General features: G+C 73.8%; 151 protein-coding genes, 1 pseudogene and 1 riboswitch (1 of these 153 running past the window's edge). Of the genes and pseudogenes, 85 read left to right on the top strand and 67 right to left on the bottom strand.

The window, feature by feature from the left end:
• Window positions 1–2: 2 nt before the first annotated feature.
• The 3 genes from dapF (at window position 3) to AC29IT_RS08115 (ending at window position 3,700) form a co-directional block, all read left to right on the top strand.
• A complete protein-coding gene (dapF, locus tag AC29IT_RS08105; RefSeq protein WP_488218301.1) occupies window positions 3–854 on the top strand; it encodes a diaminopimelate epimerase in 852 nt (283 codons plus the stop codon).
• 253 nt (window positions 855–1,107) lie between these two features.
• Window positions 1,108–2,478, top strand: a complete 1,371-nt coding sequence (gene hflX, locus AC29IT_RS08110) for a GTPase HflX (RefSeq protein WP_358433070.1) — start codon at window positions 1,108–1,110, stop codon at window positions 2,476–2,478.
• A gap of 130 nt (window positions 2,479–2,608) precedes the next feature.
• The gene (locus AC29IT_RS08115) at window positions 2,609–3,700 is read left to right on the top strand and encodes an NHL repeat-containing protein (protein ID WP_488218302.1); all 1,092 of its coding nucleotides are present in this window, start codon (window positions 2,609–2,611) and stop codon (window positions 3,698–3,700) included.
• A gap of 117 nt (window positions 3,701–3,817) precedes the next feature.
• Here AC29IT_RS08115 and lexA read toward each other — a convergent pair whose 3' ends face one another.
• Entirely contained in the window at window positions 3,818–4,498 is a 681-nt protein-coding gene (lexA, locus tag AC29IT_RS08120; protein WP_488218571.1) for a transcriptional repressor LexA, read from the bottom strand.
• A 165-nt stretch (window positions 4,499–4,663) separates the two neighbouring features.
• On the opposite strand from lexA, the gene AC29IT_RS08125 reads away from it, so the two are divergent.
• The 3 genes from AC29IT_RS08125 to AC29IT_RS08135 all read left to right on the top strand — a co-directional run bounded on the left by AC29IT_RS08125 (window position 4,664) and on the right by AC29IT_RS08135 (window position 8,988).
• Entirely contained in the window at window positions 4,664–5,269 is a 606-nt protein-coding gene (locus AC29IT_RS08125; RefSeq protein ID WP_488218303.1) for a LysM peptidoglycan-binding domain-containing protein, read from the top strand.
• 274 nt (window positions 5,270–5,543) lie between these two features.
• The gene (gene nrdR / locus AC29IT_RS08130; RefSeq protein WP_358432918.1) at window positions 5,544–6,035 is read left to right on the top strand and encodes a transcriptional regulator NrdR; all 492 of its coding nucleotides are present in this window, start codon (window positions 5,544–5,546) and stop codon (window positions 6,033–6,035) included.
• Between the two features lie 124 nt (window positions 6,036–6,159).
• Window positions 6,160–8,988: a vitamin B12-dependent ribonucleotide reductase gene (locus AC29IT_RS08135; RefSeq protein WP_358432920.1), complete on the top strand. Its 2,829-nt coding sequence runs from the start codon at window positions 6,160–6,162 to the stop codon at window positions 8,986–8,988.
• A gap of 111 nt (window positions 8,989–9,099) precedes the next feature.
• Here AC29IT_RS08135 and AC29IT_RS08140 read toward each other — a convergent pair whose 3' ends face one another.
• On the bottom strand, window positions 9,100–9,399 hold the full coding sequence (locus AC29IT_RS08140) for a hypothetical protein (protein ID WP_488218304.1): 300 nt from the start codon (window positions 9,397–9,399) through the stop codon (window positions 9,100–9,102).
• 193 nt (window positions 9,400–9,592) lie between these two features.
• Between AC29IT_RS08140 and AC29IT_RS08145 the strand changes: the two genes are divergently transcribed.
• A complete protein-coding gene (locus AC29IT_RS08145) occupies window positions 9,593–12,922 on the top strand; it encodes a phosphodiester glycosidase family protein (protein WP_358432924.1) in 3,330 nt (1,109 codons plus the stop codon).
• Window positions 12,923–13,026: 104 nt separating this feature from the next.
• The gene (locus tag AC29IT_RS08150) at window positions 13,027–14,160 is read left to right on the top strand and encodes a DUF4192 domain-containing protein (protein WP_358432926.1); all 1,134 of its coding nucleotides are present in this window, start codon (window positions 13,027–13,029) and stop codon (window positions 14,158–14,160) included.
• 86 nt (window positions 14,161–14,246) lie between these two features.
• On the opposite strand, the gene galE is transcribed toward AC29IT_RS08150, so the two are convergent.
• The 3 genes from galE to AC29IT_RS08165 are packed head-to-tail and all read right to left on the bottom strand — an operon-like array spanning window position 14,247 to window position 17,143.
• Window positions 14,247–15,209 (bottom strand): UDP-glucose 4-epimerase GalE, encoded by a 963-nt coding sequence (galE, locus tag AC29IT_RS08155; RefSeq protein WP_358432928.1) that lies wholly within the window; start codon window positions 15,207–15,209, stop codon window positions 14,247–14,249.
• Between the two features lie 60 nt (window positions 15,210–15,269).
• Entirely contained in the window at window positions 15,270–16,448 is a 1,179-nt protein-coding gene (gene galK / locus AC29IT_RS08160; protein WP_358432930.1) for a galactokinase, read from the bottom strand.
• Window positions 16,445–17,143, bottom strand: coding sequence for an iron-dependent transcriptional repressor DtxR (locus AC29IT_RS08165; protein WP_358432932.1), 699 nt, complete (start codon window positions 17,141–17,143; stop codon window positions 16,445–16,447). The genes galK and AC29IT_RS08165 overlap by 4 nt, the downstream gene beginning before the upstream one ends.
• Before the next feature lie 151 nt (window positions 17,144–17,294).
• Between AC29IT_RS08165 and AC29IT_RS08170 the strand changes: the two genes are divergently transcribed.
• The 5 genes from AC29IT_RS08170 (at window position 17,295) to AC29IT_RS08190 (ending at window position 24,459) form a co-directional block, all read left to right on the top strand.
• The gene (locus AC29IT_RS08170; protein ID WP_358432934.1) at window positions 17,295–18,146 is read left to right on the top strand and encodes a sulfurtransferase; all 852 of its coding nucleotides are present in this window, start codon (window positions 17,295–17,297) and stop codon (window positions 18,144–18,146) included.
• An 86-nt stretch (window positions 18,147–18,232) separates the two neighbouring features.
• Window positions 18,233–19,408 (top strand): acetoin utilization protein AcuC, encoded by a 1,176-nt coding sequence (locus AC29IT_RS08175; protein ID WP_358432936.1) that lies wholly within the window; start codon window positions 18,233–18,235, stop codon window positions 19,406–19,408.
• A gap of 84 nt (window positions 19,409–19,492) precedes the next feature.
• Entirely contained in the window at window positions 19,493–22,510 is a 3,018-nt protein-coding gene (locus AC29IT_RS08180) for a bifunctional acetate--CoA ligase family protein/GNAT family N-acetyltransferase (RefSeq protein ID WP_488218305.1), read from the top strand.
• 436 nt (window positions 22,511–22,946) lie between these two features.
• Window positions 22,947–23,846 carry an alpha/beta hydrolase family protein gene (locus tag AC29IT_RS08185; RefSeq protein WP_488218306.1) on the top strand — a complete coding sequence of 300 codons (900 nt, stop codon included), beginning with the start codon at window positions 22,947–22,949 and terminating at the stop codon, window positions 23,844–23,846.
• A 187-nt stretch (window positions 23,847–24,033) separates the two neighbouring features.
• Window positions 24,034–24,459, top strand: a complete 426-nt coding sequence (locus AC29IT_RS08190) for a hypothetical protein (RefSeq protein ID WP_488218307.1) — start codon at window positions 24,034–24,036, stop codon at window positions 24,457–24,459.
• Window positions 24,460–24,851: 392 nt separating this feature from the next.
• Here the strand turns inward: AC29IT_RS08190 and AC29IT_RS08195 are convergent, their stop codons facing one another.
• Window positions 24,852–26,504, bottom strand: a complete 1,653-nt coding sequence (locus AC29IT_RS08195) for a fumarate hydratase (protein ID WP_488218308.1) — start codon at window positions 26,502–26,504, stop codon at window positions 24,852–24,854.
• A 133-nt stretch (window positions 26,505–26,637) separates the two neighbouring features.
• Here AC29IT_RS08195 and AC29IT_RS08200 point away from each other — a divergent pair, with 133 nt between their 5' ends.
• Window positions 26,638–27,351, top strand: coding sequence for a tyrosine-protein phosphatase (locus AC29IT_RS08200; RefSeq protein WP_488218309.1), 714 nt, complete (start codon window positions 26,638–26,640; stop codon window positions 27,349–27,351).
• Between the two features lie 198 nt (window positions 27,352–27,549).
• On the opposite strand, the gene AC29IT_RS08205 is transcribed toward AC29IT_RS08200, so the two are convergent.
• The 3 genes from AC29IT_RS08205 to AC29IT_RS08215 all read right to left on the bottom strand — a co-directional run bounded on the left by AC29IT_RS08205 (window position 27,550) and on the right by AC29IT_RS08215 (window position 30,860).
• Window positions 27,550–28,518 carry a sigma-70 family RNA polymerase sigma factor gene (locus AC29IT_RS08205; protein WP_358432948.1) on the bottom strand — a complete coding sequence of 323 codons (969 nt, stop codon included), beginning with the start codon at window positions 28,516–28,518 and terminating at the stop codon, window positions 27,550–27,552.
• A 402-nt stretch (window positions 28,519–28,920) separates the two neighbouring features.
• Window positions 28,921–29,346, bottom strand: coding sequence for a D-aminoacyl-tRNA deacylase (dtd, locus tag AC29IT_RS08210; RefSeq protein WP_488218310.1), 426 nt, complete (start codon window positions 29,344–29,346; stop codon window positions 28,921–28,923).
• Window positions 29,346–30,860 carry a DUF7782 domain-containing protein gene (locus AC29IT_RS08215; RefSeq protein ID WP_488218311.1) on the bottom strand — a complete coding sequence of 505 codons (1,515 nt, stop codon included), beginning with the start codon at window positions 30,858–30,860 and terminating at the stop codon, window positions 29,346–29,348. Before AC29IT_RS08215 ends, dtd begins: the two co-directional genes overlap by 1 nt.
• Window positions 30,861–30,934: 74 nt before the next feature.
• On the opposite strand from AC29IT_RS08215, the gene AC29IT_RS08220 reads away from it, so the two are divergent.
• Entirely contained in the window at window positions 30,935–31,510 is a 576-nt protein-coding gene (locus AC29IT_RS08220) for an HhH-GPD-type base excision DNA repair protein (RefSeq protein ID WP_488218312.1), read from the top strand.
• Between the two features lie 240 nt (window positions 31,511–31,750).
• Here AC29IT_RS08220 and AC29IT_RS08225 read toward each other — a convergent pair whose 3' ends face one another.
• A complete protein-coding gene (locus tag AC29IT_RS08225) occupies window positions 31,751–32,422 on the bottom strand; it encodes a lysophospholipid acyltransferase family protein (protein WP_358432956.1) in 672 nt (223 codons plus the stop codon).
• 183 nt (window positions 32,423–32,605) lie between these two features.
• Here AC29IT_RS08225 and AC29IT_RS08230 point away from each other — a divergent pair, with 183 nt between their 5' ends.
• Both AC29IT_RS08230 and AC29IT_RS08235 read left to right on the top strand, forming a co-directional pair.
• The gene (locus AC29IT_RS08230; RefSeq protein ID WP_358432958.1) at window positions 32,606–32,926 is read left to right on the top strand and encodes a DUF3099 domain-containing protein; all 321 of its coding nucleotides are present in this window, start codon (window positions 32,606–32,608) and stop codon (window positions 32,924–32,926) included.
• Between the two features lie 60 nt (window positions 32,927–32,986).
• A complete protein-coding gene (locus tag AC29IT_RS08235; protein ID WP_224955395.1) occupies window positions 32,987–33,241 on the top strand; it encodes a DUF3039 domain-containing protein in 255 nt (84 codons plus the stop codon).
• Window positions 33,242–33,313: 72 nt separating this feature from the next.
• Here AC29IT_RS08235 and AC29IT_RS08240 read toward each other — a convergent pair whose 3' ends face one another.
• A complete protein-coding gene (locus tag AC29IT_RS08240; RefSeq protein WP_488218313.1) occupies window positions 33,314–34,492 on the bottom strand; it encodes a YihY/virulence factor BrkB family protein in 1,179 nt (392 codons plus the stop codon).
• A 327-nt stretch (window positions 34,493–34,819) separates the two neighbouring features.
• On the opposite strand from AC29IT_RS08240, the gene AC29IT_RS08245 reads away from it, so the two are divergent.
• Together AC29IT_RS08245 and AC29IT_RS08250 are read left to right on the top strand one after the other, a co-directional pair.
• On the top strand, window positions 34,820–36,562 hold the full coding sequence (locus AC29IT_RS08245) for a DEAD/DEAH box helicase (RefSeq protein WP_488218572.1): 1,743 nt from the start codon (window positions 34,820–34,822) through the stop codon (window positions 36,560–36,562).
• Window positions 36,563–36,626: 64 nt separating this feature from the next.
• Window positions 36,627–37,835 (top strand): cysteine desulfurase-like protein, encoded by a 1,209-nt coding sequence (locus tag AC29IT_RS08250; RefSeq protein ID WP_488218314.1) that lies wholly within the window; start codon window positions 36,627–36,629, stop codon window positions 37,833–37,835.
• Between the two features lie 86 nt (window positions 37,836–37,921).
• Here the strand turns inward: AC29IT_RS08250 and AC29IT_RS08255 are convergent, their stop codons facing one another.
• Window positions 37,922–38,107, bottom strand: a complete 186-nt coding sequence (locus AC29IT_RS08255; protein WP_358432964.1) for a DUF7455 domain-containing protein — start codon at window positions 38,105–38,107, stop codon at window positions 37,922–37,924.
• 818 nt (window positions 38,108–38,925) lie between these two features.
• The gene (locus tag AC29IT_RS08260; protein ID WP_488218315.1) at window positions 38,926–39,903 is read right to left on the bottom strand and encodes a pentapeptide repeat-containing protein; all 978 of its coding nucleotides are present in this window, start codon (window positions 39,901–39,903) and stop codon (window positions 38,926–38,928) included.
• A 146-nt stretch (window positions 39,904–40,049) separates the two neighbouring features.
• On the opposite strand from AC29IT_RS08260, the gene AC29IT_RS08265 reads away from it, so the two are divergent.
• Window positions 40,050–40,664, top strand: coding sequence for a hypothetical protein (locus AC29IT_RS08265; RefSeq protein WP_488218316.1), 615 nt, complete (start codon window positions 40,050–40,052; stop codon window positions 40,662–40,664).
• Between the two features lie 82 nt (window positions 40,665–40,746).
• Here AC29IT_RS08265 and AC29IT_RS08270 read toward each other — a convergent pair whose 3' ends face one another.
• The gene (locus AC29IT_RS08270; RefSeq protein WP_358432970.1) at window positions 40,747–42,147 is read right to left on the bottom strand and encodes an RNA polymerase sigma factor; all 1,401 of its coding nucleotides are present in this window, start codon (window positions 42,145–42,147) and stop codon (window positions 40,747–40,749) included.
• 306 nt (window positions 42,148–42,453) lie between these two features.
• Entirely contained in the window at window positions 42,454–43,212 is a 759-nt protein-coding gene (gene ppgK, locus AC29IT_RS08275; RefSeq protein WP_358432972.1) for a polyphosphate--glucose phosphotransferase, read from the bottom strand.
• An 87-nt stretch (window positions 43,213–43,299) separates the two neighbouring features.
• Here ppgK and AC29IT_RS08280 point away from each other — a divergent pair, with 87 nt between their 5' ends.
• The gene (locus AC29IT_RS08280; protein ID WP_488218317.1) at window positions 43,300–44,106 is read left to right on the top strand and encodes an inositol monophosphatase family protein; all 807 of its coding nucleotides are present in this window, start codon (window positions 43,300–43,302) and stop codon (window positions 44,104–44,106) included.
• A 59-nt stretch (window positions 44,107–44,165) separates the two neighbouring features.
• On the opposite strand, the gene cei is transcribed toward AC29IT_RS08280, so the two are convergent.
• A complete protein-coding gene (gene cei / locus AC29IT_RS08285) occupies window positions 44,166–44,894 on the bottom strand; it encodes an envelope integrity protein Cei (protein ID WP_488218318.1) in 729 nt (242 codons plus the stop codon).
• Between the two features lie 357 nt (window positions 44,895–45,251).
• Here cei and AC29IT_RS08290 point away from each other — a divergent pair, with 357 nt between their 5' ends.
• Window positions 45,252–45,554, top strand: coding sequence for a DUF4193 domain-containing protein (locus AC29IT_RS08290; RefSeq protein WP_224955409.1), 303 nt, complete (start codon window positions 45,252–45,254; stop codon window positions 45,552–45,554).
• A gap of 327 nt (window positions 45,555–45,881) precedes the next feature.
• Here AC29IT_RS08290 and AC29IT_RS08295 read toward each other — a convergent pair whose 3' ends face one another.
• On the bottom strand, window positions 45,882–46,385 hold the full coding sequence (locus AC29IT_RS08295) for a DUF3093 domain-containing protein (RefSeq protein WP_488218319.1): 504 nt from the start codon (window positions 46,383–46,385) through the stop codon (window positions 45,882–45,884).
• A 24-nt stretch (window positions 46,386–46,409) separates the two neighbouring features.
• On the opposite strand from AC29IT_RS08295, the gene dut reads away from it, so the two are divergent.
• The 4 genes from dut (at window position 46,410) to AC29IT_RS08315 (ending at window position 48,900) form a co-directional block, all read left to right on the top strand.
• On the top strand, window positions 46,410–46,904 hold the full coding sequence (dut, locus tag AC29IT_RS08300; RefSeq protein WP_358432980.1) for a dUTP diphosphatase: 495 nt from the start codon (window positions 46,410–46,412) through the stop codon (window positions 46,902–46,904).
• Between the two features lie 4 nt (window positions 46,905–46,908).
• Window positions 46,909–47,550 (top strand): DUF3710 domain-containing protein, encoded by a 642-nt coding sequence (locus AC29IT_RS08305; protein ID WP_358432982.1) that lies wholly within the window; start codon window positions 46,909–46,911, stop codon window positions 47,548–47,550.
• Window positions 47,551–47,749: 199 nt separating this feature from the next.
• Window positions 47,750–48,127: an OB-fold nucleic acid binding domain-containing protein gene (locus AC29IT_RS08310; RefSeq protein WP_358432984.1), complete on the top strand. Its 378-nt coding sequence runs from the start codon at window positions 47,750–47,752 to the stop codon at window positions 48,125–48,127.
• Window positions 48,124–48,900, top strand: a complete 777-nt coding sequence (locus tag AC29IT_RS08315) for a DUF3159 domain-containing protein (protein WP_488218320.1) — start codon at window positions 48,124–48,126, stop codon at window positions 48,898–48,900. Before AC29IT_RS08310 ends, AC29IT_RS08315 begins: the two co-directional genes overlap by 4 nt.
• A gap of 228 nt (window positions 48,901–49,128) precedes the next feature.
• Here AC29IT_RS08315 and AC29IT_RS08320 read toward each other — a convergent pair whose 3' ends face one another.
• On the bottom strand, window positions 49,129–49,788 hold the full coding sequence (locus tag AC29IT_RS08320; RefSeq protein WP_358432986.1) for a potassium channel family protein: 660 nt from the start codon (window positions 49,786–49,788) through the stop codon (window positions 49,129–49,131).
• Window positions 49,788–50,453 carry a potassium channel family protein gene (locus AC29IT_RS08325; RefSeq protein ID WP_358432988.1) on the bottom strand — a complete coding sequence of 222 codons (666 nt, stop codon included), beginning with the start codon at window positions 50,451–50,453 and terminating at the stop codon, window positions 49,788–49,790. The genes AC29IT_RS08320 and AC29IT_RS08325 overlap by 1 nt, the downstream gene beginning before the upstream one ends.
• Before the next feature lie 239 nt (window positions 50,454–50,692).
• Here AC29IT_RS08325 and AC29IT_RS08330 point away from each other — a divergent pair, with 239 nt between their 5' ends.
• The 5 genes from AC29IT_RS08330 to AC29IT_RS08350 all read left to right on the top strand — a co-directional run bounded on the left by AC29IT_RS08330 (window position 50,693) and on the right by AC29IT_RS08350 (window position 58,411).
• Entirely contained in the window at window positions 50,693–52,705 is a 2,013-nt protein-coding gene (locus AC29IT_RS08330) for an APC family permease (RefSeq protein ID WP_358432990.1), read from the top strand.
• Window positions 52,702–53,943 (top strand): class I SAM-dependent RNA methyltransferase, encoded by a 1,242-nt coding sequence (locus tag AC29IT_RS08335; protein ID WP_488218321.1) that lies wholly within the window; start codon window positions 52,702–52,704, stop codon window positions 53,941–53,943. Before AC29IT_RS08330 ends, AC29IT_RS08335 begins: the two co-directional genes overlap by 4 nt.
• Before the next feature lie 590 nt (window positions 53,944–54,533).
• Entirely contained in the window at window positions 54,534–56,465 is a 1,932-nt protein-coding gene (dxs, locus tag AC29IT_RS08340) for a 1-deoxy-D-xylulose-5-phosphate synthase (protein ID WP_358432994.1), read from the top strand.
• 96 nt (window positions 56,466–56,561) lie between these two features.
• Window positions 56,562–57,248, top strand: coding sequence for a response regulator transcription factor (locus tag AC29IT_RS08345; protein ID WP_358432996.1), 687 nt, complete (start codon window positions 56,562–56,564; stop codon window positions 57,246–57,248).
• Window positions 57,249–57,286: 38 nt separating this feature from the next.
• Window positions 57,287–58,411 (top strand): sensor histidine kinase, encoded by a 1,125-nt coding sequence (locus AC29IT_RS08350; RefSeq protein ID WP_488218573.1) that lies wholly within the window; start codon window positions 57,287–57,289, stop codon window positions 58,409–58,411.
• A gap of 235 nt (window positions 58,412–58,646) precedes the next feature.
• On the opposite strand, the gene AC29IT_RS08355 is transcribed toward AC29IT_RS08350, so the two are convergent.
• Together AC29IT_RS08355 and AC29IT_RS08360 are read right to left on the bottom strand one after the other, a co-directional pair.
• The gene (locus AC29IT_RS08355) at window positions 58,647–60,752 is read right to left on the bottom strand and encodes a 3-hydroxyacyl-CoA dehydrogenase NAD-binding domain-containing protein (RefSeq protein ID WP_488218322.1); all 2,106 of its coding nucleotides are present in this window, start codon (window positions 60,750–60,752) and stop codon (window positions 58,647–58,649) included.
• Window positions 60,749–61,996 carry a thiolase family protein gene (locus AC29IT_RS08360; RefSeq protein WP_358433000.1) on the bottom strand — a complete coding sequence of 416 codons (1,248 nt, stop codon included), beginning with the start codon at window positions 61,994–61,996 and terminating at the stop codon, window positions 60,749–60,751. The genes AC29IT_RS08355 and AC29IT_RS08360 overlap by 4 nt, the downstream gene beginning before the upstream one ends.
• A gap of 308 nt (window positions 61,997–62,304) precedes the next feature.
• On the opposite strand from AC29IT_RS08360, the gene AC29IT_RS08365 reads away from it, so the two are divergent.
• Complete coding sequence (locus AC29IT_RS08365) at window positions 62,305–63,330, top strand: helix-turn-helix domain-containing GNAT family N-acetyltransferase (protein ID WP_488218323.1); 1,026 nt, start codon at window positions 62,305–62,307, stop codon at window positions 63,328–63,330.
• 21 nt (window positions 63,331–63,351) lie between these two features.
• Here the strand turns inward: AC29IT_RS08365 and AC29IT_RS08370 are convergent, their stop codons facing one another.
• The 3 genes from AC29IT_RS08370 to AC29IT_RS08380 form a co-directional block, all read right to left on the bottom strand.
• Entirely contained in the window at window positions 63,352–64,608 is a 1,257-nt protein-coding gene (locus AC29IT_RS08370; RefSeq protein ID WP_358433080.1) for an HRDC domain-containing protein, read from the bottom strand.
• A 113-nt stretch (window positions 64,609–64,721) separates the two neighbouring features.
• Complete coding sequence (locus AC29IT_RS08375; protein ID WP_037304891.1) at window positions 64,722–65,438, bottom strand: response regulator; 717 nt, start codon at window positions 65,436–65,438, stop codon at window positions 64,722–64,724.
• A gap of 337 nt (window positions 65,439–65,775) precedes the next feature.
• A complete protein-coding gene (locus AC29IT_RS08380) occupies window positions 65,776–66,351 on the bottom strand; it encodes a DUF3000 domain-containing protein (protein ID WP_488218324.1) in 576 nt (191 codons plus the stop codon).
• A 216-nt stretch (window positions 66,352–66,567) separates the two neighbouring features.
• On the opposite strand from AC29IT_RS08380, the gene hemE reads away from it, so the two are divergent.
• The 3 genes from hemE to hemQ are packed head-to-tail and all read left to right on the top strand — an operon-like array spanning window position 66,568 to window position 69,781.
• On the top strand, window positions 66,568–67,653 hold the full coding sequence (gene hemE, locus AC29IT_RS08385; RefSeq protein WP_358433004.1) for a uroporphyrinogen decarboxylase: 1,086 nt from the start codon (window positions 66,568–66,570) through the stop codon (window positions 67,651–67,653).
• On the top strand, window positions 67,650–69,059 hold the full coding sequence (gene hemG / locus AC29IT_RS08390) for a protoporphyrinogen oxidase (RefSeq protein WP_488218325.1): 1,410 nt from the start codon (window positions 67,650–67,652) through the stop codon (window positions 69,057–69,059). Before hemE ends, hemG begins: the two co-directional genes overlap by 4 nt.
• Before the next feature lie 26 nt (window positions 69,060–69,085).
• The gene (hemQ, locus tag AC29IT_RS08395; RefSeq protein ID WP_488218326.1) at window positions 69,086–69,781 is read left to right on the top strand and encodes a hydrogen peroxide-dependent heme synthase; all 696 of its coding nucleotides are present in this window, start codon (window positions 69,086–69,088) and stop codon (window positions 69,779–69,781) included.
• Window positions 69,782–69,787: 6 nt separating this feature from the next.
• Here hemQ and AC29IT_RS08400 read toward each other — a convergent pair whose 3' ends face one another.
• Together AC29IT_RS08400 and AC29IT_RS08405 are read right to left on the bottom strand one after the other, a co-directional pair.
• Window positions 69,788–70,492, bottom strand: coding sequence for a PDC sensor domain-containing protein (locus tag AC29IT_RS08400; RefSeq protein WP_358433010.1), 705 nt, complete (start codon window positions 70,490–70,492; stop codon window positions 69,788–69,790).
• Entirely contained in the window at window positions 70,489–71,229 is a 741-nt protein-coding gene (locus AC29IT_RS08405) for a FadR/GntR family transcriptional regulator (protein WP_488218327.1), read from the bottom strand. The genes AC29IT_RS08400 and AC29IT_RS08405 overlap by 4 nt, the downstream gene beginning before the upstream one ends.
• Window positions 71,230–71,267: 38 nt before the next feature.
• Between AC29IT_RS08405 and AC29IT_RS08410 the strand changes: the two genes are divergently transcribed.
• Window positions 71,268–72,425, top strand: a complete 1,158-nt coding sequence (locus AC29IT_RS08410) for an LLM class flavin-dependent oxidoreductase (protein WP_488218328.1) — start codon at window positions 71,268–71,270, stop codon at window positions 72,423–72,425.
• 6 nt (window positions 72,426–72,431) lie between these two features.
• On the opposite strand, the gene msrB is transcribed toward AC29IT_RS08410, so the two are convergent.
• Together msrB and AC29IT_RS08420 are read right to left on the bottom strand one after the other, a co-directional pair.
• Window positions 72,432–72,854, bottom strand: a complete 423-nt coding sequence (gene msrB, locus AC29IT_RS08415) for a peptide-methionine (R)-S-oxide reductase MsrB (protein ID WP_358433016.1) — start codon at window positions 72,852–72,854, stop codon at window positions 72,432–72,434.
• Window positions 72,855–72,901: 47 nt separating this feature from the next.
• Window positions 72,902–73,213, bottom strand: a complete 312-nt coding sequence (locus AC29IT_RS08420; RefSeq protein ID WP_358433018.1) for a hypothetical protein — start codon at window positions 73,211–73,213, stop codon at window positions 72,902–72,904.
• A gap of 66 nt (window positions 73,214–73,279) precedes the next feature.
• Between AC29IT_RS08420 and ligD the strand changes: the two genes are divergently transcribed.
• On the top strand, window positions 73,280–74,305 hold the full coding sequence (ligD, locus tag AC29IT_RS08425; RefSeq protein ID WP_358433020.1) for a non-homologous end-joining DNA ligase: 1,026 nt from the start codon (window positions 73,280–73,282) through the stop codon (window positions 74,303–74,305).
• A gap of 338 nt (window positions 74,306–74,643) precedes the next feature.
• Here the strand turns inward: ligD and AC29IT_RS08430 are convergent, their stop codons facing one another.
• Window positions 74,644–76,197 carry an alpha/beta fold hydrolase gene (locus tag AC29IT_RS08430; protein WP_358433022.1) on the bottom strand — a complete coding sequence of 518 codons (1,554 nt, stop codon included), beginning with the start codon at window positions 76,195–76,197 and terminating at the stop codon, window positions 74,644–74,646.
• A gap of 224 nt (window positions 76,198–76,421) precedes the next feature.
• On the opposite strand from AC29IT_RS08430, the gene AC29IT_RS08435 reads away from it, so the two are divergent.
• The gene (locus tag AC29IT_RS08435) at window positions 76,422–77,324 is read left to right on the top strand and encodes an EamA family transporter (RefSeq protein WP_358433024.1); all 903 of its coding nucleotides are present in this window, start codon (window positions 76,422–76,424) and stop codon (window positions 77,322–77,324) included.
• A 102-nt stretch (window positions 77,325–77,426) separates the two neighbouring features.
• Here AC29IT_RS08435 and AC29IT_RS08440 read toward each other — a convergent pair whose 3' ends face one another.
• From AC29IT_RS08440 to AC29IT_RS08490, 11 genes are all read right to left on the bottom strand, one after another.
• Window positions 77,427–78,509, bottom strand: a complete 1,083-nt coding sequence (locus AC29IT_RS08440) for an ATP-dependent DNA ligase (RefSeq protein ID WP_488218329.1) — start codon at window positions 78,507–78,509, stop codon at window positions 77,427–77,429.
• A gap of 125 nt (window positions 78,510–78,634) precedes the next feature.
• The gene (gene amaP, locus AC29IT_RS08445; RefSeq protein WP_488218330.1) at window positions 78,635–79,300 is read right to left on the bottom strand and encodes an alkaline shock response membrane anchor protein AmaP; all 666 of its coding nucleotides are present in this window, start codon (window positions 79,298–79,300) and stop codon (window positions 78,635–78,637) included.
• A complete protein-coding gene (locus tag AC29IT_RS08450) occupies window positions 79,300–79,833 on the bottom strand; it encodes a DUF6286 domain-containing protein (protein ID WP_358433030.1) in 534 nt (177 codons plus the stop codon). The genes amaP and AC29IT_RS08450 overlap by 1 nt, the downstream gene beginning before the upstream one ends.
• Window positions 79,834–79,837: 4 nt before the next feature.
• Window positions 79,838–80,242 (bottom strand): Asp23/Gls24 family envelope stress response protein, encoded by a 405-nt coding sequence (locus AC29IT_RS08455; RefSeq protein ID WP_358433032.1) that lies wholly within the window; start codon window positions 80,240–80,242, stop codon window positions 79,838–79,840.
• Window positions 80,239–80,418: a hypothetical protein gene (locus tag AC29IT_RS08460; RefSeq protein WP_488218331.1), complete on the bottom strand. Its 180-nt coding sequence runs from the start codon at window positions 80,416–80,418 to the stop codon at window positions 80,239–80,241. Before AC29IT_RS08460 ends, AC29IT_RS08455 begins: the two co-directional genes overlap by 4 nt.
• Before the next feature lie 49 nt (window positions 80,419–80,467).
• A complete protein-coding gene (locus AC29IT_RS08465; RefSeq protein WP_358433034.1) occupies window positions 80,468–80,770 on the bottom strand; it encodes a hypothetical protein in 303 nt (100 codons plus the stop codon).
• Window positions 80,767–81,135, bottom strand: a complete 369-nt coding sequence (locus AC29IT_RS08470; RefSeq protein ID WP_488218332.1) for a hypothetical protein — start codon at window positions 81,133–81,135, stop codon at window positions 80,767–80,769. Before AC29IT_RS08470 ends, AC29IT_RS08465 begins: the two co-directional genes overlap by 4 nt.
• Window positions 81,136–81,210: 75 nt before the next feature.
• Window positions 81,211–81,738, bottom strand: a complete 528-nt coding sequence (locus AC29IT_RS08475; RefSeq protein WP_358433038.1) for an Asp23/Gls24 family envelope stress response protein — start codon at window positions 81,736–81,738, stop codon at window positions 81,211–81,213.
• A gap of 138 nt (window positions 81,739–81,876) precedes the next feature.
• On the bottom strand, window positions 81,877–82,446 hold the full coding sequence (locus AC29IT_RS08480) for a hypothetical protein (protein ID WP_488218333.1): 570 nt from the start codon (window positions 82,444–82,446) through the stop codon (window positions 81,877–81,879).
• Window positions 82,439–83,008 carry an RNA polymerase sigma factor gene (locus AC29IT_RS08485; protein ID WP_358433042.1) on the bottom strand — a complete coding sequence of 190 codons (570 nt, stop codon included), beginning with the start codon at window positions 83,006–83,008 and terminating at the stop codon, window positions 82,439–82,441. Before AC29IT_RS08485 ends, AC29IT_RS08480 begins: the two co-directional genes overlap by 8 nt.
• Complete coding sequence (locus AC29IT_RS08490) at window positions 83,005–83,727, bottom strand: pyrimidine reductase family protein (RefSeq protein WP_488218334.1); 723 nt, start codon at window positions 83,725–83,727, stop codon at window positions 83,005–83,007. The genes AC29IT_RS08485 and AC29IT_RS08490 overlap by 4 nt, the downstream gene beginning before the upstream one ends.
• A gap of 165 nt (window positions 83,728–83,892) precedes the next feature.
• Here AC29IT_RS08490 and zapE point away from each other — a divergent pair, with 165 nt between their 5' ends.
• A complete protein-coding gene (zapE, locus tag AC29IT_RS08495) occupies window positions 83,893–84,921 on the top strand; it encodes a cell division protein ZapE (protein ID WP_358433044.1) in 1,029 nt (342 codons plus the stop codon).
• Window positions 84,922–84,925: 4 nt separating this feature from the next.
• On the opposite strand, the gene rocD is transcribed toward zapE, so the two are convergent.
• Window positions 84,926–86,167, bottom strand: a complete 1,242-nt coding sequence (gene rocD, locus AC29IT_RS08500; protein ID WP_488218335.1) for an ornithine--oxo-acid transaminase — start codon at window positions 86,165–86,167, stop codon at window positions 84,926–84,928.
• 288 nt (window positions 86,168–86,455) lie between these two features.
• On the opposite strand from rocD, the gene AC29IT_RS08505 reads away from it, so the two are divergent.
• Window positions 86,456–87,496, top strand: a complete 1,041-nt coding sequence (locus AC29IT_RS08505; protein ID WP_488218336.1) for a lactonase family protein — start codon at window positions 86,456–86,458, stop codon at window positions 87,494–87,496.
• A gap of 39 nt (window positions 87,497–87,535) precedes the next feature.
• On the opposite strand, the gene AC29IT_RS08510 is transcribed toward AC29IT_RS08505, so the two are convergent.
• Window positions 87,536–89,137, bottom strand: coding sequence for a serine/threonine-protein kinase (locus AC29IT_RS08510; RefSeq protein WP_358433050.1), 1,602 nt, complete (start codon window positions 89,135–89,137; stop codon window positions 87,536–87,538).
• A 285-nt stretch (window positions 89,138–89,422) separates the two neighbouring features.
• Here AC29IT_RS08510 and AC29IT_RS08515 point away from each other — a divergent pair, with 285 nt between their 5' ends.
• From AC29IT_RS08515 to AC29IT_RS08525, 3 genes are read left to right on the top strand one after another with little or no spacing between them, the layout of a single operon-like run.
• Window positions 89,423–90,883: a sugar ABC transporter ATP-binding protein gene (locus tag AC29IT_RS08515; protein ID WP_488218337.1), complete on the top strand. Its 1,461-nt coding sequence runs from the start codon at window positions 89,423–89,425 to the stop codon at window positions 90,881–90,883.
• The gene (locus tag AC29IT_RS08520; protein WP_358433054.1) at window positions 90,880–91,929 is read left to right on the top strand and encodes an ABC transporter permease; all 1,050 of its coding nucleotides are present in this window, start codon (window positions 90,880–90,882) and stop codon (window positions 91,927–91,929) included. Before AC29IT_RS08515 ends, AC29IT_RS08520 begins: the two co-directional genes overlap by 4 nt.
• Window positions 91,930–91,954: 25 nt before the next feature.
• Complete coding sequence (locus tag AC29IT_RS08525; protein ID WP_488218338.1) at window positions 91,955–92,956, top strand: sugar ABC transporter substrate-binding protein; 1,002 nt, start codon at window positions 91,955–91,957, stop codon at window positions 92,954–92,956.
• Window positions 92,957–93,175: 219 nt separating this feature from the next.
• Here the strand turns inward: AC29IT_RS08525 and AC29IT_RS08530 are convergent, their stop codons facing one another.
• Entirely contained in the window at window positions 93,176–93,634 is a 459-nt protein-coding gene (locus tag AC29IT_RS08530) for a peroxiredoxin (protein ID WP_358443075.1), read from the bottom strand.
• Window positions 93,635–93,793: 159 nt separating this feature from the next.
• On the opposite strand from AC29IT_RS08530, the gene AC29IT_RS08535 reads away from it, so the two are divergent.
• The 6 genes from AC29IT_RS08535 to cutA all read left to right on the top strand — a co-directional run bounded on the left by AC29IT_RS08535 (window position 93,794) and on the right by cutA (window position 98,606).
• Window positions 93,794–94,366, top strand: coding sequence for a type 1 glutamine amidotransferase domain-containing protein (locus tag AC29IT_RS08535; RefSeq protein WP_488218339.1), 573 nt, complete (start codon window positions 93,794–93,796; stop codon window positions 94,364–94,366).
• A gap of 25 nt (window positions 94,367–94,391) precedes the next feature.
• Entirely contained in the window at window positions 94,392–95,513 is a 1,122-nt protein-coding gene (locus tag AC29IT_RS08540; RefSeq protein WP_488218340.1) for a baeRF2 domain-containing protein, read from the top strand.
• A gap of 10 nt (window positions 95,514–95,523) precedes the next feature.
• Window positions 95,524–95,853, top strand: a complete 330-nt coding sequence (locus tag AC29IT_RS08545) for a DUF2795 domain-containing protein (protein ID WP_358443082.1) — start codon at window positions 95,524–95,526, stop codon at window positions 95,851–95,853.
• Window positions 95,854–96,016: 163 nt separating this feature from the next.
• Entirely contained in the window at window positions 96,017–96,922 is a 906-nt protein-coding gene (locus tag AC29IT_RS08550; RefSeq protein ID WP_488218341.1) for a serine hydrolase, read from the top strand.
• A gap of 244 nt (window positions 96,923–97,166) precedes the next feature.
• Entirely contained in the window at window positions 97,167–98,180 is a 1,014-nt protein-coding gene (locus AC29IT_RS08555) for a LacI family DNA-binding transcriptional regulator (RefSeq protein ID WP_358443087.1), read from the top strand.
• Window positions 98,181–98,288: 108 nt separating this feature from the next.
• Window positions 98,289–98,606: a divalent-cation tolerance protein CutA gene (gene cutA / locus AC29IT_RS08560; RefSeq protein ID WP_358443090.1), complete on the top strand. Its 318-nt coding sequence runs from the start codon at window positions 98,289–98,291 to the stop codon at window positions 98,604–98,606.
• A gap of 16 nt (window positions 98,607–98,622) precedes the next feature.
• Here cutA and AC29IT_RS08565 read toward each other — a convergent pair whose 3' ends face one another.
• A complete protein-coding gene (locus tag AC29IT_RS08565; RefSeq protein ID WP_358443093.1) occupies window positions 98,623–98,820 on the bottom strand; it encodes a ferredoxin in 198 nt (65 codons plus the stop codon).
• A gap of 87 nt (window positions 98,821–98,907) precedes the next feature.
• On the opposite strand from AC29IT_RS08565, the gene AC29IT_RS08570 reads away from it, so the two are divergent.
• The 3 genes from AC29IT_RS08570 (at window position 98,908) to AC29IT_RS08580 (ending at window position 102,275) form a co-directional block, all read left to right on the top strand.
• Window positions 98,908–100,119, top strand: a complete 1,212-nt coding sequence (locus AC29IT_RS08570; RefSeq protein ID WP_488218342.1) for a cytochrome P450 — start codon at window positions 98,908–98,910, stop codon at window positions 100,117–100,119.
• A 4-nt stretch (window positions 100,120–100,123) separates the two neighbouring features.
• A complete protein-coding gene (locus AC29IT_RS08575; RefSeq protein WP_488218343.1) occupies window positions 100,124–100,816 on the top strand; it encodes a TetR/AcrR family transcriptional regulator in 693 nt (230 codons plus the stop codon).
• 187 nt (window positions 100,817–101,003) lie between these two features.
• Window positions 101,004–102,275 carry a cytochrome P450 gene (locus tag AC29IT_RS08580; RefSeq protein WP_488218344.1) on the top strand — a complete coding sequence of 424 codons (1,272 nt, stop codon included), beginning with the start codon at window positions 101,004–101,006 and terminating at the stop codon, window positions 102,273–102,275.
• Window positions 102,276–102,318: 43 nt separating this feature from the next.
• On the opposite strand, the gene AC29IT_RS08585 is transcribed toward AC29IT_RS08580, so the two are convergent.
• From AC29IT_RS08585 to AC29IT_RS08605, 5 genes are all read right to left on the bottom strand, one after another.
• Window positions 102,319–102,861 carry a cyclodeaminase/cyclohydrolase family protein gene (locus tag AC29IT_RS08585; protein WP_488218345.1) on the bottom strand — a complete coding sequence of 181 codons (543 nt, stop codon included), beginning with the start codon at window positions 102,859–102,861 and terminating at the stop codon, window positions 102,319–102,321.
• Window positions 102,858–104,555, bottom strand: a complete 1,698-nt coding sequence (locus AC29IT_RS08590) for a formate--tetrahydrofolate ligase (protein WP_358443107.1) — start codon at window positions 104,553–104,555, stop codon at window positions 102,858–102,860. Before AC29IT_RS08590 ends, AC29IT_RS08585 begins: the two co-directional genes overlap by 4 nt.
• The gene (locus AC29IT_RS08595) at window positions 104,552–105,394 is read right to left on the bottom strand and encodes a methylenetetrahydrofolate reductase (RefSeq protein ID WP_358443110.1); all 843 of its coding nucleotides are present in this window, start codon (window positions 105,392–105,394) and stop codon (window positions 104,552–104,554) included. Before AC29IT_RS08595 ends, AC29IT_RS08590 begins: the two co-directional genes overlap by 4 nt.
• Window positions 105,395–105,413: 19 nt before the next feature.
• Window positions 105,414–106,613 carry a glycine cleavage T C-terminal barrel domain-containing protein gene (locus tag AC29IT_RS08600; protein WP_358443113.1) on the bottom strand — a complete coding sequence of 400 codons (1,200 nt, stop codon included), beginning with the start codon at window positions 106,611–106,613 and terminating at the stop codon, window positions 105,414–105,416.
• 77 nt (window positions 106,614–106,690) lie between these two features.
• Window positions 106,691–109,165, bottom strand: a complete 2,475-nt coding sequence (locus AC29IT_RS08605) for a GcvT family protein (RefSeq protein WP_488218346.1) — start codon at window positions 109,163–109,165, stop codon at window positions 106,691–106,693.
• Between the two features lie 500 nt (window positions 109,166–109,665).
• Between AC29IT_RS08605 and AC29IT_RS08610 the strand changes: the two genes are divergently transcribed.
• Window positions 109,666–110,412 carry an IclR family transcriptional regulator gene (locus tag AC29IT_RS08610; protein WP_358443119.1) on the top strand — a complete coding sequence of 249 codons (747 nt, stop codon included), beginning with the start codon at window positions 109,666–109,668 and terminating at the stop codon, window positions 110,410–110,412.
• Between the two features lie 10 nt (window positions 110,413–110,422).
• Here the strand turns inward: AC29IT_RS08610 and AC29IT_RS08615 are convergent, their stop codons facing one another.
• Window positions 110,423–111,994: a Na+/H+ antiporter gene (locus tag AC29IT_RS08615; RefSeq protein ID WP_358443122.1), complete on the bottom strand. Its 1,572-nt coding sequence runs from the start codon at window positions 111,992–111,994 to the stop codon at window positions 110,423–110,425.
• Between the two features lie 147 nt (window positions 111,995–112,141).
• On the opposite strand from AC29IT_RS08615, the gene AC29IT_RS08620 reads away from it, so the two are divergent.
• On the top strand, window positions 112,142–112,408 hold the full coding sequence (locus AC29IT_RS08620; RefSeq protein WP_488218347.1) for a UBP-type zinc finger domain-containing protein: 267 nt from the start codon (window positions 112,142–112,144) through the stop codon (window positions 112,406–112,408).
• On the opposite strand, the gene AC29IT_RS08625 is transcribed toward AC29IT_RS08620, so the two are convergent.
• Window positions 112,384–113,568, bottom strand: a complete 1,185-nt coding sequence (locus AC29IT_RS08625) for a hypothetical protein (protein ID WP_488218348.1) — start codon at window positions 113,566–113,568, stop codon at window positions 112,384–112,386. The two genes, AC29IT_RS08620 and AC29IT_RS08625, sit on opposite strands and share 25 nt — an antisense overlap.
• 161 nt (window positions 113,569–113,729) lie before the next feature.
• Here AC29IT_RS08625 and AC29IT_RS08630 point away from each other — a divergent pair, with 161 nt between their 5' ends.
• From AC29IT_RS08630 to AC29IT_RS08640, 3 genes are read left to right on the top strand one after another with little or no spacing between them, the layout of a single operon-like run.
• The gene (locus AC29IT_RS08630; RefSeq protein ID WP_358443130.1) at window positions 113,730–114,392 is read left to right on the top strand and encodes a DUF4383 domain-containing protein; all 663 of its coding nucleotides are present in this window, start codon (window positions 113,730–113,732) and stop codon (window positions 114,390–114,392) included.
• On the top strand, window positions 114,389–115,066 hold the full coding sequence (locus tag AC29IT_RS08635) for a DUF1990 family protein (protein WP_358443133.1): 678 nt from the start codon (window positions 114,389–114,391) through the stop codon (window positions 115,064–115,066). Before AC29IT_RS08630 ends, AC29IT_RS08635 begins: the two co-directional genes overlap by 4 nt.
• Window positions 115,063–115,710, top strand: coding sequence for a DUF1990 family protein (locus AC29IT_RS08640; protein WP_488218349.1), 648 nt, complete (start codon window positions 115,063–115,065; stop codon window positions 115,708–115,710). Before AC29IT_RS08635 ends, AC29IT_RS08640 begins: the two co-directional genes overlap by 4 nt.
• On the opposite strand, the gene AC29IT_RS08645 is transcribed toward AC29IT_RS08640, so the two are convergent.
• The 6 genes from AC29IT_RS08645 to AC29IT_RS08670 form a co-directional block, all read right to left on the bottom strand.
• Window positions 115,631–116,059: a hypothetical protein gene (locus AC29IT_RS08645; protein ID WP_488218350.1), complete on the bottom strand. Its 429-nt coding sequence runs from the start codon at window positions 116,057–116,059 to the stop codon at window positions 115,631–115,633. The two genes, AC29IT_RS08640 and AC29IT_RS08645, sit on opposite strands and share 80 nt — an antisense overlap.
• 314 nt (window positions 116,060–116,373) lie before the next feature.
• Window positions 116,374–117,198, bottom strand: a complete 825-nt coding sequence (locus AC29IT_RS08650) for an SAM-dependent methyltransferase (protein WP_488218351.1) — start codon at window positions 117,196–117,198, stop codon at window positions 116,374–116,376.
• 100 nt (window positions 117,199–117,298) lie between these two features.
• On the bottom strand, window positions 117,299–117,496 hold the full coding sequence (locus AC29IT_RS08655; protein ID WP_488218352.1) for a DUF397 domain-containing protein: 198 nt from the start codon (window positions 117,494–117,496) through the stop codon (window positions 117,299–117,301).
• Complete coding sequence (locus AC29IT_RS08660) at window positions 117,493–118,350, bottom strand: helix-turn-helix domain-containing protein (protein WP_358443148.1); 858 nt, start codon at window positions 118,348–118,350, stop codon at window positions 117,493–117,495. The genes AC29IT_RS08655 and AC29IT_RS08660 overlap by 4 nt, the downstream gene beginning before the upstream one ends.
• Window positions 118,351–118,745: 395 nt before the next feature.
• On the bottom strand, window positions 118,746–119,432 hold the full coding sequence (locus AC29IT_RS08665; protein WP_488218353.1) for a biliverdin-producing heme oxygenase: 687 nt from the start codon (window positions 119,430–119,432) through the stop codon (window positions 118,746–118,748).
• A gap of 103 nt (window positions 119,433–119,535) precedes the next feature.
• Window positions 119,536–120,462, bottom strand: a complete 927-nt coding sequence (locus AC29IT_RS08670; protein WP_358443154.1) for a siderophore-interacting protein — start codon at window positions 120,460–120,462, stop codon at window positions 119,536–119,538.
• 75 nt (window positions 120,463–120,537) lie between these two features.
• Between AC29IT_RS08670 and AC29IT_RS08675 the strand changes: the two genes are divergently transcribed.
• The 5 genes from AC29IT_RS08675 to AC29IT_RS08695 all read left to right on the top strand — a co-directional run bounded on the left by AC29IT_RS08675 (window position 120,538) and on the right by AC29IT_RS08695 (window position 126,729).
• Window positions 120,538–121,539, top strand: coding sequence for an ABC transporter substrate-binding protein (locus tag AC29IT_RS08675; RefSeq protein WP_488218354.1), 1,002 nt, complete (start codon window positions 120,538–120,540; stop codon window positions 121,537–121,539).
• A gap of 524 nt (window positions 121,540–122,063) precedes the next feature.
• Window positions 122,064–123,269 (top strand): acyl-CoA dehydrogenase family protein, encoded by a 1,206-nt coding sequence (locus AC29IT_RS08680; protein WP_488218355.1) that lies wholly within the window; start codon window positions 122,064–122,066, stop codon window positions 123,267–123,269.
• Between the two features lie 15 nt (window positions 123,270–123,284).
• Window positions 123,285–124,169, top strand: coding sequence for a haloalkane dehalogenase (locus AC29IT_RS08685; protein ID WP_488218356.1), 885 nt, complete (start codon window positions 123,285–123,287; stop codon window positions 124,167–124,169).
• 18 nt (window positions 124,170–124,187) lie between these two features.
• Window positions 124,188–125,384, top strand: coding sequence for an acyl-CoA dehydrogenase family protein (locus AC29IT_RS08690; protein ID WP_488218357.1), 1,197 nt, complete (start codon window positions 124,188–124,190; stop codon window positions 125,382–125,384).
• Window positions 125,385–125,394: 10 nt separating this feature from the next.
• Window positions 125,395–126,729, top strand: a complete 1,335-nt coding sequence (locus tag AC29IT_RS08695) for an LLM class flavin-dependent oxidoreductase (protein WP_488218358.1) — start codon at window positions 125,395–125,397, stop codon at window positions 126,727–126,729.
• A 91-nt stretch (window positions 126,730–126,820) separates the two neighbouring features.
• Here the strand turns inward: AC29IT_RS08695 and AC29IT_RS08700 are convergent, their stop codons facing one another.
• Window positions 126,821–127,231, bottom strand: coding sequence for a hypothetical protein (locus AC29IT_RS08700; RefSeq protein WP_488218359.1), 411 nt, complete (start codon window positions 127,229–127,231; stop codon window positions 126,821–126,823).
• Window positions 127,232–127,362: 131 nt separating this feature from the next.
• Here AC29IT_RS08700 and AC29IT_RS08705 point away from each other — a divergent pair, with 131 nt between their 5' ends.
• From AC29IT_RS08705 to AC29IT_RS08715, 3 genes are all read left to right on the top strand, one after another.
• A complete protein-coding gene (locus tag AC29IT_RS08705; protein WP_488218360.1) occupies window positions 127,363–128,247 on the top strand; it encodes a helix-turn-helix domain-containing protein in 885 nt (294 codons plus the stop codon).
• 21 nt (window positions 128,248–128,268) lie between these two features.
• Window positions 128,269–128,499 carry a DUF397 domain-containing protein gene (locus AC29IT_RS08710; protein WP_488218361.1) on the top strand — a complete coding sequence of 77 codons (231 nt, stop codon included), beginning with the start codon at window positions 128,269–128,271 and terminating at the stop codon, window positions 128,497–128,499.
• Between the two features lie 180 nt (window positions 128,500–128,679).
• On the top strand, window positions 128,680–129,153 hold the full coding sequence (locus AC29IT_RS08715) for a hypothetical protein (protein ID WP_488218362.1): 474 nt from the start codon (window positions 128,680–128,682) through the stop codon (window positions 129,151–129,153).
• Between the two features lie 87 nt (window positions 129,154–129,240).
• On the opposite strand, the gene AC29IT_RS08720 is transcribed toward AC29IT_RS08715, so the two are convergent.
• The 3 genes from AC29IT_RS08720 to AC29IT_RS08730 all read right to left on the bottom strand — a co-directional run bounded on the left by AC29IT_RS08720 (window position 129,241) and on the right by AC29IT_RS08730 (window position 133,922).
• On the bottom strand, window positions 129,241–129,894 hold the full coding sequence (locus AC29IT_RS08720) for a class I SAM-dependent DNA methyltransferase (RefSeq protein WP_488218363.1): 654 nt from the start codon (window positions 129,892–129,894) through the stop codon (window positions 129,241–129,243).
• A gap of 97 nt (window positions 129,895–129,991) precedes the next feature.
• A complete protein-coding gene (locus tag AC29IT_RS08725; protein ID WP_358443183.1) occupies window positions 129,992–131,065 on the bottom strand; it encodes a ribonucleotide-diphosphate reductase subunit beta in 1,074 nt (357 codons plus the stop codon).
• Window positions 131,066–131,090: 25 nt separating this feature from the next.
• Entirely contained in the window at window positions 131,091–133,922 is a 2,832-nt protein-coding gene (locus tag AC29IT_RS08730; protein WP_358443185.1) for a ribonucleoside-diphosphate reductase subunit alpha, read from the bottom strand.
• A gap of 121 nt (window positions 133,923–134,043) precedes the next feature.
• Window positions 134,044–134,267, bottom strand: a riboswitch (cobalamin riboswitch).
• 215 nt (window positions 134,268–134,482) lie between these two features.
• On the opposite strand from AC29IT_RS08730, the gene AC29IT_RS08735 reads away from it, so the two are divergent.
• On the top strand, window positions 134,483–136,192 hold the full coding sequence (locus AC29IT_RS08735; RefSeq protein ID WP_488218364.1) for a bifunctional metallophosphatase/5'-nucleotidase: 1,710 nt from the start codon (window positions 134,483–134,485) through the stop codon (window positions 136,190–136,192).
• A 271-nt stretch (window positions 136,193–136,463) separates the two neighbouring features.
• On the opposite strand, the gene AC29IT_RS08740 is transcribed toward AC29IT_RS08735, so the two are convergent.
• The gene (locus tag AC29IT_RS08740; protein WP_488218365.1) at window positions 136,464–137,831 is read right to left on the bottom strand and encodes a helix-turn-helix domain-containing protein; all 1,368 of its coding nucleotides are present in this window, start codon (window positions 137,829–137,831) and stop codon (window positions 136,464–136,466) included.
• Window positions 137,832–138,048: 217 nt separating this feature from the next.
• Between AC29IT_RS08740 and AC29IT_RS08745 the strand changes: the two genes are divergently transcribed.
• The 11 genes from AC29IT_RS08745 (at window position 138,049) to AC29IT_RS08795 (ending at window position 155,646) form a co-directional block, all read left to right on the top strand.
• Complete coding sequence (locus AC29IT_RS08745; protein ID WP_358443513.1) at window positions 138,049–138,810, top strand: DeoR/GlpR family DNA-binding transcription regulator; 762 nt, start codon at window positions 138,049–138,051, stop codon at window positions 138,808–138,810.
• An 87-nt stretch (window positions 138,811–138,897) separates the two neighbouring features.
• Window positions 138,898–141,711: an AAA family ATPase gene (locus tag AC29IT_RS08750; protein WP_488218366.1), complete on the top strand. Its 2,814-nt coding sequence runs from the start codon at window positions 138,898–138,900 to the stop codon at window positions 141,709–141,711.
• Window positions 141,712–142,133: 422 nt separating this feature from the next.
• Window positions 142,134–144,707 (top strand): AAA family ATPase, encoded by a 2,574-nt coding sequence (locus tag AC29IT_RS08755; RefSeq protein WP_488218574.1) that lies wholly within the window; start codon window positions 142,134–142,136, stop codon window positions 144,705–144,707.
• Between the two features lie 10 nt (window positions 144,708–144,717).
• Window positions 144,718–147,546: an AAA family ATPase gene (locus AC29IT_RS08760; RefSeq protein ID WP_488218367.1), complete on the top strand. Its 2,829-nt coding sequence runs from the start codon at window positions 144,718–144,720 to the stop codon at window positions 147,544–147,546.
• Window positions 147,547–147,970: 424 nt separating this feature from the next.
• The gene (locus AC29IT_RS08765) at window positions 147,971–148,657 is read left to right on the top strand and encodes a PAS domain-containing protein (protein ID WP_358443503.1); all 687 of its coding nucleotides are present in this window, start codon (window positions 147,971–147,973) and stop codon (window positions 148,655–148,657) included.
• Window positions 148,658–148,873: 216 nt separating this feature from the next.
• A complete protein-coding gene (locus tag AC29IT_RS08770; protein WP_358443500.1) occupies window positions 148,874–149,815 on the top strand; it encodes a 1-phosphofructokinase family hexose kinase in 942 nt (313 codons plus the stop codon).
• Between the two features lie 62 nt (window positions 149,816–149,877).
• The gene (locus AC29IT_RS08775) at window positions 149,878–150,963 is read left to right on the top strand and encodes a PTS transporter subunit EIIC (protein ID WP_488218368.1); all 1,086 of its coding nucleotides are present in this window, start codon (window positions 149,878–149,880) and stop codon (window positions 150,961–150,963) included.
• The gene (locus AC29IT_RS08780; RefSeq protein WP_358443494.1) at window positions 150,960–151,418 is read left to right on the top strand and encodes a PTS sugar transporter subunit IIBC family protein; all 459 of its coding nucleotides are present in this window, start codon (window positions 150,960–150,962) and stop codon (window positions 151,416–151,418) included. The genes AC29IT_RS08775 and AC29IT_RS08780 overlap by 4 nt, the downstream gene beginning before the upstream one ends.
• Window positions 151,411–151,893 carry a PTS mannitol transporter subunit IIA gene (locus AC29IT_RS08785; RefSeq protein ID WP_488218575.1) on the top strand — a complete coding sequence of 161 codons (483 nt, stop codon included), beginning with the start codon at window positions 151,411–151,413 and terminating at the stop codon, window positions 151,891–151,893. The genes AC29IT_RS08780 and AC29IT_RS08785 overlap by 8 nt, the downstream gene beginning before the upstream one ends.
• Window positions 151,890–152,930, top strand: a complete 1,041-nt coding sequence (locus tag AC29IT_RS08790) for a zinc-dependent dehydrogenase (RefSeq protein ID WP_488218369.1) — start codon at window positions 151,890–151,892, stop codon at window positions 152,928–152,930. Before AC29IT_RS08785 ends, AC29IT_RS08790 begins: the two co-directional genes overlap by 4 nt.
• A gap of 55 nt (window positions 152,931–152,985) precedes the next feature.
• Window positions 152,986–155,646 carry a LuxR C-terminal-related transcriptional regulator gene (locus AC29IT_RS08795; RefSeq protein ID WP_488218370.1) on the top strand — a complete coding sequence of 887 codons (2,661 nt, stop codon included), beginning with the start codon at window positions 152,986–152,988 and terminating at the stop codon, window positions 155,644–155,646.
• Between the two features lie 292 nt (window positions 155,647–155,938).
• Here the strand turns inward: AC29IT_RS08795 and AC29IT_RS08800 are convergent, their stop codons facing one another.
• A complete protein-coding gene (locus tag AC29IT_RS08800) occupies window positions 155,939–156,682 on the bottom strand; it encodes a thioesterase II family protein (protein ID WP_488218371.1) in 744 nt (247 codons plus the stop codon).
• Between the two features lie 315 nt (window positions 156,683–156,997).
• On the opposite strand from AC29IT_RS08800, the gene AC29IT_RS08805 reads away from it, so the two are divergent.
• From AC29IT_RS08805 to AC29IT_RS08825, 5 genes and pseudogenes are all read left to right on the top strand, one after another.
• Window positions 156,998–158,029: a GDP-mannose 4,6-dehydratase gene (locus AC29IT_RS08805; protein ID WP_358443484.1), complete on the top strand. Its 1,032-nt coding sequence runs from the start codon at window positions 156,998–157,000 to the stop codon at window positions 158,027–158,029.
• Between the two features lie 105 nt (window positions 158,030–158,134).
• Window positions 158,135–186,013, top strand: coding sequence for a type I polyketide synthase (locus AC29IT_RS08810; protein ID WP_488218372.1), 27,879 nt, complete (start codon window positions 158,135–158,137; stop codon window positions 186,011–186,013).
• A 27-nt stretch (window positions 186,014–186,040) separates the two neighbouring features.
• On the top strand, window positions 186,041–192,850 hold the full coding sequence (locus AC29IT_RS08815) for an SDR family NAD(P)-dependent oxidoreductase (protein WP_488218373.1): 6,810 nt from the start codon (window positions 186,041–186,043) through the stop codon (window positions 192,848–192,850).
• A 120-nt stretch (window positions 192,851–192,970) separates the two neighbouring features.
• A pseudogene (locus tag AC29IT_RS08820) lies at window positions 192,971–199,036 on the top strand (type I polyketide synthase); the annotation flags it as partial.
• Window positions 199,037–199,117: 81 nt separating this feature from the next.
• Window positions 199,118–200,305: a cytochrome P450 gene (locus tag AC29IT_RS08825; RefSeq protein ID WP_488218374.1), complete on the top strand. Its 1,188-nt coding sequence runs from the start codon at window positions 199,118–199,120 to the stop codon at window positions 200,303–200,305.
• Window positions 200,306–200,601: 296 nt separating this feature from the next.
• On the opposite strand, the gene AC29IT_RS08830 is transcribed toward AC29IT_RS08825, so the two are convergent.
• The 4 genes from AC29IT_RS08830 to AC29IT_RS08845 are packed head-to-tail and all read right to left on the bottom strand — an operon-like array spanning window position 200,602 to window position 204,480.
• A complete protein-coding gene (locus tag AC29IT_RS08830; RefSeq protein ID WP_488218375.1) occupies window positions 200,602–200,799 on the bottom strand; it encodes a ferredoxin in 198 nt (65 codons plus the stop codon).
• Window positions 200,800–200,827: 28 nt separating this feature from the next.
• Window positions 200,828–201,994, bottom strand: a complete 1,167-nt coding sequence (locus AC29IT_RS08835; RefSeq protein WP_358444689.1) for a cytochrome P450 — start codon at window positions 201,992–201,994, stop codon at window positions 200,828–200,830.
• 30 nt (window positions 201,995–202,024) lie between these two features.
• Window positions 202,025–203,077: a DegT/DnrJ/EryC1/StrS family aminotransferase gene (locus tag AC29IT_RS08840; RefSeq protein ID WP_358444686.1), complete on the bottom strand. Its 1,053-nt coding sequence runs from the start codon at window positions 203,075–203,077 to the stop codon at window positions 202,025–202,027.
• Complete coding sequence (locus AC29IT_RS08845; protein ID WP_358444684.1) at window positions 203,077–204,480, bottom strand: glycosyltransferase; 1,404 nt, start codon at window positions 204,478–204,480, stop codon at window positions 203,077–203,079. Before AC29IT_RS08845 ends, AC29IT_RS08840 begins: the two co-directional genes overlap by 1 nt.
• 202 nt (window positions 204,481–204,682) lie before the next feature.
• Between AC29IT_RS08845 and AC29IT_RS08850 the strand changes: the two genes are divergently transcribed.
• From AC29IT_RS08850 to AC29IT_RS08860, 3 genes are all read left to right on the top strand, one after another.
• Entirely contained in the window at window positions 204,683–207,886 is a 3,204-nt protein-coding gene (locus AC29IT_RS08850; RefSeq protein WP_488218376.1) for a type I polyketide synthase, read from the top strand.
• Between the two features lie 225 nt (window positions 207,887–208,111).
• Window positions 208,112–217,468, top strand: a complete 9,357-nt coding sequence (locus AC29IT_RS08855; RefSeq protein WP_488218377.1) for a type I polyketide synthase — start codon at window positions 208,112–208,114, stop codon at window positions 217,466–217,468.
• A protein-coding gene (locus tag AC29IT_RS08860) for an SDR family NAD(P)-dependent oxidoreductase (protein ID WP_488218378.1) crosses the window boundary here: on the top strand, window positions 217,465–230,686 show its 5' portion. Its footprint extends 7,373 nt past the window's final position; the window shows 13,222 of its 20,595 coding nt (coding positions 1–13,222); the start codon lies at window positions 217,465–217,467; its stop codon lies beyond the right edge, outside the window. The genes AC29IT_RS08855 and AC29IT_RS08860 overlap by 4 nt, the downstream gene beginning before the upstream one ends.

The raw sequence follows: 230,686 nt of genomic DNA on the forward strand, positions 1-230,686 counted from the left end.
ACGTGCGGTTTTCCGAAGGACCAGAGTTCGCCAAGGGCCACGGCACGCAGAACGACTTCGTCGTGCTGCCCGACCCGGACGGCGAGCTGAAGCTCACTGACGCGCACGTGCGCGCGCTCTGCGACCGGCGCCGCGGCTTCGGGGCCGACGGCGTGCTGCGCGTCGTCCCCACCGCGGCCGTCCCGGACGCGCCCGGCGACATCCACCCGGACGTGTGGTTCATGGACTACCGCAACGCGGACGGTTCGATCGCCGAGATGTGCGGCAACGGGGTCCGGGTCTTCGCCCGCTACCTCGTCGACTCCGGGCTGGTCACCGGCGCCGAGTTCCCCGTCGGCACCCGCGCCGGGCTCCGGCGGGTCCGCACCCACCCGGACGGTGGGAGCACCGTCGACATGGGCACGGCGAACGTGTTCGGCGACTCCACCGCGACCCTGCGCGGCCGGGAGTTCCCGGGCGTGGCCGTGGACCTCGGCAACCCGCACCTGGCGTGCGTCACCGACGCCGACCTCGACGCCCTCGACCTCGCCGAAGCTCCTGCGCACGACACCGGGCTGTTCCCGAACGGCGTCAACGTCGAATTCGTCCGCCCCACCTCACCCGGACGGGTGCGGATGCGGGTGCACGAGCGCGGCGTCGGCGAGACCCGCTCCTGCGGGACCGGCACCGTCGCGGCCGCCGTCGCGGCCCTCCGCGCCGACGGCGAGACGACCGGCAGCCGCACCGTCGACATCCCCGGTGGCACCGTGCACGTCGAGGTGACCGCCACGACCACGCTGCTCACCGGACCCGCCGTCCTCGTCGGCGGCGGGCGGATCGACGCGGACTGGTGGCGGCAGCTCGCGGGCGGCTGACCGCCATCACCCCGGTCGAAGGGTGAAAACCACTCGCGTGCCGTGGGACAATGGTGCCGATATGAAGAAATCCGCACTGTGGTCACATGAGGCGGGCACCCGCGACGGGAACGCCCGCACGGCATCCGATGACGTCCGGGACGACCTCCCCGAGGACTCCCGCTACGACGACGGCCACTTCGACTCCCTCGACGACGGCCCGTTCGGCTTCGATGACGACGCGGCCGGCTTCCACGACCCGTCCGCCGGCGAGATGGAGCTCGAAGAGCGCAACTCGCTGCGCCGCGTCGCCGGGCTGTCCACCGAACTCGCGGACATCACCGAGGTCGAGTACCGGCGGCTGCGGCTGGAACGCGTGGTGCTGGTCGGGGTCTGGACCGAAGGCGACGCCGAGCACGCCGAGAGCTCGCTGGCCGAACTGGCCCGGCTCGCCGAGACGGCCGGTTCGGAAGTCCTCGACGGGCTGGTGCAGCGCAGGCCGCGGCCCGATCCGGCGACGTACGTCGGGTCCGGCAAGGTCAAGGAACTGCGCGAAGTCGTGATCTCCACCGGTGCGGACACCGTCATCTGCGACGGCGAGCTCTCCGCGGGCCAGCTGCGCCAGCTGGAGGACAAGCTGAAGGTCAAGGTCATCGACCGGACCGCGCTGATCCTGGACATCTTCGCCCAGCACGCCAGCTCCAAGGAGGGCAAGGCGCAGGTCGAGCTCGCCCAGCTGCAGTACTTCCTGCCGCGGCTGCGCGGCTGGGGTGAGGCGATGTCCCGGCAGGCCGGTGGTCGTGCCGGTGGCGCCAACGGCGGCGTCGGCACCCGTGGTCCCGGTGAGACGAAGCTGGAGACCGACCGCAGGCGCATCCACAAGCGCATCAGCAAGCTCCGCAACGAGCTCAAGGCGATGAGCACCATCCGCAGCACCAAGCGCGGGCGGCGCGAGGCGCAGCGCGTGGCGGGCGTGGCCATCGCCGGCTACACCAACGCGGGCAAGTCCAGCCTGCTCAACGCGCTCACCGGCGCCGGGGTGCTGGTCGAGGACGCGTTGTTCGCGACCCTGGACCCGACGACCCGCCGGGCCGAGACGCCCGACGGCAGGCCGTACACGTTGACCGACACGGTCGGTTTCGTCCGGCACCTGCCGCACCAGCTGGTGGAGGCCTTCCGCTCCACGCTGGAGGAGGTGACCGGCGCCGACCTGCTGGTCCACGTGGTGGACGGGTCCGAGCCGCAGCCGCACGAGCAGGTGGCGGCGGTGCGCACCGTCGTCTCCGACATCGCCGAGGAGCACGGCGCGCCGGTGCCGGAGGAGCTGCTGGTGGTGAACAAGGTCGACCAGGTCGACGCCACCCGCCTCGCCGAGCTGCGGCAGCTGCTGCCCGGGGCCGTGTTCGTCTCGGCGCACAGCGGCGAGGGCATCGCCGCCCTCCGCGAGATCATCTCGGATCGGTTGCCCAGGCCGGACGTGCTGATCGACGCGCTGGTGCCGTACACCCGCGGTGAGCTGGTCGCCCGGGTGCACGCCGAGGGCGAGCTGGTGGCCGAGGAGCACACGGCCGACGGCACCCGGGTGCGGGCGAAGGTCCGGCCCGACCTGGCCGGGGCGCTGCAGCCCTTCGTCGCCGTCGGATGAGCGGCGTGCGGCCGGTTCCGGCCCGTGACCGCGCGCTCGCGGTCCGGGCCGCCACCGCTGCGCGGTGATCCTCGGCGTGAACGGTCCTCGACCCGGGCGTCCTGCGCCTGCGCGCCGGTCGGTCCCGTCGGTGCGGCGGGGCGGCGCGCTGACCGCGGTGCTGGTGCTGTTCGGACTCGCCACCGGAGCCGCGGAGGTGGCCGCGGCGCAGGAGCTCCCCGCTGCGGTGCAGCGCTGCCGGGTCACCGACCCGGGCCTGACCGAGCTGTCCGGGCTGGCCTCGGACGGGCGCTACTGGTACGCGGTCGACGACGGTGGGAGCTCGCTGCGGGTCGCGCTGCTGGACCGGGAAACCTGCGAGGTCAGGGCGGAGTGGACTTCATCGACCGATCCCTACGACGTCGAGGACTTGGCGCTCGCCCCGGACGGTGCGGTGTGGTTGGCCGACACCGGGGACAACCGGCGGGCGCGTTCGACCGTGGCCCTGCACCGGCTGACGGCGGACGGTGATTCGCAGTTGTACCGGCTGACGTACCCGGACCGCCCGCACGACGCCGAGGCGATCTTGCTGGACCGGAACGGCACGCCGCACGTGGTCACCAAGGAGCCGTTCGGCATGGCCTTCGTGTACCGACCGGCCGCACCCCTCGTCGCCGACGGGACCGTGCCGTGGGAGCGGGTCGGGGAGCTCGCGTTGCCCACCACCGACTCGCCGGACGGCCCGATCAAGGGCATCGGCACCCGGCTGGTGACGGGCGGCTCGGTGAGCGGGGACGGGACGTTGATCGCGCTCCGCACCTACACCGAGGCCTACCTGTTCCACGCTCCGGACGGCGACGTTCCGGCCGCGCTGCGACGACCGCCGGTGGCGTTGCGGCTGCCGCCGGAGCCGCAGGGCGAGGCGATCGCCTGGGAACCGGACGGGTCCCTGGTGATCAGTTCGGAGGGCCTCCAGCCGGTGCAGGTGCTGCCCGGTGCCGCGGCCTTGCTCGACACCGGATCCGGACCGGAGCCCACCGAGGCGCCGGTGCCGGGGACCGATCAGCCGGGGACCGATGAGTCGGAGGACCTGGCACCGCCCGCGGGCGATCCGTCCGCTCCCGGATCCGGCGAGGAGGCCGGAGCGGACGGGACCTTGCTCTCCACCGGTCCCGCGCTCGTCGTCGCCGGTGGCCTCGCCGCCCTGCTGCTGTACTTCCTCGTCCGGATGCGCCGTCGCTGATCGTGCCGCCGGCCGTCAGCACGCCGACCGGGCCGTCACCCGACGAGTCGCCGACCGCTGGGCTTTCGACCGCTGGGCTTTCGACCGCTGAGCCGCCGACCATCGGGCCGCGGGGGATCAGAGCCGGCGCAGCACCGCGACGACCTTGCCGAGGATCGTCGCGTCGTCACCCAGGATCGGCTGGTAGGCCTCGTTGTGCGGCACCAGCCAGACGTGCTCGTCGGTGCGCTTGAAGGTCTTGACCGTGGCCTCGCCCTCGATCATCGCCGCCACCACGTCGCCGTTCTCGGCGTCCGGCTGCTGGCGGACCGCGACCCAGTCGCCGTCGGTGATCGCCAGGTCGGTCATCGAGTCGCCGACCACTTGGAGCAGGAACAGCGAGCCCTCGCCGACGATCTCCTTCGGCAGCGGGAAGACGTCCTCGACCGATTCCTCGGCCAGGATCGGGCCACCGGCCGCGATCCGGCCCACGACCGGGACGTAGGCGGGCTTGGGGCGCCCGGCGAGCTCGGACTGCTCGGAGTCGGCCACCAGCACGCCGACCGTGCGCGGCCGGTGCGGGTCGCGCCGCAGGAAGCCCTTCCGCTCCAGCACCCGCAGCTGGTAGGCGACCGAGGAGGTGGACGTCAGGCCCACCGCGTCGCCGATCTCCCGCACGCTCGGCGGGTACCCGTGGTCGCGCATCCAGCTGCGGATCGACTCGAGCACCTTGAGCTGCCGGTCGCTGAGCTCGTCGGTGGCGGGCTGCTCGGGGACCGCGGGCGCACTCGCCGGCTCCGCCGCGATACCGCTCTTGATGTCGGTCACGATCGCCTCTGCGCCGCGAGAACCGTTCGCCGATCCGGCGCCGTCGGACGTGCCGCCGAGTTCGCCGTTGATCGATTCGGTCGTGTTGCTGACCACCACTGCCTCCTGTCCTCGTGAACGGGACTGCTCGTGACTCCGATTTCCACAGTAGACGGGGTGAAGTGGAAGATCAAACACCTGTTCGAGTTAATTTGGCCGCACCTCTGGCTTTTTCCGGTGCCGCTGGTACACAATCGCACGCAGGTTCGATCGAACACCTTTTCGATCATGGAACGATCAGCGGGCCGCCCCGAGGCCCTGATGCTGGAGGTGCTCATGGTGGCGATGTCCCCGTCGCGATCCGGCGCTGCGACGATGGAACCGTCGACGGCTCCGGCCGGTCGGCCGCGCGGGGAGCGCGGTCGTCCGGTGTTCCCCGCCGAGGTGGCCGCGGCTCCGTCCGCTCCCGTCCTCGTGTCCGCGCGGGCCCGGTGGTTCGGCGCGATCCGCGAGTGCGCGTGGCTGGCCGCGGTGGGTGCCTGCGCATTCGTCGGAGTCCTCCTGTTCGGCCTGCTCGCGCTCGACTCGGGCGCACGGCCGGTGCCGGATGCTACTGCGGTCGTGCGCGTCGACGACGGCGACACGCTGTGGTCGGTGGCGGCCCGGTTCGCTCCGGACAGTGACCAGGGTGCGGTCGTCGGGCGGATCGTGGAGCTCAACCGGCTCGATCCGGCGGCGCCCGCGTTAGGGCGCGCTCTCGTGGTGCCCGCGCAGCGCGGCTGACGTCCGAGCGGGCCCGCCGGCGGTTTCGCGGGGGTGGCCGGGAGGGCTTCCGCAGGTCGTCGAGTCCGGTGTCACCCGACCGGGCAGGACGGGGTGGGTCGGTTTGCTTCCCTTTCGGGGGCGGATTAGAGTCGACCACAACATCTAGTAGTTACGCCGGTGTAGTTACTCCATGGGTTGCGATCGCGGAGTATTCGCGCGTCCACCTAACGTGAGTGGCACCGGTGGGCTCGATGGTGTGGATGACGATGATGCCGGGGAGGGGGTGAGTCCGATGCGGTGCCCGTTTTGCCGAGGCGATGACTCGCGAGTGGTCGACTCGCGCGAGGTCGAAGAGGGCCAGGCGATCCGACGCAGGCGATCCTGCCCGTCGTGCGGTCGCCGGTTCACCACGATCGAGGAGCTCGTGCTGTCGGTGGTGAAGCGCTCCGGCGTCACCGAGCCCTTCAGCCGCGAGAAGGTAGTGCGGGGGGTGCGGCGCGCCTGCCAAGGCCGTCCCGTGCAGGAGGACGCGCTGCAGCAGCTCGCCCACCGCGTCGAGGACGCGGTCCGCTCCCGAGGTGTGTCGGAGTTGTCCAGCCACGAGGTGGGACTCGCGATCCTGGGGCCGCTGCGGGAGTTGGACGAGGTGGCGTACCTCCGGTTCGCGAGCGTCTACCGGGCGTTCTCCTCCGTGGAGGACTTCGAGGAGGAGATCGCCGACCTCCGGGCCGCAGCCGGCGCAGGCGCGGTCGCGCAGGTCGCCGAGGGGAGCACCGGTGGCTAGGTCGAAGCGGCGGCACGTCAGGCGCGAGCCGTCGAATGCGGGTGGGATGCACCGGCACCACTCCGGGAAGACCCCGGACGGTGCCGGGAACGCACGAGCGAGCAACAGGGAAGAGGGACAGGTCATGACAGAGACCGTGGGCAGCCCGGCCGGCGCCGCGGGGGAGCCGGATTCAGATGCCCGTACCGAGGGCATCCGGGTGCAGCGCGTCTACACCACCGAGGGGGTGCACCCCTACGACGAGGTGTCGTGGGAGCGCAGGGACGTGGTGATGACCAACTGGCGCGACGGTTCGGTCAACTTCGAGCAGCGCGGGGTCGAGTTCCCCGACTTCTGGTCGCTGAACGCGGTCAACATCGTGACCAGCAAGTACTTCCGGGGGGCGCAGGGCACCGCGCAGCGTGAGGGCAGCCTGCGGCAGCTGATCGACCGGGTCGTGCACACCTACGTGCGCGCCGGCGTCGAGCACGGCTACTTCGCCACCGAGGCGGACTCGGAGATCTTCGAGCACGAGCTGACCTGGATGCTGCTGCACCAGGTGTTCAGCTTCAACTCGCCGGTGTGGTTCAACGTGGGCACCAGCTCGCGCCAGCAGGTCTCCGCGTGCTTCATCCTGTCCGTGGACGACACGATGGAGTCGATCCTCGACTGGTACAAGGAAGAGGGCCTGATCTTCAAGGGCGGTTCCGGCGCGGGCCTGAACCTGTCCCGGATCCGCTCCTCCCGCGAGCTGCTGTCCTCGGGCGGCACCGCCTCCGGTCCGGTGTCGTTCATGCGCGGCGCGGACGCGTCCGCGGGCACCATCAAGTCCGGTGGCGCTACCCGCCGGGCCGCCAAGATGGTCATCCTCGACGTGGACCACCCGGACGTCGAGGAGTTCATCGAGACCAAGTCCAAGGAAGAAGGCAAGATCCGCGCGCTGCGCGACGCGGGCTTCGACGTCGACCTCGGTGGCGCCGACATGTCCTCGGTGCAGTACCAGAACGCGAACAACTCGGTGCGCGTCACCGACGAGTTCATGCGCGCCGTGGAGAGCGACGGGCCGTTCAACCTGCGCGCCCGCACCGACGGCTCGGTCGTGGACACCGTTCAGGCCCGCGACGTGTTCCGGAAGATGGCCAAGGCGGCGTGGGAGAGCGCCGACCCGGGCATCCAGTACGACGGCACGATCAACGACTGGCACACCGCGCCGGAGAGCGGCCGGATCTCGGCCTCCAACCCGTGCTCGGAGTACATGCACCTGGACAACTCCAGCTGCAACCTGGCCTCGCTGAACCTGATGAAGTTCCTGCGCTCGGACCTGACCTTCGACGCGGAACTGTTCGAGAAGGCCGTCGAGCTGGTCATCACCGCGATGGACATCTCGATCAGCTTCGCGGACTTCCCGACCGAGGCGATCGGCGAGACGACCCGCAAGTACCGCCAGCTCGGCATCGGGTACGCGAACCTGGGCGCTCTGCTGATGGCCACCGGGCACGCGTACGACTCCGACGGCGGCCGTGCGCTGTCCGCGGCGATCACCTCGCTGATGACCGGTACCGCGTACAAGCGCTCCGCGGAGCTGGCCGGCGCGGTCGGCCCGTACGAGGGCTACGCCCGCAACGCCGACGCGCACCAGCGCGTGATGCGCAAGCACGCCGCGGCCAACGACCTGGTCCGTACCTACCACCGCAACGACGTGGCCGTGCACAAGCTGGCCACCAAGGTGTGGCAGGACGGCCTGGAGATCGGTGCCCGCAACGGCTGGCGCAACGCGCAGGCTTCGCTGCTGGCCCCGACCGGCACCATCGGCCTGATGATGGACTGCGACACCACCGGGGTCGAGCCGGACCTCGCGCTGGTGAAGTTCAAGAAGCTGGTCGGCGGCGGCTCGATGCAGATCGTCAACCAGACGGTCCCGCGCGCGCTGAAGGCGCTGGGCTACCAGGAAGAGCAGATCGAGGCGGTCGTCGAGTACATCGCCGAGCACGGCCACGTGGTGGACGCCCCTGGCCTGCGCCCCGAGCACTACGAGGTGTTCGACTGCGCGATGGGCGAGCGCTCCATCGCGCCGATGGGCCACGTGCGGATGATGGCCGCGGTGCAGCCGTTCCTGTCCGGCGCCATCTCGAAGACGGTCAACATGCCGGAGGCCGCCTCGGTCGCCGACGTGGAGGAGATCTACTTCGAGGGCTGGCGGGTCGGCCTCAAGGCGCTGGCGATCTACCGGGACAACTGCAAGGTCGGCCAGCCGTTGTCCGCGGGCAAGGGCGACAAGGCCTCCGCGGAGAAGGCCGTCGAGAAGCAGATCGAGTACCGCCCGGTCCGCAAGCGCCTGCCGAAGAAGCGCCCGAGCCAGACGGTCTCGTTCACGGTGGGCGGTGCCGAGGGCTACCTGCACGCCGGTTCGTACCCGGACGGCGGCCTCGGCGAGATCTTCGTGAAGCTGGGCAAGCAGGGTTCGACGCTGGCGGGCGTGATGGACGCCTTCTCGATGTCGATCTCGGTGGGTCTGCAGTACGGCATCCCGCTGGAGTTCTACGTCTCGAAGTTCCAGAACCTGCGCTTCGAGCCGGCGGGCATGACCGACGACCCGGACGTGCGGATGGCGGGCAGCGTCCTCGACTACCTGTTCCGCAGGCTGGCGCTGGACTACCTGCCCTACGAGAAGCGCGCGCAGCTGGGCATCTTCACCTCCGACGAGCGCACCGCGCAGACTGCGGAGTACGACTCGGGCTCCACCGGCGGTGGCGAGGTCGACCTGGACACCATGCGGTCCACGGTGGACTCCTCGGTCGCGGGATCGCGGGGCGAGGACGACGAGCACCGCGCGGGCAGCTCCACCGAGCTGCTGGAGCTGCGGCTGGGCAAGGCCGCCGACGCGCCGCTGTGCATGACCTGCGGCACGAAGATGCGCCCGTCCGGCTCCTGCTATCTGTGCGAGGGCTGCGGTTCCACCTCGGGTTGCAGCTGACCCGATGACGAGGCGCTGACCTGCGGGTAGCGGTGCCTCGCCGACGCGGAGGGTGGTCCGGCACGATGCCGGGCCACCCTCTTCGCATGTCGGGACCTGCCGACGGGGTGGTCAGTCGTGGCGGGACAGCAGGTGTGCCGCGAGGGCGACTCCGGCGGTCGCGGTGCCGACCGCGGGCCACGCCCCGATGCGCCGGGCAAGCGGGTGCGAACCGGCGAGCCCGGCCGCGTAGGCCCCGCCGAGCAGCAGCGCGCGCCCGGCACCGCTGCGCCGCCGGCAGCTCTCCACCGCCGCCAGGCCGCCCACTCCGGCGACCAGCCCGCTCCACGAGCGGTGCCGCTGCACCCGGGTGACGGCGAAACCGCCGATCAGGCCTGCCGAGCTGAGCAGGGCGGGCGGAACGCTGCGCATGGCCGAATCCTCCTGCTGGTCCGGATCGTCGTGGCCGACTCTACCGGCGGCTGCGGTGGAACCGGATCATCGCGGAACCGCATCCGGTGATCGGTGTGGGCTGTTCGAGTGTTGTTCAGCTGGGCGCTCGCCTCCGGTCGTGCCGGTGCGGTCTGCTGGTGCGCCGAGGTTCCGGGGTGATCGGGGAGGGCGCATGAGGTCGCGCGGTCTGGTGCTGGGGCTGTCGGGGGCGGTGCTGGCCGGTGCGATGACCGCACCCGCCGCGAGCGCGGCGCCGTTGGGGCCACCGCCGGTGGAGGACGTTCCCGGTGCCTCCGCCGCCGAGCGCGGACCGGTCAGCGTCCGCTCGGCCACCACGAGATCGGCCGGCCCGGACGGTTTCGACACGTTCCGGGAGACGTCGGAGATCGCGCCGGGCCTGCGGTTGACCGAGTTCGACCGGTACGAGCCGGAGGGCTGGGTGCGCGGCGACGTGCTGACCGCCGACCTGGCCGGGGCCGGGCTGCGGGCCGAATACCTGAGTCCTGGTTCGGCGTCGGCGCGGGCTCCGCTGACCGAGCAGCTCTCCGGCGCGGTCGCCGGGGTGAACGGCGACTTCTTCGACATCGACGCGTCCGGTGCCCCGCTGGGCGCCGCGATGTCGGGCGGTGAGCTGCTGTCCGCACCGGCGGCGGGGCACAACGACGTCGCCGCGGTCGGCGGATCCGCGGGGCGCTTGATGCAGGTGTTCCTGGCCGCGGAGCTGACCCGGCCCGATGGCGGGACGACGCCGATCACCGACCTGAACTCCCCGCACGTCGCGGCGGACGGCATCGGGCTCTACACGTCGTACTGGGGAGCTGCTTCGCGGAAGTCCGCAGTGGACGGTTCGGCCCCGGTGCTGGAGGTGGAGCTCGCGGGCGACGTGGTGTCCCAGGTGCGGCCCGTTCCGGCGGAGGGACCGGTACCGGCGGGCTCGGTGCGTCTGCTCGGAACCGGTGCCGGGGCGGCCGCGCTCGGCTCGCTGCGGCCGGGCGATCGGGTCTCGGTGCGGTACCGGCCGCGGACGGACGGCCCGGCGGACGTGGCGATCGGCGGGAACGAAGTGCTGCTGCGCGACGGGGCGGTGCAGCCCGTCGACGACACCGCGCTGCACCCGCGGACCGCGGCGGGGTTCTCCGCCGACGGGTCCCGGATGTGGCTGGTCACCATCGACGGCAGGCAGGCCGACAGTCGCGGAGCGACGGAACGGGAACTGGCCGAGCGGTTGCGGGAGCTGGGTGCGTCGGACGCGATCAACCTCGACGGGGGTGGTTCGTCGACGCTGCTGGCGCGGGAGCGCGGCGCGGCATCGGCCGAGGTGCGCAATGCGCCCTCGGACGGCGAGCTGCGCCCGGTGCCCAACGGGATCGGATTCGCGACGGCGGTGGGCAGCGGGCGGTTGCGCGGTTTCCGGGTCGAACCGTCCGAAGGGGAACGGGTGCTGTCCGGGCTGAGCCGGGCGGTGGCGGCGCACGGCCACGACGAGACCGGGGCGCCGGTTCCCGCGGAGCCGCGGTGGTCGGTGTCGCCGATCGGCGGCGGCCGGGTGACCGGGGGAGTGCTGCACGCCGGACCCCCCGGCACGACCACGGTCACCGCGAGCGCGCCCGGTGCGCGAGGCTCCGCGGACCTGGTGGTCCTCGGTCCACCCGCTTCGATCACCACCGACGTGCGGCGGGTCGAGTTGCCGGACGAGGGGGCGCGGGGGCGTTTCCAGGTGCTCGGGCAGGATGCCGAAGGCTTCCGGACCTGGGTGGAACCGGCGGACGTGCGGCTGGAGTACGACCACGACGCGGTGCGGATCGAACCGGACGGCGACGGGTTCGCGGTGGCGGCGCTGGCACCGTCGGCGACGTCGCCGGTGACCGTCCGCGTCGGTGACCTGACCGCGCACCTCGGTGTCACCACCGGGTCGCGGCCGGAGCCGCTGGCGCCGCTGGACGGTCCGGCGGGCTGGGCGGCGTCGGTGTTCCCGCAGCAGGTGTCGGCGTCGCTGCACGAGGCACCGGGGCACGCGGGCACTCCCGGCCTGGCGTTGGACTACTCGTTGACGGGTGCCACGACGACCCGAGCCGCGTACGTCGACGCCGCCGAACCGCTCCCACTGCGGCCGGGGACGCAGCGGCTCGGGATGTGGGTGAACGGTGATGGCCGCGGCGCGTGGCTGCGCGGTTCCGTGGTCGATTCCGCGGGCGTGGCCACGACGGTGGACTGGGCGCGGAACGTGGATTGGACGGGGTGGCGCTACGTGGAGGCGCCGCTGCCCGTGGGCACCTCCGGTTCGGTGCGGTTGCAGCGGATCTACGCGGTCGAACCGGACGGTGCACGGCAGTACTCGGGCCGGCTGGTGTTCGACGACCTGACCGCGCTGGTCGCTCCGGACCTGCAGGTGCCGGTCGATGCGGAACCGCAGGACCGGTCGGTGGTGCGGAACGGGACGTTGCCGCCCGCGCCGGGTGCGGCGCGGATCGCGGTGGTCAGCGACGCCCAGTTCACCGCCGACGAACCGGATGGTCCGCTGGTGGCGGCGGCCCGCCGCTCGTTGCGCGAGGCGGTGGCGGCTCGGCCGGACGCGCTGGTGATCAACGGTGATCTGGTGGACCGGGGGACCGCGGCCGATTTCGACCTGGCGCGCCGGGTGATCGAGTCGGAGGTGGGGGATCGGGTGCCCTGGTACTACGTGCCGGGCAACCACGAGGCTTCGGGACCTGGGGACCTGCGCGAGTTCGCCGCCGAGTTCGGCGCCACCCACCAGGTGGCGGACGTGGCCGGGACGAGGGCGGTGCTGCTGGACTCCTCGGCGGGTTCGTTGCTGGGCGGCGGGTTCGACCAGGTCCGGATGCTGCGGTCGGCGTTGGACGGCGCGGCCCGGGATCCGCGGGTCCGTTCGGTGTCGGTGTTCCTGCACCACCCGTTGCGCGATCCGGGTCCGACGGACGCCTCCCAGCTGGAGGACCCGAAGGAGGCCGAGCTGCTCGGCCGGTGGCTGGCCGATTTCCGGCGGGATTCGGGCAAGCCCGCGGTGCTGGTCGCCGGGCATGCCGGCACCTTCCACTCTTCCACGGTGGACGGTGTTCCGCGGCAGGTGAACGGCAACGCTGGCAAGCGGCCCGCCACGGCGCCGGACGCGGGCGGTTTCACCGGGTGGAGCCTGCTGCGGATCGATCCGGGCGACCGGCGGGGCCCGGTGCGCTGGGAGACGAGGCCGCGCGTCGACCGGATCGAGCTGCCGGTGCCGCCGGTCGCGGCGGGCGGCACGGCGCAGGTGGCGGCCCGGTTGGCGCAGGAGGGCCGGTCGGTGCCCGTGCGGTATCCGGTGAGCGCGGAGTGGGCGGGCCGATCCGTCCACATCGGACCGGTGGTGGAAGCGGGGCCGAACGCGGTGGCCGCGTTCGATCCGGACACCGGGGTGCTCACCGGGGTGCGCCCGGGGGAGGGAGAACTGAGCGTGACGATCAACGGGGTGAAGAAGACCACCGTATTCGCTGTCACCCGGAGGTGAGTTCTTCCCGCTGTGCCGGGGAATTCTTCCACAGGGCGCCGATTCATCCACAGATCTGAAATCCACCCTGCGGCGACCGCGGTGGGCTGCCCGATGTTCTGGGTATGACCACTCCGCTGAACGCACGCATCCACCTCGGCGACGCGGGCGAGATCCTCGCCGCCGTTCCGCATCTGCTCGGGTTCACGCCGACCGGTTCCCTGGTGCTGCTGGGCCTGCGCACCGACGGCGACCTCGGGACGTTCTGCCTCACGCTGCGGATCGACCTGCCCCCGCCCGAACACCGACGGTCGGTCATCGACTACCTCTCCGCGGGCCCGATGGTGCGGCGCGGAGCCGATCGCGTCATCGTCGTGGCCGTCGGGCCGGACGGTGGCGGCGGGCACGGCCCGCCGGGCGGCGAACCCGAGCCGTCCGCCGACGCGCACGCCGAGCCGGACCGCGGCGCACGGTCGGAGCCGGACGAGTCCGAAGTGGACGACGACGTCCCGCACCGCGAGCTGATCCTGCTGCTGCGGGAGGGTTTCGCCGCAGCCGGCATCGACGTGCTGCACGAGATCTGGGCCGACCGGCTCGTCGCGGGCGGTCCCTGGCGCTGCTACGACGACCCGCCCTGCCGCGGGGAGATCCCGGACCCCAAGCGCACCGCGCTGAGCGCGGCGATGGCCGCGTCCGGGTCGGTCACCTTCGACAGCCGCCGGGAACTGCAGGACCTGGTGGCGCCCGAATCCGAGCGGACCACGGCCCGCTGGGCGGCCCGGCTGAACAGCCTGCTCGAGGACGCCGAGCGGGACGGCACCGACGTGCACGACGACGTGGCCACCGCTTTCGCCGGAATCCGCCGGACGGCGGCGGGCGAGGCGCTGACCGAGGACGACCAGCTGCGCGTCCTGCTCGCGCTGAACGACCAGCGGGTGCGCGACCTGTGCCTCGGCGTGGCGCTGGGCGAGTCGGCGATGGCGGCCGAGCAGCTGTGGCTGAGCCTGGTGCGCAAGGCTCCGGAACCCGAGGTCGCCGACGTGGCCGCGCTGCTGGCGTTCTCGGCCTACCTGCGCGGGGAGGGGGCGATGGCGAGCGTGGCGCTGGAGCGCGTGGAGGCCGCCCGGCCCGAGCACTCGCTGGGCACCCTGCTGCGGCAGGCCCTCGAACGGGGCATCTCGCCGAAGGAGCTGTCCGAGGTGGCCAAGGACGCGATGACCGATGCCCAGCTCATGATCGAAGTGGAGGAGTCCTCATGATCGCCACGATCAGGCACCGCGCGCCGGTGCGCACTCGGCCGGACCGGCCGGTGCCCGGTCGCGGGGCGAACGGGCACCGGCGGGGTTCAGCCCTGTTCGCGAGCCCGGGTGAACTCCCAGGCGTCGCGCACGATGACCGACAGGTCGGCCAGCTTCGGCTTCCAGGACAGCTCTTCGCGGGCGCGGTCGCTGGCCGCCACCAGCGTCGCCGGGTCCCCGGCGCGCCGCGGCGCCACTGCGGCCGGAATGGGGTGCCCGGTCACCTCGCGGCAGGTCTCGATCACCTGCTGCACCGAGAACCCGGTGCCGTTGCCCAGGTTGTAGATCCGGTGCTCGCCGGGCCGCGCGTTCTCCAGCGCCAGCAGGTGCGCGTCGGCGAGGTCGGTGACGTGGATGTAGTCCCGGACGCAGGTGCCGTCCTCGGTGGGCCAGTCGGTGCCGTACATCTGCACCTGCTCGCGCTTGCCCAGCGCGACCTGCAGCACGATCGGGATCAGGTGCGTCTCGACGGCGTGCCGTTCGCCGAAGGCGCCGTGCGCGCCTGCCACGTTGAAGTAGCGCAGGCTCACCGCACCCAGCCCGTGCGCCGTGGCGTAGGAGCTGATCGCGTGGTCGATGGCCAGCTTCGTCGCACCGTAGGTGTTCGTCGGCCGAGTCGGCGCGTCCTCCGGGATCGGCACCACGTCCGGCTCGCCGTAGGTGGCGGCGGTGGAGGAGAACACCAGCCGCGCCGTGCCGTGCTCGCGGACCGCCTCCAGCAGGCGCAGCGAGGTGAGCACGTTGCCCTGCCAGTACTTGTGCGGGTCCTCCATGGACTCGCCGACGAGCGACTTCGCCGCGAAGTGCAGCACGCCGTCGTAGCCGTCGGCGAGCAGGTCACCGGCCGCCTCGGCGATGTCGGCCTGCACGAAGGTGGCGCCCGGCGGCACCGCGTCGGCGTGGCCGGTCGAGAGGTCGTCGACCACGGTCACCTGGTGACCGTTCTCCAGCAGGCGTGCCGCGCACACGCTGCCCACATATCCCGCACCGCCGGTGACGAGGAGCTTCACGGAGGTTCTGCCTTTCCTGGTACGTCGAACTCGAAGGCCACGCCGCGTCGCGGGGCCGGATCAGCGGTCGCGGCCGGCGCCGGCGGCCGGGATCGCGGTGAACAGCCGCGGCTCCGTCAGGCCCTGCTCGGCGTAGGAGCTCAGCACGGCCTGCCCGATCGCCTCCCGGTCCTGCGCGCGCACCAGCGCGATCGCCGAACCGCCGAACCCGCCGCCGGTCATCCGGGCGCCCAGCGCACCGGCTTCCAGCGCGGCGTCCACCGCAACGTCCAGTTCCAGGCAGGAGATCCGGTAGTCGTCGCGCATGCTCACGTGCGAGGAGGTCAGCAGCGGACCGATCGAGGCGAGCTCTCCGGCGTCCAGCGCGGCGACGGTGGTCACGACCCGCTCGTTCTCGGTGACGACGTGGCGCACCAGCGGCCGCAGTTCCTCCGGGAGCACCTCCAGCGCGCCGTCGAGCTCGGCGAGCGACACGTCGCGCAGCGCCTTGACCCCGAGCAGGTCGGCCGCGTGCTCGCAGCCGCGCCTGCGCTCGCCGTAGCCGGATTCGCTGTGCGAGTGCTTCGCCCGGGTGTCGATCACGAGCAGTTCCAGGCCCACCGACGCGGTGTCGAACGGGATCTGCTCCAGCTCGCCGGAGCGCACGTCGAAGAACAGCGCGTGCGACTCGGTGCAGCTGAGCGAGGCGGTCTGGTCCAGCAATCCGGTGGGGGCGCCGACGAAGTCGTTCTCCGAGATCTGCACCCAGCGGGCGATGTCGGCGGTCGCCGGGGCGTCCGGGCCGTCGGCGGGGCGGCCGGCCAGGTCCAGCAGCGTCAGCGCGACCGCGCACTCCAGCGCGTGGGAGGAGGACAGTCCGGCTCCGGCGGGGACGTCGCCCGCGATGACCAGATCGGCACCGGTGACCTCGACGCCCTGCCCGCGCAGCGCCCACGCGACGCCGGACGGGTACGCGGCCCACCCGGTCTGCGAACCCGGGGCCAGCGCGTCCAGCGGGGCCGGTTCGGCCCGGTGCAGCACGCCGTCGTCGCCCAGCGTGGCCACGGACAGCACGCCGTCGGTGCGCGGCGACGCGGCCACCGCGATCCGGTGCGGCAGCGCGATCGGCAGCACGAAGCCGTCGTTGTAGTCGGTGTGCTCGCCGATCAGGTTGACCCGGCCGGGTGCCGACCAGGCGACCTCGGGAGCGCGCCCGTGCTCGGTGGCGAACGCCTCGGCGGCGGTCTCGGCGGGGCTCACCGGGCGCGGACCAGGACGGCGTGGGCGATGCCGGGGGCGAGCTGGGTGCTGCCCTTGGGACCCGTCACCTGGATCGGCTTGTTCACACCGGTGACCGGCACGATCTCGATGTTCTCCGCGGGCATCAGGCCGACTTGCTTCAGCTCGCTCATCACGTCGGGGTCGAGCTGGACGTGCTCGGCGATCCGGCACACCACTGCCTGGCCGCCACCGTTGCGGGCGATCTCGTCGACCCGCTTCAGGTCGGACTCACCGATGGCCGCGGTCGCCGGCTCCGCGCCGAGCTCTTCGAGACCGGGGATGGGATTGCCGTACGGGGAAGTGGACGGGTTGCCGAGCAGCGCGACGAGCTTGCGCTCGACCGCCTCGCTCATCACGTGCTCCCAGCGGCACGCCTCGTCGTGCACGTGTTCCCACTCCAGGCCGATCACGTCGACGAGCAGCCGTTCCGCGAGCCGGTGCTTGCGCATCACGCGCACGGCGCGGGTGCGGCCGGCCTCGGTGAGCTCCAGGTGCCGGTCCTCGGCGACGGTGAGCAGGCCGTCGCGCTCCATCCGGGCCACGGTCTGGCTCACGGTCGGCCCGCTCTGCTCCAGGCGTTCCGCGATGCGGGCGCGCAGCGGGACGACGCCCTCCTCCTCCAAGTCGTAAATGGTGCGAAGGTACATCTCGGTGGTATCGATGAGATCGTTCACGCTGGCTCCCCGATTTGCGGTCCCACCTGTGATTCTAGTCCCGGTGCCGTACCGCCGGTCGGTGGCTTCCGAGCAGGCGTTTCCGCCGTTGGAGCATGCTTTCGGCCCCTTTCACCGAGCCGTTCCGTCCCCGAGCAATCCAGGAGGTCCGATGGATCCGCTGATCAGTGCAGACGATCTTGCCGAGTCGCTGGCGGGCGCGCGCCCGCCGGTGCTGCTGGACGTGCGGTGGAGCCTGCTCGGGCCACCCGGCCGGGAGGCCTACGAGCGCGACCACCTCCCCGGCGCGGTGTTCGTGGACCTGGACACCGAACTCGCGGCGCCACCGGGTCCCGGTGGCAGGCACCCGCTGCCCGCCGCCGACGACCTGCAGGCGGTGCTGCGCCGAGCCGGGGTCGCCGCGGACCGCGAGGTGGTCGTGTACGACGCCGCCGACGGGTCCGCGGCGGCGCGCGCCTGGTGGCTGGTGCGCTGGGCCGGTCACCCGCGGGTCCGGGTGCTCGACGGCGGTTACCGGGCCTGGGTCGGCGGCGGACGTCCCGTCACCGCCGAGCTGCCGGAGGTCGTGCCCACCGAGTTCGAGGTGGTGCCCGGTTCGCTGCCGGTGATCGACGCCGACGAGGCGGCCCGGCTGGCCGCGGCGGGTCGGTTGCTCGACGCCCGCGCTCCCGAGCGGTACCGCGGTGAGGTGGAACCGGTCGACCCGCGGCCCGGCCACATCCCCGGGGCGCGCAACGCCCCGTTCGCCGACAACGTCACCGCGGACGGGACCTGGCGGGCGCCGGAGGAACTGGCGCGACGGTTCCGCGAGCTGGGCGTCGACGCCGACGGCCCGGTCGGCGCCTACTGCGGTTCCGGCATCACCGCGTGCTCCGCGCTGCTCGCGCTGGAGCACGCGGGCCTGAGCGGTCCGGGAAATCCGGCCGCGCTCTACTCGGGTTCCTGGTCGCAGTGGTCGTCCGATCCGGGCCGGCCGGCGAAGACGGGGGACGAACCGGGCTGACGGGCACGACCGCTCGCGGAATGACCGCCCGGGGCTGTGTTCCGGACCACTGTGAGCGCCGCCACGGGCCGGGTAGCGTCCGGCTCATGGGCAACCAGTGCGCTGTGGTGTGGGACGAGTCGGTCCTCGGCTACGACCTCGGCGGTGACCACCCGCTGCACCCGGTCCGGCTGGATCTCACGATGCGGCTGGCCAGGTCGTTGGGAGTGCTCGACGGCGTGACACCGGTGCCGCCGCGGTCGGCCACCGAGGCGGAACTGCTGCGCGTCCACCGCCCGGACTACCTGGCGGCGGTGCGCGCCGCGCCGACCGCGGCCTGGGACATCGGGTACGGGCTCGGCACCGAGGACAACCCGATCTTCGAGCAGATGCACGAGGCGTCGGCACTGGTCGCCGGAGCCTCGATCACCGCCGCCGAGCAGGTCTTGTCCGGGAAGGCCGACCGAGCGGTGAACATCGCCGGCGGGCTGCACCACGCGATGCCGGAGCGGGCGGCCGGGTTCTGCGTCTACAACGACTGCGCCGTGGCCATCGCCTGGCTGCTCGACCAGGGCGTGGAGCGGGTCGCCTACGTGGACGTCGACGTGCACCACGGCGACGGCGTGCAGCAGGCGTTCTACGACGATCCGCGGGTCCTGACCGTCTCGCTGCACCAGCACCCGATCACGCTGTGGCCGGGAACCGGGTTCGCCACCGAGACCGGAGGCCCCGGGGCGGAGGGCACCGCGGTGAACGTGGCGTTGCCGCCGGGCACGGGCGACGCGGACTGGCTGCGGGCGTTCCACGCCGTGGTGCCGTCGCTGCTGGCCGAGTTCCGCCCGCAGGTGCTGGTCACCCAGGCCGGTGCCGACGCGCACCGGGAGGACCCGCTCGCGGACCTGGCGATGTCGGTGGACGGGCAGCGCGCGAGCTACCAGGCGCTGCGGGAGCTGGCGGAGCAGTGCGCGGGCGGCAAGTGGGTGGCGCTGGGCGGCGGTGGTTACGCGCTGCACCGGGTCGTGCCGCGCAGCTGGACCCACCTGCTGGCGACCGCGCTGGACCGCGACCTGGACCCGGCGACGTCGTTGCCACCGGACTGGCTGGCGCACGCGCTGCAGGTGGCGGGGAACGTTCCGCTGCCGACTTCGTTGACGGATGGGGAGGACCCGACCTTCGTACCCTGGACCGGGGTGACCGAGTCCACGGTGGACACTGCGATCCGGGACGCGCGGCACGCGTCGTTCCCGTTGCACGGTCTGGACCCCGCCGATGTCCGCGACTGACCTCGGCGGCGCACGCGCACCCGCACCGGCGGCGCTGTGCGCCCGGCCTGCTCGACGCCGGTGCGGTTGAGAGGGTGCTGGTTGATGGGCGGCTCGAAGCGACGCAGGGCGAACGGCGGCGGTCGTGCGGACGCGGGGCGGGACGAGGCCCGGCCGACGCCCGGACCGCGAGCGGACTCCGGGGACCAGCGGCCCGACCGGACCCGGTCCGAGCAGACCGACGCGGCCGACGAGTCCGGCCCGCCCGGCAAGCCCGACCAGCCCGGCCGATCTGACCAGCCCAGCCCGTCTGACCAGCCCAGCCCGTCCGACCAGCCCAGCCCGTCCGACCAGTCCAGCCCGTCCGACCAATCCGGCCCCGCTGACCACCCCACCACCGCCGACCACCAGGTCCCGGCGGGCCCACCGTCCGGCGCGGACCAGCCCGGCGACCGGTCCCGACCCGGCTCGGGGGACGGCAAGCCGTACCCGCACAGCTGGGAGGCCGACGTCGTGCTCTCCGACGGCGGCACCGTGCACCTGCGCCCGATCTCGCCGGACGACGCCGACCAGCTGATCTCCTTCCACGGCAGGCTCAGCGACCGCACTCGCTACTTCCGCTACTTCGGCCCCTACCCGCGGATGCCGAAGCGGGACGTGGAGCGGTTCAGCACCGTCGACCACCGGGACCGGGTGGCCCTGGTGGCGCTGCTCGGCGACGACATCGTGGCGGTCGGGCGCTTCGATCGGCTCGACGACCAGGACTCGGCCGAGGTGGCGTTCGTGGTGCAGGACCAGCACCAGGGCCGCGGTCTCGGCTCGATCCTGCTGGAGCACCTGGCCGCCGCCGCCCAGGAGCGCGGGTTGCGCCGGTTCGTCGCGGAGGTCCTCGCGGAGAACTCGGCGATGGTGCGGGTGTTCCGGGACGCCGGCTACCAGGTGCGGCGCGCGATGGAGGAAGGCGTCGTGCACCTGGAGTTCGACATCGACCCGACCGAGGAGTCGCTGGCGGTGGCGCGGGCCCGCGAGCAGGCGGCGGAGGCGCGCAGCATGCACAACCTGCTGCACCCGCGGTCGGTCGCGGTGATCGGCGCCTCCACCGACCACCGCAAGATCGGGCACGCGGTGCTCGTCAACCTGCTGACCGCGGACTTCGCCGGGCCGGTGTACCCGGTGAACCCCGAGCACCGGGCGGTGCGCGGCGTGCGGGCCTACCCGTCGGTGCTGGACATCCCGGACGACGTGGACCTCGCGGTGGTCGCGATCCCGGCGGCGGGCGTGGACGAGGTGCTGGACGCGTGCCTGGCCAAGGGCGTGAAGGTGCTGGTGATCGTCAGCTCCGGGTTCAGCGAGTCGGGACCGGACGGCCGCGCGATCGAGCGCCGCATGGTCCGCGCGGCGCGGGTGCACGGCATGCGGGTCGTCGGCCCGAACGCGCTGGGTGTGGTCAACACCGATGCCCGGTACCGGCTCAACGCGACCTTGGCGCCGCGGCTGCCGGGGTCCGGCCGCACCGGTTTCTTCTGCCAGTCGGGAGCGCTGGGCGTGGCGATCCTGGCGACCGCGACCGAGCGGGGCCTGGGTCTGTCGACGTTCGTCTCGGCGGGCAACCGCGCCGACGTCTCGGGCAACGACCTGTTGCAGTACTGGCAGACGGATCCTGCGACGGACGTGGTGCTGCTGTACCTGGAGTCGTTCGGCAACCCGCGCAAGTTCGCCCGGCTGGCCCGGCGGCTGGCGCGTACCAAGCCGATCGTGGTGGTGAAGTCGGGCCGCAACGCGGTGCGCCCCGGACTCGCCGCGACCTCGGTGCAGGTCGACGAGACGAGCGTGCAGGCCTTGTTCGAGCAGGCCGGGGTGATCCGCGTCGAGTCGGTGGCGCAAATGTTCGACACGGCGCTGCTGCTGGCCCACCAGCCGCTGCCCGCTGGGGAACGGGTCGCGATCGTCGGCAACTCCTCGGCGCTGGGCATGCTGGCTGCGGACGTCGCGCAGGCGGAGGGCCTGCGCCTGGCGGGGGAGCCGGTGGACGTGGGCGCGTCGGCGAGCCCGGAGGAGTTCGCCGATGCGGTGCGCACCGCGGCGCTGTCCGACGAGGTCGACGCGCTGGTGACGGTGTTCGTGCCGCCGGTCGCCGTGCCGGGCACCGCCTACGCGCGGGCGCTGCGGGAGGCCTTGCAGGAGGCCGCGGTCGCGGCGACGAAACCGGTGGTCACGACGTTCCTGGCAGCCGAGGGCGTGCCGGACGAGCTGGCGGTGCCGGGGCCGGACGGTTCCGCGGGCTGGGGTTCGGTGCCGTCCTACCCGAGCCCGGAGCGGGCGGTGCTGTCGCTGGCCAGGGCGACGCGTTACGCGCGGTGGCGGGCCGCGCCGCAGGGACATTTCGCCCGCCCGGAGGGCATCGCGCCGGAGCGGGCGCGGCGGCTGGTGGAGGCCGCGCTGGCCGACGGGGAGGTGCGGCTCGACGACGAGCGGACGGTGGAGCTGCTCGCGCACTACGGGATCGAGCTGGTGCCGTTCCGCCGGGTGTGCAGCGAGGCGGACGCGGTGAACGCGGCGACCGAGCTCGGCTTCCCGGTGGTGCTGAAGGCCGCCGACGACCAGTTGCGGCACCGCGCCGACCTGGTGGGGGTGCGCCTGGACCTGGTGAACGCGGACGCGGTGCGCGCCGCGTACGCGGACCTGCTGCGGGTGTCGGACACGGCCGAGGTGTACGTGCAGAAGATGGCCGGGCGCGGTCATTCCTGCGTGATCGACCTGATGGACGACCCGTCGTTCGGCACGCTGGTCTCCTTCGGGCTGTCCGGTGTGGCCAGCGAACTGCTCGGGGACAAGGCCTACCGGGCGGTGCCGATGACCGATGTGGACGTGGCGGCGCTGGTGCGCTCGCCGCGGGCGGCGCCGCTGCTGGCGGGCTACCGGGGCGATGAACCGGCGGACCTGGCGGCGCTGGAGGACCTGGTGCTGCGGGTCGCGACGCTGGTGGAGGACCTGCCGGAGGTGCGGGAGCTGACTCTGCAGCCGGTGCTGGCCTCGGCGCGCGGAGTGCGGGTGACCGGGGCGCGGGTCAGCGTGGGGCGCTCGGCCGCGGTGCCGGACACCGGGCCGCGCAGGCTGCGCTGAACCGGGTGCGGGTCCGCGCCGGGCCGCAGCCCTCGCGTCTCCGCGCTCCTCGCGCATCGACTCCGCCGAACGCCCGTGCCGACCGAGCGCTCGAACTCGACTGGGCGCTTGAGCCCGACTGGGCACCCGAACTCGACTGGGCGCTTGAGCCCGACTGGGCACCCGAACTCGACTGGGCGCTTGAGCCCGACTGGGCACCCGAACTCGGCCGGGCGCCCGAGACCGACCGGACGCCCGAGCCGGACCGGACGCCCGACCCACCCGAGCAACCGGAGATCACGCCGCGGCCGCAACCGCTGGCGACCTCGCCCGGCCCAGCGGCTCGCAAGAACCCCCGCATCCGCCCGCGAATCGACCCACACCACGCCCCTCCCTCCGAGACTCATCCGTACCGTTATTCTGTGCGCGCCGAGGAAGCGAGGACGGGAGTCCCGGAATGGCCGACCTGACGTTGACCGAGCTGGGCGAGCTGCCCGCGGGCGAGCACCGGCTGAGCGTCCGCGCCTGCGCCGCCGCGGACCCGGCCGCCCCGGTCGTCGTGCTGCTGCCCGCGATGGGCGTCCCCGCCTCCTACTACCCGCCGTTCCTGCAGGAGCTCCACGACCGCGGCTGCACGGTGGTGAGCGTCGACTGGCGCGGCCAGGGCACCGCGTCGCCGCGCGCCGACCGGAAGATCCGCTTCGGCTACCAGGACTTGGTGGACGACGCGACCGCCGTGGTGGACCTGGTCGCGCGCGAGTTCCCGGCCGCGCCCCGCTTCCTGGTCGGGCACAGCCTCGGCGGCCAGATCGCGCTGCTGCTGGCCGCGGCGGACCCGAGCCGGGTGCAGGGCGTGACGCTGCTGGCCTCCGGGTCGGTGTGGTTCCGCAGCTTCCCGGGGCTGCAGGGCTGGAAGAACCTGGTGGCCACCCAGTTCGTCGCCGCGCTGAGCGCGGTGCTCGGCTTCTGGCCGGGGGAGCGGCTCGGGTTCGGCGGCCGCCAGCCCGCCGGGATCATGGGGGACTGGGCGCGGCAGGGACGCACCGGCCGCTACCGCCTCGGTGGGTCGGACGTGGACTACGAGCGGGCGTTGCGGGAGCTGGACGTCCCGCTGCTGACGGTCAGCGTGGAGGGGGACGAGCTCGCACCGGCGTCCTCTGTGGATCACCTCGCGGCGAAGGCGGCGGCCGCGCCGCGCACCCGGCGGCACTACTCCTGCGAGGCGGCGGGCGCGGCGAAGCTCGGCCACTACGCCTGGGTGTACACCAGCGGGGTGCTGGCGGACTGGATCACCGGCTGGGCGGCCGCGGCGACCGGGACCGCGCAGGCCGGTCCCGCGGAGGCCGACGCGCGCTGAACCCGGGACCAACCCGGCCGGTTCAACACCGGACGTTCCCAGTGAATGCCGCTGACCAGCGGTTTCGCCGTTCCTGGCGGCAGCCTGCGTGGATTTCCCCCAAAAGATCCGGCAACCGCGCAACCCGGGGCGGACCGGACTCCGTCTACCGGGCATGAAACGCCTACACACCACAGTGGGCGCGGGCATGCTGCTCCTCGCTTTCACCGCCTGCGCCGGACAGCAAGAAGACGTCGGATTCGGCGGGCAGCCGCCCGCCCCTGAGCCGGCCGCCCCAGTGCAGCCGAAGCCCGAGCAGGAACGGACACCCGTGCCGGAGAACCTGATCAAGGCTACGACCCAGTCGGGGAGCACGACGCCCCGGGTGTGGACCCAGGACGGCGGCTCCGTCGTCGTCACCAACGGCCAGGAAGGCGGTTGCAGCAAGGTCCACGCCGAAGTCGCCGAGCAGAACGACCAGCAGGTGAAGGTCGTGCTGGTGAACGAGACTCCCGATCCGCCGGGGATCTGCACGATGGATCTGCGCTACCCGCCGGTGGCCGTCCAGCTGGACGAGCCGCTGGGACAGCGCACCGTTGTGCTCGATGAGCGCGAGGTGAAGGTTCCGCGTTGATGAGGTCGACGTGCTGACCTGCGCTTCGCAGGCACTTCTCCCGTAGGAGGTGGGGCTCCTACGGGAGAAAGTGCGTTCCGGTCCACTGTGGTGCACGACGGCCGACGGTCCCGAAAGGACCGTCGGCCGTTGCGTTGTCGGCGAAATCCGGCCCCCAGCGGTCCTGTCAGGGCGCAGCCCTGAGCAGTGACCACCAGAGCAACCGGCACCGCCCCGGGTTCTCAGCGGTCTCCTCGCGAGGACGGCGCGGACATGCATCAGACATCGATCCCGCAGCGAGGAAACCGCCGAGGTTCCGCTACCCGAGCACTACGCGGCAGAAGCAGCGAGACAGGCAGTGCGGTTCCGCCACCCGCCCCGAAGAGCAGAACGAGCCCGGAGCCCGCTCACGGTCAGCGGGCGAAGGAGATCTGCAGGGTGGGCTGCGTCGAATCCGCGAAGAAGTCCTCCCCCTTGTCGTCCACCACGACGAACGCCGGGAAGTCCTCGACTTCGATGCGCCACACCGCTTCCATGCCCAGTTCCGGGTATTCGAGGACGTCGACGGAGCGGATGCAGTCCTGCGCGAGCCGCGCGGCGGGGCCGCCGATGGAGCCGAGGTAGAACCCGCCGTGTTCGCGGCAGGAGGCGGCGACCTTCGGCGACCGGTTCCCCTTGGCGAGCATCACGAGCGAGCCGCCCGCTGCTTGGAACTGCTCCACGTAGGAGTCCATCCGCCCGGCGGTGGTGGGTCCGAACGAGCCGGAGGCGTAGCCGTCGGGAGTCTTCGCGGGGCCCGCGTAGTACACGGGGTGGTCCCGCAGGTACTGCGGCATCGGTTCGCCTGCGTCGAGCCGTTCGGCGATCTTGGCGTGCGCGATGTCGCGGGCCACGACGAGCGGCCCGGTCAGCGACACCCGCGTCTTCACCGGCAGCTCGGAGAGCTGTGCGCGGATCTCGGCCATGGGCCGGTTCAGGTCGATGCGCACCACGTCGGTGGACAGCTGTTCGTCGCCGACTTCGGGCAGGTAGCGGGCGGGGTCGCGTTCGAGCTGTTCCAGGAACACGCCGTCAGGGGTGATCTTCGCCTTGGCCTGGCGGTCGGCGGAGCAGGACACGGCGACGCCGACGGGCAGCGAGGCGCCGTGGCGGGGCAGCCGGATGACCCGCACGTCGTGGCAGAAGTACTTGCCGCCGAACTGGGCGCCGATGCCGAACTGCCGGGTCATCTCGAGCACCTGCGCTTCGAGTTCGACGTCGCGCAGTGCGTGCCCGGATGGGGAGCCTTCGCGGGGGAGCCCGTCGAGGTAGCGGGCGGAGGCGAGCTTGGCGACCTTGAGGTTGTGCTCGGCGGAGGTACCGCCGACGACGATCGCCAGGTGGTACGGCGGGCAGGCCGCGGTGCCGAGCGAGCGCAGCTTCTCCTCGAGGAACCTGGCGAGCCGCGTCGGGTTCAGCAGCGCCTTCGTCTCCTGGTAGAGGAACGTCTTGTTCGCGCTGCCGCCACCCTTGGCCAGGAACAGGAACTCGTAGCTCGGCTCGGTGCCCGCCTTGGTGTACAGCTCGATCTGCGCGGGCAGGTTGCTGCCGGTGTTGCGCTCTTCCCAGAAGTTCAGCGGTGCCATCTGGGAGTACCGCAGATTCAGCTCCTGGTAGGCGTCGAACACGCCGCGCGCGAGCCGCTGTTCGTCTTCGCCGCCGGTGAGCACGGTTTCGGTGCGCTTGCCGATGACGATGGCGGTGCCGGTGTCCTGGCACATGGGCAGCACGCCGCCCGCGGACACGCAGGCGTTGCGCAGCAGGTCGGTGGCGACGAACCGGTCGTTGGCGCTGGCTTCCGGGTCGTCGACGATGGCTCGCAGCTGCGCGAGGTGCGAGGAGCGCAGCAGGTGCTGGATGTCCTTGATCGCCGCGCCGGCGAGCGCGGTCAGCGCCTCGGGCGCCACTTCGAGGAACCGCCTGCCCGCGGCTTCCACGGTGCGGATGCCCTCGGTGGTGAGCAACCGGTAGTCGGTGTCGTCCGGACCGAGCGGAAGGACCTCGGTGTAGTCGAACGTGGTGGTCACGACGCCGCTCCTTTGCGCGTTCGGGAATGCGGTGACGTTAACGCAACGACTCGCGGGCGCGGACCGGGTCTGTCGGCCGGGGCCGGTCACCTGCGAGGCTGTCGGTCGGTAGCCGAGCCGATGGGAGACGCCCTTGTCCACGACGGATCCGACCTCCGAGGCCCTCGACGGGTTGGTCAACCTGCGCGATCTCGGCGGGTTGCCCGCCGAACCGGGGACCACGCGGGAGGGGATCGTGCTGCGCAGCGACGCCCCGCGCCCGGGAGACCGGGAGCCGGCGGACGTGGTGTGGCCGCCGCGGCTGGTGCTGGACCTGCGGGACGCGTCGGAGCTGAACGGCACGGCGCATCCGCTGGCGGAGGTCGCGGAGGTGCACCAGATCGAGCTGCTCGCGGGCATCCACTCGACCGAGGTGGCGCATCCGCTGCCGGAGCTCTACCAGCTGGCGCTGCGGAACGCGGCGGACAAGCTGGTGCGGGTGTTCCGGCTGGTGCTGGCGGCGGACGGGCCGGTGCTGGTGCACTGCGCGGCGGGCAAGGACCGCACCGGGGTGGTCTCGGCGATGCTGCTGAGCGCGGCGGGCGTGCGCTCGGACGCGATCATCGCGGACTACGTGCGGACGGACCGCAACATGTTCCGGGTGCTGCAGCGCCTGGAGCTGGCGCCCGCGCTGCCGCCGGGGGTCAGCGAGGAGGACGTGCGGCACCTGATCTCGACGCCGGTGGAGGCGATCGAGGGCGTGCTGGCGACCTGGGCGGAGCACGAGGAGCACGCGGCGGGCTGGTTGCGCGCGCACGGCGTCACCGCGGACGAGATCGACCGCTGGCGGCGCAAGTTCCGCGACTGACCGGGCTCCGCGAATCGGGGTGGACGGGGGCGAACCGGGGCGGACGGGGCGAACCGGGGCGGACGGGGCGAGAGGCCGGACCTGCCTCGAGGGCGAGTCCGACCTCCCTTGGGATGCGTCCGGCCGGATGTCCGGCCGGACGCGCGCGTTCTTCTCCGCGGTCCGCCGCGGCTCCGGGCCGCGGCGGGCACCACCGGGTCAGCTGGCGTAGGCCCGCAGCCGGTCGGCGCGGTCGCCCTGCCGCAGCTTGGACATGACCTCCCGCTCGATCTGGCGGACCCGCTCGCGGGACAGCCCGAAGGCCTTGCCGATCTGGTCCAGGGTGCGCGGCTGGCCGTCGTCGAGGCCGTAGCGCATCCGGATCACCGACTGCTCCCGCTCCTCCAGGGTGCCCAGCACGCGGCGCAGGTCGTCCTGCAGGAAGCCGGAGATCACCGCGTTCTCCGCGTCGGCGGACTCGGCGTCCTCGATGAAGTCGCCGAGCGGGGCGTCCTCTTCGGCACCGACCGGCATGTCCAGGCTCACCGGGTCCCGGGAGTGGTCGAGCAGGTCGGACACCTTCTCCGGGGTGAGCCCGCTCTCGGAGGCCAGTTCCTCGTCGGTCGCCTCGCGACCCAGCTTCTGGTGCAGGTCCCGCTTGATCCGGGCCAGCTTGTTCACCTGCTCGACGAGGTGGACGGGCAGCCGGATCGTGCGGGACTGGTCCGCCATGCCGCGGGTGATGGCCTGCCGGATCCACCAGGTCGCGTACGTGGAGAACTTGAAGCCCTTGGTGTAGTCGAACTTCTCGACCGCGCGGATGAGCCCCAGGTTGCCTTCCTGGATGAGGTCCAGCAGCGGCATGCCGCGCCCGGTGTAGCGCTTGGCGAGGCTCACCACCAGCCGCAGGTTGGCCTCCATCAGGTGGTTCTTGGCCGACCGGCCGTCGCGCACCACTGCCCGCAGGTCGCTGCGCCGTTCGGGCGAGATCTTGCCGTCCGTCTCCAGCATGTGCTTCGCGAAGACGCCCGCCTCGATCCGCTTGGCGAGGTCGACCTCCTCCTGCGCGGTGAGCAGCGCGGTGCGGCCGATGCCGTTCAGGTAGACCCGCACCAGGTCGGCCGAGGGGCCCTGGTTGTCGAGGTCGGCGTCGGTGGCGGTCATGGTGTTGGTCTGCGGGACGGTCATTGAGCTCCCTCCCTGACGGGCTGGCTTGCGGGGCGTGCCCACGGCGCGGTCTGGCGCTGTGGAGGACGCGTACGCTCGGTGTTGCGGGCCGAATGCCACGCCGTCCGGATGTGACGGTTGTGCTGTCTGGTGTCGTGCTGTCGGGTCGGAGTGGTGCGTGTTCCCGACGTGCCGCGTGTGGTTCCGGTGCAGAACGGCCGTTCTGATCGGGACTCCACTCGACTCGCCGTCGAGCCGCCGCGTTGCGGTGGCGGCTCGGTGGACCTGGCTGTCGAAGCTTGGATACCTGGAAAACGAACACGCCCTTGAATTCGTTCCCGAACTGCTCGACCGAGAGACGTCGCGGCGGTCACATCCGTTGCTCCGCGAAGTCTGAGGATCAGCTGAGAACCGGCGTTACATTCAGACGTCGATCAACAACGTGAATGGTCCGTCGTTGACGCTGTCCACTTCCATCATCGCGCCGAACCGCCCGGTGCCCACCCGCGCGCCCCGCTCCCGCAGCCGGTCGACGACCTCGGCCACCAGGGGTTCGGCCTGCTCAGGGCGGGCCGCCTCGGTCCAGGACGGGCGGCGGCCCTTGCGGGTCGAGCCGTAGAGGGTGAACTGGCTCACCACCAGGAGCGGGGCTCCGGTGGTGGCGCAGGACTCCTCATCGCGCAACGCCCGTATCTCGTGCAGTTTGCGCGCCATATTCGCCGCCTGTTCGGAGCCGTCGGAATGGGTCACGCCCAATAGCACCAGCAGCCCGGGTTCTTCGATCTTGCCGACGGTCTCCCCGCCGACCCGCACCGAGGCCCGCGCGACCCGGCTGACCACCGCGCGCATTACTCGCCGTCCGCCCATTCCGCCGGGATCACCATTCCGTGCCGCACCAGTTCGCGCAGCATCGGCACCGCTGCGTCGGAGAGCTCCGCGGCGTCCTCTCCTGCGCCGAGCGCGAGCAGCTCCACCAGGTCCCGCACCGGCAGCGCGCCCTGGCAGCCGGCGAGCAGCCGCACGCCGAGTTCGTCGATCTCGTGCTGCCAGCCGGGGCCGTCCGTGCGGTGCAGCCGGTGCACGAAGCGCTCCCAGCCCTCCTCGCCGTGCGCGGCGACCTCTTCCAGCACCGTCGAGGAGGCGGTGACCAGCGTCGCGTCCAGCAGGGCGTCACCGGAGCCGTGCTCGCGCAGCCACTCGACCCGGCGCAGCCAGCCGTCGCTCTCCGGGCCCAGCGGGTCGTCGAAGGCCTGCCGGAGGTCTTCGCACACGACCTCGCCGCGCTCGGCGCCGCTGCGGCGCAGCGTGACGAACCCGAAGCCGACGCCGTCCACGTCGTTCGCGTCGAACCAGTCCAGCCACTCGGCGGCCTTGCGCCTGCCCGCGGGCGAGCGCGGGTCGAACCCGGCGTCGCGCAGCCAGGTGCCGACGTAGAGCGCCGGGTCGGCCACGTCGCGCTGCGCGAACCAGGCGTCCACCCCGCCGGGCGGCAGCCAGCGCGCCACCCGGTCCTGCCAGTCCTCGCCCTTGCGGTGCAGCCAGGACGCCAGCAGCTGCCCGGTGCCGCCCTCGTCGAGGAACGACGGCAGCTGCCGCACCACCAGCGCGCTCGCGTCGTCCCCGGCGAGCCCGGAGTCGCGGTACACGTAGTCGGTGCGCGGCGGGCCGACCACGAACGGCGGGTTGCACACGATCTGGTCGAAGCGGCGGCCGCGCACCGGCTCGAACCACTCGCCTTCGGCGAGCTCCACGTCGATCCGGTTGAGCCGGAACGTCGCCGAGGCCAGCGCCAGCGCCCGGGCGGACACGTCGGTCGCGGTGACCCGCTGCGCGTGCGTGCTCGCGTGCAGCGCCTGCACGCCGCAGCCGGTGCCCACGTCCAGCACCGAGCCGACCTGCCTGCGCGAGGTCGCCCGCACCAGGCTCAGCGAGGCGTGCCCCACGCCGAGCACGTGGTCGACACCGGTCGCCCAGCCTTCCGGACGCAGGTCGGAGTCGAGGTCGGAGACGACCCACCACGAGTCCTCGCCCGCGCCGTGCGGGCGGATGTCCAGGCCCGCGCGCAGCGCATCGCCGTCGGCGGCCAGCACGCCACCGGCGACGGCGTCGGCGACCGCCAGCGGCCGCAGCGCCGCGGCGACCTCGGCGGCCGGTCGGGCCTCGCCGAGCAGGAACAACCGGACCAGCGTGCCCAGCGGCCCGCCGTCCGCGGTCGCCCGCAGCGCGGGTTCGGGTTCGCCCCGGCCGAGCGCGGCGTGGGCCTGCGGCCCGAGCAGGTCCACCACGCCGTCGGTGTCGTAGCCCGCCTCCTGGAAGGCGGCGCGGAGGCGGTCGAGGACGTCGTTCGAGAGATCCGGAATCACGCGCCCGATCCTCACACGCCCCGCCGAACGGCCTGCGCAGGGACGCGCGGAACCCCGCGTGCGATCCTGGCCGCATGAGCCGGACGCTGCACCTGACCCAGAACGCCGAGGCCGACGCGCTGCTCTCGGAAGATCCGCTGGCGCTGCTGCTCGGGATGCTCCTCGACCAGCAGATCCCGATGGAGAAGGCGTTCTCCGGCCCGCAGGTCCTGGCCGAGCGCCTCGGCGAGCTCGACGCCCGCGGCATCGCCGCGATGGACCCGGAGGAGTTCGCGGCGACCTGCGCCACCCCGCCCGCGATCCACCGGTTCCCCGGCTCGATGGCGAAGCGGGTGCAGGCGGTGTGCGCGTACCTGGTGGAGCACTACGACGGCGACGCCGAGCGGATCTGGACCGACGGCGACCCGGACGGCGCCCGGGTCCTCGCCCGGCTCAAGGCGCTGCCCGGGTACGGCGACCAGAAGACGCGGATCTTCCTGGCGCTGCTCGGCAAGCAGTGGCAGGTGCGGCCGGAGGGCTGGCGGGAGGCAGCGGGCGCCTACGGCGATCCGGACGCCCGCCGCTCCATCGCCGACGTCGTCGACCAGGTGACCCTCGACGAGGTCCGCTCCTGGAAGAAGGCCCAGAAAGCAGCCGCCAAGAAGAAGTGACGAAGCGGTCCCGCCCGACAGCCCCCGCGACGGATCATGCCGTCTTCCTGTCAGCGGCGAAGCCGCTGAGCGGAGACCACCCGATCAACCGGCACCGCCGCGGGTTCTCAGCCGGTTCCTCGCGAGGACAGCGTTTTCTCCTGTGGCGGAGCCACCGGTGAAAACGATCCCGCAGCGAGGGACCGGCTGAGGTTCCGCCACCCGCCCCTGCGCAACAGGTGTCGAGAAGCCCCAGCCAACTCAGGCAGCCCGGGACGAAGGGGATTGGTAGCGGTCCACGTACTCCTGGTCGGACAGCTCCGAGATGGCGTACATGATCTCGTCGGTGATGGACCGCAGCACCGGGAGCGATCCCTCCATGCCGTGGTAGCGGGTGAACTCCAGCGGCGCGCCGAACCGGACCTCGACGCGGGCGAGACGCGGTACCTTCGCCCCGATGGGCAGCAGCCGGTCGGTCCCGTGCAGCGCCACCGGCACCACCTTCGCCGCCCCGCTCAGCGCCAGCCGGGCCACCCCGGTCCGGCCGCGGTAGAGGCGCCCGTCGGGGGAGCGGGTGCCTTCGGGGTGGATGCCGAACGCGCCGCCGTCGGCGAGGACCCGCTCGGCGGCGCCCAGCGCCTCCTTCGCGGCCCGGCCGTGCCCGCGCTCCACCGGGATGGCGCCCAGCGAGCGGAACACGCCGCCGGTCAGCCGGTTCTTGAGCCCGCCGCCCTGGAAGTACTCGGCCTTCGCCAGGAACGCCACCGGCCGGGGGACGACCAGCGGCACGATGAAGCTGTCGGCCACCGACAGGTGGTTCACCGCGAAGATGACCGGCCCGTCGGCGGGGATCCGCTCGGCACCGGTGACCTTCGGGCGGTACACCGCCCGCGCCACCGAACCGAGCACCCGTTTCGTGAGCATGTACAACATCGCGCAGCCTCCCCGTCCGTCTCTCCCGCCACCTCAGAACCTACCGCCGCCGCAGGTCGCCGGGGTCGCCGCCGGGTCAAGTCCACGTGAAACCCGTGGATCGGGTGCGGCGGCGGTCACCCCGCCACCAGGGTGTCGGAGCCGCAATCGGAGTGGGACGATGGACTGCGTGGAGGTGGTGTCGTGAGCAGCACTCGGCACGGCGACGACACCCCGGTGCTCATCACCGAGGCGCAGCCGTCCTACGACGATCAGCAGGCGGAGCGGCGGCGCAAGTACGCGATCATGATGTCGATGCGCATTCCTTGCCTGATCGTGGGCGCGGCGTGCTACCAGATCTGGTGGCTGGCGTTGATCATCGTCGCGATCTCGATTCCGCTGCCGTGGATGGCGGTGCTCATCGCCAACGACCGCCCGCCGCGCAAGAGCGAACAGGTCAACCGCTACCAGCAGTCGGCGCGCGCGCTGGAATCCCGCGATCACCGGGTGATCGACGACTCCTGAACCGGTTCGGGCGCCCGAGGTGCGCGGCGCGCGCCGCGCGCGGTGCGGCATCATGGGGTGATGAGCACGATGACGCTTCCGGAGACCGATGTCCGGCCGGAGACCACGGACCAGACCCAGGATGACCGTCCAGAGGTCTTCCACTACGTGCAGAAGGACAAGATCGCGGAGAGCGCGGTCATGGGCACGTACGTGGTGGCGCTGTGCGGCGAGGTGTTCCCGGTGACGAAGTCGGCCAAGCCCGGCTCGCCGGTGTGCCCGGACTGCAAGAAGGTCTTCGAGGGCCTGCCGCCCGGTGGTGGCGACGACGACTGAGCCGGGTCGCTCAGCGGCTCACCCGGGACCGGGGAGCCGCTGAGAGCTGGGACCGGCTGAGACCGAGACCGGCTAGGACTCCTCGGGCTCCGGTTTCTCCTGCGCGAGCGCCGTCGTCACGATCGTCGTCGGCGGGTCGACGGCGGCGCGCGGCCGCTCGTCCTTCGCACGCCACGCGCGGTAGCCCTCTTCGGTGCGCAGCTGCTGCTCGGCGCGCCGCATCTCCAGCCGCCGCCACTTGCGGCGTTCGCGGCGGGTCATCTTCGCCGGCCACAACTCCTGCAGCGCCTGGTTGAACTGGGCGCCGATGATGATCGCGAGTCCGATGAAGAACGCGAACAGCAGGAACGCGATCGGCGTGGCCAGCGCCCCGTAGGTGTAGCCGGTGCCGGTCACCCAGGTGATGTACCAGCGCAGTCCGACGCTGGAGCACAGGAACACGGCCATCGCCACCAGCGCTCCCGGGACCCCGCGGTGCCACGGCAGCTTCCGCGGCAGCGCCACCTTGTACAGCGTGGCCAGCGCCAGCACCAGCAGCAGCCCGGTGGCGGGGAAGTAGAACACCTGGATCAGCCACGCCACGTCGTCCTGCATCGACGGCGGGAACACCGTCGGCAGCCACTCCGGGCCGAGCGCGATCACCGGCAGCCCGACCACGGCCAGCAGCAGCGCCGCCAAGTAGAGCAGCAGCGCGAAGATCCGCTGCCACACGCTGTGCCGCACCGTGTACTGGTCGTAGGCCATGGTGATCGAGTCCACCAGCGAGGCCAGCGCCGAGGACCCCGCCCACAGCGACAGCAGGAAGCCCACCGACACGATCTCGCTGCGCCCCTTGGTGAGGATGTCCTCCACCGTCGGCCCGATGATCTGGTCCACCACGTTGCCGCTGAACACGGCGCGCGCCCCGGCGAGGATCTTGTCGTGCACCGCGTCCACGACGGCGGGCCCGAACCAGTCGCCGAGGAACCCGAGGCTGCCCAGCAGGCCCAGCAGCAGCGGCGGCATCGACAGCGTCTGCCAGAACGCGGCCGCCGCCGACTCGGAGAAGATGTTGTCCCACCACGCCTTGTCGATGGTCCGCCAGACCAGTTGCAGCGGCCCCCGTCGCGGGCGGGTGTCGGCCGCCGCGTCCCAGCCCTGTTCGGGCGGTGACTGGGCGCCCTCCTCCGGCGCGCGCGCATCGGAGGGCTCCGGCCGTCGGCCGTGCTGGCCGGGCCGCTGGCTGTTACCGGTCGGACCTGAGGAACCCATCGCGGGTACAAGGATGCTGCATGGGGACGACGCGTGGGCGTGGACCCGGCGAACCGGGAGTGTCAGTGCGATCTCGATCCGGCTCGCGGGTCGGTGCGCCCGGTCACGGGAGGCGGGACGGTAGGCTGCGGGTCGCCCTCGGCGGATCTCCCGCTCGGCGCGGAGTCGCGCGGCGGGACGGGTGGACGGTTCCACCGGGTCGCCGGGGCGTCTCCGCGCCCGGCCGGTGATCCGCAGGTTCGCGCCGCGCGCATCGCGAGGGGGAGAAGGCTCAGGAAGGAGCGGCGAGCAAGCGTGTCCGAGGCACAACTCGATCCAGTCCGATCTGTGCTCAGCGACCCGTCGCAGGCCGCCCAGCGCCCGCTGCGCGCCTGGCAGCGCCGGGCGCTGGCGAAGTACCTCTCCAGCAACCCGCAGGACTTCACCGCCGTCGCCACGCCCGGCGCGGGCAAGACGACGTTCGGCCTGCGCATCGCCGCGGAGCTGCTGGCGGACCGGACGGTGGAGTCGGTGACGGTGGTCGCCCCCACCGAGCACCTCAAGCACCAGTGGGCGTTGGCCGCGGGCGGCGCCGGTATCCCGCTGGACCCGGACTTCCGCAACTCCGACGGCTTCACCTCCAGCGACTACCGCGGCGTGGTGGTCACCTACGCGCAGATCGCCGCGCATCCCACGCTGCACCGGGTGCGCACCGAGCGGCGCAAGACCCTGGTGATCCTGGACGAGGTCCACCACGCGGGCGACGCGAAGTCGTGGGGCGATGCGACGCGCGAGGCGTTCACGCCCGCGGTGCGGCGGCTGGCGCTGACCGGTACCCCGTTCCGCAGCGACGACACGCCGATCCCGTTCGTGAACTACGAGCCGGACGCCGACGGCTCGATGCGGAGCAAGGCCGACAGCTCCTACGGCTACTCGGACGCGCTGCGCGACGGCGTGGTGCGACCGGTGATCTTCCTGGCGTATTCGGGGGAGACCCGGTGGCGCACCAACGCGGGCGACGAGTTCTCCGCGCGCCTCGGCGAACCGCTCACCGCCGAGCAGACCGCGCGGGCCTGGCGCACCGCGCTGGACCCGGCGGGGGAGTGGATCCCCGCGGTGCTGCAGGCGGCGCACACCCGGCTGCAGCAGCTGCGCAAGGGCGGTGTGCCGGACGCGGGCGGGCTGGTGATCGCCTCCGACCACGTCACGGCGAAGGCGTACGCGAAGGCGCTGGAGCGGCTGACCGGCTCGGTGCCGACGGTGGTGCTCTCCGACGACCCGAAGGCCTCCGGCCGCATCGCCGAGTTCGCCGACTCCGACGACGAGTGGATGGTCGCGGTCCGGATGGTCAGCGAAGGCGTCGACGTCCCGCGGCTGGCCGTCGGCGTCTACGCCACCAGCGCCTCCACCCCGCTGTACTTCGCGCAGGCCATCGGCCGCTTCGTCCGCGCGCGGCGCCCCGGGGAGACCGCGAGCATCTTCCTGCCGAGCGTGCCGGTGCTGCTGGAGCTGGCCAGCCAGCTCGAAGCCGAGCGCGACCACGTGCTGGGCAAGCCGCACCGGGAGAAGGACGGCTGGGAAGACGAGCTGCTCGCCGACGCGAACCGCACCAAGGACGAGCCGGGCGAGGAGGAGAAGGCGTTCACCTCGCTGGGCGCCGATGCCGAACTCGACCAGGTGATCTACGACGGTTCCTCGTTCGGCACGGCGGCCTTCGGCACCAGCGAGGACGAGCAGGACTACCTGGGCCTGCCCGGGCTGCTCGAACCGGACCAGGTGCGGGCCTTGCTGCGCCAGCGCCAGGAGCAGCAGCTGGAGACCGTCGGCAAGCGGGAGGCCGCGGACAAGGAGCAGAAGGCCGCGGAACGCGTCGAGCAGGCCGAGCAGGCCCGCCGCCCGCAGAGCGTGCAGGAACGGCTGAAGGGGCTGCGCAAGGAGCTCAACACGCTCGTCTCGCTGCACCACCACCGCACCCGCAAACCGCACGGCAAGATCCACAACGAGCTGCGGCGGATCTGCGGTGGCCCGCCCACCGCGATGGCCACCGTCGAACAGCTGGAGGAGCGGATCGCCACCCTGCGGTCCTGGTGACACCCGGCTGCGGCCGGTGTCCGATCGCGACCCGCGTGTGATCGCCCGTACCTACCCTCTCCCCATGGCATTCGACGTGGAGAAGGTGCGGGCCCGGTACCCGGCGCTGTCCGACGGCCGGTCCTGGCTCGATGCGGCGGGCGGGACGCAGGTCCCGCAGCAGGTGATCGACGCGGTCGCGGACGTGCTGGCCCGCGGGGTCTCGAACGTGGGCGGGGACTTCGAGTCCAGCCGCCGGGCGGCGTCCGTCGTGGCCGGGGCGCGGGCCGCGGTGGCCGATCTGACCGGAGCTCCCGGCCCGGAGTGCGTGGTGTTCGGGCCGAGCACCACGGCGCTGGTCTACCGCTTCGCCGGGGTGCTCGCCGCCGGCTGGCGGCCCGGTGACGAGGTGGTGGTGACCGAGCTCGACCACGACTCGAACGTGCGCCCGTGGGTGCAGCACGCGCAGCGGGCCGGGGCGACCGTGCGGTTCGCCCCGATCGACCCCGACACGGGGGCGCTGGCCGCCGAGCGGGTGGTGGAGCTCATCGGGGAGCGGACCAGGCTGGTCGCGGTCACGGCGGCGTCGAACCTGGTCGGCGACGTTCCCGACGTCGCGGCGATCACCCGGCGGGCCCGCGAGGTGGGGGCGACCAGCTTCGTCGACGGCGTGCAGCACTGCCCGCACGCCGAGGTGGACCTCGCCGCGCTCGGTGCCGATTTCTACGCGACCAGCGCCTACAAGTGGTCCGGCCCGCACCTGGCGGCCGTGGTGGCGGCCGACCCGTGGTCGCTGGAGACGTTGAACCCGGACAAGCTGCTGCCCTCGCCGGACGAGATCCCGACCCGGTTCGAGCTGGGCACCGCGCCGTTCGAATCGCTGGCGGGCGTGACCGCGGCGGTCGACCACCTCGCCGAACTGGATCCGGCGGCCACCGGAACCCGCCGGGAGCGGCTCCTCGCGAGCCGCCGCGCGGTCGTCGCCCACGAGGACGCGCTGGCCGCGCTGCTGTTCGACGGGATCGCGGAGCTGCCGCACGTGCACCGGGTCGGCCGGCCGGTGGGCCGTCCCACGCCGATCGCGGCGTTCACCGTGCCCGGCCGCTCGCCCGCGGAGGTCGCCGGGTCGCTCGCCGAGCGGGGGATCAACGTGTCCGCCGGGCACGGCTACGCGTGGCAGGCGGTACGCGCGCTCGGCGTCGGCGAGGCGGGCGTGGTGCGCGCCGCGCTGTGCCACTACAGCGAGGAGGCCGACGTGCGGCGGCTCCTCGACGCGCTCGGCGAACTGGCCTGACCGCGGGTCCCGGCTCGACCGGACGCCCGGGGAACGCCGAAAGCCCCGGAGAACCAGGTTCTCCGGGGCTTTCGGGTCGGGTGTCGTTACTGGTCGTCCTGCTGGAGTTCGGCGTCCATTTCCCGCAAGCGCGGCTCGAACTCCCGGCCGTGGTGCCCGCAGAACAACAGCTCCCCACCGGATGGCAGTACGGCGCGAAGCTTCGCAGCGGCCCCGCAGCGGTCGCAGCGGTCGGCGGCGGTCAGCTCGGGGCGGGTGAGCGTTCCAGGCATCGTGATCTCCCTCCGTCCCGGCGCCGGGTCGTACCCCGACGCCCTCGATCCTGCTGCGACCACCGGTGGCCCACTGGCGGCGGGGCCGGTGCTCGCTTACCCCACTCTTGCAGACGCACAGCCGTACGTCAGTGTTCCCGTGCGGAGTGGCGACCGTCGTCACGTCGAAGTACCCGCTTGCCGCAGCCCCGGTAGCGGAGCGTGGCAATCTCGTCACGGCGCCGTTTTCGAGTCGCCTGACCAGGGAAAATGGTGAGCTTCGAATTGCGCCGAACGGCGTTTCGTGCGTACCGGCGGTGCGCATTCCCGGCTCCGGGCGCGAACCGTTCTGCTGCAAGCGAACGACCCGCACGCCTGGGATGCGTCGAATTCCCCAGAATCAATGTGTGATGAATCACGTCTGGATTCCCATCGATTCCGGCGAATCCGGCGTGATATCGCCGCGGCGGGGCCTCCGCGGAACGTTCCGGTCTCGGCTCGCCGGGCCTGGGAGGGATCGTGCGGATCGATCGGGGTGGAGCGGCCACCAAGCCGCGCCGGTGCCGTCGAGCGATCACGCGGATCCACTCCGTGATCCGGGCGTCCGAAGCTCCGGGCGAGACGGACTGCTCCGGCCGGGAGATCGACCGCGGTCGGCCCACGGCCGCCGCGATCACCTAACCGAGCGGGTCCGTGGGCGAACCACCACCGAGCATCGACCGAGCCGTCCGCTTCGAGCGGTTCGCGCGGGTGCATCGCCTGACAGCGAGTCGTGCGTACATCGTCGACATGGGTGTTCACCCACTTCCACATCTCGAGGGTTCGGCCTTCCGGCCGGATCATCCTTTCACGTGGGGTGATGCGTCGGAAGATTCATTACCCGATCGTACGAGCAGGTGCTCCCCGCCGTCCGGTTCCTCGCGCCAGCCTGCGGGCCACTTGCGGCGGACCCCGTCGTCGGGTGGCGTCGCGCACGCGCCGGTCAGGGCGGCCTCGGTGTGCGTGCCGAAGTCGACCTCGCCGGCGAACAGGGCGCCGCGGAAGTTCGCGCCCTCGCCGTCGAAGGTCACCCGCCGGAAGTCCGCGATCCCGGTGAACCGCGCTGACCGGAAGTCGGCCTGCTGCTCGAACACGGCGCCGCGGAACACGCCGGGTCCGTCGAAGCGGGCCCCGGCGAACGTCGCCTGCCGCACCCGGCAGCGGGTGAACCGGAACGTGCTCAGCACCGCGCCCGCCAGGTTCAGCCGGATATCCGGCCAGAACAGCTCGGCGGTGTCCGCATCGGTGCGCAGGTGCGCGGCGAGCACCGACTGCGCGGTGTCCCGCACCTGCTGCTCCAGCGCGGGACCCGCGTCGTCCGCGCCGGACGCGGCGGCGGGCATCCGCAGGTAGGCGCACAGCAGGTCCACGATGGTCTGCCGGTGCTCCGGGTTGTTCTGCCCGAGCCGTTCCAGCGCGAAGATCCCGGCCAGCCGCACCGGCGCCTTGTCGCTGCCGAGCTGGTCCGCGGCCCGGCCGTAGAGCTCGGTCACCCTGGCCTCGGTCGAGTCGTGGCTCTTGATCTCGATGTCCAGCTCGGTGGACCGCTGCTTGCGCGCGGTCAGCAGCAGGCCGGCGGCCCCGCCACCGCCGAGCACGATGCTGAACGCGGTGCGGATGGCGTCCAGCCGAGTCCCGGCCTCCGGACCGGTGTTGCTGACCAGCACCCACAGCGCGGTGATCGAGATCAGCCCCAGCAGCACGAGCCCGATGGCCCAGGCCACGATCGCCGCGTTCGACAGGACTTCGGGTCGCCGAGTACTCCGCCGTTCGCTCACCACATGATCATGTGGCGCCGGCCGGCGGTCCCGCCGCGGAACAGCGCAACGTCACCCGGATGCACGGCCCGGTGGCGCGGAGTGACCGGGCTCCCGGTTTCGTCGAAGCACCTCTCCGGACCGTGGCGTCTCGCTAATCTCCGCGGGTGATCACTGAACACGTCGGCGTGACCGCGCTGACCCACGTGCACGCCCGCCCCGGTGGCCGAGGAGTGCTGCGCTTCGACCAGCAGGGCTGGGCCCTGCACCGCACCGCCTTCGCTTGGCCCGACCTCAAACGGCTGATGATCTGGGTGGTCGTCGCCACCTGGGTGCTGGCGGTGCTGGCCATGCCCTTCCGCGAGCGGCTGGAGCACGACGACACCGCCCAGCTGGTCGCCGCGATCATCGCGACGCCCATGTTCCTGATCCTGGTCGGCCTGCTGCTGTACTGGTCGGTGAACCTGATCGCCGAGGTCGTGTCGATCGCGTTCACCGTCGTCACCCTCGGGCACTTCCAGCGGAACCCGCCGCGCTGGCTGCAGCGGTTGCGCGCCGCCCGGCGCCGGAAGTCCGCACCGGGCGAGCCGTCCGCGCCGGTCGCCGCGCACCGCTACGACTCCGTCGTCGAGGGCCGGGTGCTGCACCGGTTCCGCCGCACCGTCGTGCTGCTGCGCACCACCAACGGGCGCACGCTGCGCTACCGAACCTGGGGGTTCGCCGGACGGACCCGGCTGCTCGGCAACGCCTTCGCCGAGCACCTCGGCGACCGGCTCCGCTGAGGCGGGGCGGGCCGGACCCCGCCCTGAACGCACCGGAGGCCGGTACCCCGCGGGGTACCGGCCTCCGATGTGGTTCGGGATCTCAGTCCAGGTAGTCGCGCAGCACCTGGGACCGGGACGGGTGACGCAGCTTCGACATCGTCTTCGACTCGATCTGCCGGATGCGCTCGCGCGTCACCCCGTAGACCTGGCCGATCTCGTCGAGCGTCCGCGGCTGGCCGTCGGTGAGGCCGAAGCGCAGCCGCACCACGCCCGCCTCCCGCTCGGACAGCGTCGCCAGCACCGACTGCAGCTGGTCCTGCAGCAGGGTGAACGACACGGCGTCGACGGCGACGACCGCCTCGGAGTCCTCGATGAAGTCGCCGAGCTGGCTGTCGCCCTCATCGCCGATCGTCTGGTCCAGCGAGATGGGCTCCCGGGCGTACTGCTGGATCTCCAGCACCTTCTCCGGGGTGATGTCCATTTCCTTCGCGAGCTCTTCGGGCGTGGGCTCGCGGCCCAGGTCCTGCAGCAGCTCGCGCTGGATGCGACCCAGCTTGTTGATGACCTCGACCATGTGCACCGGGATGCGGATGGTGCGGGCCTGGTCGGCCATCGCGCGGGTGATGGCCTGCCGGATCCACCAGGTGGCGTACGTGGAGAACTTGTAGCCCTTGGTGTAGTCGAACTTCTCCACCGCGCGGATCAGACCGAGGTTGCCCTCCTGGATCAGGTCCAGGAACGCCATGCCGCGGCCGGTGTAGCGCTTGGCGAGGCTGACCACGAGCCGGAGGTTGGCCTCCAGCAGGTGGTTCTTGGCCCGCTCGCCGTCCCGGACGATCCAGCGCAGGTCGCGCTTCATCTGGAACGTGAGCTTCTCGTCGGCCTCCTCGGCCTGGCGGAGCCGCTCGGCGCCGTAGAGGCCGGCCTCGATCCGCTTGGCGAGTTCGACCTCCTCCTCGGCGTTGAGCAGCGCGACCTTGCCGATCTGCTTCAGGTAGGCGCGCACCGAGTCGGCGGAGGCGGTGAGCTCGGCGTCCTTGCGGGCCTGCCGCAGCGCCTCCGACTCCTCCTCGTCCCAGACGAAGTCGGAGTCGGTCTTGCCGTCTTCGTCCTCGGGGACGGTCGGCTCCTCCGGGATCTCCACTTCGACCTCGGCGAGGTCACCCACGTCGGGCGAGGTCAGGTCGGTCTCGATCGGTTCGTCGATCTCCAGACCCTCGCCGTTCTTGGCGGTGTTCTTCGCACCGGCCTTGCCCGCACCGGACTTGGCCGGAGCGGCCTTGGTGCCCTTCTTGGCCGCCGGCTTCGCGGCGGTCTTGCGACCCGCCGACTTCGCGGCTGTCGCGGACTTGGCCTTCGCCGCGCCGGTACCGGTCTGGCCGGTCTCTTGCGCGGACGCCTCGGTCTGGGACTGGGATGCGGACTGGGCCGACGAAGACTGGCCACCGCCGGCGGTTGCAGCGGAGCTGGAGCGTCGGGTTGCGGTTTCTGCGGCTGCCACGTACGCCCTTTCGCGACGGTCGATCAGGGCAGGCCGGAGGGCGCGAAACCTCGGCCGCCAGAGGTCGGGGACGACCCACCTTCCAGAACTTCCGAAGCGGAGTCGATTTCGGCTGAACGCCTGTTCCGGCGCCGTGCCGGAGGTTCCGGATGAGGTCGGTCGTGTTCCATTGTAACCGCGACGGTGGAGTGCGGTTCCGCTGCAAGGCGGAGATCGGTCCCGCCCCTGCGCAACGCGGTCCTTCCGAGATCACTCGGACGGGCGTACCGGGGAAACGTCGTGACATCGCCCCGGCCGCCGCGAAGATCAGTCCTCGAGGGCCGCCGCGGCCGTGGCCGCACCGACGATCCCCGCGTCGTTCTTCAGCGTCGCCGCCACGATCGGGGTGCGGATGTCCAGCAGCGGGAGCCACTTGTGCGCCTTCTTGCTGACTCCGCCGCCCGCGATGAACAGGTCCGGCCAGAGGAACTTCTCCAGCCCCTGGACGTAGCGGCTCACCCGCGGTGCCCACTCCGGGTAGCTGAGGTCCAGGTCGTCCTTCACCGAAGCGGCGGCCTGCTTCTCCGCGTCGTGCCCGTCGACCTCGATGTGCCCGAACTCGGTGTTCGGGACCAGCTTGCCGTCCAGGAACATGGCGCTGCCGATGCCGGTGCCGAAGGTCAGCACCACCACCAGGCCCTTGCGGCCCGCGCCGGAACCGGAGCGCATCTCGGCGAGCCCGGCGGCGTCGGCGTCGTTGAGCACGATCACCTGGTCGCGTGACTTGCCGAGCCGTTCCGCGAACAGCGCCTGCGCGTCGGTGCCGATCCAGCTGTCGTCGATGTTCGCCGCCGAATGGGCGACACCCTCCTTGATCACGCTGGGCAGGGTGACGCCGACCGGCCCGGACCAGCCGAACTTCTCGACGATCTCCGCGACCGCGTCGGCCACCGCACCCGGTGTCGAGGGGTGGGGGGTGGGGATTCGCATGCGTTCTTCGGCCAGCACACCACCGTCGATGTCCACCGGACACCCCTTGATGCCGGACCCGCCGATATCCACGCCGAAACCGCGGGCAGTGCCCATGCCCGATCCTTCCTATTCGATTCAGAACGAGGTGTGCAGACCTTATCCGCGCTGTGCTGCGATGTGAACGTGGGATTGACAGCTGACATGGACAACGAAACCCTCCGCGCCGTCGCGACGCAGGTCGCGGGCGAGGCGGCCGAGCTCGCGCGCACGATTCGTGACGAATCGGTGACCGGCGGTGCGGTGCGGACCAAGAGCACGGAGACCGACGTCGTCACCGAGGCCGACCGAGCGGCCGAACGGCTCGTGCGGAACCGGCTCGCCGAGCTGCGCCCCGGCGAATCGGTGCTCGGCGAGGAGGAGGGCGGCGCCGGAGCGCTGGACGGGCTGCGCTGGGTGGTGGACCCGATCGACGGAACCGTGAACTACCTCTACGGCTACCCCTGGTACGCCGTGTCGCTGGCCGCTCAGGTCGACGGCCGGTCCGTCGCGGGCGCCGTGGTGGAACCCGTCTCGGGGCGGGTGTGGAGCGCCGCCGAGGGCGGCGGGGCGTTCTGCGACGGGGAGCGGTTGCGGGCCTCCGGCGCGGACCGGCTGGACCTGGCCCTGGTGGGCACCGGGTTCGCCTACGAGGTCGAGCGGCGCCGCGGGCAGGCGGCGGCGACCGGCAGGCTGCTGGGGCGGGTGCGCGACATCCGGCGCTCGGGAGCGGCCTCGCTGGACCTGTGCGCGGTCGCCGCCGGCTGGCTCGACGCCTACTACGAGGTCGGGCTGAAGCGGTGGGACTGGGCCGCCGGAGCGCTCATCGCGCAGGAGGCGGGCGCGCTGCTGCGGCTGCCCGCGGCCGGGTCGACCGACGGGCTCGGGGACGAGGCGATGGTCTGCGCGGCGCCGGGCGTCGCCGACCGGCTGACCGCGGCGCTGCGCGACGTGGGGGCGTTCGAGGTGTGAACGACGTGATGCCCGCCTCCCGTCCTGGACGGGAGGCGGGCATCACCGCGTTCGAGGGATCAGCAGGCCACGTTGCGGGCGGCCTCCAGGAGGTCCTCGTCGACCTGCGGCGGCCGGACCTCCTGCTCGGCCGAGCCCTGCGGCTGCCGGTTCTTCAGCTCCTGCAGGATCTGCCGGGCCTCCGGCTTGTTCCGGATGTCCCGGAAGTCCTTGCCCAGCGCCAGGTCCAGGCCGTCGCCGTCGCGGTCGTCGCGCACCAACTGCGCGCACGGGACCATCAGGCTCAGCGTGCGGGCCGCGCTCGCCCCGGCGGCGCCGAAGCGGATCTGGCCGTGGCAGTCGAGGTCGTAGTTCGGGTAGACCGGGTCGTTGTCCGGCTCGCCGCCCGGCGCGAACCCGTAGTTCGTCAGCTCCTGGCTGATCAGGCCGGCCTGGTTGGCCTCGCCGTTGCCGTTGAGCACCCGCACCTTCACGTCGCGCGCGGTGATCGGGTTGGTGCGGTCCAGCGCGTCGCGGGGCAGCATCTGGCCCAGCGCGGGCGGTTCCCGCCCCGCGTCGGCGCCGGGCTCCGGCGGTGCGGTCGGAGCACCGGGAACGGTGCACCGGGTCGCGGTCTCGACGTCCTCGGTGGTCTCGAAGACCCGGGTCCACATCAGACCGGACAGGACGACCAGCAGCCCCAGCACCAGGAGAGCGGGAAGCGGTCGCCGTCGCCGGTATCGAGGGCCTTGGCGGCCCCAGCGTGAAGTCGCGGCTGACACGTCCTGCCACTCTCCTCTTGCCGTCATCGGATCGGACGTTGCGCGATCAGCCTAGGCGTTCGCGTTGTGTTCCGCGTCGCCGGACGGGCCGTCGTGTCGCACTTGTTGCGTCTGCTGTTGCAGACGTTCGGGTGATCTTGTCGGATGCCTCGGTGCAGTGCACACCACACATATGGGTGACCTCATGCGTCTGCGGCCCGGGGATGGGCTACCCTCTCGGCGCCTCGGGCAGTGACGGGGAGCGAGAACGGCTCGTTTCAGGGGGAACTTGGGGCGCAGCAGGCGAGATCACCGTCACGCACGCCCCCGGGCACAAATGAGAGCCCTGGAACGTTTACCAGCGGCACACCATTGCAGTCTCCACTATCGCAGGGGTGAATCACGATGGCGACCGACTACGACGCTCCGCGCCGCAGCGAGTCCGAGGAAATGACGGAAGACTCGCTGGAGGAGCTCAAGGCGCGGCGCAACGAAGCGCAATCCGGCGTCGTCGACGCCGATGAATCGGAGATCGCGGAGAACTTCGAGTTGCCGGGAGCCGATCTGTCCGGTGAGGAGATGACCGTCAAGGTCCTGCCCAAGCAGGCCGACGAGTTCACCTGCTCCAGCTGCTTCCTGGTGCACCACCGCAGCAGGCTGGCCGAGGAGCGCAACGGCGGTCTGATCTGCCGCGACTGCGCTGCTTGAGCAGTACCGGACGGGGGTCCGCAGGCGGGGTGGCCTGCGGTGACGCCCGGACGGGGCCGGTGGCGAGGGCGACCTGGAGGGGCGTTCTCGCGGCTCGGGCCACAGCTGTCCGGGCGCAGCGCGACCCCGCGGCTCGAATCGGTGGTTCACCGGTTCGAGCGAAGCGGGGAATCGGCTGCGGCGAGTCGGCGGACGCGGCGAATGGCTACGGCGAAGACCGAACACGGACCTGGGCTCACGAGTGCTCGTGCGCCCAGGTTCGTTGTTTCCCGGGACCGTTCGCCCCGATGAGTCGCGCGCGGTGAACGGGTCGCCGCGCAAGTCCGTTCAACTCCGCAATGCGGCGGCCAATTGCTCCGGACGGCGGGAACTCACCACCCAGTAGGGGGTGGGATCGTCCTCGTCGTTGAGCCAGATGCGCACCGAAGCGGGCGCCCACGGGCGGTGCAGCACGAATGCGGCCGGGTCGAGTTCCGGGCCCAGCGCGCGCCGCTTCTCCGCGGCGGGCACCACCTCGGCGTCCTCGATGAACCGCAGCGGCACGTGCGCGTCGCCGACCCACAGCTCGCCGCCGGTGACCTCGAGCTTCGTGCGGCCGAGCCACAGCGGGACGGCCACCGCGATCGGCAGCAGCAGCACGTACGGCAGCCACGCCCGGATGCCCGGGTAGCCCATGTGCACCTCGGCGGCCAGCAGGCCCGCCATCACCAGCGGCAGCGGCCACGTCCACCAGGCCGCGTAGAGCCGTTCCCGGTAGGTCCGCGACTCGCCGATGTTCGCCTGACCGGGGGCCTCCGCGGCGGGGCTGGTTGCTTCTGCGCTCTCCGACACGCCTCCAGGGTAGTCTCGCCGCCCGTGCCGAACGTGAAGGTCCTGTTGACCCGTCTCGACCCCGAAGTGCCGATCCCGTCGTACGCCCGGCCCGGTGATGCCGGTGCCGATCTGGTGACGACCAGCGACCTCGTGCTGCGACCCGGCGAGCGAGCGCTCGTCGGCACCGGGGTCTCGCTGGCCTTACCCGAGGGGTACGCCGGATTCGTGCACCCCCGTTCCGGGCTCGCCGCGCGCGCCGGGTTGGGGGTGGTGAACTCCCCGGGCACGATCGACTCCGGGTACCGCGGTGAGATCAAGGTGTGCTTGATCAATCATGATCGTGCTGAGACGTTGTCGCTGCGGCGCGGTGACCGCATCGCCCAGCTCGTCGTGCAGCGCGTGGAGTGCGCGGTGTTCGAAGAGGTCGAGGCGCTGCCCGAATCGCAGCGGGGGACCGGTGGGCACGGATCCACCGGCGGGCACGAGGTGCTGACGGGGCCGGCGTCCGCCGGGGCCGAGCACAGGACGGAGGTCTGAGGGGATGTTCGGAAAGGGCCGTCGCGGGCGGGACTCGCGGCAGGACGAGGTCGCGGCTCCGGAGAACCCGCCGGAGGTCGTCGAGGGCGAGTCGGGGCTGGGGCCCTACGACCTCAGCGAACTCCCCACGGGCGACCGGATGGAGCGGCTGGACCTGGGCTCGGTGCGGCTGCCGGTCCCGGAGGGCAGCCAGCTGCAGGTCGAGGTGGACCCGGCGGGACCGGTCCGCGCGGTGCACCTGGTGACCCGGGTGGGCAGGCTCACCATCAGCGCGTTCGCCGCTCCGCGCAGCGCCGAGCTGTGGCCGGAGGTCCGCGCCGAGCTCACCGCGCAGCTGCGCAAGGACGGCGCCACGGTCCACGAGGAAGAGGGCGAGTGGGGCCGGGAGCTCGTCGGCGACTCGCCGCGCGCCGCGCTGCGCTTCGTCGGCGTCGACGGGCCGCGCTGGATGGTCCGCGGCGTCGCCGCCGGGCCGGGGGAGACCGCCGAGGCCTGCTCGAAGCTGCTGTACACGGTGCTCGACGAGACCGTGGTGGTTCGCGGGGACGATCCGCTGCCGGTGCGCACGCCGCTGCCGATCGAGCTGCCGGAGTCCATCGCGCGGCACATCCAGCAGGCGCAGAACGGCGAGCAGCAGCAGGCCTGAGCACGAAGTCGATCACACCTTCGAGTGATCGACTTCGATTTGGCGCCAGGGTGGCGACGCGCGGCTGAGCGCGGGCTACGCTGGTGTTCGGAGCGCGCAGCAGTGCCCCGAGAAGTCAGCGGAAGACCCGGTGGCCCGCCGTTCCCGACGGGCTCCCGGCGGTCGTGTTCCAGTCCCAGGCGTACGTGGAGCGCTAGCGATGAGCAACACCGGGGGCGGCTACTGGCACCGCCTCATGCGTCGGTTGACCAGCGACGTCGCCGAGCTCGACGCCGACGACCTCTCCGAGCGCGCACAGGCGGACGGGGCGCAGCGTGCCTGCGACTGCCGGTGCGGCCAGGAGGCCGTGGTGCTGGGCAGGCTGCGCAGCGTGGACATGTCCCCGAAGAACTCCGCTCCGACGCTGGAAGCGGAGCTGTTCGACGGCACCGAGGGCGTGACCCTCGTGTGGCTGGGGAGGCGCCGGATCACCGGCATCGAACCCGGTCGCACCATCAAGGCCCGCGGCCGGATCGCGGTCCGCGACGGCTGCAAGGTGCTGTACAACCCCTACTACGAGTTGCAGAACACCGCATGAGCGAACGCGAGACACCGCCCGCCGACCAGCGGCCCGCCGCCGAGCCGACCACCGGCCAGGAACCGGCGGGAGCCGCCGCCGAGGCCGCCACTCCGCTGTCCGAGAAGACCCTGCTGGAGCAGATGGGCGGGGTCTCCGGCCTCGCCTACTCGGCCGTGCCGATCGTGGTGTTCGTCATCGTCAACGCGATCGCCGGGATGATGCCGGCCATCTGGTCCGCGGTCGGGCTCGCGGTGGCCATCGCGGTGTGGCGGCTGGTGCGCAAGGAACCGCTGCAACCCGCGATCTCCGGGGTGCTGGGCGTGGCGGTGTGCTCGTTCATCGCCTACCGCTCCGGGGACGCGAAGGGCTTCTTCCTGCTGGGCATCTGGACCAGCCTGGTGTACGGCGGGGTGTTCCTGGTGTCGGTGCTGGCGCGCTGGCCCCTGGTGGGCGTCGCCTGGTCCGCGCTGAACTCGCTCGGCTTCGACTGGCGCAAGCAGCGGGCCGCGCTGCGCGCCTACGACGTCGCCACGCTCGCGTGGGTCGTGGTGTTCGCCGCGAAGTACGTGGTGCAGCAGTGGCTGTACGACGCCAACGAGACCGCGTGGCTCGGCTTCGCCCGCATCGCCATGGGCTACCCGCTGACGGTGCTGGCGCTGCTGGTCACGGTGTGGGCGATCCGCCGCGCCACGAAGATCGCGCAGGAAGCCGCGGACCGCGAGCAGGCGGAGAACAACGCGGCGGACGCAGCCGCGTACACCCGCCACGCGCTTCCCGAAGACGGGAGCTGAGCTCCGCCCGCAGGTGGAACGCGCCGGTCGTGCGCGGCGGGTCCTGTCGTTCCTCAGCCGCGAGCCGCGTTTCCGACCACCCGGACCGATCCGCGGGTGCTCAGCGGTGTGCTCGCCGGGGACGGCGCCTGCTCCCGTGGCGGAGCCGGTGCGGACGATTCCGCGGCGAAGGCGTCGCCGAGGTTCCGCCGACCCGCCCGCCGGAAGACGCTTCCGCGGACCGGTCGCTCAGCGGCCGTGGACCGCTTCCCGGATCTGCTGTTCGACCTCGGCCGCGGCCACGAACAGCAGCTCGTCGCCTGCCTCCACCGGGTCGTCCTGCTGCGGGACGATGACCCGGCCGCCGCGCAGGATCGTCACCAGCGCCGCGTCCGCGGGCAGCGCCAGGTCGCGGACCCTGCGGCCCGCGAGCGAGGTCTCCGGGGGCAGGGTGATCTCCACCAGGTTCGCTTGGCCCTGGCGCAACGTCATCAGCCGCACCAGGTCACCGACGTTGACGGCCTCCTCGACCATCGCGGCGAGCATCCGCGGCGTGGACACGGCCACGTCGACGCCCCAGGAGGTGGTGAACAGCCACTCGTTGCGGGGGTCGTTGACCCGGGCGACGACGCGGCGCACCGCGAACTCGGTCTTCGCCAGCAGCGAGACCACCAGGTTCACCTTGTCGTCGCCGGTGGCGGCGATGACCACGTCGCAGGACTGCAACCCGGCCTCCTCCAGCGAGGCGAGCTCGCAGGCGTCGGCGAGGACCCATTCCACGTCGGGGATGGTCTTCGGCCGGTAGTTCTCGGTGCTGCGCTCGATGAGCATGACCTGGTGGCCGCCGTCGAGCAGCTCCCCGGCGATGGAGTGGCCGACGGCCCCGGCGCCGGCGATCGCGATGCGCATCACTCGGTCTCCTCTGGTGCGCGCAGCGCCGCCGCGGTGACGTCGGTGACGGTGCCGGACAGCGCGGCGACGTAGACGTCGTCGTCGGCTTGGATGACGGTCTTGCGGTCGGGGAGCACGCCGTTGCCGAAGCGCATCACGAACGCCACCCGTGCGCCGGTGCTCTCCTCCAGCTCGACGATGCGCCTGCCCACCCAGTCCTCGTGCAGCGGCAGCTGCAAGACCGCGACGGCGCCGGAGGGTTCGCGCCACGCGGTCGCGACCCCTTCCGGCAGCAGCATCCGCAGGAAGCGGTCGGTGGTCCACGGGACGGTGGCGACGGTGGGGATGCCGAGCCGCTCGTACACGGCGGCGCGCTTCGGGTCGTAGATGCGGGCGACGACGTGCTCCACGCCGAACGTCTCGCGCGCCACCCGGGCGGCGATGATGTTCGAGTTGTCGCCGTTGGAGACGGCGGCGAACGCCGCGGCGGATTCGATGCCCGCTTCCGCCAGCACGTCCCGGTCGAAACCGTTGCCGGTGACCTGGCGGCCCGCGAAGTCCTTGCCGAGCCGGTGGAACGCGGCCTCGTCCTTGTCCACCACGGCGACGGTGTGGTCGAGCCGTTGCAGGGCGGCGGCGAGGGATGCCCCCACCCGGCCGCAGCCCAGGATCACGACGTGCACGGCCTTGTCTCCTCATCACGGGCGTTCGGCGGCACGGCGGCCGACCGCCGCGCCAGCGTGACGGTACCCGGCGGGGCAGCTGCGCGACTCCGCACACGTGCCGACGGGGGCGACCGCCGCTCCCAGCGTGTGCACGGTAGCCGAGGCCGACGGCGCCGCTCACGCGGCCGGGGGCGGGGAGACGTGGGCCACGGGCGGGCCCGGCGGCGCGCGCGGGACGAGCACTTACGCTCATGCCCGTGTCCAAGCTCGCGACCGCGACGAAACGCCTGCTGGTAGGGCGCCCGTTCCGCAGTGACCGGTTGTCGCACACGCTGTTGCCGAAACGGCTGGCGCTGCCCGTGTTCGCCTCCGACGCCATGTCCTCGGTGGCCTACGCACCGGAAGAGATCTTCCTGGTGCTGTCCGTGGCCGGTCTGTCGGCCTACGCGTGGACGCCGTGGGTGGGGGCGCTGGTCGCGCTCGTGATGCTCACCGTGGTGGCCAGCTACCGGCAGAACGTGCGGGCCTACCCGTCCGGCGGTGGTGACTACGAGGTCGCCACCGTGAACCTGGGCAGGCACGCGGGGCTGACGGTGGCCAGCGCGCTGCTGGTCGACTACGTGCTGACCGTGGCGGTGTCGATCTCCTCGGCGGCGGCGAACGTGGGCGCGCTGATCCCGTTCGTGTCCACCCACAAGGAGTGGTTCGCGGTCGCGGCGATCGTGCTGCTCACCGCCGTCAACCTGCGCGGGCTGCGCGAATCCGGCGGGTTCCTGGCCGTGCCGGTGTACGCGTTCCTGTTCGGCGTGCTCGGGATGATCGCGTTCGGCCTGTTCCGGGCCGTGGTGCTGGACCAGCCGATGCGCGCCGAGAGTTCGACCGTCGAGGTCATGCCGGACGAGAGCCAGCTGGCCGGGCTCGCGTTCGTGTTCCTGGTGATGCGCGCGTTCTCGCAGGGCGCGGCGGCGCTGACCGGTGTCGAGGCGATCAGCAACGGCGTGCCCGCGTTCCAGAAGCCGAAGTCGCGCAACGCGGCGACGACGCTGCTGCTGATGGGCGGCATCTCGGTGACGATGCTGATGGGCCTGATCTGGCTCGCGCAGCTCACCGGGGTGCGGCTCGCGGAGAACCCGGCGGCGCAGATCATCTCCGCGCCGCCCGGCTACGTGCAGCACACGATGGTGGCGCAGCTCGCGGGCGCGGTGTTCGACGTGTTCCCGCCCGGCGCGTTCTTCGTGACGGCGGCGACCGCGATCATCCTGGTGCTGGCCGCGAACACCGCGTTCAACGGGTTCCCGGTGCTCGGCTCGATCCTCGCCCAGGACCGCTACCTGCCGCGCCAGTTCCACACCCGCGGCGACCGGCTGGCGTTCTCCAACGGCATCCTGTTCCTCGCCGCGTTCGCGGTGGTCCTGGTGCTGGCCTTCGACGCCGAGGTCACCCGGCTGGTGCAGCTGTACGTGGTGGGCGTGTTCGTGTCGTTCACGGTGAGCCAGACCGGCATGGTGCGGCACTGGAACCGGCTGCTGCGCAAGGAGCAGGACCAGGCGGCGCGGCGCCGGATGCGGCGCTCCCAGGCGATCAACGCGTTCGGGCTGGTGCTGACCGGGTCGGTGCTGCTGATCGTGCTGGTGACGAAGTTCGCGAAGGGCGCGTGGATCGCGCTGGCGGCGATGGGCGCGATCTACCTGCTGATGACGGCGATCCGCAGGCACTACGACTCGGTGCAGGAGGAGCTGGCGGAGTACGACGCCGAGCCCGCGGTGCTGCCCTCCCGCAACTACGCCCTCGTGCTCGTCTCGCAGCTGCACCTGCCGACGCTGCGCGCGCTGGCCTACGCGCGCGCCACCCGGCCGGACACGCTCGAGGCGGTCACCGTGAACGTCGACGACACCGGGACCAGGAAGCTCACCGCCACCTGGGAGTCGAAGGACATGCCGGTGCCGCTCAAGGTCATCGAGTCCCCGTACCGTGAGGTGACCCGGCCGCTGATCGAGTACGTGAAGCGGATCCGCCGCAACAGCCCCCGCGACGTGGTCACGGTGTTCATCCCGGAGTACGTGGTGGGGCATTGGTGGGAGCAGGTGCTGCACAACCAGAGCGCGTTGCGGCTCAAAGGCAGGTTGCTGTTCGAGCCGGGGGTGATGGTGACGAGCGTGCCGTGGCAGCTCGCGTCGTCGACCCGGGCGAAGCAGCGCGCCAAGACACGGGTGATGCCGGGCGCGTTGCGCCGCGGTTTGGGCGAATCGAAGGGGACTGAACGTCGGTGACCGTGAAGTTGGATTGGACCGGCAGGCGCCTGAAGCTGGACGTGGGGCCGGTCGCGCACGGCGGCCACTGCGTGGCCAGGCACGAGGGACGTGTCGTGTTCGTGCGGCACGCGCTACCCGGTGAGGTGGTGCTGGCCGAGGTCACCGACGACCCGGGCAAGGGCTTCTGCCGGGCGGACGCGGTCGAGGTGTTCACCGCGGCCGAAGGGCGCGTCGCGCCGCCGTGCCCGCTCGCCGACATGGCGCTGGGCCACGACCGCTGCGGTGGCTGCGACTGGCAGCACGCCGACCACGGCACGCAGCGGGAGCTGAAGGCGGCGGTCCTGCACGAGCAGCTGCAGCGCCTCGCCGGACTGGACCGGCACGTCGAGGTCCAGGAGCTGCCGGGCGGCCCGCTGCGCTGGCGCACCCGGGTGCGGCTGTCCGTGGACCGGGTCGGGCGGCCCGGGTTCCACCCGCACCGCAGCCACCGGGTGCTGCCGGTGCAGGACTGCCCGATCGCGGTGCGCGGCGCGCTGGACGGGCTCGCCGACCGGGAATGGCCGCAGGGCGCCGAACTGGAGGTCGCCACCGACGCGGACGCCGCCGTGCACGTGACCCTGCGGGAACGCGCGCCGCAGCGCCGCCGCGGCAAGCGCGGTGCCGTCGTGAGCACGCCGGTGCACGACTCCGGCACGGCCCGGGAGCAGGCCGCGGGCCGCTCCTGGGACGTGTCCGCGGACGGGTTCTGGCAGGTGCACCCGGCCGCCGCCGACACCTTCGCGCGGGTCGTCGCCCGGATGGCGCAGGTGCCGGCGGGCGGGGTGGCCTGGGACCTCTACGGCGGGGTGGGGCTGTTCGCCGCGGTGCTGGCCGAGCAGGCCGGGCCTGCCGGGGACGTGCTGCTGGTGGAGTCCTCGCGGCGGGCCACCGAGGACGCGGTGGCGAACCTCCGCGACCTCCCGCAGGTCTCGTTCCGGGCGGGCACCGTGGAGGAGGTGCTGGCCGACGAGGAGCTGCCGGAGCCGGACGTGGTGGTGCTCGACCCGCCGCGCAAGGGCGCCGGGCGCCGCATCGTCGAGGCCGTGTGCGCGGCGCGCCCCGCACGCGTGGTGCACGTCGCCTGCGATCCGGCGGCGCTGGCCCGGGACGTGAGCCTGTTCGCCGAGCAGGGCTACCGGCTCGCGGACCTCGAGGCGTTCGACGCGTTCCCGATGACCCACCACATGGAGTGCATCGCCCTGCTGACCCGCGACTGATGCCTCGTCTCCGCCGCCGTCTGCTGCGTGGAGGTGGGGTGGCGGAACCTCAGCGGTTCCCCTGCTGCGGGATCGTTTTCACCGGTGGCTCCGCCACAGGCGAAAACGCTGTCCTCGCGGGGGAACCGCTGAGAACCCGCGGGTGGTCCGGCTGGTCAGGTGGTCTGCGGCTCAGCGGCTTCGCCGCTGACGGGAAACAGACGGAGAACCCACCTGGCAGGTCGGGGGCAGGCGGTGCGGGCTGGTGGGCGGCCCGCCGGACCGGTGGGCCGTCCCCTCGAACGTGGGGCGTGTGCGGTGCGTGGTCGCGTTGGTCGGAACGGGTGGTGATGTTCCGCCCGAGTGGAGGAAATCCCGCTGCGCAGCCCAGGCCCAGCTGTCGCCTGGTGTCCGTTGTGGCCGGTGAGACCGGTGCGGGCGTCGCCCTGACCGGTGATCGGAGCTCCCGGGAGGCGTGCGTACCTTGTCCGGAGCGGGTGGTCGTGCTCCGTAGACTGGTCGCGGTTCCCCGAGGGTGAGCCCGGCCGTCGCGAGGCGCCCCGCCCCGGTGGTGAAGGCATGTGATGCGGGATGACGAACGAGGTGGAGCGGTGACGCTGCTGGAATCCGTGCAAGGTCCGGCCGACCTGAAACGCCTGGAGCACGGTGAGCTGGTGGAGCTGGCCGCTGAGATCCGCTCCTTCCTGATCGAGAAGGTGTCCCGCACCGGCGGGCACCTGGGACCGAACCTGGGCGCGGTGGAGCTGACCCTGTCGGTGCACCGGGTGTTCGACTCGCCGCGGGACGCGGTGGTCTTCGACACCGGGCACCAGGCGTACGTGCACAAGATCGTGACCGGCCGCCAGGAGGGCTTCGACCGGCTGCGCAAGCGGGACGGCCTGTCCGGCTACCCGTCGCGCGCCGAGAGCGAGCACGACCTGGTGGAGAACTCGCACGCCTCCACCTCGCTGTCCTACGCGGACGGGCTGGCCCGGTCGTTCCAGCTCACCGGTGGCGGCAGGCACGCGGTGGCGATCGTCGGCGACGGCGCGCTCACCGGCGGCATGTGCTGGGAGGCGCTGAACAACATCGCCGCCGACCAGGAACGCCCGCTGGTCATCATCGTCAACGACAACGGCCGCTCCTACGCGCCCACCATCGGCGGGTTCGCCGAGCACCTCTCGGCGCTGCGGCTCAACCCGGGTTACGAGAAGGCGCTGGAGCGCGGCCGCAGCACGCTGCGCAACCTGCCGGTGGTCGGCAGGCCGCTCTACACCGGTCTGCACGCCGCGAAGTCCGGGCTCAAGGACGCGTTCAGCCCGCAGGTGATGTTCTCCGACCTCGGCATCAAGTACCTCGGGCCGGTCGACGGCCACGACATGAAGGCCATGGAGCAGGCGCTGCAGATGGCGCGCTCCTTCGGCGGCCCGGTGATCGTGCACGCGGTCACCCGCAAGGGCAACGGCTTCGCCCCGGCGGAGAACCACGAGGCCGACCAGATGCACCAGGTGAAGGTGATCAACCCGGAGACCGGGCTGCCGACCTCGCCGACGCCGAAGAGCTGGACGAACGTGTACTCCGACGAGCTGGTGCGCATCGGTGGCGAGCGCTCCGACGTGGTGGCGATGACCGCCGCGATGCTCGGGCCGACCGGCCTGGACAAGTTCGCGAAGGCCTACCCGGACCGCTGCTTCGACGTGGGCATCGCCGAGCAGCACGCGATGACCTCCGCCGCGGGCATGGCGATGGGCGGGCTGCACCCGGTGTTCGCGGTGTACTCGACGTTCCTGAACCGCGCGTTCGACCAGCTGCTGATGGACGTGGCGCTGCACCGCCAGCCGGTGACGGTGACCTTGGACCGCTCCGGCATCACCGGTGACGACGGCGCCAGCCACAACGGCATGTGGGACATGTCGATCCTCGGCCTGATCCCGGGCATCCGGGTGGCGGCGCCGCGCGACGCGGTGACGCTGCGGGAGGAGCTGCGCGAGGCCGTGGCCGTCGACGACGGACCGACGGTGGTGCGGTTCTCCAAGGGCTCGGTCATCGAGGAGGTCCCGGCGCTGGAACGCGTCGGCGGCATCGACGTGCTGCACCGGCCGGACGGGGGCGAGCGCAGCGACGTGCTGCTGGCCGTCGTCGGCGCGTTCGGCGAGACCGCGGTGGCCGCGGCCCGGCGGCTGGCCGCGCAGGGCATCGGCGTCACCGTCGTCGACCCGCGCTGGGTGACGCCGGTCCCGGAGCAGGTCGTGACCATGGCGGCCGAGCACGAGCTGGTCGTCACCCTGGAGGACGGCGGCAGGCACGGCGGCTTCGGCTGGTCGCTGGCGGCCGCGCTGCGCGACGCCGGGGTGGACGTGCCGCTGCGCGACCTGGCGGTGCCCAACGAGTTCCTGCAGCACGCCTCCCGCGAGCAGGTGCTGGCCGACCTGGGCCTCACCGAGCAGGACGTGGCGCGCCGCGTCACCGAGTGGGTCGCGGACCGGCTCCGCGACAAGCAGCAGGCGACCGAGCTGGACAGCCCGGCCCGCCGCGAAGCCTGAGCAACACCCTCGACGGCCCCTCCACTCGCGGGTGGAGGGGCCGTCGTCGCGACCGCTGGTGATCCCCGCCGGAGCCGGTTGTGGCACGGTGAACCGGTGCGAATCCTTGTCGTGGAGGACGAGCAGCCGCTGGCCGACGCCGTCGCCCGCGGGCTGCGCAGGGAAGGCATGGCCGTGGACGTCGCCTACGACGGCGAGAGCGGCCAGGAGAAGGCGTCGATCACCCGCTACGACGTGATGGTGCTGGACCGGGACCTGCCGGTGATGTCCGGGGACGAGCTGTGCCGCCAGGTGGTGGCCTCCGGCGAGCTGACCCGGGTGCTGATGCTCACCGCCAGCGGCACCGTGCAGGACCGGGTGGACGGCCTGTCGCTGGGCGCCGACGACTACCTGGCGAAGCCGTTCGCGTTCCCGGAGCTGATCGCGCGGGTGCGGGCGCTGGGCAGGCGCGCGACCCCGGCGGTGCCACCGCTGCTGACCGCGCGCGGCCTGGTGCTGGACCCGGCGCGGCGGGTGGTGCGGCGCGACGGCGCCGAGGTGGAGCTGACCCGCAAGGAGTTCGGCGTGCTGGAGGTGCTGCTGGCGGCGGGCGGCGCGGTGGTCAGCTCGGAGGAGCTACTGGAGCGGGTGTGGGACGAGCACGCCGACCCGTTCACCACCACCGTGCGGGTCACGATGATGACGTTGCGCAAGAAGCTCGGCGAGCCCGCGGTCATCGACACCGTCGTCGGCTCCGGCTACCGGGTGCCGTCGGCGGGCCGCGCCGAGCACAGCGGGGCGTGAGCGTGGGCCGAACGGCGGTGCCACCCGGCTTGCGCCCGCTGATCCGGCGCGGTCCCGGGCTGCGCGCCCGGTTGACGCTGCTGGCGACCGGCCTGGTCGCCGCGGTGAGCGGACTGCTGCTGTGGCTGGGCTGGGTGCTGGTCGGCAACGTGGTCGCGGGCGTGCCGCGGCTGCCCCCGGGCGGCCTGGTCCGGGTGGGCGAGGTGCTGGTGCCCGCCGAGCAGCTCGGGGCCGCGCTGCGCACCTCCGCCCGCCAGCAGGTGCTCGGCGCCGGTGGTGCCGCCTTCGTGGCGGTGGTGCTGGCGGCGGCGGTGCTGGCGTGGACGGTGACGGGCCGGGTGCTGCGCCCGCTGCAGGAGGTGACCGATTCGGCGCGGCGGCTGTCCGCGGAGTCGCTGGACGAGCGGATCGCGCTGGGCGGCCCGCGGGACGAGGTCGCGGAGCTGGCGGACACGTTCGACGCGATGCTGGACCGGTTGCAGGCCGCGTTCGACTCGCAGCGCCGCTTCGTCGCCAACGCCAGCCACGAGCTGCGCACGCCGCTGGCGGTGATCCGGACCGAGCTGGACGTGACGTTGAGCGATCCGGACGCCGACGCCGAGGAGCTGCGCCGGATGGCCGAGGTGCTGCGCGAGGCCGCGACCAGGGCGGAACGGCTCGTGGAGGCGCTGCTGCTGCTGGCCCGCACCGACGGCGCCGAACTGGGGCGCGGCGAGCGGGTGGACCTCGCCGAGGTGGCGGCCCGCGCCCGGCGCGGCGTCGAGGCGGAGGCGCAGGCGCGCTCGGTGCGGATCACCTGCGGCGGCGGGCCCGCGGTCGTGCTGGGCGATCCGGAGCTGCTGGAGCGGGTGGCCGGGAACCTGCTGGAGAACGCGGTGCGGCACAACGCCGACGGCGGCTGGGCGGAGGTCGTCGCGGAGGTCGCGGGCCCGGTGGCGCGGCTGCGGGTGTCCTCCTCCGGCCCGCGGATCGATCCGGGCCAGGTGGACGCGCTGTTCGACCCGTTCCGCCGTGCCGGGGTGCAGCGCACCGCCCGGACCGGCGCCGGGCTGGGCCTGTCCATCGTCCGCGCCGCCGTCACCGCCCACGGCGGCCGCGTCACCGCCACCCCCGTCGACGGCGGCGGCCTCACCGTTCAGGTCGAACTGCCCGCGTGGCGGTGAGGGCCGGGGCGTTCGGCGGTGGGCGGCATCCGGTTCGGCGGTGCCGCGCGATGTTCCCGGGAGGTCGGCACCGCGCCCGTTCATCGAGTCGGGCGACGGCACCACCGGCTGCGGAGGACCGCGGAACCGCGGGTGACCGGATCGCGCGGGGGTACCGATCCGCGTGGTCCACCGCCCCGGAACGACGCAGGGCCGGGGAGGTGGTGCCGCCCCGGCCCTGCTGCGACTCGTCCGATCAGGCGGGCACCGAGGCCACGCCCTTCGGCAGGAACCGCGTGCCGTTGACCTGCTCGGCGATGCCGGAGCGGTCCAGGTAGGCGGTGATGCCGCCCAGCCAGAACGGCCAGCCCGCGCCGAGCAGCATGCACAGGTCGATGTCCTGCGCCTCGGCGACGACGCCCTCGTCGAGCATCAGCCGGATCTCCTGGGCCAGCGCCTCCAGCGCCCGGTCCCGCACCTGCTCCGAGGTCGACGGGTTCGAGCCCTGCTCCCACAGCGCGACGACCTCGGGGTCGACGACCTGGCCGCCCTGCTCGTCCTGCTGCCACACGGCGGTCTTGCCCGCCTTGACGAACCGCTGCAGGTTCTCGCTGATGCCGAACCGGTCCGGGAACGCCGCGTGCATCGTCTCGTTGACGTGCTGGGCGACGGCCGGGCCGACGAGCTGCAGCAGCACCAGCGGGCTCATCGGCAGGCCCAGCGGGGTCAGGGCGCGGTCGGCCACGTCGAACGGGGTGCCCTCGTCGACGGCGGCGATGATCTCGCCCATGAAGCGGGTCAGCAGCCGGTTCACCACGAACGCCGGGGCGTCCTTGACCAGCACGCTGGACTTCTTGAGCTGCTTGCTGACCGAGAACGCGGTGGCCAGCGAGGCGTCGTCGGTCCGTTCGCCGCGCACGATCTCCAGCAGCGGCAGCACGGCGACCGGGTTGAAGAAGTGGAAGCCCACGACCCGCTCGGGGTTGGTCAGCTTCGAGGCCATCTCGGTGATCGACAGCGAGGAGGTGTTGGTGGCCAGCACGGCCTCCGGGGAGACGTGCTGCTCCAGCTCGGCGAACACCTTCTGCTTGACCGTCATCTCCTCGAAGACGGCTTCGATGACGAAGTCGGCGTCCGCGAACGCGGCCTTGTCCAGCGACCCGGTGACCAGCGCCTTGAGCCGGTTCGCGCCGTCGGGGGAGAGCCTGCCCTTGCCGAGGAGCTTGTCGATCTCGCCGTGGATGTAGGCGACGCCGCGGTCGATGCGCTCCTGGTCGACGTCGGTGATGACCACCGGCACCTTGAGGCGGCGCACGAACAGCAGCGCCAGCTGCCCGGCCATCAGCCCGGCGCCGACGACGCCGACCTTCTTGACCTCGCGGGCCAGCGACTTGTCCGGAGCACCGGCTGGCCGCTTGACCCGCTTCTGGGTGAGGTCGAAGGAGTACAGCCCGGCGCGCAGCTCGTCGGACATGAGCGCGTCGGCGAGCGCCTCGGTCTCGGCCGCGTACCCGGCGTCGAGGTCGTTGCCGCGGGCCAGTTCGAGCAGCTCGACGGCCTTGGCGACCGCGGGCGAGGCGCCCTGGGTGCGGGCGGTGACGATGCCCTGGGCGCGGGCGATCGCGTCGTCCCAGGCCTGGCCGCGGTCGATCTCGGCGCGCTGCACGGTCTGCTCGCCGCCGACCACGCGCACCGCCCAGCGGATCGACTCCTCGAGGAAGTCGGCGCTCTCCAGCTGCGCGTCGAAGATGCCCAGGCCGGTGGCCTTCTTCGCGTTGAGCATCTTGTTCTGGTTCAGCGCGTTCTCGATGATCACGCTGACCGCGGCGTCCGCGCCGATCAGGTTCGGCAGCAGCTGGGTGCCGCCCCAGCCGGGGAACAGGCCGAGGAAGCACTCCGGGAACGCGATCGCGTTCACGCTCTCCGACACGGTCCGGTAGTGGCAGGACAGCGCCAGCTCCAGGCCGCCGCCCAGCGCCGCGCCGTTGACGAACGCGAAGGTGGGGATGGTCGACTCGGTGAGCCTGCGGAACACGTCGTGCCCGGTCTGCGCGACCTGGTGGGCGTGCACCCGCTCGCCGATCTGGGTGACGCCGGAGAGGTCGGCGCCGACGGCGAACACGAACGGTTTGCCGGTGACCGCGATCGCGGCGGGCTCGGCGGCGAACGCCTCGTCCAGCGCGGCGTTCAGGGCGGTGAGCCCACCGGGGCCGAACGTGGACGGCCGGGTGTGGTCGTGGCCGTTGTCGATGGTGATCAGCGCGAGCGTGCCGCCGAGCCCGGGCACGTCCAGCAGCCTGGTGCGCGCCTGGGTGACGACCTCGTCCGGGAACAGCGCTGCGAAGTCGGTCTGCGTGCTCACTTCGCGCCCCCTGCGGTGTCGAAGTTCGGGTTCTCCCAGATGACCGTGCCGCCCATGCCGAAGCCGATGCACATGGTGGTCAGGCCGTAGCGCACCTCGGGGTGCTCGGCGAAGTGCCGGGACAGCTGCGTCATCAGCCGCACCCCGGAGGAGGCGAGCGGGTGGCCGCAGGCGATGGCGCCGCCCCACGGGTTGACCCGCTGGTCGTCGTCGGCGATGCCGAAGTGCTCCAGGAAGGCGAGCACCTGCACCGCGAACGCCTCGTTGATCTCGAAGAGGCCGATGTCGGCGATGTCGAGCCCGGCGCGCTTGAGGGCCTTCTCGGTGGCCGGGATCGGGCCGACGCCCATGACCTCCGGTTCGACGCCGGCGAAGGCGTAGCCGACGAGCTTCATGCCGATGGGCAGGCCCAGCTCGCGGGCGGTCTCGGCGTCGGCGAGCACGCAGCCGGTGGCGCCGTCGTTGAGCCCGGCGGCGTTGCCCGGGGTGACCCGGCCGTGCGGGCGGAACGGGGTCTTGAGCCCGGCCAGCGCTTCGGTGGTGGTGCCGGGGCGCGGCGGCTCGTCGGCGGTGGCGAGGCCCCAGCCCTGCTCGGCGGAGCGGGTGGAGACCGGCACCAGGTCGGCGGCGATCTTGCCCGCGAGCTGCGCGGCCTCGTAGCGCTGCTGGCTCAGCGCCGCGTAGGCGTCGGTGCGCTCCTTGGTGAGGCTCGGGTAGCGGTCGTGCACGTTCTCCGCGGTCGAGCCCATGATCAGCGCGGAGGGGTCGACCACGCTGTCGGCGACGTAGCGCGGGTTCGGGTCGACGCCCTCGCCCATCGGGTGGTTGCCCATGTGCTCGACGCCGCCGGCGATGGCGATGTCGTAGGCGCCGAAGCCGATGCCGCCCGCGATGCTGGTCACCGCGGTCATCGCGCCCGCGCACATGCGGTCGATGGCGAAGCCGGGCACGGACTGCGGCAGGCCCGCCAGCAGCGAGGCGCTGCGGCCGATGGTCAGGCCCTGGTCGCCGATCTGGGTGGTGGCGGCGATGGCGACCTCGTCGATGCGCTCCGGCGGCAGCTCGGGGTGGCGCCGCAGCAGTTCGCGGATGACCTTGACGACCAGGTCGTCGGCGCGGGTCTCGGCGTAGATCCCCTTCTTGCCTGCCTTGCCGAACGGCGTGCGGACGCCGTCGACGAAGACCACGTCCCGTACGGCACGTGCGCTGCGCGGGTCGGCTGGTGCCGACGCGGGTGCGACCACGGCGTGCTCCTCACTGTGTGGGTCCTGCGTTGTGCGGGTTCCGGACCGGCCCGGCGGCGATCGTCCGGGAAGTGGGCACCGGCCCCGCCGCTACTGGTCGGTAACAGCCACTCTAGCGCTTATTACCCACCGGTAACCACCGGGTTCGGGGGGCTGGCTCGGTGTCGGTTCGCTCACAGCCCCACCTGCGGGTTCGGCCGCCGGGAGATCGCGCGGCCAGCCTACGCACCCCGGGCCCGCGCGCCCGGTGGCGACGACGCGGCGAAGATCGATTGAACCGGTCCGCGACGGGGCCGATAGTGGGTCCCATGACCGACCCAGCAGCGCTGCCCGACGCGGCCGCGTTCTTCGGCTGCCTCGCCGACCCGACCCGCCTCCGGCTGCTGCACGCCGTCGCCGCGGACGGGCCGAGCACGGTCGGGGAGCTGGCGCGGCGGCTCGGCATCGGCCAGTCCACCTGCTCGCACCACCTGCGCAGGCTCGCCGCCGCCGAGCTGGTCGTGCTGCGCGAACGGGGCAGCAGCACCTCGGTGGCGGTGGGCACCGCGCGGCTCACCGGAGCGTGGCAGGTGGCGGATCTGCTCCTCGGACTCGTGCCGGACGCCGGAGCTCCGCCGAGCACCCGAACCGGCCCGGATGCCGGAACGCGCCCAGGAATCGGAGCGTATCCAGGAACCGGAGCGCCGTCGGGAATCGGGACACCGTCAGGGACCGGAACGTCCTCAGGAGCCGGGACACCGTCGGGAACCGGAACCCGCTCAGCGGCCGGGACGGATTCGGGAGCGGGGACGGACCGGGAAGCGCGACCATCCGCGGTCGCCGGACCCGCGGCGACCGGCCCGGCCGACCCGCTCGTGCGCCCGCTCGACGCCCGCGACTGGGACGCGGTGCGGCGGATCTACGCCGAAGGCATCGCCACCGGCAGCGCCACCTTCGAGACCGAGGTGCCCGCCGCTGCCGAGCTGGACGGCAAGTGGCCGCCGGAGCACCGGTGGGTCGCCGAACTCGACGGCGAGCTCGCGGGCTGGGCCGCGCTCACCCCGGTCTCGGCGCGCCGCTGCTACGCGGGCGTCGCCGAGGTCTCGATCTACGTGGCCGCCGCCGCGCGCGGCCGCGGTGTCGGCGGGCTGCTGCTGGACCGCCAGGTCCGAGCCGCCGACGACGCCGGGCTGTGGACCCTGCAATCGGTGATCTTCCCGGAGAACCGGGCGTGCCTCGCGCTGCACCACGCGGCGGGCTTCCGCACCGTCGGCGTCCGGGAGCGCATCGGGATGCTCCGCGGCAGGTGGCGGAACACCGTGCTGGTCGAGCGCCGCCGCCCCGGCCCGGGCTGAGCGGGGCGGCGGCCCGCGGACCTAGGAGCCGCCCGGCTCGGCCTGCAGCGCGGTGCTCAACGGCGTCGCGGTCAGCCCGATCTGCCACTCCCGGGCGCCCCGCTCGCGCAGCCGGTTCGCCACCGACTCCACGCCGAGGTCCTCCGGCGGTGTCCAGCACAGCCGCCGCAGCAGGTCCGGCAGCAGCAGGTTCTCCATCGGCAGCCCGTGCTCCTCGGCGATGGCCGACATGGCCGACTTCGCCGCGGACAACCGGGCCGCGGCCGCCGGATCGCGGTCCGCCCACCGGTTCGGCGACGGCGGGCCGTCCTGCGGCGGGGAGACCACCGGCAGCTCGTCCTGGGGGAGTTCGCGGGCCGCGCGCAGCGCACCCAGCCACGTCGAGGCGCGGCGGCGCTGCTGCCTGCCGCCGAACACCGGCAGCGCGGTCAGCTCCGATTCGGTTCCCGGGTTGCTCTGCGCGGCCTGCACCACGGCGGAGTCCGGCAGGATGCGACCCGGTGCGATGTCCCGCTCCGCGGCGATGCGGTCGCGCACCTGCCACAGCGAGCGGACGGCGGCGAGCTGGCGGGCGTTGCGGATCCGGTGGATGCCGGAGGTGCGGCGCCACGGTTCGGCGCGCGGGCGGGGCGGCTCGGCGGTGCGCACCGCCTCGAACTCCTCCCACGCCCATTCGAGCTTGCCCTGGCGGGTCAGCTCCTCGCGCATCGCGTCGCGCAGGTCGATCAGCAGTTCCACGTCGAGCGCGGCGTACACCAGCCAATCGGCGGGCAGCGGGCGGCGCGACCAGTCGGCGGCGCTGTGGCCCTTCTCCAGCCGGTAGCCGAGCATGCGCTCGACGAGGGTGCCCAGCGAGACCCGGTCGAACCCGGCGAGCCGCCCGGCCAGTTCGGTGTCGAACAGCCGTTGCGGGTGCAGGTCCAGCTCGGACAGGCAGGGCAGGTCTTGGGACGCGGCGTGCAACACCCATTCGGTGTCGGCCAGCGCCGTTCTCAGGGGTTCCAGGGCACCGTTCAGCGCGACCGGATCGACCAGCACCGTTCCCGCACCGTCCCGGCGCAGTTGCACCAGGTAGGCACGTTGTGAGTACCGGTATCCGGACGCGCGTTCGGTGTCCACCGCGACCGGACCGCTCCCCGCGGCCAGTGCGGCCGCGGCGGTCTCCAGTGCTTCGGGAGTCTCCACTACCGGCGGTACGCCGTCAGCGGGCTCGGTGAGCAGCACCGGCTCGGGACGGTCGGGCTCGACGGACTCGGGGCAAGCAGCTTCCACGGATATCAGACCTTACGTGTTGCGGTCCGCCCGCGGGTGCGACCAGCCCGAGGTCGTCAAGCCCGACCGGACCCGACGATCGCGGTGGGACCTCGATTCACCCGATCAGGATCATCCGGTCATCTGATCACCCCGGCCCGCATGGCCAGGGCGACCATCTGCGCCCGGTCTCCGGTGCCCAACTTGCGGCCGATCCGAGACAGGTGACTCTTCACCGTGAGAGCGGAGAGGTTCAGCGCCTCACCGATCTCCTTGTTGGATCGGCCATCGGCCACCAGTTGCAGCACCTCGACCTCACGCCCGGACAGCTCCCGGGGCGTGTTGTCGGTTCCCGGGACCCGAGTGCCCGCTGCGAGCACCGGAGCCACGCTGGGGTCGGCATACACGCCGCCGTCGAGTACGCGGCGCACTCCGTCGGTGACGACCATCGGCGAGGCCGACTTCAGCAGGTACGCCTGAGCGCCTGCCTGGAAGGCGGCCCGGACCGCATAGGGGTCGTCGGACGAAGCGAGCACCACGATTCGCGGCCAGCCCTGGGTACGGAGTTCCGTGACCAGGTCGATGCCGGTCCCATCGGGGAGTCCGAGATCGAGGATCGCGAGGTCGCACGGACCGGTGGCCAGAGCGCGAGCCCTGGCCTCGGCCATGGATGCGGCCTCGTGCACCGTGCCGGCGCCCATCTGCAGCAACCGGGCGGCGATGGCCTCCCGGAGCAGCGGATGGTCGTCCACCACGAGCACCGTGAACAGCTCTTCCCGCGGGTGCGGGACCATGTTGGCCGGCAAAGCGCCGGCGGGCGTGGTTCGAGCGGCCTGACCTAAGCCGACGGCAGCCACGTCACTACCTCCCTGGAGTCGGTCGTGCCCCCCGACCGGCACCGGGACTCTCGACCAATCAGCCGCGCCACTGATCGACCGAAAGTGGTGTCGTCGGGGGCAGCGTAACCGCCCAAGCGGGTCAGCGGGACGATCAATCGGGTATCTATCCCGATCGAGTTGTCACCGCGGTTCGTTTTTGTCACTCATTTGGGTGGGTCTTGGTGTTTGGCGTAACGCCTTGGCGGGTCGGTGCGACACACCTTGATTGCACATCGTGAGAAAGTTGCCCGAGCAACGAATTCTGCGAGGTTTTCATGATCTCGTGAGGGGAATCCCGATCGTTAAAGATCGAGGCTCAAGCCTCTCCGCGCAGCGTCGAGCGCCGGTCCAGCACCGCCACGCCGACCGGCGGCAGGCCCGCTGCGCTGGACATCAGCTGGTGGAAGGCCGTCGCGTGCGCGCTCAGATCCGGCTCGCGGGGCGTCCACGACCCCCGCAGTTCGAGGTCGTGGCTGCGCGGCGGACCCGCGATATCGCCGAATCGGGCCGAGGACGTCAGCGTCACCGTCCCGCCCAGCACGTCGGCCGCGGCCCCCGATTCCTCCAGCGCCTCGGTCAGCCAGGACCAGCCGACGGCGGGCAGCAGCGGGTCGGCGGCCAGCTCCGGGTCGAGCTCGGCCCGCAGGTACACCACGAGCCGCAGCGCCCCCGCCCACGCCTCCGGGCGGTCCGGGTCGTGCAGCAGCACCAGGCGGGCCGTCGCCAGCTCGCCGGCCGGGCCGTTGGCCTCCGCCGCCACCGCGTACGCCCACGGCGCGAGCCGCTTCGGCGGGCGGACCTCCGTCACCTCGATCTCGGCGCGCGGAGCAGGTGCGGCCAGCGCGGCCACTGCCTGCCGGAACTCCTCGGGGATCGCCGCCATCTCAGTCACGGACCGGGACTGTAGGCCGCCGGATCGGCGCGGGGTGGGCGCCACGCCGGGCGCCGCGATCGATCGTGATCTTGCCCGCGCGTTCGGCCGCGCGAGCGTCTGCGAAGATGTCCGGCACGGCCCAGAACAGGGCCGTCGGCCCGCGCCGCGGTGGCCCGCCCGATGTCCGCGGAACCGCGCCGGGCTCCGACACCTCGACTTGTGGATGCGCCCCCGATGACCCCACCCGCCTCGGTCTCGGCTCGCCGGGACCTCGCCGAAGCCCCGCTGCTCGTGGCCGCCCGCGGCGGCGCGCCCCGGCACACGCCCGTCTGGTTCATGCGCCAAGCGGGCCGTTCGCTGCCCGAGTACCGCAAGGTCCGCGAAGGCACTCCGATGCTCCAGGCCTGCCTGACGCCGGACCTGGTCTGCGAGATCACCGCGCAGCCGGTGCGCCGCCACGGCGTGGACGCGGCCATCCTGTTCAGCGACATCGTGCTGCCGCTTTACGCAGCGGGCATCGGGCTGGACATCGTCGCGGGCACCGGGCCGGTGGTGGCCGAACCGGTGCGCGACGCGGCCGCCGTCGCCGCGCTGCCCGAACTGGACGCCGAGCAGGTCGCGCCCGTCGCGGAGGCGGTGCGGCTGCTGCTGGGCGAGCTCGGCGAGACTCCGCTGATCGGGTTCGCGGGCGCGCCGTTCACCCTCGCCTCCTACCTCGTCGAGGGCGGGCCGAGCCGCAACCACGAGCGCACCAAGGCGCTGATGCACTCCGACCCGGCCACCTGGCACGCGCTGCTGGAGAAGCTGGCCGACACGACGCTGACCTTCCTGCGCACTCAGCTCGCCGCCGGGGTGGACGCGGTGCAGCTGTTCGACTCCTGGGCGGGGGCGCTGTCGCTGCGGGACTACCGCGAGTTCGTGCTGCCGCACAGCAAGCGCATCTTCGAGGGCGTCACCGAGGCGGCCCCGGACGTGCCGAAGATCCACTTCGGGGTGGGCACCGGCGAGCTGCTGGGCGCGATGCGCTCGGCGGGCGCCGACGTCGTCGGCGTGGACTGGCGGGTGCCGCTGGACGAGGCGGTGCGCCGGCTGCGCGCGGCGGACCCGGGCCGCGAACCGGTGGTGCAGGGCAACCTGGACCCGGCCGTGCTGTTCGCCGGTCCGGACGCGGTCCGCGCCGAGGTGAGCCGCATCCTCGCCGAGGGCTCGGCCGCCGCCGGGCACGTGTTCAACCTGGGCCACGGCGTGCTGCCCACGACCGACCCCGGGGTGCTCACCGAGGTCGTGCGGCAGGTGCACGCCGAGAGCGCCCGCTCGTGACCCGCGTCGCCGTCGTCGGCGGCGGCGTCAGCGGGCTGGCCGCCGCGCACCGGCTGCGCCGCTCGCTCGGCCCGGACGCGGAGATCGTGCTGGTCGAGCAGACCGGCGAGCTGGGCGGCAAGCTGCGCACGCAGCCGCTGGCCGGGGTGGAGCTGGACCTGGGAGCGGAGGCGTTCCTCGCCCGGCGCCCCGAAGTCCTGCGGCTCGCCGAGGAGCTCGGCCTGGCCGACGACGTGGTGCACCCGGGCCCGGTCGGCGCGCGGGTGCGCGCGGGCGGCGCCCTGCACCCGCTGCCCGCGGGCACCGTGATGGGCGTGCCCGCGGATCCGGACTCCGTCGCAGGCGTGCTGTCCCCGGCCGGGGTCGCCGCGGTGCGCGCCGAAGCCGAGCTCCCGCCGCTGGAACTGAGCGGTGCGGACGCCTCCGTCGGGGGGCTGCTGCGCGCCCGGGTCGGCGACGAAGTGGTGGACCGGCTGGTCGAACCGCTCCTCGGCGGGGTGTACGCGGGCAGTGCGGACGGCCTCGGCCTGCGCGCCACCATCCCGGCGCTGGCCGCCGCGCTCGACGCCGGCGCGAAGTCGATCACCGAGGCGGCCGCCGCGGCGCTGCCCGCACCGGCACCGGACGGGCGGAAGCGGCCGGTGTTCGGCGCGTTCCGGCACGGCTACGGCACCTTCGTCGCGGCTCTCGCCGACTCGGCGGGCGCCGACGTGCGGCTGGGAGCTCCCGTGCGGGCCCTGCACCGCGACGGCGCCGGGTGGCGCCTGGAGATCGGTTCGGCGCCCGCACCGGACGTGCTGGCGGCCGACGCGGTGGTGCTCGCGGTGCCGGCCCCCGCCGCGCGGAAGCTGCTCGCCGAGGTGTCCCCGGTCGCGGCCGAGCTGCTCGGCCGGGTGGAACTGGCGTCGATGGCCGTGTTCGGCCTCGCGCTGCCCGCAGGCACCGAACTGCCCGCGGCCTCCGGCACGCTGATCGCCCGCGGAGAGGTGCACGCCGACGGGACCCCGTTCACCGCGAAGGCCTTCACCTTCACCAGCCGCAAGTGGCCGCACCTGACCGGCGCCGGCGGCGAACCGCTGGTGCGCGGCTCGGTGGGCCGCACCGGGCAGGACGAGCTGCTGCGCCGCACCGACGCGGACCTGCTGCGCGGCGTGCTCGCCGACCTCCGCGAGGTGACCGGCGTCGACGCCGAACCGGTGGACGCGGCGGTGGTGCGCTGGGGCGGCGGCCTGCCGCAGTACGGCGTGGACCACCTGGACCTGGTCGCCGGACTGGAACGGGCCGTCGGTGAGCTGGGCGGACTGGAGCTGGCGGGCGCGGCGCTGCACGGCGTCGGGGTGCCCGCGTGCGCGGCGACCGGGGAGGCGGCGGCGACCGGCGTCACACGGCACCTCGCGACCGGTTGACCGGGCCGTGGTGGGACGATGAGGGCATGGCGCGGCTGAACTACTCCGAACTCAACGACACGATCCGATACACCATGTGGTCGGTCTTCCAGGTCGAACCGGGCGCGCTGCCCGAGGACCGGGAGAAGACGGCCGCGGCGACCCAGGAGTACCTGGACGGCCTGGCCGAATCCGGGGTCGTGGTGCGCGGTGTCTACGACCTGGCCGGGATGCGGTCGGACGCCGACTTCCTGATCTGGTGGCACGCCGAGAAGATCGAGGCCCTGCAGGAGGCCTACGCCGGTTTCCGCCGGGAGACGACGCTCGGCGAGGCCTCCGACCCGGTGTGGAGCAACGTGGCGGTGCACCGCCCGGCCGAGTTCAACAAGAGCCACCTGCCCGCCTTCGTCATGGGTGAGGAACCGGGCGACTTCCTCTGCCTCTACCCGTTCGTGCGCAGCTACGACTGGTATCTGCTGCCCGACGACGAGCGCCGCACGATGCTGAAGGACCACGGCATGGCGGCCCGCGACTACCCGGACGTGCGGGCGAACACGGTGCCCTCGTTCGGGCTCGGCGACTACGAGTGGATCCTCGCGTTCGAAGCGCCGGAGCTGCACCGCATCGTCGACCTGATGTGGAAGATGCGCTACACCGAGGCCCGCAGGCACGTGCGCGAGGAGACGCCGTTCTTCACCGGCAAGCGCGTCACCCCGGCGGAGCTGCTGCCCCGCCTGCCCTGACCGCGGTCACTCCGGTTCGCGGACGACGCGCCACGGCAGCCCGCTCAGCGGGACCGCGGCGCGGACCTCCCGGCCGGGGTCGGCGGCGAGCGGGCCCGCGGTGACGAGGGTGCCGGGCAGCCGCGACGGCGTGTTCGAGGCGATCACCCGGTTCGCCCCATTGATCAGCGCCGTCGGCGGTCGCAGCGGCCCCACGTGCGCCAGCAGGGCCCGTTCGAACTCGCCGGTGCGCAGGTCCGCCGCGGCGACGCCGAGGAACCGGTTCCCGGAACGGACCGGCACGGCCAGCGTCACCAGGTACTCGTCGGTGCCCGCGAAGTCCACGTACGGGCCGACGGCCACGCCGACCCCGGTGTCGCGGGGCGCGGTGAACCAGGGCGCGGCGGCGTAGTCGTAGAACCCGACGCTGTCCGGATCGTGGTCGACCTGGAGGAACCGGGGCGTGTCGCCGGGCCGGTGCTGCCACCACTCCAGCCAGTGCGCCCGGTCGGTGAGCACGTCGTCGGCGAGGATCACGCCGGTGCCCGCGAGCACCGCGGGTTCGGCGTCCAGCCGGTCGAAGATCGGTTGCCACAACGCGGACAGATCTTCGGTGCTCAACGCGGTCGCGGCGTCGTGCGCGGCGCGCAGCCGCTCGCCGAGTTCGCCGCACCACCGGGCCGCGTCGTCGAGCATCCCGCTGATGTGCGCGGCGGCCGCCTCGACGCTCATCGCCCGCACCTCCGGTTCCCGGTCCACAGGCGGAACTCGACGAGGCGGCGGATGCCGGACCGCACGTGCTCTTCGGCGATCTCGCGGGCCCGCGCACCGTCGCCGTCGCCGATGGCGTCGAGGATCGTCGCGTGCTGTGCGGACTCGACGGCGTGCGGGACCGCCTCCGCCCACGGCAGCCAGCGCAGCGAACCGGTCTCGGTCTGCAACGCGATCTCCTGCTGGGTGAGCCGGGAGGACTGCGCGGCGGCGGCGATCTCGATGTGCAGCCGCCCGTCGAGCCTGCGCCGGTCGGTGGTGCCGGTGGCGGCGGTGAACTCGGCGGCGAGCGCGCGCAGCGCGGCCAGCTCGTTGGCGGTGGCGCGCTCGGCGGCGAGCAGCGCGGCGGTGCCCGCGATGGCGGAGTGCTGGTCGGAGATCTCCCGCAGCGCGTGCGCGTCCAGCTCCCGCAGCCGCGCGGTACCCGCGACCAGCAGCGGGTCGGCGGGGCGCCGGGTCAGCGGCCCGGCCGTCGAGGTGATCACCAGCCCGTCCCCGGCGAGCCTGCCGAGCGCGTCCCGCGCCACCTCGGCCGGACAGCCCAGCAGCGCGGCCAGTTCCGCGCCGCCGGGCAGCCGCTCCCCGTCGGGGAGCAGTCCCAGCACGATGGCCTCGGCGAGCCGGCCCGCCACGCCCGCCGCGTCGGCGGGCGTCCGGGACCACCGCCGGAGCGAGCGCAGCATGTCGTCGACGGGCACGGCACCTCCCTCCACGATGTGATGCTGAACCGTTTCACATGATCCACGAAGGCTTCCCGGGAGACGGGTGGATCTACCCGTCCGGCGGGTTCGCAGCGATCACCTCGCGGCGCAGACTGCACGAGGCGCCGGGCGAGGGGAGCGGGATGCGGTTCAGCTACGTGATGTTGCCCGACCACCCGGTGGCGGAGTCGCTGGCGACGATCGAACTGGCCGACGAGCTGGGGTTCCACGCGGCGTACGCCGCCGACGAGACCTGGCACAAGGACCTGTGGCTGCTGTTCGCCGCGGCCGCCGCGCGCACCCGCCGGATCCGGTTCGGGCCGAGCGTGTCGCCGGTGACGCTGCGCGAACCGACGCTGATCGCGCAGGCCGCGGCGACCCTGGACGAGCTGACCGGCGGGCGGGCCGAGGTGGTGATCTCCAGCGGCAACTTCGGCCTGCTCGCCCAGTACGGCATCGACTGGACGCGGACGAAGCCGCTGTCCCGGGTGCGGGAGGCGCACCACGTGATCCGCACCTTCCTGGACGAGCGGGCGATCACGTTCCAGGGCGAGTTCTTCCGCTACGACGGCCTGTTCACGTTCGCCACTCCGGTGCAGGAGCGGCTGCCGGTGCTGCTGGGCGCGATGCGCGGGCCCAAGTCCTTCCAGGTGGCGGGGGAGATCGCCGACGGCGTGCACCACGCGTTGAGCTACACCCGCGAGGCCTACGACCACCTGGTGGCGAACGTCCGGCTCGGCGCGGAGCGGGCCGGGCGGGACTGGCGGCGGCTGGACATCGGCGCCTGGATCGTGTTCGCCACCGGCCCGGACGGTGCCGCCGCGAAGCGGGCGGCCCGCGCGATGGTCGGGCTGTACGCCTCGGCGATGCCCGCGGAGCAGCTGCGCCGCAACGGGGTCGACCCGGACTCGCTGACCGAGGTCGTCGCCGCCGTCGGCGCGGGCGACCTGGCGCGGGCCTACGAGCTGACCCCGCCGGAGCTCGCGGAGAAGCTGTCCATCGCCGGGACGCCGCAGGAGTGCCTGGAGCGCATCCAGCGCGACATCGCGCCGACCGGGGTGAACCACCTGGTCCTCGCGGTCACCGATGCCGCGCTGGTGCGCGCGTTCTCCGGGATGGACGTCGCCGGCGTGCCGAGCGCGGCCGATCAGCTGCGGCTCATCGCCGAACACCTGATGCCCGCGTTCGGCTGACGCCGGTCAGCTCTGCGGGACGTGCCGGAGGGCGATCGAGTTGATGCAGTAGCGCTGGTCGGTGGGGGTGTCGTACCCCTCGCCCTCGAACAGGTGCCCCAGGTGGCTCAGGCAGCTCGCGCACAGCACTTCGACGCGGACCATGCCGAGCGAGCGGTCCTCGCGCAGGACCACCGCGTCGGAGTCGCGGGCGTCGAAGAACGACGGCCAGCCGCAGTGCGACTCGAACTTCTCGGTGCTGCGGAACAGCTCCGCCCCGCAGGCCCGGCAGTCGTACGCGCCGACCGCCTTGGTCTCGGTGTACTCGCCGGTCCACGGAGCTTCGGTGGCGGCCTGGCGCAGCACCGCGTACTCCTGCGGACCGAGCTGCTCGCGCCATTCCTGCTCGGACTTCACGACTTTCGGGGTGGCACCCACGACCGGATCCATGCGTCCACGCTAACCCTTCGCAAGATCGAGTGCCCGCGTGCTCCCGCTCACCCGTCGAAGAACGTGCCGAGCATGAAGCCCACCGCGTTCCACACGGTGACGACGACGCCGAGCAGGATCAGCAGCACGACGAGCACCACCACGACCCGCCGGTGCCCCTGCGCCCGGTTCGCGCAGCGGGCGAAGTCGTCGACGCCGCTGAGCATGCCTTCGACGGTGGCCTTCGAGCCGGGACGTTCCATCCGGTCGAGGTGCTCGGCGAAGGCGCGCGCCTCCGGGTCGTGCGGGTCCAGCCCGACGAGGTCGTCGGCGAACCGGTCCCGCGGTGCGTCGGGATCGTGCTGGCCTGCAGGCGCCATGGCACCACGGTATCCCGCGGGCGGCGGTCGCAGGCAGTGCCGGAGCCGCCGACCTACGCTGCGCGGATGGCGGAGGCAGCGCGGGAACTGGACGTCGCGGGCAGGACGGTGCGGTTGTCGCACCCGGACAAGGTGTACTTCCCGGAGCGCGGGTTCACCAAGCTCCAGGTCGCCGAGTACTACCTGGCGGTCGCCGAGCCGCTGCTGCGCGCGGTGGGGGACCGGCCGACGACGTTGAAGCGGTTCCCCGGCGGGGTCGGGTCCGAGCCGTTCTACGCGAAGCGGGTGCCGAAGGGCGCGCCCGGCTGGGTGCGGTCGGTGCGGGTGACGTTCCCGTCGGGGCGCACCGCGGACAGCGTGCTGCCGACCGAGCCCGCGGTGCTGGTGTGGGCGGCCGGGCTGGGCACGCTCGACTTCCACCCGTGGCCGGTGCGCTCGGCTGACGTGGAGCACCCCGATGAGCTGCGCATCGACCTGGATCCGCAGCCCGGCACCGGGTTTCCGGAGGCCGTGGCGGTGGCGCAGGTGCTGCGGGAGGTGCTGGCGGAGGCCGGCCTCACCGGCTTCCCGAAGACCTCCGGTGGCCGCGGGGTGCACGTGCTGGTGCGCGTCGAGCCGCGCTGGGACTTCATCGAGGTGCGGCGCGCGGTGATCGCGCTGGCCCGCGAGGTGCAGCGCCGCATCCCCGAGCAGGCGACCGTCGCCTGGTGGAAGGAGGACCGCGGGCGGCGGGTGTTCCTCGACTTCAACCAGGCCGCGCGGGACCGCACCGTCGCCTCCGCGTGGTCGATCCGCGGCACCCCGCGTGCCACCGTGTCGATGCCGCTGACCTGGGAGCAGCTGCCGGACGCCGAACCGGACGACTTCGACCTCGCCACGGTGCCCGCGCTGCTCGCCGAGCGCGGCGATCCGCACCGGGGCCTGGACGCGGCGCCGGGCTCCCTCGACCTCGCGCTCGACTGGTTCGAACGCGACCGCCGCGACCGCGGGCTCGGCGAGCTCCCGTACCCGCCGGACCACCCCAAGATGCCCGGCGAACCCACCCGCTCCCGCAAGGCCTCCCTGGCGGCGGAGCACGACGAGAAGGCCTGATCACCCACCCGTGCGGTCCGATTCGTCACGGAAAGGCACGGTGACGGATTGCAATGGGTGCATGTCGGCTGTTCAGCAGGTCGGCGGACGGCCGATCCCTCGCTCGGCGGTGTCACCCGCGGTGTTCGGGCGCGCATGCTCGCTACCGCTGGTGCTCAAGCACGTGAGGAGAACGCCATGGTTCCCACCGAGACCGAAACCACCCCGCAGGCCAGCGGCGGTTGCAGCTGCTGCGCGAGCTGCAGCGGCCCCTCCTGCGGGTGTTGCTCCGGCTGCTGATCGCACGCACCGGGTTCCGGGGGCGCGGGTTCCGCACCCCCGGAATTCGCGCGTGCTGATCAGGCGGGGCAGGCCTTGCCCGCGGCGGGGATCGCGCCCTGCACGAGGAATCGGCTCACCGTCTCGGTCACGCAGTCCGAGCGGCCGATCGCGCCGTGCCCGGTGCCCTGCCAGTTCACCGCGACCCCGGTCGGCAGCTGCTCCGCCAGGTGCTTGCTGCCCTGCACCGGGACCAGCGGATCGTTCTGGGTGGTCACCACCGGGATCGGCGGCAGGCCCGGAACGGAGGGCGGCGGCAGCTCCTCCTGCGGCTCCGGCCACTGCGCGCACCAGGCGAGGCGCTGCGCGAACAGGCCGCCGAACAGCCGGTTCGACCCCGTCCACTCGGTCGCCACGTCCACGAGCCGCTCGGCGGGCAACCGCAGCCGGGTGTCGTTGCAGCTGGTGATCAGGTCGCCGTCCAGCTGCGCGGGATCGGCGCCGGTGTCCCGCACCAGCGGTGCGGCGAGCGCGCTGATCTGCGCGCCGTTCCCGGAGTTCGCCGCGGCCAGCGCCGATGACAGCCGCGGCCAGCGCTCCGGGTCGCCCAGGCCGTGCAGCAGCACCCGCACGATCTTGCCCGCGCCCACCGGCCCGTCCGCCGCGGGCAGCGACGTCGACCGGGTGCGCTGCACCAGTTCCTGCACGGTGCGGCGCGGATCGGGGCCCAGCGGGCAATCCCGGCTCGTGCAGTCGGCGGCGAACGCGTCGAAGGTCTGCTCGGCGGACTGCGCCTGCGCCCCGGCCACGGCCATCGTGTCCAGCTGCGGGTCGAGCCCGCCGTCGAACACCATCCGGCCCACCGAATCCGGGTAGCGCTGGGCGTAGGTGGTGAGCACCCGGCTCGCCTCGCCGAGGCCGATGGCGTGCAGCTTCGGCACGTCCAGCTCCAGCCGCAGCTCCTCCAGGTCGGCCGCGGTGCGCCACGAGTCGTAGGCCTGCAACCGGTCGTCCAGGTCCAGCAGGCACTCCTGGCTGGACACCCGCACCGAGGTCAGCAGCCGGTCCATCGAAGCCCGGTCGGTGGCCTGCGGGTCGAAGCCGACGATGTTCTCCCGCTGCGTCGGCGGCATGCAGTCCGCCGGGTCGGACTGGCCGGTGCCGCGCCGGTCCATGCCGATGATCCGGAACGTGCGCAGCAGCTCCGGCGGCAGCCGCAGCGCCAGCCGCGCGGCCACCGAGGTGCCCGGCTCGCCGTGCACATCGCCCAGCACCACCAGGGGAACGCCGCCGGTGCCGGTGCTCAGCAGCGCCGCGCGGGTGGTGCCCTCGGCCGGGGCCTCCGGGGAGTCCAATGTGGTCAGCAGCTGCGAGCAGGAGAACGACGGGCCGGTCGCGGGCAGCGCCAGCTCTTCGCGGGTCTCCCCGGTGCAGTCCGCCCAGTTCAGCGCGCTGCCCGCGGACGGGCCGAGTCCGGGCAGCGGGGCGGGTCCGGGCGGCGCCGGGGCCGGGGCCACCGGCTGCTCGGCGTCCCGGTAGGCGACCGCGGGCCGCTGCGACGGGCCCGCGGAACACCCCGCCACCAACCCGGTGAGCAGCAGCAGAGCACCGATGCGGTGGCTGGTGCGCGGCACGACTGCTCCTCTGCGTGGTCGGGATCTGCGCCGAGCATCGCATGATCGGCGTGAGCACCGGGTGAGGGGGAGCGGTGCGTGCCTCGTCGCAATCCGGTTGGGTGCGGCCGCACCGGCGGCTACGGTTCGCCGGGCACCGGGGCCGGGCCGACGTGCGCACCGGCCTCGCGCCGGGTACCAGCAGAGCGGAACGGGTGGCCGACCCGGGAGCAGGAGGAACAGGCGTGGTCGCGGTCAACATGGACGGTGCGTCGTCGCGCGGACGGCCCCTCTGGGCCGGGGTGCAACCGGCGGTGGCCCGCGGTTTCGGCGCCGTGCCGCCGCCGGTGCTGGTGCTGCTCGGCGTGATCAGCCTCCAGGTCGGAGCCGCGTTCGCCAAGCAGCTGTTCGCGCTCGCCGGGGCGTCCGGGGTGGTGACGCTGCGCCTGCTGTTCGCCGCGCTGGTGCTGGTGGTGGTCTGGCGGCCGTCGCTGCGGCTGGACCGCGCCACGCTGCTGGTGGTCGCCGGGTACGGCGCGGTGCTGGCGGGGATGAACATCTGCCTGTACCAGTCGATCGACCGCATTCCGCTGGGCGTGGCGGTGACCATCGAGTTCCTGGGACCGCTGGCGGTGGCGGTGTTCGGGTCGAAGCGGAAGCTGGACCTGCTGTGGGCGGTGCTCGCCGGGGTCGGCGTGCTGCTGCTGTCCGGAGTGGACGGTGGGCTGGATCCGGTGGGCGTCGGGTTCGCGCTCGCCGCGGCGGTGCTGTGGGCCTGCTACATCCTCGTCGGCGCGAAGCTGGGCAGCCGCACCAGCGGCGGATCCGGGCTGGCGCTGGGCATGGCGTTCGGCGCGCTGGTGGCGCTGCCGTTCGGGATCACCGGGGCAGGCGCGCAGCTGTTGTCGGCACCGGTGCTGGTGGCGGGTCTCGTGGTGGCGCTGATGTCCTCGGTGGTGCCGTACTCGCTGGAGCTGGAGGCGCTGCGGCGGATGCCGCCCCGCGTGTTCGGCGTGCTGATGAGCTTGGAGCCTGCGGTGGCCGCGCTGGCCGGTCTGCTCGTGCTGCAGGAGGCGCTGGGCGTGCTGCAGTGGGTCGCGATCGGCTGCGTCGTGCTCGCCTCGATCGGCGCGACCCGCAGCACCTGATCGCCCTCCGCGCGGCGGGGAATCCGCTCACCTGCGGTTCCGTTCTCCCGGAACAAGATCCGCTGCTAATAGCGAGTGGATCATCGTCGCTGGGGTTCGACGTCAGCCGTGGAGGAGGGCGTCCAGGTCGTAGCGGGCGGGCTCGTCGAGCTGGTCGTAGCGGCAGGACTCCGGTTCGCGGTCCGGGCGCCACCGCAGGAACTGCGCGGTGTGCCGGAACCGGGACGGCACGGCCCCTTCGGTGTGGTCGTAGGAGACCTCGGCGACCCGCTCCGGCCGCAACGGCTGCCACGGCTGCACCGAGCTGCGCCAGCGGTTGACCGCGCCGGGCAGCCTGCGGCCGTCGTGGGCCTGCTCGCCGAGCCACGGGTGCGGCTCGTCGGTGCGCAGCGGCGCCAGTTCGGTCGCGAGTTCGCGCCGCCGCTCCGCGGTGAACGCCCCGGCCACGCCCACGTGGTGCAGCACGTCCCGGTCGTCGTGCAGTCCGAGCAGCAGCGAACCGACGGCGGTGCCCGGTTCGGTGCCGGTGTGCCAGCGCAGCCCGGCGACGACGCAGTCCGCGGTGCGCACGTGCTTGATCTTGAGCATGGTGCGCTTGCCCGGCGCGTACGGGCCGGCACCGTCCTTGCCGATCACGCCGTCCAGGCCCGCTCCCTCGAACACCCGGAACCATTCGGCGGCGGTGGCGGAGTCGGTGGTCAACGGCGTGATCCGCAGCCCGGGGCCGGTGATCGCCAGCTCCTCCAGCCGCCGCCTGCGCGCGGTGAACGGTTCGGCGCGCAGGTCCTCCTCGTCGACGGCGAGCAGGTCGAACGCGATGAACAGCGCCGGGGTGCGCTCGGCCAGTTCCCGCACCCGGCTCTCGGCGGGGTGGATGCGTTCGGACAGCGCGTCCCAGTCGAGCCGCTGTCCGTCCGCGTCGGAGCGGACCACGACGAGTTCGCCGTCCAGCACGGCGGGCCGCCGCACCCGGCCCGCGGCGCGCAGCACTTCGGGGAAGTAGCGGTCGAGCGGTTTGCCGGTGCGGGATTGCAGCACCGCGGGTTCGGCGCTGCCGGGGTCGGCGAACAGCAGGCAGCGGAAGCCGTCCCACTTCGGCTCGAAGCAGAGCCCCGGCCGGTCGGGGATGCCGTCCACCGGCGCGGCCAGCATCGGTTTCACCGGCGGTTGCACGATCAACGCCACCTGGACCTCCCCGCAGCTCGGACTCCGAGTATGTGGCCGTCGGCCGCTGCGAGCCCGCCCATCGGGCACCCCGGACAGCACGATGGCCCGCCCACCGGGGTGGACGGGCCATCGGTGTTCGCGGGTCAGCGCACGCGCTGGCGGGCGCCCCGGTCGAGCTGGAGGCGGATCGCGGTGGGCAGCGCGTCCACGTCGAGGGCCCGGCGGGCGCGGGAGAGGACCTTCGCGTCCAGTTCCTCCCACACGTGCCGCACGTTCGTGCCCTCCTGCAGCGCGAGGGTGAGCCGCACGTTGGGCCGCTGGTCGGTGCCCGCCATCCGCACCCGGGCGCGGGTGACACCGGTGACGCTCTCCGCGTCGGCGCGCACCGCCTCGGTCAGCGCGTGCGAGGTGATGGTCGCCGAGCTCTCCGCGTCGCCGTGCAGCCGGAGGTCGGGGCGGCCTTCGGGGCGCAGCGCCCGCAGCAGCCACCACAACCCGAGCAGCGCCAGCACGATCCCCGCCACGATCGCCACGCCGAAGGCCAGCGGCCGGTTGCCGCCCGCCCACTGGGTGAGCAGCGGGTCCAGCACGGGCCGCTGCGCGCGGAACCGGCCCAGCCAGCCCGCGCCGACGACCAGCGCCGCCGCGCCGGCCAGCAGCAGCACCAGTCCGAGCACGCCGAGCAGCCACCGCTCGAAGCCGAGCGAGCGGCCGACGGCGGTCCGGCTCGGCCGCGCGGGTGTCTTGCGGGTGGCGGACTCGTTCCCGGTGCCCTCGTCGGGGCGGGTCGTGGTGTCCTGGGTCGACATCACCGCTCCTTCGCGGGGGAGACCGACACCGACACCCGGGGCCGGCGTTGCAACGGCAGGTCTTCGACGGTGTCGGAGGCCTTCTTGGCCACCCGGTCGCGCAGGTCGCCGACGCTGCGGAACCGGCCGCGGGCCTTCACCTTCACCTTCCGGCGGTCGGCGGTCACCGTGGCGCCTGCGACCCCGTCCTCGGCGCGGACCTGGTGGCCGACCAGCCGGGCCAGCGAGCGCGGGTCGGTGGTGACGGTGACCTCGGGGGCGGGGTCCGCGAGCCGGACTTCCTTGCGCCCGGCGCGGAACACCGCCAGCAGCAGGATCAGCCCGACGACCGCGACGGCGGCGGCGACCAGCCGCACCGGCAGGTCGTGCCAGCTCAGGCCGCGCAGCGACGATCCGGCGGCGGACCAGGGGACGAGCACGCCGCGGGAGCCTGGATTCGTCCAGGCGCCGATGGCCTCCACCACCAGCAGCACCCCGACGACGAGGGCGATCAGCCCGGCCGCGGCGGTGATCAAACGGACTAGGGCACGCACGGGCTCACTCCACTCGGTCTCGTTTCGGGGCGGGCACCAGTGCGGACACGGTGACCTCCACCGCCGTCACCCGGCAGCCTGCTTGCCGGGACAGTTCCTCGCGGACTCGTTCCCGCACTTCGCGCACGGTGTCGCGCACCGGGGCGGGGTAGCGCAGCGCCAGGTCGAGCCGGACGCGCAGCTCGCGGTCCGGGCCGGTGAGCCGGGCGCTGGACCCCTGGGTGCCGACGCCCACGCCGACGATGCGGCGCGGTGCGCGGGTGGTGCCGGAAACGCCGTCCGCGGCGTGCTCGGCGATCTTGCGCAGCACCGCTCGGTCGATGTCCAGCGAGCCGCGTTCGGCGGCGTCGTCCGCCGCGGAGGTCCGCTCGGTCGCGGCCTCGGCCCGCTCGGTGGCGGGGGCGCTCATCGGTCCTTGCCCCGGCCCAGCAAGTCGCCGATCTCCAGCTCGCCGTCCAGCACGCGGCCGACGATCAGTCCGATCGCCCCGATCACCAGGGCGATGAGGAAACCGGTGAAGCCCCCGGCTGCGGCGGCGACACCGAGGAGGAGCCCGGCGAACAGGCCGGTCTGCGTTGCGTTCATCGTGGGAGAAACCTTCCTGACTGGGAGGACCGTGCGTCGGCTGTCAATATCACCGCACCCGGCTGCGGCGCTTCCGCAGCCGCCACGCCCGCACCCGGCGCAGCACGCCGCCGAGGCCGCGCGGGTCGGCGACCACGACCACCGGCGCGTCGTAGCGGTCGGAGGGCCGGGCGCGGCGGTCGCCGCGTTCCGGGCGGGAGGGCGCGGGATTCCGGTCGGTGGCGTCGCGGCGGGCCTGCAGCGCGGCGAGGCCCGCCACGAACGCTTCGTGATCACCGCCCACATCGGGGTGGTGCGCGCGGACGAAGGCGCGCAGGCGGACCCGCGCGTCGTCGTCCGGCGAGCCCGTCATCGCGGTGCCGCCTCGTCCTGGCCGGGGGCATCGGCCTCGTCCGAGGTGAGCACGTCGACGACGGTGATGTCGACCGGAGCCGGTCCGGTCACGGCGAGCACGCGTTCGCGCAGTGCGGCCACGATCCCCGGCAGCGGCTCGGTCAGTCGCAGCACCACGCCGACTTCGACGGGTTCGCCGCGTTCGCCGACGCGGACTCCGGTGACCTGCCTGCCGGGCAGGTAGGCGGCGATGGTGCCGTACGCGCCGCCGTGCAACCGGGTGACGGACGGGTGCGCGAGCACCGCCCGAGCGACCCGGTCGGCGAGCTGCTCCTCGATTTCGGGATCGTCCCGGCCGTGGTCACCGGGCGCGGATTCGGTCATGTCGGTGTCCTTCGAGAGCGGGCCGGGATGGGAAGCGCGCGGCCCCGGCCGGGGCGTCCGGAGCCGCGCGCCGTCTCACTCCACGCGCGAGGAGGCGGGGGCGCTGCCACCGTTGCCGCCGTCCTCGTCGTCCTCCGAGGGCAGGTGGATGTCGTTGACGGAGATGTTGACCTCGATGACCTCGAGGCCGGTCATCCGCTCGACGCCGTTGATCACGTTGCGGCGCACGGCGCGGGCCAGCTCGACGATGGAGGCGCCGTACTCGACGACGATGTCCAGGTCGATCGCGGCCTGCTTCTCGCCGACCTCGACGGTCACGCCCTGCGTGGTGGTGGTGCCGCTGCCGCCGGGGATGCGCTCGCGGATGGCGCCGAAGGCGCGGGAGACGCCGCCGCCCATGGCGTGCACGCCGGAGATCTCGCGGGCGGCGATGCCGGCGATCTTCTGCACCACGGAGGCGGCGATCGTCGTCTTGCCCTGCGAGGTGTCGTCGGCGAGGCGGGCCGGGGTGGCGCTGCCGCTGGGGCTCAGGCCCTTGCCGCCGGTCGTGGACCCGCTCTGGGTCTCGGTGCTCTGGGCGGAGGTACCACTCGACTGGGCCATGAAAGGGCTCCTTCCCCTGAAGATCTCGTTGTCGCCCTGGGCGGTCGCAGTCGCCTGCGAGCTCCGGGACTGCAAGATCCGATGCGAGTGATCCCGGAACATCGCGCAACTGCGACCTAGGTCACATGAATGAGCTAATCACGAGCTCTGCGGGGGCGCGACATCGGCGACCCGCACCCACACCGACGGTGCCGCCGCGCCCAAGTGCTCCCGCAGCGCACGCCCCAGATCATGCTGCAACCGGGCCGTCAGCGCAGGGGCGGGCAGCCCGTAGCCGATCTCCACGTCCACCCGCACCTCGCGCACGTCGCCGGTGCAGGACAGCAGCCGGGTGCCCGGCACCTCCGCGAGCAGTTCCGCGCCGAGCCTGCGGGCCAGCACCATCGTCGCCTGCGCGGAGACCCGCAGCGTGCCGAGCTCCTGGGCGACCTCGGCGGGTTCGCCGCCGGCGGCGGCGCGGGCGCCGCGCACCGTGAGCAGCGCCCGGGACACCAGCCCTTCAGGGGGTTCGACGGCGAGCTCCGCGGCGCGGCGCACCGGTTCCCAGCCGGTGGGCGCCAGGTCGGTGAGCGCGGCCCGGCAGTGCGGGCAGGTCCGCACGTGCGCCGCGACGCCGTCCGGTGCCTCCCCGGCGAGGTGGTCGAGGAGGTCGCCGATGGTGCGGCCGCAGGGCAGCGCGTGGTCGGGGTCGAGGGGAGCTTCACCCACGGTGCATCTCCTTCAACCTCGACAGCAGGGCCAGCCGCGCCCGGTGCAGCCTCGATCGCAACGCCGCGACGTTCACCTCTAGCACCTCTGCGATCTCTTCGTAAGACATCCCTTCGAACTCGCGCAGCACCAGGGGAACCCGTTGCGACGGTTCCAGGGTGGCGATCGCGCGGTGCACCAGGTCGGCTTCCTCGGCGCGCACCGCGAGCCCTTCGGGGTTGCCGGAGTCGTGGTCGGAGACGAGGTGGTCCATCGAGTCGTCGCCGACGTCCAGGGCCACGGTGTTCTTGCGCCGCCGCACCTGGCCGAGCGCCGCGTTCGTCACCACCCGGTACAGCCAGGTGGTGGGCGCGGAGTCGCCGCGGAACCGGGCCAGCGAGCGCCACGCCGAGACCCACGCGTCCTGCACGGCGTCCTCGGCTTCGGCCTGGTCGTTGAGGATCCGGTACGCGACCCGGTACATCGACCGGGTGTGCCTGCGGACGAGTTCGTCGAAGGCCACGCCGTCGCCGTGCTGGGCCGCGGCCATCAGGTCCGCGTCGCTGTCGCCCCGTCCGGTCACGCTCGGAGTCTCCCGTACCGCAGCAGCAGCAGCGATTCCTCCGCCCGCAGCACCGACAGCAGCCGCATCCGGTGCGGGTCGGGCAGGTCCGGCCCGGCGGCGATGCGCCCGGCGCCGCCGCCCGCGAGCAGCGGGGAGACGGTCAGGCACAGCTCGTCGACGAGGTCCGCGGCGAGCAGGTCGCCGAACAGGTGCGGTCCGCCTTCGCAACCGATCCGCAGCAGCCCGCGCGCGGCGAGCGCGGTGAGCGCACCGGGCAGGTCCACGGCGCGGTCGCCGGTGACGACGACGTCGGCGCCCGCGTCGGCCAGCGCGACCCGACGCGCCTCCGGCGCCGACTCGCAGGTGAGCACGATCGGCGGCACCACCGTGTCGGTGAGCAGCGGCGAGTCCGGTTCCAGCGAGCAGCGGGCGGTGACCACCGCGATCGGCGGCACCTCGGACAGCCCGAACCGGGCGCGGCGGTCCGCGTCCACCTCGTGGCGCTGCACCCCGTGGTAGCCCTCCACGAGCGCGGTGCCCGCGCCGACGAGGACCACGTCGGACAGGTCCCGGATCAGCGCCAGCGCCCGCTGGTCGGCGGGGGAGGACAGCCCGCGGGAGCTGCCGCGCACGCTCACCGCCCCGTCGAGGCTGGACACGAAGTTCGTGCGCAGCCAGGGTCGGGTGAGGTCGGAGGGGAAGTCGTAGAACGCTTCGATCTCCGGCGTCACCTCCACCGGAGCCGCAGCACCGGGAGGATCGCCGTCTGAGGGCCACAACCTGTGCACCCGTCCATCCCAGCACGGCACGCCCGCCGCCCGCGGGCAGGGCCGCCGTTCCCGGGCCGCCCGGGTGATGACCGCCACCGGCTACGGCGGGAACAGCGGTTATAGAGTCGGCGCATGACCGCCGCGCGCCTCATCGACCGCCGCCCCGAGCTCAGCCCGGCCGACATGGTCGACGCGATGACTCCGCCGCCGCGGTTCGGCGAGGCCCGGTTCGAGACCTACGTGCCGAACCCGGACGAGCCGAGCCAGGCCGCGGCCGTCGAGGCCTGCCGCGCGTTCGCCGAGCGGGCGTCGGCCGCGGCCGCGGGCGGTGGCTCGTGGTGGCGTTCGCTGTTCGGGGGCGGCCGCGCCCCGGCGGGCAAGCCGGGCCTGTACCTGGACGGCGGGTTCGGCGTCGGCAAGACGCACCTGCTGGCCTCGGTGTGGCACGCCGTTCCGGGGCCGAAGTCGTACGGCACCTTCGTCGAGGTCACCAACCTCGTCGGCGCGCTCGGGTTCAACGAGACGGTGCGCAGGCTCGCCGAGCACCGGCTGCTGGCGATCGACGAGTTCGAGCTGGACGACCCGGGCGACACGATGCTGGTCACCCAGCTGATCGCGAAGCTCACCGATGCGGGCGTGCACATCGCGGCGACCTCGAACACGCTGCCCGGCAAGCTCGGCGAGGGCCGGTTCGCCGCGGTGGACTTCCTGCGCGAGATCCACGCGATGTCGGCGCGCTTCGAGGTGCTGCGGGTGGACGGCCCCGACTACCGGCACCGCGGCCTGCCCGACCCGCCGGAGCCGGTGGACGACGCCGAGCTCACCGCGGAGGCCGAGTCGATGCCCGGCGCGACGTTGGACGACTTCGACGCGCTGTGCGAGCACCTCGCCTCGGTGCACCCGTCGAAGTACGGGCGGCTCGTCTCGGACGTCAGCGCGGTGCACCTGCGCGGCCTGCACGCGGCGCCGAACCAGAACGTGGGCCTGCGGCTGGTGGCGTTCGCGGACCGGCTCTACGACCGGGCGGTGCCGGTGCGCGTGTCGGGGGAGCCGCTCTCGGAGCTGTTCACCGAGGAGATGTTGCGCGGCGGCTACCGCAAGAAGTACCTCCGCGCCCTGTCCCGCCTCACCGCCCTGTCCCGGGACGCCGTCAAGTCCTGACGGATCACCGGGCGAGTGCGTCGACGATCGCGTCGACGCCCTGGTCGAGCTCCTCGCGGGTGATGGTGAGCGGGGGCGCGATGCGCAGCGTGGTGTCCTGGGTCTCCTTGCACAGCACGCCGTTCGCGGCGAGCCGCTCGCTGACCTGGCGCCCGGTGGGACCGCCGGGGGAGATCTCCACCCCGGCCCACAGCCCGCGCCCGCGCACTTCGGCGGCGCCGCGGCCGACGAGTTCGCCGAGCCGCGCGTGCAGGTGCGCGCCGAGCTCCCGGGATCGCGCCTGGTACTCGCCGGTCGCCAGCATCCGCACCACTTCCAGGCCGACGGCGCAGGCCAGCGGGTTGCCGCCGAACGTGGAGCCGTGTTCGCCGGGCCGCAGCACGCCCAGCACCTCGCGGCTGCCGACGACCGCGGAGACCGGCAGGATGCCGCCGCCGAGGGCCTTGCCGAGCGTGTACAGGTCGGCGCGCACGCCCTCGTGGTCGCAGGCCAGCAGCTCGCCGGTGCGGGCCAGCCCGGACTGGATCTCGTCGGCGACGAGCAGCACCCCGCGCTCGTCGCACAGCTCCCGCAGCCTGCGCAGGTAGCCGGGCGGCGGCACCACGACGCCGGCTTCGCCCTGCACCGGTTCGACGAGCACCGCCGCGGTGTGGTCGGTGATCGCCGCCGCGACCGCCTCCGCGTCGCCGTAGGGCGTGATCGCGAACCCGGGGGTGAACGGGCCGAAGCCGGCGCGCGCGGTGTCGTCGGTGGAGAACGACACGATCGTGGTGGTGCGGCCGTGGAAGTTGGCGCCGGCGACGACGATCTCCGCGCGGTCCGCGGGCACGCCCTTGACCTGGTAGGCCCACTTCCGGGCGAGCTTGATGGCGGATTCGACGGCTTCGGCGCCGGAGTTCATCAGCAGCACCTGCTCGGTGCCGGTGAGCTCGGCCAGCTCGCGGCAGAACGGTCCGAACCGGTCGTGGTGGAACGCCCGGCTGGTCAGCGTGACGCGACCCAGCTGCTCGGTGGCGGCGGCGACCAGCCGCGGGTGCCGGTGCCCGAAGTTCAGCGCCGAGTACCCGGCGAGGAAGTCCAGGTGGCGACGACCGTCCACATCGGTCATCCACGCCCCGTCCGCTTCGGCGATCACGACCGGCAGCGGGTGGTAGTTGTGCGCGCTGTAGGTGTCGTCCAGCCGCAGGTATTCGGCGGAGCGGGTGGTCGCGGCCGGGCGCGGAGTCTCGGTCGAAGCGGAGGTCATGCTGCTCAGGCTAGGCGGCCTCTGCCTTCGTTTCAGCCGGGAGCTGTTGCTTCTTTCGGCGGATCGTTGCGTGATTCGATCTCTGCGCGCAACGTTCCGTCTCCGCGAGTTCGGGACGCGCGGGGCTGTCCGCGGGCCGCCGCGCGCGCTACCGTCGGCGAAGTTCGGATGAACGGCGCGTGCACCGCCGATGACTCGGCGTGCCCGGCGAGCGCCACCGGGAGGTCGGTCCCGGAGCCGGGTCGAACGCGCGCAGGCAGGTCCCCAACGTCGGGTGGAGGTCGCTTCATGTCCGTGGACGCGCAGTACCGGGTGTACCTGGGGGCCTACACCGGCTCCGATTCGGGAGCGAACGGGATCCGCCTCGCGTTCGCCGACGAGGCGGGCCGGCTGCGCTGCACCGACACCGTCGCCGACGCCTACGACCCGTCGTTCCTCGCGCTGTCCCCGGACGGCGGGACGCTGTTCGCGGTGAACGAGGTGGCGCGCGGCCGGGTGGTGGCGTTCCAGGTGGGGGCGGACGGCGGGCTGACCGAGATCAACTCGCAGCCGACGCACGGGTCGGCGCCGTGCCACCTGAGCGTGCACCCCGGCGGCCGGTTCCTGCTCACCGCGAACTACCTGTCCGGCAACGTCGTCGTGCACCCCATCGGCGAGGGCGGCGTGCTGCGGGAGGCGTGCCACGCGGTGGACCACTCCGGGCAGGGCCCGGACAAGGACCGGCAGGAGGGCCCGCACGCGCACCAGATCGTGCCGTCCCCGGACGGCCGCTTCGCGCTGGCCGCCGACCTGGGCACCGACTCGGTCTACGTGTACGCGTTCGACGGGGACACCGGGCACCTGGCGCTCAAGCACGAGGTCGGGTGGGCGCCGGGGACGGGCCCGCGGCACCTCGCGTTCCACCCGGACGGGGACCGCGGCTACTTGGTGGGGGAGCTGACCTCGACGATCACCGAGTTCGCCTTCGACGCGGGGAGCGGCGAGGTGCGGCCGGGCCGGGTGCTGCCGCTGCTGCCCGCGGACTTCACCGGGCGGAGCCTGGCCGCGGAGGTCGTCGTGTCGCCGGACGGGCGGTTCGTGTTCGCCTCGAACCGGGGGCACGACAGCATCGCCATGTTCGCCGCCGAGGGGTTCGCGCAGCTGGGCGTGGTGCCCGCGGGCGTGCGCGGGCCGCGGCACATCGCGCTGTCCCCGCGCGGGGACGTGCTGTACGCGGCGGGGGAGCTCAGCGACACCGTGCAGGCCTTCGCGGTCGCCGCGGACGGCGGCCTCACGCCGGTCGGCGACCCGGTGCCGTCGCCGTCGCCGGTGTGCCTGCTGCCCGCCTGACCGGCGGGGTGACCGGTCCGTCCGGGACGGACGGGCCGGTCAGACCATGCGGTCGTCGTAGCTGCCGCGGCCGTACTGCTGGAGGGCCTGGCGGACGCGCCGGCCTTCCTGCCTGCGGGTGAGCGGGCCGCCCGTGGCGCCGATCGGGTAGACCCGCGTGCCGCCGTGATACGGGCGGGTCGGGTTCCAGATCCGCCAGCCCGGGGCCGGGCTGCCGGGCCGGGTCCACACGGTCACCGACTGGCCCTTGCCGGTACCGACGACGGCGACCCGGCTGACGTGGCTCCACGGAATCTCGCGGGCGAGGAGCCCGGCGCGGGAGACGCGCAGGCCCTCACCGCTGACCTTGAGCCGCAACCCGGGTAGCAGTGCCTTGACCAGCGACAACGCCCCGCTGATGGTGAGCAGCAGCATCCCGAAGCTGGTCAGCGCCCACACCTCGGCGCTGCCGGTCTGGCCGATCCGCAGCACCACGTAGATCAGCCCGAACATGAGCGCCGCGGACACGAGTGCACCGAGCCGCCCGCCGGTGACGAACACCGGTCCCGGCCCGTCGGCGCGCACCCGGTCGACCGGCACCGCGGGCCGGGACGGCGCGATGCGGGCGGGCGCGGCGGTGCCCGGTCCCGCTTCGGGTTGCTGCGCGGTCGGTTTCGGCCGGGCCGGGATGATCGGCTTCACCGGTGCGGCGGGGGCAGCGGACCAGTCGCCGCCGCCGCGCTGGCGGGCGGGCCGCGGCGGGTCGGCGGGCGGTGCCGCTTCGGAGGCCCGCTTGAGCTGCGCGGTGTGCTCGGTGATGACGGCGGTGATCTCGGCGGGCAGCCAGCTGTCGCTCTGCGGGGAGGCCTCGCCGACCTGGTCGAGCAGCTGGGCGGGGGTCGGCCGCGCCGCCGGGTCCTTCGCGAGGCAGCCGCCGATGAGCGTCCGCAGCCCGGCGGGCAGCGCGTCGAGGTCCGGTTCGTTGTGCACGACCCGGTACAGCATGGCGGCGGTGTTCTCGTTGCCGAACGGTCCGGCACCGGTGGCGGCGAACATGAGCACCGCGCCGAGGGAGAACACGTCGCTGGGCGGTCCGACGTCGGTGCCGACGGTCTGCTCGGGGGAGAAGAAGCCGGGGGTGCCGAGGAAGATGCCGGTGGCGGTGAGCGCGCTGCTGCTCATGGCCCGGGAGATGCCGAAGTCGATGACCCGCGGCCCGTCCGGCCCGAGCAGCACGTTGCCCGGTTTGAGGTCGCGGTGCACGAGCCCGGCGCGGTGGATGGCGCCGAGCGCCTCGGCGAGCCCGGCGGCCAGCGAGCGCACGGTCTGCTCCGGCAGCGGTCCGTGGTCGGCGACGGCGCGGTGCAGGGTGGGGCCGGGCACGTACTCGGTGGCCAACCAGGGCTGGTCGGCTTCGGTGTCGGCGTCGATGACGGTCGCGGTCCAGAACCCGCCGACGGAGCGGGCCATCTCGACTTCGCGGCGGAACCGCTCGCGGAACTCGCCGTCGTCGGCGAGCTCGGAGCGCACGAGTTTGATCGCGACGCCGCGACCGCCGCGGGACCGGGCCAGGTACACGGATCCCATCGCGCCGCCGCCGATCTTGGCGAGCAGTCGGTAGTTCCCGACTCTGTTCGGTTCGCCGGCCGCCAGCGGCTGCACGTCTCGTCCCCCTCTTGGATTGCTGCGGTGCCCACTCCGAGCTTACGGAGTGGGTGGTTGCGTCGTTCGCGGATGCCGTCGCGTCCGTTCGCGTGCAACGATCGGTAATCGGTTACTTGGCTTCGCTGCGAGCCTTTCGGGTTCGTGATGTTGTGAGTATGCTCCGGCGCACCGCTGCGGCGGGCGATCGATGGTGATCGAGGAGGCGGCGTGTCGCAATCCTTGCAGTCCGGTTCGGATGATGCGGGATCGGTGCAAGAACGGGCGGTGGTTCGGCTTTCCGGGGTGAGCAAACGATTCCCCGGGGTCGTCGCGGTGTCCGAAGTGGACTTGGAAGTGCTGGCCGGTGAGGTCCACGTGCTGGCGGGCGAGAACGGCGCGGGCAAGTCGACCTTGATGAAGCTCGTCGCGCAGGTGGAGCCGCCGAGCGCCGGTCGCATCGAGGTGGACGGCGGGCAGGTCGGCTACCAGGGACCGGGATCGGCGCGGCGGCTGGGCATCTCGATGGTGCACCAGGAATTCGCCCTCGCCCCGGACCTGTCGGTCGCGGAGAACCTGTTCATCGGGCACGAACCCGGCAGCGGCGGCCTCATCTCGCGAGCCGCGGAGCGCAGGGCGGCCCGGGACCTGCTAGCCAGGGTGGGCCTGGACGTCGATCCGGGCCGCCGCGTCGGCCGGTTGTCCACCGCCGAGCAGCAGCGGGTGGAGCTGGCGAAGGCGCTCGCGGTGGACGCGAAGGTGCTCATCCTCGACGAGCCGACCGCCACCCTGACCGAGCGGGAGACCGCGGAGCTGTTCGGCATCGTCCGCGAGCTCACCGCGCAGGGCATCGGCGTCCTCTACATCTCGCACCGGCTGGACGAGATCTTCGAGATCGGCGACCGGGTCACGGTGCTGCGCGACGGCGCGGTCGTCGCGACCCGGCCGGTCGCCGAGCTGGACGAGTCGCGGCTGGTGACGCTGATGGTGGGCCGCGACGTGCAGAACCTGTACCCGCGCACCTACGGCACTCCCGGCGAGGTGCGCTTGCGGGTGCGCGGGCTCAGCCGCGGCGACGCGGTGCGCGACGCGAACTTCGAGGTGCGCGCCGGCGAGATCGTCGGCATGGCCGGGCTGGTCGGCGCGGGCCGCACCGAACTGGCCCGCGCGGTGTTCGGCGCCGAACCGCCCGACGCGGGCGAGGTGTCGCTGGACGGGGCGAAGCTGAAGATCCGCGGTCCGGCGGACGCGATCGCCGCGGGCATCGGCTACCTCACCGAGAGCCGCAAGGCCGACGGGCTGGCGCTGCAGCTGGGCGTGGACAAGAACATCACGCTGGCGAAGCTGCCGATGGCCTCCGGCCTGATCGACCTGGGCGCGGAGCGGCGCATCGCCGACCGGGAACGGGACCGGCTGCGCATCCGGGTGCCGTGGGTGGGCAGGCCGGTGCAGGCGCTCTCCGGCGGCAACCAGCAGAAGGTGGTGCTGGCGCGCTGGCTGCAGACCGAGGCGGACGTGCTGTTCTTCGACGAGCCGGGCCGCGGCATGGACGTGGGCGCGAAGTCGGAGATGTTCAGCCAGCTGGATTCGCTGGCCGCGCAGGGCAAGGCGATCGTGCTGATCTCCAGTTACCTGCCCGAGCTGCTGAACATGTGCGATCGGATCCTCGTGCTGCGCGAGGGCCGGATCGCCGGTGAGGTCGAGCGCGCGGACTTCTCGGAGGAACGGATCGTCGCGCTCGCGACCGGAGCGAAGGAGGGCCAGTGAGCGAGCAGCCGGGCAAGGACGAAGAGGCCCCGCAGGACGGCGGGGCGACCGCGACGGGGGCGACCGCGGACCGGCCGGGGCTGCTGGGCGGGTTGACCGACCGGATGCAGGGCGCGGTGTCGCAGGTCGCGGCCGCGGGCGCGCTGATCGTGGTGTTCGTGGCGCTGTCGATCGTGGCGCCGTCGTTCCTGACCGCGGACAACCTGTTCAACCTGGGCTCGCAGACCTCGGTGAACGCGGTGATGGCGGTCGGCGTCACGCTGGTGATCATCACCGGCGGCATCGACCTGTCGGTGGGCTCGGTGGCGGCGCTGTCCGGGGTGCTGGGCGTGATGCTGATGGCGGACTTCGGGTTCCACCCGCTGCTGGGCATCCTCGGCGGCATCGTGGTGGGCGCGGCGGCGGGCCTGGTCAACGGGCTGCTGGTGTCGACGGTGGGGCTGCCGCCGTTCATCGCGACGCTGGGGATGCTGAGCGTGGCGCGCGGGCTGGTGCTGATCACGACGGGCGCGGTGGCGGTGTTCGGCGCGCCGGAGTCGTTCCGGCTGCTCGGGCAGGGCGTGCTGGGGCCGATCCCGGTTCCGGTGCTGCTGATCGTGCTGGTCGCGGTGGTGGGCCACTTGGTGCTGACCCGGACGCGGCTGGGCCGCTACGCGTACGTGATGGGCTCGAACATGGAGGCCGCGCGGCTGTCCGGCGTGCCGGTGCGCAAGCACACGACGTGGGTGTACGTGGTGGCGGGCAGCCTGGCCGGGCTCGGCGGCATGATCGCGGCCTCGCGGATCAACTCGGGGCAGCCGAACTTCGGCGAGGGCCTGGAGCTGGACGTGATCGCGGCGGTGGTCATCGGCGGGGCGAGCCTGTTCGGCGGGCGCGGCACGGTGCTCGGGTCGCTGATCGGCGCGTTCCTGGTGGCGGTGATCCGCAACGGGGCGGTGCAGCTCAACATCGGCACCTTCTACCAGAACGTGCTCATCGGCGTGATCATCTGGCTGGCGGTGTGGTGGGACTTCTACCAGCGCCGCAAGCTCGCCGGCGACGCGTGATCCGGGGACGAGGGAGTTCGCTGCGATGAAGAAGGTCCTTCCGCTGGTGTGCCTGGCGGTGCTGCTGCTGTCCTCCGCGTGCGGCCTGGAGATCCGGAAGCCGACGGGGACGAGCGCGCAGCAGGGCGGCGCGATCCGGTTGGCGGTGATCCCGAAGGCGATCGGCTTCGACTTCTGGGAGCAGGTGCGGGTCGGCGCCGAGTGCGCGGCCACCAAGCACCCGAACGTCAACGTGCACTGGGACGGCGTCACCTCGGAGGACGACGTGAGCGGGCAGCAGAGCCTGCTGCAGGACTCGCTGGCGCAGGGCGTGCAGGGCCTGGTGTTCGCGGCCACCGACGCGAAGGCGCTGGCGGAGGTCACGAAGTCCGCGCGGGAGCAGGGCACCACGGTGGTCAACATGGACTCGGGCACCAGCCCGCAGCCGCCGGAGGTGCCGGTGTTCGCCACCGACAACGTGGCGGCCGCCGAGCAGGGCACCCAGCTGCTGGCGGACCGGCTGGGCGGCCGCGGCGAGGTGGCGTTCATCGAGTTCCTGCCCGGCACCAGCACGAACGAGACCCGCGCGGAGGGCTTCGAGCGCGGGCTGGCGAAGAACCCGGGGCTGCGGCTGGTGGCGCGGCAGTCGTCGAACAGCGACTACAACACGGCGTTGCAGGTCACCCAGGACATCCTGACGGCGAACCCGGGCCTGAACGGGATCTACGCGGGCAACGAGCCGAGCGTGCTGGGTGCCGCGGAGGCGGTGCGGCAGGCGGGCAAGCAGGGCCAGATCAAGATCATCGGATGGGACACCTCGGAAGGCCAGATCGAGTCGCTGCGGGACGGCGTGATCACCGGCCTGATCGCGCAGAACCCGTTCAAGATGGGGTTCGCGTCGGTGAACTCGGCGGTCGAGCAGATCCGCGGCGAGCAGCACGGCACCCCGGAGACGAACACCGGCTCCTCGGTGGTGACGAAGGAGAACCTGGACACCCCGGAGATCCAGAAGCTCCTGAACCCGTCCTGCGCGGCTCCGCCACGCTGAGGATTCCTCCTCACCCGCTGCTCGGGTGGCGGGTGGCGGAACCTCAGCGGGATTCTCGCTGCGGGATCGTTTTCACCGGTGGCTCCGCCACAGGAGAAAACGCTGTCCTCGCGAGAATCCCGCTGAGAACCCGCGGCGGTGCCGGTTGATGAGGTGGTCGCCGCTCAGCGGCTTCGCCGCTGACAGACGCTGACCGGAGGGCCCGCTCGGGTTCGCGGGTCAGGCGCCGCGCTGTTCGCGGAGGTAGGTGAGCGCGGTGTCGGCGTGGGAGGCCATGTTGAACTCGCTGCGCACCACTTCCAGCACGGTGCGGTCCGGCCCGATGACGAACGTGTGCCGCTTCACCGGCAGCGGCCCGAAGCGCCGCTTCACCCCGAACTGCCGCGCGACCACGCCCTCCCGGTCGGACAGCAGCGGGTAGTCGAAGGAGTTCGTCCGCGCGAAGGTGGCCTGCTTGGCGACCGGGTCGGTGCTGATGCCGACCGGGTGCGCGCCGAGCTCGGCGAACTCCGCCGACAGGTCCCGGAAGTGGCAGCTCTCCGCCGTGCACCCGGAGGTCATCGCCGCCGGGTAGAAGAACAGCACCACCGTGCCGCCGTCGAGGAGCTCCGAGAGCTTGCGCTCGGTGCCGTGCTGGTCGGGCAGTGCGAAGTCGTCGACGGTGTCGCCTGGGCGCATCGGAGCTCCTTGATCGTGGCCGGCGATGGTCACCCTAAGCCCCGGACGGGCCTGCGCGGCACAGCCTGTCCGTTTGCCGCCTCGGCGCGCCGGGTAGGGCACGGCTGAGCGGCGAGGCGCGAACCGGCCCGCCGCGACGATCTGCAGGAGGTGTGCACGATGACCGCGAACCTGAACGGTGCCAAGGTCGCCTTCCTGGTGGCCCCGGACGGCATCGAGCAGGTGGAGCTGACCGAACCGTGGAAGGCCGTCGAGCAGGCGGGCGGCCGCCCGGAGCTGGTGTCGATCCAGCCGGGTTCGGTGCAGGGGCGGAACCACTTGGAGAAGGCCGACACGTTCACCGTGGACAAGGTCGTCACCGAGGTGTCCCCGGACGACTACGACGGCCTGGTGCTGCCGGGCGGCGTGGCCAACCCGGACGCGCTGCGGCAGGTGCCGAACGCGGTGCGCTTCACCGGCGAGTTCTTCGCGAAGCAGAAGCCGGTCGCCGCGATCTGCCACGCCCCGTGGCTGCTCGCGGAGGCCGACGTGGTGCGCGGCCGCAGGCTGACGTCCTACCCGAGCCTGCGCACGGACCTGCGCAACGCGGGCGCCGACTGGGCGGACGAGGAAGTCGTCGTGGACTCGGGGCTGGTGACCAGCCGGAACCCGAACGACCTGCCCGCGTTCTGCGCGAAGGTCGTCGAAGAGGTAGCCGAGGGAAGGCACCGCGCGCAGGCGCGCAGCGCGTGATCGAGGTGGCAGAGCGGAGGAGTCGATGAAACTCGCGTTCCTGCAAGACGTCTACGGGTACCAGGGCCCGTTCGCGACGGTGTACCTGGACACGTCGGCGGACGCCGAGGACGCCGCGAAGGCCGTGCAGCTGCGGTGGCGCTCGGCCCGGGAGCGGCTGGCGGACGCGGGTGCGGACGAGGCGACGCTGCGCGCCTTGGACGAGACCGTGGACCGCCACGAGTACCGGATCGGCCACCGCGGCCAGGTGCTGGTCGCGACCGCGGGCGAGGTGGTGTTCGGCGAGGAGCTGCCGCAGCCGCCGGACGACGCCTCCGACGACGAGAAGGTGCACTTCGGCACGCTGCCGCACCTGCTGCCGTACCTGCGGCTGCGGGCATCCCGCATCCCGCACGTGGTGGCCCTGGTCGACCACGTGGACGCGGAGCTGACGGTGGTGGCGGCCGGCGCCGAACCCCGCACCCGCCGGGTGCAGGGCGGCGATCACCCGGTGCACAAGGCCCCGGCGGGCGCCGACGAGCTCAACGAGCAGCGCTTCCAGAACAAGGTCGAGGAGCAGTGGCTGCGCAACGCCAAGGACGCGGCCGAGGAGATCGGCAAGCAGGCCATGCGGATCGGCGCCGAGCTCGTCGTGCTCGCCGGTGACCCGCAGCAGCGGAAGCTGGTGCACGACAACCTGCCCGGCGGCGTGCGGGAGCGCACCGTGCAGACCGATGCGGGCCACCTGGACCAGGGCGACTCGGCGGAGGGCCTGCGCGGCGAGGTCGCCGAGACGGTGGACGCCGCCGTGTCGGCGCACGTGGACGAGGCGGTCCGCGAGTTCGAGCAGCAGCGCGGCCGCGACGAGCGCGCCGCGGAGGGCTGGACCGCGGTGCTCGCCGCCCTGCAGCGCGGCCAGGTGCGCACGGTGCTGTGGGGATCGCCGGAATCGGTGTCCTGGCTGCACGTCGGCCCCGTCCCCAACCAGGTGGCGCTGCACGAGCGGGAGCTCACCGACATGGGCGTGTCCAGCCCCGGCAGCGCGCCCGCCAGCGCGGCGGTCGTCTGGTCGGCGGCCGGTACGGACGCGGACCTGGTGCTGGTCGACCCGGACGAGGTGAAGCTGACCGACGGCATCGGCGCGGTGCTGCGCTACACGGACGCGTGAGAGGAGAAGCATGACGACGACGCGGGAAACGGTGCAGAAGTCGCTGTCCACGGTCGACTTCCCCGCGAGCAAGGAAGACCTGGTCGCCTTCGCGCGGAACAACGGCGTGGACCAGGGCACGGTGGACGCGCTGCGGGCGCTGCCGCTGGCCGACTACGACAACGTCGGCGAGGTGCTGCGCTCGGTGCCGCTGGACAAGGCCGATGAGGAGGGCCAGTCCGACGCGGACAAGGCGAAGGAGGACCGGCAGCACGTCCGGCCGGGCCTCGCCGAGCACCAGCGCGAGACACCGGCCAACCCGATCGCGGAGGAGCTCGGCGAGAACCGCAAGGGCGGCTGACACCCGAGAACACCACGACGATCGTCGAACGCCCCCGTCCAGGCGGGGGCGTTCGCGCGTGCCGGGCCGAGTTCTGCGATCGAGCTCGCGGCGGCGTTAGCGTGCTGGAGGCACGTCCGACGGCCCGGCCCTCCCGCCGGGCCTCGGAGTCATGGGGTCCCGCATGGATCATTCCGATCGTCGGTTCCGGCGCGCGCTCGCGCTGCTCGGTTGCTCGGTGCTGCTGGCGGTGACCACCGCCGGGTGCGGTGGCCAGGGCGACCGGACCGCGCACGAGGAGTCCGGCCAGTGGTGGGTGTCGCGCGCCGGCTATCCGGACGCGCCCGCGCGGGCCCGGCCGAGCCCGAACCCGGCGGTGCGGTCGGCGGTGCGGCAGGTCGACGAGTACGCCGACCGGCTTTCCGGGAGCACGGTCGCGGTGGCCGTGCTGGACCGCGAGTCCGGTGCGGCCGTCGGCGGGGAGCACGCGGACGAGGAGTTCACCACCGCCTCGGTGTCGAAGCTGCTGGTGGCGATGGACGTGGCGGAACGCCGCCGCGAGGGCCTGCGGGTGTCGTCATCGGACGCGGAGCTGATCCGCCGGGCGCTGGCGGTCAGCGACGACGGGGCGATGAACGCGCTCTGGGACCGGTTCGACGGCGCGGGCGCCATCTCGCGGGTGGCGGTGCGCTACGGGCTCACCCGCACGCTGCCGCCGGAGGTGCCGGGGCGGTGGGGCGACACCCGGACCTCGGCGCGGGACGTGGCGGCGGTGCTGGCCAAGGTCCCGGAGCTGCCCGCGGCGGAGCGGGACCTGGTGCTGGGGCCGTTGGAGGAGGCGCCGCGCACCGCTGCGGAAGGCTTCGACCAGCAGTACGGGCTGAAGGTGGGGACGCGCCGGGCCGCGGTGAAGCCGGGCTGGATGTGCTGCTCGGACGGCCGCCGTTCGGTGCACAGCGCGGGGCTGATCGGGCCGGACCGGCGCTACGCGGTGGCGGTGCTGTCCACCCAGCCGTCGTCGAAGAGCTACTCGCAGGCGTCCGAGGTGGTCACCGAGGCCGCGGCGCCGCTGCTCCGCCGCCTCGGCTGAACCTCGCCGCCGGGCGCCCTCGGTCTTGGAGCGCTCGGGGTGCGGCCCGTTCGTCCGTCTCGCCGGTCCGGTGGGCGGTGTCCGCAGCGGTGGCCCGGTCGCCTCGCCCGCTCGGTCCGGTGAGCCGTGGCCGCAGGGGTGGCCCGGTCGCCTCGCCCGCTCGGTGGGCTGATCACCTGGCGTCCGGGAGCGGGCCTGCTTCGCTACGCTGGCGTCCCGCTGGACGGCTACGAGGGGACCTGCGGTGAAACGGCCCACGATCATCGACATCGCGCGCCAGGTCGGCGTGTCGAAGGCCGCGGTGTCCTACGCCCTCAACGGCCGCGCCGGGGTGTCGGCGGCCACCCGGGAACGCATCCTCGACGTCGCCGCCCAGCTCGGCTGGGACGCGGCGGGACCGGCGCGGACGCCCGCCGCCGACCGCACCGGCACGATCGGCCTGGTGCTGGCCCGGCCGCCGCAGCACATCCGCGCCGAACCGTCGGTGGTGCACTGGATGGCGGGCTTGGAGGCGGCGCTGGCCGAGTACGGGCTGAGCCTGCACCTGGCGCTGCCCCCGGACGAGGAGGCCGAGCTCGGCACCTACCGCGCCTGGGCCGCGGAACGCCGGGTGGACGGCGTGATCGTCACCGACCTGCGCGCCGAGGACCCGCGGGTTCCGCTGCTGCGGGAGCTGAAGCTGCCCGCGGTGGTGATCGGCGAGCACGAGCGGGTCGCGAACGTGGCGGTGCTGCGCTTCGCCGCCGCCGACGAGGTGCGCGCCGTGGTGGCGCACCTGGCCGAGCTCGGGCACCGGCGGATCGGCCACGTGCAGGGCGGGGTCGACCTGGAGCACACCGCGCGCCGCAGCGGCCTGCTGCGCGCCGAGGTGCGGGAACGCCTCGGCACCGACCTGGTGAAGGTGGAGGCCGACGCGACCGAGGACGGCGGGGTGCGGGCCACCGCGCGGCTGCTCGCCGCCGATCCGCCGCCGACGGCGATCGTCTACGACGACGACGTGATGGCGGTGGCCGCGGTCGCGCGCGCCGCCGAGCTCGACGTCCGGGTGCCGACGGACCTGGCGGTGCTGTCCTGGCAGGACTCCATGCTGTGCCGGGTGGTGACCCCGCCGGTGACGGCGCTGTCGCGGGACGTCGAGGACGATGCCGCGGCCGCGGTGCACCTGCTGCTGGAGCTGATCGAGACGGGCGCCGCCGACGACCTGGACGTGCCGCCGCGCGTGCTGCTGCCGCGCGCCAGCACGGCGGGCGGCGCCTGATCCGCTGAGCGGCGTCCTCCCGCCGCGGGTTCCCGCCGCGGCACCGCCGCGCCCACCTGCCGGGGCGGGAACTTCCGCGCCGCGGCGCGGGGTCGATACGCTCGGCGCATGGCTGACTACGTGCAGGTCGTGACCACGACGGATTCCGAGCGGGCCGCGGCGGAACTGGCCCGCGGCGTCGTCGAGGCGCGGCTGGGCGCCTGCGTGCAGGTGGTGCCGATCCGCAGCTTCTACCGCTGGGACGGAGCCGTGCAGGACGACCCGGAGTGGCAGCTGCAGGTCAAGACGCCCGCCGCGCGGCTGGACGCGCTGGTCGCGCACCTGCGGGAGCACCACGGCTACGAGGTGCCCGAGGTGATCGCGACGCCGATCGTCGGCGGAAACCCCGCCTACCTGTCCTGGTTGGACGAGGAGACCGCCGGCTGAGCTCGGCCCGCGCGGGTCAGTCCGCGCGGATCGCGATCGCGGCGGCGGGGCACAGGGTGGCCGCCTCGCGCGCGGCGTCCTGGTGCTCGGCGCCGGGGGAGGCGTCGAGCAGCACCACGACGCCGTCCTCGTCGCGCTGGTCGAACACGGACTCGGCGGTGAGCACGCACTGGCCTGCGCCGATGCACTTGTCCTCGTCGATCTCGATCTCCACGGCGTCCTCCCGGGGCTTCTCTGGTCAGTCAGTCGACTGAAGGCTACGCTAGCATTTAAGTCAGACGCCTTTCTTAATGAGGATGCGATGCGAGCCGACGACACCACCTGCCCCGTGACCGGAAGCGGCACCACCGACCCGCTGCCGTTCCCCTTCCCGCTGCCCACCGCGCTGGAACCCCCGGCGGAATGGCGGCGGCTGCAACAGGAATGCCCGGTGGCGCGGGTGCACACCGTGGTCGGGGAGGACGCGCTGCTGCTGACCCGCTACGAGGACGTGCGCGCGATCCTGGCCGACCCGCGGTTCACCCGCAGGCCCCTCGACGACGCCGAGGACGGCTCCTTCCCGAGCACCATCGCCCAGGGCGAGGGGCACCTGCGGTGGCGACGGCTGCTGAGCCGCTCGTTCACCGTCAAGCGGATGCGCGCGCTGCAACCGCGGATCGAGGGCATCGCCCACGAGCTGATCGACGAGATGCTCCGGCAGGGCGCGCCCGCCGACCTGCGCACCGCGCTCGGCTTCCCGCTGCCCGTGTTCGTGATCTGCGACCTGCTCGGCGTGCCTGCCGCCGACCGCGCGAAGTTCGCGCACTGGTCCGACCACATGCTCAACCTGACCCGCTACACGGAGGACGAGGTCCGCGAGTCCGGGCAGGAGCTGTGGAACTACCTGGCCGAGCACGTCCGGGCCAAGCGCGCCGAACCCGGCGACGACCTGCTCTCCGAGCTCACCGCCGTCAGCGACGCCGACGACGGCAGGCTCTCCGAGACCGAGCTCATCGCCACCGGGCAGGCCCTGCTCATCGCCGGGCACGAGACCACCGCCAACATGATCGGCAAGATGGCCGCGATGCTGCTGTCCCGCCGGGAACGCTGGGAGAGCCTGCTGGCCGACCGCGCGCTCGTCGACCCGGCCGTCGAAGAGGTGCTGCGCTTCGACGCGAACCTCGGCAGCACCGGGATGCACCGGCACATCACCGAACCCGTCGAGGTCGGCAGCACCACCATCGAAGCGGGCAGCACCGTGCTCGCCCTGATGCAGGCCGCGAACCGGGACGAGGACGCGTTCGCCGACGCCGCCGAGATGGACCTCGCCCGCACCCCCAACCCGCACCTGACCTTCGGGGCCGGACCGCACTCCTGCCTCGGCCAGTCGCTGGCCCGCGTCGAACTGCGCACCGTGCTCGCCGCGCTGCTCGACCGCGTGCCCGGGCTGGAGCTGGCGATCCCCGCCGACGACCTGCGCCGCCGCGAAGGGCTCCTGGTCGGCGGGCTCGAAGAAGTCCCGGTGCGGTGGTGAGAAGATGACCGCCGTGGACGTTCGACCCGCGCGGAACCGCAGCGGCGCGCGCACCGGGGCCCGCTCCGGCGCCCGCCGGGAACGCGCCGACGCCACCCGGGCGCTGCTGCTGCGCACCGCGGAGCGGCTGTTCGCCGAACGCGGGCTCTCCGAGGTGTCCAACCGGCAGATCGTCGAGGCCGCCGGGCAGGCCAACAACTCCGCGCTGGCCTACCACGTCGGCACCCGCGACGACCTGCTGCGCGCCATCAGCGCTTCGCACAGCGAACCGATCGTCCGGCACACCAGGGAGATGCTCGACGCGGCGCGCGGTGCGCGGGAACCGCGCGAGCACGTCGCCTGCATGGTGCTGCCCTACGTCCGGCACCTGGCGAGCCTCGGCAACCCCGGCTGGTGCGCGCGGTTCACCGCCCAGGTCGCCACCGACCCGGTGGTGCGCAGCGGGCCGATGCACGCCCCCGAGATGGAAGCGCTGCTGGCCGAGGCGAACGCGGCGCTCGCCGAGCACGCCCCCGCGCTCCCGCCGGAGGTCGCCGCGGTCCGCCGCGACACCGCCCGGCTCGCGGTCCTGCACACCTGCGCCGAGCAGGAACGCGCTGCCGCGGCCACCGGCACCCCCGCCGACTGGGAACTCGTCGGTACCGCCCTCACGGACGGCCTCACCGGACTGCTGCTCGCGCCCAGCGGTACCCGCTGATCGGCTCCCGCTGATCGGCTCCCGCTGATCGGCCCGCCGACCGGCTCCCGCCGACCGGCTCCCGCCGATCGGCTCCCGCTGACCGGCTCCCGCTGATCGGCCCGCCGACCGGCTCCCGCCGACCGGCTCCCACCGAGAACCTCCCGCCACCACGGGCACTGCGCGCTGCCCGGGAACAGGACTCCCCATGAACGACCAGGCCACCGACGCCCCGGCCCGCCCCGGGCTGCGCCGCCCGCTGCCCCCGGAACTCGTGCAGCGCGGCGAGGTCCCGTTCGACCCGCCCGCCGGGCTCGACCGGCTGCGCGCCGACGGACCCGTCGCGCCGATCACGCTGCTCAACGGGGCCCGCGCGTGGCTCGTCACCGGCTACCGCGAGGCCCGCGAAGCCCTCGGCGACACCCGGTTCAGCTCCGACCGGTTCCGGCACCGCGACGCGCTGCAGCTCACCCCGGAAGAGGTCGCCGCGGGCGGCTGCCCGCACGCCGCCGCGCAGGCCCCCGCCCGGCACGGGCTGTTCATCTTCATGGACCCGCCCGAGCACACCCGGCTGCGCCGGATGCTCATCGGCCAGTTCACCGTCCGCCGGATGCGCGCGCTGGAAGCGCGGGTCACCGAACTCGCCGTGGAGCTCGTCGAGGCGATGAAGGCGCGCGGGAACAGCGCCGACCTCGTCGCCGACTTCGCGCTGCCGCTGCCCTCGCTGGTCATCTGCGAACTGCTCGGCGTGGACTACGCCGACCGCGACCGGTTCCAGCGCGACGCGGCGATCTCGCTGAACATCCAGATGCCCGAGCAGGAGCGGACGGCCGCCTCGGAACGGCTGCGGAACTTCATGCGCGAGCTCGTCGCGGGCAAGCGCACCGCGCCCGGCGACGACCTGCTGTCCGGGCTGGTGCACGGCGACGCCGATCCGGCGCTGACCGACGACGAACTCGTCGACATCGCCACCACGCTGCTGACCGCGGGCCACGAGACGACCGCGAACATGCTCGGCCTCGGCACCTTCGCCCTGCTGGAGCACCCGGCGCAGCTCGCCGCGCTGCGCGCCGACCCGGCGCTGATGGACGGCGCCGTGGAGGAACTGCTGCGCTACCTGTCGGTGCTGCACCTGGGCATCAGCCGGGTCGCCACCGAGGACCTGGAGCTCGGCGGCGTCCGCATCGGCGCGGGCGAGACGATCCTGGTGTCGGTGCCGGAGGCGAACCGGGACGCCGAGCAGTGGGACGACCCCGGCGAGCTCGACGTCACCCGCGGGCGCAGCGCGCACCTGTCGTTCGGGCACGGCGTGCACCAGTGCCTCGGCCAGCAGCTGGCGCGGGTGGAGATGCGCATCGGCTACGCCGAACTGCTGGACCGGTTGCCCGGGCTGCGGCTCGACGTGCCCGCCGCGGAGGTCCCGCTGCGCACCGACATGGTCATCTACGGGGTGCACCGGCTGCCGATCAGCTGGGACTGATCAGGTGCGCGGCCCGTCCGGACGGGCCACGCACCCGCGTGGTTCAGGACAGGTGGCGGGCCGCGTCGGCGGCGTGCGCGTCGGCCTCGTCGGCGGGAGCGAGGTCGGCCTCGGCCGCGGTGAGGTCGATGCGCACCAGGACCGCGGCACTGCGCGCCGCCCCGGCCGCCAGCGCGGCGGCGGTGAGCGCGTCGCCGCGCAACGCCGGTCCCGCCTCCGCCGCCACCTCGTCCGCCAGCGCCGCGACCTGGGCGGCGAGTTCGGCGAGCCGCGCGGGCGGACCGGCCGCGCCGGCCAGCGCCGCCGCGAGCGCCGCCGCCCGGTCCGGATCGTCCGCCGGGCGCCGCCGCGCCGCCAGCACGTCCTGGTAGGCGTCCGAATCGGCCTGCGCCAGCTCCGTCGCCCGCTGCCGCAGCGCCTCCGCCCGCGACGCCCGCGCCGCGTCCCGCCGCAGCCGCGCGCACATCGCCAGCAGCCCGGCGGCCGCCGCCGTGGTAACCGCGCCGACGACACCGCCGGTCGCGGACGGCGTCGGCGCGGCCACCTCGTCCAAGAACTCCCGCACGCTCGCGTCGAGATCGGTCAACTCAACCCCACGACCTCGCCGTGCTCGTCGATGTCGATGTGCTCCGCCGCCGGATGCGAACCCAAACCGGGCATCGTGCGCATGTCCCCGCAGATCGGGTACACGAAACCGGCGCCCACCGAGGCCCGCACCTCGCGGACCGGCAGCGTCCAGCCCGTCGGGGCGCCCAGCAGCTTCGGGTCCGAGCTCAGCGACAGGTGCGTCTTCGCGATGCACACCGGCAGCGAACCGAACCCGTTCGCCTCGTAGTCCCGCAGCGACCGCTCGGCCGCGGGCGCGTAGGACACGCCGTCGGCGCCGTACACCCTGCGCGCCACCGTCTCGATCTTCGTGCGGAGGTCGGCGGAATCCGGGTACAGCAGCTGGAACCGGTTCGGTTCCTCGGCCGCCTCGACCACGGCCTCCGCCAGGTCCTTCGCGCCCTTCCCGCCGTCGAGGAAGTGGCTGCTCACCGCGACCCGCGCGCCCGCCGCCTCCGCGACCTCGCGGATCGCCGCGTGCTCCGACGGGTGGTCGGTGGGGAACGCGTTCACCGCCACCACCGGGGAGACCCCGTGCAGCCGGATGTTCTCGATCTGCTTGCGCAGGTTGTCCGCGCCCGCCCGCACGTCGTCCGGGTTCTCCGCCAGCAGCTCCGGCGGCAGCGGCCTGCCCGCCACGATCTTGTGGTTGCCGGAGTGCGCCTTCAACGCCCGCACCGTCGCCACCAGCACCGCCGCGTCCGGGCGCATCCCCGAGCTGCGGCACTTGATGTTGAAGAACCGCTCGGCGCCCATGTCCGCGCCGAACCCGGCCTCGGTCACCACGTAGTCCGCGCAGTGCCCGGCGATCCGGTCGGCCACCACCGAGGAGTTGCCGTGCGCGATGTTGCCGAACGGGCCCGCGTGCACGAACACCGGCGTGTTCTCGGTGGTCTGCATCAGGTTCGGCTTGATCGCCTCCCGCATCAGCACGGTCATCGCGCCCGCCGCGCGCAGCTGCTCCGCGCTGACCGGGGTGCCGTCGCCGGTGTAGCCGACGACGATGCGGCCGAGCCTGCTCCGCATGTCGTGCAGCGAGTTCGACAGCGCCAGCACCGCCATCACCTCGCTGGCCGCGGTGATGTCGAACCCGGTCTGCCGCGGCGTGCCGTCCGCCGCCCCGCCGAGCCCGGTGACGATGGAGCGCAGGTCCCGGTCGTTGACGTCGAGCACCCGCCGCCAGGTGATCCGGTTCGGGTCCAGGCCCAGCGCGTTGCCCTGGTGCAGGTGGTTGTCCACCATCGCCGAGAGCAGGTTGTGCGCCGCGGTCACCGCGTGCATGTCGCCGGTGAGGTGCAGGTTCAGCGCCTCCATCGGCACCACCTGGCTGTAGCCGCCGCCCGCGGCGCCGCCCTTGATGCCGAAGGTGGGGCCCATCGACGGCTGCCGGATTGCGATCGCCGAGCGGTGCCCCAGCTGCTTCAGGCCCTGGCCCAGGCCGACGGTCGTGGTGGTCTTGCCCTCGCCCAGCGGGGTGGGGGTCACGGCGGAGACCAGCACGTACTTGGCCTGCGGCCGGTCGGCGAACTCCTCGACGGCGTCGAGGGACACCTTCGCCACCTGCTTTCCGTACGGCTCCAGCAGGTGCGGGCCGATGTCGAGCTGCGCGGCGATCTCCTCGATCGGCCGCAGCGCGGTGGCCCGGGAGATGTCCAGGTCGGACGGGATTGTCATGCGGGAACCTCCTGGAGCCGGGCCGCGGCGTCGTCGCGCCACCGGGCGGTCCGGCCGATCTCGTCGAACGTGAACAGGTGCCACCCGGCGATGCCAGGGGCGGGCTCCGCCAAGTGTGCCGACAGACCGTCCACCAACCCGTCCGGGGTGTACGGCGCGAGCAGCCTGGTCACCACGCCGTGCTGCTTGCGCAGGAACCGCAGCGACTCGCCGAGGCCGATCTTCATCGACACCCGCAGCAGCTTCGTCACGTCCACCGCCCCGGGCAGCCCCACGTGCACCGGCAGCAGGACGCCACGGGAGCGCAGCTCGCCGAGCCAGCGGGCGATCCGCTGCGGGTCGTAGCAGATCTGCGAGACGACGTAGTCGGCGTGCGGCGCTTTCGCCGCCATGGCACCGATCGTGACCTCGTCGGGCAGGAACGCGTGCGGTTCCGGGTAGCCGGTGATGCCGACCAGGCCCGGGCGCCGGCCCAGGTCCTCGATCGCCCGCAGCAGTGCGAGCGCGTCCGGGAATTCCCCTGCGGGATCGGGGGAATCGCCGCCGACCACGAAGATCTCATCGCTGCCCAGCTCGGCCGCCCGGTCGAGCAGCGCGGCGAGCCGGGCCCGGTCCGGGATGGAGCGGGCCGCCAGGTGCGGCACCGCGCGCAGTCCCGCCGCCGCCAACTCCGCCGCGGTGTCCAAAGTGGACTCCGGGCCCTTCCGCGGGGAGGAGGTGACGGTGACGGTGCCGTCCGCGGGCAGCACCCGCGCCCGCTCGGCGGCACCGCGCACCGGCAGCACCTCGAACCTGCTGCGGAGCAGCATCTCCCGCAGCCGCTGCGTGCTGGTGTCCATCAGCTCGACTCCCGCTCGCTCACGCCGTCGCCGTGCGCTCGAAGCGCTTCGGGATCTCCTTGTTCGGGTCGTGGAACGGCTTCTCCACCACCAGCGCCTCCTGCGGTCCGTGCTGGGTGTGCACCACGAGTTCCGTGCCCGGTTCCTGGTAGGCCACCGGCACCATCGCGAACCCGATGTTGGCGTCCAGCCGCGGCGAGCGGCAGGCCGAGGTGACCTCGCCGATGCGCAGCCCGTGCGGGTCGTGCACGTCGAACGGTTCGATCATGCTGCCGTCGTTGAACGAACCGACGCCCGGCCCGCCGATGCGCACCCCGACGAGCTTGCGCGCCACCCCTTCGGCCTTGATGCGGGCCAGCGCGTCCTTGCCGATGAAGTCGGCCTCCTGCTCCAGGTCCACCATCCACGTCTTCTCGAACCCGTAGCCCGCCTCGAACGGGTTCGTCTCGTAGGTGATGTCGCACCCCCAGGACAGGATTCCCGCTTCGATGCGGCGGATGTGGCACGGCCCGATGACCTGCATGCCGTGCGGGCGACCGGCCTCCCAGATCGTCTCCCACAACTTCACGCCGTCCCGGCTCGCGTGGTGCAGGTAGATCTCGTAGCCGAGCTCCGCGGTGTAGCCGGTGCGGGAGACCACGACCTGCATCCCGTTCAGTTCGCGGTCCACCGCGTAGTAGTAGGGGACGTCCAAGATGGACTCGCCGAACAGGTCCACCATCACGTCGCGCGACTTCGGGCCCTGCACCTGCACCGGGCCCACGTCGGGTTCGCGGATCCGCACGTCCATGCCCAGGTTCTGCGCCAGGCCCTTCGCCCACAGCAGCACGTCGCTGTCGGCCAGGGACAGCCAGAAGTGGTTCTCGCCCAGCCGCAGCAGCACCGGGTCGTTGATGATGCCGCCGTCCGCGGCGGTGACGAACACGTACTTGCACTGCCCGACCTTGCACTTGGTGAGGTCGCGCGGCACCAGCATGTTGGTGAACTCGAAGGCGTCCGGTCCGGTGATCTCCACCTGCCGCTCCACGCCCACGTCCCACAGCGTCACGCCCTCCAGCAGCGCCCAGTACTCGCCGATCGGATCGCCGTAGTGGCGCGGGTGGTAGGTGTGGTTGTAGACGCTGTAGAGGCTCACCCCGTGCTGCCGGGAGGCGTGGAAGAACGGCGACTTGCGCAGCCTGGAGTACTGCAGGATTCCCGGGTTCGGATTCACGGTCATGAGCGGCGCTCCTTCTCGGTGTGAGCGGTGTCGGACCACCCGGGCGATCGCCCGAGGGGAGTCGTGGACGGATCGGGTCAGGCGCGCATCCGCGCCATCTCGGGGTCGAAGACCGGGTCGGCGACGACCTCCGCCGGATGTCGGCGGTCGAAGTACGACACCCGCAGCCGGGTGCCCGCGTCGGCCAGCTCGGCGGGCAGCCACGCGTAGGCGAGGCTCATGCCGGTGCTGTGCCCGTACCCCGCGCTGGTGGTGAAGCCGACCGCGTCGCGGCCGGTCTCGGTGAACACCGGTTCGGCGCCCATCAGCACCTCGCCGTCGGTGATCTGCAGGCAGCGCAGCCGCCGCCGCACCGGGCGTTCGCGGCGCCGCAGCAGGGCGTCGCGGCCGATGAACTCGCCCTTGCCGGGTTTCACGGCGAACCCGAGGCCCGCCTCGTCGGGGTCGTGCTCGCTCCACAGGTCCGCGCCCCACGCGCGGTAGCCCTTCTCCAGCCGCATCCCGTTGAACGCGGCCCGGCCCGCCGGGAAGATGCCGTGCTCGGCGCCCTGCGCGAGCAGCAGGTCCCACAGCCGCCTGCCGAACTCGGCGGAGGTGTAGAGCTCCCAGCCGAGCTCGCCGACGTAGGACAGCCGCAGCGCGGTCACCGGGACCTCGCCGACGAACAGCCGCTTCGCCCGGAAGAACCGGAAGGACTCGGCGGAGACGTCCACGTCGGCCAGCGGTGCCAGCACGTCCCGCGCCCGCGGTCCCCACAGGCCCAGGCAGCAGGTGCCGCCGGTGATGTCGCGGACCGAGGTGGTGTCGTCGGCGTGCGCCTGCAGCCACGCCACGTCGCGCGGCCCGTTGCAGCCGACCTGGAACTCGGTCTCGGACAGCCGGGCCACCGTGATGTCGCCGCGCACTCCGCCGTCGTGCTGCAGCATCAGCGTGTAGGTGACGTAGCCGGGGGAGCGGTCCAGCTGCGCGGTGGTGAGCCGCTGCAGCAGGGCGAGCGCGCCGCGCCCGCGCACCTCGGCGCGGGCCAGCGAGGTCATGTCGAACAGCGCCACCCGCTCGCGGGCGGCCTGGTGCTCGGCGGCGGCGATCGGCGACCGGTAGCGCCCGGCCCACTCGCCCGGGAGCACGATTTCCCGCCCCGCCACGAGGGATTCGTTGGACTCGTACCAGTGCGGGCGTTCCCAGCCGCCTGCCTCCAGGAACACCGCGCCGAGCCGTTCCTGGCGTTCGTGGAACGGGCCGGTGCGCAGCGGGCGGGGCCGCGCGGGCGGCTGCTGCGGGTGCACCACGTCGTAGACCTCGCGGAAGCTCTGCGCGCTGCGCTCGGCGACGTAGGCGGGGCTGTGCGCGAAGTCCTCGAAGCGGCGCAGGTCGGCGGCGCGCAGGTCGATGCCGGGCGCGCCATCGCTCATCCACTCCGCCATCGCCCGGCCCACCCCGGCGGAGTGCGTGATCCACACGGCCTCGGCGACCCAGAACCCGGCGACCTCCCGGGACGGCCCGAGCACCGGCATCCCGTCGGCGGTGAACAGGAACAGCCCGTTCATGCCCTCGGCGAGTTCGGTGCGGCGCAGCACCGGCAGCAGCTCGCAGGCGTCGTCCCAGGACTGCTTGAAGTCCTGCGGCGTGAACGGGTGCACCGAGGACATGCCCGCCCAGCCGCCGCCCCCGGACGGCGCCTCGGTGCCGTCACCGGTGGTGGGCGCGATGTCCTCGGCGCGCACCGGGATCACCCGGTGCCGGTACGAACCGATGCCGTAGCGGTCGTGGATCTGCCGGAAGTACATCGAGGCGTCCTGGTGCCGCAGCATCGGTTGCGCCACCTCGGGCCCGGTCGCGGGGCCGAGGCCGGTGACCGGCCCGGTCACGGCGTACTGGTGCGCCAGCGGCCGCACCGGGATGGACACCCCGGCGAGCGCGCCGACCTTCGGCCCCCAGATCCCCGCGCAGCACAGCACGGTCTCCACCTCGATCTCGCCGCGGTCGGTGCGCACCGACCGGACCCGGCCGCCGGTCACGTCGAAGCCGGTGACCTCGGTGCGGCCCTGGAACCGCACGCCGAGCCCTTCGGCGGCGCGGGCCATCGCGGCGGCGGCCCGGACGGGTTTGGCGACGCCGTCCCCGGGCACGTGCAGCCCGCCGCGGATGCGGGACGCGTCGACCTGCGGGATGCGGTCGGCGACCTCGCGGGGGCCGACGAGCTCGGCGGGCACGCCCCACGCGGCGGCCAGGCCGCGCTTGCGCTGCAGGTCGGCCCAGCGTTCCGCGGTGGTCGCGACCTCGATGCCGCCGACCTGGTGGAAGCAGGGTTCGCCGTCGAGCTCCGCGGCGCCGAACCGCTCGACGGTGTAGGCGGCCAGCCGGGTCAGCAGCTCGGAGGCGTTGGTCTGGAACACCAGGCCGGGGGCGTGCGAGGAGGAGCCGCCGGTGGCGAACAGCGGTCCCTGGTCGACGACGAGCACGTCGGTGATCCCGGCGCGTGCGAGGTGGTACGCCGCGGAGCAGCCGACGATGCCCGCTCCGACGATGAGCACTCGTGCCCTGCCGTCCATGTGCCGCCCCCTGGCTCATGACGCTGGTGTCGGGTCCGAAGCGGACCCGGTGGTCGGCTCGGTCCGAGCGTTCCCGCTCGCGGCCGGTCGCGGTGGCCCCGGAAGGACGCCGGGACGGTTGTTGCGCTCCTCACAACTGGCTGCGTTGTACGCAACACTGCGCCTGACGGAAGGGATGCGTCAAGCACACGGGAGGGCGAATTCCCTTGGAGTGATCGGGTTTTCCGCGTTCCAGTGCGACCCGTCGCGAACGGCCCGCAGTGGGTGCACGCCGCGTTCCGATGCGTCCCCCGGTGGGTGACCGGGTGGGGGTCGGCGGCACCGGTCCGGTCCCGTAGCGTGGCCGCCGCTGCGCCGGGAGTCAGGTCCCCGACGACCCCCGGCCGGGTTGTTGCGTAATCAGCAACACCGTGTATCGTTCATCAAGGCAATTCTCCGCAACGGATACGGGTTGAACCGTGGTCAACGCAGGACGATCCAGCGAACGTTCCGGCGCCCTCGTGCAGTCGGTTGACCGGGCGGTGACCGTGCTGGAACTGCTGGCCCGCCACGGCGAAGCGGGCATCACCGAGATCGCGGGCGAACTGGGCGTGCACAAGTCCACCGCCTCCCGCCTGGTCAGCGTCCTCGTCTCCCGCGGCCTCGTCGAGCAGCTCGGAGAGCGTGGCAAGTACGTCATCGGCTTCGGCATCGTCCGGCTCGCCGGCGCCGCCACCGACCGGATGGACCTGTCCCGGCTCGGCAGGCCCTTCTGCGAATCGCTGGCCGAAGAGCTCGGCGAGACCGTGAACATCGCCGTCCGCGACGACGAAGTGGCCATCAACATCAGCCAGGCCCGCGGCACCGCCTCCGTCACCGCGCACAACTGGGTCGGCCAGCGCACCCCGCTGCACGCCACCTCCAGCGGCAAGGTGCTGCTCGCGCACGCGCCCGCCGACGACCAGGACGCGCTGCTCGAGGACGAACTCGCCCAGTACACGCCGCGCACCGTCACCGACCCGGTCGAACTGCGCGGCGGCTTCGAGCTCATCGTGCGCGACGGCTATGCCACCAGCTACGAGGAGCTGGAGCTCGGGCTGAACGCCGCCGCGGTCGCCGTGCACCGGCACGACGGCGAAGTCGTCGCCGCGCTCAGCGCCTCCGGCCCGTCCTACCGGTTCTCCCGCAAGCGGATGCGCGAGGTGATCGGCGCGATGACGGTGGCCGCCAAGGAGCTCTCCGGCCAGCTCGGCTTCCTGGAGGAATGACCGGGGGCGGTCACTCCCGGTTCAGCATCACGTCCTCCAGGTCCAGTTCGTGCAGCACGCGGCGCAGCACCACGTCGTCGATGCGGCCCTCGTCCCGGAACCGGACGAACACCTCGCGCTCGGCGGCGAGCATCTCGGCGCGCAACCGGCGGTAGGCGGCGCCGGGGCTCTCCCCGACCTCCTCGGCGGAGCGGCCGAGCCGTTCCCACGCCCGGTGGCTGCGCCGTTCCGCGGAGCGCCGCAGGTTCTCGGTGACCTCGTCCGGCGGCGGATCGTCCGCGGAGAGCTCCTCCAGCCGCCGCCGCGCGGCCAGCGCCGCGTTGTGCGCCGCCTCCGCCTCGGCCAGCGCATCGGTGTAGCTCTCCCCGCCGCGCACCCCGAGCGAGCGGATCACCCACGGCAGGGTCAGCCCGTGCAGCAGCAGCGTCCCCAACGTCACGAAGAACGCCAGGAACAGCACCTGCGGGCGCTGCGGGAACGGCGCACCGGTCGAGGTGAACTGCGGGATCGCCGCCGCCGCGGCCAGCGACACCACACCGCGCATCCCCGCCCAGGACACCACCGCGCCGTAGCGCCACGGCGGCGCCCCGCCCCGGCGCAGCAGCAGCTCCGGCAGCTGCAAGGTCGCGAACACCCACACCGCGCGCACCAGCACCACCGTCGCCGTCAGCGCCAGCCCGACCAGCACCAGCGGCACCAGCTGCCCGGCCACGCCCGCGGTGACCGTGCTCAGCTGCAAGCCGATCAGCGCGAACACCAGCGCCTCCAGCAGCGTGTCCGCGGACAGCCACACCGCTCGGTCCTGCAACCGCACCGAAGCGCTGCCCGTCGCCGCCCGCTGCCCCAAGTACAGCCCGGCGACGACCACCGCCAGCACCCCGGAGGCGTTGATGGCCTCCGCCAGCAGGTACGCGGCGAACGGCACCAGCAGGCCCAGCGCGCTCTCCAGCACCCCGTCGGCCAGCGCCCGCCACGCCCGGTGCACCGCCCAGCCCACCGCCCAGCCGACGACCAGCCCGCCGATCGTCGCGAGCAGGAACACGCCCACCCCGGCGGCCAGCGTGTACCCGGTGCCCAGCACGGTGGCCACCGCCACCCGGTAGGCGGTGAGCGCCGTCGCGTCGTTGACCAGGCTCTCGCCGCTGAGCACCGTCATCACCCGCCGCGGCAGCCCCAGCCTGCGACCGATGGAGGTGGCCGCCACCGCGTCCGGCGGCGCCACCACCGCACCCAGCACCAGCGCCGCGCCCAGCGGCATCGCGGGCACCAGCCACCACGCGACCAACCCGGTCACCAGCGTGGTGACCAGCACCGCGCCCAGCGCCAGCGACCCGATCGGGCGGGCGTTCGCGCGGAGGCCGATCGCCGACGAGGTCAGCGCCGCCGAGTACAGCAGCGGCGGCAGCACCAGGTTCAGGATCAGCTCGGGGTCGATCGCGTAGTCCGGCACGCCCGGGACGAACGAGAGCGCCAGCCCGGCCAGCACCAGCACCAGCGGTTCGGACAACCCCCACCGCCGGGCGAGCGCGGTGAGCACGAGCGCGACCGCGAGCAGCCACATCACGTCGGGGAACTGGTCCATGCGGTGCTCTCTCCGTCCTCGCGGGCCGCGCGGTCGACGGAAGTCTAGGAATGATCGACGGATGCTGCGCCTCGTCGCGCCGGTCGCTGGCGGGCCCGGGGTGCGAGCGGGCATGGTGAGCACGATGGCGGAACCCGGGAGGCGACGATGGCCGGATGCGAGCACCTGGAAGCGGCGGCGGACCGGCGGCCCGAGCCCGGTTCCCGCGCCGGCTGCGAGGACTGCGCCCGGCTGGGGCTGAGCGGGTGGGCGCACCTGCGGATGTGCACCGAGTGCGGGCACGTCGGCTGCTGCGACTCCAGCCCGCGGCGGCACGCCACCGAGCACCACCGCGGTACCGGCCACCCGGTGATCCGCTCGTTCGAACCGGGTGAGTCCTGGGCGTGGTGCTACGTGGACGAACGCCTCGGCTGAGCGGGCACCGCCCCGTCCGCCCGGTCAATCCCGCCCGCCCGGTCCGCCCCGTCCGCGGGGTCCGCGAACCGGCGCCGGATCGCGGCCGCGAAGTCGGCCTGCCCGGCCGCGTCGAACAGGGCGGCCAACCGGCCCGCGAGCCGATCCCGGTCGGCCGCCTCCTCGTCGGCCGAGCTCAGCTCGTCGATCAGCCCGTGCACGTGGTCGATGGCGGTGTGCTCGGCGTCCGCGGGCAGCTCGCCCGCGGACAGCTGCCCGTAGGTGAAGAACCCCGAGTCGAGGGTGCCGCTGAACGACAGCGCATCCCCCTGCAGCGGCAGGCCGTTGCGGAACGGCGCCTGCCGCGCGGACGGCACCAGGTGCCGGAACCGCTCGTCGATCTCGGTGCCGTTGGCTGCCGCGGACAGCTGCGCGAGGGTGCCGATGAGCTCGGCGGCGCGCTCCACGTCGTTCTCGTTGCGGGCCAGCCACCACACCACGGCGCTGCCGGTGTCCTGCAGCACCTCGTCGCCGAGGTAGGCGCGCTTGCTGCGCTCGTGGTCGCGTTCGCGGTGCCAGAGCTGCTCGTCCTTGCGGACCTCCGCGAGCCGGTGCAGCCGGTCGGCGTCCTGCTCCGGCAGCGTCAGCGTGACCTCCGCGGCCCAGGTCTCCACGTGGCCGTGCGGATCGCGCTGCACCGCGCCGAGCGCGCCCGCCAGCTTGTGCGCCACCACCTCGGCACCGCCGGGATGTTCGGCGGCGGCGATCTCCTTGGCCCGGGTGAGCAGGGTGTCGACCGCCAGTCCCGCCGGGTTCTCGTGCGCCACCCCGACCGCGTCGGCCGGGCGCCGCCACCACACGGTCGCGCCGAACACGAACCGGTAGTCCGGTTCGGAGCTGGGCAGCGGCACGTCCCGCAGCAGCCGCTGCTGCGGCGGTTCCGGTTCGGGCTCGGCGGGGACCGCGGGCCGCTGCTGCTGCACGACCAGCGCCTCGCGCAGCTCCTCCTGCTGGTGCAGCCGCACCAGCCGCCGGGCGTACGCCGCGACGCCCGCCACCAGCGCCGCGCTGCCGAGCAGCCACGCCCACCACGGCCACCGCAGCGCGAGCGCCACCACCGCGGGCACGAGGACGGCGCCGCAGGCGAGCGCAGCCAGCAGGATCTTGTTGTCGCGGCTCATCGCTCCGGCCATTCCGCATCGATCGCTATCGGGCGCCGACAACTGTATGGCGCTCGATCTTCGCGGCGGTACCCGGCGACCGGGGGAAGTGCGCCGACCGGTGTAACCGGATCGGTCCGCGGGTAGCCGCAGAGCGTGACGACGGCCTCCGGGGGTGACCGATGAAGCACGCGACGAAACCCGCGCCGCATCCGGTGCACACGGTGCACCGGATCGGGGCCGTGCTGCTGGGGCTGGTGCTGTGGGCGTTCGGGTTGCTGGGGCTGCTGCAGGGCCTGGACTTCTTCACCACCAGGGGACAACCGGTGCTGGGGCTGTCCAGCAACGGGCTGCTGGCGGTGATCTCGCTGGTGGCGGGGGCGGTGCTGATCGGCTGCGCGGTGTGGGGCGGCAGGCAGGCTTCCACGGTGACCACGTTCATCGGCGCGCTGTTCCTGCTGTCCGGGCTCGTGCACCTGGCGATCTTGAACTCGCCGTTGAACCTGCTGGCGTTCCGGCTGCCGAACGTGTTCTTCAGCCTGGTCGCCGGGCTGGTCCTGCTGTGCACCGGGCTCTACGGCCGGCTCTCCGGCGGGCTGCCGCCGGACAACCCGTACCGGCGGGAACATCCCATGCGCACCCGGCGGCCCGACCCGGAGGAGCAGCTGGCCGACGACACCGCGGACGTGGACGAGGACGAGCAGCGCTACCGGGAAGCGGAGATCGCGATGGGCGAAGGCCACCCCACGCCGGAGCAGACCCAGATCGTGCTGCGCGACCAGGCGCGGCGCCGCGCCGTCGAACGCGCCCGGGCCCGGCGGCGCACCGAGGGCGGCCGCGCGTGAGGGTGCCGTGGCTGTGGAGCTGGCCGCCCGGCCTGCTGCTGGCGGTGCTGCGCGAGCTGACCAGCGACGTGCCGGTGCACCTGGTGGACCGCGCCGAAGCGGTGCGCCCGCCGCCGCCACCCGCCGATCCCGCCGGTCTCCAGCTGCCCGAGCACGGCGTCGGACCGCTGTTCCACCGCCGCTACTCCGCGGAGATCCAGCTGCACCTGTGCAGCGCCGCCGACGTGATGGCGCTGTTCGTCGCCGCACCCGACCGGATGGTGCCCGGCGAGGTGGCCCGCTTCGAACCCGAGGGCGACCACGCGGACCTGCGCCCCGGCGACGACCTGGTGGTGCGGATGCCAGGCCCGTGGGACGGGCCGGTGCGGGTGCTGGCGGTGACGCCCACGTCGTTCCGGCTCGCCACCCGGCCCGGCCACCTGGAGGCGGGGCAGATCGAGTTCCGCGCCGACGACCGCGGGATGCGGCTGCTGTTCGAGATCGAGTCGTGGGCGCGCAGCAGCAGCCCGGCGGCCGACCTGCTCTACGACCGGTTGCGGTTGTCCCGGCGGCTGCAGGCGTACCTGTGGGTGCGGTGCTGCGCGCGGGTCTGCGCGGTCGCGGGCGGCCACTTGGTGGACGGCGTGGAGATCTACACCGGGCGCGACGAATCGGCGGTGGGGGAGCGGGTGTGACGGGGTTGCGCTGCGACGACGACCCGCGGCTGCACCGGGAGCTGGCGCGGCTGCGGGACCTGCCGGTGAACTTCGACGTCGACGCGGTGAACCCGCAGGACCCCGGTCGGGAGTGGACGGTGGACGACCGGCGGCGCGAGCTTCCCGGGGAACCACCGGGGCCGCCGCTGGTGGGCGGGCCGTGGGAGCGGGCCTGCGCGCTGGTGGCGGACTACAAGTTCGCCGACCCGACGCTGGTGCGGCGCGCGTGCCGCACCAGTGCGGAACCGGTCGCAGATGCCGATCTGCTGCTGGAGACCTCGTTCCACGGCCTGGTGTTCCTGCTGCCGTGCCGGGTCGGCGGCATCACCGACATCACCCGCGACGGCGTGCGGGTGTGGGGCTGGAACTACCGGACGCTGCGCGGGCACCTGGAGCAGGGGCAGATGGACTTCCTGGTGCGCAAGGACACCGCGACCGGCGCGGTCGAGTTCCAGGTGCGCGCGTTCTCGCGGACCGCGCCGATCCCGAACCCGGTGGTGCGCCTCGGGTTCGCCGTGTTCGGGCGCAGCACCCAGCTGCGGTTCATCCGCGGCGCCGGTGATCGGATGGTCGAGCTGACCGAGCCAGTAGCGCGGCCAGCCGATCGCAGTCGGCGACGGTGACCGTGACCTCGGGATGCCGGAGCAGCCCCAGCGGCTCGACGCCCGGCACCGGCTCGGCGAACCGCACGCACAACCCGCGCTCCCCGTTCGTCGCGCAGGTCATCCCGCCGTCGGCCAGCGACAACCGCGCCGGGCCCGCCGTCTTCACCAGCCAGTACGGGCCGGTCACCGCGGTCGCCGCCACGTTGTCGCGTCCGGTGCGCAGGCACCACGGCCCGAACCGCACGGTGAGCTCGGTGCCGCCGACCCGGACCCAAGTGGTGAGCGGGGTGATGCCGAACGCCAGCGCGGGGAGCCGGTGCGCGCGGTCGAACCGGAACGGGAAGCACTCCACGGTCTGCGAGTCCACGCCCGCCGGATACCCGGCCGCACCCGCCGCCACGCCGGGGCGAACGCCCCGACCACCTGGACCGCCTGGGCAGGGGGCCGTTCACGCGTCAGGCGGGCCCCGGCTCGGGGCGGTTCACCTCGCCGTCGGGACGAGCCGCGCAGCCCGATCCGGCCGGCTGCGCCGCACTGCCCGTCGCCGAACTCGCCCGGCGGGTCTTGTCGGTCTCCTGCCAGCGGCGAAGCCGCTGAGACCGACGACCCAGCACGCAACCGGCACCGCCGCTGAGGTTCCGCTACCCGAGCGCCACGCGGCAGAAGGAGCGAGACGGGCGGTCAGGGTTTGCGGGCGACCGCGGCGGAGATGCAGCGGGAGATCGGGGGCAGCGGCGTGCGGCGCGGCCCGTCCGGCCACCAGTCGTCGGCGATGACCAGGCCCGGTTCGAGCAGCTCCAGTCCGGCCAGCATCGCCTCGATTTCGTCGCGGGTGCGGAAGAACCCGGTGCCGAGCCCGGCGCGCAGCATCGCCTCCACCAGCCGGGCGGGCTCCCCGTCCGCGTCCTCGGGGTCGAGGAAGTGGCTGAACGCGACGAACGACCCGGAGGGCAGCGCCGCCGCGTACTCGCCCACCAGGTCCGCGGCGGACTTGCCGCCCCGCTCCTCGTCGTAGTGGTGCAGCGTGCCGACGTGCAGCAGCGCCAGCGGCCGGGTGAAGTCCAGCTTCTCCCGGACGAGGCGGGCACCGAGCACCTCGGCCGGCCGGTGGATGTCGGCGTCGAGGAAGTGGCTGCGGTCGTTGTCGGCGAGCAGCGCCCTGCTGTGCGCGGCGACCGCCGGATCGTTGTCCACGTACACCACCTGCGCTTCCGGGGCGATGCGCTGCGCGACCTGGTGGGTGTTCTCCGCGGCGGGCAGCCCGGAACCGCAGTCGAGGTACTGGTCGATGCCCGCTTCCCTGGCGAGGAAGCGGACCGCGCGGATCAGGAAGCGCCGGTTCGCGACGGCGAGGCTGCTCGCTTCGGGCACCCGGTCGTTGATCCGGCGGGTCAGTTCGCGGTCCACCTCGAAGTGGTCCTTGCCGCCGATCGCGCAGTCGTAGACGCGCGCCGCGCTGGGCCTGCTGGTGTCGATGATGTCCGAGGGTTCGACCGGAACCGGCATGGTCTCCTCGCAGCGACGTCGACTCGATGATCAACGCCACTGTAGTGGTCGCCACCCCTGCCGGAAGTCTTCAGGCGAACGGGCCCGGACATTGCTCCGTTCAGCGCATCGGGCTGCTCCGGCGGAGCGAGCGTACGAACCGGGACCACTGCGCGGAACTGGTGGCGAGGTGGCCGGCGGCGCGGTCCTTGGTGTCGCGCACCGCGGCCCCGCCGCCGGGCAGCCGCCCGACCTCCACGCAGTTGGTCTCCTGGCTGCTGTGCGAGGACTTCCGCCAGCCGTGCGGCGCCGAGCTCACGCCGGGACCTGCTCGCGGGCGGCGATCTCGGCGATGAGCTTGCGGGAGTCCTCCCTGCTCAGCGCGATCCGCTCCAGTTCGTCGCGGGCGGCGCGGAACGCGCCCACCGAGTCCTCGTCCTGCAGGAACGCCGAGGAGCGGTGGTGTTCGAGGTGCACCACCGGGTCCGCCTTGGCGAATTCGAGCAGCACGAACGGCCCGGCGTGCGCGGGGGTCCACCCGGCGGCGGACGGGATGATGCGGAGTTCGACGTTGTCCCGCTCGGAGATCTCGTCCAGGAAGCGCAGCTGGTCGTGCAGCCCGCCGGTGCGCCCGATGGGCTGGTGCAGCACGGATTCGAGGATGAGCGCGGTGTACTTCGCGGGCGAGCGCTTGCGGGTGATGGTGTCCCGGCGGCCCTGGCGCATCGCGACCCGCTTGTTCGCCTCCTGCTCGGGCACGCCGGTCGCCATGATCGACCGGGTGTACTCGGCGGACTGGAGCAGGCCGGGCATGAGCAGCGGCGCCACGTCGGTGATCTTGGTGGCGGTGCGCTCGAACTCCAGCAGGGTGGCGAGCTGGTCGACGCCGCCCGCGGCGCCCGGGGTCTGCGAGGGCGCCGGTTCGGCGGCGGCTTCGCGGGCGAGCTTGAGCATCCGGGTCCGCGCGGTGCTGCTGACGCCGAGCACCACGCACACGGCCGAGATGGATTCGGCGGACGGCACCCGGTCGCCGTGTTCCCAGCGGACCAGTACGGAGTGCGAGACGTCCAGGATCGAGGCGAGGCCGCGCAAGGTGTACCCGCTCTTGCGGCGGGCGTCGCGCAGTTCCGCGCCGAGCACGTAGGCCCGCGGTCGTGGTGGAGTTGCGGTCATGTCGCTGAATGCTAATCCATTGTCCGTGACAATGGCGATCATCCGAATGAGTCATTGCTGCCAGGTCTCGGTACCTGGCATTCTGTTTTTTCCTTGATCGGGACCGGTCGAATTCGGCCGTGGTCCGGACCATCCGGCTTCGGGGATCCTGTTTTGGCAGGTCGTGGCAGCTGACGAGCCGTGCGGAATTCCGTATTCCGTCCTATGAGGACTTATTCGGCGACGGGTTCCCGGCCGGTCGGGGCGTGCTCGGGGGTGGCCCGCGGAATCGGAGTCCGCCGCGGCGATGCAATGACCGGCCAGGCTAGTGCAAGTATTCCCATCGAATTCCGCACTGTTGCGGAATTCGATGGGAACGTTGCAATGTCCTGCGGCTCATTTCCGCTGCCGGGAAGTCACCGGCGGGGGTGCGGAATGCGCGGCGGCAACCGCTCGCCGAGATCGGCGAACACCTCGGTGTTGAGGTGGTAGGCCAGCCGGACCTCCGCGATGATCCGCCGCTGTTCCCGCTCGTCCCAGCCCGCGGTGTCCAGCAGCAGCCGGTAGGCGTTGCGCACCCCGGCGCTGCTGGGCACGTCGTCGAAGGTGAGGAACGCGAAGCCCTTGCCGTCCGGCGGGTCCAGGCTGCGCCGCATCGCCGAGCGGATCAGCTTGCCGCCGGAGAGGTCGGCGAGGCACCGCGTGTAGTGGTGCGCCACGAACCCGCCGGGCCAGTCGAAGCACACCTCCCGCAGCCGTGCGCAGTACCGCTCGGTGGCGGGGCTGGGGGCGATGACCTCCCGCCAGTCCGGGCCGAGGTAGTAGTGCAGGTCGGTCTCCAGGTGCGGCAGCCTGCGCAGCCGCTCGCTGACGAACGGGCCCGCGACCACGTCGCTGCGCATGGTGTCGGCGGCCTTCTCCAGCACGGCGTAGGCGAAGTAGTGCTGCCCGAGCATCACGGCGTAGGCGTCGGCTTCGAGTTCCCCGGCGAGCAGGGTCCGCAGGAACGGCAGGGACTGGACGTGGTCGTGGTCGGCGCGGGTGCCGGACCGGAGTCTGGCGGCGAAGTCACTGCGTACCGGTTGCTGTGCGGGCGAGGACACTCGAACCTCCGGGCAGTTAGGTAAGCCTTACTTAATCTCTAGGATCGTGGCACGCCGCGGTGCCCGGTGCCAAGAGGTGGCCGCCACTCCCCGCCCGGAGGTGTCAGCTGCGGCCCTCGCGCCAGTAGCCCATGAACGCCACGCAGCTGCGCGGCACCCGGTGGTCCTGCACCAGCACCCGGCGCAGCCGCTTGATCACCGCGGCCTCCCCGGCCAGCCAGCCGTAGACCTCGCCGTCGGACGCGTCCGGCTCGGGCACCTCCCACAGCGTCGCGGTGTCCACGTCCACGTCGTCCAGCCCGGTGTCCGGGGTGCTCCGGGAGTTGAGCTCGCCGAGCGCGCCGGTCACGGATTCCTCCAGCAGTGCCCCGATCGGCGCGGTGCCCTCCGGTCGCTGCCGGATCAGCCAGCGGACCTCGACCCCGCTCGGCGCGCGCCAGGTCTGCACGTCCGCGGCCGTCGGCACCTCCGCGCACACCACGCCGCGCGAGTCGGCGGGCAGCGCCTCGACGATCGCGGCCATCGCGGGCACCGCCGTCTCGTCCCCGGCCAGCACCAGTTGGCGCGCGGTCTCCGGCGGTGACCACTCGCAGCCCCACATCCGGCCGCCGCCCGGCCGGTCCGGCCCGAGCAGCAGCGCCTCGTCGCCGGGGGCGGCCGCAGCGGCCCACGCGGAGGCGGGGCCGCTGTGGCCCGAGTCGACGCCGTGCAGCACGAAGTCGATGTCCAGCTCGGACGGGTCCTCCCGGTAGGCGCGCACGGTGTAGGTGCGCAGCGTCGGCCGGATGTCGTCCGGCATCGCCTGCCAGCGCGGGTACCAGCCGTCACCGCCGGGCATGTCGCTCAGCGGCCTGCCGGGCTGCGGCAGGATCAGCTTCACCCGCTGGTCGTCGCCGCCGATGCCGAAGCGGTGCAGTTCGTCACCGGTGAAGGTGATCCGCACGAAGCTCGGGCCGAGCCGTTCGGTGCGCGCCACCCGGGTCCGGAACATCACGTACTGGGGGCGGCGCACTTCGGTCCGCTCGGCCATCTCGCACCTCTTCTGCCCGTCGACTCGACCGATTCGTAGGCTAGCCTAACCTCACGCCGAAAAGGGGGATGGGTGATGGTGAGCAGGACGCGCGTGGCCGGGTTGGTCGCGGCGGTGGCCGCGCTGGCGGGGTGCTCGGCGCCGGCGCCGCAGGACGCGGCGGGTGGCTGGAGCTTCACCGACGACCGCGGGGTGCAGGTGCGCAGCGGCGAGGTGCCGGAGCGGATCATCGCGCAGGTCTCGGCCGCGGGCGCGCTGCACGACTTCGGGGTGCCGGTGGTGGGAACCTTCGGGCCGCTGGTCCGCGACGACGGCAGCACCGAACCGGAAGCGGGCGGCATCGACCCGGCGGCCGTCACCGACGTCACCGGCCCCGGGTACGGGGAGCTGAACCTGGAGGCCGCGGCCGGACTGCGGCCCGACCTGCTGGTCAGCGGCAAGTACGCCGAGTTCGACGGGCTCTGGCACCTGACCGCCGAGCAGGAGGACAAGGTGCGGGCGTTCGTGCCCACCGTCGGCGTCGAGCAGTCCGGCCGCTCGCTGCCGGAGACCATCGGTGCGTACAAGGAACTCGCCCGTGCGCTCGGGTCCGATGTGGACTCGGAGCGGGTGCGGGCGGACCAGGCGCGGTTCGACGCGGCCGCGGACCGGTTGCGCGGCATCGGCGCCCGGATGCGCGCCGAGGGCCGCAGCATCCTGGCGGTCGGCGGCACGAAGCAGGAGTTCTTCGTCGTCGTGCCGGGCCGCAACCCGGACCTGGACTACTACGTGCGGGAGCTGGGCCTGCCGATCCAGACCCCGGCGCACCCGGACACCGCGGGCGGCGGCTACTTCGAGCGGCTCGCGTGGGAGAACGCCAGCGCCTACACGGGCGACGTGCTGATGTGGGACACCCGCGAGGCCTCGCTGCCGCCGGAGCAGCTGAAGCGCAATCCGGTGTTCGCGGCGCAGGAATCCGCGCGGGAGAACCGGTTCGTGGAGTGGGACGCGGTCGCGCCGTTCAGCTACGCGAGTTACGCGGACATCATGACCCGGCTCGCCGACCACCTGGAGGCGCGGCTGCCCGCCGCGAGCTGACGTCCGTCCGCACGCCCCGGGAGCCGCGCGCTCCCGGGGCGTTGTGCTGCGCGTTCCCGCTCGGTGGACGATGAGTTCCGGTCCTTGACCACCCGTAGCGGCGCCACGTAGCTTTTTCGGTGGAATATTCCGCAGGGCTATGACGAGGAGGGCCGGATGCATGACTCCGCCCGCGATCCTCGCCTCGTGGCGCGCCGCCACGTCGACCTGCTGCTGGTGAACAGCTCGCGCTGTCGCGGCTGACGCCCTTCCCCGCACGACCGCCCCGCGCCTGCGCGCCCGCGTTCGCCCGGTCCGCGCCACCTGCCGGGAAACCGCTTCGGCTGCCGGGAAGATCCGCCGCCCACCTGGGAAATCCGCCAGGTCGTCCCCGGAAACCCGCCAGTCCACCGCGAAAACCTGCCGCCTGCCGCGAAGACCTGCGGCTCGCCGAACGCCACCCGGATCCGCGCTGGGAGGTGGCGGCCCCGCGGCTCGCCGAACTCCCGGCACGACGGGTCCGAAGCCACGCTCCGAGGAGACGTATGAGCACCACCGCCCCCGACACGCTCCCGCCCGCCGCCGTCGACGACGTGCTCGGCCGCATCGCCACCGGCGCCGCGCAGCGCGAACGCGACGGCACCCGCCCGTTCGAGCAGATCGGCTTCGTCCGGGACTCGGGGCTCGGTGCGCTGCGGGTGCCCACCGAGTTCGGCGGTGCGGGCGCGGACCTGCGCCGGTTCTTCGACGTGCTGATCTCGCTGGGCGCCGCCGACCCGGACGTCGCGCAGATCCTGCGCGCGCACTACGGGTTCGGCGAGGTCGTGCGGTTCCTGCCCGACGAGCGGGCGCGGCGGCGCTGGTTCGAGCTGTTCACCGGCGGCTCGATCATCGGGAACGCGGTCACCGAGCGCGGACCGGTGCAGGCCGGGGACTTCGTCGGCCTCGCCACCACGTTCACCCCGGACGGCGACGGGCACGTCATCGACGGCGTGAAGTACTACAGCACCGGCACCCGCTACGCCGACCACGTCTGGGTGTGGGGCGCCACGCCCGATCCGCTGCCGATCAGCGCCGTGGTGCCGGTGGACCGGCCGGGCATCACGATCACCGACGACTGGGACGGGTTCGGGCAGCGCTCCACCGCCTCCGGCACCACCCGGTTCGCGGGGGTGCGGGCCGCCGCCGACGAGGTGTTCGCGTCCTCCCCGGACGATCCGCCCGCACCGCGGCTGACCACCGGCGCGTTCCTGCAGCTGTACCTGACCGCCGTCGTCGCCGGGATCGCGCAGACCGTCGCCGCGGACGCGGTGGAGCTGCTGCGCGGGCGGGGCCGCGGATTCACCCACGGCACCGCGGAGCTCCCGCGCGAGGACCCGGTGCTGTTGCAGGTGGTGGGGGAGCTGTCCGCGAGCGCGCACGCCGCCCGCGCCACGGTGCTCGCCGCCGCCGACGCCCTGGACCACGCCGAGCACGAGCTGCTGGCCGGCCGGTTCGACACCGGCGCCGCGCAGCAGGCCTCGGTGGCCGCCGCGCACGCCAAGACGGTCGTGGACCGGCTCACCCTCGACGCCGCCACCAGGTTGTTCGACGTCGGCGGCGCGTCGGCGACCTCCCGGGAGCGCGACCTGGACCGGCACTGGCGCAGCGCCCGCACCCTCGCCTCGCACAACTCCGATCCGCTGAAGCGCCGCGTCATCGGCGACCACCTGCTGCACGGCACCGAACTGCCGGACAACACCTACTTCTGATCCCGGAGGACCACCATGACCACCAGCCCCCACCCCGACTTCGGCCCGTCCGCGACCGGCCACGACACCCCGGTGCTGGACTCCACGATCCACCACGTGGAAGCGGGTTCCGGTGATCCGATCGTGTTCCTGCACGGCAACCCGACGAGTTCGTTCCTGTGGCGCCACGTGTTCCGCCGCCTGGACGGGCAGGGCAGGCTGCTCGCCGCCGACCTGATCGGGTTCGGCGACTCCGGTAAGCCGGACGTCGACTACGACCTCGCCGACCACCAGCGCTACCTGGACGCCTGGTTCGACGCGCTCGGCCTGACGAACGTGACCCTGGTCTTGCAGGACTTCGGCGCCGCGTTCGGCCTGAACTGGGCGGCGCGGCACCCGGACCGGGTGCGGGCGGTGCTGCTGGCCGAGCCGGTGCTGCGGCCGATCGAATCGGAGCACCTGCCGGAGCAGTTCGTCGCCACCCGCGCGCTGGTCCGCACCCCGGGCGACGGCGAACAGTTCGTGCTCGACGACGACCGGTTCCTCACCGAGCTGTTCCCGGCGACCTTCCTGGAACCGCTCGCCCCCGAGGTCCTCGCCGAGTACCGCAGGCCGTTCCCCACCCCCGAATCCCGCAAGCCCGTCCTGTACTTCCCGCGGAACCTGCCGGTGGACGGCGACCCGGCGAGCACCGTCGAATTCCTGGACCGCAGCACCGAATGGCTGCGCACCAGCGACACCCCGAAGTCGCTGCTCACCTTCGAACCCGGCTTCCTGCTCACCCCGGCGATCCGGGAGTGGGCGGAGCGGACCGTGCGCAACCTGCGGATCACCCCGGCGGGCGCGGGCGTGCACTTCGTGCAGGAGGAGCAGCCCGAAGCCATCGCCGACGCCGTGACCGCGCTGCTCGCCCGCAGCTGACCCGGAACGGAGCACACCATGACCGCTCAGCAGACGGGCACCGTCCGGTACGGCAGCCCCGAACTCGACGAACTGCTGGACCGCATCGCGGCGGGAGCCTTCGACCGCGAACGCGACGGGATCGCCCCGCACGAGCAGATCCGCTGGATCAAGCAGGCCGGACTGGGCGCGCTGCGCGTCCCGGCGGAGGAAGGCGGTGGCGGCGCGACCCTGCGCGAACTGTCCGAAGTCGTCGTCCGGCTCTCGCACGCCGACTCGAACATCGGGCACCTGCTGCGCGCCCACTTCGGCACCGTCGAGGACATCGTCGCCGCGCCCGGCTCGCCCGGCCGCAGCCGTTGGATCGAGCGGATCGTCGGCGGCGGGCTGTTCGGCAACGGCAACAACGAGCTCGGCGCGCTGCACGCCGGGGACTTCGCCAAGGGCACCACGTTCACCCCGGACGGCGAGGGTTTCCGGCTCAACGGAACCAAGTTCTACTCGACCGGCACCCTGTACGCGGACTTCTCGTTCGTCACCGGCGTCACCGCCGACGGGCTCCCGGCGACCGCGCTGATCCCGGTGGATCGGGACGGCGTGGAGCTGCTGGACGACTGGGACGGGTTCGGGCAGCGGCTCACCGCCACCGGCACCACCCGGCTCACCGACGTGCGGGTGGAGCCCGACGAGATCACGCTGCCGCCCGCGGACCTGTCGACGGTGCCGCGCTGGCGGCTCGGGCCGTACTACCAGCACCACTTGAACCTGGTGGTCGCCGGGAACCTGCACTCGGTGCGGGACGACGCGCTGGCCCTGATCCGCGGGCGCGGGCGCAGCTTCACGCACGGTTCGGCGGACCTGCCGCGCGAAGATCCGGTGCTGCAGGAGGTGATCGGGGAGATCGCCGCGCTCGCGTTCGCCGCGGAGGCGACCGTGCTGGAGACCGCCGACGTGCTGGACCGCATCGGCACCGGGCCGGACGTGGACTCCGACGTGCACGAGGCCTCGCTGCGCGCCTCGCAGGCCCAGGTCGCGGTGGACGCGTTCGGGCTGCGCGCCGCGGACCTGCTGTTCGAGGTCGGTGGGGCGTCGGCGACCCGGCAGCCGAAGAACCTGGACCGGCACTGGCGCAACATCCGCACCGTCGCCTCGCACAACCCGGTGCGCTTCAAGAACCGGGCGATCGGCGAGCTGCTGGTCAACGGCACGACCCTGCCGGACAACACCTACTTCTGAGAGCGAGCCCATGCCTTCGGACCAGCGCCGACTGCACCTCAACGCGTTCATCCTGTCCTCCGGGCACCACGAGGCGTCGTGGCGCTACCCGCACTCGACGCCGGAGCGGATGTTCGACGCGTCGTTCTACCGGTCGATCGCCCGCACCGCGGAGGACGCGGCGTTCGACGCGATCTTCCTGGCCGACATCCCGAAGCTCGACGACAACATCGAGTTCAACGCGGCGGGCCGGCTCGACCCGCTGCTGGTGCTGGCGACGATCGCCGCCGCCACCGAGCGGATCGGGCTGATCGCCACCGCCTCCACCGGGTACACCTACCCGTGGAGCCTGGCGCGGTCGCTGGCCACCCTCGACCACCTCTCCGGGGGCCGGGCGGGCTGGAACATCGTCACCACCGCGCCACCGGCGGCGGCCCGCAACCACGGGCTGGCGGACAGCCCGGAACCGGCGCTGCGCTACGAGCGGGCCGACGAGCACGTGGCGGCGGTGCTGAAGCTGTGGGACAGCTGGGAGGACGACGCGATCCGGCTCGACCGCGAGTCCGGCCGCTACGTCGACCCGGCGAAGATCCACCCGCCGCGGGTGCGCGGCGAGCACATCTCGGTGGAAGGGCCGCTGACGAGTCCGCGCCCGCCGCAGGGCTACCCGGTGCTGGTGCAGGCCGGGGCGTCCAACCCGGGCCGCGCGTTCGCCGCCCGCTACGCGGAGGCGATCTTCGCCGCGCAGCAGCGGCTGGAGGACGCCCAGGTGTACTACCGGGACGTCAAGAAGCGCACCGCCGACGCCGGGCGCGACCCCGAGCACGTGAAGATCCTGCCCGGCATCAGCCCGTTCATCGGCGGCACCGAGGAGGAGGCGAAGCGGCTGGAGCAGGAGTTCAACGAGCTCACCGTCGTCGAGTACGGCCTCATCCAGCTGGAGGACTTCGCCGGGGCGAAGGCGGACCTGGCGGACCTGGACGAGCCGGTGTCCGCGGACCTGTTCCAGGGCGCCGGGGACGTCAACGACAACAACTGGAGCCGCCGCCAGCTCGTCGCGGGCATCGTCGAACGGGAACGCCCCACCCTGCGGCAACTGCTGCACCGGCTCGCCGGGGCGCGCGGCCACCGCGTCGTCACCGGTACCCCCGAGCAGGTCGCCGACGCGATGGAGGAGTGGTTCACCTCCGGCGCCGCCGACGGCTTCAACGTGATGCCGCCCTACCTGCCCGGCGGCCTGGAGACCTTCACCGAGACCGTCGTGCCGATCCTCCGCGACCGCGGCCTGTTCCGGGAGGGCTACGAAGGTTCCACCCTCCGCGACCACCTCGGCCTGCCCCGCCCGGAGAACCAGCACGTTCGCTGATCCGCACCGGATGCACGGCCCGCTCGACCGGCCGCACCGGTCAGCGGGCCGTGCACCCGAGATCCACCGGGCTTTCGTTGCGGGAGACCCTTCAGCCTCCGGAGGGGGCCGGGTCCGGCTCTTCGTCGAGTTCCGGCGTGGCGTTCGCCGGGTCGTACCAGACGATCCGAGGCCGGATGTGCGTGCCGAAGCGGTACCCCCGGAGGACTTGCCCAGGCGTGGGGCCGCTCGTGAAGCCGCGACCGTTGACGGGGACGACCACCGTCCGGTCTTCGAGCGCGAGGCCCCACGCCGCGACGCGTCCGTCGACGCGCTCCCCGTACTCCTGCACGACGGCGAACATCTTCGGCGCCGTATCGGCCACGATCCCCGCCATGATCTCGGCGAACATCCGCTCGTCCCCGAGCGGCGGCCTACCGGTCGGATCGTGCACGAACGCGTCCAGGGGGTGGGGTGCGTTCTTCGCCTCGTGCGCGGCCGCATTGTCCGGTGTGGCTACCATGCGAATCTCCTACTCAACGTGATAGCTCGACTACGTAAGGTAGCATCGAGCATGATCGCGGACTGTCCGGTCTTTCAAATGGACTGTCCGTTTTTAGCCCGATCGGACGTCGGCTGGAGAGGTGAAGTGGCATGGTCCGTGCGCCGGACGGTGGAGTTTCCGTGGTGCGGAGGTGGAAACTCGCCGCGTCGCTGAAGTCGGCGCGCGAAGCTGCCGGCATCCGCCAAGAACGCGCTGTCGAGTTGTTGCGGGGAGGCGTCGGCCGATGGTCGAGGTCGAAGCTCTCGCGCATCGAGAACCGCGAGCAGAGCCCGAAACCTCGTGATGTCGAGCAACTCCTGGATGCGTACGGCGTCACCGATGCCGTAGTCCGGCAGGAGCTCGTCCGGCTCGCATCCGACGCGAAGGAGCAAGGATGGTGGGCCGGCTTCAGCAACGACTTGCCGGACGACGTCCATCCCCTGCTGAGCATCGAAAGCGGGCTGACCGGGCTGCGGGATTTCCAGACCCAGCTCATCCACGGGTTGTTGCAGACGGCTGATTACGCCCGGGCCGTCATGAACGCCGTCCATCCCGGGGCGTTCGCGCCCAGCGACCTGGAACGCATGGTCGCGGCTCGCATGGTGCGCCAGCAAGTGATGGCCAAGGATGATCCGCCCGATCTGCACTTCATCCTGGACGAGACGATCCTGGAGCGCGTTGTCGGCAAACCGACGATCATGCGCGATCAGCTGCGGAAACTGCTAGATCTCGCAGAGCAGCCGAACATCACCGTGCAGATCCTTCCAAAGGATTGCGGTGGCAGTCCCGGGCTGGAAGGTCCCTTCGCCGTCTTGAGCCTTCCGGACCCGATCCCGGACATCGGCTACACCGAAGGCCCGGCGGGCAGCCTCTACCTGGAGGACCGTGATCGAGTACGTGCCTGCACGCTCCGATTTGGCGCGCTGACCGAGATTTCCCTGTCCCGCAAGGACTCCATCGATGCGATCATGAAGGCTGTGAAGTGCTTCTCGTGACCGTGCAGAGAGGGGAATTCCGTGGTGCAGCGCGATTCTTGGGCAGGGCTTGCCTGGCGCAAGAGCAGTTTCTCCGGTGGCGGGAGCAACGGCGGCGGGCAATGCGTCGAGGCGGCGGCGTTGCCGGATGGTCGCGTGGCCGTGCGCAACAGCAAGCACCCGGAGGCCGGGACGGCGGTGTTCACCCGCGCCGAGATGCGGGCCTGGCTGCTCGGGATCAAGGCAGGGGAATTCGACGATCTCGCGGAGTGACAACCCAGGTGAACGGCTCATCCGGCGAAGAAGCGGGAGCGGGCTGCTCGCTTGTCGCGTTGCTGCGGGACTTCTACCGGGAATCGCAGCGGTTCGGCGCCTCGGCCAGGGTGCGTGGCACGCGCGACGCCCTGCACGACGTGATCATCGCTGGAGCAACGCGGAACGGGGGATAGCCGAGTGCGCATCGGAATCACCGGGCACACGAACCTGACCACGGCGACGGGTCGCCTGGTGCGCAAGGCGCTCGAAACCGAGCTCGCCGGGCACACCGACCTGATCGGCCTGAGCTGCCTCGCGCGTGGCGCTGATCAGATCTTCGCCCGCGTCGTGCTCGACGGGGGCGGGCGGCTGGAAGTCGTGCTGCCTGCCGCCGACTACCGCGAACGCAAGGTGAAGCCGGACAACGCCGTCACCTTCGACGAGCTCATCGCCGAGGCGGGCACCGTGCACACCATGCCGTTCACCGAGTCGAACCCCGACGCCTACCTGGCAGCCGGCGAGCACATCCTCGATTCCGCCGACGCGCTCTACGCCGTGTGGGACGGGCGACCGGCCGGCGGACGCGGCGGCACCGGCGACGTCGTGCAAGCAGCACGGCAACGCGGATTGCCGGTCACCGTCGTATGGCCCGAAGGCGCCGAACGCGACTGATCACGCCACACCCCCTGCCGAGCCGCCGACCAATGGCCCATTCGACCAAGGAGAATGGGTGGATGGGCCATTCACCTGGGGGTGGGGTCAGTCGCGGCGGGCGACGAGGACGACGCCGGGGCCGGTGTGCTCGTCGGCGGGGAGGCGGAGTTCGGCGGTGGGGTGCAGGCCCGCCCGCTCGACGAGGGCGGTGAGCTGTTCGGGCCGCCACTGGTACGTCGTCCAGCGGACCGGGACGCCGTAGTACGCCTCGGTGCGCTGCAGGTCGTCGTCGCCGACGTGCGTCGCGATGATCAGCTGACCGCCCGGGACCAGCGCCTTCGCGAACGACGCCAGCACGTCCGGCAGCACCTCGCGCGGCAGGTTGAACAGCGACCACCAGCCCAGCAGCCCGCCGAACGACGAGTCCGCCAGGTCGAGCTCGGTGGCGGAGCCGACGCGGAACGAGCACCCCGGGTGCAGCCGCCGCGCGTGCTCGATCATGCGCGGGGACAGGTCCACGCCTGCCACGTCCAGGCCCCGCTCGGCCAGGTAACCGGTGACCGTGCCCGGCCCGCACCCGACGTCGAGCACCGGCCCGAGCCCGGCGACCTGATCGGCGAACACGTCCATCGCGGCGCGCAGCCACGGGTGGGCGCGGACATCGCCGATGCCCGTCGTGGTCACCATGTCCACGTAGTCGTCGGCCACGCGGTCGTAGGACTCCCGGACGACGTCGAGATCAGGAACCGGAACGCTCATGCCGGGCACCCTATGCCGCGTCGGCGGCCCGGCGCGGTGGAACGACCGGAACGCCCGCGGGCCGCCCGCCGAGTTCCCGGCGGGCGGCCCGATCCGCTCAGTCCCAGGTGAGGGAGGAGCCGGACTGGTACTCGGTGACGCGGGTCTCGAAGAAGTTCTTCTCCTTCTTCAGGTCCATCGCCTCCGACATCCACGGGAACGGGTTCTCGACCTCGGCGAACACCGGGGTGAGGCCCAGCTGGGCGCAGCGGCGGTTGGTGATGAAGTGCATGTACTGCTCGCACAGCTCGGCGTTGATGCCGAGGATGCCGCGGGGCATGGTGTCCCGGCCGTAGGCGACCTCCAGGCGGCACGCGTCGGCGAGCATGCCGCGCACCTCCTCCTGGAACTCCTCGCTCCACAGGTGCGGGTTCTCCAGCTTGATCTGGTTGATGCAGTCGATGCCGAAGTTCAGGTGGATCGACTCGTCGCGCAGGATGTACTGGTACTGCTCGGCGATGCCGACCATCTTGTTCCGCCTGCCCAGCGACAGGATCTGCGCGAAACCGGTGTAGAACCACATGCCCTCGAAGATCACGTAGAAGGCGATGAGGTCGCGCAGGAACGCCTGGTCGCGCTCCGGGCCGCCGGTGGCGAACTCGGGGTTCTCCAGGTTCTGGGTGTGCCGCAGCGCCCACTCGTCCTTCTCCGAGATGGACGGGATCTCGCGGTAGGCGTTGAACAGCTCGCCCTCGTCGAGGCCCAGGCTCTCGCAGATGTACTGGAAGGTGTGCGTGTGCACGGCCTCCTCGAACGCCTGGCGCAGCAGGTACTGGCGGCACTCGGGGTTGGTGATGTGCCGGTACACGGCGAGCACGATGTTGTTGGCCACCAGGGATTCCGCCGTGGCGAAGAACCCGAGGTTGCGCTTGAGCATCAGCCGCTCGTCCTCGGTGAGCCCGTCGCGGGAGCGCCAGAGGGCGATGTCGGCGTGCATGGACACCTCGGTGGGCATCCAGTGGTTGTTGCAGCCGGCGAGGTACTTCTCCCAGGCCCAGCCGTACTTCAGCGGCAGCAGCTGGTTCACGTCCGCCTGGGCGTTGATCATCGCCTTGTCGTCGACGTTGATCCGGCCCGCGCCGCGGTCGATCTCGCCGAGCCCGGTGGCGTCGGTGGTGTGCACGGAAGTCATGAGTCCTCCAGGGGGAACGGGGCGGTCACTGGCAGGCTTCGCAGTCGGGGTCGTCGATCGCGCACGCCTGCGGCTGCGGCGACGGAGCCGGGGCCGGGGCGGCGGCGGGGGAGACCGCGTTGAGCTTGCCGTCGGTGCCGCGCAGCGTGGACTTCTCCACGTGCGTCGCACTGCTGGACCGCAGGTAGTAGGTGGTCTTGAGGCCCTTGCGCCACGCCAGCCGGTACAGCTCGTCGAGCTTGCGGCCGCTCGGCGCCGCCATGTACAGGTTCAGCGACTGCGCCTGGTCGATCCACTTCTGGCGGCGGGACGCGGCCTCCACCAGCCAGTGCGGCTCGATCTCGAACGCGGTGGCGTACAACGACTTCAGCTCGGCGGGCACCCGGTCGATCGGAGCCAGGTCGCCGTCGAAGTACTTCAGGTCCTGCACCATCGCCTCGTCCCACACGCCCGCGGCCTTGAGGTCCCGCACCAGGTCGGCGTTGAGCACGGTGAAGTCGCCCGACATGTTCGACTTCACGTACAGGTTCCGGTACAGCGGCTCGATGGACTGGCCGACGCCGCAGATGTTCGAGATCGTCGCCGTCGGGGCGATGGCCAGCACGTTCGAGTTGCGCATGCCGTTCGCGCGGACCTGCTCCCGCAGCCCGTCCCAGTCCAGAGTGGACGAACGATCCAGGTCGACGCCGGTCTCGCGGGCCTGCGCCAGCAGCTCCAGCGAATCGATCGGCAGCACGCCGCGGCTCCACAGCGAACCCTCGAACGACTCGTAGCGCCCGCGCTCGGCCGCCAGCTCGGAGGACGCGGTGATCGCGTGGAAGCTGATGTGCTCCATGCTCAGGTCCGCGAACTCCACCGCGGCCTGCGAGGACATCGGGATGCGCTGCGCGAACAGCGCGTCCGAGAAGCCCATCAGGCCCAGGCCCACCGGGCGGTGCCGCAGGTTCGAGGCCCGCGCCTCCGGGATCGTGTAGAAGTTCACGTCGATGACGTTGTCCAGCATCCGCACCGCCGTGCGGGTGGTGCGCCGCAGCCGCTCCACGTCCAGGCCCTCGGCCGTGACGTGCCGCGCCAGGTTGATCGAACCGAGGTTGCACACCGCGACCTCGTCGGCGCTGGTGTTCAGCGTGATCTCGGTGCACAGGTTCGAGGAGTGCACCACGCCCGCGTGCTGCTGCGGCGAGCGCAGGTTGCACGGGTCCTTGAACGTGATCCACGGGTGCCCGGTCTCGAACAGCATCGTCAGCATCCGGCGCCACAGGTCCACCGCGCGGACCTGGCGGAACACCTTCAGCTCACCGCGCTCCGCGGCCGCCTCGTACTCCCGGTAGCGCTGCGCGAACGCGGTGCCGTACAGGTCGTGCAGGTCCGGCACCTCGTCCGGGGAGAACAGGGTCCACGGCTCGTCGGCCTCGACCCGGCGCAGGAACTCGTCCGGCACCCAGTTCGCCGTGTTCATGTCGTGCGTGCGGCGCCGGTCGTCGCCGGTGTTCTTGCGCAGGTCGAGGAACTCCTCGATGTCCACGTGCCAGGTCTCCAGGTACGCGCACACCGCGCCCTTGCGCTTGCCGCCCTGGTTCACCGCGACCGCCGTGTCGTTGGCGATCTTCAGGAACGGCACCACGCCCTGCGAGGAACCGTTCGTCCCCTTGATGTGCGCGCCGGTGCCGCGGACCGGGGTCCAGTCGTTGCCGAGCCCGCCCGCGTACTTCGACAGCAGCGCGTTGTTGCTGATCCCGTGGAAGATCCCGTGCAGGTCGTCGTCCACGGTGGTCAGGAAGCAGGACGACAGCTGCGGGCGGGTGGTGCCCGCGTTGAACAGCGTCGGCGTCGAGCACATGAAGTCGAACGAGGAGATCAGGTCGTAGAACTCGATCGCCCGCGCCTCCCGGTCGTCCTCGCGCAGCGCCACGCCCATCGCGACCCGCATGAAGAACGCCTGCGGCAGCTCGAACCGCACCCCGTTCTCGTGCAGCAGGTACCGGTCGTAGAGCGTCTGCAACCCGAGGAAGCCGAACGCGATGTCCCGATCGGCGTCCAGCGCCGCGCCCAGCCGCTCCAGGTCGAAGCGGGCCAGCTCCGGGTCCAGCTGCTCCAGCTCGATGCCGCGCCGCACGTAGTCGGCGAAGTAACCGGCGTAGCGGTCCCGCATCTGCACCTGGTCGGCCTCGGTCGGCTCGCCCGCGACGAAGCTCAGCGCCTCGCGGCGCAGCTTGTCCAGCAGCAGCCGCGACGTCACCAGCGAGTAGTTCGGCTCCGCCTCCACGAAGGTGCGCGCCGCCATCGTCAGCGACTCGGCCAGCTCCGCCGAGCTGATGCCGTCGTAGACGTTGCGCCGCACCTCCCGCAGCACCTGGTCGGCCCGCACGTCGTCCAAGCCCTCGCAGGCCTGCTCGACGACGGTCGACACCCGCTCCCAGTCCAGCGGCACCCGGGTGCCGTCCGGCGCGGTCATCTCCAGGCGGGGAGCGGCGTCCTCGGCGGGAGCCACCTCGGCCTCGCGGGCCTGCGCGTGCTCCTCCCGGTAGAGCACGTAGGCGCGGGCGACGCCGTGGTGCCCGCCGCGCATCAGCGCCAGCTCCACCATGTCCTGGATCTGCTCGATGTGCACCAGGCCCTCGGTGCCCGCGTGGCGCAGCACGCCCTGCGCCGCCTGCTCCGTCAACTCCGCGACGATCTGGTGCAACCGCGACGACGATGCGGCCGAATCCCCCTCGGCCGCCAGGAACGCCTTGGTCAACGCCACGGAGATCTTCGTTTCGTCCCAACCGGAAACGGTCCCGTCGCGCCGCAGCACCCGCACTCCTGCCGGTACCACCGCGGTCGCTGCTGACGGCCGGGTCGTGGACTCGGTCACTGGCTCTCTCCTCGCAAGCTCGGACACCTGCCCGGAACTCCTCGGAACGCGCCAGGACCGCGGCGCGCACGGCACCGCTCGTCCCGCAACCCTCCCGCGAGGTCCCGGACGGCGCGCACCCCTCGTGCGCGCACCGATGGCAGGTCTTCGGACTCACGGGCGACCGGTGCTCGACACCGGACCTACTGGCCGTCGCTTCCCGGACGCCGAGCGTCCAGTGCTGCACCACCGGGAGGTGGTGACGGCGGTCGTTCCCGTTCACCGCTGCGGGGCAGTCCCGGACTCGCACCGGGTTCCCTGTTGTCACGCCGGTCGGACCGGCGAACCATCAGCGGGCGCCACACTACATCTTGGGTTCGACGGTGATCCGGACCCCATCATCATCGGCGTGGCGGTGTCGATGGCGGACGCGTTCGGTAGCGGCTCGCGCACGCCCGGGACGCATCCTGCCCGCACCCGGCGGAGTTCGCACGAGGGGTGTGACGCGGATTCGGTGGTGGTCGTCGGCGGCGCCGGGCAGACTGCCTCCCGAGATCACCACCTGGGAGGAAGACCGAACCATGCGTGCCCACCGCGTGCGACGCGGACTCGCCGTCGCCGCCACCGCACTCGCCACCGCCGCCACTGCCACCGGGGCGACCGCAGGCGCCGCACCGCAGGACCCGCCCGCGACCACCGACGTCCGGCTGATCACCTTCAACGACCTGCACGGCAACCTCGAACCGCCCACCGGGTCCTCCGGGACGGTCGAGCTCGACGACGGCCGGACCGTCGAAGCCGGCGGCGCCGCCTACCTCGCCACCCACCTGCAGCGGCTGCGCGCCGAGGTGCCGAACTCGCTGGTCTTCTCGGCCGGCGACAGCGTGGGCGCCTCGCCGGTGAATTCCGCGCTGTTCCACGACGAACCCACCGTCGACTTCCTCAACTCGCAGGACGTCCGCGGCCACGTCGTCGGCAACCACGAGTTCGACGAGGGCTACCAGGAACTCCAGCGGCTGCAGACCGGCGGCTGCCACCCGCAGGACGGTTGCGAGTTCCGCGATTCCTTCGACGGCGCGAGCTTCCCGTACCTCGGCGCCAACGTCACCTTCGAGGACGGCGGCGCTCCCGCGCTGATGCCGTTCACCGTGCAGGTCTCCGGCGGCGTCCCGATCGGCGTGATCGGTGCGACGCTGCACGACCTCCCGAACGTGGTCAGCCCCGAAGCGGTGCGCGGCCTGCGGTTCGGCGACGAGGTCGAGGCCATCGACCGCACCTCCGACGCGCTGGAGCGCTTCGGCATCAAGGCGCAGGTCGTGCTGCTGCACCAGGGCGACGAAGCCGCCGGCGGCGGCCCGAACTCCTGCGACGTCGCCGCGGGCGGCCCCGCCACCGAGATCGCCGAGAACGTCTCCCCGCAGGTCGACGCCGTGTTCAGCGCGCACAGCCACCAGCAGTACAACTGCACCGTCACCGACCCGGCGGGCGCCCCGCGGCCCGTCGTGCAGGGCGCCTCCTACGGCAGGCTGCTGTCGGTGCTGGACCTGCGCGTCGACCGGCACACCCGCGAGGTCGTGCGGGAGCAGAGCACCGCGCACAACGAGGTCGTCACCCGCGACGTCGAACCCGACCCCGAAGCCGCCGCGCTCGTCGAAGAGGCCCGCGCCAAGGCCGCGCCCATCGCGAACCGCGCCGTCGGCACCGCCACCGGCGACCTGCTGAAAACCCCGGCGCCGTCCGGAGAATCCAGCCTCGGCAGCGTCGTCGCCGACGCCCAGCTGGCCGCCACCCGCGACACCGGGGCGCAGCTCGCGCTGACCAACCCGGGCGGGGTGCGCGCCGACCTGCCACACGCCTCCTCCCCGGCGGGCGAAGGAGACGGCGTCATCACCTACGGCGAGGCGTTCGCCGTGCAGCCGTTCGGCAACACCATGCAGACCATGACGCTCACCGGCGCGCAGCTGCAGGCCGTGCTCGAACAGCAGTGGAGCGACGAGGGCGAGAACGTGCTGCAGGTGTCGGCCGGGCTGCACTACCAGTACTCGCGGTCCGCGCCGATCGGCTCGAAGGTCTCCGGCCTCACCCTCGACGGCGCGCCCGTCGACCCGGCCGCGCAGTACCGGGTGGCGGTGAACAACTTCCTCGCCGGTGGCGGGGACGGGTTCACCGGCTTCACCGAGGGCACCGACGTCGCGGGCGGACCCGTGGACCTGGACGCCCTGCTCGGCTACCTGGCGGCGAACCCCGGCGTGGTGCCACCCGCCCCGGACCGCATCACCGCGACCGACTGACCCGGCCCCCGGCGGCGCACCCCGCGCCGCCGGGGAACCCGGTCGTACCAAGGGAAACCCGCCGACGAGCCCGAGCCGTCCGCCTTTTCTTGTCAGCGGCGCAGCCGCTGAGCAGCGACCACCCAAGACACCGGCACCGCCGCGGGTTCTCAGCGGTTCCCTCGCGAGGACAGCGTTTTCGCATGTGGCGGAGCCACCTGTGAAAACGATCCCGCAGCGAGGAAACAGCTGAGGTTCCGCCACCCGAGCCCAACGCAACAGGAGCGGGGATTCACCGAGGAACCGGTCTAGGGGCTATTACTCCGTCTATGCCCAGTGCCAGCTCCTCCGCGCTGTCCCGCCACGAATTGCGTGACACCGCCAGCTCCCCGCAGCGGCGTCGCAGGCCCGCGAGCCTGCCGCGCAGCCGAGCGCTGCGCACCCCGCCCGCGAGCAGCACCGCGCGCCGCCCGTGCCGCACCGCCGACGCGTGGTCGCCGAGCGCGAGCTTCGCCTCCGCCAGGCTCGCCAGCTCGAACAACGCGGACCGCACCTCGCCGGGCGCGCGGGCCGCCACCGCGCGGGACAGGTGCAGCGCCGCGGATTCGTGCTCACCCATCGCCAGCTGCACCGAGCCGGTCATGCCCAGCACGTCCGCCTCCCCGAACCACCGGAACATCGGGTAGTCGGCCTCGATCTCGGCGGCCGCGTGCAGCGCGCGCCCCTGGTCGAGCATCCGGCGCACCGAACCGGGGCGTTCGGCGTGCGCCGCGGCCCACGCGGAGTTCAGCTGCAGCACCGAACTCACGAGCGGTGAGGACTCGGCGCGGATCGATCCCAGCTGGAACAGCTTCAACGCCGAGTTCGGGTCGCCGAAGTCCAGCTCGGCGCGGCCCGCCGCGTACAGCGTCCGCGCGATCGCCAGCGGATCCGCTCCGTCCCGCCCGAAGTCGAGCGCGCGACCGTAGTGCGCATTCCCGCTGGCGAGCAGCCCGTTCTCCACCGCGGTCCAGCCGGCGGTGGCGTGCAGCTTGCACAGCGCGCCCAGCAGGTCGGTGCGCACCGCCTCGCTCATCGAGGCCTCCAGCATCCGCTCCGCGCGCCGGGCGGCGGCCGCGACCGTGCCGTACTGGCCGACGCCGCCGTAGCGCTGGTCTATCTGCCGCAGCGAGCTCATCAGCACGTCGAGCGCCGCGACGTCGGAGCTGCCGACCCGGCCGGGCGGGGTGGGGGGCAGGTCGGCGAACCGGCTCAGCTCGGCGGCGAACAGGTCGGCGGAACCGGCGATGTCGGTCTCCGCGCCGAGCACCAGGGAACCCGCGTAGGACAGGAAGCGGCGGCGCTTCGCCTTCTCGTCCTCTTCTACGGGCCGGCCGGCGCCGTCGGTGGCCGGGTCCGGTTCCCCGGCCATGCCCATCCAGCCGCGCGGTATCCCGAGACCGGTGGCGATCCGGGCGAGCAGTTCGTAGCTGCGCACGGCCCGGCCGTTGAGCACGTCGCTGACCTCGCTCTGCGCCTGCCCGGTGAGCTGGGCGATGCGGCTCTGCGAGACGCCGTGCTCGCGCAGCACCCGGTAGACCGTGCCGATGTCGCGCACCGCCAGGGCGTCGCGGACCTCCGCGCTCCGCCAGACCGCCGGCGGAATGTCCTCTGTTGACACCTCGCCACCGTATACTGAAAGTGATCAATTGAGTGCGGAGAGTGAAAAGATCACCGGATCGGAGCGGCGCCGGGCGGCAACCGGCCGCCATTGCGCCGAATGCCAATCGAAGCCACACGAAACGTCAAGAAACAACATCGCGCCATTGTGCCGCCGTGATCGTCGCCGGTAGCCTCGCCGAACCGGGGGACTTCACGGGGCGGGAAGTGAGGCGCGGATGTACGCCGAAGAACGGCACTGGGCGATCCTGGAACTGGCGAGGCAAGAAGGCCGGGTCGACGTGGCGGCACTCGCATCCCGCTTCGACATGACCACCGAGACGGTGCGCCGCGACCTGACCGTCCTGGAACGCCGCGGCGTGCTGCGCCGGGTGCACGGCGGCGCCATCCCGGTGGAACGGCTGGGCTTCGAACCGAACGTGCCCGCCAGGGACTCGGTCATGACCGCCGAGAAGAACCGCATCGCGAAAGCGGCGCTGGAACTGGTGCCGGAGGAGGGCGCGATCCTGCTCGACGCCGGCACCACGGTCGCGCGGATGGCGAACATCCTGCCCGTGGACCGAGAACTGACCGTGGTCACGCACTCGCCGACGACGGCGCTCACCCTGTCCGGCCGCGGCAACATCACCCTGATGCTGGTCGGCGGCAGGCTGCGCGGCCGCACGCTGGCGGCGGTGGACGGCTGGGCGTTGCACGCGCTCGGCGACATCTACGTGGACGTGGCGTTCATGGCGACCAACGGCTTGTCCCTGGAACGCGGCCTCACCACGCCGGATTCGGCGGAGTCGATGGTGAAGCGGGCGGCGATCTCGGCGGCCCGGCGCACCATCGTGCTCGCCGACCACACCAAGATCGGCAACGACCACTTCGCCCGGTTCGGCGAGCTGGCGGACGTGGACACGCTGATCACCGACGACGGCATCGACGAGCAAGTGGCGGAGGAGATCCGGCGCGCGGGACCCCGCGTCGAGGCGGTCTGATCCACCGGCCGCGCGACCCCGGCGGGGCCGCGGCAGCACAGCATTCCCGCATTCCGTCCGCCTGGGGGCAGACCGGAAGGAGCCCGCATGCCGGTTGACCGAGGCGTGCAGACCAGACCACCGGAGCGGCTGGTCGGCCGCGAGGCCGAACTCGCGCGGATCGCCGACGCGGCCCGCGCCGCGGCGGGCGGCTCGGGCCGCGCCGTCGTGCTGCGCGGGCCCGCCGGGATCGGCAAGACCGAGGTGCTGCGCACCGCGCTCGCCGAGCTCGACGGCCGCGCCACCCGCACCTTGTTCGCGCACTGCCCGGAAACCGGCAGCGGTGCCTACGCCGCGGTGCGCGCGCTGCTGGCGCCGGTGCCCGATCCCGAGCCGACCGGCAGCGCCCGCCTCGCGCTGCCCGCGCTGTCCCCGGAGCACGACGGGAACGGCGCGGCGAGCGATACCTACGCGGTGCTGCACGGGCTGCACTGGCTGGTCGCCGATCTCACCGCCGACGGGCTGCTGGTGCTGGCCGTCGACGACGTGCAGTGGTGCGACGAGAACTCGTTGCGGTTCCTGGCCTTCCTGCTGCGCCGCGCGGAGGAGCTGCCGCTGCTGGTGCTGCTGGCCCAGCGCGTCGACGGGACCGCGCCGGGCGCGGCGCTCGGCGAGATCGCGGCGATGCCGTGGTGCGAGACCGCGGATCTGCCCGCGCTGGACGAGGACTCGGTGGCCGAGCTCCTCGACACCGCCCTGCCCGCGCCGCGCGCCGCCGAGTTCGCCGCCCGCTGCACGCAGGTCACCGGCGGCAACCCGTTCCTGCTCGGCCGGGTGCTGCGCCGGTTGCGGGAGGCGCCCGCCGCGGACGACGGGCCGGAACGGCTCGACGAGCTGCACCGCACCGTGGTGCTGCGCTCGCTGCTGGACCGGTTGTCCGACCGCGCGGTGGCGGTGGCCCGCGCGGTCGCGGCGCTGCCCGGTGAACAGCTGGAGCTGATCGCGGCGCTGGCGGGCATCCACCAGCGGATGGCCGCGGGCGCGCTGCGCGAGCTGCGCGACCACGACCTGGTGCTGACCGGCGGCGGCACCCGGTTCGTGCACGACTTCGTCCGGCAGGCGGTGCTGGACCGGACCCCGCCCGCCGAGCTGGAACGGCTCCGGGAGCGGGCCGCGATGCTGCTCAACGACGCGGGCCGGCCCGCGGAACAGGTCGCGGTGCTGCTGCTGCAACTGCCCGGGGCGCCGAAGTCGTGGATGGCGGGGGTGCTGCGCGACGCCGCGCACCGGGCCGAGCAGCGCGGGGCGCCCGGCATGGCCGCGCGCTGCCTGGAACGGGTGCTGGTGGTGCAGGGCTCCGACGTGTCCGTGCTGGTGCACGCCGCGCGGGTGGCGCCCCCGGCGGCCGGGCTGCGGTACCTGGAGCGGGCGCTGGAACTCGTCGACGATCCGCGAGCGCGCATCCCGATCGCGGTGCAGTACGGGGTGGCGTCGCTGTCGGCGCAGAACTCGACGCGCGCGTTCGAGGTGATCTCGGCGGCGCTGGACGAGCTGGACGCCGCGCTGGGGCCGGAGCCCGGCGACGCCGACCGGACGTTGCGCACGCTGGCCGAGTCGGTGCTGCTGGTCTCCGGCTTGGACGAGAAGTCGACGCTGCCGCGGGTCGGAGCCCGGTTCCGCGACGTGCGGCCGCCCGCGGGCGACACCGCGGAGGAGCGCCAGCTGCTGGGGATGCTGGCCTCGCTGGGCACGTTGCTGAACCGGCCCGCCGCGGAGGTCGCGGCGCAGGCCCGGCTGGTGCTGCGGATGAACGACGTGGAGGGCAGCGGTTTCGCGCTGCTGGGCGCGGCGTTGCCGCTGTACCTGGCCGACGACAACGAATCCGCGTTGGCGGCGCTGGACATGCTGGTCGAGCACACCCAGCGGGCGGGGCGGGCGTGGCCGTACTGCCTGGCCACCAGCACCCGCGCGCTGGTGCGCCACTGGACGGGAGATCTGGTGGAGGCGCAGGCGGACGCGCAGAGCTGCTACGAGGTGCTGGAGCAGGAGTCCTGGACCGGTTCGATGACGATGCCGCAGATCGCGCTGGCCACTTCGCTGACCAGCCAGGGCGATCCGGAGCGGGCCGAAGCGGTGCTGGCGGAGATCACCCGCGAGCGCTTCGAGGACTTCGCGCTGGAGTACCACCAGTTCCTGATGGCGCGCGCCCGCGCGCTGGAGGCCGCGGGCGACTCGGACGGCGCGCTGGAGCAGTTGTTCCGCTGCGCGCAGAGCCTGCGGGAGGCGGGCATCGCGAACCCGGTGTTCGCGCCGTGGTGGTTCGACGCGGCCTGCCTGCTCGGCGACCTGGGCCGGACCGAGGAGGGACTGCGCGCCGCCGAGCACGGTGCGGTGCTGGGCCGGAAGTGGGGAACGCGGCGGGCGCAGGGCATGGCGCTGGCGGCCCGTGGCGCGGTGACGGCGGGCCGCGCGGCGGTGCCGGTGCTGGCGGAGTCGGTGCGGGTGCTGTCGGCGTCGCCCGCGAAGCGGGAGCAGGCGAAGGCGGAGCACCTGTTGGGGCGCGCCCTGCTGCGGGCGGGCGAGCCGGAGGGCGCGCGCGAGCACCTGCGGTCGGCGCTGGACCTGTCCGTGCTGCACCGCGACCACCGGCAGGTGTCGGCGTCCTCGGCGGCGCTGCTGGAGGCGGGCGGCCGGTTGCGGCACGGCACGGATTCTCCGGTGCACGCGCTGACCGGCAGCGAGCGGCGGGTGGTGGTGCGGGCCGCGGCGGGGGCGACGAACCGGGAGATCGCGGAGTCGTTGTTCCTCACGGTCCGGACGGTGGAGCTGCATTTGACCAGTGCCTACCGGAAGCTCGGTGTGCGGGGGCGCGCGGAGCTGCCGGACGCGCTCGCGGTGGACCCGGAACGTCCGGTTCCCTGATATTCCGATCCCGCTCCGCGGGAAGGTCGGCAGTGCCCTTTTCCTGAATCGATTGCTGCCGGGACGATCAGCCCGATCGTGTCGGCTCGTGTGGGAATGATTTGCTTTGCTTGCGAGAGAATACGGATTCTCACCCCAATGGGTGATACGCTGAGTGTTGATTCGGCCCTGCTTCAACTTTTCGAGTCATGGGAGGTTCGTGTGGGCGATCTCCCTCCTGCCGTGGTGAATGCGGTATCGCGCGGCGGTGCTGCGCGGATTCGAGAAGGGGTGTCGCCACCAGCGGCGATGACGGTGCGTGACATCTCGTGGGCCGGTCGATGCCTGCGCTTTGCTCCGAATGCTTTTCATGTTCGTCCGATTCAGGTCCCGCCCCTTCCGCGACTCGGAATCGGTGCGGCCGAACCGTTCGGAGCGTGCTGATGGTCGCCGTCCACGAGGCCCCCGGTCGAAGTTCCGCCGTACTGCGAAAGCACGAGCTCGTCGGACGCGATGCGGAGTTGCGCGTGCTCGGCGGACTCGTCGCCGATCTCGCCCGCGGCCGTTCCGGACTGCTCACCATCAGCGGCGCCCCCGGGGCCGGGCGCAGCGCCCTGCTGGAGGCGATGCTCGCGGACGCGCGGGCCGCCGGGCTCAACACCGCCACCGCGCAGAGCTCACCGCTGGAGACCGACGTCCCCTACAGCACCGCCGCCCAGCAGATGGCCCTGCTCTGCCCGCCCGAGCAGCTCACCCGGATCAGCTCCGCGTGGGCCGAGGGTGCCGCCACCAACGCGCCCATCCCGTTCCTGCGCAAGAAGGTCCTGGACGTGGCGGCGCAGCGGCCGCTGCTGCTCGCCGTCGACGACCACCAGTGGATCGACCCGTGGTCGCTGGCCTGGTCCCACGCCGTGGTCCGGCACCTGGACCGGGCGCCCGTCCTCATGGTGCGGACCGTGCGCGACACCGCCCCCGAGACCGACGGCGGCGCCCGCTGGGACGAGACGGTGCCCGTGCCGCCGCAGCGGGTCCGGCTCGGCCCGCTGGCCACCCCGGACGTCGCCGAGCTGCTGTCCCGGTACGGGCCCGCCGACCGGGACTTCGCCGAGGCCGCCACCACCGCGACCGCGGGCAACCCGGCGGTGCTGCGGCTCGTGCTGGAGGAGTTCCGCCGCACCGGGTTCGGCTTCGAATCCCGCCACGTCCCCCGGCTGCGGGCGCACGCCGCCGATGCCGTCGCGCACCTGGTGGCGCGCACGCTGCGCGGACTGCCCGCCGACCGGGTGGAGCTGCTGCGCGCGATCACCTTCTGCGGCGGGGAATTCGACTTCGAACTGGCCTGCGCGCTCGCCGGGCTGCACGGCCACGCGGCGGCCCGGGCGCGCACCGAGCTGCGGCACCTCGGGCTCATCTGCGAGTCCACCGCGGACGGAGTGCCACGGGTCTCCAGCCCCGCCGTGGCCACCGGGGTGCTCGCCGAGATGGAACCGGCCGACCGCGAAGAACTGCACGGCCGCGCCGCCGATATCGGCCACCGCGCCGCCGTCGAACCCTGCGCCGTCGCCGACGTGCTGCTCGACGCCCCGCAGATGCGCCGCCGCTGGGTGGTGGAAACGCTCGTCGAAGCCGCCGAGCAGCACCGCAAGGAAGGCAGGCACGAGCGGGCCGCCGAACTGCTGCACCGCGCCCTGCGCGAACCCGTGCCCGGCGACTGCAGGCAACGACTGCTGACCCGGCTCGCCGCGATCGAAGTGGTGCACGCCCCCGCCGCCAGCGACGGCAGGCTGCGCCAAGTGCTCACCGACGCGGTCGGCACCGGTGACATCGCACTGCTCGTCCGGGCCGCCGACCTGCTGATCTCCCGCGGTGACGCGGAATCCACCCGCCGCGAGCTGGCCGCTGTCTGCGCCCGGGTGCGCAGCACGGCGCTGGACGCGCTCGGCCTGCTGTCCGACGAACTCTGCGCGCCCTCCCCGGAACCGCCGGCCGTCCGGTTGCCGTCGCCGCCGGAGGAGGCCGCCGATCCGGCGCAGGCGGGCGTGCTGGCCTGGCGCTACGCCCGGCTCGGCCGCCGCCCGGACCTGGTGCGCACCCTCGCCCGGGAGGCGCTCGCCGATCGCGACCAGGATCTGCCGCTGGTCACCCGGATCTCGGCCTGCCACGCGCTGGCCTGCCGGGACGACGCCGCCGAAGCCGCGGGCGGGCTCACCGCGGTGATCTTCGACGCGGAGCGCCGCGGGTCGCGCGCGGCCGCCGCGTACGCGCTGGTGCAGCGAGCGGTGCTCGCCGCCAAGGACGACCGCTGCCCCGCCGCGGGCGCCGACCTGGCCGCGGCGGTGCGGACGCTGCCGCTGCACTGCTGGCATCCGGCGCTGCTGCCGCACTACCTGGCCGCGCGGATCGGCGCGCTGCTGCGGCTGGAGGACGTCGACGGCGCCGAGCAGGTCGCCGCGACCGAGCTGCCGATGGGCGCGGAACGCGGCATGGGCTTCGCCTACCTGCTGCACGCCCGCGGTGAACTGCGCCTGGCGACGGGAGATCCGGCGACCGCGCTCGGCTACTTCCAGGAGTGCGGCCGGATGCTGCGCGCCAAGGAATGGCTGAACCCGGCGGTGCTGTCCTGGCGGATGCCGGCCGCCATCGCACAAGGCCGCCTCGGGGATGCCCGGGCCGCGACCCGGCTGATCGGCGAGGAGCTCGAACTGGCCGAGCGCTGGGGGATGCCCGGGCTGCTGGAACCGGTGCACCGCAAGGCGTTGTCCGCGCTCGCGCTGGCCGGTTCGGGTCCGGCCGGGCCCGGCGCCGCAGGCATCCCGCGGATGGGGGCGGTGCTGCCCGCCGCGCTGTCGGTGCCGGAGCGGCGGGCCGCGAGCCTCGCCGCCCGCGGACTGTCCAACAAGGACATCGCGCAGGAATTGGGAGTCACGGTGCGGACCGTGGAACTCCGGCTCACCAAGTCCTACCGCAAGCTCGGCATCGACGGCCGCGCGCAACTGCCCGCCGACCTGGCCGAGTGAGGCCCGCCGGATGCTCGTCGAACGCGAGTGGGAACTCGCCGTGCTGGAGTCCGCCGTCCGCCAGGTCGGCCGCGGGACCGGATCGCTCGTGCTCATCAGCGGGGTACCGGGCAGCGGCCGCAGCGCACTGCTGAGCCGGCTTCGGGCGCTGGCCGCCGCGAGCGGTGCCCGGGTGCTCGGCGCGGGCGGGGCGGCCAGCGAGCGCTCGTTCCGGTTCGGGCTGGTGCGGCGGCTGCTGGACGACCTCACCGCTCCGGCCGACGGCAGGCCGCCCGCCGAGGCGCTGCCGCCCGCGGACGAGGCGGGACCGGATGATCCGGGCGCGGTGCCGGTCGGCGTGCTGCACGCCCTGCACGCGCTGCTGGTGGGGGCGAGCGCGCGGTGCCCGCTGGTGCTGGCCGTGGACGACCTCCGCTGGGCCGACGAGGCCTCGCTGCGCTGCCTCGCCTACCTCATCGGGCGGGTGCGGGGGATGCGGGTGCTGGTCGCGGTGGTGCTGGACCCGGATTCCGGGCGGGACCGCGGCGCGCTCGTCCGCGAGATCACCGCGGCCGCCGGGCACCGGGTGCGCCCCGGCCGGTTGTCGGTGGCGGGCACCGCCGAGCTGGTCCGGGAGCGGATGTGCGCCGAACCCGGGGCGGACGCCGACCCGGACGGGTTCGCCGCGGTGTGCCACGAGCTGACCGGCGGGCACCCGGGCGACCTGGTGAGCCTGCTGGACCAGGCCGTCGCGCAGGAGCTGCGGCCCGTGCCCGCGTCGGTGCCGATGTTGCGCGCACTGGCCGAGGGCGATCGCAGGCGGCGGTTGGTGCGGGCCCTGTCCGGCGCGGAGTTCGCCGCCGACGTCGCCCGCGCCGTCGTCGTCCTCGGCGAGCACGCGGACCCGACGCTGGTGCGACGGCTGTCCGGGCTGACGCCGAGCCGCTACGAGCGGGCGCTGCGCGCGCTGGAACCGTGGTTCCAGGTCCGCCCGGACCGGATCGAGGTGGCGGTGCCCGGCGAACGCGGCGACCTCGCCGCGGAACTGCTGGTGGACGACGTGATCGCCGCGGTCGAGGAGTCCACCGCCGAGCAGGACAGCACCCGGCTGCACCTGCGGGCGGCGGCCCTGCTGCACGGCCACGGCTATCCGCCGGAACCGGTGGGCGACCAGCTGCTGCTGGTGAACTCGACGCTGTCCAGCTGGGGCGTGCAGCGGCTGCGGGAAGCCGCGCACGCGGTCCAGCCGCGCTCCCCGGAGGTCGCGGCCGGCTACCTGCGGCGCGCCCTGCTGGACCTGGAGTCCGGCGGCATGGGCCGGGCGCGGCTGCTCGCCGAACTCGGCTCGGTGGAGCTGGCCTTCGACCTGCCCGCCGCGGTGCGCCACATCGGCCAGTCGGTGCCGCAGCTGCGCGAGTCGCGCGACCGCGCCCGCGTGCTGGGGCGGCTGCCGCTGACCGTGACCGGCGCGGACCCGCAGGTCGCCGAGCTGATCCGCATCGTCGCCGTCGAGCACGGCCCGCCGGACGACCAGGACGGCACCGACCGGGAACTGGCGCTGCGCCTGGAGGCGCGGACCCGCTACCTGGCGTTGGAGGACCCGTCCGCGCACGCCGAGGTGCCGGGCCGGATGGCCGAGCTCGACGCCCGCAGGCACGCGCCCGGGCCCGCCGAGCGGGAACTGCGGGTGGTGCTGCTGGCCTCGATGGCGCTGACCGGATCACCGCGGGCGTCCGAAGTGGCGGCGATGGCGCGGGAACTGCTGGCGCAGGAACCGGCGAACGTCACCTCGGAGACGCACTCGGTGCTGCGCTACCTGCCGTCGATCCTGCTGGCCGCGGGCGCCGCGGAAGGGCTGGACTCGTGGCTGGCGCTGGCCGCCGACCACGCCCGCAGGCAGCGCGCCACCGCGGCGGAGGCGCTGGTCGCCGCCCAGCACAGCCTGGTGCACCTGGACTGCGGCCAGCTCGGGCAGGCCCGGCGCAGCGCGCTGACCGCTCTGGACCTGGTGGACCCGGACACGCCGGAATCGATGGCCGCGCCGGTGTTCGCGATGGGCGCGGTGGCCCGGAGGCTGCGGGACCGGGAGCTGGGGGAGCGGGTGCTGCTGCTGCCGCACTCCCCGGACGATCTGCAGGTGGTGGCGCTGCGGCGGCTGGTGCAGAGCAGCCTCGCGCTGGAGGACGGCGATCCGGTGACGGCACTGACGCACCTGCTGGACTGCGGCAGGCGCCTGGAGCAGGCCGGCTGGTTCGGCCCGGCGGCCTGCTCGTGGCGGCCCACGGCGGCGCTGCTGCGGCACCGGCTGGGCGACGTCCGCGGCGCCGTGGAACTCGCCGAGGAGGAGCACCAGCGCGCCCGCGACTGGGGTGCGCCGACCCCGCTGGGCCGGGCGCTGCGGGTGCGGGCGGTGGTGACCGGCGGTGGCCGCCGGGTGGAGCTGCTGCGCGAGGCCGTGCAGGTGCTGCGGTCGGCGGCGGACCGGCTCGAGCTGGCGGGCGCGCTGGCGGCGCTCGGCGAAGCGCTGCGCGACCGGGACCGGGCGGAGTCGGAACTGGTGCTCGCCGAGAGCGCCCGGCTCGCCGCCCGCAGCGGCGCCCCGGCGACCGCGACCGCCGCGGGCGGTGCGGGCGCACTGCGCGGGAACAACGCCCCGGAATCGGGAGCGGCGTTGACGCGCGCCGAAGAAGCGGTCGCCGAATCGGCGGCGCTGGGCCGCACGAATCAGGAGATCGCGGACGAGCTCCGGGTGAGCAGGAGAGCCGTCGAAAAGCACCTCACCGCCGCCTACCGGAAATTGGGGATCGACGGCAGAGCGGCTCTCGCGGATTCCATTCTGCCGCGCGGCACGGGTGGCTGAACCCGATCGGACTCGGCCCGGGCCCGACCTGAGTTCGCTCTGGGTGATCACGGCGGTCACCCATGGTCGCGGACCGCGACCTGCGGAAGCGCGGAATGTAGTGGGGGATTCACGCGATGTTGGTTCGTGTCCGTCCCTGTGGCGGCCGTTGGGGGTTCGGGCCGTACCCGAACCCACCCCCGCGATGTGGTTCGGTGCGGTCGTGCGGGTGCATCGTGCCTGGTGGGGACGCACCGAACCGAATTGGGCCGAACCGAACCGAACCAGCGGGCGGCTTGACCGCAGGCTTAAGGACGGCCTTGCCCCGCTGTTGACTTGCTTGGTTTTGAATCCATAGCCTTGTGGTGCAGTTGAATTCCGGTAACAGCTCCTTCCGATGACGGATCTGCGTTTCTCGTGAGCCAGAGAGGAATGGTCGATTTCGATGACATCCAGCGGCACCATGCGAGCGCGGCCCACGCCTGCCGGAGCGGTCGAAGAATCCGGTGAAGATTATCGGGACATCTACAGATCGCTGTTCGAACAATCCGGCATGTGCATGGCGAACCTCGATTCGAGCATGCGGGTGCTGGAGGCGAACAAGTACTTCTTCAAGCAGTTCGGGCGGGGCGCCGCCGACGTGCGGGGACGCAGCTTCTACGACTTCCTGCACCCCAGCGTGCGCGGGAAGTTCCAGTACCAGTTCGCGCGCCTCACCGAGGGCCGCAACCCGCGGTTCGTGGAGCACGCGGTCGCCGTCGGCGCGAAGGATGCGCTGTTCGGCGGGGAGCTGACCGGCATCGCGGTGCCCGGCCGCTCCGGTCGGGTGGAAGGCGTCATGGTCGTGCTGCAGCCGGACGAGGGGCAGCGGGCCGCGATGGTCGGCGGCAAGGAGAAGCTGCTCAGCGAAGTCGACGCCCGCATCCTCGAAGGCGTCGCGGCCGGGGAGTCCACCGTGCAGCTGGCCGCGAAGCTCTACCTCAGCCGGGGCGGCGTCGAGTACCACGTGACGACGCTGCTGCGGAAGCTCAAGGTCACCAACCGTCCCGCCCTGGTCTCGAAGGGCTACTCGATGGGCATCCTCGGCGTGGGCCAGTGGCCGCCGCGAGTGCTGCCCGAGTACGTGAAGTGAGCGGCGGCCCTCCGCCGGGGTGATCACCCGGTGGCGGTCCTCGCCCGTTCCGGCCGATCGGCCCGCGCGGCGGAGATCTTCCGGGAAAACCTTGAATTCGCCGTGCGATGGTTGCCAGCGGGGCAACCCCCGTGCAAGATCGATTTTCCTCCGGTGCCCGGCTCCGAGCGGAGCCGCCGCCCCGGTGACCGCCAGGACCAGGGGAGGGCTGTGCGCGTGATCGTCACCGTCACGGCGAACCCCAGCCTCGACCGCACCGTGCAGGTGCGCAAGCTGGTGCGCGGCGGCCTGAACCGCGCCTCCTCGATCCGGGTCGACCCGGGCGGCAAGGGCATCAACGTGGCCCGCGCGCTCGCCCTGCACGGCGCCGACGTCCGCGCGGTCGTCGCGGCGGGCGGCATCGAAGGCCAGCAGCTCGTGGCGCTCCTGTCCGGCCTGAGCATCGACGTGGTGCGGGTTCCCGCGGTGGGCCCGGTCCGCATCAACATGAGCGTCGTCGAACCCGACGCCACCGTCACCAAGTTCAACGAGCCCGGCGCGCTGCTCGACGCGGGCGACGCCCGCGCCCTGTGCGAAGCGGTGCTGCGCAACGCAGACGGCGCGAACTGGGTCGTGATCGCGGGCAGCCTGCCGCCGGGCGTGAGCAGCGCCTACTACGCGAGCCTGATCCGGATGATCGGCTCGCTGGGCGTGCCGGTGGTGGTGGACACGAGCGGGCCTGCGCTGCGCGAGGCGGTGCAGGCCCGGCCGGCGTTGGTGAAGCCCAATCTCCGGGAACTGGAGGAGACGGTAGGTCACTCGATTACAACGATCGGTGGCGTCGCGGAAGCCGCCGACGAGCTGCTCGAGCTCGGTGCGGACACCGTGCTGGCCAGCCTCGGAGCCGACGGAGCCCTGTTGCGCGGGCACGATGGCTGCGGCTACGCCGAGGCGCCGGTGACGGCGCAGAACGCCGTCGGCGCGGGCGACGCTTTACTCGCCGGATATCTTTCCGAAGGCTGCGGAGGTCTGCCCGCCCTGGTCACCGCGGTGGCCTGGGGCGCGGCAGCGGCCTCGCTGCCGGGTAGCGCCATGCCACAACCGCACGACCTGCGCCCGGACCTGGTGCGCGTCGAGTCCCGGGTGCCCTGGGACCGGCGGCTGCACCGGGATCCCTGACGCGGGGAGGCGGTCGGCGAGGCAGAGGGACAACGGCGTCGGCGAGGTACGGAGTGACAACCATGTCAGGGACGGCCACGGAGGATTCGAGAGCTCAGGCGCAGCGCGCCCGCGTCGTGGTGCAGCGGTTCGGCGGGCAGCTGGCCGGCATGGTCATGCCCAACATCGGCGCGTTCATCGCCTGGGGCCTGATCAGCGCGTTGTTCATCCCGGAGGGCTGGTGGCCCAACGCCCAGCTGGCGCAGCTGAAAGAACCGATGATCACGCTGCTGCTGCCGGTGCTGATCGGCTACACCGGCGGCAGGCAGGTGCACGGGCAGCGGGGCGCGGTCGTCGGCGCGGTCGCCACCATCGGCATCGCGATCGGGGCCGAGGTGCCGATGTTCCTGGGCGCGATGATCGTGGGCCCGTTCGCGGGCTGGGTGCTGAGACGCTTCGACCGCTCGGTGGGCAAACGGGTACCACCGGCGTTCAAGATGCTGGTGGACAACTTCGCGGCCGGCATCATCGGCGGGATCTTCGCGGTGGCCGGGTTGCTGGCCATCGGACCGGCCATCGAGAGCGTGACCATCGCCCTCGGGCACGGCGTGCAGGCGCTGCTGGACCTGCACCTGCTCCCGCTGGTGGCGATCATCGTGGAACCGGCGAAGGTGCTGTTCCTCAACAACGCCGTGAACCACGGGGTGCTCGGGCCGCTGGGCGTGTCCGAGGCGCTGGACCACGGCAAGGCCATCGAGTTCCTGGTCGAGCCGAACCCGGGGCCGGGCTTCGGGGTGCTGCTGGCGATCAGCGTGTTCGGCCCGCCCGCGATGCGCGCGACCGCGCCCGGTGCGCTGGTCATCCAGTTCCTCGGCGGCATCCACGAGATCTACTTCCCGTACGTGCTGGCGGCGCCGCGGCTGCTGCTGGCCACGATCTCCGGCAGCGCGGCGGGGCTGTTCGTCTTCAGCATCACCGGTGCGGGCCTGGTCGCGACGCCGTCGCCGGGCAGCGTGGTCGCGCTGCTGGCGGTGACCCCGAAGGGCGGGTACTTCGGCGTGGTCGCCGGGATCGCCGCGTCGGCGGTGGTGGCGTTCGTGGTCGCCTCGCTGGTGCTGAAGCTGTGGCGACGACCCGACGAGGTCGCGACCGGTGGAGCGGTCCGATGAGCCGGGGGTCGGCTGCCTCCCGCTGGTGGCGCGCGATCGGGTTCGCCCAGCGCCGGGTGCTCGGGTCGCACGACGAACTTCGGGAGGAACCGGTGCCGCCGAGCGAGGTGGAGAGCGCGCGGCAGGTCGGAGAGGAGCGCTCGATGGGCACGATCAACGGGTCGGCGGTGCGCAAGGTCGTCATCGCCTGCGACGCGGGCATGGGCAGCAGCGCCATGGTCGCCGCTCAGCTGGCGGGCAGGCTCAAGCCCTACGACGTGAAGGTCTCGCACGCCTCGGTCACCGAGATCCCGGCGGACGCGGATCTGGTGCTGTGCCAGGAAACGCTGCTGGAGCGGGCGCGCCGGGAGGACACCGGTTCCGCGGTGATCCTCGGGTTCCGCAGCTTCCTCGGCGACCCGGTGTTCGACGAGGTGGAGCAGGCGATCCGGGAAGGTGAACCCCTTGGTGGTTGAGGCGGGCCCGCCCAGACCGCTGGCGGTGCGGCTCGGCCGCGCCGCCGCGGGGTTCGCGGACGCCATCGACCAGTGTGGCCGCCTGCTGGTGGAGACCGGCGCGGTCGAGGAGCCCTACATCGCCGCCATGCACGAGCGGGAGCGGGCGCTGACCACCCACCTCGGCGAGGGCGTCGCGATCCCGCACGGCACCACCGAGTCCCGCCGCTTCGTGCGGCGCAGCGCGCTGGTGGTGGTGCAGTTCCCCGACGGGGTGCGGTGGAGCGACGGCGGTGCGGTGAGCCTGTGCGTGGCGATCGCCGCCGGTGCGCGGCGCGCCGACGGCTCGCCGGATGCGGCGGGCGCGCAGCACCTGGGCGTGCTGTCGGTCCTGGCCACGGTCCTGATGGATCCGGCGCGCGCGCGGGAGCTGCGCGAAGCACCGGACGAGGCGACGGTCGATCGGCTGTTGCGGTCCGTTGAGGAGGACAGGTGAAGGTCGCACGTTTCTACGCGCCAGGTGACATCCGCATCGAGCAAGCCCCGGAACCGGAACCAGGTCCGGGCGAGTTGAAGCTGCGGGTCCGCAACTGCTCCACCTGCGGAACCGACCTGAAGATCATGCGGCACGGGCACCACCACATCGACCCGCCACGGGTCATCGGCCACGAGATCGCCGGGGAGGTGGTGGGGATCGGCGACGGCGCCCGCGGTTTCGCCGAAGGCGACCGGGTACAGGTGATCGCGGCGATCCCCTGCGGCGAGTGCGGTTACTGCAAGCGCGGCAGGCAGACGGTGTGCCCGAACCAGCGCTCGATGGGCTACCACTTCGACGGTGGATTCGCCGAGTTCCTCACCGTCCCGGAGCAGGTGCTGCGGGTGGACGGCGTGAACCGGCTGCCCGGCGAGGTCGACTTCGCGGCCGCCTCCGTCGCCGAACCGCTCGCCTGCGTCCTCAACGGCCAGGAACTCGCCGGAGTCGGTCCGGGCGACGTGGTGGTGGTCGTCGGGTCCGGGCCGATCGGCTGCCTGCACACCCGGCTGGCGCGGGCGCGCGGCGCGGCCGCGGTGTATCTGGTGGAGCTCAACGCCGCCCGGCTGGAGCAGGCGGCGGAGCTGGTGCGCCCGGACGCCGCGATCCTCGCCTCCGCCACCGATCCGGTCGCCGAGGTGCTGCGGCTCACCGGGGGCGTCGGAGCCGACGTGGTGATCACCGCGGCCGCGTCCGGCGAAGCGCAGGAACAGGCGCTGCGGATGGCCGCGCGCGGCGGCCGGATCAGTTTTTTCGGTGGTTTGCCCAAGGATTCGCCGATCATCGACTGCGATTCGAACGCGGTGCACTACCGTGAGTTGACCATCGTCGGTGCCAACGGCTCCACCCCGGAGCACAACCGGCGGGCGCTGCGGCTGATCGCCTCCGGCGAGGTTCCGGTGCACGACCTGATCACCCACCGGTTGCCGCTGGACGGAGTGCTGGAAGCGATCCGCACGGTCAGCACGGGCACCGCGATCAAGGTGACCATCGAGCAGTGACGGTGCCGGGTCCCGCAGCGCTGCGCGGACCCGGGGCGAAGTGGAGGAATGCCGCGTGGTGCTGCGGGAACGGGAGAACGAGACCGAGCTGCTGAGCGCCGCGCTGGACCGGGCGAGCGGGGGGCGCGGCGCTCTGCTCGCGTTCTCCGGCCCGTTCGGCATCGGCCGCTCCGCGATGCTGGCGGCGGCCGCCGCCTCGGCCAGGAGCCGGGGCGCCCGGGTGCTGCGGGCGCTGGCGACCACCGCGGAGCGCGACATCCCGTTCGGCGTGCTGAGCCAGTTCTCCTGCTGCGCCACCGATTCCGAGACCGGACCCGACTTCGGCACGATGCGCGGCGGGCTGCTCGCCGCGCCCGGTCCGGTTTTGCTGGCGGTGGACGACCTGCAGCGCGCCGACGTGGAATCGCTGCGCTGGCTGGACCGGTTGTGCGCCGCCGTCGCCGATTCCGGGGTGCTGGTGGTCGTCGCGCACCGGGAGGGCGAGCAGGCCGCCGATCCGGAGACGTTCCAGCGGTTGCTGGGGCGGGCGGCGCAGCGCCGCGAGCTCCGGCCGCTCAGCGAGGACGGGGTGGCCGCCGTGGTGCGCGACGTGTTCGGCGTGCCGGGGGAGGCGCGGTTCGCCGCCGCCTGCCACCGCATGTCGCACGGCAGGCCGTTCCTGCTCAACGCGATCGCGCACGGATTGCGCGACAGCGGACGGCATCCCGACGAGTCCACTGTGGATTCCGTCCGGTCGCTGCGGCCCTCGGTGGTCGCCGAACGGGCCGGGGCGGTGCTGCGCCCGCAGCCCGAACCGGTGCTGGCCGCGGCGCGCGCGGTGGCGCTGCTGGACGCGGCTGAACCGGAGCAGCTCGCCGACCTGGCCGGGCTCGCACCCGCCGAGTGCACCGGGGCGCTCGCCGCGCTCACCTCGCTCGGCGTCCTCGTCGAACCGGACCGGCCCCGCTTCGCGCACCCGGTGATCCGCGAAGTCGTGGAGAACACCCTGGAACCGGCGGAACTCGCCGAATGGCACCGCCGCGCGGCCCGGCTGCTGCAGCAGGGCGACCGGCCCGCCGAAGCGGTCGCCGAACACCTGCTGGCCTCCGACGCCACCCAGGGCGAGTGGACCACCGGCGTGCTGCACGCCGCGGGCCGGCGCGCCCTGGACCGCGGCGACGTCGCCACCGCCATCCGGTGCCTGCGCCGCGCCCTGCTCGCCTGCCCCACCGCGGGCGCCGAGCGGTCCGTGCTGCTCGCCGACCTGGCCGAAGCGGAGCGCTCCGGCGCGCCCGTCGCCTCGATGCGGCACCTGTCGCAGGCGCTGCCCAAGTTCGACTCGGACCGGCGGCGGGCCGCGGCGCTCGCCGAGGTGCCGCTGATGCTGCTGCCGGTGGCACCGCTGTCGCTGGTCGCCGAGCTGGAGGACTTCCGGGCGCGCGACGAGCTGGAACCCGCGGTGCTGCGGGCCATCGACACCCGCATCCGCCTCGCGCGGCTCTGCGACGCGGCCTGGTGCGCCGACACCCGCGCCCTGTTCGACGCGCTGGTCCCCGGCGAGCGGGTCGAACCCGAGCGGATCTCGGTGCTGCTGTACTCGGCGGCGCTCACCGGCGGCGACGTCGAATCGGTGCTGCCGTGGGCGAAGCTGGCCGTGGCCGGGGAACACGGGCCGGAGGCCGCGCTCGGTTCGGTGTCGCTGGCGGCGCGGACCCTGGCGGCCTGCGACGAGGTGCGGGACGCGGAGCAGTGGCTGGCCGCGGTGACCGCCTCGCTCGGCGCGCGCGGCGACCGGACCGCGGAACGCCTCATCGTCGACGCGGAACGCGCGGTCACCCTCGTCCGCGCCTGCCGCTACCCGGACGCGGTGGCGCTGGCGGAGAGCGTGCTGCGCCGGTGCGAACTCGGGTTGATCCCGGTGGTGGAGCGCTGCTTCGAGGCGCTGTCGATCGCCGTGCTCGACTCGGCGGACACCGGTGCGGCGGCGCGGGCGCTGGAGCGCTACCGGGAGTGGGACCACGCGGTGCTGCCGTGGGTGCGGGAGCTGCGCGACGCGGCCCTCGCCGTCAGCGAGCGGGACACCGTCCGCGCCCTCGAACACCTGCTGGAGTGCGGGCGGGAACGGGACCGGCTCGGCTGGGCCAACCCGTGCCTGCTGCCGTGGCGCGGCTGGGCGGCGCTGCTGTACCACCGGGTGCAGCGCCCGGACCCCGCCGCCCGGCTGATCGCCGACGAGTACCGGCGGGCGGTGGCCTGGGGCGCGTCCAGCGGAGTCGGCCGCGCGCTGCGGGTGTGGGGCGCGATCACCGACGGCGACCCGGGCGTGGACCTGCTCCGCCGGGCGGTGGAGGCGCTGGACGGGCGCGGACCGGCGGGCACCCTGGAACTGGCCAAGGCGCACCTGATGCTGGGGCGCAGGCTGCTCGGCACCGATCGGGCCGAGGCCGCGGCCCGGCTGAACGAGGGCGACGAACTCGCCGCCGCCTGCGGGGTGCCGCGGTTGCGCGCGGCGGAGGAGATCGCCGCCGAAGGCGGTGGGGCGCAGGCGGAATTGACCCGCGCCGAACTGCGCATCGCCCGGCTGGTGGCGGGCGGGCTCGGCAACCAGCAGGTCGCCACCGAACTCGGGGTCAGCTCGCGGGCCGTCGAGAAGCACCTCACCAAGGTCTACCGCAAGCTCGGCGTCACCGGCAGAGCAGGACTGACAGACCTCGCCGACTCCCTGGACCCGGCCTGACCTCATTTCTCTCTGCTCCTCTGGCGAGTCGAGGCGGGTGGCGGAACCTCAGCGGCGCCCTCGCTGCGGGATCGTTTTCACAGGTGGCTCCGCCACATGAGAAAACGCTGTCCTCGCGAGGACACCGCTGAGAACCCGCTGCGGTGCCGGTGGATCGAGTGGTCGTCAGCTCAGCGGCTTCGCCGCTGACAGGAGAACGGCGCGGACTCGGGCGAGAACATGGATCTGTGGTCCGGCGAGTGGCGGGTTCGTCCGAGCGCGGTGTCCGGGCGGGTCACTCGCCTGGCTGGATTCACAGGGTGAGTTCGTCGGCGAGTTCGGCGTTGACGCGGGTGGCGTGTTCGACGAGGTAGAAGTGGCCGCCGCGGAAGCTGCGGAGGCGGAACGCGCCGGAGGTGTGCTCCTTCCAGCGCAGCGATTCATCCACAGTGGACTTCGGATCGGCATCGCCGATGAGCACCGAGATCGGGCAGGACACCACCACGTCCGGCCGCGCCGGGTAGGTCTCCACCGCCCGGTAGTCGTTGCGGATCGCGGGCAGCGACATGCGCACCACGTCCTCGTCGTCCAGCGCGGACTCCGCCCCGTTCAACCCGCGCACGTCCGCCAGCAGGCCCTCGTCGTCCAGCAGGTGCACCCGCTCGTCCCGCACCGTGCCCGGGGCGCGCCGACCCGAGACGACCAGCGAGCGCGGCGGCCGGCCCGCGCCGCGCTCCAGCCGGTGCGCCACCTCGAAGCCGAGCAGCGCGCCCATGCTGTGCCCGAAGAACACCGTCGGCAGCTCCGGTTCGGCCGCCAGCACCGCGGTGATCGCCTCCGCGTACTCGTCGATGCTGCCGGGCAGCGGTTCGCGGTGCCGGTCCTGCCTGCCCGGGTATTGCAGCACGACGACGTCGGCGCCGGGGGAGTGCGCGGCCGAGACCGGCCGGTAGAAGCTGGCCGAGCCGCCCGCGTGCGGGAAGCACACCAGGCGGACCGCCGCCTCCGGTGCGGGGTGGTAGCGGCGCAGCCACTTGCCGGGGTCGAGATCGGTCACGACTTCTCCTCCGAGCGCTGGATTTCCGCGGCGGGCGTCGCCCGCACCGCCCAGTACAGCACCTGGTGGCGCGGGGAACCCCTAGTCCGCATCCCGGTCCGGCAGCGAGATCTCGTCGAATCCCTAGGGTGTACCGCTTTCCTTTGACACCGCGGATGAGCGGCTGCCAGCGTCGGAGCCGGCCCGATCCGGGGGCTCCCGGCAGGTGCCGTCCCGACCTGTGCCGGTGCCCGGTGCGCCACCGCGCGCGTTCCCGCCGCCGTCCACGCGGTCGGCACGGGTGCTGTCGGCATCGTGTGGTGGAAGGGGAAGCACATGTCCAGGCGAGCGCTGATCACCGGGATCACCGGGCAGGACGGTTCCTACCTGGCCGAGCACCTGCTCGCGCAGGGCTACCAGGTGTGGGGCCTGATCAGGGGGCAGGCGAACCCGCGCAAGTCCCGGCTGAGCAGGCTGGCCGCCGATCTGTCCTTCGTGGACGGTGACCTGATGGACCAGGGCAGCCTGGTCTCGGCGGTGGACCTGGTGCAGCCGCACGAGGTCTACAACCTGGGCGCCATCTCGTTCGTGCCGATGTCCTGGCAGCAGGCGGAACTCGTCACCGAGGTGAACGGGATGGGCGTGCTGCGGATGCTGGAGGCGATCCGCATCGTCAGCGGCCTGCACGGTTCCGGCGGTTCCGGCGGGGAGCGCATCCGGTTCTACCAGGCGTCGTCCTCCGAGATGTTCGGCAAGGTCGCCGAGACGCCGCAGAGCGAGCACACCACCTTCCACCCGCGCAGCCCGTACGGCGTCGCCAAGACCTACGGGCACTACATCACGCAGAACTACCGCGAGTCCTACGGCGTGTGGGGCGTGTCCGGCATCCTGTTCAACCACGAATCTCCGCGCCGCGGCGCCGAATTCGTCACCCGCAAGATCTCGCTGGCCGTCGCGCAGATCAAGCTCGGCCTGCAGGACAAGCTCTACCTCGGCAACCTGGACGCGGTGCGGGACTGGGGTTTCGCCGGGGACTACGTGCGCGCGATGCACCTGATGCTGCAGCAGGACGAGCCGTCCGACTACGTGGTCGGCACCGGCCGGATGCACTCGGTGCGGGACGCGGTGCGCATCGCGTTCGACGCGGCGGGCCTGCACTGGGAGGACCACGTCGAGATCGACCCGACGCTGGTGCGCCCCGCCGAGGTCGAGACGCTGTGCGCCGATTCCGGGCGGGCACGCCGGGAACTGGGCTGGGAACCGAGCGTCGACTTCACCGAGCTGATGACGATGATGGTGGAAGCCGACCTCCGGCAGGCCTCCCGCGAACGCGACTACGCCGAGGTGCTCTCCGCGTCCAGCTGGTGACGCTCTCCGGGCGGACGGTGGCCGTTCGCCCTTCCAGGACTGGGGAATTCCCGGGCAGGGCCTGACGAGACTGGGCTCCGTCCGGTCGACGCAGGCGGGGTGGAGATGGACAACGAGCAGAAGCTCCGGGACTACCTGAAGCGGGCGAGCGCCGATCTGAAGCGCTCCCGGGCGCGCGTGCAGGAGCTGGAGGACGCCGCCAGGGAGCCCATCGCCATCGTCGGCATGAGCTGCCGCTACCCCGGGGACGTGACCGGTCCCGAGGACCTGTGGCGGCTGGTCGCCGAGGGCCGCGACGGCATCACCGGGTTCCCCGCCGATCGGGGCTGGGAGCTCGCGGACGCCGACACGGCCACCCGCTCCGGCGGATTCCTCCACGACGCGGCCGAGTTCGACGCGGACTTCTTCGGCATCTCCCCGCGCGAGGCGCTGGCGATGGACCCGCAGCAGCGGGTGCTGCTGGAGACCACCTGGGAGGCGTTCGAGCACGCCGGCGTCGATCCGGCGGCGGTGCGGGGCAGCCGCACCGGTGTGTTCATGGGCGCGATGGCGCAGGACTACCGGGTCGGTGCGGCCGACGACGTGGACGGGTTCCGGCTCACCGGCAACAGCGGCAGCGTGCTCTCCGGCAGGCTCGCCTACACCTTCGGCGCCGTGGGGCCCGCGGTCACGGTGGACACGGCCTGCTCGTCCTCGCTGGTGGCGCTGCACCTGGCGGCGCACTCGCTGCGGGCCGGGGAGTGCTCGCTGGCGCTGGCGGGCGGGGTCACCGTGATGTCCGGCCCGGCGACGTTCCTGGAGTTCTCCCGGCAGGGCGGGCTGTCCGCGGACGGCCGCTGCCGCTCGTTCGCCGATGCGGCGGACGGGACCGGCTGGGGCGAGGGCGTCGGCGTGCTGGTCCTGGAGCGGCTCTCCGACGCGCGGCGCAACGGGCACGAGGTGCTCGCGGTGGTGCGCGGCAGCGCGGTGAACCAGGACGGCGCCTCCAACGGGCTGACCGCGCCGAACGGGCCGTCGCAGCAGCGCGTCATCCAGCAGGCGCTGGTGAACGCGCGGCTCACTCCGTCCGAAGTGGACGTCGTGGAGGCGCACGGCACCGGGACCGTGCTCGGCGACCCGGTCGAGGCGCAGGCGCTGCTGGCGACCTACGGGCAGGACCGGGAGGCGCCGCTGTGGCTGGGTTCGATCAAGTCGAACCTCGGGCACACCCAGGCCGCGGCCGGCGTCGCCGGGGTCATCAAGGTGGTGCAGGCGATGCGGCACGGCCTGCTGCCGCGGACCCTGCACGTGGACGAGCCGTCGACGCACGTCGACTGGAACGCCGGGCAGGTGCGGCTGCTCACCGACGCCGCGCCCTGGCCGGTGGCGGACCGGCCGCGCCGGGCGGGCGTGTCCTCGTTCGGCATCAGCGGCACCAACGCGCACACCATCATCGAGCAGGCGCCCGAACCGGAGCCGGTGGCCGAGCCGGTGCAGCCCGGGGCGGTGCCGGTGGTGCTGTCGGGCAAGACCGCGGCGGCGCTGCGCGACCAGGCCGCCCGGCTGCTCTCCACTGTGGACTCCGAGGGGCCGCGGCCGCTGGACGTCGGCCGCTCCACCGCCAACCGCGGCGGCCTGGAGCACCGCGCCGTGCTCACCGCGACCGATCCGGACGAGCTGCGCGCGGGGCTGCGCGCCCTCGCGGCGGACGAGGAGGCCCCGGCGCTCGTGCGCGGTTCCTCCCGCGCCGCGGGCAAGACGGCGTTCCTGTTCACCGGGCAGGGCGGCCAGCGGCTCGGCGCGGGTCGTGAGCTGCACGCGCGGTTCCCGGTGTTCGCCGCCGCCTTCGACGAGGTGCTCGCCGCCCTCGACGAGCACCTGGACCGGCCGCTGCGCGAGGTGCTGTTCGCCGAACCGGGCAGCGCCGAGGCCGCGCTGCTGGACGAGACCGGATACGCGCAGCCCGCCCTGTTCGCCGTCGAGGTGGCGCTGCACCGGCTCGCCGAATCCTGGGGGCTGCGGCCCGACCACCTCGCCGGGCACTCCGTCGGGGAGATCGCCGCCGCGCACGTGGCCGGGGTGTTCACCCTCGACGACGCGGCCGCGCTGGTGTGCGCCCGCGGCCGGTTGATGGGGGCGTTGCCGTCGGGTGGCGCGATGATCTCGGTGCAGGCGGCGGAGGACGAGGTCCTGCCGTTGTTGACGGAGCGGGTGTCGTTGGCGGCGATCAACGGGCCGGAGTCGGTGGTGGTCTCGGGTGATGCGGCCGAGGCCGAGGCGGTCGCGGCGCACTTCGCCGAGCTGGGTCGTCGTACCAAGCGGTTGCCGGTGAGCCACGCGTTCCACTCGCCGCTGATGGAGCCGATGCTCGACGAGTTCCGCACGGTCGTCGCCGCGCTCTCGCCGCGGGAACCGCTGCTGCCGCTGGTGTCCACCGCCACCGGTGAATCCGCCACCGCCCGCGAACTCGCGTCGCCGGAGCACTGGGTGGAGCACGTGCGCCGCCCGGTGCGGTTCGGCGCCGCCGTCCGCCGCCTCGGCGAGCTCGGGGTGCGGGTGTTCGCCGAGCTCGGCCCGGACGCGGTGCTCAGCGCGCTCGTCCCGGCGAACCTCGACCACGAAGCCCTGGCCGTCCCGCTGCTGCGCGGTGACCGGCCCGAGACCACCGCCGTCGCGCAGGCGCTGGCGGCGCTGCACGCGCACGGCGTCTCCCCGGACTGGCCGGAGTTCTTCGCGGGCACCGGCGCGCGCCGCGTCGCGCTGCCCGGCTACCCGTTCCAGCACCGCCGGTTCTGGCCGAAGAGCACCGGTGACGGCGACGTGCGCGCGGCAGGGCTCGGAGCCGCGCACCACCCGCTGCTGGCGGCCGCGGTCTCGCTGGCCAACTCGGACGGGGTACTGCTCACCGGCCGGTTGTCGGTGCGCTCGCACCCGTGGCTGGCCGAGCACGCGGTCGGCGGCGAGATCCTGCTGCCCGGCACCGCGTTCGTCGAGCTGGCGCTGCGCGCCGGCGACGAGGCGGGCTGCGACCGGGTGCGGGAGCTGACGCTGGCCGCGCCGCTGGTGCTGCCCGAGCAGGGCGCGGTGCAGGTGCAGGTGTGGCTCGGCGGGCCCGACGACACCGGGAGCCGGGAGCTCAGCCTCTACTCCCGCCCCGACGGCGCCGAGGAGCAGCCGTGGACGCGGCACGCCACCGGTGTGCTCGACACCGCGGGCGGCACCCCCGCCGACCTCGGCGGGGACTGGCCGCCCGCCGGAGCGCGGTCCGTGGACCTGGACGGACGCTACGAGCGGTTCGCGGCCGCCGGGCTCGACTACGGACCGGCGTTCCGCGGTCTGCGCGCGGCCTGGCGGCGCGGTGACGAGGTGTTCGCCGAGGTGGAGCTGCCCGCGGCGGCCGCCGCCGAAGCCGAGTCGTTCGGGCTGCACCCGGCGCTGCTGGACGCGGCGCTGCACGCCGCCGGGGCCGGGCTCGACGAGACCGGCGGGCCGGGCCTGCCGTTCTCCTGGGAAGGCGTCTCGCTGCACGCCACCGGCGCCACCGCCGCCCGGGTGCGGCTGGCGCCCGCCGGACCGGACGCGGTCGCGGTGTCCGTGGCCGACCCGGCCGGGGAACCGGTGGCCGAGGTCGAGTCGCTGGTGCTGCACCCGTTCGGCGCCCGCACTCCCACCGCGGCCCGGGACGCGCTGTTCCGGCTGGACTGGGCCCCGATCACCACCACCGCCGAGCCGGGCCCGGTGGCGGTGCTCCCGGCCATCGGCGAGGTGCCCTGGGACGCGCCCCCGCCCGGCGCGGTCGAGGTCGCCGACCTGGACGCGGTGCCCGCGGACGCCGAGGTCGTCGTGCTGCCGGTCGGCTCGACCACGGCGGCGCCGGACGAGGTGCACGCGTGCACCGCGCGGGTGCTTGCCCACGCCCAGCGCGCCCTCGCCGCCGACACCTCGGCCCGGCTCGTCGTCGTCACCCGCGGCGCCCGCGACGGCGCCGACCTGGCCGCCGCCGCGGCGTGGGGCCTGATCCGCACCGCGCAGGCCGAACACCCCGGCCGATTCGGGCTGGTCGACCTGGACACCACCGCCGCCGGGGCGCAGCTGCCCGCGGCGTTCGCGCTCGCCGAGGAACCCCAGCTGTCCATCGTGGACGGACGGCTGCGCGCGGCGCGGCTGGCCCGCGCCCCGATCGCCGCGGCCGACGCCCGCACCGACACCGCCGCACCGGAGCGCGACCCGGACGGCACCGTCCTCATCACCGGCGGCACCGGCGGGCTCGGCGCCCTGTTCGCCCGCCACCTCGTCGTCGAGCACGGGGTGCGGCGCCTGCTGCTGACCAGCCGCCGCGGACCGGACGCCGAGGGCGTCGACCGGCTCGCCGCCGACCTCGCCGAGCACGGCGCCGAGGTGCGCGTCGCCGCCTGCGACGCCGCCGACCGGGACGCGCTCGCCGCGCTGCTGGCCGAGATCCCCGCCGCGCACCCGCTGACCTCGGTGCTGCACGCCGCCGGAGTCCTCGACGACGCGCTGCTCGACGCGCTCACCCCGGAACGGCTGGCGGCCGTGCTGCGGCCGAAGGTCGACGCCGCCTGGAACCTGCACGAACTGACCAGGGACCACGAGCTCGCCGAGTTCACCACCTTCTCCTCGCTCGCCGGAGTCGTCGGCGCCGCGGGGCAGGCGAACTACTCGGCCGCCAACGCCTACCTGGACGGGCTCGCCGCGCATCGCCGCGCCGCCGGGCTCCCGGCGACCTCGCTGGCCTGGGGCCCGTGGGCCTCCACCGGCGGCATGACCGGGGAGCTGACCGAGGCCGAACTGCGCCGCCTCACCGCCACCGGCACCCCGCCGCTGGAACCCGAACAGGGGACGGCGCTGTTCGACGCGGCCACCGCCACCGGGGAAGCGGTGCTCGCACCGGTCCGGCTGGACCTGCCGGTGCTGCGCTCCCGGGGCGAGGTCCCCGCCTTCCTGCGCGGCCTGATCCGCACCCCCGTCCGCCGAGCCGCCACCGGCTCCGCCGAATCGGCCGGGCTGGCCCGACGGCTCGGCGCGCTGGGCGACGCCGACCGGGCCGCGGCGGTGCTGGAGCTGGTGCGGACCCAGGTCGCGGCCGTGCTCGGGCACGCCGCGGCGTCCGATGTGGACCCGGACCGCGCGTTCCAGGAACTCGGGTTCGACTCGCTGACCGCCGTGGAGCTGCGCAATCGGCTGGCCACCGCCACCGGGCTGCGCACCGCCGCGACCGCCGTGTTCGACCACCCGACGGCGCGGGCGCTCGCCGCGCACGTGCGCGACGAGCTGCTCGGCGACGCGGACACCGGCACCGGGGAGGCCGACGCGGTCGCGCTGTCCGGCGATCCGATCGCGATCGTCGGCATGGCCTGCCGCTACCCGGGCGGGGTCACCTCGCCCGACGAGTTGTGGCGGCTGGTGGCCGAGGGCACCGACGCGATCACCGGGTTCCCGGTGGATCGCGGCTGGGACCTGGACGCGCTCTACGACCCGGACCCGGACCGCACCGGCACCTCCTACGCCCGCTCCGGCGGATTCCTGCACGACGCCGCCGAATTCGACCCGGGCTTCTTCGGGATGAGCCCGCGCGAAGCGATCTCCACCGACCCGCAGCAGCGGCTGCTGCTGGAGACCTCCTGGTCCGCGATCGAGCAGGCCGGGATCGACCCGGCCGCGCTGCGCGGTAGCCGGACCGGCGTGTTCGCCGGGGTGATGTACAACGACTACGGCGCGGTGCTCGCCGGCGGTGACTTCGAAGGGCACCAGGGCAGCGGCACCTCGCCGAGCGTCGCCTCCGGGCGGGTGTCCTACGCGCTCGGTCTCGAAGGCCCGGCGGTCACCGTGGACACCGCCTGCTCGTCCTCGCTGGTCGCGATGCACTGGGCGATGCAGGCGCTGCGCGCCGGGGAGTGCTCGCTGGCGCTCGCGGGCGGCGTGACGGTGATGTCGACCCCGGCGGCGCTGATCGAGTTCTCCCGGCAGCGCGGCCTGTCCCCGGACGGGCGGTGCAAGGCGTTCTCCGCCGACGCGGACGGCGTCGGCTGGGCCGAGGGCGTCGGGATCGTCGTGCTGGAGCGGCTCTCCGACGCGCGGCGCAACGGGCACGAGGTGCTCGCGGTGGTGCGCGGCAGCGCCGTCAACCAGGACGGGGCGTCCAACGGGCTCACCGCGCCCAACGGTCCCTCGCAGCAGCGGGTGATCCGGCAGGCCCTCGCCGCCGCTGATCTGTCCACTTCGGACATCGATGCGGTGGAGGCGCACGGCACCGGAACCGCGCTCGGCGACCCGATCGAAGCCCAGGCGCTGCTCGCGACCTACGGGCAGGACCGGGAAACCCCGCTGCGGCTGGGCTCGATCAAGTCGAACCTCGGGCACACCCAGGCCGCCGCCGGGGTCGCCGGAGTGATCAAGATGGTGCAGGCCATGCGGCACGGCGTGCTGCCCCGCACCCTGCACGCCGAGACGCCGTCCACCCACGTGGACTGGGCGGACGGCGCGGTGGAACTGCTCACCGCCGACACCCCGTGGCCCGAGACCGGGCGGCCCCGCCGCGCCGCCGTGTCCGCGTTCGGCATCAGCGGCACCAACGCGCACCTCGTCCTCGAACACCCCGGGGCCGGTGCGGTCCCCGCGCCCGCCGAGACCCTGGCGCCTGCCGAGGCCCTGGAGCCCGCCGAGGCCCTGGAGCCCGCCGGTACTGCGGCGTCCGCGGACGGCACCGAGGTCGCGGTGGCCTGGCCGCTGGCCGGGAAGACCCGTGCCGCGCTGCGCTCCCAAGCCGCCCGGCTCGCCACCTTCCTCGACGCCCACCCCGACCACCGGCCCGCCGACGTCGCGCATTCGCTGGCCACCACCCGCACCGCGTTCCCGCAGCGCGCCGCCGTGCTCGGCACCGGCCGCCAGGGGCTGCTCGACTCGCTGCGCGCCCTCGCCGCCGGCCGGCCCGATCCCGGCATCGTCACCGGCGAAACCGGCGAACCGGGCGGGCTCACCGCGCTGTTCACCGGTCAGGGCAGCCAGCGCCCGGGGATGGGCGCGGAGCTGCACGCGCGGTACCCGGAGTTCGCCGCCGCGCTCGACGAGGTGCTCGCGCACTTCGACCCGGCGGTGCGCGCCGCGCTGCTCGCGGTCCGCGACACCGGAGGGCCGGACGCCGCCGACCTCGATGCCGCCACCGAGCCGGACAGCGCCGATCCGGACCACACCGCCGATCCGGCCGACGCGGCCGACCTGGACGACACCGGCTACGCGCAGCCCGCGCTGTTCGCGCTCGAAGTGGCGCTGTACCGGCTCGTCGAAGCGCGCGGCGCGGTGCCCGACCGGCTCGCCGGGCACTCCATCGGCGAGCTCGCCGCCGCCCACGTCGCCGGGGTGCTGTCGCTGCCCGACGCGTGCGCGCTGGTCGCCGCCCGCGCCCGGCTGATGGCCGCGCTGCCCCGGGGTGGGGCGATGATCTCGTTGCGCGCCACCGAGGACGAGGTCGCGCCGCTGCTCACCGAGCGGATCTCGATCGCCGCCGTGAACGGCCCCGCCTCCGTGGTGATCTCCGGCGACGAGGCGGAGGCGGCGGCGCTCGCCGAGCGGTTCGCCGACCGCGGCACCAAGCGGCTCAGCGTCAGCCACGCGTTCCACTCGCCGCTGGTCGACCCGATGCTCGACGAGTTCCGGCAGGTCGCCGAAGGGCTCGACTACCGGGCTCCGCGGATCCCGCTGATCTCCGGCGTCACCGGTGAGCTCGCCGGGGACGAGGTGCGCACCCCCGAGTACTGGGTGCGGCACGCCCGCACCACCGTCCGGTTCGCCGACGCGCTGCGCACCGCCGCCGAGGCGGGCACCCGCACCTACCTGGAGCTGGGCCCGGACGGCGTGCTGTCCGCGATGGCGCAGGACGTGCTCGGCGACGACGCCGAGTTCGTGCCCGCGCTGCGCGCCGACCGCGCCGAGGACCTGTCGGTGACCACCGCGCTGGCCCGGCTGCACGTCCGCGGCGCGCCGGTCGACCTCGCCGCCGCGCACCCGGGCGCGCGCCGCGTCGCGCTGCCCACCTACGCGTTCCAGCACGAGCGGTACTGGCCGGAGACCACCTCCGCCGCGCCCGCCACCGACCCGGCCGACGAGCGGCTGTGGACCGCGGTGGACCGGGGCGCGGGCGAGGAGCTCGCCGACCTGCTCGGGCTGGCCGACTCGCAGCACGCCGCGCTGTACTCGCTGCTGCCCGCGCTCGCGTCCTGGCGGCAGCGCAGGCACGAGCGGGAACTGCTCGACTCCTGGCGCTACCGGGTGGACTGGCATCCGCTGAGCACGCCCGCTCCGGCGGTGCTCACCGGTGGCTGGCTGCTCGTCGGCACCGCGGAGACCGGCACCGGCCCGGTCGCGGCCGCGTTGCGCGCGCACGGCGCGGAAGTCCGGGAACTGCTGCTGGATTCCGACGCGGACCGGGCCGGCATCGCCGCCAGCCTCGACGAACCGGCGATCAGCGGCGTGGTGTCGGTGCTGGCCGCCGACGAGCGGCCGCATCCGGCGCACCCGGCGCTGAGCACCGGACTCGTGCTCAACGCGGCCCTCGCGCAGGCCCTCGGCGACGCAGAGCTCGACGCTCCACTGTGGATGATCACGTCGGGTGCGGTGTCCACCGGCGCCGACGACCCGATCTGGAGCCCGGTCCAGGCCGCCACCTGGGGGCTCGGCCGCGTCGTCGCCCTGGAACACCCGCAGCGCTGGGGCGGTCTCGTCGACCTGCCCGCCGATCCGGACCGGCAGGCCGGGGCCCGGCTCGCCCGCGTGCTCGGCGGGCTCGACGGCGAGGACCAGGTCGCGGTGCGCCCCGCCGGGCTCGCCGGGCGCAGGCTGCTGCACCACCCGATCCCCGCCGCGGGTACCGGGTTCACCGCGCGCGGCACCGTGCTCATCACCGGTGGCACCGGTGCGCTCGGCGCCCGCATCGCTCGCTCGCTCGCCGAAGCAGGGGCGGCGCGGCTGGTGCTCACCGGACGTCGCGGACCCGACGCGCCGGGCGCCGCCGAACTCGCCGACCAGCTGCGCGGGCTCGGCGCCGAGGTGCGCATCGCCGCCTGCGACGTGACCGACCGGGACGCGCTCGCCGCACTGCTCGCCGACCTGCCCGAGCTCACCGGCGTGGTGCACGCCGCCGGAACCGGGCAGGCCGCCCCGCTGCAGGACACCGCGCCCGCCGAGTTCGCCGCCGTCGCCGCCGCGAAGGCCGCCGGGGCCGTGCACCTCGACGAGCTGCTCGGCGACCGCGAGCTCGACTTCTTCCTGCTGCTGTCCTCCATCGCCGGAACCTGGGGCAGCGGCGGGCAGAGCGCCTACGCGGCGGCGAACGCGCAGCTCGACGCCCTCGCCGAGCACCGCCGCGCCCGCGGCCTGCCCGCCACCGCGCTCGCCTTCGGACCGTGGGCGGACGCGGGCATGGCCACCGACGAGGCCGTCGCCGAACAGCTGCGCCGCAGCGGGCTCGGCATGCTCGACCCGGACACCGCCGTCGCCGAGGTGCACCGCGCGCTCGCCCGCGACGACACCGCGGCCACCATCGCGGACGTCGACTGGGCCCGCTACCACCCGATCTTCACCGCGGCCCGGCCCAGCCCGCTGCTGTCCGAGCTGCCCGAGGTCCGCGCGCTCGGGCGGGCGGGCGCCGAGCAGGCCGAACCGGACGGGGCGCTGGCCGCGCGGCTGCGCGGACTCGACGGCGACGCCCAGCGGGACCTGCTGCTGGACCTGGTGCGCACCGAATCCGCCGCCGTGCTCGGCCACTCCGGCGCCGAATCGGTGCCGCTGCGCCGCGCGTTCCGCGAACTCGGCTTCGACTCGCTCACCGCCGTCGAACTCCGCACCCGGCTCGCCGCCGCGACCGGGCTCGCGCTGCCCAGCACCCTCGCCTTCGACCACCCCAGCGCCGAGGCGCTGGCCGAGCACCTGCGCGCCGAACTCCTCGGCACCGGTGCGAGCACCACCACCGCGGCCGCGACCGGCGACACCGGGGAGCCGATCGCCATCATCGGCATGGCCTGCCGGTTCCCCGGCGGCGCGGACACGCCCGAGCGGTTCTGGGAACTGCTCGCCGACGGGGTCGACGCCATCACCGACTTCCCCGCCGACCGCGGCTGGGACGCCGACCGGCTCTACGACCCGGACCCGGACCGCGCCGGGACCACCTACGCCACGCAGGGCGGATTCCTGCACGACGCGGGTGAATTCGACCCGGCGTTCTTCGGGATCTCCCCGCGCGAAGCGCTCGCGATGGACCCGCAGCAGCGGCTGCTGCTGGAGACCTCGTGGGAATCCTTCGAACGCGCGGGCATCGACCCCGGCGCGCTGCGCGGCAGCCGCACCGGCACCTACATCGGCTCCAGCTTCCAGGACTACGGCAGCGGTTCCGCCGACGGCTCCGAAGGCCACGCCGTCACCGGCACCAGCCCCAGCGTGCTGTCCGGGCGGCTGTCCTACCTGTTCGGGCTGGAAGGCCCCGCCGTCACCGTGGACACCGCCTGCTCCTCCTCGCTGGTCGCGTTGCACCTGGCCTGCCAGTCGCTGCGCACCGGGGAGAGCGATCTCGCGCTGGCCGGCGGCGCCACCGTGATGGCCGACCCGGCCGCGTTCGTCGCGTTCAGCCGCCAGCGCGCGCTGGCCCGCGACGGGCGCTGCAAGGCGTTCGCCGACGGCGCCGACGGCATGGCGCTGTCCGAAGGCGTCGGCGTGCTGCTGGTCGAACGGCTCTCCGATGCGCAGCGCCAGGGCCACCCGGTGCTGGCCGTGGTGTGCGGCAGCGCCGTCAACCAGGACGGCGCCTCCAACGGGCTCAGCGCGCCCAACGGGCCCGCGCAGCAGCGCGTCATCCAGCAGGCCCTCGCCAACGCCGATCTGTCCACATCGGACATCCAGGTGGTGGAGGCGCACGGCACCGGCACCGCCCTCGGCGACCCGATCGAAGCCCAGGCGCTGCAACGCACCTACGGCCGCGATCGCGACCCGGCCGCGCCGCTGCTGCTCGGCTCCGCCAAGTCCAACCTCGGGCACGCCCAATCCGCGGCGGGCGTCGTCGGCGTGATCAAGATGGTGCTGGCGATGCGGCACGGCCTGCTGCCGCGCACCCTGCACGCCGACCGGTCCTCGACGCACGTCGACTGGACCGCGGGCGGCGTGGAACTGCTGCACGCCAACACCGGCTGGCCGGAGACCGGCGGACCGCGCCGCGCCGCGGTGTCCTCCTTCGGCATCAGCGGCACCAACGCGCACGCCGTCCTGGAGCACGAACCCGCGGCCGACCCGGCGCCCGTCGTCGAACCGGCACCGGCCGGACCGGTGCCATGGGTGCTGTCCGCCCGCACCGAACCGGCGCTGCGCGCCCAGGCCGCCCGCCTCGCCGCCCCGGATTCGCCCGCCGCCGAGCACCCCGCCGCCGACGTCGCGCACTCGCTGCTCGGCAGCCGCGCCCGGTTCGAGCACCGCGCCGTCCTCGTCGGCGACGACCCCGCCGCGCTGCGGGCCGCGCTCGCCGAGTTCGCCGACGGGCGGCCCGCCACCGGGCTCGTGCAGGGCACCGCCACCGCCACCGGGCGCACCGTGTTCGTGTTCCCCGGCCAGGGCTCGCAGTGGGCCGGGATGGGCGCCCGGCTGCTCGACGAATCGCCCGTGTTCGCCGCCCGGATCGCCGACTGCGCCGCCGCGCTCGCCCCGCACGTCGACTGGTCGCTGCTCGACGTGCTGCGCGGAGCACCGGACGCGCCTTCGCTGGACCGGGTCGACGTGGTGCAACCCGCGTCGTTCGCCGTGATGGTGTCGCTCGCCGCGCTGTGGCGGCACCACGGGGTGCGGCCGGACGCGGTGCTCGGCCACTCCCAGGGCGAGATCGCCGCCGCCTGCGTCTCCGGGGCGCTCGGCCTGGACGACGCGGCGCGGGTGGTCGCGCTGCGCAGCCGCGCCATCGCCGCCGGGCTCGCCGGGGCGGGCGGCATGTTGTCCGTCGCGCTCGGCGCCGACCAGGTGCGCGAACGCCTCGGTGACGGGGTGTCGATCGCCGCGATCAACGGGCCGGGCTCCACCGTCGTCTCCGGCGACCCGGACGCGCTGGACGCGCTGCACGAGCGCCTCACCGCCGAGGAGGTCCGGGCCCGCCGGGTCGCCGTCGACTACGCCTCGCACTCCGCGCACGTCGAAGCCATCGAAGCGGAACTGCTCGACGTGCTCGCCCCGATCCGCCCCGCCACGTCCGAGGTCCCGTTCTTCTCCACCGTCACCGGGGACTGGCTGGACACCACCGGGATGGACGCGGCGTACTGGTACCGGAACCTGCGCGGCACCGTCGGCTTCGAACCGGCCGTGCGCGCCCTCGCCGAGCAGGGCCACGGCGTGTTCGTCGAGATCAGCCCGCACCCGGTGCTCACCGCCGCCGTGCAGGAGACCGCCGAGCAGGCCGCGGCGACCGTGCTCACCGGCGGCACGCTGCGCCGCGACCACGGCGGCCTGGACCGGTTCCTGCTCTCCGCCGGGGAGCTGCTGGCCCGCGGCGTCGAGGTCGACTTCGCGCCGCTGCTCGACGGGGCGCGGCGCGTCGAGCTGCCCACCTACGCGTTCCAGCACGAACACCTGTGGGCGCTGCCCGCCGCCCCGCAGACCCCCGGCGGTGAGGTCGGGGCCGCCGAGGCCGGGTTCTGGGCCGACGTCGAGCAGCAGGACCTCGCCGCGCTCACCGACCGGCTCGACGTGGACGCCGACTCGCTGGCCGCGGTGCTGCCCGCGCTGTCCAGCTGGCACCGCGGCCGCGCAGAAGCGTCCACAGCGGATTCCTGGCGGTACCGCGCGACGTGGACCCCGTTGCGCGGCGGCGGGAACGTCGAGCTGACCGGGACCTGGCTGGTGTGCGGCACCGGCGGCGCCGATGACGCCGAGGTCGCCGCCGTGCTCACCGCGCACGGCGCCACCGCGCGGCGCGTCGAGCTGGACGACGGGCACCTCGACCGGGAACACCTCGCCGCGCTGCTCGCCGACTCCGCCACCGAGGCGACCGGCGTCGTCTCCCTGCTGGCGCTGGACGAGACGCCCTGCCCCGAGCACCCCGAACTCTCCCGCGGCCTCGCGCTGAGCCTGGTGCTCGTGCAGGCCCTCGGCGACGCCGGGATCGACGCCCCGCTGTGGGCGCTGACCCGCGGGGCCGTCGCCACCGGCCGCGCCGACCAGGTCACCCACCCCGCGCAGGCGCAGGTGCACGGCCTCGGCTGGACCACCGCGCTGGAGCACCCGCAGCGCTGGGGCGGCGTCGTCGACCTGCCCGCGGAGCTCGACGAGCGCGCCGGGCAGCGGCTCGCCGCGGTGCTCGCCGGGACGACGGGGGAGGACCAGCTCGCGATCCGCGCCTCCGGCGTGCACGCGCGCCGCATCGTGCCCGCGCCCGTCGGCGACCGCGCGCCCGCGCGCGCCTGGCGGCCGCGCGGCACCACCCTGATCACCGGTGGCACCGGCACCCTCGCCCCGCACCTGGCGCGCTGGCTGGCGCGGCAGGGCGCCGAACACCTGGTGCTCACCAGCAGGCGCGGTGCCGACGCGCCCGGCGCGGCCGATCTCGTCGCCGAACTCGCCGAGCTCGGCACCGACGCCGAGGTGCTGCCCTGCGACCTCGGCGACCGGGAATCGGTGCGCGGCCTGCTGTCCCGGCTCGCCGCCGACGGCCGCACCGTGCGCGCCGTGCTGCACACCGCCGCGTTCATCGGCCTGGAATCCGTCGACGAGGCCACCCCCGCGTCCTTCGCAGATGTTCTGCGGGCCAAGGTCGTCGGCGCGCGGCTGCTGGACGAACTGCTCGACCCGGACCACCCCGACCGGCCCGCCGAGCTCGACGCGTTCGTGCTGTTCTCCTCGACGGCCGGCATGTGGGGCAGCGGGCAGCACGCCGCCTACGTCGCGGGCAACGCCCACCTGGCCGCGCTCGCCGAGCACCGCCGCGCCCGCGGCCTGCCCGCCACCTCCGTGTCCTGGGGGATCTGGGCCGACGACCAGAAGCTCGGCCGCGTCGACCCGGAGGCGATCCGTCGCAGCGGGCTCGTGTTCATGCCGCCGGAGACCGCGCTCACCGGGCTGCGCACGGCCCTGGACCACGACGACACCGCGCTCGCCGTCGCCGACGTGGACTGGGCGCGCTACCACCCGGTGTTCGCCGCCGCCCGGCCCACCGCGCTGTTCGACGAGATCCCCGCCGTGCGCGAGATCCGGCGGCAGCAGGCCGAGCAGACCGGCGCGGGCGGCGAGTTCGCGACCCGGCTGCACGGCCTGCCCGCCGCCGAGCAGCGGCGGCTGCTGCTGGACCTGGTGCGTGCCGAGGCCGCCACCGCGCTCGGGCACACCTCCGCCGACGCGCTCGACGAGCAGCGCGCCTTCCGGGACATCGGCTTCGACTCGGTGACCGCCGTCGACCTGCGCAACCGGATCGCCGCCGCCACCGGGCTCGTGCTGCCCGCCACCATGGTCTTCGACCACCCGAACCCGCGGGCGCTGGTGGAGTTCCTGCGCGCCGAGCTCGCCGGATCCGCCGCGACCGGCGGCCCGGCCGAGGTGCGGCCGGTCGACGACGAACCGATCGCCATCATCGGCATGAGCTGCCGCTACCCGGGCGGTGCGGCCACCCCGGAACAGCTGTGGGATCTGGTGCTGCGCGGCGAGGACGTGATCTCCGGCTTCCCCGCCGACCGCGGCTGGGACGCCGACGGGCTCTACGACCCGGACCCGGACCGGGCGGGCAAGACCTACTCCACGCAGGGCGGATTCCTGCACGACGTGGCCGATTTCGACGCCGAGTTCTTCGGCATCTCGCCGCGCGAGGCGCTCGCGATGGACCCGCAGCAGCGGCTGCTGCTGGAGACCGCGTGGGAGGCGTTCGAGCGGGCCGGTCTCGACCCGGCGGCGCTGCGCGGCAGCAGCACCGGGGCGTTCATCGGCGCCAGCTACCAGGACTACCAGGCGCACACCGCGGACGGTTCCGAAGGCCACCTGATCACCGGGGCGCTGTCCAGCATCCTGTCCGGCCGGTTGTCCTACCTGTTCGGGCTGGAAGGGCCCGCGGTCACGCTGGACACCGCCTGCTCGTCCTCGCTGGTGGCGCTGCACCTGGCGTGCCGGTCGCTGCGCAGCGGGGAGAGCTCGCTGGCGCTGGCCGGCGGCGTCTCGGTGATGTCCACGCCGAACGCGTTCGTCGGGTTCAGCAGGCAGCGCGCGATGGCCGCCGACGGCCGCTGCAAGGCCTACTCCGACGCCGCCGACGGGATGAGCCTCGCCGAGGGCATCGGGCTGGTGCTGGTGGAGCGGCTGTCCGACGCGCGCCGCAACGGGCACGAGGTGCTGGCCGTGGTGCGCGGCTCCGCGATCAACCAGGACGGCGCCTCCAACGGCCTGACCGCGCCGAACGGCCCGGCGCAGCAGCGGGTGATCCGCGCCGCGCTGGCGGACGCGGGACTCGCACCGTCCGATGTGGACTTCGTGGAGGGGCACGGCACCGGCACCGCGCTGGGCGACCCGATCGAGGCGCAGGCGCTGCTGGCGACCTACGGGCAGGAGCGGGAGCACCCGCTGCTGCTGGGCTCGATCAAGTCGAACATCGGGCACGCCCAGATGGCCTCCGGCGTCGCCGGGGTGATCAAGGTGGTGCAGGCGCTGCGGCACGGCCTCGTCCCGCGCACCCTGCACGTCGCCGAACCGTCCTCGCACGTGGACTGGGATTCCGGGGCGATCGAGCTGCCCGTCGACCAGGTCCCGTGGCCCGACTCCGGCCGGCCGCGCCGGGCCGCGGTGTCCTCGTTCGGGCTCAGCGGCACCAACGCGCACACCGTCCTCGAACAGGCGCCGCCCGTCGAGGTCGAGCCCCGCGAGCCGCGCCGCGGCGTGGTGCCGGTGCTGCTGTCCGGGCGCGGCGAGGCCGCGCTGCGCGCCCAGGCGGACCGGGTGCTGTCCCTCGTGGACGGTGCGGAACCGGTGGACCTGGCGTACTCGCTGGCCACCGGACGCGGCCGGTTCGAGCAGCGGGCAGCCGTGCTCGCGGCCGACCGGGACGAGCTGCGGCGCGGCCTCACCGCGCTGCGCGACGGCGCACCGGCCGCGAACCTGCTGCGCGGCGCGGATTCCGGGGCGGGGCGCACCGCGTTCCTGTTCACCGGCCAGGGCAGCCAGCGGCCCGGCACCGGTCGCGAGCTGCACGCGCGGTTCCCGGTGTTCGCCGACGCCTTCGACGAGGCGCTGGCCCACTTCGACGCCGTGCTGGACCGGCCGCTGCGCGACATCGCGTTCGCCGAACCCGGCAGCCCGGAGGCGGAGCTGCTGGACCGCACCGCCTACACCCAGCCCGCGCTGTTCGCGCTGGAAGTGGCGCTGCACCGGCTCGTCGAGTCCTGCGGGATCGTGCCGGACCACGTCACCGGGCACTCCGTCGGGGAGATCGTGGCCGCGCACGTGGCCGGGGTGCTGTCGCTGCCGGACGCGTGCGCGCTGGTGGCAGCGCGCGGCCGGTTGATGGAGGCGCTGCCGTCCGGTGGCGCGATGATCTCGGTGCAGGCCGCGGAGGACGAGGTCCTGCCGCTGCTGACGGAACGGGTGTCGCTGGCGGCGATCAACGGACCGGAGTCGCTGGTGGTCTCCGGGGACGCCGCCGAGGCCGAGGCGGTCGCGGCGCACTTCGCCGAGCTCGGCCGCCGCACCAAGCGGTTGCCGGTGAGCCACGCGTTCCACTCGCCGCTGATGGAGCCGATGCTCGCCGAGTTCCGCACCATCGCCGACTCCCTCACCCACCACGCCCCGGCGATCCCGGTCGTGTCCAACCTGACCGGCGAGCCCGCGCGGATCGACGCCGAGCACTGGGTGGCGCACGTGCGGGAGGCGGTGCGCTTCGCCGACGGCGCCCGGTGGCTCGCCGACGCGGGTGTGCGGACCTTCCTGGAGCTCGGCCCGGACGGGGTGCTCACCGCGCTGGCCCGCGAGATCGCCCCCGCCGATGCCGTGCTGCAGCCCCTGCTGCGCCGGGACCGCGACGAGGTGGCCGCGGTCAGCACCGCGCTGGCCCGGCTGCACGTCACCGGCACCCCGGTCGACTGGGCGAGCTGCTTCGCGGGCACCGGTGCCCGCCGGATCGACCTGCCCACCTACCCCTTCCAGCACAAGCGGTACTGGCCCGAACCGGTCGCCGCGCCCGAGGTCGCCGCCGACCCGGTGGACGCCGAGTTCTGGTCCGCCGTCGAGCGCGCCGACACCGGCGCGCTGGGCGAACAGCTGGACCTGGACGCGGACGCGGTGGCCGCGATGGTGCCCGCGCTGGCCGAATGGCGGCGCAAGCGGCGCGAGACCGCCGCCGTCGACGGCTGGCGCTACCGCACCGAGTGGCGCCCGGTCCGCGGCGACGGCGCCGCACCGGACGGGCCGTGGCTGGTGCTCACCGCGCAGGACGCCGACGCCACCGCCACCGCCGAGGTGCTGGGCGCGCTCGGCCCGGACGCGGTGCGCGTCGAAGTGCACCGAGCCGACCGCGCCGAACTGGCCTGGCGCCTGCGCACCGAAGCCGAGGACGCCGGATTCCCGGAGAACGGCGCGGGATTCGCCGGAGTCGTCTCGCTGCTGTCCTGGGACGCCGCACCGCACCCGGACGCGCCCGAGGTGCCCGGCGGGCTGCCGCTGACGACCACCGCGGTGCACGCTCTCACCGACGCGGACATTGACGCTCCACTGTGGATCGTGACCCGGGGCGCGGTGCGGATCGGCCGCGCCGACGCGGCCCCCGACCCGACGCAGGCCGCGCTGGCCGGACTCGGTCGTGTCCTCGCCCTGGAGCAGCCCGCCCGCTGGGGCGGCCTGATCGACCTGCCCGCCGACGGCGCGGGCGCCGACCGGCTCCGCGCCGTGCTCGGCGGATCCGAGGACCAGCTGGCGGTGCGCCCGTCCGGGACGTTCGCCCGCCGCCTGGTGCCCGCGCCCGCGACCGGCGAGGCCGCACCCCGGCCTGGCGCCGGGACCGTGCTCATCACCGGCGGCACCGGCGGGCTCGGCGGGCACGTCGCCCGTTCCTTCGCCGCCGCGGGCGCCGAGCACCTGCTGCTGCTCAGCCGTCGCGGTGCCGACGCGCCCGGCGCCGCCGAGCTGCGCGCCGAACTCGCCGAGCACGGCGCCCGGGTCAGCCTCGCCGCCTGCGACGTGGCCGACCGGGACGCGCTGGCCGCCGCCCTCGCCGAGATCCCCGCCGAGCTGCCGCTGCGCACCGTGGTGCACACCGCCGGGGTCGTCGCCGACGGCGTCCTCGACTCGCTCACCCCCGACCGGTTCGCGCAGGTCTGGGGTGCGAAGGTCCGCGCCGCCCAGCACCTCGACGAGCTCACCGCGGACGTCGAGCTCGACGCGTTCGTGCTGTTCTCCTCCACCGCGGGAACCTTCGGCGCCGCGGGCCAGGGCAACTACGCGGCCGCGAACGCCGCCCTGGACGCGCTGGCCGAAGCCCGCCGCGCCACCGGCCGCCCCGCGACCTCGCTCGCCTGGGGCCCGTGGGCCGAAGCGGGCATGGCCGCCGACGCGGACGGCGTGCGGCAGCGGGTGCGCCGCGGCGGGTTCACCCCGATGGAACCGCGCAGCGCGCTCGCCGCCCTGCACCGCGCGCTCGGGCAGCAGGACACCGCGGTCGCCGTCGCCGACATCGACTGGGCGCGGTTCACCGCCGCGTTCCCCGCCTCGCGCGGGTTCGTCGCCGAGATCCCGGCGGTCCGCGAACCGGACCGGCCGGAACCGGCCGCCGCGCCGGACGCGCCGGGGCTGTGGGCCACCCTCGCCGCGCTGCCCGAGGCCGACCGCGCGCCGGCCGTGCTGGACCTGCTGCTCGCCCAGGTCGCCGCGGTCCTCGGCCACGCCACCGCCGCCGACGTCCCCGCCGACCGGGCGTTCCAGGACCTCGGGTTCGACTCGCTGACCACCGTCGAGCTGCGCAACGCGCTCAGCGCCGCCACCGGCCTCGCGCTGCCCGCCACCCTCGTCTACGACCACCCGAACCCGGTGGCGCTGCGGGACTTCCTGCTCGCCGAACTGCTCGGCTCGCTGCCCGCGCCCGCGTCCGCGCCGGTGCCGGTCGCGCGCGCCGCCGCCGATGACCCGGTCGTCGTGGTCGGCATCGGCTGCCGCTTCCCCGGCGGGGTCCGCGGGCCCGAGGACCTGTGGGAGCTGCTGGCCGCGGGCACCGACGCGATCGGACCGTTCCCCACCGACCGCGGCTGGGACCTGGCCGCGCTCGCTGCCGGGGACTCCGCCACCCGGGAAGGCGGCTTCCTGGACGGGGTCGCCGACTTCGACGCGCCGTTCTTCGGCATCTCGCCGCGCGAGGCGCTCGCGATGGACCCGCAGCAGCGGCTGCTGCTGGAGACCACCTGGGAGTCGCTGGAACGAGCCGGGATCGCCCCGGACGGGCTGCGCGGCAGCGCGACCGGCGTGTTCATCGGCACCAACGGGCAGGACTACTCGCAGCTGCTGCGCGCGGCCGGTGCCGACGTCCGCGGGCACGTGGCCACCGGCAACACCGCCAGCGTGCTCTCCGGCAGGCTGTCCTACTCGCTCGGGCTGGAAGGGCCCGCGGTCACCGTGGACACCGCCTGCTCGTCCTCGCTCGTCGCGCTGCACTGGGCGTTGCAGGCCCTGCGGTCCGGGGAGTGCTCGCTGGCGCTGGCCGGCGGCGTGTCGGTGATGTCCGGGCCGGACTCGTTCGTCGAGTTCAGCGCGCAGAGCGGGCTCGCCCCGGACGGGCGCTGCAAGGCGTTCGGCGCGGACGCCGACGGCACCGCCTGGTCGGAAGGCGTCGGCGTGCTCGTGCTGGAACGGCTCTCCGACGCGCGGCGGCACGGCCACGAGGTGTGGGGCGTGGTGCGCGGCGGCGCGGTCAACCAGGACGGCGCCTCGAACGGGCTCACCGCCCCGAACGGGCCCGCCCAGCAGCGGGTGATCCGGCAGGCCCTCGCCGACGCCGGGCTCACCGCCACCGACGTGGACGCGGTCGAGGCGCACGGCACCGGCACCACCCTCGGCGACCCGATCGAAGCCGGGGCGCTGCAGGCCACCTACGGCCGGGACCGGGCGGAACCGCTGCACCTCGGCGCGATCAAGTCGAATCTGGGCCACACCCAGGCCGCCGCGGGCGTCGCCGGGGTGGTGAAGGTGCTGCTGGCGATGCGGCACGGCACGCTGCCGAAGACGCTGCACGCCGAACGGCCCAGCCCGCACGTGGACTGGGACGCCGCCGGGATGGCGCTGCTCGCCGAACCGCGGCCGTGGCCGGCGGCCGGGCATCCGCGCCGCGCCGGGGTCTCCGCGTTCGGCGTGAGCGGCACCAACGCGCACGTCATCCTCGAACAGGCCCCCGAACCCGAACCCGGACCGGAGGAGGTGCTGGTGCGGCCGCGGGCCGTGCCGTGGCCGGTGTCGGCCCGCACCCGGGAGGCGCTGGACGAGCAGCTCGCGCGGCTCACCGGCGCCACGACCGGGACCGATATGTCCACTGTGGACGTTGGTTTCTCGCTGGCCACCGGACGAGCCGCGCTGCGGCACCGGGCGGTGCTGCTGGCCGGTCCGGACGGGGCCGTGGAAGTCGCCCGCGGCACCGACGCCGGGCCCGGCAGGACCGCGTTCCTGTTCTCCGGCCAAGGCGCGCAGCGCGCGGGGATGGGCCGCGAGCTGGCCGCCCGGTTCCCGGTGTTCGCGGCCGCGCTGGACGAGGTGTGCGCGCACCTGGACCTCGAACTGGACCGGCCGCTGCGCGAGATCATGTTCGCCGAGCCCGGCAGCGAGGATGCCGCGCTGCTCGACGAGACCGGGTTCACCCAGCCCGCGCTGTTCGCGTTCGAGGTCGCGCTGCACCGGCTGCTCGAATCCTGGGGGCTGCGCCCCGACCTGCTCACCGGGCACTCCATCGGCGAACTGGCCGCCGCGCACGTCGCGGGCGTGTTCTCGCTGCCGGACGCCGCGAAGCTCGTCGGCGCCCGAGCCCGGCTGATGCAGGCGCTGCCCGCCGGCGGAGCGATGATCGCGGTGCAGGCCACCGAGGACGAAGTGGCCGCGCAGCTCACCGAGCGGGTCGCGATCGCCGCCGTGAACGGGCCCGACTCCGTCGTCGTCTCCGGCGACACCGCCGAAGCGCAGCGCATCGCCGCGCACTTCGGCGACCTCGGCCGCCGCACCCGTGGGCTCACCGTCAGCCACGCCTTCCACTCGCCGCTGATGGACCCGGTGCTGGACGAATTCCGCCGCACCGCGGCCGGAATCGAGTTCCACGCCCCGGAGATCCCGGTGGTCTCCGACCTGACCGGGGTCGTCGCCGACCCCGCCGAACTGGGCACCGCCGACTACTGGGTGCGGCACCTGCGCGAGGCCGTGCGGTTCGCCGACGCCGTCCGCACCCTGCACGAGGCGGGCACCACTCGGTTCGTGGAACTCGGACCGGACGGGGTGCTCGCCGCGCTCGCCCGGCAGTCGCTGCCCGCGGACGGCCCGCTCGTCGTCGCCACCCAGCGCGCCGACCGGGACGAGGAGACCGCGCTCGGCACCGCCCTCGCCCGGCTGCACGTCCACGGCGCCCAGGTCGATTGGGTGGCGCACTTCGCGGGCACCGGGGCGCGGCGCACCGCGCTGCCGACCTACGCGTTCCAGCGGGAGCGCTACTGGCCGGAACCGGCCGCCGCCACCGCGGGCGATCCGGCGGACGCCGAGTTCTGGGCCGCCGTCGAACGGGAGGACCTCACCGCGCTGTCCGGTTCCCTCGACGTGGACGACGCGTCGCTGTCCGCCGTGCTGCCCGCGCTGTCGTCCTGGCGCCGCCACCGCCGCGAACACGCCGCCGTGGACGACTGGCGCTACGCGATCGGATGGACGCCGATCAGCACCGCCCGCCGGTCCACCGGCCCCTGGCTGGTGCTCGTCCCCGCGGCGGAGCGGGACACCGACTGGACCACCGCGGTGCTGGACGCCCTGCCCGGCGCCGACGTGCGCGAACCCGCCGCCACCGGCGAGCTCCAGGACGACTACGCCGCGGTCGTCGCGCTGCCCGGCACCGACCCGGCCGCGCTGCTGCCCGCGCTGCGGGACGCCGGGATCACCGCACCGCTGTGGGCGCTGACCCGCGGCGCCGTCGCCGTCGGCCGCGCCGAGCTCCCGGACGTCGAGGCCGCCGCGCTGTGGGGCCGCGGCCGCGTCCTGGCCCTGGACGAACCCGAGGCGTGGGGCGGGCTCGTGGACCTGCCCGCGACCGCCGACCGGCGCGCCGCCGAGCGGTTGCCCGCCGTCCTCGGCGGCACCGAGGACCAGGTCGCGCTGCGCGCCGCGGGCGCCTACGGGCGCAGGCTCCGGCCCGCACCTGCGCCCGCCGCCCCGTGGCGGGCGCACGGCACCGTGCTCGTCGTCGGCGACGACACCTCCACCGGCCACCTGAGCAGCCGGTTCGCCGCCGACGGCGCCGAGCACGTGCTGCGCGCGAGCACCGCGGACCTCCGCGAGGTCCTCGACGCCGCACCCGGCCCGATCACCGCCGTCGTGCACGCCGCCGACGGCACCGACCCCGTCGCGGACGCCGAACAGCTCGCCGCACTGCTGGCCGGACAGCCCCTCGACGCGTTCGTGCTGATGACCTCCATCGCCGCGGTGTGGGGCGTGCGCGGGCAGCAGCAGGCGGCCGCCGACGGCGCCCGGCTCGACGCGCTGGTTCGCCGGCTGGCCGCCGACGGCGTCCCCGCCCGGCTGCTCGCCTGGAGCGCCTGGGAGTCCACATCGGACGGAGCGGCGGCGCACCGCAGGGCCAACGGGCTGCCCGCGCTGGACCCGGACCGGGCCGCCACCGCGTTCGGCCGCGCCCTCGGCGGGCCCGAGACCTCGCTGGTGCTCGCCGACGTGCGGTGGGAGACCTTCGCGCCCGCGTTCACCGCGGGCCGCCGCAGCGCGCTGTTCGACGACATCTCCGCGGCCGCGCCCGCCGATGCCGACGCCGGCCCCGACGGCGGCTCGCTGCTCGCCGAGCTCGCCGCGCTCGGCGGACCGGAGCGCGCCGACCGGGTGCTCGACCTGGTGCGCACGGCCGCCGCCCAGGTCCTCGGGCACGGCGGCCCGGACGCCGTCGAACCGGACCTGCCGTTCCGCGACCTCGGCTTCGACTCGCTCACCGCCGTGGACCTGCGCGGCGCGCTCGGCGCGGCCACCGGGCTCGCACTGCCCGCCACGCTCGTGTTCGACCACCCGACGCCGGACGCGCTCGCCGCGCACCTGCTCGCCGAGCTCACCGGCGCCGAACGCGGCACCGAACCCGTCGCGGCCGCCGCGGCACCGGACGACGACCCGATCGCCATCGTCGGCATGAGCTGCCGCTACCCGGGCGGCGTCCGCTCGCCCGAAGACCTGTGGCGGCTGCTGCTCGACGAGACCGACGCCATCGGGCCCGCGCCCGCCGACCGCGGCTGGGACCTGACCGCGATGGGCACCAAGGAAGGCGGATTCCTCTACGACGTCGCCGAATTCGACCCCGGCTTCTTCGGCATCTCGCCGCGCGAAGCCATGGTGATGGACCCGCAGCAGCGCATCGTGCTCGAAGCGGCCTGGGAGGCGTGGGAACGCGCCGGCATCGACCCGGCGGCGCTGCGCGGCACCGACGCGGGCGTGTTCGTCGGCGGCGGCTCCGGCGACTACCGGCCCCCGGCCGGGCAGGTCGGGCACGCCCAGACCGCCCAGTCCGCGAGCCTCATCTCCGGGCGGCTCGCCTACACCTTCGGGCTGGAAGGGCCCGCGGTCACCGTGGACACCGCCTGCTCGTCCTCGCTGGTCGCGCTGCACCAGGCGGTGCAGGCGCTGCGCACCGGCGACTGCTCGGTCGCGCTGGCCGGCGGGGTGACGGTGATGTCCACCCCCGTCGGCTTCGTCGAGTTCGGCGAGCTGGGCGCGCTGTCCCCGGACGGGCGCTGCCGCGCCTTCGCCGACGGCGCCGACGGCACCGGCTGGTCCGAAGGCGTCGGGATGCTCGTGGTGGAGCGGCTGTCCGACGCGCGGCGGCACGGGCACCAGGTGCTCGCCGTGCTGCGCGGGTCCGCCGTCAACTCGGACGGTGCCTCGAACGGGCTCACCGCGCCGAACGGGCTGTCCCAGCAGCGGGTGATCCGCAAGGCGCTCGCCGCCGCCGGCCTCGCACCGTCCGATGTGGACGTGGTGGAGGCGCACGGCACCGGCACCTCGCTGGGCGATCCGATCGAGGCGCAGGCGCTGCTGGCGACCTACGGGCAGGGCCGGGAAGAACCGCTGCTGCTCGGCTCGATCAAGTCCAACATCGGGCACAGCCAAGCCGCTTCCGGCGTCGCGGGCGTCATCAAGTCGGTGCTGGCGATGCGGCACGGCGAACTGCCGAAGACGCTGCACGTGGACCGGCCCTCCACGCACGTCGACTGGACGGCGGGCGCCGTCGAGCTGCTCACCGAGCGCACCGGCTGGCCCGGCACCGGCAGGCCGCGCCGCGCCGCGGTGTCCTCCTTCGGCGCCAGCGGCACCAACGCGCACGTGGTCCTGGAGCAGGCGCCCGAGGTCGAGGCGCCGGTGGAACCCGCGGCGGAACCGGGACTGCTGCCCGTCGTCGTCTCCGCCCGCACCCCGGAAGCGCTGCGGGCGCAAGCGGAACTGCTGCTGCGCACCGGAACCGAGCTCGCCGACCTGGCCTGCTCGCTGGCCACCACCCGCGCGCACTTCGAGCACCGGGCCGCCGTGCTCGCCGCCGACCGCACCGCGCTGCACGCCGGGCTCACCGCGCTCGCCGGTGGCGGGACCGCGCCGAACCTGCTGCGCGGCGGCGGAAAACCGGGCAAGCTCGCGTTCCTGTTCTCCGGGCAGGGCGCCCAGCGCGCCGGGATGGGCCGGGAGCTGTCGGCCCGGTTCCCGGTGTTCGCGGCCGCGTTGGACGAGGTGTGCGCGCACTTCGACCTGGAACTGGACCGGCCGTTGCGGGACGTGATGTTCGCCGAGGCGGGCAGCGAGGATGCGGCGCTGCTCGACGAGACCGGGTTCACCCAGCCCGCGCTGTTCGCGTTCGAGGTCGCGCTGCACCGGCTGTTCGAATCCTGGGGCGTGCGACCGGACTTCCTCACCGGGCACTCGATCGGGGAGCTCGTCGCCGCGCACGTCGCGGGCGTGTTCTCGCTGCCGGACGCGGTGCGGCTCGTCGCCGCCCGGGCCCGGCTGATGCAGGCGCTGCCCGCGGGCGGGGCGATGATCGCGGTGCAGGCGGCCGAAGAGGAGGTCGTGCCGCTGCTCACCGAGCAGGTCGCGATCGCCGCCCTCAACGCACCCGACTCGCTGGTTCTCGCCGGGGACGAGCCGGCGGTGCGCGAGCTCGCCGAGCGGTTCGCGGCGAACGGGCGAAAGACTAGGCGTTTGCGGGTCAGCCATGCGTTTCACTCACCTCTGATGGACGCCATGCTGGAGGAATTCGGCCGCACCGCCCGGGACATCGGCTACGCCGCCCCGGCGCTCCCGGTCGTGTCCAACCTGACCGGTGGGATCGCCACCGCTGAGCAGCTGTGCGATCCCGGTTACTGGGTGGACCACGTGCGCCGGGCCGTGCGGTTCGCCGACGGCGTCCGCACCCTCGCCGATCGCGGCGTCGGCACCTGCTGCGAACTGGGCCCGGACGCGGTGCTCGCCGCACTGGTCGACGGCACCCTCGACGGCCAGGCCGAGGTGGTCCCCGCGCAGCGCGCCGGACGGGACGAGGCCGAGACCGCGATCACCGCGCTGGCCCGGCTGCACACCTGCGGGACGACGCCGCGCTGGGCCGAGTTCTTCGCCGACCGCGGCGCCCGCCGCGCGGACCTCCCGACCTACCCGTTCCAGCACGAGCGCTTCTGGCCGGAGACCGCGGCACCCGCGGCGGACAACCGCGCTGCCGCAGCGGAATCCGACACCGCGTTCTGGAACGCGGTCGCGGACGCCGACTACACCGAGCTCGCCGCGGAACTCGACGTGCCCGGCACCGCGCTGTCCGAGGTGCTGCCCGCGCTGTCCGGCTGGCGGGAACGGCAGCAGGAGCAGGCGACCGTCGACTCCTGGCGGCACCGCTTCGGCTGGAAGGCGCTCACCGCCCCGGCCGCTCGGCCCACCGGGACCTGGCTGGTGGTGCTGCCCGCGGGCGGCACCGGCCGGGACGCCGACGTGCTCGGCGCGTTCGACGACGCGGTGCGGGTCGAACTCGACGCCCCCGACCGGGAGTCCTGGAGCGTCCTGCTCCGCGAGGCCACCGGCGGCCGGCCCGTCGACGGTGTGGTCTCGCTGCTCGCCACCACCGACACCGGGCGCGCCGTGCCGGCCGGACCGGCCCGCACCGCGACCCTGCTGCAAGCCCTCGGCGACGCCGGGCTCGACGCGCCACTGTGGACTGTCACCCGCGGTGCGGTCGCCGCCGGTCGCGGCGAACCCGTGCCGCACCCGGTGCAGGCCGCCGCGTGGGGGCTCGGCCGCGTCGCCGCGCTCGAACACCCGGACCGCTGGGGCGGGCTGATCGACCTGCCCGCGGAACTCGACGCGGACACCACCGCGCGGTTCGCGACGGTGCTCGCCGGTCTCGACGGCGAGGACCAGGTCGCGGTGCGGCCCGGCGCCACCCTCGGCCGCCGCCTGCTGCCCGCCCCCGAACGGCCCGCGCAGCGGTGGAACCCCACCGGCACCGTGCTCATCACCGGCGGCACCGGCGCGCTCGGCGCCCAGGTCGCCCGGCACCTCGCCGCGACCGGGGCGGAACACCTGGTGCTGCTCAGCCGCAGCGGCGCCGACGCGCCGGGAGCCGCGGAGCTCCGCGCCGAACTCGCCGAACTCGGCGCCACCACCGCCGTCGAAGCGTGCGACGTCGCCGACCGGGAGTCGCTGGCCGCCGTGCTCGGCGGCATCCCCGCCGCGCACCCGCTCACCGGCGTGGTGCACGCCGCCGGGGTGCTCGACGACGGAGTGCTCGACGGGCTCACCCCCGACCGGTTCGACGCGGTGCTGCGCACCAAGGTCACCGGGGCGCTGCTGCTCGACGAGCTCACCCGCGAGCACGAGCCGACCGCGTTCGTGCTGTTCTCCTCCGCGTCGGCCGCCGTCGGCAACGCCGGGCAGGGCGGGTACGCGGCCGCGAACGCGGTGCTCGACGCGCTCGCCGAACAGCGGCACGCCGCCGGGCTGCCCGCCACCTCCATCGCCTGGGGCGCCTGGGCCGGTGCCGGGATGGCCGCGGGTCAGGACGCCGCCGACCACGCCCAGCGCGGTGGTGTCGACGCCATGCGCCCCGACCTGGCGCTGCGGGCGTTCGACGAGCTCGCCATCGGCGCGGAACCGGCGCCGCTGGTCGCCGCGGTGAGCGAGCGGTTCGCCCGCACCTTCACCGCGGCCCGGCCCAGCCCGCTGCTGCGCGAACTGCCCGGCCGCGCCGAGGACACGGCGCCCGCGCCCGTCGAGAACGGCTCGCTGCGCGCCGAACTCGCCGAACTGCCCCCGGCCCGCCGCCGGGACGTGCTGCTCGACCTGGTCCGCGGGCACAGCGCCGACATCCTCGGTCACTCCGGGCCGGACGCCGTCGGCCCCGACCGGGCGTTCCGCGACCTCGGCTTCGACTCGCTGGCGGCCGTGGAGCTGCGCAACCGGCTCGGCGCCGCGAGCGGGCTGCGGCTCGGCGCGACGATGGTCTTCGACCACCCGACACCCGCCGACCTCGCCGACCACCTGCTCACCGGGCTCGACCTCGACGGTGACCCAGGGGCGGACGAGGCGGACGAGGCGCGCATCCGGCGGCTGCTGGCCACCGCACCGCTGTCCGCGCTGCGCGCCGCGGGCGTGCTGGAGGCGCTGGACGGGCTGGACGGGCCGGACGGCGAGCAGGCGGACGGGGCGGACTCCGGTACCGAGGCCGGGACCGATGAGTCGATCGACGCGATGGCACTGGACGACCTCGTGCAGGCGGCGCTCGACGGTGCCGTCGAGACCGACTGATGTCGAGACCGACCCACGGAGTTGATGATGACCTCTGGCGAGCACGCCCCGGTGGACCGGCAGGTGCAGGTCGAAAAGGCACTCCGCGCGTCGATGAAGGAGACGGAGCGGCTGCGCAGGCAGAACCAGCGGCTCCTCGCGCAGCGGGCCGAACCGATCGCGATCGTGTCGATCGGCTGCCGCTACCCGGGCGGGATCCGCTCCCCGGAACAGCTGTGGGAGCTGGTCGACTCGGGCGGTGACGCCATCGGCGAGTTCCCCGCCGACCGCGGCTGGGACCTGGCGGAGCTGCGGGACGCGGGCACCGACGCGCGCGGCAACGAGGTGACCCGCCGCGGCGGGTTCCTCGACGGCGTCGCCGACTTCGACCCCGGCTTCTTCGGCATCTCGCCGCGCGAGGCGCTGTCCATGGACCCGCAGCAGCGGCTGCTGCTGGAGGTGTCCTGGGAGGCGGTGGAGCGCGCGGGCCTCGATCCCGCGGCGCTGCGCGGCAGCCGCACCGGCGTGTTCGTCGGCACCAACGGGCAGGACTACGCCTACCTGGTGGTGCGGTCGCTGGCCGACGCCGACGGCGACGTGGGCACCGGCATCGCGGCGGGGGCCGTCTCCGGCCGGCTGTCCTACGAACTGGGGCTGGAGGGCCCGGCGGTCACCGTGGACACCGCCTGCTCGTCCTCGCTGGTCGCGCTGCACCAGGCGGCGCACGCGCTGCGGGCGGGGGAGTGCGAGCTGGCGCTGGCCGGGGGCGTGAACGTGATGTGCACCCCGGGCGCGCTGCTGGAGTTCAGCAGGCAGGGCGGGCTGGCCACCGACGGCCGGTGCAAGGCGTTCTCCGACGCCGCGGACGGCACCGGCTGGTCCGAGGGCGTCGGCGTGCTGGTGCTGGAACGGCTCTCCGACGCGCGCCGCAACGGGCACCCGGTGCTGGCGCTGGTGCGCGGCTCCGCGGTGAACTCCGACGGCGCCTCCAACGGCTTCACCGCGCCCAGCGGGCGCGCGCAGCAGCGGGTGATCCGGCAGGCCCTGTCCGCCGCCGAACTGTCCACATCGGACGTCGATATGGTGGAGGCGCACGGCACCGGGACGTCGCTGGGCGATCCGATCGAGGCGAGCAGCCTGCTGGCGACCTACGGGCAGGACCGGGCGGAACCGCTGCGGCTGGGGTCGATCAAGTCCAACCTCGGGCACGCGCAGGCCGCCGCAGGCGTCGCCGGGGTGATCAAGGTGGTGCAGGCGATGCGGCACGGGGTGCTGCCCCGCACGCTGCACTGCGATCCGCCGTCCTCGCACGTGGACTGGTCGTCCGGTGCCGTCGAACTGCTGACGGCGGCCGAACCGTGGCCGGAGACCGGCAGGCCGCGCCGCGCGGCGGTGTCCTCGTTCGGGGTGAGCGGCACCAACGCGCACACGATCCTGGAGCAGGCGCCGGAGGAGGCGGCGGACGCCGCTTCCGGGACATCGCCGGACGAGACCGCGGCCGGTGCGGCTCGATCCGCCGGTGCCGGGGCCGTCGATGTCGGGATCACCCGCGCCGGAGCCGCCCGCGCCGGGTCCATCGCCGCCGGGACCGCCGCCGCCGGGGCCACCGATGTCGAGGCGGCCCACGCCGGTGCGACCGGCGCCGGATCCGCCGACCTCGGAGCCGCCGGTGCCGGGTCCGCCGGTGGCCGGTCCGCCGAGGCGCCGCCCGGACCGGTGCCGTGGCTGGTGTCCGGCCGCACCGAGCAGGCGCTGCGCGACCAGGTGGCCGCACTGCTCGGGCACCTCGACGCGCACTCGGACGCCCGCGCGGCGGACCTGGCGTTCTCGCTGGCCACCACCCGTACCGCCTGCGAACACCGGCTCGCCGTGACCGGCACCGAACCGACCGGGCTGCGGGACGCGCTCGCCGGCTGGCTCGACGGCACCGCGCCGGACGCGCACCGCGGCGTGGTGGAACGTCCGGCGAAGCTCGCCGTGCTGTTCTCCGGCCAGGGCACCCAGCGCGCCGGCGCCGGGCGGGAGCTCGCCGAGCGGTTCCCCGCGTTCGCCGACGCGCTGGAGAAGGTGCTCGCCGAGCTGGACCGGCACCTGGACCGGCCGCTGCGCGAGCTGCTGTTCGCCGAATCCGGCGGTCCCGACGCGGCTCTGCTGGACCGCACCGGGTACACCCAGCCCGCGCTGTTCGCCGTCGAGGTGGCGCTGTACCGGCTGCTCGAATCCTGGGGCGTCACCCCCGGTTTCGTGGCGGGCCACTCCCTCGGCGAGATCACCGCGGCGCACGTCGCCGGGGTGCTGTCGCTGCCGGACGCCGCCGCGCTCGTCGCCGCCCGCGGCCGGTTGATGCAGGCGCTGCCCGAGGGCGGCGCGATGCTCGCGGTCCGCGCCGCCGAGGACGAGGTCGCACCGCTGCTGACCGGGCAGGTCGCGGTGGCCGCGGTGAACGCCCCCGGCTCGGTGGTGCTGTCCGGCGCCGCGGACGAGCTGGACGCGGTGCGGCAGCGGCTGGACGCGGAGGGCCGCACGACCACCCGGCTGGCGGTCAGCCACGCGTTCCACTCGCCGCTGATGGACCCGATGCTCGACGACTTCCGGGCCGTGGTGCGGCGAGCCACCTTCGGCAGGCCGCTGCTGCCGCTGGTGTCGAACCTGACCGGCCGCACCGCCACCGCCGCCGAGCTCGCCGACCCGGAGTACTGGGTGCGGCACGTGCGCGAACCGGTGCGCTTCGCGGACGGGGTGCGCGCGCTCGCCGACGACGGTGCCTCGGTATTCCTGGAGCTGGGGCCGGACAGCGCGCTGTGCTCGATGGCGCAGGAGACCCTGGAACCGGGCACCCCGGTGATCCCGGTGCTGCGCCGCGACCGGGACGACCACGCCGCCGCGGTGACCGCGCTGGCCCGGTTGCACGTGGCCGGGGTCCCGGTCGGCTGGGCCGAGTTCTTCGCGGGCGGCGCCGACCGCGTCGACCTGCCGACCTACGCGTTCCAGCACGAGCGGTACTGGCCGGACGCCGCCCCGCCGGCGGGGGACGCCGCCGGACTCGGCCTGGCCGGGGCCGAGCACCCGCTGCTGGGGGCCGCGGTGGACGAGGCGGACGGGGACGGGGTGCTGTTCACCGGCAGGCTCTCGCTGGCCACCCACCCGTGGCTGGCCGACCACGTCGTCGGCGGCCACGTGTTCTTCCCCGGCACCGGTTTCCTGGAGCTCGCGGTGCGCGCCGCCGACCAGGTGGGCTGCGCCCAGGTGGAGGACCTGACGCTGGCCGCGCCGCTGGTGCTGCCCGAACGCGGTGCCGTGCAGGTGCAGCTGCGGGTGGATGGGGCCGACGGCTCGGGCCGCCGCGAGCTGCGGTTGCACTCCCGGTCGGCCGACGACCCGGGCGCGCCCTGGACCCGGCACGCCACCGGGCTGCTCGTCGAACCGGAGCACGTGCTGGACTTCGACGCCGCGACCTGGCCGCCACCCGGTTCGTCCGAAGTGGACATCGGCTCGCTGTACGACGACTACGCCGCGACCGGGCTGGACTACGGGCCGGTGTTCCGCGGGCTGCACGCGGTGTGGCGCCGCGACGAGGAGCACTACGCGGAGGTGCGGCTGCCCGCGGAGGTCCGCGACGCCGAGGCCTACGGGCTGCACCCGGCGCTGCTGGACGCGGTGCTGCACGCCACCGTGTTCGCCGCGTCCGAGGCCGACGGTCGCGGGTTGCTGCCGTTCTCGTGGAGCGGTGCCTCGCTGCACGCCTCCGGCGCCTCGGTGCTGCGGGTGCGGATCACCCGCAGCGGGCAGGACGCGGTGCGGCTGGTCGCCGCCGACCCGCAGGGCATCCCGGTGCTGTCGGTGGATTCCCTGGTGCTGCGCGAGGCGGGCCCGGCCGCGGCGGCTCCCGCCGGGCAGGACGAGCTGAACTCGCTGTTCCACGTCGACTGGGTGCCGCACCGCGACGACTCCGGGACGCCGCCCACCGCGCGGTGGGCCGTGCTGGGCGCCGACGAGCTCGGACTCGGCGTGGCCGACGCGGTGGATTCGCTCGCCGAACTGCCGGACCCGGTGCCCGACTTCGTGGCGGTCCCGCTCCGCGGCGAGCAGGCGGACCCGGCGGCGGTGCGCGCGCTCACCGGGCGGGTGCTGGAGCTGGTGCGGCACTGGCTCGCGGACGACCGGTTCGCGGCCGCCCGGCTGGTGTTCGTCACCCGCGGCGCGGCGGCCGAGGAGCCGGACCTCGCGGCGGCCTCGGTGTGGGGCCTGGTGCGGTCCGCGCAGGCCGAGCACCCGGACCGGTTCCTGCTGCTCGACTTGGACGACCGGGACGAGCCGAACGACCCGGACGAGCCGGTTGATCAAGACGGCGCGGGGGACGGCGCGGTGCGCGGTGGTTCCGCCACCGCGGTGCCCGCGGTGGTACCCGGCCTCGTCGCCGCCGACGAACCGCAAGCCGTGCTCCGCGGCGGCGAACCGCAGGTGGCGCGGCTGGCGCCGCTGGCCACCGCGAGCTCGCTGGTGCCGCCCGCCGGCGTGCCCTGGCACCTGGACAGCGCCGCCAAGGGCAGCCTGGACGACCTCGAACTCGTCCCGTTCCCGCAGGCCGCGGAACCGCTCGCCGGCCGGGACGTGCGGGTGCGGATCGAGGCCGCCGGGGTGAACTTCCGGGACGTGCTCAACGCGCTCGGCATGTACCCGGGCGAAGCCGGGCCGTTCGGCTCGGAGGCCGCCGGGATCGTCGTGGACACCGGGCCCGAGGTCACCGGCCTGCAGCCGGGCGATCGGGTGCTGGGCATGGTGTTCGGCGGGTTCGGTCCACTGGGGACGGTCGACGAGCGGTTCCTGACCCGGGTGCCCGCGGCGTGGTCCTGGCCGACCGCCGCCTCGGTGCCGCTGGTCTTCCTCACCGCCTACCACGGCCTGGTCGACCTGGCGGGGCTGCGCGCGGGCGAGAAGGTGCTCGTGCACGCGGGCGCCGGCGGCGTCGGCATGGCGGCGATCCAGCTCGCCCAGCACCTCGGGGCGGAGGTGTTCGCCACCGCGAGCGAGGCCAAGCAGGACGTGCTGCGGTCGCTGGGCGTCGCCGACGACCACATCGCCTCCTCCCGGGACACCGCGTTCGAAGCGGCGTTCGCGCAGGTCGCCGGGGACGGCGGCATCGACGTGGTGCTCAACGCGCTGTCCGGCGAGTTCGTCGACGCCTCGCTGCGGTTGCAGCCGCGCGGTGGCCGGTTCGTCGAGATGGGCAAGACGGACCTGCGCACCGACGTGCCCGGCGTGCGGTACCGGTCGTTCGACCTCGGGCTGGTCGACCCGGACCGCATCCAGGAGATGCTCCGCGAGCTGATCGGCCTGTTCGACGCGGACGTGCTGCGGCCGCTGCCGGTGCGGACCTGGGACGTGCGGCGGGCGCCGGAGGCGTTCCGGCACATGAGCCTCGCCCGGCACGTCGGCAAGATCGTGCTGACCGTCCCGCGCGGCTGGGACTCGGACGGGACCGTGCTGATCACCGGCGGCACCGGTGGGCTCGGCGCGGAACTGGCCCGGCACCTGGTCACCGGGCACGGTGCCCGGCACCTGCTGCTGGCGAGCCGCCGCGGCCCGGACGCGCCCGGTGCTGCGGACCTGCGCGCCGAACTCGCCGAGCACGGCGCCGAGGTCACCCTCGCCGCCTGCGACGTCGCGGACCGGGACGCCGCGCGCGAGCTGGTGGCCGCGGTGCCCGCGGACCACCCGCTGACCGCGGTGGTGCACACCGCGGGCGTCCTCGACGACGGGGTGGTCGACGCGCTGACCGGGGAGCGGCTGGACGCGGTGCTGCGGCCGAAGGTGGACGGGGCGTGGCACCTGCACGAGCTCACCGCCGAGCTGGACCTGGCGGCGTTCGTCGTCTACTCCTCGGTGTCCGGGGTGCTGGGCAGCGCCGGGCAGGCCAACTACGCGGCGGCCAACGTGTTCCTGGACGCCCTCGCCCGGTACCGCCGGGCGCGCGGGCTGCCCGCGGTCTCCCTCGCGTGGGGGGCGTGGGAGCAGGGCGTCGGCATGACCGCCGGGCTCGACGAGCGGGACCTGCGCCGCATCGGCGACAACGGGATGCCGCCGCTGCCGGTCGAACGCGGGCTGGCGCTGTTCGACACCGCGATCGGAGCGGACGAACCGCTGGTGGTGCCGCTGGGCATCGGGTCGACCGCGGTCCGCGCGCAGGGCGAAGTGCCCGCGCTGCTGCGCGGCCTGGTGCGGTCGACTCGCCGGACGGCCGCGGCCGCGGACCCCGCGGCGGAGCGGGCCGGGCTCGCCGAACGGCTCGCCGGGCTGCGCGGCCCGGCGCGCGAGCAGGAGCTGGTGCTGCTGGTCCGCGACGCCGCGGCGGTCGTGCTCGGGCACGGTTCGGCCGCGGAGATCGGTGCCGAGCGGGAGTTCCGCCGCATCGGGTTCGACTCGCTCACCGCCGTGGAGCTGCGCAACCGGCTCGCCGCGTCGACCGGGGTGCGGCTGCCGTCCACCCTGGTCTTCGACCACCCGACCCCGTTGGCGGTGGCCCAGGTCCTCGCCGCGGAGTTCGGCGCGGCGGACGACGGGGCGGACCGGGCGCACGTCCCGGGCGGGTCCGGCGGATCGGCCGGGCAGGGCGGCACGGCGCTGCTCGCCGAGCTGGACCACCTGGAGCACGTCCTCGCCGCGGGCGAGGCGGGCGCCGAGTTCCGCCGCGAGGTCACCGCCCGGCTGCACGGCCTGCTGGAGCGCTACGGCGACGCCGCGCGGCACGGCGACGAGGAGTCCGCGGAGCCCGCGGTGGGCGAGCGCATCCAAGGGGCGAGCGCCGACGACCTGCTGACGTTCATCGACAACGAGCTCGGCAGGCGAACCCAGCCCTGACCGCAGCCCACCGACACCGGACCGGACCCGTGCCGTGGCGCGCGCGCCACCGCGGTCGTTCGCAGAGAGGAACCGACGATGCCGGACGAAAGCACTCTCGTCGATTACCTGAAGTGGGTCACCGCTGATCTGCACGAGACCCGCCAACGCCTGCACGAGGCGGAGACGGGCAGGCACGAGCCGGTGGCGATCGTCGGCATGGCCTGCCGGTTCCCCGGTGCTGATTCGCCGGAGCGGCTCTGGGAGCTGCTGTCGGCGGGCGAGGACGCGATCTCGGGGTTCCCCGCGGACCGCGGCTGGGACCTGGCGGCGCTCGGCGAGGGGCGCAGCGCCACCGGACGCGGCGGGTTCCTGCCGGGGGCGGGCGACTTCGACCCGGGGTTCTTCGACATCTCGCCGCGCGAGGCGCTCGCGATGGACCCGCAGCAGCGCCACGCGCTGGAGGTGTCCTGGGAGGCGCTGGAGCGCGCGGGGATCGACCCGAAGTCGTTGCGGGGCAGCCGTACCGGCGTGTTCGTCGGCACCACCGGGCAGGACTACATCCACCTGGTGCTCGCCTCGGGCGAGGACCTGGAGGGGCACGCCTCGACCGGGATGGCGGCCAGCGTGCTCTCCGGCCGGGTGGCGTTCGCCCTGGGGCTGGAGGGTCCGGCGCTGACCGTGGACACCGCCTGCTCGTCCTCGCTGGTGGCGCTGCACCTGGCCGCCCAGGCGGTGCGCACCGGGGAGTGCTCGCTGGCCCTGGCGGGCGGGGTCACGATCATGACCACCTCGGCGAACTTCTCCTCCTTCAGCAGGCAGGGCGGGCTGGCGCCGGACGGCCGGTGCAAGGCGTTCTCCACCGATGCGGACGGCACCGCCTGGTCCGAGGGCGTCGGGATGCTCGCGGTGGAGACGCTGTCCGACGCGCGGCGGCACGGGCACCGCGTGCTGGCGGTGCTGCGCGGCAGCGCGGTGAACCAGGACGGCGCGTCGAACGGCTTGACGGCGCCGAACGGCCCCGCGCAGCAGCGGGTGATCCGGCAGGCCCTCGCGGGCGCCGATCTGTCCACTTCGGACGTCGACGTGGTGGAGGCGCACGGCACCGGAACCCGGCTGGGCGACCCCATCGAGGCGCAGGCGCTGCTGGCGACCTACGGGCGGGACCGGGACGCGCCGCTGCTGCTGGGCTCGATCAAGTCGAACCTCGGGCACACCCAGGCCGCCGCGGGCGTCGCGGGCGTGATCAAGGTGGTGCAGGCGATGCGGCACGGCGAGCTGCCGCCGACGCTGCACGTGCGCAGCCCCTCCGAGCACGTGGACTGGGACACCGGTGCCGTGGAGCTGGCGACCGGCCGCACCGCGTGGCCCGCCACCGGGCATCCGCGCCGCGCCGGGGTGTCCTCGTTCGGCATCAGCGGCACCAACGCGCACGTGGTCCTGGAGCAGGCCCCGGAGCCGCCCGAGCCGGAGCCCGAGCAGGTGCCGCGCCCGGCCGCGGTGCCGTGGCCGGTGTCCGGCCGCACCCCGGCCGCGTTGCAGGCGCAGCTGGAGCGGATCACCGGCTTCCGCGCCGAGCACCCGGAACTCGACCGGGTCGACGTGGCGAGATCGCTGGCCACTGGCCGGTCCGCCTTCGAACACCGGGCGGTGCTGCTGGCCACCGACGACGGCGTCGAGGAGGTGGCGCGCGGCGCGGTGGCCGCCGATCCCGGCAAGCTGGCGGTGCTGTTCTCCGGGCAGGGTTCCCAGCGGCTCGGGATGGGCCGCGAGCTGCACGCCCGGTTCCCGGTGTTCGCCGCGGCGCTGGACGACGTGCTGGCCGAGCTGGACCGGCACCGGGACGGCTCGCTGCACGACGTGATCTGGGGCGATGACGAGGCGGCGCTGGAGGACACCGGAAGCACCCAGCCCGCGCTGTTCGCCGTCGAGGTGGCGCTGTACCGGCTGGCCGAGTCCTTCGGCGTGCGGGCGGACCTGCTCGGCGGTCACTCGGTGGGGGAGATCGCCGCCGCGCACGTCGCGGGCGTGCTGTCGCTGCCGGACGCCGCGAAGCTGGTGTCCGCCCGGGCCCGCTTGATGAGCCGGTTGCCCGCGGGCGGCGCGATGGCCGCCGTGCAGGCGAGCGAGACCGAGGTCAAGCCGTGGTGCACCGGCCGGACCGCCATCGCCGCGATCAACGGGCCGCGGTCGGTCGTGGTGTCCGGCGACGAGCAGGGCGTGCAGGACGTGGTGGACCGGGTGCGGGCCGACGGGCGCGCGGCGAAGCGGCTCCGCGTCAGCCACGCGTTCCACTCGCCGCTGATGGACCCGATGCTGGCGGAGTTCCGCGCGGTGGTGCGGGAGTTGTCGTTCGCCCCGGCGGAGATCCCGGTCGTGTCGAACTTGACCGGGGAACGGGCCACCGCGGACCTGAGCACCCCGGAGTACTGGGTGCGCCACGTCCGCGAAGCGGTGCGCTTCGCCGACGGGGTGCGGGCGCTGTCCGTCGCGGGCGCCGGGACCTTCCTGGAACTGGGGCCGGACGGTTCGCTGTGCGCGATGGCGCAGGAGTCGTTGCCCGCCACCGCGGTGGAGGTGCCCGCGCTGCGGCGGGACCGCCCGGAGGAGGCGGCCTTCGTGACGGCGCTCGCCCGGCTGCACGTGCGCGGGCTGCGGGTGGCGTGGCCGGAGCTGTTCGCCGGAACCGGGGCGCGCCGGGTCGACGTGCCCACCTACGCGTTCCAGCACGAGCGGTTCTGGCCCGCCGCCTCCGCCGGTGCCGCGGACGCGGCCGGGCTGGGTTTGCGGGCGGTGCACCACCCGGTGCTCGGCGCCGCGGTGGGGCTTGCGGGTTCCAGCGCGGTCGTGCTGACCGGCCGGATCACGGCGGACGTGGCGGGGGTCGTGGTGCCCGCGGCCGCGCTCGCCGAGCTCGCGTTGCGCGCGGCCGACGAGGTGGGCTGCGACCGGGTCGCGGAGCTGGTGCTGGGCGCCGACCCGGTGTCCGCGGTGGAACCGGTCGCGGTGCAGCTGCGGATCGAGGCGGCCGACGAGTCCGGGGCCCGGAACTTCGCGCTGCACACCCGGCCGGCGGCGGCCGAGGACGCCGAGTGGGTCGAGCGCGGCACCGGCGTGCTGAGCACCGCGGCCGCTCCCGAGGTCGACTTCACCGGGGAGCCGCCCGCCGGGGCCGAACCGCTGCCGCGGGACGAGCCGTTCGAGGTGCTGCACCGGGACGGCGCCGTGTTCGCCGAAGTCGCGCTGCCCCCGGGAGTGCCCGCCGCGGGCCACGACCTGCATCCCGTGCTGCTGGACGCGGTGGCCCGCGTCGCCGCGGCCGTCCCCGGCGCGGGCGGCGCGCACGCCGTCCGCTGGGACGGGATGTCCTTGCACGCCAACGGTGCCGAGGTGCTGCGGGTGCGGGCGCGCCCCGGCGCGGACGGGACCGAGGTCGTCGCCGTCGACGGCCGGGGGAACCCGGTGCTGGTGGTGGAATCGCTGCACCACGAAGGGGAATCCGCGGCCTCCGCCCGGGAACCGGAGCCCGTCGCGGCCGCCGGGGACCTGGACGTGTCCCGCTCGCTGTTCGGGCTGGACTGGGTTCCCGGCCCGGCGCCGGAGCCGGTCGGCGGGCGGCGCTGGGCGATCGTCGGTGGCGACGAGTTCGACCTGGCGTACGCGCTGCACCGCGCGGACGAGGCGGTGGTGGGCTACGGCGAGTCGTTGTCGGACCTGACGCGCGGCGGCACCGCACCGGACGTGTTCCTGGTCCCGGTGACCGGCGGTACCGCGGCGGAGCCCGCCGCGGTGCACGAGCTGGCCCGCCGGGCGCTCGCCCTGCTCCAGGAGTGGCAGTCCGACCAGCGGCTCACCGGTTCCCACCTGGTGTTCGTCACCCGGGGCGCGGTGTCGGTGGACGGCGAGGCGCCCGCGGACGTGGCCGCGGCGGCGGTGTGGGGCCTGGTGCGCTCCGCGCAGGCCGAGGAACCGGCGGGACGGCTGCTGCTGGTCGACCTGGACGACGCCTTCACCTCGGCGGCCGTGCTGCCCGGGTTGCTGGGCGCCGAGGAGCAGCAGATCGCGGTGCGGCAGCGGGAGGTCCGCGTCGCCCGCCTGCTGCCGCTGCCCGAGGCTCGAACCGCAACCGAGTCCACAGTGGACGACATCGACGACATCGACGACATCGGCGGCGGTGGGGGCGAGCCGGACGACGGCGTCCCGGCTGCCGTGCGGCACTCCGGCGGTCCGGCGGAACCCGTGGGCTGGAATCCCGGGGGAACCGTGCTGATCACCGGCGGTACCGGCGGTCTCGGCGCCGAACTGGCCCGGCACCTGGTCGCCGAGCACGGCACCCGGCACCTGGTGCTGGCCAGCCGCCGCGGGCCCGCCACGCCCGGCGCGCTGGAGCTGCGGGCGGAGCTCACCGCGCACGGCGCCGAGGTGCGGATCGCGTCCTGCGACGTGGCCGACGGGGCCGCGGTCGCCGCACTGCTCGCCGAGATCCCCGCCGCGCAACCGCTCACCGCGGTGGTGCACACCGCCGGGGTGCTCGACGACGGCGCGATCGGCTCGCTCACCGCCGACCGGCTGGACCGGGTGCTGCGGCCGAAGGTGGACGCCGCGTGGCGGCTGCACGAGGCCACCCGGGATCTCGACCTGGCCGCGTTCCTGCTGTACTCCTCGGTGTCCGGCGTGATCGGCGGCCCGGGGCAGGGGAACTACGCGGCGGCCAACGCCTTCCTGGACGCGCTGGCGCAGCACCGCCGCGCGCAAGGACTGCCCGCGCAATCGCTCGCCTGGGGGCCGTGGGCGCCCGCGAGCGGGATGACCGCCGCGCTCACCGAAGCCGACCTGGAACGCATGACGGGCTCCGGGCTGCCGCCGCTGTCCGCGGCGCAGGGACTGGCGCTGTTCGACGCCGCGCGCACCAGGGACGAGGCGCTGGTGGTGCCGATCCGCACGAACGCCACCGGTGCGCGCGGGCAGGGCAACGTGCCACCGGTGCTGCGGGAGCTGATCCCCGCGGCCCGCCGTCCCGTCGCCGCGGCGCACCGCGCGGCGGGGTCGCCTGCCGAGCGGATCGCCGCCGCTGACGGGGCGGAACGCCACCGGCTGCTCACCGAACTGGTCGTCTCGCACGCCGCCGCCGTGCTCGGCCATCGGGACGCGGCCGCGGTCGCCCCCGAACGGGACTTCCTGGAGCTCGGCTTCGATTCGCTGATCGCCGTGGAGCTGCGCAACCGCGTGGGGGAGGAGCTGGGCCTGCGGCTGGCGGCCTCGGTCGTGTTCGACGCCAAGACCCCGGACGCGCTGGCCCGTCGGCTGGCGGGCGAGCTCGACGCGCGGGTCGCACCGGCCGCGGGCGGCCCGCGAGCGCAGAGCGGGCCGAACGACGGCCTGGTGAACCTGTTCCTCGCCGGCGTGCACTGCGGCAAGCGCAAGGAGTCGATGCGGATGCTGGGCGCGGTCGCCGCGACCCGTCCGACCTTCGAGACGCCCGCGGAGCTGGCCGAACTGCCCGAGCCGGTGACGCTCGCCGACGGCCCGACCGATCCGCGGCTGATCTGCGTGAGCTCGCCGGGCGCGACCGGCGGGGTGCACCAGTACGCGCGGATCGCCGCGCACTTCCGCGGGATCCGGCACGTGTCGGCGCTGCCGCTGGTCGGTTTCGAACCGGGGGAGGCGTTGCCGGAGCACGGTGCGGCGGCGGTCCGCTCGGTCGCGGAGAGCGCGCTGCACGGCAGCGACGGCGATCCGTTCGTGCTGATCGGGCACTCCACCGGCGGCACCATCGCCTACCACGCGGCGGGCCTGCTGGAGGACACCTGGGGCGTGCGCCCGGAGGCGGTGGTCCTGCTGGACACGCTGAGCCTGCGCTACGACGACAACGACGACATCGACTACGACGAGGTGGCGAACTACTACCTGGCCGACATCGACACCCCGTCGGTGAACCTCAACAGCGCCCGGCTCTCGGCGATGGTGCACTGGTACAACAAGGTCGCCGCGATCGCGGACGCGCCGGTCACCACCGCACCGACCCTGCTGGTGCGCTGCTCGGTGCCCGTCCCGGGCAGCCGCGGCACGAAGGCGCCGCCGGTGATCGACACCGATGCGGTGCGCACCATCGAGGCCGACCACCTCTCGCTGGCCAAGGAGCACTCCGAGCTGACCGCGCACGTGGTGCGCGCCTGGCTCGCGGAACCGGTGCCCGCCCGAACCTGATCCCCTCGCCGGGCCGCAGCTCCCCGCGCGGCGGCCCGCGGGTTGTCCGCGCAGTCGATCCACACAGCGGAGGAAACGCCCATGAGTCAATCCCTCGACCTGCCGACGCTGGGCACCGGGCCGTCGGCCATGCTCCGCCCGCCGAAGGAGCTGCGGGACCTCCAGGAACAGGCACCCGTCTGCAAGGTGCGCACGCCCGCCGGGGACGAGGCGTGGCTGGTGACCCGGCACGAAGAGGTCAAGCAGCTGCTCAAGGACGAGCGGATCAACCGCTCGCACCCGGACCCGCCCTCGGCCCCCCGTTACGTGGACACCCCGTTCTTCAACCTGCTGATCACCGATTCCGATCCGGCGGAGGCGACCCGGCTGCACCGGGAGATGCGCTCGTTGCTGACACCGAGCTTCTCCGCGCGCAGGCTGGCCCGGCTGCGCCCGAAGGTGGTGGAGCTGGCCGAGGAGATGGTGCAGGCACTGCTGGACAAGGGCCCGCCCGTGGACCTGCACGCCGAGTTCTCCCAGCCCTTCGCGCTGCAAGTGCTGTACGAGCTGATCGGCGTGCCGCCGGAGGACCGGATGCACATCGTGCGGATGCTGGGCCGGATGGCCGTGCTCGGCGATCCCGCCGCCGCCGAGGAGGGCGCCGCCGAGCTGTTCGGCTACATCTCCGAGCTGGTCGGCCGCAAGCGCGGCGATCCCGGCGAGGACGTGATCTCCCGGCTCTGCGAAGCGGGCCTGGACGACGAGCGGATCGGCACCCTCTCCGCAGGCGTGCTGTTCGCCGGGCTGGACAGCGTGATCAGCCACATCGACGTCGGCGTGCTGGTGCTGGCGAACAACCCGGACAAGCGGGACACCGCGATGCAGGACGCCGGGACGATGGCGATCGCGGTCGAGGAGGTGCTGCGCGCGGCGAAGGCGGGCAGCTCGATGCTGCCGCGCTGGGCGGCCGAGGACGTCGAGATCGGTGGGGTGACGATCCGGACCGGCGAGCTGGTGCTGCTGGACTTCACGCTGTCGAACTTCGACGAGCGCGCCTTCGACGACCCGGAGCGGTTCGACGTGGGCCGGGTGCCGAACCCGCACCTGACCTTCGGGCACGGGGTGTGGCACTGCATCGGGGCCCCGCTGGCGCGCGTGGAGCTGCAGACGGCGTTCAGCACGCTGTTCGGCCGCATCCCGGACCTGCAAGTGGCGGTGGCGCCGGAGGACTTGAAGCTGGAGACCGGCCAGCTCTCCGGCGGCGTCCTGGAACTGCCGATCACCTGGTGAACCGGCGGGCGGCGTCGCGGCGGGTGCAGCCGCGGCGCCGCCGGGCCGACCCGGCGACGGGCCGAGGACGCGGTCGAGCATCCGGATGAGGGCACGCCTGAACGGGCCGGAGCGGGCACGGCCGAGCGGGCCGGTGCGGACGAGGTGCCGCGCGGCGAGGACGGTGTTCCGGAGATCCATGCCCTCGATGCTGCCCGCGTCGAACACGGGTTCGCATCGCTGGATCGGGCGTGAACCGGACGGGTGACCGGCCCACCCGCCTCAACGGGTGGGCCGGTCACCTGCGGTGGGAGTGCTCAGGCCTCTTCGACGGTGATGGCCTGCGACGGGCAGATCAGGGCCGCCTGCCGCACGTCGTCCGCGTGCTCCGCGCCGGGCGTCTCGTCGAGCAGCGCCACCACGCCGTCGTCGTCCTGGTCGAACACGTCGGGCGCGGACAGCACGCACTGTCCGGCGCCGACGCAGCGGTCCTTGTCCGCGGTGATCTTGAGCATGGCTGTCTCCTTCGGGAACGGTGCGTGGTCACCAGCGGACCGGCAGCGAGTGCAGCCCGAACAGCACGCCGTCGTACTTGAACGGCAGCTCCGCCACCGGTACCGCCAGTTCCAGCTTAGGGATGCGGTCGAACAGGACCCGGTAGGCGAGGTCCATCTCGCCGCGCACCAGGTTCTGCCCCAGGCACTGGTGCACCCCGTAGCCGAAGGCCACGTGGTGCCGAGCGTTGCGGGTCGGGTCGAACCGGTGCGGGCAGCCGAACGCCGCCTCGTCGTGGTTGGCGGCGGCGACCAGCGGCACGATGCCGTCGCCCCGGGCGATGTGCTGCCCGCTGATCTCCAGGTCGTCCACGGCGACGCGCAGCGCCACCAGGTCGGCCACCGAGTGCAGCCGCAGCAGCTCCTCGACGATGCCGTCGGCGCCGATCCACTCGGGGTGCAGCAGCAGCGTCAGCACGCCCAGCGCGATGTTGTTCGCCGTGGTCTCGTGCCCGGCGATGAGCAGCAGCATCGCGACCCCGGACAGCTCGGCGGCGGACATGGTGCCCACCGCGAGCAGCCGGCTGATCAGGTCGTCGCCGGGCCGCTTCTCCTTGATCGAGATGAGCCTGCCGAGGTAGCGCAGCAGTTCCTTGGTGGCGGCCTCGCGCTCGTCGTCGGTGGCGGTGGTGCTGACCAGCGTCCGGGTCTTGGCCTCGAAGAAGTCCCGGTCCGCCTTGGGCACCCCGAGCAGGCTGGAGATCACCAGCGACGGCACCGGCAGCGCGAAGTCGGCCACCAGGTCCGCGGTACCGCCCGCGGCGAGCAGGTCCGCCACCCGGTCCTGCACGACCTGCTCGATGGCGGGGCGCATGTCCCGGATGCGGCGCACCGAGAACTCGGAGATCAGCGTCTTGCGGAATCGGTCGTGGTCGGGCGGGTCGAGCGCCACGAACCAGCCGGGCATGGTGTCGGGAGAGGGCACGCCGCCGGTCTTGCCGAGCAGGCTGGGAAATCCCTCGTGCGTCGGGTTGGAGCTGACGCGCGGGTCGGTGAGCACGGTGCGCACGTCCTCGTGCCGCGTCACCAGCCACACGACGGCGCCGGTGGGCAGCCGGGCGCGCACCAGCCCGGACTGCGCGCGGAAGTCGGCGTATTCGGCGGGCGGGAACGACGCGCCGGGGCGGCGCATCGGGAAGTCGACCACGTCGGACATGATCCGCACTCCATCGTCGTCTGCTGGTGGTCAGTTCCGGCCGTAGAACTCGCGGATGCGGCCCACGATCTGCTCCTGGTCGTCGGCGGTGAGCCCGGTGTAGGTGGGCAGGTAGAGCCCGTCCGCGCTGAACCGGGCGGCGTTGAGCTCGGGCCAGCCGGGGTCGAGGTAGCCGGGCTGCCGGCTCATCGGTTTGAAGAACAGCCGGGTCTCGATGCCGTGCTCCGCGAGGTGGGCGCGCAGCCCTTCGCGGTCGCGGGCGCGCAGGTCGTACATCCACAGCACGTCGCGCGGCGGCATCAGCTCGATGCCGTCGACGTCGCGCAGCCCGTCGTCGTAGCGCTGCTCGATCGCCTCGCGCAGCGCGAGGATCTCGTCGAGCCGTTCGGTCTGGGCGAGCGCGACGGCGGCCTGCATCGCGGTCATCCGGAAGTTGTAGGCCAGCTTCTTGTGCAGGAAGCCGTGATCGGCGGTGAACGCCATGCCGCGCAGGTGCGCGAGCTGCCCGGCCAGCCACGGGTCGCCGGTGAGGCAGATCCCGCCCTCCCCGGCCGTGATGATCTTGTTGGCGAACAGCGAGAAGCAGGCGATGTCGGCGACCGGCGGCACCCCGTGCGCCTCCGCGGAGTCCTCCACGACGCGCAGGCCGTACTGGTGCGCCAGCTCCATGATCGGCTCCATGGCGCAGCGCCTGCCGTACACGTGCACCGGCATGATCACTTTGGTGCGCGGGGTGATCTTCTCCTCGATGCGGTCCACGTCGATGTTCAGGTCGTCGCCGCAGTCCACGAACACCGGGGTGGCGCCGTGGTAGGTGACCGCCCAGGCGGAGGCGATCATGGTGAACTCGGGGACGATGACCTCGTCGCCGGGGCCGACCCCGAGCGCGCGCAGCGCCAGCGTCAGCGCCGTGGTGCCCGAGGAGCAGGCCACGCCGTGCGCGGACCCGTGCCTGCGGGCGAACTCCTCCTCGAAGCGCCGCACGAACGGGCCCTGCGAGGAGATCCAGTTCCCGGCGACGGCCTCGGTGACGTACTCCTGCTCGCGGCCCTGCAACCAGGGTTGGGAGACGGGGAAGCCCATCACAGCCCCGCCTTCTCCGCGGCGAGCGCGGGCAGTTCGGCCAGCAGGTCCGCGGCCGCCTCCCGGCCGCCCGCGTCGCGCAGCAGCTGCCCGAACATCGCGGCGCGGTCCCGGAACGAGCGCTCGTCGAGCACTCGGGTGAGCTTGTCCAGCACGTCCGCGACGTCGATCGTCTCCGGCCGGTCCAGGGTGAGGCTCACCCCGAAGTCGCGGCCGCGCACCGCCTGGTCGTCGCAGTCCACCCAGAGCGGCCGGACCACCAGCGGCTTGCCGAAGTGCAGGCCTTCGTGGAAGCCGTTGCCGCCGGCGTGGGTGAAGAACAGCCGCACCGAGGGGTGCGCGAGCACGTCCAGCTGCGAGGGCACCCAGGCCTCCACCCGCAGGTTCGCGGGCAGTTCGGCCGCGGGCGGCAGCAGGTGCTGCTGCTCGGCGGGCAGCTTCCACAGCACGTCGGTGCCGCGCTCGCCGAGCCTGCGGGTGACCTCCAGCAGCGACCGCACCTGGCCTGCGGTGAGCCGCGTGATGGTGCCGAATCCCATGTACACCACGGAATCCCGGGCGGAGAGCCAGTCGGCGAGCCCGTCGTCCTCGGGTGCCTGCGGCAGCGGCGGCACCATCGTGCCGACCAGCCGCAGGTGCTCCGGGGCGGTGAACGGGTAGTCCAGTCCGGGGACGGAGTAGCACAGGACCATCTCGGCGTGCTCGATGCGGGACATGAACCCGCCCGCCTCCTTCGCGATGCCCAGCTCGTCGCGGATCCGCTGGTCCCGCGCGGCGCGTTCGCGCAGCTCCTTGGTCAGGAACATGCCGAGCGTGCGGAACTTGAACACCCGGTTCGCGAGCCGCTGCCACGGCGACATCTCGTGCGGCAGCCCGGAGTGCGGGACCGGGAAGTCCGGTCCGGTGTAGGACTTCGCGAACGGGATGTGCGAGGTGAGCACGTTGCTGGGCATGAACGGCACGCCCAGCACGAACGGGATTCCCTTGGTGATGGCCAGTTCGTAGCCGTAGGAGCACATGCTCTCCACGACCAGCAGCGCCGGCCGGATCTCCTCGACGGCGGCCTCCAGCGCGCGGTACTTGTCGATGCGCGCCTCGGGGGAGAAGGTGTGCCGGATGACCGCGCGGTGCGCCTTGAAGCGGGACCGCTGCGTGACCTCCCGGTACACCTCGTCGTCCCAGGTCACCGCGGACATCTCCGGTACGACCGGGCCGAGGGGGACGAAGTTCACCGGGCTGTCCACCTGCAGCGCCGCCACCTCGTCGCGCCGGTTGTCGTCGGTGGCGAAGTGCAGGTCGGCGACACCGCGCCGGGACAGCTCCTGCGCCAGCACGAGCAGCGGGTTGAGCAGCCCGCTCTCCGGGTAGCTGACGAACAGGATCGGCCGCCGGGTCGATTCCATGGGCACACCCTCCAGAGTCGGCGTCCCGGCGGCGGGCGGCGGGCCGGGACGGGGAACTTTCTCCCACGACGAGGTGCGGAGAATCCCTAGTCCTGCCCCCGTTTCCAGGCCCGCGACCTGCGGCTCTAGGGAAAAGTACAGCGAATCGGCCCCTACGCTGCGCACTCGAATGGTGCAGTCCCGCCCGACTTCTCCTGAGGTGGTGCAGCGCATGACGATCCGGCGCACGACGAGCCCGGCCGCGGCCGATCCGATCGCAGTGGTGTCGATGGCGTGCCGGTTCCCCGGCGGAGTGCGGTCCCCGGAGGACCTGTGGGCGCTGGTCGACTCCGATTCCGGCGCGGAATCGGAGTTCCCCCTCGACCGGGGTTGGGACGTGGACGCGTTGCACGCGGCCTGCGCGGTGCGGACCGGGGGTTTCCTGGCCGATGCGGCGGGTTTCGACGCGGAGTTCTTCGGGATCTCGCCGCGGGAGGCGCTGGCGATGGATCCGCAGCAGCGGGTGCTGCTGGAGGTCGTCTGGGAGGCGCTGGAGCGGGCCGGGATCGACCCGGAGTCGTTGCGCGGCAGCCGGACCGGGGTGTTCGCGGGACTGCACGGACAGGACTACGCGGTGGCCGCGGACGGTGCGGCCGAGGACGTGAGCGGGCACGCGGTGACCGGGTTCTCGCCCGCGGTGGCCGCGGGCCGGGTGGCGTACCTGCTGGGGGCGTCCGGCCCGGCGCTGGCGGTGGACACCGCGTCCTCGTCGTCGCTGGTCGCGGTGCACACGGCGGCGCGGTCGCTGGCGGCGGGCGAGTGCGAGCTGGCGCTGGTGGCGGGGGTGACGGTGATGTCCACGCCCGCCGCGTTCGTCGGCTACTCCCGGCAGGGCGGGCTGGCCGCCGACGGGCGCTGCAAGCCGTTCTCCGACGACGCGGACGGCACGGCCTGGTCGGAGGGCGCCGGGGTGGTGCTGCTGGAGCCGTTGTCGCGGGCGCGCGAGCACGGGCACGAGGTGCTGGCGCTGCTGCGCGGGTCGGCGGTGAACTCCGACGGTGCGTCGCCGGGGCTGACGGCGCCGAGCGGTGCGGCGCAGCGCGCGGTGATCCGTGACGCGCTGGCCGATGCGGGCCTCGATCCGTCCGATGTGGACGCGGTGGAGGCGCACGGCACCGGAACGCCGGTGGGTGATCCGGTGGAGGCGGCGGCGTTGCTGGCCACCTACGGGCAGGACCGGGAGGTGCCGCTGCTGCTGGGCTCGCTGAAGGGCCACCTGGGGCACGCGCAGGCCGCCGCGGGCATGGCCGGGCTGATCAAATCGGTGCTGGCGCTGGGCCGGGACCACCTGCCGGGGATCCGGAACCTGCGCGCGCCCTCGGCCGAGGTGGATTGGACGGCGGGTGCGGTGGAGGTGCTGGCCGCGGCCGCGCCGTGGCCGCGCGCCGACCGGGTGCGCCGGGCCGGGGTGTCCTCGTTCGGCATCAGCGGGACGAACGCGCACGTCATCGTGGAACAGCCGGTGCCGGTCGAGCAGACGTCGCCGGTCGCGGAGATCTCGCCCGCGGCGGTGCCGCTGCCGGTGTCGGCGCGCTCGGACGGTGCGCTGGACGCGCTCGTGGCGGAGGTCGCGGAGCTGGCCGACGCCCCGGGTTCCGCGGTGGACCTGGGCTGGACGCTGGCGGTGCGGCGGCACGCGCACGAACGGCGCGCGGTGTTGCTGAGCACCGCGGACGGGGCGACCGAGGTGGCCCGCGGGGTCGCGGCGGACGGTCCGCTGGCGGTGCTGTTCTCCGGACAGGGTTCGCAGCGGCTCGGCATGGGCCGCGAGCTGCACGCCCGGTTCCCGGTGTTCGCTGCGGCGTTCGACGAGGTCCTCGCCGAGCTGGACCGGCACCTGGACCGCCCGCTGCGCGAGGTGGTGTGGGGCACCGACCAGTCGGCGCTGGACGGGACGGGGTGCGCGCAGCCCGCGCTGTTCGCGGTCGAGGTGGCGTTGTTCCGCCTCGCCGAGGCGCACGGCGTCCGCCCCGACCACGTCGGCGGCCACTCGGTCGGCGAGGTGACCGCCGCGCACGTCGCGGGCGCGCTGTCGCTGCCGGACGCGGCGGCGCTGATCGCGGCCCGCGGCCGGCTGATGCAGGCGTTGCCGCCGGGCGGCGCGATGGCCGCGGTGCAGGCGACGGAGGCCGAGGTCACCCCGTTGCTCACCGATCGGGTGGGGCTGGCCGCGGTGAACGCGCCGGACGCGGTGGTGGTCTCGGGGGAGGCCGAGCAGGTGGCGGAACTGGCGGAGCACTTCACCGACCTGGGCCGCAAGACGAACCGGCTGCGGGTGTCGCACGCCTTCCACTCGCCGTTGATGGAGCCGATGCTGGCGGAGTTCCGCGAGGTCGTCGCGGGCCTGTCCGTGGCGGAGCCGTCGATCCCGGTGGTGTCCAACAGGACCGGCGCGCTGGCCGGACCGGGCGAGCTGTCCGACCCGGAGCACTGGGTGCGGCACGTGCGGGAGCCGGTGCGGTTCGCGGACGGGGTCGCCGCGCTGCACGCGGCGGGGGCGCGGCGATTCCTGGAGCTGGGGCCGGACGGCGTGCTGTCGGGCCTGGTGCCGGAGTCGGTGCCGGAGCGCCGCGTGGTCGTGGTGCCCGCGCTGCGCCGGGACCGGGACGAAGAGGCGGCGTGGGTGACCGCGCTGGCCCGCCTGCACGTGACGGGCGTGCCGGTGGACTGGTCCGCGGTGTTCGCCGGGACCGGGCCGCGCCCGGTGCCGCTGCCGACGTACCCGTTCCAGCACGAGCGGTTCTGGCCGACGCGGACGAGTGCCGCACCGGCCGCGGCGGGTACCGCGGGAACCCCGGCGCCGCAACGGGTTCCGGAGGCATCGCAACGGATTGCGGAGGTGCCGGAACGGTTCGCGGCGCTGCCGGAGCGCAAGCGCGTCCCGTTCCTGCTGGAGCTGGTGCGCGGTGCGGCTGCCGAGGTCCTGGGGCATCGCGACGTTGATCGGGTGGGTGCGGACCGGGTGTTCAAGGAAGCGGGGTTCGAGTCGCTGACCGGGGTGGAGCTGCGGGATCGGCTGGGCGCGGCGACGGGCTTGCGGTTGCCGACGTCGCTGGCGTTCGACCGCCCCACGCCGCGCGCGGTGGCCGAGCACCTGTCCGGGTTGCTCGCCGCGGAGCTGCCGACGACGGATCTGCCGACGACGGACCTGACCGCCGAACTGGCCGACTGGGAGCGCCGCCTCGACGAGGCCCCCGCCGACCCGGCGGAGCGGGAACGCCTGGCGGCCCACCTGGACCGCCTCGCCACCCGCCTCCGCGGAGCCATGCCGAACGGCACCGCCCACGACGACCTGGCCGACGACGACATAGCCGAAGCCCCCCTCGACCGCCTCCTCGACCTCATAGACGAAGAGTTCGTCGCCTGACCCGCCGCCCCCGTCCCTCCTGTCAGCGGCGAAGCCGCTGAGCAGCGACCACCAAAGCAGCAGGACCACCCGCGGGTTCTCAGCGTTCTCCTCGCGAGGACAGCGTTTTCTCCTGTGGCGGAGCCACCGGTGAAAACGATCCCGCAGCGAGGAGGGCGCTGAGGTTCCGCCACTGGACCCGCTAAGCACGACGAGTCCGGAGATTGCCGAGAGAAGGACTGACCGGTGCAGGATGAGCAGCAGGGCAAAGTCGTCGATTACTTGCGGCGAGTCACCGGCGACCTGCGGCACGCGCGCAGGCGCATCGAGGAGCTGGAGGCGCGGGACCGCGAGCCGGTGGCGGTCGTCGGCATGGCGTGCCGCTTCCCGGGCGGGGTGCGGTCGCCGGAGGACCTGTGGGACCTGGTGTCGGCGGGCGCGGATGCGGTGTCGGACTTCCCGGCGGACCGAGGCTGGGACCTGGCGGCGTTGCGCCGGGACTGCGCCACGTCCGCGGGCGGTTTCCTGGACGATGCGGCCGGTTTCGACGCGGAGTTCTTCGGGATCTCGCCGCGCGAGGCGCAGGCGATGGATCCGCAGCAGCGGTTGTTGCTGGAGGTGTGCTGGGAGGCGGTGGAGCGGGCCGGGATGGCTCCGGCGGCGTTGCGCGGTTCCCCGGCCGGGGTGTTCGTCGGCTCGTACCACTGGGGTCGTTCGCAGGCCGCGGCGGAGGACTTGCGCGGGCACACGATGACGGGCACTGCGGCGAGCGTGCTGTCGGGCAGGCTCGCGTACGCGCTGGGCTTGGAGGGCCCGGCGTTGACGGTGGACACGGCGTGTTCGTCGTCGCTGGTGGCGTTGCACTTGGCGGCGCGGTCGCTGCGGGCGGCGGAGTCGTCGCTGGCGATCGTCGGCGGTGTGACGGTGCTGTCGGACCCGTCGTTGTTCGTGGAGTTCAGCAGGCAGGGCGGGTTGTCGGCGGACGGCCGGTGCAAGGCCTTCTCGGCGGACGCGGACGGCACGGGCTGGGCGGAGGGCGCCGGCGTGCTCGTGCTGCAGCGGCTCGCGGACGCGCAGCGGGACGGGCGCGAGGTGCTGGCGGTGCTGCGCGGCAGCGCGGTGAACCAGGACGGCGCGTCGAACGGCTTGACGGCGCCGAACGGGCCCGCGCAGCGGCGGGTGATCGAGCGGGCGCTGGCCAGCGCCGGACTGGAACCGTCCGATGTGGACGCTGTGGAGGCGCACGGCACGGGGACGTCCCTGGGCGATCCGATCGAGGCGCAGGCGTTGCTGGAGGCGTACGGGACGGGCCGGGACCGGCCGTTGTGGCTGGGTTCGCTGAAGTCGAACATCGGGCACGCGCAGGCGGCGGCCGGGGTCGGCGGCGTGATCAAGGTGGTGCAGGCGATGCGCCACGGGATGCTGCCGCGCACGTTGCACGCGGCGGAGCCGTCGCCGCACGTGGACTGGAGCGCCGGTTCGCTGCGCCTGCTGACCGAGCAGGTGGACTGGCCGGGCGCCACCGATCGGCCGCGGCGAGCCGCGGTGTCCTCGTTCGGGGTGAGCGGCACCAACGCGCACGCGGTGCTGGAGGAGGCGCCGCCGGCCGCCGAGTCCGAAGCCGAGTCCGAGACCGAGACCGAAGCCGCGGCCGAAGCCTCGGCCGAGTCCGAAGCCGGGGCCGACGCCGTGGCACCGGTTCCGGGCGGCGCGGTCCCGTGGGTGCTGTCCGCCCGCACCGAGCAGGCGTTGCGCGCGCAGGCGGGTCGGCTCGCCGAGCACCTCGCGCGGCACGCCGCGGATCCGGTGGACGTGGGGCATTCGCTGTGGCGCACCCGCTCGTCGTTCGAGCACCGCGCGGTGGTGCTCGGCGCGGACGGGGAGCGGCTGGGCGCCGGAGTGCGCGCGCTCGCCGCGGACGCCCCGGACGCGTCGGTGCTGCGGGGCGTCGCGGATGTCGACGGCGGTGTCGTGTTCGCCTTCCCCGGGCAGGGTTCGGCGTGGGCCGGGATGGGCCGCGCGCTGCTGGACGAGTCGCCGGTGTTCGCGGCGCGCGTCGCCGAGTGCGAGGCGGTGTTCGCCGAGTTCGTGGACTGGTCGGTGACCGCGGTGCTGCGCGGCGCGGACGGTGCGCCGTCGCTGGAGCGGGACGAGGTGCAGCAGCCCGCGACGTTCGCGGTGATGGTGGCGCTGGCGGAGTTGTGGCGGTCCCGCGGCGTCGAACCGGATGCGGTGGTGGGTCATTCGCAGGGCGAGATCGCGGCCGCGGTGGTGGCGGGGGCGCTGTCGCTGCGGGACGGCGCGCAGCTGGTCGCGCGGCGCGGGCGGATCATCGGCGAGCGGCTGGCGGGCACCGGCGGCCTGCTGTCGGTGGCGTTGCCGCGGGAGGCGGTGCAGCGGCGGATCGAGGGCCGGGAGCTCGCGCTGGCCGCGGTGAACGGTCCCGCGTCGGTGGCGGTGTCCGGCGCGGAGGCCGAGCTGGACGCGCTGGCGGCGGAACTGGCGGCGGAGGACGTGCGGGTCCGCCGGGTCTCGATGGACTACCCGTCGCATTCGGCGCACGTGGAGCCGTTGCGGGAGGAGCTGCTCGCCGCGTTCGCGGGCATCACCCCGCGGGTGCCGCAGGTGCCGTTCCGGTCCACCGTCACCGGCGAGTGGTGCACCGAGGCGGTCACCGATCCGGAGTACTGGTACCGGAACATGCGCAGCGCGGTGCTGTTCGCCCCGGCCGTGGAAGCCTTGCTGGAGCAGGGATCCCGGGTGTTCGTGGAGGTCGGCGCGCACCCGGTGCTGACCTCCGGCGTGCAGGAGCTGATCGAGCGGCGCGAGGTGCCCGCGGTGGCCGTCGGCACGCTGCGGCGCGACGACGGCGGCCTGGACCGGTTCCGGACCGCGGCTGCGGAGCTGTCCGTCCGCGGCGTCGCGGTGGACTGGTCGCGGGAGCTGGCGGGCGGCCGCGTGGTGGAGCTGCCGACGTACGCGTTCCAGCACCAGCGGTTCTGGACCGAGCCGTCGCGGGCGGGCGACCCGGCGGACGCGGAGTTCTGGGCGGCGGTGGAGCAGCAGGACGCGCGGGCGTTGACCGCGCAGGTCAACGTGGACGAGGCGGCGCTGGCCGCGGTGCTGCCCGCGCTGTCGTCGTGGCGGGAGCGGCGCCGCGCGGCGTCGGCGGCCGACGAGTGGCGCTACGAGGTGACCTGGACGCCGGTCGGCGACCTGGACGGGGCACCGGCCGGGCGCTGGCTGCTGGTCGGCACCGGCGTCGGCAGCGGCAGCGACGGCACCGGCAGCGACGGCACCGACGGAACCGGTGGCGACGGCACCGACGAGGTGGCGGACGCGCTGGCCGGGCAGGGCGTCGACGTGGTGCGGCTGGAACTCGACGAGTCCCACGTGGACAGAGCGGTGCTGGCGGCGGAGCTCGCCGGTGCGGGCGAGTTCGCGGGCGTCCTCTCCACCCTCGCCCACCACGAGGAACCCGGGGCGCGGTACCCGGACCTGCCGTTGGGGCTGGCGCTGACCGTGTCACTGGTGCAGGCCCTCGGCGACGCGGGAATCGATGCTCCGATGTGGACGGTGACCCGAGGCGCGGTGGCCGCGACCGCGGCGGACCCGGTGCCGAACCCGGTGCAGGCGCAGGTGCTGGGCGTGTCCTGGACGGCCGCGCTGGAGCACCCGCAGCGCTGGGGCGGCACCGTGGACCTGCCGGAACCGGACGAGCGGACCGCGCCCCCGCTGGCCGCGGTGCTCGCCGGTGCCTCCGGCGAGGACCAGCTGGCGATCCGGGAGGGCGCGGTGCTGGCCCGCCGCGTGGTGCGCGCCGCCGCGCCGCGCCCGGTGCGCAGCTGGGAACCGCGCGGCACCGTGCTGGTCACCGGTGGCACCGGCGCGATCGGGCCGGACCTGGCGCGCTGGCTCGCGGAGCAGGGCGCGGCGCGCATCGTGCTCACCTCGCGGCGCGGACCCGACGCCGAGGGCGTGCCGGAGCTGGTCGCGGAACTGGCCGAGCTCGGCACCGAGGTCACCGTCGAGTCCTGCGACGTGGCCGACCGGGACGCGCTCGCCGCGCTGCTGGACCGGCTCGCCGCGGCGGGCCACGAGATCCGCACCGCGGTGCACGCGGCCGTCACCATCGAACTGGGCGCGCTCGACGGGCTCGACCTGGAGTCGGTGCAGCGGGTGGTGCGCGCCAAGGTCTCCGGAGCGCGGCACCTCGACGAGCTGCTGGGCGCCGACCTCGACGCGTTCGTGCTGTACTCCTCGATCGCCGGGATGTGGGGCAGCGGGGCGCACGCCGCCTACGCGGCCGGGAACGCGTACCTGGCGGCGCTGGCGCAGCAGCGGCGCGCCCGCGGGCTGCCCGCCACCTCGCTGCACTGGGGCAAGTGGCCGGACTCCCCGGAGCTGGCCGCCGCCGACCGGCACGGGGCGCGCCGCAGCGGGCTGCGCATCCTCGAACCCGCCACCGCGTTCACCGCGCTGCGCCGCGCCCTGGACGAGGACGCCGGAGTGCTGGCGCTGACCGACGTGGACTGGGCCGAGTACCACCAGGTGTTCACCGCGGCCCGCCCCAGCACGCTGTTCGACGACATCCCCGAGGTGCGGGACCGCGCCGACGCCCCCGCGGCGACCGGCGGGTTCGCCGACCGGCTGCGCGGGTTGCCCGCGGCCGAGCGGGCCGCGGAACTGCTGGACCTGGTGCGCGCCGAGGCGAGCGCCGCGCTCGGCGGCTCGGGCGGCCTCGCCGACCGGCGCGCGTTCCGCGAGGTCGGCTTCGACTCGGTGACCACCGTGGAGCTGCGGAACCGGCTGGTGCGCGCCACCGGACTCGCACTGCCGACCACCGTCGTGTTCGACCACCCGTCGCCCGCCGCGCTCGCCGAGCACCTCGCCACCCGGTTCGACGGTGGAGCCCGGACCCGCACCGAGGTGCGCGGGTCGGCGGACGAACCGATCGCGATCATCGGCACCGGTTGCCGGCTCCCCGGCGGTGTCACCGGCCCCGACGAGCTGTGGCGCCTGGTGCGCGACGGCGTCGACGCGATCGGGCAGGCGCCGCAGGACCGGGGCTGGGACCTCGCCGAGCGCTACGACCCCGACCCGCAGCGGGCCGGGCGCACCTACTCGCTGCTCGGCGGATTCCTGCACGATCCGGCGGGGTTCGACGCCGAGTTCTTCGGCATCTCCCCGCGCGAGGCGCAGGCGATGGACCCGCAGCAGCGGCTGCTGCTGGAAACCGGCTGGGAGGCGCTGGAACGCGCCGGGATCGACCCGGAGTCGCTGCGCGGCACGGCCACCGGCACCTTCGTCGGCGCCACCCACCAGGGCTACAGCGCGAGCACCTTCGGCATCGACGACGGCACCGAAGGCCAGTACATCACCGGCGCCGCCGCGAGCGTGCTCTCCGGGCGGCTCGCCTACCTGCTCGGCTTGGAGGGCCCGGCGCTGACCGTGGACACCGCGTGCTCGGCGTCGCTGGTGGCGCTGCACCTGGCGTGCCGCTCGCTGCGCTCCGGGGAGAGCTCGCTGGCGCTGGCCGCCGGGTCGACCGTGATGGCCGGTCCGCAGGACTTCCTCGGGTTCAGCCGGTTGGGCGTGCTGGCCGCGGACGGGCGCTGCAAGGCGTTCGCGGCGGGCGCCGACGGGATGAGCCTCGCCGAAGGCGTCGGCGTCCTCGTGCTGGAACGGCTGTCCGACGCGCGCCGCAACGGGCACCCGGTGCTGGCGGTGGTGCGCGGTTCCGCGACGAACCAGGACGGCGCCTCCAACGGGCTGACCGCCCCGAACGGGCCCGCGCAGGAGCGGGTGATCCGCGCCGCGCTCGCCGACGCGGGGCTCGAACCGTCCGAAGTGGACGCGGTCGAGGCGCACGGCACCGGCACCGCCCTGGGCGATCCGATCGAGGCGCAGGCCGTGCTCGCCACCTACGGCGCGGACGAGCGGGAATCGCCGCTGTGGCTGGGATCGCTGAAGACGAACATCGGGCACTCGCAGGCCACCGCGGGCATCGCGGGCGTGCTCAAGGTGGTGGAGGCGATGCGGCACGGCGTGCTGCCGCGCACCCTGCACGCCGCCGAACCGACCGAGCACGTCGACTGGTCCGCGGGCCGGGTGCGGCTGCTCACCGACGAGGTCGAGTGGAATCCGGGACGGCCGCGGCGGGCCGGCGTGTCCGCGTTCGGCATCAGCGGCACCAACGCGCACGTCGTCCTGGAGCAGGCCCCGGACGAACCCGCCGCCGAACGGGACGAACCCGGCGGCAGGGACGGGATCGTGCCGTGGGTGCTGTCGGCGAAGTCCGAGCCCGCGCTGCGCGAGCAGGCCACCCGGCTCGCCGCGATCGCGCCCGGCACCGCCCCGGCGGAACTCGCCTGGTCGCTGCTGACGACCCGCGCCCGGTTCGAGCACCGCGCGGTCGTGCTCGGCGCGGACACCGCCGAACTCACCGCGGGGCTGGACGCGATCGCCACCGGTGGCGCCGGGGACGCGGTGCGCGGCAGCGACGTCAGCGGACCCGGCCCGGTGTTCGTCTACCCGGGGCAGGGGTCGCAGTGGCGCGGCATGGGCCGCGACCTGCTCGCCACCTCCGCGGTGTTCGCGGCCGCCGTCGACGAGTGCGCGCGAGCGCTCGCACCGCACGTGGACTGGTCGCTGCGCGAAGTGCTGGACGGCACCGCCGACCCGGAGCTGGCCGAGCGGGTCGACGTGGTGCAGCCCGCGCTGTTCGCCACCATGATCGCGCTCACCGAGCTGTGGCGGTCCCACGGCTGCACGCCGTCCGCGGTGATCGGGCACTCCCAGGGCGAGATCGCCGCGGCCTGCGCGGCGGGCGCGCTGTCCCTGCCGGACGCGGCGCGGGTCGTGGCGCTGCGCAGCAAGGCGCTGCTGGCGCTGGCCGGGCAGGGCGGCATGGTGTCGCTCGCCGTGTCCGCGGAACGCGCCACCGAGCTGCTCGAACCGTGGGCGGAGCGGGTGTCGCTGGCCGTGGTCAACGGGCCCTCCTCGGTGGTGGTGTCCGGCGAACCCGACGCGCTGGAGGAGCTCCTCGCCGAGTGCGGGCGCCGCGAGATCCGCGCCCGGAAGGTCAACGTGGACTACGCCTCGCACGGCCCGCACGTCGAGCAGGTGCGCGCGGAGCTGGCCGAGGTGCTGGCCCCGATCACCCCGCGCCCGGCGGCGATCCCGTTCTACTCGACCGTCACCGGGCAGCGGCTGGACACCACCGACCTGGACGCCGACTACTGGTTCGCGAACCTGCGCCGCACCGTGCGGATGGCCGAGGCGACGCGCGCGCTGCTGGCCGACGGCCGCCGCGCGTTCGTCGAGATCAGCCCGCACCCGGTGCTGGCCGCGGCCGTCGAGGAGACGATCGAGGACGCCTGCCCGGACCCGGCGGTGGTCCTCGGCACGCTGCGCCGCGACGACGGCGGGCCGCGCCGGTTCCTGCGCTCGCTGGCGGAGGCGCACGTGCACGGCGTCGGCGTGGACTGGACGGGCGTGCTCACCGGCGCGCCCGCGCGGCCCGTGCCGCTGCCGACCTACCCGTTCCAGCACCGCCCGTACTGGTGGTCCCGGCGCCCGGAACGCGGCGGTGCGCCCGATTCGGCGTTCTGGGAGCTCGTCGACCGCGGCGACCCGGACGCGCTGTCCGCGGAGCTCGGCGTGGACGGCGCCGCGGTGCTGCCCGCTCTCGCGGGCTGGCGGGAGCGGTCCCGGCACCGCGCCGAGGTGGAGCGGCTGCGCTACCGGATCGGCTGGACCCGGCTGCCCGCGGCGGACCCCGCGGGTCCCCGGCTGGTGGTGGTGCCGGAGGTGGCGGACGAGTGGACCTCGACCGTGCTCGACTCGCTCGGACCGGACGTCGAGGTGCTCCGCACCGGCGCGGCCGAGCGCGGCGAGCTCGCCGCCGAACTGCGCGCCGCCACCGCGGGCCGCGAGTTCCGCTCGGTGCTGTCCCTGCTGGTCGCGGCCGCGGACGACCCGGTGGGCACCGCGCTGCTGCAGGTGCAGGCCTTCGCCGATGCCGGACCGGACGCGCCGCTGTGGTGCGCGACCCGGGCCGCGGTATCCGTGACCGGCGAGGACGTGCGCCCCGAGCAGACCGCCGCCTGGGGCCTGGGCCGGGTGGCCGCGCTGGAGCTCCCGGACCGGTGGGGCGGCCTGCTCGACCTGCCCGCGGAACTCGACGCGGCGACCGCCCGGCTGCTGCCCACCGCGGCGGCCGGGACCGAGGACCAGGTGGCGCTGCGCGACGGCGCCGCGCACGGCCGCCGGTTGCTGCGCCCCGCGCCCGCCACCGGCGGCGGATTCCGCACCGCCGGAACCGCGCTGATCACCGGCGGCACCGGCGGCGTCGGCGCCCGCGTCGCGAAGTGGGCCGTGGAGCGCGGTGCCGAGCACGTGGTGCTCGCCGGTCGCCGCGGCCCCGACGCGCCCGGCGCGGACCGGCTCGCCGCCGAACTGCGAGAGCTGGGCGCGCGGGTCACCGTCGCCGCCTGCGACGTCAGCGACCGGGACGCGCTGGGGAAGCTGCTGGCCGAGGTCGGCGAGCTCGGCTCGGTGTTCCACGCCGCCGGGATCGCCGACGGCGACGCGCCGGTGCTCGAACTCACCGGGGCGCGGCTCGCCGAACTGCTGCGCGCCAAGCGGGACGCGGCGCGGCACCTGCACGAGCTCACCGCCGGGCACCCGCTGGACGCGTTCGTGCTGTTCTCCTCCGGTGCCGCCGCCTGGGGCAGCGGCGGGCAACCGGGGTACGCGGCGGCGAACGCCTTCCTCGACGGCCTGGCCGAGCACCGCCGCGCGCACGGGCTGCCCGCCACCGCGGTGGCCTGGGGCACCTGGGGCGAGGCGGGCATGGCGGCCGACGAGGCGGTGGGCGACCGGCTGCGCCGCCAAGGCGTGCCCGCGATGAGCTCGGACGCCGCCCTCGGCGGACTCGACCAGTCCATCGTGGACGGTGTCGCGACGGTGGTGATCTCCGCGCTGGACTGGGAGAAGTTCGCACCCGGATTCACCGCCTCCCGGCCGAGCCCGCTGCTGGCGGAGCTCCCCGAAGCCCGCGCGGTGCTCGACGCCGAACCCGAGACCGCCGGCTCCGGGGGACTGCGGGACCGGCTGCACGGCCTGCCCGCCGCCGAACGCGCCAAGGCGCTGCTGGAGGTGGTGCGCGGGGAAGCCGCCGCCACCCTCGGCCACGACGGGGCGTCCGACGTGCCCGCGTCCCGCGCGTTCAAGGACGTCGGCTTCGACTCGGTGACCGCGGTGGAGCTGCGCAACCGGCTGCGCACCGCCACCGGGCTGCCGCTGCCCGCGGCGCTGGTGTTCGACCACCCGACCCCGTCGGCGCTGGCCGCGCACCTGGCCGCCGAGCTGTTCGGCGACGCCGCGGACCGGCCGGACGATCCGGACGACCGCATCCGCGAGGTCCTCAGCACCATCCCGCTCGGCAGGCTGCGCCAAGCGGGCCTGCTGGACATGGTGCTGCGGCTGGCCGAGGACGACCCGGATCCCGCCGCGGACGAACCCGCCGCGGCCGCGGACTCCATCGACGACATGGACGCCGAGAGCCTGCTGCGGCTGGCGACCGGCACCAGCGAGTGAACGGGGAGACCGGGATGACCGACTCCAACGCCCAGTACGTCGAAGCGCTGCGCTCCTCGCTGAAGGAGATCGAGCGGCTGCGCGAGCAGAACCAGCGGCTGGTGTCCGCGGCGGCCGAGCCGATCGCCGTCGTCGGCATCGGCTGCCGGTTCCCCGGCGGCGTCGGCACCCCCGAGCAGCTGTGGGACCTCGTCGCGGCCGAACGCGACGCGATCGGGCCGTTCCCCGCCGACCGCGGCTGGGACCTGGAGCGGCTGCGCGGTGGCGGACCCGGTTCCAGCCTCGCGCTCGAAGGCGGCTTCCTCGACGGCATGGCCGAGTTCGACGCCGAGTTCTTCGGCATCTCCCCGCGCGAGGCCGTCGCGATGGACCCGCAGCAGCGGCTGCTGCTGGAGACCGCGTGGGAGGCGCTGGAGCGCGCCGGGATCGACCCGTCGGTGCTGCGCGGCTCGGCGACGGGCGTGTTCACCGGCACCACCGGCCAGGACTACGGCAAGGTCCTGGACGCCTCGGACGAGGACGTGGAGGTGTACTCCACGACCGGGCACGCGGCGTGCGTGCTGTCCGGGCGGCTGTCCTACCTGCTGGGCCTGGAGGGCCCGGCGATCACGGTGGACACCGGCTGCTCGTCCTCGCTGGTGGCGCTGCACCAGGCGGTGCAGGCGCTGCGCGCGGGGGAGTGCTCGCTGGCGCTGACCGGCGGCGCCTCGGTGATGGCGACCCCGGGACCGTTCACCTCGTTCACCGCGCAGCACGGCCTGGCCGCCGACGGCCGGTGCAAGCCGTTCGCGGCGGGCGCGGACGGCACCGGCTGGGGCGAAGGCTCCGGTGTGCTGGTGCTGGAGCGGTTGTCCGACGCCCGGCGGCACGGCCGCGAGGTGCTGGCGGTGGTGCGCGGCAGCGCCGTCAACCAGGACGGCGGCTCGAACGGGCTGACCGCGCCGAACGGGCCCTCGCAGCAGCGCGTCATCCGCGCGGCGCTGGAGAACGCGCGGCTCGCACCGTCCGATGTGGACGTGGTGGAGGCGCACGGCACCGGCACCTCGCTGGGCGATCCGATCGAGGCGCAGGCGCTGCTGGCGACCTACGGGCAGGACCGGGACGAACCGCTGTGGCTGGGCTCGGTGAAGTCGAACATCGGCCACACCCAGGCCGCCGCGGGCGTCGCCGGAGTGATCAAGATGGTGCTCGCGATGCGGCACGGGGTGCTGCCGCGCAGCCTGCACGCCGATGCGCCGTCCGAGGACGTGGACTGGTCCGCGGGCGAGGTCCGGCTGCTCACCGAACGCCGGGACTGGCCGGAGCAGGACCGGGTGCGGCGCGCGGGCGTGTCGTCCTTCGGCATCAGCGGCACCAACGCGCACGTCGTCGTCGAGCAGGCACCGCCGGTCGAGGTCGCCCCGCGCGAGCTACAGGTGGTGCCCGGCGCGGTGGCGCTGCCGGTGTCCGCCCGCGATCCGGAGGCGCTGGCCGCGCAGCTGGACCGGCTCGACGCGCACCTCGCCGCGCACCCCGACCTGGAACCGCTGGACGTGGCGCTGACCCTGGCCTCGGCGCGGTCCGCGTTCGAGCACCGCGCGGTGCGGCTCGCCGGACCCGACGGCACCGCCGTCGTCGCGGACGGCGCAGCGGCACCGGAGTGCCCGTCCGCGTTCCTGTTCGCCGGGCAGGGTTCGCAGCGGCTCGGGATGGGCCGCGAGCTGCACGCCCGGTTCCCGGTGTTCGCGGCGGCGTTCGACGAGGTCCTCGCCGAGCTCGACCCGCACCTGCCGCGGCCGCTGCGCGAGGTGATGTGGGGCGAGGACGCGGACGTGCTGCAGCGCACCGAGTTCGCGCAGCCCGCGCTGTTCGCCGTCGAGGTCGCGCTGTTCCGGCTGCTGGCGAGCCACGGCGTGCACCCGGACCACCTGGTGGGCCACTCGATCGGCGAGATCGCCGCCGCGCACGTCGCCGGCGTGCTCTCGCTCGCCGACGCCGCGACCCTCGTCGCCGCGCGCGGCCGGGTGCTGCAGGCGCTGCCCGCCGGGGGCGGGATGCTCGCGGTGCAGGCCACCGAGGACGAGGTCGTGGCCGTGTTGGCCGACCACGCGGGCATGGCCGAGCAGGTGGGCATCGCCGCGATCAACGGGCCCGACTCGCTGGTGCTCTCCGGCGACGCCGCGCGGCTGGACGAGCTCGCCGAGCGCTGGGCGCGGGACGGGCGCCGGACGACGCGGCTGCCGGTCAGCCACGCGTTCCACTCGCCGCTGATGGAACCGGCGCTCGCGGAGTTCCGGGCCGTGGTGGCCGGGCTGAACTTCGGCACCCCGCGGCTGCCGATCACCTCCACCCGCACCGGTACCGCCGACGCCGACTTCGGGGACGTCGAGCACTGGGTGCGGCACGTGCGCGAACCGGTCCGGTTCGCCGACGCCGTCCGCGTGCTGGGCGAGCGCGGCGTGCGGGCCTGCCTGGAACTGGGCCCGGACGGCACGCTGTCCGCGCTGGCCGCTCGGCTGCTGCCGGACGCGGTGGCGGTGCCGCTGCTGCGCGCCGACCGCGACGAGGAACGCACCGCGCTGACCGCGCTGGCCCGCGCGCACGTGGCCGGCGTGCCGGTGGACTGGGCGGCGGTGCTGGACGGCACCGGGGCCCGCCGGGTGGACCTGCCGACCTACCCGTTCCAGCGCCGCCGCTTCTGGCCCACGACCTCCCGGACCCGCGGTGGTGACGCGCCCGCCGCGGGTCCGGGATCCCACCCGCTGCTGGGCTCCAGGGTGGAGCTCGCCGGTGGTGACGAGGTGCTGTTCGACTCGGTGCTGTCGGTGGCGGCGCAGCCGTGGCTGGCCGGGCACGTCGTCGGCGGCCGGATCCTGCTGCCGGGCACCGCGTTCCTGGAGCTGGCGCTGCGCGCGGCGGACGAGACCGGGTGCGCGGGAGTGGCCGAGCTGGCGCTGGCGGCGCCGCTGGTGCTGCCCGCCGACGGCGGGGTCCGGGTGCAGGTGCGGGTGGCCGCGCCGGACGCGGACGGCCGCCGCCCCGCGGACGTGTTCGCCCGCGCCGATGAGGACTCCCCGTGGACCCGGCACGCCACCGGAGTGCTCGGCGCGGCCGCGGACACCGGGGTGCCGCTGACCGAGTGGCCGCCCGCGGCGGAACCGGTGGCCCTGGACGGGGCGTACGAGCGGCTCGCGGAGCTCGGCTTCGACTACGGTCCCGCGTTCCGCGGGCTGCACCGGGCGTGGCGCGGTGACGGCGAGGTGTTCGTCGAGGTCGCGCTGCCGTCCGATGTGGACGCCGGCGAGTTCGGCCTGCACCCGGCGCTGCTGGACGCGGTGCAGCAGGCGGCCGCGTTCGCCGATCTCGGGCCGATCAGCAGGGGCGGGCTGCCGTTCGCCTGGGAAGGCGGGGCGCTGCACGCCACCGGGGCGTCCGCGGTGCGCGCCCGGCTCGCCCGCGCGGGTGAGGACGCCGTGTCGGTGGTCGTCGCGGACGCGCAGGGCGCACCCGTCGCCACCGTCGATTCCCTGCTGGCGCGGGAGGTTCCCGCCGCGGGCGTCGGTGCCGCCGCCACCGCGCGCGAAGCGCTGTTCCGGCTCGACCACGAGCCGATCCAGGTCGAGGAACGGCCGGAGCGGGTGACCGCGCTGGCACCGATCGGCGCCGCGTGGGACCTGGCGGGCCTGCTCGGCGCGCCGGAGGCCGCCGACCTCGCCGCGCTCGCCGACGAGCCGGGGCCGGTCGTGGTCCCGGTGCGCGGCGGACCGGACCTGGCGGCGTCCGCGCACGAGCTCACCGCGGCCGCGCTGGCGCTGGTCCAGGACTGGCTCGGCCGGTTCGCGGACGCCCGGCTGCTGTTCGCCACCGCCGATGCCGCGACCGACCCGGCGGCGGCCGCGGTGCACGGCCTGGTCCGCGTCGCGGCGTCGGAGCACCCGGGCCGGTTCGGCCTGCTCGTGCTCGACGATCCGGAGCCGGACGCGCTGGCCGCCGCGATGGCGACCGCGGAACCGGACGTGCTGGTGCGCGGTGACCGGGTGCTCGCGGCCCGGCTGGCCCGCGCCGACGTGCCCGCCGAACCGGCCACCTGGGACCCGGACGGCACCGTGCTCATCACCGGCGGCACCGGTGGCATCGGCGCTGAGCTGGCCCGGCACCTGGTGCGGGAGCGCGGCGTGCGGCACCTGCTGCTGCTGAGCCGCCGTGGGCTCGACGCCGCGGGCGCCCCGGAACTGGCCGCCGACCTGCGCGAACTCGGCGCCGAGGTCGAGGTGGCGGCCTGCGACGCGGCCGATCGCGCGGCGCTGGTCGAGGTGCTGGCCGGGATTCCCGAACCGCACCCGCTGCGGGCCGTGGTGCACGCCGCGGGCGTCGTCGACGACGGCGTGGTGGATGCGCTCGACGCGGAGCGGCTGGCGGCGGTGCTGCGGCCGAAGGTGGACGCGGCCTGGCACCTGCACGAGCTCACCGGTGACCTGGACGCGTTCGTGCTGTTCTCCTCGGTGGCGGCCGCGTTCGGCAGCGCCGGGCAGGGCAACTACGCCGCGGGCAACGCGTTCCTGGACGCGCTGGCCCGGCACCGGCGCGCCGCCGGACTGCCCGCGACCGCGCCCGCCTGGGGGCCGTGGACCCAGGACGTGGGCATGACCGGCGCGCTCGGCGACGGCGAGGTGGCGCGGCTGGCCCGCTCCGGGATGCCGCCGCTGGGCGTCGCCGAGGGGCTCGCGCTGTTCGACGCGGCCGTCGCGGGCGCGGACCCGGCGCCGTTGACCGTGCGCCTGGACCTCGCGGGCCTGCGCTCGCGCGGGGAGGTCGCGCCGTTGCTGCGCGGCCTGATCCGCACTCCCGGCCGTCGCACCCGCGCGGCGGGTGGCGCGTCGAGCGGGATCACCTCCCGGCTCACCGGTCTGTCCGAAGTGGAACGCCGGGAGGCGCTGCTGGAGCTGGTGCGCGGCCGGGTCGCCGTGGTGCTCGGGCACTCCGGCGCGTCCGCGGTGCCCGCGAACAGGCGGTTCCAGGACCTCGGCTTCGACTCGCTGACCGCGGTGGAGCTGCGCAACGGGCTCGGCGCCGACACCGGGATGCGGCTGCCCGCCACGCTCGTGTTCGACCACCCCACCCCGGAGGCGCTCGCGGGGTTCCTGCACGACGAGCTGTTCGGCGCCGAAACCGACGTGCTCGCCCCCGTGCCCGTCAAGTCCGATGTGGACGATCCGGTGGTGATCGTCGGCATGGCCTGCCGCTACCCGGGCGGGGTGTCCTCGCCGGAGGACCTGTGGCGGCTGGTGTCCGACGGCGCCGACGGCATCACCGGGTTCCCCGCGAACCGCGGCTGGGACCTCGACCGGCTCTACGACCCGGACCCGGACGTGCCGGGCCGCACCCACGTGCGCGCGGGCGGCTTCCTGCACGAGGCGGCCGAGTTCGACCCCGCCCTGTTCGGCATGAGCCCGCGCGAGGCGCTGGCCACCGACTCGCAGCAGCGGCTGCTGCTGGAGACCTCCTGGGAAGCCCTCGAACGGGCCGGGCTGGACCCGATCTCGTTGCGCGGCAGCGGAACCGGCGTGTTCGCCGGGGTGATGTACAACGACTACGGCACGCTGCTGCCCGGCGCCGAATTCGAAGCGCACCGCGCCAACGGCAGCGCGCCCAGCGTCGCCTCCGGCCGCGTCGCCTACACCTTCGGTTTCGAAGGGCCGGCCGTCACCGTCGACACCGCGTGCTCCTCCTCGCTGGTGGCGATGCACTGGGCCGCGCAGGCGCTGCGCAGCGGGGAGTGCTCGCTGGCGCTGGCCGGGGGCGTCACCGTGATGTCCACGCCCGGCACCTTCATCGATTTCTCCCGGCAGCGCGGCCTCGCCGCCGACGGCCGGTGCAAGGCGTTCTCGGCTGCGGCCGACGGGGTCGGCTGGGCCGAGGGCGTCGGGATGCTGGTGCTGGAGCGCAAGTCCGACGCGGAACGCCACGGGCACGAGATCCTCGCGGTGCTGCGCGGGAGCGCGGTGAACCAGGACGGGGCCTCGAACGGGCTCACCGCGCCGAACGGTCCCTCGCAGCAGCGGGTGATCCGGCAGGCCCTCGCCGCCGCCGGACTGTCCACTTCGGACGTGGATGCGGTGGAGGCGCACGGCACCGGAACCGCGCTCGGCGACCCGATCGAAGCCCAGGCGCTGCTCGCGACCTACGGGCAGGACCGCGAGACACCGCTGTGGCTCGGCTCGGTGAAGTCGAACCTCGGGCACACCCAGGCCGCCGCGGGCGTCGCCGGCGTCATCAAGACCGTGCTCGGCATGCGACACGGCGTGCACGCCCGCAGCCTGCACGCCGAGCAGCCCAGCGGGCACGTGGACTGGGACGCGGGAGCGGTGCGGCTGCTCGCCGACGCCCGGCCCTGGCCGGCGGACGCGCACCCGCGCCGCGCCGGGGTGTCCTCGTTCGGCATCAGCGGCACCAATGCCCACGTCATCCTCGAACAGGGCCCCGGCCGGGAGGTGGCGGACCGGACCGACGAGCCCGGCGTGCAGCCCTGGGTGCTGTCCGGGCACACCCCGCAGGCCCTCCGCGCCCAGGCCGCCCGGCTGCTGGCCCGGACGCAGGCCGGGACCGGGTCCCGCGCCGACCTCGGCTACTCGCTGGCCACTGGCCGCGCCGGCCTCGAACACCGCGCCGTGCTGCTCGGCGGCGGGCCGGACGAGCTGCTCGGCGGGCTCGCCGCGCTCACCACCGGCGAACCCGCGCCGCAGGTCATCGCCGGGACCACCACCGGCGGCAAGCTCGGCGTGCTGTTCTCCGGGCAGGGCGCGCAACGCCTCGGCGCCGGACGCGAGCTGCACGCGCGGTACCCCGCGTTCGCCGCCGCCTTCGACGCGGCCACCGCCGAACTCGACCGGCACCTCGACCGGCCGCTGCGCGAGGTGCTGTGGGGCGACGACGCCGACCTGCTCGACGACACCGGGTTCGCGCAGCCCGCGCTGTTCGCCGTCGAGGTGGCTCTGTTCCGGTTGCTGGAGTCCTGGGGCGTGCGGCCGGACCACCTCGCGGGGCATTCCATCGGCGAGATCACCGCGGCGCACGTCGCGGGGGTGCTCGACCTGCCCGACGCCGCCCGGCTCGTCGGCGCCCGCGCCCGGCTGATGCGGGCGCTGCCCCCGGGTGGCGCCATGATCGCCGTGCAGGCCACCGAGGACGAGGTGCTGCCGCTGCTGGACGAGCGCGCCGACCTCGCCGCGATCAACGCGCCCGGCTCGGTCGTGCTCTCCGGCGACGCCGACGCCGTCGCCGAGCTCGCGGGCCGGTTCGCCGCCGACGGGCGCCGCACCCACCGGCTGCGCGTCTCGCACGCCTTCCACTCACCGCTGGTGGAACCGGTGCTCGACGACTTCGCCGCCGAACTCGCCGAGCTCACCTTCCACGCCCCGCGGCTGCCGATCATCTCCAACGTCACCGGCGCCCTCGCCGGACCCGAGATCGCCACCCCCGAGTACTGGGTGCGGCACGTCCGCGGCTGCGTCCGGTTCGCCGACGGGGTGCGGACCATGCACGAGCACGGGGTGCGCACCTTCCTGGAAGCCGGACCGGACGCGGCGCTCACCCCGCTCGTCAGCGAGGGCCTCACCGACCCGGACAGCGCCGCGCTGCCCGCGCTGCGCCGCGACCACGACGAGGACCGCGCCCTGCTCACCGCGCTCGCCCGGCTGCACGTCCGGGGCGTCCCGCTGGACTGGGCCGCGCTGTTCCCCGGCGCCCGCCGCGTCGAGCTGCCCACCTACGCGTTCCAGCACGAACCGTTCTGGCCCGCGCCCGCCACCGCGGCGGGCGACGCGACCTCGCTCGGGGTGCGGCCCGCGGAGCACCCGCTGCTCGGCGGCACCGTGGAGGTCGCCGACTCCGGCGACACCCTGTTCACCGGCAGGCTCTCCACCGCCGCGCAGCCGTGGCTCGCCCAGCACGCCGTGCACGGCGCGGTGCTGCTGCCCGGCACCGCCTTCCTCGAACTCGTCACCCGCGCCGGGGACGAGGTCGGCTGCAACCGCGTCGACGACCTCACCATCGGCCGCCCGCTCGCGCTGCCCGCCACCGGGGCGCTGCAGTTGCAGGTGCGGCTCGGCGTCGAGGAGGCCGGACGCCGTCCCGCCGAGGTCTACGCCCGCCCCGAAGGGGACCCGGAACTGCCGTGGACCCGGCATGCCGCGGGCACCCTCACCACCGGCGGCGACGCCGAACCCGCCGTGCTCGCCGAATGGCCGCCCGCCGGGGCGGTTCCGGTGGACCTGGACGGCTGCTACGACGCGCTCGCCGACGCCGGCTTCGAGTACGGCCCGCTGTTCCGCGGCCTGACCGCCGCCTGGCGCGTCGGCGACGAGGTGTGCGCCGAGGTGCGGCTGCCGGAGCCGGCGCTCGCCGACGCCGCCTCCTACGGGGTGCACCCCGCGCTCGCCGACGCCGCCCTGCACGCCATCGCCCAGCTCGACGGGGTGCGCCGCGGCCTGCCGTTCACCTGGGACGGGGTGTCGCTGCACGCGACCGGCGCCACCGCGCTGCGGGTGCGGATCACCCCGGTCGAACCGGACGTGGTGTCGGTGGCCGCCGCCGACGAGACCGGCGCCCCCGTCGCCTCCATCGCCGCGCTGACCCTGCGCGAACCGGAGGACGCCGCGGACGCCGCGGGCCGCGACGCGCTGTTCCGGCTGGAGTGGACGCCGATCCGCGCCGCCGCGGGCGGCGTGACCGCCACCGCCGCCGGGGCCGACCACTTCGGCGTCGGCGAAGCGCTGCGCGCCGCCGCCGTGCCCGCCGGGCAGGACGTGGTGCTGCTGCCGGTGCAACCCGCCGGTACCGGGCCCGAGGCCGCGCACGAACTCGCCCGCGACGTGCTGGACACCGTGCAGCAGCACCTCGCCGCCGACGACCCGGCGCGGCTCGTGTTCGTCACCCGCGACGCCACCACCGGCGGTGATCCGGCCGCCGCCGCGGTGTGGGGCCTGGTGCGCACCGCCGAACGCGAGCACCCCGGCCGGTTCGGGCTGCTCGACCTCGACTCGGCGACTCCCGACCCGGACCTGCTCGCCCAGGCCGTCGCCGCGGCCGAACCGCAGCTGCGGATCCGCTGCGGCGTGCTCGCCGCCGCCCGGCTCGCCCGGCTGAGCGCGCCCTCCGGGACCGCGCCCGGCTGGAACCCGGACCGGCAGGTGCTCATCACCGGCGGCACCGGCGGGCTCGGTGCCGCCGTGGCCCGGCACCTGGTGCGCGACCGCGGCGCGCGCAGGTTGCTGCTGGTCAGCAGGCGAGGTGGGGAGGCCGACGGCGTGGTGCCGCTGGTCGCCGAGCTCACCGCGATGGACGCCGACGTGCAGGTCGCCGCCTGCGACGTCGCCGACCGCGAGCAGGTGGCGCGGCTGCTGGACCGGCACGACGTGGGCGCCGTGGTGCACGCCGCGGGCGTCGTCGACGACGGCGTGGTGGATGCGCTCGACGCGGAGCGGCTGGCGGCGGTGCTGCGGCCGAAGGTGGACGCGGCCTGGCACCTGCACGAGCTCACCGGTGACCTGGACGCGTTCGTGCTGTTCTCCTCGCTGGCGGGCACCTTCGGCTCGCCCGCGCAGGGCAACTACGCGGCGGCGAACGCGTTCCTCGACGCGCTCGCCCGGCACCGGCGCACCGCGGGGCTGCCCGCGACCTCATTGGCCTGGGGACCGTGGGCGGCGGACGGCATGACCGGCGCGCTCACCGACGCCGACCGGGAGCGGATGGCCCGCTCCGGGATGCCGCCGCTGGCGGTGGAGCAGGGGCTCGCCCTGTTCGACCTGGCGGTCGGCGCGGGCGAACCGGTGGTGCTCCCCGCCCGGCTGGACCTGCCCGCGCTGCGCGCCCGCGGCGACGTGCCGAGCGTGCTGCGCGGCCTGATCCGCACCCGCACCCGGCGGGCCGGTGCCGGGACCGGGGTGGCCCGCGCGCTCGGCGACCGGCTCGCCGCGCTGCCGGAGGCCGAGCGCGCCACCGCGCTGCTCGACCTGGTGCGCGGCCAGGTCGCCACCGTGCTCGGGCATTCCGGGCCGACCGCGGTGGAGCCGCGGCGCGCCTTCCAGGAACTCGGCTTCGACTCGCTGACCGCGGTCGAGCTGCGCAACGGCATCAACGCGGCCACCGGGCTGCGGCTGCCCGCGACCGCCGTGTTCGACCACCCGAACGCCGAAGCGCTGGCCGGGTTCGTCGCCGAAGAGCTGTTCGGCGCCACCGCCGCCGCCACCCCCGACGAGGTGCTGCCGCCCGTCGTCGACGACCCCGTGGTGATCGTCGGCATGGCCTGCCGCTACCCGGGCGGGGTGTCCTCGCCGGAGGACCTGTGGCGGCTGGTGTCCGACGGCGTCGACGCGACCGGCGACTTCCCGGCCGACCGCGGCTGGAACCTGGACGAGCTGTACCACCCGGACCCCGACCACCCCGGCACCTCCTACACCCGCCGCGGCGGATTCCTGCACCGCGCGGCCGAATTCGACCCGGGCTTCTTCGGGATGAGCCCGCGGGAGGCGCTGTCCACCGACTCGCAGCAGCGGCTGCTGCTGGAGGTGTCCTGGGAAGCCGTGGAACGCGCCGGCATCGACCCGATCTCGTTGCGCGGCAGCCGGACCGGCGTGTTCGCCGGGGTGATGTACAACGACTACGGATCGCTGCTGGCGGGCACCGAGTTCGAGGGTTACCAGGGCAGCGGCAGCGCGGGCAGCGTCGCCTCCGGCCGGGTGTCCTACACGTTCGGTTTCGAGGGGCCGGCCGTCACCGTCGACACCGCGTGCTCGTCCTCGCTGGTCGGGATGCACCTGGCGGCGCAGGCGCTGCGCGCGGGGGAGTGCTCGCTGGCGCTGGCCGGGGGCGTGACGGTGATGTCCACGCCGAGCACGTTCGTCGAGTTCTCCCGGCAGCGCGGCCTGTCCCCGGACGGGCGCTGCCGCTCGTTCTCCGCCGAGGCCGACGGCGTCGGCTGGTCGGAGGGCGTGGGCGTGCTGGTGCTGGAGCGGTTGTCCGACGCGCGCAGGCACGGGCACCGGGTGCTGGCGGTGCTGCGGGGCAGTGCGGTGAACCAGGACGGGGCGTCGAACGGGCTGACCGCGCCGAACGGGCCGTCGCAGCAGCGGGTGATCCGGCAGGCCCTCGCCAGCGCCGGACTGTCCACTTCGGACGTCGATGCGGTGGAGGCGCACGGCACCGGCACGTCGCTCGGTGATCCGATCGAAGCCCAGGCGTTGCTGGCGACCTACGGGCAGGACCGGGACGTCCCGCTGTGGCTCGGCTCGATCAAGTCGAATCTCGGGCACGCCCAGGCCGCCGCCGGTGTCGCGGGCGTCATCAAGATGGTGCAGGCGATCCGGCACGGCGCCCTGCCCGCCACCCTGCACGCCGACGCGCCCTCCACCCACGTGGACTGGGAGGACGGTGCGGTGGAGCTGCTCACCGAGCGGCGCCGCTGGCCCGAGCACGACCGGCCGCGCCGCGCCGGGGTGTCCTCGTTCGGCATCAGCGGCACCAACGCGCACGTCATCCTCGAACAGGCCGAACCCGAACCGGTGCCCGCCGACCGGCCGCGGCGGGCGATCGGGGCGGTGCCGTGGGTGCTGTCGGCCCGCGGCGAACCGGCGTTGCGCGCGCAGGCCGCCCGGCTCGCCGAGCACCTGGACGTCATCCCGGGGGCCGACCCCGCCGACGTGGGTTACTCGCTGGCCACCGCGCGCACCGGGTTCGAGCACCGCGCCGTGGTGTTCGCCGACGAACCCGCCGGAACCCTGGAGGCGCTGCGCGCCGTCGCCGAAGGCAGGCCCGAGGCCGTGCACGGCCAGGTGGCCGACGGCGGGCTCGCGTTCCTGTTCGCCGGGCAGGGGTCGCAGCGGCTCGGCATGGGCCGCGAGCTGCACGCCCGCTTCCCGGCCTTCGCCGCGGCGCTCGACGCGGCCTGCGCCGAGCTCGACCCGCACCTGCCGCGCCCGCTGCGCGAGGTGATGTGGGGCGAGGACGCGGAATCGTTGCACCGCACCGAATTCGCCCAGCCCGCGCTGTTCGCGGTGGAGACCGCGCTGTTCCGCCTCGTCGAGTCCTGGGGCGTGCACCCGGACCACCTCGCCGGGCACTCCATCGGCGAGATCACCGCCGCGCACGCCGCGGGCGTGCTGTCGCTGGCCGACGCGGCGAAGCTCGTCGCCGCGCGCGGCCGGTTGATGCAGTCGCTGCCCGCGGGCGGCGTGATGAGCGCGCTGCGCGCCGCCGAAGCCGAGGTCGCCGAGCTCGTGGACGGCCGCGAGGACATCGGGATCGCCGCCGTCAACGGCCCCGACTCGGTCGTGGTCTCCGGCACCGACGCCGCGGTCGCCGAGGTGGAGCAGCGGTTCCCCGGGGCGACGCGGCTGCGCGTCTCGCACGCCTTCCACTCGCCGCTGATGCACCCGGTGCTCGCCGAATTCCGCGCCGTGGCGGAAGAACTCACCTACCACCCGGCGGCGATCCCCGTCGTGTCCGCCGTGACCGGGCGGCGGGACGAGGTGCGCGACCCCGAGCACTGGGTGCGGCACGTTCGCGAGGCGGTGCGCTTCGCCGACGCCGTGCGGGAACTGGTGACGCTGGGCGCGACGACGCTGCTGGACATCGGGCCGGACGGATCGCTGGCCGCGCTCGCGCAGCACTCGCTGGACGCGACGGCCGTCGCGGTCCCGCTGGTCCGCAAGGACCGGGCCGAGACGGATGCGGTGCGCACGGCGTTGGCCGGGCTGCACGTCCGCGGCGTCGAGCTGGACTGGGCGGCGCTGCTGCCCGGGGCGCGGCAGGTGGAGCTGCCGACCTACGCGTTCCAGCACCGCCGGTTCTGGCCGGAACCGGCCGCCGGCGGCGGGAACGTGCGCGCCGCCGGGCTCAGCTCGGCGGGGCACCCGCTGCTGGGCGCGGCGGTGGAGCGCGCCGACGAGGACGGGTTCCTGTTCACCAGCAGGTTGTCCACCGGCAGCCACCCGTGGCTGGCCGAGCACGTGGTGCGCGGTGCGGTGCTGGTGCCGGGCACCGCGTTCGCCGAGCTGGCGCTGCGCGCCGGGGACGAGGCTGGCTGCGACCGGGTGGACGAGCTGACGCTGCTCGCGCCGCTGGTGCTGCCGGAGCGGGCCGCGGTGCGGGTGCAGGTGTGGGTCGGCGCCGAGGAGGACGGGCGGCGCGGCGTCGAGGTGTACTCGCGCCCGGACGACGACGCGGACCGCGCCTGGACGCGGC

The organism is Saccharopolyspora sp. MMCC62, assembly GCF_057736575.1.

Bases quoted from the DNA above. Each gene is read 5' to 3' on its own strand.
- hflX (WP_358433070.1), top strand. From the start codon at position 1,108: ATGGAGCTCGAAGAGCGCAACTCGCTGCGCCGCGTCGCCGGGCTGTCC.
- nrdR (WP_358432918.1), top strand. From the start codon at position 5,544: ATGCGGTGCCCGTTTTGCCGAGGCGATGACTCGCGAGTGGTCGACTCG.
- AC29IT_RS08135 (WP_358432920.1), top strand. From the start codon at position 6,160: ATGACAGAGACCGTGGGCAGCCCGGCCGGCGCCGCGGGGGAGCCGGAT.
- AC29IT_RS08140 (WP_488218304.1), bottom strand. From the start codon at position 9,399: ATGCGCAGCGTTCCGCCCGCCCTGCTCAGCTCGGCAGGCCTGATCGGC.
- AC29IT_RS08145 (WP_358432924.1), top strand. From the start codon at position 9,593: ATGAGGTCGCGCGGTCTGGTGCTGGGGCTGTCGGGGGCGGTGCTGGCC.
- AC29IT_RS08150 (WP_358432926.1), top strand. From the start codon at position 13,027: ATGACCACTCCGCTGAACGCACGCATCCACCTCGGCGACGCGGGCGAG.
- AC29IT_RS08170 (WP_358432934.1), top strand. From the start codon at position 17,295: ATGGATCCGCTGATCAGTGCAGACGATCTTGCCGAGTCGCTGGCGGGC.
- AC29IT_RS08175 (WP_358432936.1), top strand. From the start codon at position 18,233: ATGGGCAACCAGTGCGCTGTGGTGTGGGACGAGTCGGTCCTCGGCTAC.
- AC29IT_RS08180 (WP_488218305.1), top strand. From the start codon at position 19,493: ATGGGCGGCTCGAAGCGACGCAGGGCGAACGGCGGCGGTCGTGCGGAC.
- AC29IT_RS08185 (WP_488218306.1), top strand. From the start codon at position 22,947: ATGGCCGACCTGACGTTGACCGAGCTGGGCGAGCTGCCCGCGGGCGAG.
- AC29IT_RS08190 (WP_488218307.1), top strand. From the start codon at position 24,034: ATGCTGCTCCTCGCTTTCACCGCCTGCGCCGGACAGCAAGAAGACGTC.
- AC29IT_RS08205 (WP_358432948.1), bottom strand. From the start codon at position 28,518: ATGACCGTCCCGCAGACCAACACCATGACCGCCACCGACGCCGACCTC.
- dtd (WP_488218310.1), bottom strand. From the start codon at position 29,346: ATGCGCGCGGTGGTCAGCCGGGTCGCGCGGGCCTCGGTGCGGGTCGGC.
- AC29IT_RS08220 (WP_488218312.1), top strand. From the start codon at position 30,935: ATGAGCCGGACGCTGCACCTGACCCAGAACGCCGAGGCCGACGCGCTG.
- AC29IT_RS08225 (WP_358432956.1), bottom strand. From the start codon at position 32,422: ATGTTGTACATGCTCACGAAACGGGTGCTCGGTTCGGTGGCGCGGGCG.
- AC29IT_RS08235 (WP_224955395.1), top strand. From the start codon at position 32,987: ATGAGCACGATGACGCTTCCGGAGACCGATGTCCGGCCGGAGACCACG.
- AC29IT_RS08240 (WP_488218313.1), bottom strand. From the start codon at position 34,492: ATGGGTTCCTCAGGTCCGACCGGTAACAGCCAGCGGCCCGGCCAGCAC.
- AC29IT_RS08250 (WP_488218314.1), top strand. From the start codon at position 36,627: ATGGCATTCGACGTGGAGAAGGTGCGGGCCCGGTACCCGGCGCTGTCC.
- AC29IT_RS08255 (WP_358432964.1), bottom strand. From the start codon at position 38,107: ATGCCTGGAACGCTCACCCGCCCCGAGCTGACCGCCGCCGACCGCTGC.
- ppgK (WP_358432972.1), bottom strand. From the start codon at position 43,212: ATGGGCACTGCCCGCGGTTTCGGCGTGGATATCGGCGGGTCCGGCATC.
- AC29IT_RS08280 (WP_488218317.1), top strand. From the start codon at position 43,300: ATGGACAACGAAACCCTCCGCGCCGTCGCGACGCAGGTCGCGGGCGAG.
- cei (WP_488218318.1), bottom strand. From the start codon at position 44,894: ATGACGGCAAGAGGAGAGTGGCAGGACGTGTCAGCCGCGACTTCACGC.
- AC29IT_RS08290 (WP_224955409.1), top strand. From the start codon at position 45,252: ATGGCGACCGACTACGACGCTCCGCGCCGCAGCGAGTCCGAGGAAATG.
- AC29IT_RS08305 (WP_358432982.1), top strand. From the start codon at position 46,909: ATGTTCGGAAAGGGCCGTCGCGGGCGGGACTCGCGGCAGGACGAGGTC.
- AC29IT_RS08310 (WP_358432984.1), top strand. From the start codon at position 47,750: ATGAGCAACACCGGGGGCGGCTACTGGCACCGCCTCATGCGTCGGTTG.
- AC29IT_RS08315 (WP_488218320.1), top strand. From the start codon at position 48,124: ATGAGCGAACGCGAGACACCGCCCGCCGACCAGCGGCCCGCCGCCGAG.
- AC29IT_RS08320 (WP_358432986.1), bottom strand. From the start codon at position 49,788: ATGCGCATCGCGATCGCCGGCGCCGGGGCCGTCGGCCACTCCATCGCC.
- AC29IT_RS08365 (WP_488218323.1), top strand. From the start codon at position 62,305: ATGACCGACCCAGCAGCGCTGCCCGACGCGGCCGCGTTCTTCGGCTGC.
- hemE (WP_358433004.1), top strand. From the start codon at position 66,568: ATGACCCCACCCGCCTCGGTCTCGGCTCGCCGGGACCTCGCCGAAGCC.
- hemQ (WP_488218326.1), top strand. From the start codon at position 69,086: ATGGCGCGGCTGAACTACTCCGAACTCAACGACACGATCCGATACACC.
- AC29IT_RS08400 (WP_358433010.1), bottom strand. From the start codon at position 70,492: ATGAGCGTCGAGGCGGCCGCCGCGCACATCAGCGGGATGCTCGACGAC.
- AC29IT_RS08410 (WP_488218328.1), top strand. From the start codon at position 71,268: ATGATCCACGAAGGCTTCCCGGGAGACGGGTGGATCTACCCGTCCGGC.
- msrB (WP_358433016.1), bottom strand. From the start codon at position 72,854: ATGGATCCGGTCGTGGGTGCCACCCCGAAAGTCGTGAAGTCCGAGCAG.
- AC29IT_RS08420 (WP_358433018.1), bottom strand. From the start codon at position 73,213: ATGGCGCCTGCAGGCCAGCACGATCCCGACGCACCGCGGGACCGGTTC.
- ligD (WP_358433020.1), top strand. From the start codon at position 73,280: ATGGCGGAGGCAGCGCGGGAACTGGACGTCGCGGGCAGGACGGTGCGG.
- amaP (WP_488218330.1), bottom strand. From the start codon at position 79,300: ATGTCGACCCAGGACACCACGACCCGCCCCGACGAGGGCACCGGGAAC.
- AC29IT_RS08455 (WP_358433032.1), bottom strand. From the start codon at position 80,242: ATGAGCGCCCCCGCCACCGAGCGGGCCGAGGCCGCGACCGAGCGGACC.
- AC29IT_RS08460 (WP_488218331.1), bottom strand. From the start codon at position 80,418: ATGAACGCAACGCAGACCGGCCTGTTCGCCGGGCTCCTCCTCGGTGTC.
- AC29IT_RS08465 (WP_358433034.1), bottom strand. From the start codon at position 80,770: ATGACGGGCTCGCCGGACGACGACGCGCGGGTCCGCCTGCGCGCCTTC.
- AC29IT_RS08470 (WP_488218332.1), bottom strand. From the start codon at position 81,135: ATGACCGAATCCGCGCCCGGTGACCACGGCCGGGACGATCCCGAAATC.
- AC29IT_RS08475 (WP_358433038.1), bottom strand. From the start codon at position 81,738: ATGGCCCAGTCGAGTGGTACCTCCGCCCAGAGCACCGAGACCCAGAGC.
- zapE (WP_358433044.1), top strand. From the start codon at position 83,893: ATGACCGCCGCGCGCCTCATCGACCGCCGCCCCGAGCTCAGCCCGGCC.
- rocD (WP_488218335.1), bottom strand. From the start codon at position 86,167: ATGACCTCCGCTTCGACCGAGACTCCGCGCCCGGCCGCGACCACCCGC.
- AC29IT_RS08505 (WP_488218336.1), top strand. From the start codon at position 86,456: ATGTCCGTGGACGCGCAGTACCGGGTGTACCTGGGGGCCTACACCGGC.
- AC29IT_RS08525 (WP_488218338.1), top strand. From the start codon at position 91,955: ATGAAGAAGGTCCTTCCGCTGGTGTGCCTGGCGGTGCTGCTGCTGTCC.
- AC29IT_RS08530 (WP_358443075.1), bottom strand. From the start codon at position 93,634: ATGCGCCCAGGCGACACCGTCGACGACTTCGCACTGCCCGACCAGCAC.
- AC29IT_RS08535 (WP_488218339.1), top strand. From the start codon at position 93,794: ATGACCGCGAACCTGAACGGTGCCAAGGTCGCCTTCCTGGTGGCCCCG.
- AC29IT_RS08540 (WP_488218340.1), top strand. From the start codon at position 94,392: ATGAAACTCGCGTTCCTGCAAGACGTCTACGGGTACCAGGGCCCGTTC.
- AC29IT_RS08545 (WP_358443082.1), top strand. From the start codon at position 95,524: ATGACGACGACGCGGGAAACGGTGCAGAAGTCGCTGTCCACGGTCGAC.
- AC29IT_RS08550 (WP_488218341.1), top strand. From the start codon at position 96,017: ATGGATCATTCCGATCGTCGGTTCCGGCGCGCGCTCGCGCTGCTCGGT.
- cutA (WP_358443090.1), top strand. From the start codon at position 98,289: ATGGCTGACTACGTGCAGGTCGTGACCACGACGGATTCCGAGCGGGCC.
- AC29IT_RS08570 (WP_488218342.1), top strand. From the start codon at position 98,908: ATGCGAGCCGACGACACCACCTGCCCCGTGACCGGAAGCGGCACCACC.
- AC29IT_RS08575 (WP_488218343.1), top strand. From the start codon at position 100,124: ATGACCGCCGTGGACGTTCGACCCGCGCGGAACCGCAGCGGCGCGCGC.
- AC29IT_RS08580 (WP_488218344.1), top strand. From the start codon at position 101,004: ATGAACGACCAGGCCACCGACGCCCCGGCCCGCCCCGGGCTGCGCCGC.
- AC29IT_RS08590 (WP_358443107.1), bottom strand. From the start codon at position 104,555: ATGACAATCCCGTCCGACCTGGACATCTCCCGGGCCACCGCGCTGCGG.
- AC29IT_RS08595 (WP_358443110.1), bottom strand. From the start codon at position 105,394: ATGGACACCAGCACGCAGCGGCTGCGGGAGATGCTGCTCCGCAGCAGG.
- AC29IT_RS08600 (WP_358443113.1), bottom strand. From the start codon at position 106,613: ATGACCGTGAATCCGAACCCGGGAATCCTGCAGTACTCCAGGCTGCGC.
- AC29IT_RS08605 (WP_488218346.1), bottom strand. From the start codon at position 109,165: ATGGACGGCAGGGCACGAGTGCTCATCGTCGGAGCGGGCATCGTCGGC.
- AC29IT_RS08615 (WP_358443122.1), bottom strand. From the start codon at position 111,994: ATGGACCAGTTCCCCGACGTGATGTGGCTGCTCGCGGTCGCGCTCGTG.
- AC29IT_RS08620 (WP_488218347.1), top strand. From the start codon at position 112,142: ATGGCCGGATGCGAGCACCTGGAAGCGGCGGCGGACCGGCGGCCCGAG.
- AC29IT_RS08625 (WP_488218348.1), bottom strand. From the start codon at position 113,568: ATGAGCCGCGACAACAAGATCCTGCTGGCTGCGCTCGCCTGCGGCGCC.
- AC29IT_RS08630 (WP_358443130.1), top strand. From the start codon at position 113,730: ATGAAGCACGCGACGAAACCCGCGCCGCATCCGGTGCACACGGTGCAC.
- AC29IT_RS08650 (WP_488218351.1), bottom strand. From the start codon at position 117,198: ATGCCGGTTCCGGTCGAACCCTCGGACATCATCGACACCAGCAGGCCC.
- AC29IT_RS08660 (WP_358443148.1), bottom strand. From the start codon at position 118,350: ATGACCGCAACTCCACCACGACCGCGGGCCTACGTGCTCGGCGCGGAA.
- AC29IT_RS08670 (WP_358443154.1), bottom strand. From the start codon at position 120,462: ATGGCCGAGCGGACCGAAGTGCGCCGCCCCCAGTACGTGATGTTCCGG.
- AC29IT_RS08675 (WP_488218354.1), top strand. From the start codon at position 120,538: ATGGTGAGCAGGACGCGCGTGGCCGGGTTGGTCGCGGCGGTGGCCGCG.
- AC29IT_RS08680 (WP_488218355.1), top strand. From the start codon at position 122,064: ATGAGCACCACCGCCCCCGACACGCTCCCGCCCGCCGCCGTCGACGAC.
- AC29IT_RS08685 (WP_488218356.1), top strand. From the start codon at position 123,285: ATGACCACCAGCCCCCACCCCGACTTCGGCCCGTCCGCGACCGGCCAC.
- AC29IT_RS08690 (WP_488218357.1), top strand. From the start codon at position 124,188: ATGACCGCTCAGCAGACGGGCACCGTCCGGTACGGCAGCCCCGAACTC.
- AC29IT_RS08695 (WP_488218358.1), top strand. From the start codon at position 125,395: ATGCCTTCGGACCAGCGCCGACTGCACCTCAACGCGTTCATCCTGTCC.
- AC29IT_RS08700 (WP_488218359.1), bottom strand. From the start codon at position 127,231: ATGGTAGCCACACCGGACAATGCGGCCGCGCACGAGGCGAAGAACGCA.
- AC29IT_RS08705 (WP_488218360.1), top strand. From the start codon at position 127,363: ATGGTCCGTGCGCCGGACGGTGGAGTTTCCGTGGTGCGGAGGTGGAAA.
- AC29IT_RS08720 (WP_488218363.1), bottom strand. From the start codon at position 129,894: ATGAGCGTTCCGGTTCCTGATCTCGACGTCGTCCGGGAGTCCTACGAC.
- AC29IT_RS08725 (WP_358443183.1), bottom strand. From the start codon at position 131,065: ATGACTTCCGTGCACACCACCGACGCCACCGGGCTCGGCGAGATCGAC.
- AC29IT_RS08735 (WP_488218364.1), top strand. From the start codon at position 134,483: ATGCGTGCCCACCGCGTGCGACGCGGACTCGCCGTCGCCGCCACCGCA.
- AC29IT_RS08745 (WP_358443513.1), top strand. From the start codon at position 138,049: ATGTACGCCGAAGAACGGCACTGGGCGATCCTGGAACTGGCGAGGCAA.
- AC29IT_RS08750 (WP_488218366.1), top strand. From the start codon at position 138,898: ATGCCGGTTGACCGAGGCGTGCAGACCAGACCACCGGAGCGGCTGGTC.
- AC29IT_RS08755 (WP_488218574.1), top strand. From the start codon at position 142,134: ATGGTCGCCGTCCACGAGGCCCCCGGTCGAAGTTCCGCCGTACTGCGA.
- AC29IT_RS08760 (WP_488218367.1), top strand. From the start codon at position 144,718: ATGCTCGTCGAACGCGAGTGGGAACTCGCCGTGCTGGAGTCCGCCGTC.
- AC29IT_RS08765 (WP_358443503.1), top strand. From the start codon at position 147,971: ATGACATCCAGCGGCACCATGCGAGCGCGGCCCACGCCTGCCGGAGCG.
- AC29IT_RS08775 (WP_488218368.1), top strand. From the start codon at position 149,878: ATGTCAGGGACGGCCACGGAGGATTCGAGAGCTCAGGCGCAGCGCGCC.
- AC29IT_RS08780 (WP_358443494.1), top strand. From the start codon at position 150,960: ATGAGCCGGGGGTCGGCTGCCTCCCGCTGGTGGCGCGCGATCGGGTTC.
- AC29IT_RS08805 (WP_358443484.1), top strand. From the start codon at position 156,998: ATGTCCAGGCGAGCGCTGATCACCGGGATCACCGGGCAGGACGGTTCC.
- AC29IT_RS08810 (WP_488218372.1), top strand. From the start codon at position 158,135: ATGGACAACGAGCAGAAGCTCCGGGACTACCTGAAGCGGGCGAGCGCC.
- AC29IT_RS08815 (WP_488218373.1), top strand. From the start codon at position 186,041: ATGACCTCTGGCGAGCACGCCCCGGTGGACCGGCAGGTGCAGGTCGAA.
- AC29IT_RS08825 (WP_488218374.1), top strand. From the start codon at position 199,118: ATGAGTCAATCCCTCGACCTGCCGACGCTGGGCACCGGGCCGTCGGCC.
- AC29IT_RS08830 (WP_488218375.1), bottom strand. From the start codon at position 200,799: ATGCTCAAGATCACCGCGGACAAGGACCGCTGCGTCGGCGCCGGACAG.
- AC29IT_RS08835 (WP_358444689.1), bottom strand. From the start codon at position 201,994: ATGTCCGACGTGGTCGACTTCCCGATGCGCCGCCCCGGCGCGTCGTTC.
- AC29IT_RS08840 (WP_358444686.1), bottom strand. From the start codon at position 203,077: ATGGGCTTCCCCGTCTCCCAACCCTGGTTGCAGGGCCGCGAGCAGGAG.
- AC29IT_RS08845 (WP_358444684.1), bottom strand. From the start codon at position 204,480: ATGGAATCGACCCGGCGGCCGATCCTGTTCGTCAGCTACCCGGAGAGC.